Below are 230686 nucleotides of genomic sequence, written 5' to 3'. Positions count from 1 at the left end.
GCCGTCCTCGCTCTTGTGCTTGGAAAGGAACTTGCGCAGCCGGTCGGCGCAGCCTTTCTTGGCCGGCATGCCGGCCAGGATGCCGTCGTCGCGCACGCGGCGCGCCTCTTTCATGGCGAACCGCCCCAGCAGGAAGAACGCATCGCGCGGTTCGGTGGCGATCCAGTTGGGGTTGCCGCGGCCAGCGTTCAGCATGGTCGACACCGACGCCTGCTGACTGTCCTTGGCCAATGTGATCAGGTAATCCTTCAGTTCGAACGGCGAGAGCTGTTCCAGGTCGCGCTGATGGGAACGCGTGGTTTTCAAGGCCGAGGCCAGGCTGACGGTGACGGGAGTGGCGGGAGCGGTGGTGGAAGCCATGTTGTGTACTCCTGGTTTGCGTGAGGACCGGCGCCGGGACGGCGGACGCCATGACGAGTGCCGCGTTTGCTGTCGCGCCGGCAAGCCGCGGCTTGCCGGCTGCCCTGCTGTCCTGCTGTCCTGCTGTTCTGCTGTCCTGCTAGGCCATCAGCATGACGATGACAATCCCCCAGATGATGAGCAGGGTATTGCCGATGGCGTAAGGCACCGTGTAGCCCAGCGCCGGCACCTGGCTCTTGGCGGTCTCGGTGATCTGACCGATGGCCGCGGTGGTGGTCCGCGCCCCGGCGCATACGCCCAAGGCGATGGCGGGGTGGAACTTGAAGACATATCGCGCGATGAACACGCCCAGGATCATCGGGATGCTGGTGGCGATGACGCCCGCGATGAAGAGCTTTGCGCCGAGCTGCTGGAAGCCCTGCACGAAGCCCGGTCCCGACACGATCCCCACCACGGCGACGAAGGCGGTCAGGCCGACCGAAGTCAGGAACCAGTGCACGGGCTCGGGCACGCGGCCGAACGTCGGATGGACTGACCGCAGATAACCGAAGACCAGGCCGGAAATCAGCGCCCCGCCGGAAGTGGACAACGTGATGGGAATGCCGCCCACGGTCAGCACCAGCGTGCCGAACAGGCCGCCCAGCAGGATGCCGAAGCCAACGAACACCATGTCCGTCTGGTTGGTGGCGCGATCCACATAACCCAGTTTGCCCACCGCCCGTTCGACGTCGCGCTTGGCGCCCACGATGAAGAGCCGGTCGCCGCGGTCCAGCTTCAGGCCCCAGTTGACCGGCATCTCGTGCCCACCGCGCGTGACCTTGCGCAGGAACACGCCGCGCCCCAACTGGCGCACGGTCTCATTGTCGGCAAGCTCCTTGAGCGTCTTGCCTGCCACGTTCTTGTTGGTCAGCACGACCTCGACGATCTCCGCGGGCAGGTTGATGACGTCGCGGTCCTCGACCTCGGTGCCGATGAGGCCGGAAGCCTGCAGGACCAGCGCGTCATGCCGGCCGGTCACGCCCAGCACGTCGCCGGCCTGCAGCGCGGTGGTGGAGTCGGCATCGATGATCTGGTCGCCGCGGCGGATGCGTTCGACAAAGACGCGCGCGTCGACGAACTTCGCCTCCAGATCGCCCACCGTCTTGCCCACGTAGTCCGCGTTGTCCAACCGGTAAGCTCGCGCCGTGAACTTGCGGTAGCCGGACAGTTCCATCGAGTCGGCCCCGCCGGACATCTTCGCCTCGTACTCCTGGCACTCCTTCACGATGTCCACGCGCATCAGCTTGGGTCCCAAAGACGCAAGCAGCCAGGCGCTGCCGACCGTGCCGTAGATGTAGCAGACGGCATAGGCCACGGGAATGCTGTCGATCCATTGTTTCTTGGTCGCCGCGTCGATGGACAGGCCGTTGATCGTGTCGGTCGCCACCCCCATGACCGCCGATATGGTCTGCGCGCCGGACAGCAACCCGGCTCCGGTGCCGGCATCGAATCCGAACGCCACCGCGGTCCCCCACGTGACCAGCAGGCAGATGACGCAGATGATGACCGCGAAGATGACCTGGGGAAGGCCGTCGCTTTTCATGCCGCGGAAGAATTGCGGTCCGACGCCGTAGCCCAGACCAAAAAGAAAAAGCAGGAAGAACACCTGCTTGAGAATTGGAGCAATCGTGATGTTGAGCTGGCCGACCAGCACGCCTACCAACAATGTCCCTGTCACCGCGCCCAGATTGAAGCCGAAGATCTTCTTCGCTCCTATCCAGTAACCCAGGCCAAGGGTCAGGAAAATGGCCAGTTCCGGGTACTTCCGTAGCGTGTCAAAGAACCATTCCATCACGAATCTCCTTCGTTCTGTACAGGTCAAGCACAATCGCAAACGTGGGTAGCGCGCGAAATACCATATCAGAGTATTTCTTAAAATCAAACAATTTCGAAAATCTTGATAGCGCATTGCGCGCATAAAAAAACCGCGGGCTTGAGGCCCGCGGCTTTTTCTGTGACGTTCCCGCTGCGACTTACAGCGCGTTGGTCAGTTCAGGCACGACGGTGAACAGGTCGCCGACCAGGCCGTAATCGGCCACGCCGAAAATCGGCGCCTCGGCATCCTTGTTGATGGCGACGATGACCTTCGAGTCCTTCATGCCGGCCAGATGCTGGATGGCGCCGGAGATGCCGACGGCCACGTACAGTTGCGGCGCGACGATCTTGCCGGTCTGGCCAACCTGCCAGTCGTTCGGCGCGTAGCCGGCGTCGACCGCGGCGCGCGAGGCGCCCAGTGCGGCGCCCAGCTTGTCGGCCAGCGGATCCAGGATCTTGAAGTTCTCGGCGCTGCCCAGACCGCGGCCGCCCGACACCACGACACGCGCACCGGCCAGTTCGGGACGGTCGCTCTTGGCGACTTCGCGGCCCACGAACGTGGACAGCCCCGAATCGGCCACGGCGGCCGCGTCTTCGACCGAGGCGGAACCGCCTTGGGCGGCGACGGCGTCAAAGCCGGTCGTGCGCACGGTGATGACCTTGACGGCGTCGGCCGATTGCACGGTGGCGATGGCGTTGCCGGCGTAGATCGGGCGCTGGAACGTGTCGGCGGATTCGACGCCGATGATGTCCGAGATCTGCGCCACGTCCAGCTTGGCCGCGACGCGGGGCGCCACGTTCTTGCCCGAGGCGGTGGCCGGGAACAGGATGTGGCTGTAGCTCGAGGCCACGGCCAGCACCTGGGCCGCCACGTTTTCAGCCAGGCCATCGGCCAGTTGCGGCGCATCGGCCAGCAGCACCTTGGCCACGCCGGCGGCCTGGGCGGCCTGGTCGGCCACGGCGCGCGCGTTCGAGCCGGCGACCAGCACGTGCACGTCGCCTCCGATCTTGGCGGCGGCGGCGATGGCGTTCAGGGTTGCGCCCTTGAGATGGGCGTTATCGTGTTCGGCAATAACCAGCGTCGTCATGTCAGACCACCTTCGCTTCGTTCTTGAGTTTGTCCACCAGGGCCGCGACATCGGCCACCTTGATGCCGGCCTTGCGGGCGGGCGGCTCGCTGACCTTCAGCGTCTTCAGGCGCGGCGCCGGATCCACGCCCAGGTCCTGCGGCGTGACGGTGTCCAACTGCTTTTTCTTGGCCTTCATGATGTTCGGCAGCGTGACGTAGCGCGGCTCGTTCAGGCGCAGGTCGGTCGTGACGATGGCCGGCAGCTTCAGCGACAGGGTTTCGAGACCGCCGTCCACTTCGCGCGTCACGGTGACCTTGCCGTCGGCCAATTCGACCTTGCTGGCGAACGTGGCTTGCGGCCAGTCCAGCAGCGCAGCCAGCATCTGGCCGGTCTGGTTGGCGTCGTCATCGATGGCCTGCTTGCCCAGGATCACGAGCTGGGGCTGTTCCTTGTCCACCAGCGCCTTGAGCAGCTTGGCCACGGCCAGCGGCTGCAGCTCGGCGTCGGTCTGGACCAGCACGCCGCGATCGGCGCCGATGGCCATGGCGGTGCGCAGCGTCTCCTGGCATTGCGCAACGCCGCAAGAAACCGCCACGACTTCAGCGACGGCGCCCTTTTCCTTCAGGCGGGTCGCTTCCTCGACGGCGATTTCGTCAAAGGGGTTCATGGACATCTTCACATTGGCGATATCCACGCCGGTCTGATCAGACTTGACGCGCACCTTGACGTTGTAGTCAACGACGCGCTTGACAGGTACCAACACCTTCATCCCGCTGCCTCCAAATGGAAAATAATGAACCCGGCATGCGCCGGGATCGCATTGCACAATTTTTTCCTGATTCTACAGCTTCGCCAGCGCGCGTATGTGGGCGACCACGCTGCGGCCCAAGGCTGACAAGTTGTAACCACCCTCGAGCGTGCTCACGATCCGGCCCTGGCAGTGGCGGTCGGCCACGTCCACGAGCTGCTCGGTGATCCAGGCGTAGTCCGCTTCGACCAAGCCCATCTGGCCCATGTCGTCCTCGCGATGGGCGTCAAAGCCGGCCGACACCAGGATCAGCTCCGGACGGTGCGCTTCCAGCCGCGGCAGCCACTTGTCCGTGACGATGGTCCTGACCGCGGCGCCCGCGGTATAGGCCGGCACGGGCACGTTCAGCATGTTCGCGGCCGTCTGGTCGGCGCCGCTATTGGGAAAGAACGGATGCTGGAAGAAGCTGCACATCAGCACCCGGTCGTCGCCCGCGAAGACGTCCTCGGTGCCGTTGCCGTGATGGACGTCGAAATCCACGATCGCCACGCGCGTCAGGCCATGCACATCCATGGCATGCTGCGCCGCAATGGCGACGTTGTTGAAAAAGCAGAAGCCCATCGCCTGCGAACGGCACGCATGATGCCCTGGCGGACGCACGGCGCAGAAGGCCGTGCGCGCCTCGCCGCCCAGCACCGCGTCCACCGCCGCCACCCCTGCCCCCGCCGCATGCAGCGCGGCCTCGTAGGTGTGGGGATTCATCAGGGTGTCGGGATCGATAGGGTAATACCCTTGGTCGGGGGTATGTTTTTGCAAAGTGTCCAGATGCTGGACAGTGTGCACGCGCAGCAGGTCGCTGCGGGACGCTTGCGGCGCCTGCCGATCGTGCAGGTACGGCATCAAACCGCTTGCGAGCAACTGGTCGGAGATGGCGTCCAGCCTCTGCGGGCTTTCCGGATGCCAGCTTCCCATTTCATGCAAGCGGCATGCCGGGTGGGTAAGATACATGGTCTCCATAAGGAAGATTATGTTCATCTGTCGGCGAATACTGCAACTCGGCGCACTTTCTGCCCTGCTGGCGGGGTGCTCCACCACCGCCCCCACCGCAGCACCCTCCCCCTCTCTTGCTTCGCAAACCGCCCAGGCTTCAGGGACCACGCCCATCCGCATCGGGCCCAGCGCGCCGCCCCCCGGCCCGGAACTGGCCGACGACGCGCCCGCCACGCTGACGCCGTCCGGCGCGCTGCGTCCCGAGGTCCGCAGCTTTGTCGAGGATCTGGCCGCCGAGCGGCAGCTTCCGCTCGCGCCGATGGTGTCCGCGCTGGAAAGCTCGCGCTACAACGCCACGGTGGCCCGGCTCATCGCCCCCTCGCCGCCGGGCAAGAAGATCTGGCGCAGCTGGCTGACCTACCGCTCGCGCTTTGTCGAACCCAAGCGTATCGCCTGGGGCGTCGAGTTCTACAACGAGAACCGCGACCTGCTGAACCAGGCCGCGCAGCGCTTTGGCGTGCCGGCGCCGATCATCGCATCCATCATCGGCGTCGAAACGCTGTACGGCCGCAACATGGGCAATTTCCGCGTGCTCGATGCGCTGGCGACCCTGGCCTTCGACTATCCGGATCCCGCCAAGCCGGAACGCGCCACCATGTTCCGCAACCAGTTGGCGGACTTCCTGACGCTCGTGATGAAGGACAAGCTGGAACTGGAAACCAAGGGGTCGTATGCGGGCGCCATCGGCATGCCGCAGTTCATGCCCACCAGCGTGATGCACTACGCGGTGGACGGCGACAGCAACGGGCATATCGACCTGACCAACAATACGCAGGACGCGATCATGTCGGTGGGCAGCTTCCTGGCGCAGCATGGGTGGCAACGCGGCCTGCCGGTGTTTGCGCCCGTCGCGCTGCCCGCCGATCCCACGGCGCTGGTGGACGGCGGCCTGGAGCCCAAGCAGAGCTGGAGCACGCTGTCGGCGGCCGGCTCGCGCCTTGCGCCCGGCGCGTCCAGCGACGGCTGGATCAGCCAGCCGCTGGGCGTGGTGGACCTGGTCGAAGAAGCGCGGGGCACGGCGCAGTACCGCGTCGGCACTCCCAACTTCTTCGCGCTGACCAAGTACAACCGCAGCTATTTCTACGCGACGTCGGTGGCCGACCTGGCCGCGGAGATCGAATCCCGCGTGGCGCGCTGAAATCAGACTGGAAGAAAGGAAGACGCCCCGGCGGAAGGCATCCGCCGGGGCGTCTTGTTGTGTGAGGCAAGCTGTCGCAGCCTGCGCGGCCGCCGCCCGGCAGGCGCTAGTTGAACACGCCCGTGGACAGGTAGCGGTCGCCGCGATCGCACACGATGAACACGATGGTCGCATCGTTCACGCGTTCCGCCACCCGCAGCGCCGCGACCAGCGCGCCCGCCGACGAAATCCCGCCGAAGATGCCTTCTTCGGCGGCAAGGCGGCGCGCCATGATTTCGGCCTCGGACTGCTGGATGGATTCATAGGCGTCCACGCGGCTGCGGTCGAAGATCTTGGGCATGTAGGCCTCGGGCCATTTGCGGATGCCCGGGATCTGCGACCCTTCAGCCGGTTGCGCGCCGACCACCTGCACGGCGGGGTTGCGCGACTTCAGGTAGGTCGACACGCCCATGATCGTGCCCGTCGTGCCCATGGCGCTCACGAAATGCGTGACACGTCCGTCGGTCTGATTCCAGATCTCCGGCCCCGTGGTCTCGACGTGCGCGCGCGGGTTGTCGGGATTGGCAAACTGGTCCAGCACCAGCCCGCGGCCATCGGCCTGCATCTCGGTCGCCAGGTCGCGGGCATACTCCATGCCGCCCTTGTCGGCGGGCGTCAGGATGAGTTCGGCGCCGTAGGCCGCCATGGCCGCGCGGCGCTCGACGGACAGGTTGTCCGGCATGATGAGGATCATGCGGTAGCCCTTCATGGCGGCCGCCATGGCCAGCGCGATGCCGGTGTTGCCGCTGGTGGCTTCGATGAGGGTATCGCCCGGCTTGATGTCGCCGCGCTCTTCCGCGTGCTGGATCATCGACAAGGCCGGGCGGTCCTTCACGGAACCGGCCGGGTTGTTGCCTTCCAGCTTGGCCAGGATGACGTTGCCGCGCGCGTCGCCCGCCGCTCCCGGAATGCGCTGCAGGCGCACCAGGGGCGTGTTGCCGACGGTCTGCTCGATAGTGGGGTAGGTAGTATTCATGCGGTCGATCATAACTCTGCCTGGCGCCGGCCGGCGTCAAAAGCCGCGCCCGCGCCAGGGGTTCCTGCGGCCGCGTCGGCTCAGGGCCGGGCGCGGGCCGGCGCGGATGCGGCCGGGGTGGCCGATGCCCCCGTCGCCGCCGGCCGGGCGCTTGACGCCGAGCCCCCCGACGCCGCCGGCTTGCCCGCGGCCGGCTTGCCGGGCGCCGGGCGGGATGCGGTCGACGCGCCTGCTTCGGGCGCGGCCGCGCCGCCGATCGTCAGCCCCGCCGCCTGCAGCGCCTGAGCCTTTTTCTGGCCGATGCCGCGCACACGTTCGCTCAGGTCTTCGAGCGATTCGAAATTGCCGCCGCGTTCGCGCTCGCGCACGATGATTTCGGCGGTGCGCGGGCCGATGCCGCGCACGCTTTCCAGTTGGGCCGCGGTAGCCTGGTTGATGTCCACCGCATGGGCGGGCGGCGCGGCCACGCCCAGGCCGGCGGTCAGCAACAACGCGCCGATTGCCCGCCGCAGTGCGAGTCGGGCGGCGCGCGGACCGCCGGGTGTGCGGGCGCGGCGCGGCCCGCGCCATTGCGCCAGCGGCAGGTGGCGGGCGACGGTGGAATGGACGAACGGATTCATGGGGCTCTCCTGACAAGTCCGGACGCGACGGTTGCCGCGCCACGTTTCCATCATCGCGGCCGGATGGGCCCGGCGCCCGGCCGGTGAACCAAAACATCCACCCCGGCAATCACGCGGGCGAAAAAAAGCCACCGGATTGCGGTGGCCTGATCGGATGCCCGGGAGACGGACTATTTCCGGGCGCGCCAATAGCGCACGTACTCGGCCACGCCGGTCTGCACGTCGCGCATCGGCGACGTAAAGCCCGCCGCCCGAAGCTGGGTCACGTCCGCCTGGGTGTAGCTCTGGTAGCGGCCCTTCAAGTCGTCCGGAAACGGGATGTAGCGGATCAGATCCAGCTCGGCCAACTGGGCCAGCGACAGCTCGGCCTCGCCACGCTCGGCGCGCAGCGTGTTGACCACGGCTGCCGCGACGTCGTTGAAGGGCTGCGCCTTGCCCGTGCCGCAATTGAAAATGCCGGATTGCTCGGGGTGGTCCAGAAAGTGCAGATTGACGGCGACCACGTCCTCGACCGAGATGAAATCGCGGCTCTGGCCGCCATCCACATAACCGTCCCAGCCCGCAAAGAGGCGCACGTGGCCGTGCTCGAGGAACTGGTTCATGTTGTGAAAGGCCACCGAGGCCATGCGCCCCTTGTGCTGCTCATGCGGGCCATAGACATTGAAATAGCGCAGGCCCACGACCTGCGCCGTCAGGCTGTCCATGCGCTTGCGCAGCACCTGGTCGAACAGCAGCTTGGAATAGCCGTAGACGTTCAGCGGGCCTTCGTTGTCGGGATGCTCGACGTACGTCGTCGAGCCGCCATACACGGCGGCGGAGGACGCGTACAGGAAGGGAATGCGGCGCGCCTGGCAGAACTCGAACAGTTCGAGCGTCACGCGGTAGTTGTTGTCCAGCATGTAGCGACCGTTGCGCTCGGTGGTATCCGAGCAAGCGCCCTGGTGCAGCACGGCGCGGACGTCGGTCAGGCTGCCGTCGGCGACGCGCCGGCGGAAGTCGTCCTTGTCCATGTAATCGGCGATCTTGCAGTCGACGAGGTTGACGAACTTGTCGCCTTCGGTCAGGTCATCGACGGCAATGATGTCCTCGATGCCGCGGCGATTGAGCCCGCGAACCAGGTTGCTGCCAATGAAGCCCGCGGCTCCGGTAACGACGATCATGAGGTTTCTCCTGCCAATTCCGCTGCGGTGACGACGGACGTGCCCAGCTTGCCCACGGCAATGCCGCCGGCCTTGTTGGCCCAGCCCATGGCATCGGCCCACGGCAGGCCGATGGCGCGCGTGACGGCCAGCGTGGCGAGCACGGTGTCGCCCGCGCCGGACACGTCGAACACTTCGTGCGCCTGCGCATCGGTGTGGTCGCGGCCCGCATCGGAAAACAAAGTCATGCCCTGCTCGGACCGCGTCACGAGCAAGGCTTCCAGGTCCAGTTCGGCGCGCAGGCGCTGCGCGCGATCGGTCAATTCGGCTTCGGAATTCCAGCGGCCGACGGCCTGCTGCATTTCCGAGCGGTTGGGCGTGACCAGCGTCGCGCCGCGATAGCGCGAGTAATCGTCGCCCTTGGGGTCCACCAGCACCGGGATGCCCGCATTGCGCGCCAGGGCAATCAGGGATTCGACGCGGGCAAGCACGCCCTTGGCGTAGTCCGACAGCACGACGATATCGTGGTTGGCCATGTGGCGGGCCAACGCGGCGTCCACGGCGTCCAGCGACGCCTGGGAAGGATGCTGTTCGAAATCCACGCGCAGCAGCTGCTGCTGGCGTCCGAGCACGCGCATCTTCAGGGTGGTGTGAAGCTGCTCGTCGGCGATCAGGTCGCCCTGGATGCCGGCTTCGGCGGCCAGGCGGCGCACGCTGTCGCCCGCCTCGTCGTGGCCCAGCACGCCGACCAAGGTGACATGGCCACCCAGCGCCGCGACGTTGCGCGCCACGTTGGCGGCGCCGCCCAGGCGGTCCTCGCGGCGCGCGACACGCACGACGGGCACGGGCGCCTCGGGCGAGATGCGCTCCACTTCGCCGAACCAATAGCGGTCCAGCATCACGTCGCCAACCACGAGCACGCGGCTACGCGAAATGGCTTCGGCGGGAAAAGAGTTCATTCAAGTTCTTCCAGACGACGCGGCGCATAGGTTTCCCAGGCGTTGCAGCCGGGACATTGCCAGTAAAAGCGACGCGCTTGAAAACCGCAACTGCGGCAAGCATAGCGATCGAGCCGTTGCGTATGTTTGTGGATCAGGCTGCGCAGCAAAGTCAGATCGGCGCCGGGCACCGGGCCATGGTCGGCATCGCCCTCGCCGTTGGCGAGTTCGGCCTCCAGCAGGCGGTCCAGGCCCAGCAGCGAAGGATGGCTGCGCAAGGCGCCGCGGGCGAAGGCCCAGGCCGGCGCCGCGCCCTGTTGCACGCGCAGTTCCCTGAACACCACGTTGAAGAGGTCCAGCGACGCATGGCGGCTGTACTGCTTTTGCAGGAACTCCAGCCCCGCCGCGGCCTGATTGGCGTTGCGATAGTTGGCCAGCAATTGATCGGCCACCAGTCCGGCGTACTCGGGCGCGTCAGTCATGACCGATTCCAGGTACAGCCGTTCGCGCTTCGGGTCCTGCTCGATCAGGGCCAGCCGCGCGCGCAGCATGGCCGTGCGCACCATGGCGCCCTTGCTGGTCGCGGTGTCGGTGGTCGCCAGGGCGTGGTCCGCGGCATCCAGCGCCTTGTGCGCGGCCTCGACATCGGCGGGTTTGGCGGCCAAAGCGGACTGGGCCTGCTCGCAGTAGTAGTGCACGATCTGGGGGACGGGCTCATCGACCAGGCCCTGCAGCGTCTTGACGGCCTCGATGGCGCGCGGCCAATCGTGTTCGGATTCGTAGATGCGGATCAGCGAACGCAGCGCCGGCAAGGCGTAGCGCGTGTCCTTCAACTGTTCGAAGCCGCTCTCGGCGCGGTCCAGCATCCCAGCCTTCAGGAAGTCCTGCGCCAGCTCATGCTGCGCGTGCTCGCGCTCGGCCTGCGGCAGGTCGGAGCGGTTCAGCAGGCTTTGGTGCACGCGGATGGCGCGCTCCATTTCGCCGCGACGCCGGAACAGGCTGCCCAGCGCGAAATGCAGCTCGGTGGTTTCGGGGTCCAGCTTGGCGACTTCGACGAAAGCGTCGATGGCGCGGTCCGGCTCTTCGTTGAGCAGGAAGTTCAGTCCGCGGAAATAAGAGTCCGGCAGGCTGCGCGTCTCACGCAGCATCTGCCGGATATCGAAGCGCGCGGCCAGCCAGCCCAGCGCAAACAGCACCGGCACGAAAATCAACCACCAAGGTTCAAAATCCACTATTCGGACTCATGCAGTAATTCGGTGCAAAAAAGGGGCGGCGCGAGATCACAGCGGCGACATGGGGGCGACGGCCTCCGGCGGCACGACCGGGGCGTTGCCGCTGGCGGCGGCCTGGATACGATCCAGTTCCCGGCGCAGGCGGATGGCCTCGCGGCGGCGGCGCAGCGCGGCGGGCACGGTCAGCAGCAGCCCGAACACGGCGCCCAGCACGAACACCACCAGCATGACGACGATCAGCGGAACGTCCTGGATGACGTAGTCGGCGTAGAACTTCACCGCGACGGGGTCGGTGTTCTTCAAGGCGAACATCAACACCGCAACAAACACGAGCAATCGCAGGGCCCAGACGAGATAGCGCATGGCGCATGCTCCAGATGATTCGAGACCGTCAATTGTAAGCGACGTCTTCGCGGCCAGAGAAAAAAAAGCCCGGGGCCGACGGCGCGCGGCACGAAACGGCGGCGCAAAAACAAAGCCCCTTGATTTCTCAAGGGGCTATGTTCGCGGTCCGATCTGCCCGAAGGCAGCCCTGCCTGGCCGACGCGTCAATGCATGGCGTGCAAACCTGCCATGGACGACGACATCGACTCGCTCGATCCAGAGGATTGAGCGTCCTCGTCATTGCCGCCGACCAGGTCCACCCGTTCGCGCAATTCCTTGCCCGCCTTGAAGTGCGGCACCTGTTTTCCAGGTACCAGCACCTGCTCGCCGGATTTGGGATTGCGCCCGACACGGGGAGACCGCTGCGACAACGAAAAGCTGCCAAAACCGCGGATCTCGATGCGCTGACCCGAGGCCAGGGCCTGGGTCATTGCATCCAGTACGGTCTTGACCGCGAAGTCCGTGTCGCGGGCGGCCAGCTGAGGATAGCGGGCCGCCAAGGCGGCGATCAGCTCCGACTTGGTCACGAATTAACCGTCGTTGCGCTGTTGGTCCAGCTTGGCCTTCAGCAGCGCGCCGAGGTTGGTGGTGCCGGACGAAGCGCTGGCGTCGGACATGCGCTGGATCGTGTCGGCGGTTTCGGCGTTGTCACGGGCCTTGATCGACAGCTGGATCGAACGCGTCTTGCGGTCGATGTTGACGATCATGGCTTCGATGTTCTCGCCGGCGGTCAGGACGGTGGTGGCATCTTCGACGCGGCCCGAGGAGATCTCGGAAGCGCGCAGGTAGCCTTCGACGTCCACGGACAGCGTGACGACAGCGCCCTTGGCTTCGACGGACTTGATGGTGCCCGGAACGACGGCGCCCTTGTCAAACGTGGCGACGAAGTTGTTGAAGGGGTCGCCTTCCAGCTGCTTGATGCCCAGCGAGATGCGTTCCTTGTCGGTATCGATGCCCAGAACCACGGCTTCGATCTCGTCGCCCTTCTTGAAGTTGCGCACGGCTTCTTCGCCCGCTTCCGTCCAGGACAGGTCGGACAGGTGGACCAGGCCGTCGATGCCGCCGGGCAGGCCGACGAACACGCCGAAGTCGGTGATCGACTTGATGGCGCCGCGGACCTTGTCGCCGCGCTTGAAGTTCGTGGCGAACTCTTCCCACGGGTTCTGGCGGCACTGCTTCATGCCCAGCGAAATGCGACGACGGTCTTCGTCGATTTCCAGGACCATGACTTCGACTTCTTCGCCCAGGGTGACAACCTTGCGCGGATCGACGTTCTTGTTGGTCCAGTCCATTTCGGACACGTGGACCAGGCCTTCGATGCCGGCTTCGACTTCAACGAACGCGCCGTAGTCGGTCAGGTTGGTGACCTTGCCGAACAGGCGGGTGCCTTGCGGGTAGCGGCGAGCCAGGCCCACCCACGGATCTTCGCCCAGTTGCTTGACGCCCAGGGAGACGCGGCTCTTTTCCTGGTCGAACTTGAGCACCTTGGCTTCGACTTCCTGACCCACTTGCAGGACTTCGGAGGGGTGACGGACACGGCGCCAGGCCATGTCGGTGATGTGCAGCAGGCCGTCGATACCGCCCAGGTCGACGAACGCGCCGTAGTCGGTGATGTTCTTGACCACGCCCTTGACCACGGCACCTTCGTGCAGGGTTTCGAGCAGCTTCTGGCGCTCTTCGCCCATGCTGGCTTCCAGCACCTGGCGACGCGACAGCACGACGTTGTTGCGCTTGCGGTCGAGCTTGATGACCTTGAATTCGAGGGTCTTGCCTTCGTACGGGGTGGTGTCCTTGACCGGACGCAGGTCGACCAGCGAGCCCGGCAGGAACGCGCGGATGCCGTTGGTCATGACGGTCAGGCCGCCCTTCACCTTGCCGGTGATGGTGCCGGTAACCAGTTCGCCGTTCTCCAGGGCCTTTTCCAGCTGCAGCCAGGCCGACAGGCGCTTGGCGCGGTCACGCGACAGGATGGTGTCGCCGTAGCCGTTTTCCAGGGAATCGATGGCCACCGAGACGAAATCGCCAGGTTGCACTTCGAGCTCGCCCTGGTCGTTCAGGAACTCTTCCAGGGGGATCAGCGCTTCGGACTTCAGGCCGGCGTTGACGACGACGAAATTGTGGTCGACGCGCACGACTTCGGCGCTGATGACCTCGCCGGACTTCATGTCCTGGCTCTTGAGGCTTTGTGCGAAAAGGTCGGCGAAGCTTTCGCCGCCGGTGGCGGTAGTGGAAACGGAAGACATGGGGTTGAAATCCATTGGGCCGAAATGGCCGTTAAGAACACACCGCAGCGGATTGCCCGCCACAGTGGAGTCAAAATACCTGCCTGCTGGCTTACCCTTGCGGGGTGGCCCGTGGGGGTGTCGCCTGGCTTGAGCAGGGCCTAATCAAAAAAACAAAAACTCAAAACTGCCTTGAGCTGCGCAGCGGCGGATTCCGTCAAGGACCGGCGGGTCTGCCCAGGCTTGTCGGGGTAGCGCTTCGGGGATGGCCCCGGGCTTCAGCCCCGCTCTGGCGCCTGGTGCCCGGCCTGCGCCTGTTGCCAGAAATCCAGTATTGCCTGCACCGTTTCCGCAATCGTCAGGTTCGACGAATCCAGCACGTGCGCATCTGTTGCGGGAGCAAGTGGCGCGGCAGCGCGCCCGGTATCGCGCGCATCACGTTCGCGCATGTCCCGCAAAAGGTCATCTAGATTAGCAGAAATTCCCTTTTCGATCAACTGCTTACGCCGCCTCTCAGCCCGGGCGACGACGTCGGCGACCAGAAAGACCTTCAGGGACGCATCCGGGAACACCACGGTGCCCATGTCGCGCCCGTCGGCCACCAGGCCGGGCGGCAGCCGGAAGGCGCGCTGGCGCGCCAGCAGGGCCTGGCGCACGCCGGGGAAGGCGGCCACGCGGGACGCGAAGTTGCCGACTTCCTCGCGGCGGATGTCGTGGCCGGCGTCCACGCCCTCGAGGTAGACGTGGGGCCCCTCGAAGCGCACGTCCAGCGTCTCGGCCACGCGCGCCACGGCGGGTTCGTCCTCGGCCGCGATGCCGCGGTTGATGGCGGCCAGGGCGGTCAGCCGGTACAGCGCGCCGCTGTCCAGCACCGCCCAGCCCAGCGCCTTGGCGACGCGGTGAGCCACGGTGCCCTTGCCGGATGCGGTGGGGCCGTCGATCGTGATGACCGGGGCGGAAGACGCGGAGTTTGAAGCAGTCAAAGTCATGGATGCGATGCAGCGCTAGGCCGAAACCAGGCCGGCGTAGACGTCAAAATAACCCGGGAACGTCTTGCTGACGCAGCCGGGATCAAGAATGCGGACCGCCGCCGGGCCAAAAGCTGCCAGCGAAAAACACATCGCCATGCGGTGGTCGTCCCAGGTGCCGATGTGCGCGTCGCGCCACGTGCCCTGCGCGGGAGGCGTCACCTGCAGCCAGTCGGGGCCGGATTCGACCTGCGCGCCGAGCTTTTCCAATTCGGTCTGCATGGCGTGGATGCGATCCGTTTCCTTGACGCGCCAGCTGCCGATGTTGCGCAGCCTGCAGGGGCCATCCGCATACAGCGCCAGCGCGGCGGCCGTCATGGCGGCGTCCGGGATCAGGTTGAAATCGGTGTCGAAGGCCTTGAGCCGGGCACCGTCGGCGACTTCCACGCCCGACACCTCGATCCAGTCGGGCCCGTAGGTGACGCGGGCGCGCATGTCGGAAAGCGTGCTGGCAAAGCCCACATCGCCCTGGATGCTGTCCGCGCCCACGCCCGTCACCCGCACGGGGCCGCCGCCGATGGCGCCGAGCGCCAGGAAATAGGACGCCGTCGATGCGTCCCCTTCCACGGCGATCTGGCCCGGACTGCGATAGGCAGCGCCGGCCTCGATCACGAACCGGCTCCAGCCATCGCGCTGCACCAGCACGCCGAAACGCGCCATGAGGTTCAACGTGATCTCGATGTAAGGCTTGGAAATCAGCTCGCCCGCCACCTCGATGGTCACCGGCCGGCCACTGCGCGCGGCCTGTAGCGGCGCGGCCAGCAGCAAGGCGGTCAGGAACTGGCTGGACACCGAGCCCTGCACGCGCGTCACGGCGTTCTCGGCGATATCGCCGCGGCCGATGTGCAGCGGCGGATAGCCCGGCTGGCCCAGGTAATCGATGCGCGCGCCCAGCGCGTTCAGGGCGTCGACGAGGTCGCCGATGGGACGTTCATGCATCCGGGGCACGCCGGACAGGCGGTAGTCGCCGCCCATGAGCGCCAGCGCGGCGGTCAGGGGCCGGATCGCGGTGCCGGCATTGCCCATGAAGAGGTCGGCGCCTTCCACGGGAAAGCGCCGCACGCCCTGCACGGTGACCCGGCCCGCGTCCAGGTCGGACACTTGCACGCCCAGCTGGCGCAAGGCGGCAAGCATGACCCGCGTATCGTCGGAATCCAGCAGGCCGGTGATGGCCGTCTCGCCCTCGGCGATGGCCGACAGCAGCAGCACGCGGTTGGAAATGCTCTTGGAGCCCGGCAGGGCCATCGTGCCCTGCGCGCGCCGCACGCGCGGCAGGTCCAGGTAAGGCAAATTGCCCATCTCAGCTACTCCTTGCGCCAGGCGCGGCGCGCGCGCGCCGCCGTGTCCAGCAGCGTCAGCAAAGCCTCGCCGTCGCCATCGGCGATGGCGCGCTCGGCACGGTCCAGCACCCCGCGCACGGCGGCCAGCTCGGCCAGCATCGCGTCACGGTTGGACAGAAAGATATCGCGCCACATCTCGGGCGATCCGGCGGCGATGCGGGTGAAGTCGCGAAAGCCGCTGCCCGCCAGCTCAAGCCGGGTGGCGGCATCGGCGGCCGTGGCCACCTGTTCCATATACACCGAGGACAGCAGGTGCGGCAGATGGCTCACCGAGGCGAGCACACGGTCGTGCGCCTCGGCGTCCATGTCGATGACGTCCGCGCCGCACGCCTGCCATGCCTGGCGCACGAGCGTCGTGGCCGCCGCGCCGTTTTCCGGCATGGGCGTGAGGATGACGGTGCGCCCGCGGTACAGGCTGGCGTCGGCGGCCTCGGGGCCGGTGCGCTCGGCGCCCGCGATCGGGTGACCGGGCACGAACTGCCCGATGCGATCGCCCAGCGCGTCGCGGGCGGCCAGGACCACCTCAGCCTTCGTGCTGCCCCCATCGGTCAGCACCGTGGCGGGGCCCAGGTGCGGCCGCATTTGCGACAGCACGTTCGTCAACCCGCCCACAGGCGTGGCCAACATGATGAGGTCCGCCCGGGCCGCGGCCGCTTCGGCCGTCACGGCTTCGTCGATGAGGCCCAGCTCCACGGCGCGCGCCAGCGATTGCGCATTGCGCCCCACGCCCAGCACCCGGCCGACCTGCCCCGCCTGCCGCAAGGCCGCGGCAAAGGAGCCGCCGATCAGGCCCACGCCAACCACCGCCAATACAGGAATCAGGGGGCCCGCGGCCCCCTGATTGGAAGAAGGCAACGCGTCGTTCATGCGGACAGGATGGCGGTCAAGGCGTCGATGAAGCGGGCGTTCTCCTGCGGCAGTCCGATGGAAACACGCAGCCACTCGGGCAGGCCGTCTCCGGCCACCGGCCGCACGATGACGCCGCGCTTGAGCAGTTCGAGGTTGATCCGCGGCGCGTCGCCAACGTGCACCAGCACGAAATTGCCGAAACTGGGCACGTAGCGCAGGTTCAGCTTTTCGAAGGCGGCGCAGAGCTGCGCCTTGCCCGCCTTGTTGGACGCGTAGGCTTCTTCGAGGTAGGCGGCGTCGCCCAGCGCGGCGATGGCCGCGGCCTGGGCCAGCGTGTTGACGTTGAACGGCTGGCGCACGCGGTTCAGCAGGTCGGTCAGGCCGGGCTGGGCGACCGAGAATCCGACTCGCAGGCCCGCCAGGCCGTAGGCCTTGGAAAAGGTGCGCGAGACGATCAGATTCGGATAGCGGCGCGCCAGCGCGGTGCTGTCAAAGCGCAATTCCGGATCCAGGTATTCGTTGTAGGCCTCGTCCAGGACGACCGTGACACGGTCGCCGTGCGCGGCGTGCACACGCTCCAGGAATTCGGCCACCTTGTCGCCCGGCACGAAGGTGCCGGTCGGGTTGTTCGGGTTGGCGATGAACACGAGACGCGTGTCATCGGCGATCGCGTCGAACATCGCATCCAGATCGTGGCCGTAGTCCACGGCGGGCACCACGATGTGGCGGGCACCGCGCGCTTGCGTGGCCAGGCGATAGACCGCGAACGAGTGCTGCGCATAGACCGCCGACGTGCCAGGCTCCAGCAGCGCCAGCGCCGCGATTTCCAGGATGTCGTTGGACCCGTTGCCCAGCGTGATCCAGCTCATCGGCACGCCGTAACGCTCGGCGAGCGCCGCCTTCAGGTCAAAGCCGTTGGGATCGGGATAGCGCGCCAGCGATTCGGCCGCGGCCAACATGGCCGCGCGCGCCGACTTGGGCATGCCCAAGGGGTTTTCATTGGAGGCCAGCTTGACGATGGTGGCCGGATCCAGCCCGAACTCGCGGGCCAGTTCTTCGATCGGCTTGCCTGCCTGATAGGGCGCGATGGCGCTGACGTGCGCGGGGGCGACGAGGGGCTTGGATGCGTTGGTCATCATGGTGTGGGATGTCACTGCGCCGGGTACGAGCCCAGCACTTTCAGATAGGCAACCTGCGCCTGCAATGTGGCCAGGGCGCGCTCGACATTCGGATCGCCCTGGTGACCCAGGACGTCGACGTAGAAATAATATTCCCACTGGCCCGTGCGCGCGGGACGCGACTCGAAGCGCGTCATCGACACGCCGTTGGCGGCCAGCGGCGCCAGCATTTCATAGACGGCGCCCGCGCGGTTCGGCACGGCCAGGATCAGGCTGGTCTTGTCCTTGCCGCTGGCGAGCGGCTCGATGTTGCCGATCGCCAGGAAACGGGTACGGTTGTGCGGATCGTCCTGGATGCCCGCAGCGATGATCTGCAGGTTCCATGCGGGCGCGGCCACCTCGCCCGCAATCGCGGCGATGCTCGGATCGCCCGCCGCGGCGCGCGCCGCTTCGGAATTGCTGGAAGCGGCCACGCGTTCGACGTCGGGATAATTGCGCGTCAGCCAGCCCTGGCACTGGGCCAGCGCCTGCGGATGCGCGGAGATCGTCCGGACCCCGTCCATGCTGCCCGATTGCGACATCAGGCAATGGCGGATGACGAGCGAACGCTCGCCAAGGATCTTGAGCGGCGTATTGAGCAGCAGGTCCAGGCTGCGGTTGACGGCGCCCTCGGTGGAGTTTTCCACCGGCACCATGCCCACGTCGGCCTGGCCGGCTTCGACCGCGCGAAAGACCTCGTCAAACGACGCGCAAGGCAGCTTCTGCACCGCGTGGCCGAAATGCTCCAGGGCAGCCTGCTCGGAGAACGAGCCCTGCGGCCCCAGGAATGCCACCGTCATGCCGCGCTCCAGGCCGCGGCAGGCGGAGATGATCTCGGTCCAGACCGAGGCCACGCCGGCATTGGGGAACGGGCCGGGATTGATTTGCTGAAGACGGCGGATGACTTCGGCCTCACGCTCGGGGCGCAGCACCGGACCGTCGGCCTGGACGGCATGCTTGGCCTCGCCCACTTCCAGCGCGGCGCGGGCGCGCTGAGACAGGAGATCGAGGATCTGCGCATCGAGCTCGTCGATGCGCTTGCGCAGGGGGAGCAGCTTGCGCTGCAGCTCATCAGCCATGGCGACGCTCGAATTCCTTCAGGTACTCGACCAGCGCCGCCACACCTTCCATGGGCACGGCGTTGTAGATGGAGGCACGCATGCCGCCCACGCTCTTGTGGCCCTTCAACTGCGTCAGGCCGGCCGCATCGGCGCCCTTCAGGAAGGCGTCGTTGAGCGACTCATCCCGCAGCACGAACGGCACGTTCATGCGGGAACGCACGGGCTTGTGGATGGGATTCGCGTAGAAGTCGGTGCCGTCCAGGTAGCCGTACAGCAGTTCGGCCTTGGCCTTGTTGGCCGCTTCCATGCCGGCCACGCCGCCATTGGCCTTGATCCACTTGAACACGAGCCCCGCGATGTAGATCGCGAAGGTGGGCGGCGTGTTGTAGCGCGAATGCTCGGCGGCGACGTTGGCGTAGTCGAAGGCAGACGGGCAGATCGGCAGCGCCTGGCCGATCAGGTCGCGGCGCGCGATGACCATGGTGACGCCCGCGGGGCCGGCGTTCTTCTGTGCGCCCGCATACACCATGCCGCAGCGCGACACGTCCATCGGACGCGACAGGAAATGCGACGAGGCGTCCACGACCAGCGGCACGTCGGGCGCGCCGAGGTCGGCGGCGTCGGGCCAGTCCATGAACTCGACGCCGCCGATGGTTTCATTGCTGCACAGGTGCAGGTAGGCCGATTCCTTGCGCACCTGCCAGGTTTCCACCGGCGGCACCCAGGTCAGCGGCGCCTGCTCGCGCCCGTCGATCACGGCAGCCTGCTCGCTGCTGGCGGCCACGTGCGTGCTGCCGTAGCGGCCGGCTTCCTTGTAGGAACGCTTGGACCAATGGCCCGTCACGACGAAATCCGCAGCCGGCGCGCCGCGGCGCCCCATGAGGTTCATGGGGACGATGGCGTTTTCCCCGGAACCGCCGCCCTGCATGAACATGACGGCGTAGTCCGCCGGCAGGCCCAGCAGTTCGCGCAGATCGGATTCTGCTTCGTCGCAGATCTGCACGAAGTGCTTGCCGCGATGGCTCATTTCCATCACGGACATGCCGCTGCCGTGCCAATCCAACATTTCTGCAGCGGCTTGCTGCAGCACCACCTCGGGCAAGGCCGAGGGGCCTGCCGAGAAGTTCCAGGGGCGGGCCATTATTGCTCCGTAGGTTCCGTCGAATCCGCTGCGTCGCTGCTGTCGTCGCCACCGGCTTGCTGGCCGTCTTCGTCCAGTTCGCCATCGTCGTCCGCATCGCTTTCCACGACGCGGCGCACGCCGGACAGCGTGCTGCCGTCGTCGACGTTGATCAGCGTGACGCCCTGCGTCGCACGGCCCATTTCGCGGATTTCCGCGACGCGGGTGCGCACCAGGACGCCGCCGGTGGTGATGAGCATGATTTCATCAGAAGGCATGACCAGCACCGCACCCACCACCTTGCCGTTGCGCGAGGTGGTCTGGATGGCGATCATGCCCTTGGTGCCACGGCCGTGGCGGGTGTACTCCGCGATCGGCGTGCGCTTGCCATAGCCGTTTTCAGTGGCCGTCAGCACGGTCTGCGTCTCGTCGCCAGCCACCAGCAGCGCGATCACCGTCTGCGTGTCTTCGAGCATCATGCCGCGCACGCCGCGCGCATTGCGGCCCATCGGGCGCACGTCGTTCTCGTCGAAGCGCACGGCCTTGCCGGCGTCCGAGAACAGCATGACGTCATGCTTGCCGTCGGTGAGGTCGGCGCCGATCAGGTAGTCGCCATCGTCAAGGTCGACGGCGATGATGCCGGCCTTGCGGGGGTTGGAGAAGTCGGACAGCGGGGTCTTCTTGACCGTGCCGCGCGAGGTCGCCATGAAGACATAGTGGTCTTCGCTGAATTCCTTGACCGGCAGCACCACCGTGATCTTCTCGCCTTCGGCCAGCGGGAACATGTTGACGATGGGCTTGCCGCGCGAATTGCGCGTGCCCTGCGGCACTTCCCAGACCTTCAGCCAGTACACGCGGCCGCGGTTGGAGAAGCACAGCAGGAAGTCGTGCGTGTTGGCGATGAAGAGCTGGTCGATCCAGTCGTTTTCCTTCATGGCCGTCGCCTGCTTGCCGCGACCGCCGCGCTTTTGCGATCGGTACTCGGACAGCGGCTGGCTCTTGATGTAGCCGCCGTGCGACAGCGTGACCACCATGTCGGTCGGCGTGATCAGGTCTTCGGTGTCGAGCTCGGTCGCGTTCAGTTCGATTTCCGAACGGCGCGAATCCTTGGCGCCGGTCGAGAACTCGGCCTTGATGGCCTGCAGTTCGTCGCTGATGATGGTCGTGATGCGCTCGGGGCGGGCCAGGATGTCGAGCAGGTCGGCGATCGTGGACATGATGTCGCGGTATTCGCCGACGATCTTGTCCTGTTCCAGCCCGGTCAGGCGCTGCAGGCGCATGTTCAGGATTTCCTGCGCCTGCGTGTCGCTCAGGCGATACAGGCCATCGCCCTGCAGGCCGAATTCGGCGCTCAGGTCGTCCGGTCGGAAAGCCGCGCGGCCGCCAGGCGTGTCGCCATCGGCGCGCGACAGCATTTCGCGCACCAGCGACGAATCCCAGGACTTCGCCATCAGTTCCTGACGGGCGACCGGCGGGGTCGGCGCCGCCTTGATGATCGCGATGAAATCGTCGATGTTGGCCAGCGCCACCGCCAGGCCTTCCAGCACGTGGCCGCGCTCGCGGGCCTTGCGCAACTGGAACACGGTGCGGCGCGTGACGACTTCCCGGCGATGCTGCAGGAAGTAGTCGATCATCTGCTTCAGGTTGAGCAGGCGGGGCTGGCCGTCGACCAGCGCCACCAGGTTCATCCCGAAGGTGTCCTGCAGCTGCGTATTCTTATAGAGGTTGTTCAGCACGACCTCGGGCACTTCACCGCGCTTGAGCTCGATGACCAGGCGCATGCCATCCTTGTCGGATTCGTCCCGGATATCCGAGATGCCTTCGATCTTCTTGTCGTTGACCAGCTCGGCGATGCGTTCCTGCAGGGTCTTCTTGTTGACCTGGTAGGGAATCGCGTCGATGACGATCGCCTGGCGATTGCCCTTCTCCATGTCTTCGAAGTGCGTCTTGGCGCGCATGATGACGCGGCCGCGACCCGTGCGATAGCCTTCGCGCACGCCGGACATGCCGTAGATGATGCCGCCCGTGGGGAAGTCCGGCGCCGGGATGAGCTCGATCAGCTCATCGACCGTGCACGCCGGATTGCGCAGGCAGTACAGGCAGCCGTCGACCACTTCCTGGAGGTTGTGCGGCGGAATGTTGGTGGCCATGCCCACCGCGATGCCCGAGCTGCCGTTGACCAGCAGGTTGGGCAGGCGCGACGGCAAGAGCAGCGGTTCCTGCTCGCTGCCGTCGTAGTTGGGGCCGAAGTCGACGGTTTCCTGGTCGATGTCGGCCAGGAGCTCGTGGGCAATCTTGGCCAGGCGGATTTCGGTGTAACGCATCGCCGCGGCGTTGTCGCCGTCGATGGAACCGAAGTTGCCCTGGCCGTCGACCAGCATGTAGCGCATGGAGAAATCCTGCGCCATGCGGACGATCGTGTCGTAGACGGACTGGTCGCCGTGGGGGTGGTACTTACCGATGACGTCCCCGACGATACGCGCGGACTTCTTGTAGGCGCGGTTCCAGTCGTTGTTCAGCTCGTGCATCGCGTAGAGCACGCGCCGGTGGACGGGCTTGAGGCCGTCCCGCACATCCGGTAGCGCCCGACCGACGATCACGCTCATTGCGTAATCGAGGTAACTGCGGCGCATCTCTTCTTCCAGCGATACCGGAAGCGTCTCCTTGGCAAAGGAATCCATATATATAACGACAGAATCGTGTAAGGAGGAACCCGGGCCGGGTAAACAGGAAATTCTATCATTCGATTGGCGGGGCGACCTGAAGGCCGACGTGAACGCGTCTCAACCGGGCCGGAACGGGGCGACCGGAAGCGCCGCCCGGCCACGCCCACCCAAGCCCCAAGGGCCTGTTGTCAAAAACCAACATGGGAAACGGAAGGAGCGCCGAAAACGTCATATCCAGCATTAATGCGCCTGTCCAGGGAAGCCAAAGCCCCCCAAATGCCTTAAGATTGTTTCCAGCACGCAGGAAACCCAGTAGCTATTCCTTTGAACCAGCTCTTGGCGTTGCTATACTGGCCCCGTTTTCCTGATATGCGGCGGGGGTTCGCTGCGAGTCACTTATCCAGCTTCAAGCTCAACGAGGAGAAACATGAACAAACCCTCCAAATTCGCTCTGGCGCTCGCCTTCGCCGCCGTCACGGCCTCTGGTGTAGCTTCCGCGCAAACCGTGGACAACTGGCGCAACCCGTTCGGTGACGTTTGGAAGAACGGCACGAACGAACTGTGCTGGCGCGATGCCTTCTGGACCCCGGCCACCGGCATCCCCGGCTGCGACGGCGTCCCGGTTGCCCAACAGAAGGCGAAGCCGGCCCCGATGGCGGCAAAGGTCGTGTTCAATGCTGACACGTTCTTCGACTTCGACAAGTCGGTCCTGAAGCCTGAAGGTCGCCAACTGCTGCAGCAAGTCGCTCAGCAAGTTCGCACGATCGATCTGGAAACCATCATCGCCGTCGGCCACACCGACTCGATCGGTACCGAACAGTACAACCAGAAGCTGTCCGAGCGCCGCGCCGCTTCGGTTAAGGCTTACCTGGTCAGCCTCGGCATCGACCCCAACCGTATCTACACGGAAGGCAAGGGCGAACTGCAGCCGATCGCTTCCAACAAGACGAAGGAAGGTCGCGCCCAGAACCGTCGCGTTGAGATCGAAATCGTGGGTAGCCGCAAGTAATTGCCGGACTAGCTACAATAAGGGGGCCTCGCATAGCGAGGCCCTTTTTTTCGCCGGCAATGCACCCAACTGGTGCAATGCCGCGCCCTCCTCGCCTTGTGCGCTGGACCCCTCTATATATAGAGCTGCCTTATGCCGGACTGCCCATGAACACGCAATCTCACGACACCGCGCAAGCCTCCATCAACGCCGACCAGGCTGAAATCGACAAGTTCAGCGCCCTGGCCAGCCGCTGGTGGGACCCCGAAAGCGAGTTCAAGCCGCTGCATGCGATCAATCCGCTGCGGCTGGAATGGATCCAGGAGTGCGCGGGCAGCCTTGCCGGACGCAAGGTGCTGGACGTGGGCTGCGGTGGCGGCATCCTGTCCGAAGCCATGGCCCGCGGCGGCGCCGACGTGACGGGCATCGACCTGGCCGACAAGTCCCTGAAGATCGCACGCCTGCATGGCCTGGAATCCGGCGTGAAGGTGGAATACCGCAAGGTGCCCGCGGAGGAACTGGCTGTCGAGCAGCCCGGCCAATACGACGTGGTGACCTGCATGGAAATGCTGGAGCATGTGCCGGACCCCGCCTCGATCGTGCGCGCCTGCGCCACGCTGGTCAAACCTGGCGGCTGGGTCTTCTTTTCGACGCTGAACCGCAACCCGAAGTCGTTCCTTTTTGCGATCATCGGCGCCGAATACGTGCTGCGTCTGTTGCCTCGTGGCACGCACACCTACGACCAGTTCATCAAGCCGAGCGAGCTGTCGGCGGCGGCGCGCGGCGCGGGCCTGGAACCGGTCGGCATGCGCGGCATGGAATACAACCCGATCACCCAGATCTACACACTGTCGTCCGACACGTCGGTCAACTACCTGATGGCTACCCGCAAATGAGCGCCCTGATCCTGTTCGATTTCGACGGCACCCTGGCCGACACCGCCCCCGACCTGGCCGCCGCCGCAAACCGCCAGCGCACCCGTCGCGGACTGGAGCCGATGGCCTACGAGGCGCTGCGGCCCGTGGCCTCGCAGGGCGCGCGCGGGCTGTTGCGGGTGGCGCTCGACCTGCAGCCCGGCGACCCGGATTACGAGCCGACGCGGCTGCAGTTCCTGGAAGACTACGCCGCCAGTTCGACGGTGCACAGCAAGCTCTTTCCCGGCATCGAAGACCTGCTGGCCGACATCCGCGGCCGCGGCATGTCCTGGGGCATCGTCACCAACAAGGTCACCTACCTGACCTTGCCCATCGTCGAATTCCTGGACCTGACGCGCGACAGCGCCGTGCTGGTTTGCGGCGACACCACCGCCCACGCCAAGCCGCATCCCCTGCCTTTGCAGCACGCCGCCCGCGAGGCGGGCTTTGCGACCGATCGCTGTGTCTACGTCGGCGATGACCTGCGCGACATCCAGGCCGCGCACGCCGCGGGCATGCCCGCCGTGGCGGCCGCCTACGGCTACGTCGGCGAAGACGACGACGTCATTGCGTGGCAGGCGGAAACCTGCGCCCACTCGCCCGCGGACCTGTGGTCCGCCATCGAACCGCTGCTGCCGCGCGACCTGCGCTGACGCGCAACTCAGGCCCGCCCGCCGGGCGGCCTGGTGCGGCGCCGGCGTGCCGGCTTCGCCCGCGATGATCCGTCTTCCTCGCCGCCCCAACCTCTTTTCGTCACGGCTCGTCTGTGCGGCCGTGGATTGTCCAGGCCGATTAGCGCTTCGGGCCGACTAATCTATCCGGATGCCGAGGGTTTATCCGGCAGCCCATGTCCCCTACAGTGTGAACCGTGCATGGCGCTCCGGATTTTCCCGGATTGCATGCTTTCCGGCCCGTGCCGGCGTTGCGGCCTTTCCAGGCCGCAACGAATTCGATGCCGGCGGGCCCTGCGCCTGCCGCCCCTGCCCCGCCATCGCCAGGCGGCGCACCTCTGACCGCTGGACCACACGCTCCACCGCCCTGACCGCGCGGCGCCATTCGGCGTCGCGTCCTAGGAATGCCTATGCTTTTGCCTATCTTGCTTCTGTCCGCTGCCGGCTTCACCATCCTGACCACCGAATTCCTGATCGTGGGGCTGCTGCCCGCCCTGGCCCGCGACCTGGACGTGACGGTTTCCCAGGCCGGCTTGCTGGTGACCCTGTTTGCCTTCACCGTCGCGGCGACCGGCCCCCTGTTGACCGCCCTGATGGCGAACCTGGAACGCAAGCGCCTCTTCATTGGCGTGCTTGCGCTGTTTGGCCTGTCCAATGCCCTGGCGGCCGTGGCGCCCAACATCTGGGTCATGGCGATCGCCCGCTTCGTGCCGGCGCTGGCTCTGCCGGTGTTCTGGTCGCTTGCCAGCGCCACCGCGGTGGAAATCGTCGGACCGGCGCGGGCCGGGCGGGCCATTTCGACGGTCGCCTTTGGCATCGTGGCGGCCACGGTGTTCGGCATTCCCATCGGCGTCCTGATCTCGGACGCATTCGGATGGCGCGCCGCGTTCTGGGTGCTGTCGGCCGTGGCATTCGCCAAAGCCCTGCTGCTGCTCGTCGCCTTTCCCAAAACCCGCGTCCGCACCGAGAACGTGCGACTCGTCACGCAGGTGCGCATCCTGCGCAACCCCATGGTGGTGGGCCACGTGCTGCTGTCGCTGCTGGTGTTCACGGGCATGTTCACGGCCTACACGTATCTGGCGGACATGCTGGAACGGCTGGCTGGCTTTGACGGCGAGACGGTGGGCTGGACGATGATGGCGTTTGGCGCGGTCGGCCTGGTCGGCAACACTTTGGGCGGGCGGATCGTGGACCGCAGCCCGCTGGGCGCCACGAGCCTGTTCTCGGCGCTGATGGCGGTGGGTCTGGCGTTCGTCGCGCCGGTCATGCAGTCGCCCGGCCTGCTCGCCGTGGCGCTTGGGATCTGGGGCATTGCGCAGGCCGCGCTATTCATCGTGTGCCACGTACGGCTGATGAAGTCCGCCCCCGAGGCGCCCGCGTTTGCCGCATCCCTGAACATTTCCGGCGCCAACATCGGCATCGGGCTGGGCGCGGTCGTGGGCGGCCATGTGATCGACCAGTACGGGCTGGCGACCCTGGGCTGGGCCGCCGCCGCGATCGTGGGCATATCCGTGGCTTTGGCGGCGCTGATGATGGCGGCGTCGCGCGCCGGCCGGCCATCCAAGGCCGAGTGCGCGAATGCGGCCTGAACCGGGCGCTTCACCCGCGCCACACCGGCAATGATGGACCGCGCCTATGGCGGGCTATTGTGTTTGCCAGTACAATAGAATTTCTTGGGGCCGATCCGGATTCGACGTGGGTCGCGAAACAACTCAGGGCATGCCGAGCACCAGTACGCTCGTTAAACCACTGGAACACTACAAACGCCAACGACGAGCGTTTCGCTCTCGCCGCTTAAGCGGTGAGCCGCTGCACTGATCTGTCCTTGGGTCAGGCGGAGGAAGGCAACTTCCTAGGGGGGTAACCCTCGAACCGCAGCAGCGACATTCACAAGGAATCGGTCTGCGCTGGGGTCACACGGCTCAGATTTAAATTACGTGAATCGCTTTGGTCCGGCCTGTCGGTTGGCTAAGTCCAAAGTTAAAACCAAATAAATCGACTACGCATGTAGAACTGGTTGCGGAGGGCTTGCGGACGGGGGTTCAATTCCCCCCGGCTCCACCAAATACTCTAGCAATATCAAGCACTTAGGAAAGGCCAACTTTAAAAGTTGGCTTTTTTTTTGGGGCTGTTTTGGGCTGAGTGGTCAGCATTTAAATACGAGTCTCCGCGCTCAATTGCGCAATCGGACCGCTCGGAAACACATTCCAATATGTGTAACAATAAGGGATTCTTGGTTCGTCGCTCTTCTACTATGAAAAGAATTCCGCTCGAACAGGCCTTAATGGCTCTACGCCGCCGGCCCGCGCTGGACCTTCAAAAAAGAAAGCGTATTGCGGCGCAACGCCGTCGGCGTGGGCTGAGCACGGAAAGCGGCGAGCGGCGCGACCTGTTCGGACCTAGGTCGAAGGTCATCGGCCTGCTTGCTCGACACGCCTTCAGAAGCCTGGCGGCTCAAAAACGAAAAATAACCGTCAAAGTGCCACCCGTGCTGTCCATACTGGACGCCCCCGAGGACGCCATAGTGCTGGCTTGCTCGTTCGCAAGGGCACTGCACGAGGGAAAGTCGATACGAACGATTACGTTCCACCACCAGCAACTGCGAAAGTACGACCTGGCGGCCAACGCGCTGTTGGACATTGTGGCATCCGAATTTGAGGCTCAGTTCAAGATTAAACGCAGTCGAGCGAGACTGCGGTTCAATGGCTATCTCCCCAATGAGGCGAGTGTTCAGCGGTTTATTCGCGCGATAGGCATCATCAAACACCTCGGAGTCGAACACGAAGCGCCCAGCGAAGCCGAAGCCAGCCAGCTCGAAGTCTTTGACTCTCGGCAAAAGCACTACTCCCCCAAAAAAAAAGGGACAGGTGCCGGCAAGGTCGACTCCACCGCTCGCAGGTTTGTGGATCACATCAACAAGTGCCTCAACACCACGAAACACGAACTCACTCCAGACGGTTTGAACAGCCTCACTGAGTACATCACGGAGATCCTCAACAATGCGGAGGAACACCCCGGCTTCGTCGACTGGACATTGCAGGGCTATTTGGATCAAAGTGCCCCCACCCCATGGTGCGAGATCGCGATCTTTAACTTTGGTCGATCAATTGCGGAATCCCTCTTGCAACTGCCCAAGCCATGTTACACATGGGACCAAATCGGCCCCTACGTCGAAATGCACAGCGGAAAGCGTTTATTTAGCCCTGACTGGCGTGAGCAAGACTTGACCACGGTCGTGGCGCTCCAGCCTGATGTCAGCTCTAAGAACAGGACGGTGGAGGATACCCGCGGCCAAGGTACGGTCGATCTGATCCAATTTTTTCAAAGAGTGTACGAAGAATGCACTAACGCAAAAAACTGCGCGGCGGAGATGGCAATTCTGTCGGGAAGCACCTATATTAGGTTTGACGGCACTCACAAATTGGCGTCTGACGAGCCTGGCGGACGTAGGAAGATTGCGTTCAATGCGACTAATGACTTGAACGAACGGCCCGACCCCACGTTTGTGCGGCCGCTGGGTAAGTTACATTTCCCGGGTACAATCATCAGCATCAGGTTTCCCCTAACCTCTGCAACCTTGGTCGGGGAGAGCGAGAATGGAACAGAAAGTGATGAAGATTGACTTAGCGAACTTCGAAGGTCCGGTGTACTCCGGCCGTGAGCGCGGTGAGACGATTCGCAAGCAAGTCCAACTCGACAACGCGGATGCTGACGCCAGTTTGCTGGTGGATGTGGTCGTCCCGCGAAACGCGTACAGCGTCACGAGTTCCTTCTTTCTAGGCTTGTTTGGTCCGAGCATTGTGACCGCCGGGTCTCGGGAGCGTTTCTATCGCAAGTTCCGCTTTGCCGCGCAGCCAACTATCCTCAAACGCATGGACTCCTTTGTTGTCCGCGCGTTGCAACGAAAGGCGCTGTTTGGCTAGCGCCCACATTGCGTTTCAGCACCATTGCGGCCGCTCACGAGCGGCCGCAATCATGTATTGCATAGTGCTCCTCGCTACCGCTTCAGGGGCCCTTGGCGCGCGGATCGCGAACGCAAATCCGAGCCCATCTAAGGACGTTGCGACGGCCCCGAATTCTTCGACCCCGGGGCACGTGCCGCCCGGTTCGAAAAGTGCGGAACAGCCCGCAGGGAAGGAGCAAGCCCCTTCCGCTGCACGACCCGCCGCGGCAGACGTGGTGGTTCGACCTTCCGGGCTCGCCCCGGGCGAAAAGGAGACGTCAAATCCAAAGCCGGTCTCCGTGCCGCCGCCTACTCCCAAAGGCGGCGCCGTGGGCGGCTCCGCCCCCCACGAGAACACAACTGACCCGGCCAACTCGCTCGCCAAAGAAACGTTCGCCAGCAACGCGCTACCATCGCCTGACGTTACTCTCGGAGACCTGGGCCGAGCCACCCCTCTCAAGGTGGAGATGGTGCCTGCGGAATCATTTTTTGAGAAGCAGGTTGTCGCCATCCTGGCTCTGATCGCATCTCTCATCGGGTTTTGGTTCACGTGGTTTATGACCTCCCGCACCCGTAAACAATCCATCCACGACGAGTTCTGGATGCGGCAGGTCACCTATCCACGTATCGTGGAGCCAATCATTCAGTACATGGCGGAAGTGGTGCAGCAGCTACCGGGGGAGGCCACATTGGAAGAGCCATCGACCGAAGCGGATTCGTTCGGTCAGGAATTCGCAGCAAAGGTAGAGGGTTTGAGATCATCCCTGGTGCTCCTTAAAGCAACGATGAGCGAGCACGTTGCCCAACAGGTTTACGATACGATGGAGGCCGCCCTGGAAGATATAGAAGATGCTGTGACCAGCTACTGTTCATTGCACTCCGATCCGATTTCGGTTGCCCCTCCGCCGCTCACACACACCTCCACCCTTCAGGCGATTCAAGTCGGCATGGGCAAGTTGGTCGGTTCTTTGAGAGACTTTCAACAGAGGGCTTAAAGCAGCCCATCGCAGAGCGAAACGTGTGCAGCCACTACCAGACGCTGAGCTGCTGCTGAAGAAGTTCGGCGTGACCCGGCCCGGCATCCTGGGTAAGTACGACATGTGGCCGCGGTATCAAGGGATCTTCGTCCCCCGGACTCCGGAGCATGATGCCGGCGACGAGGCGGTGCCGAGCCTGGAGGCCATCACAGGCCGCTGGGGCCTGGTCTCTGGATCCACTCGGCCGGACGCGCTCCCCGGCGCAGAGAAGCTGTCCACCTTCAATGCTCGCGACGACCGGGTCGCCAACGCCTTCCTTCCGGAACGCCTGGCACCGGGCGCAGCACTCGATCATCCCTGCTGATGCGATCTTTGAACCCGATCTGCGGCGGAAAGGCGATCAGCCAATCCGCAAGACTCTGTGGCAGCCGGCCCTGAAGCGCGCCAAGGTGCGTTACAGGGTTCCACATTAGACCCGGCATACATACGTCTCAATGATGCTGTCCGCCGGAGAGCATCTCATGTGGGTTGCCAATCAGATGGGGCACGCGGACTGGGGCATGATTCGGCGGGTCTATGGCCGCTGGATGCCGGACGCCGCCCCCGACGCAAGGTCCAAGGCAGAAGCTCTGTGGCGCCTCAAATGGTCAGAATTTGGTCAACATCATCCCCAAGACCCGCATAAACACTGGCTAGCCCGGGGGTTCAATTCCCCCCGGCTCCACCAAATTCCGTTCAGCAACGTCAGCTGAAACCAAAAATCCTCAAGGATGCCGATCCTTGAGGATTTTTTTCGTCCCGGCGGGCCGTAGCCCCGCAGTCATTGCCGGTTGACCCAATCCTGTGCGCCTTCGATGAACCACGGCAGGTTCAGCCGTTCGCCCTCTCCGGACTGGATGGTCAGGCGCTGGCCGGAGGGATTGGGGTTGGTGGCGGACGGGGGCGAGTCCAGGGGACGGCTGCGGTAGTCCAGGTCGGTTCGCTGGGGCTGCGTGTCGGCGCAGGCGGCGATCGAGGCGAATGCCGCGATGGCGAGGACCAGCCGCAGCGCTACGTGGGGAGTCTTCATGGTGTTCGGGTTCCTGCTGGCGGCACGGGCCGGGGTGCCGGGCATTCTAGGCCGCTACCCTTAACCTTACTCGCAATCGGGTGCCCTGCGGGCGCCCCGTCCCTGTGGCGCGTCGACCACAAATGGCCCGGCCGGACCGGCCGTCGTCTGTATCAGTATTTCACCGGCCCGCGTCGGCCAGGATACGCAACGCGACCGGGGAAGGCCCATTGCGGCCTAAGCCCCGACCCGATGCAACTGAAATAGGTTGTTTCACGCCATCAGCCCTCCTCGCGGTAACGCCGCGCCGCTGATCGGACCCCGAATTTGGCCGCCAAACCCGCATGGGCATTGGGAGTCGAAGAATCGGCCTGGGTCAGGGAGACGGACCAGTCCATGGAATGGTTCGACATAATCAGACACATATTACGAATGCTTTCAAGACACAATGAACGCCAAAAATGCCACCGGCGCTGGAGGCCCGTTCGCGCTATGAAAGTCCTGTCGATATTTGGCACGCGCCCGGAGGCCATCAAGATGGCGCCGCTGGTTACGGCGCTGCAGCGCGAGCCGACGATCCATAGCGTGGTCTGCGTGACCGGACAACATCGGGAGATGCTGGACCAGGTGCTGACGCTGTTTGACGTGAAGGCGCAGCACGACCTGGACATCATGGTGCCCAACCAGTCGCTGAACGGTTTGTATGCCCGCCTGATCAGCCGCGTCGACGGCGTGCTGGAAGCGGAGAAGCCCGATTGCGTGCTGGTGCATGGCGACACGAGCACGGCATCGGCCTGCGCGCTGGCGTCGTTCCACCGGCGCGTGCGCATCGGGCACGTGGAGGCGGGACTGCGCACGGGCAATCTGGCGATGCCCTTCCCCGAGGAAATGAACCGCCGCGTGGTCGATGCGGTAGGCAATCTGCTCTTCGCGCCGACCACGGAATCGCGCGGCAATCTGCTGCGCGAGAACCTGGCCGGGAGCATCACGGTGACCGGCAATACGGTGATCGACGCGCTGGCGATGACCTGCGCCAAGCTGACCGCCGGCGGCGCGCTGGACCATGCGCTGCGGACCCGGTACGCCTGGCTAGACCCGAACCGGCGGCTGCTGCTGGTGACGGGCCACCGGCGCGAGAGCTTCGGCGAGGGGTTTCGCAACATCTGCGCGGCGCTGGCCGAACTGGCGCGGCGGCCGGACCTGCAGATCGTCTACCCGGTCCATTTGAACCCCCAGGTCCGTGGCGTGGTGATGAGCGAGTTGTCCGGACGGCCGAACGTGCACCTGATCGAGCCCCTGGATTACCTCGACTTCGTCTGGTTCATGCGGCGGTCTCATCTGATCCTCACCGATTCCGGCGGCGTGCAGGAAGAGGCGCCCTACCTGGGCAAGCCGGTGCTGGTGATGCGCGACGTCACGGAGCGGCCGGAAGCGGTGCGGGCCGGCACGGTGGCGCTGGTGGGCACCGATGTGCGCCGCATCGTCGGCGAAGTGGGCCGGTTGCTCGATGACCCCGCGCTGCACGGCGCCTTTTCGCGCCGGATCAATCCGTATGGCGACGGCAAGGCCAGCCAGCGCATCGTGGATGCGCTCTGCGCGCGCCCCGTGGCGGAATTCGATCCCTACGCCGCCTCTCCCGTCTGAACCCCTGCCGCGATGCCTTTCCTGCCTGGAGCCTTCATGCCCCTTTCCTTACGAGCCACCGATGTCCGTGAGCTGTGCCGCGCCCTGATTGCGGCCGGACTGCTGGCGCCGCTGGGCGCGCTTGCCAGTCCCGCGGGCGACGCGCTGCGCAGCCTGCAACGTGACGTCCTGGTGACGCGCAGCGCCACGCTGGAAGACCTGGGCATCACCGAGCCCGTCGTGCTGAGCAACAGCGATGCGCGCCAGGAGTTCTATCTGCCGGTGCCGCGCGGCGTGCCGATCACGGACGCCACGCTGGATTTCGATGCGCGCTACACCAAGGGCGAACCGGGCCGGACCAGCATGGTGCTGTGGGTCGACGGCGTGCCGCAGGTTGCGCAGCGGATCGCGGATGGCGACGGGTCGGCCAGCCGCGCCTTGCACGTCGACCCCCGTATCCGCGAGTCGGGTTTTCTGCGCGTGGGCGTGGACTGGCAATCCGACATCGCGCGGCGCCAATGTGAAAGCAACCGCGCCACGGGCAATGCGCTGAGGATCTCGCCGCAGACGCGGCTGAGCTACCGCTATGACGCGTCGGCAATCAACAGCCTGGACGATGCGTGGGGCTCGCTGCCCGCCCGGCCCGTGCTCATGGTCGCCGGCCGCAAGCTGGACCAGCAGGCCTTTGACAGCGCCTGGCGCCTGGGCGTGGCGATGGAGCGCGGCGGCAAGCGAGTGGCGGTCAAGGCCTTCCCGTCGGTGGGCGACGAGGTCGACACGCGCGGCCTGCAGGTCCCCGCGGGGCTGGCGCAGGTGCCGGCGTTTGCCGCGGTGGCCGGCAAAGAAACGCACACGCTCGCCAACCCTGCGGAAATCGGCGCCCTGCTGGTGATGGGCGCGCCGTCCGTGGCCGGCGACGTGGTGATTGCCGATGCCGCGCTCGGCACGAAATACAACGCGGCGCTGGACGCCCTGCAGGCGCAGCTTGCCTCGGACGCCGACGCCGCGGACGCCTTCAAGGCGTGGCGCCAGCAGCGCATGCCGCTGGCGGGCGCGGGACTGCCTTCCAAAACGATCCGCCTGGCGCCGCTGGGCCGGCAGGCGGTGATCGCCGTGGCGCCCGACGCGGGCGCGCAGGGCGCGGGCGTGTTCGACACCGCCTGGCGCCGCATCCTGGCCAGCCGCCAGGTGCAGGTGCAGACGGCCACGCCCCCGCAGTCGATGCCGGACGGCGGCGTGCGCCTGTCCAGCCTGGGCGGCTCGTCGGCGAGCTTTGACGTGGTGGCGCGCGGCGACTGGAACGCGGTTTTCCCGCTGGCCGCCGTGACCGCCGACGGCCGCGTGCCGGATGAGCTGGTCATGGATGTGGCCGCCGCGCCCGGCGCATCGTCGACGCGTCCGGTGGCGTCTGTGTTCTGGAACGGCATCCTGCTGGGCGCCCGGCAATTGGAAGCCGACGGGCATCCGGAACGCCTGACCGCGCGGGTGCCCACCTATGCGCTGGGCGTGACCAACACCGTGCGCGTGACCTTCCAGCGCCAGCCCGTGTCCGTGGACTGCAATGAGATTCCGCAGGGCTTTCCCGTCAACGTGCTGCCGACCAGCTATGTGAAGCCGGGGAAGGCGCAGCCGGACGGCACGTTCGTGGGCCTGCTGCCGCTGATGGCCGGCTCGCCCCAGGTGCTGATTCCGGACAGCTATCTGGCCGACGCGCCCGACAACATCAAGCGCGTGATCGGCATCGCGGCGGCCAGCGGCGTGTCGGCCACGCGCGCCGAGCTGTCGGTCTCTCCCGCGGGCCAGCCGGTCAAACCGGCGCGCCCCTTCCTGGCGATGGAATTGCCGGTGGAAGGCGCAAAGGCCGCGGTCCAGGTCACCGAGCGCAAGCAGTTGCAGGTGGCCGGCAAGGACACGACGTGGCTGGACATTGCCGGCCTCACCCGCCTGAGCACGGCCGAGGTGGTCAGCGCCGGCGGCCAGGACGGCATCCTGTGGCACACGCTGGGGCAGCAGCCGGGCATGACGGACGCCCCCTTCGTGCTCAATCGCGGCAACATCGCGCTCATCGGCGCGGCGGGCCCGGTGGCCTGGATCGACAGCGCCAACCCGGACGCGAGCCATCCGCCCGGCGCGGGCGAGAGCGCCTTTTTCGAGTGGCGCCGCTATATCTCGTGGAGCGTGCCGGCCGTCAGCATCAGCCTGCTGGTGCTGCTGCTGATCCTGATCCTGGCGATGCGCGTGAGCCGCAGGAAGAAGAAGGAACCCAGGTAATCCGAAAGGACCAGGCGCCATGTCCTCGCTCTACTGGCCCTACCTGATCGCGGACTACTACCGCGGCCTGGAGGTCGTCACCGCCGTGGTGGGCGTGATCATCCTGCTGTCCAGCCTGGATGATCTGTTCATCGACGGCTGGTACTGGGTGCGCGAGCTGTGGCGGTCGCTGACCATCAAGCGCCGCTACACGCCGCTGACCGCCGCGCAGCTTCGCGCCAAGGAAGAGCAGCCGCTCGCGATCATGGTGCCGGCCTGGCTGGAGTACGACGTGATCGCGTCGATGCTGGAGACCATGGTGTCGACGCTGGAATACAAGAACTACATGATCTTTGCCGGCACCTACCGGAACGACGAGCGCACGATCAAGGAAGTGGAGCGGATGCGCCGCCGCTATCGCCAACTGATCCGCGTGGAGGTGCCGCACGACGGTCCGACCTGCAAGGCGGATTGCCTGAACTGGATCGTGCAGGCGATCTTCGCGCAGGATGCCAAGCAGCCCGTGCCATTCGCCGGCGTGATCCTGCACGACAGCGAGGACGTGCTGCACCCGCTGGAGCTCAAGTACTACAACTACCTGCTGCCGCGTATCGACTTCATCCAGCTTCCCGTGACGTCGCTGGAGCGGCACTGGTACGAGCTGGTGGCGGGCACCTACATGGATGAGTTCGCGGAATGGCACACCAAGGATCTGGTGGTGCGCGAGAGCCTGTCGAAGATGGTGCCGTCGGCCGGCGTGGGCACGTGCTTTTCGCGCCGCGCGCTGCTGGAGCTGGCGGCCGAGACGAATAACCAGCCGTTCAACACGGACACGCTGACCGAGGACTACGACATCGGCGCGCGGTTGGCCCAGCGCGGCATGCGCCAGATCTTCGGCAAATTCCCCGTCGAATACGTGACGCGCCGCCAGTCCTGGTTCGGCATGGGCAAGGAACGCGTCGCGCCCCTGCGCATGCCGCTGGGCGTGCGCGAATACTTTCCCAACACGTTCCGCACCGCCTACCGGCAGAAGGCGCGCTGGACGCTGGGGATCGGCCTGCAAGGCTGGCAGCAGGTGGGATGGACGGGATCCCTCGCGACCCGGTACCTGCTGTTCCGCGACCGCAAGGGCCTGGTCACGTCCTTCATTGCGATCCTGGCCTATGTGCTGCTGGCCAATTTCTTTGTCTTTTACCTGGCCGACCTGTTTGGCTGGTGGACGGTGTACTACCCCTCTTACTTCCGGCCCGGCGGCTGGCTGGTGACGCTGATGTGGGCCAATGCCGTCGCGCTGCTGCTGCGCGTGGTGCAGCGCGCCTATTTCGTCGGCCGGATGTACGGCTGGGAACATGCGCTGCTGTCGATTCCCCGGATGATCGTGGGCAACTTCATCAACGCCATGGCGGCGGCGCGGGCCTGGCGTTTGTTCATCGGCCACCTGATCACGGGCAAGCGGCTGGCGTGGGACAAGACCATGCATGACTTTCCGTCCACCGACCAGCTCGCGCAGCAGCGCCAGCGGCTGGGCGAGCTGCTGCTGTCCTGGCAGGCGATCGACCAGTCCACGCTGGAACGGGCGCTGGAGATCCAGGCCCGCGAGAACAAGCCGCTGGGCCAGATCCTGACCGAACAAGGCTGGCTGGACGAAGGCACGCTGCACGAAGCCATCCAATTCCAACAGGCCGGACAAGGCGAACCGCCCGCCGCCCCCGGCACCAAACCCGCTGCGCCATGACGTCTTTTCCCCGATCGCTCGTTCTGTCCGCCGCCCTGGCCTGTGCCTGGGCCGCGGCGCCTGCGGGCGTCCAGGCCGAGGCCAGGACCGAAGCGCCGCTGGAAGGCGCCGCGTGGCAGTTCGCCGACGAGGGCTACAAGAACTACGACGCGGGCAACTATGCGCTGGCGCAGCAGCAGGCCGAATCGGCCATCGTCCTGCGCCCCGACGTCGAGCGCCTGCGGCTGCTGTTGATCTATTCCCTGCAGAAACAGGGCAAGATCCAGGAAGCCGACAAGGCGGCCGCCGACGCCATCGCCAGCGGCCTGGACACGCCCGCCCTGCGCCAGGCGCGCGCCAACCTGCGCCCCGCCGCGGCCCGACCTGACGCGGCCCGACCGGCCGCCGCAGCCAGGCCTGCCAGCGCTTATCAGCGCGGCTTTCCGATCGCCACCCGCGCCTACGCGGACTACAACCGCGCGGACTACCCCGCGGCCGAGCGCGGCGCCGAACGCGCGTTCCGGATCGATCCCAAACAAGGCGCCTGGGCCATGCTGTGGCTCGACGCGCTGGAAGCACAAGGCAAATACGCCGAGGCCGAGGCGGCGGCCGCCCGGGCGCTGGCGCTGGGCGCGCCCAACCGGAATGACCTGGCCGCGCGCCAGCAGACGCTCAAGCGCCGGATGGCGGTCAAGCCGGCCGAGGCGGGTTACCAGGCGCTGATCGCCAACCGCCCGGGCGACGCCGTGCCGCTCGCGCGGCAGGCCGTCGCGCTGGCCCCGGAAAGCCCCAGCCACCGCCTGCTGCTGATTACCGCCCTCATGCTGGACAACCAGCTCGACGCGGCGGAGCAGGCCGCCACGGACGCCATGCTGCAGGACGACGAGAATACGGTCGCGCTGTTGATGCGCGGCTATCTGCGCCAGCGCCAGGGCAAGACGCAAGAGGCCGACGCGGACTTCGACGCGGCGCTCGGCCAGGACTGGCTGGACGACGAACAGCGGCGCAACGTGCGCCTGATCGCGGCCGACGCGGCGCTGGCGGCCGGCGAAAACGCGCGCGCGCTGGCGCTGGTCGAACCGCTGGGCGGCAAGGACGAGGCGGCGGCGCAGCGCATCAAACGCGCGCGCGCCCGCCCCGCCATCCCCGCCACCCTGACGCTGGCCAACTATCCCGCCCCGGTGCAGGACTGCCGCGACACGCCCTACGGCACGTCCTGCGAGCTGTTGCCGTCGGACGCCGCGGGCAGCGGCGGTCCCGCGTCGCTGGCCTATGCCGCCTATGCGCGCGAGGATTACCCGGAAGCGATCCGCCAGGCGCGCAAGGCGGTCGAGCAGGACCCCGCCAACAAGGAGTACCAGCGCCTGCTGACCACCACGCTGGCGGCCGGCAACCCCGCGCAGCTGGCCGAGGCCAATGCCCGCATGAGCGAGGCCCTGGCTGCGCAGCCCGACGATCCCGCGCTGCTGATGCAGCGCGGCTACCTGCACCAGCGCATGCGCCAGCCTGGACTGGCGCTGCAGGATTTCCAGGCCGCGCGCGCCACCGGCAAAGCCCCGCCCACGGTGATCCTGGACGAAGGCTACGCGCTGGCCGGCACGGGCGACAAGCGGGGCGCCGTCGATCGGCTCAAGGAGGCCATCGACGAGAACGATGCGGGCAAGCTCGACCTGACGCCCCAGCAGCGATTCGATACGCGCAATGCCATCGGCGGCCTGGCGCGCGAATGGGGCGGCTATTTCTCGGCCGGCTACCGCGGCGCGCGGCCGGCCTCGTCCGGGCTGGGCGGCGCGGCCATCACGGTGCCCGGGGACGCCGTGTTCAGCACCGCCGAGATCTTCTGGCGGCCGTCGGATTTCCTGAACTCGTCGACGCGCACCTTCGAACTCTATGGCCGTCTGTCCAACACCCTGTACGACAAGGGAGGCAGGACCGCCAGCCAGACCGTGTCCGATCCGTGCGGCGGGACCGTCGACATCCAGGAAGCCACCAATCAGGGCATCTCCGGCATTCCCACGACCATCGGCTCGCTGGGCATGCGATTCACGCCGTCCACCGAAGTGGGCGTGACGTTCGGCCTGGAGCGCCAGTTCAACCTGGGCAGCGCCACGCGCCGCGGCACGTTCAGCCCCGACCCGGCGGCGCTGCGCTGCGCGCTCAACCGCGACAACCAGACGGCGCACTACCAGACGGATGCCGGCAGCGGCGGCTGGCTGGCCTATGTGACCTACGGACTCTATGAAGGCACCACGCTGCGCATCGACCGTCCCGACTGGTTCACGATGGAGGGCTACGTCCAGGCCGGTTATTCGTGGCAGGACATGCCCGCGAAGTTCTGGCTGCGCGACAACGCGACGGGCGTGGACGGCGAGAAGTCGTCGGGCCGCTTGAAGCGCGACCAGGCCTTCGGCGCCGGCGAACTGCGCGTGGGCCGCAGCTACCGCGTGGACGCGATCAGCGAACGCCTGGTGTTCTTTCCGTATGCGGTGATCGGCGCGGACTGGCTGTGGAACAAGAACCGGGTGACGGGCTTTGACATCGACGGTTCCGACTCCTACCGGCTGCTGGGCGACAACGCCTCGTGGTCGATGGGCGCGGGCCCCGGCTTCAACTTGCGCTACTGGTTCCGGGAAGACCACTACACCGCGCCCATGTCCTATCTGGACCTGACGACCCAATACCGTTTCAACATCGGCGGCGGGCAGGCCGACCGGGCCAAGGGCCTGTTCATCAACCTGACCCTGTCGTACTGACGGCACGCCGACCCGCATCAAAAGGAGAGTCTTCGCATGCACCTCGCAAACCGCCTCCCGAAGCGCGCCCTGCCCGGCCTGGCCCGCGCGCTGGCGTCGGCCGCCCTGATGGCGGCCTGCGCCGCCGCGCAGGCGCAGCAGGCATCGTCCATCGTCATCCAGGGCAAGGACAACTGGCTTTTCCCGGGCTGGGGCAGCCTGACGCAGGTGGACATGCGCGGCATCGACGCGTCCACGCAGCTCGTGCGCGAGACGCGCGACGCGCTGGCGGCCAGGGGCATCCAGCTCGAAGTGCTGGTGCTGCCGGACAAGACGCTGTTCTATCAGGACAAGCTGCCGGACGGCAAGGCGCTCAGCGCCGACGTGAAGAAGCGCTACCAGACCATCCAGGACAAGCTCAGGCAGGCCGGCATTTCCACCATCGACGACGAGGCGGTGCTGCGGCGGGTCAAGAACGGCGGCCAGGACGTCTTCTACCGCACCGACCAGCACTGGACGCAGGCGGCCGCCGACGCCACCGCCGAAGCGATGGCCCAGCGCATCAAACAGGACGTGAAGACGCTGGCCGGCAAGCCCGGCACCGGCATGCCGCTGGGCAGCGTCGTCAACGAACGCCGCTATGGCGATCTGGCCGAGCTCTTTCTCACGCCGGACCAGCGCAAGCAGGCAGGCCGCGAAACCTTCACGGTGCGGCGCCAGGCCGAGGGCCAGAGCCTGCTGGACGACACGCCGGCGCCCGTGCATGTCACCGGCCACAGCATGGTGCAGCCCTACTTCGGCTTTCCGCAGAAGCTGTCCAATGTCCTGGACCGCCCGGTGTCGGTGAACTGGAAGCCCGGCAATGTGGGCCACTGGGTCATGCTGCTGGAGTACCTGGAGTCGCCGGCGTTCAGGCAGAACAAGCCCCAGGTGCTGGTCTGGCAGATGTTCGAGCCCACCTACGCGCAGGGCCCGGACGCCCGCGGGCTGTGGGACAACGCCTCCCTCATGAGCGCCGACGCCTGGCGCGCCCGCATGAAAGCGGCGCTCGGGAAATAAGCGCGTGAAACCGTCGGACAAACCGGACACTGCCGGACGCCCTGACGCGGGCCGCCCTGACGCCGGCCACCGTCTTACCGCCTGCGTCGTCGCCATCCTGCTGGCGGCCGGGCTGGGCTGGGGCGGCTGGCGGCTGGCGCAGGCCCGCCTCTCGGGGGCCGACCTGGCGCCGTCCGCGTGGCTGGACGGCTCGGCGGGCGCGGTGCTGAACCAGGCGCTGGCCTTGCCGCGCCAGGCCGACGTCGACACCTGGAACGCCGCGCTGCGTTATCGGCTCCTGGGCGACCTGGGCGATCAGGTTGCGATGGGTTGCCCGCAATGGCTGTTCTACCGCGACGGCCTGCGGCCGCCGCCCGGCGTGCACGTCCTTGACGAACGCCTGCGCCTGATGCGGCATTGGGTGCGGGAACTGCGCGCCAGGCAGGTCCAGGTGCTGGTCGTCGCGGTGCCCGACAAGTCGCGCATCGAATCCGCCCAGCTTTGCGGCCTGCCGGTGTCGCAACCGATGCGCCAGGTCCTGGACGACTGGCAGGCGGCGCTGCGCGCGGACGGCGTGCCCTTTGTGGACCTGCGCGAGGCGCTGCGGGCGGCGCCCGCCCCCCGGTTTTTCCGCACCGACGTGCACATGAATGCCCAGGGCGCGCAGGCCGCCGCCGCGCGGGTGGCCGAGGCGGCGCTGCCCCTGCTGAGCGGCGCGGGGACGCAGGCGTTCAAGACCGATCCGGCGCCCGCGCCGCAGCCGCGCATGGGAGACCTGATCGTGCTGGCGGGCCTGGAGCGCGCGCCGCCCGGCTGGCGGCCCGACCTGGAGCAGGTGTCGGAAGCGAAGATCGAGCCGGTGCGCGGCGGCGGCCTGCTGGACGAGCCGGCGCCGGTGGACGTGCTGCTGGCGGGCACCTCGAACGGCCGCCGCAGCCAGTTCGCCGAACGCCTGGGCATGGGGCTGGGCCGCGAGGTGTGGAACATGAGCCTGGACGGCGGACAGTTCTCGGGCTCGCTGACGATGGCGCTGAACCAGCGTGCGCAGTGGCCCGCCAGCCTGAAGCTCGTGATCTGGGAGTTCTCGGAAAACGCCCTGTCGCTGCCGCTGACCGCGGACGAACTCGCCCTGCTGGCCCGCATCCCGTAGCGAACCGACATGCTATTCAATTCCTACCTGTTCCTGTTCATCTTCCTGCCCGTCACGCTGGCGGCGTACTACGCGCTGGGGCCGCTGAACGTGCGGCTGGCGGCGTTGTGGCTGTGCCTGACCTCGCTGGTCTTCTACGGCTGGTGGAATCCGCAGTTCGTCGTGCTGCTGGCCGGTTCCATCGCCTTCAATTACATCGTCAGCCAATTGATATTGCACTACGCCGGGCGGCCCCGGCTGCAAGGGCTGATCGTGGGCCTGGGCGTGGGCGCCGACCTGGCGCTGCTGTTTCACTACAAGTATTTCGCGACGCTGCTGAATTTCCTGAACGACCTGGGCATGACGGCATCGACGGCGGACGACATCATCCTGCCGCTGGGCATTTCGTTCTTCACGTTCACGCAGATCGGCTACCTGCTGGACTGCAAGGCGGGCGTGGTGAAGGAACGCAGCCTGCTGAGCTACGTGCTCTTCGTGACCTTCTTTCCGCACCTGATCGCCGGCCCCATCCTGCACCACAAAGAGATGATGCCGCAGTTCGCGCAGCCGGAGAATTACCGGTTCCGGGCCGAGAACCTGTCGGTGGGTGCGATGCTGTTCGTGATCGGACTGGCCAAGAAGGTGCTGCTGGCCGACGGCATCGCGCCGTATGCGGATGCCGGGTTCGCCGCGCCGGGCGAGCTGCAGTTCTTCGGCGCGTGGGGCGCCAGCCTCTGCTATGCGCTGCAGCTCTATTTCGATTTCTCGGGCTATTCGGACATGGCGCTGGGCCTGGCCAAGATGTTCGGCATCCGCTTCCCGCTGAACTTCAATTCGCCCTACAAGGCCGGCAACATCATCGAATTCTGGGCACGCTGGCACATGACGCTGACGCGCTACATCACCGCCTATCTGTACTACCCGGTAGCGGTGGCCGTGAACAAGTGGCGCACGAACCGCAACCTGCCGGTGGGCTCGGCGGGCCTGAAGACGCCGGGCGGTTTTGCGGGCAGCATCGCGTTGCCCACGCTCTTCACGATGACGCTGGCGGGCGTGTGGCACGGAGCGGGCTTCCAGTTTGTCGTGTTCGGCCTGCTGCACGCGATGTACCTGTCGGTGAACCATGCGTGGCGCATCTTCGTGGTGGGCCGCAAGCCCGCGGCGGCGCGCAACACCCATCCGGCCACGCGCGCGCTCTGCGTGCTGGTGACCTTTGTCGCGGTGCTGGTCGCGCAGGCGTTCTTCCGCGCCCACGGGGTGGGCGATGCGGTGCTGCTGCTGCAGGGCATGGCGGGCGCGCGCGGCATGGAAGCGCTGGACCTGTCCACGCATGTCTCGGGCCTGGCGGCGGGCGATGCGTGGCGCCTCGTCGCCGGCCATCACCTGCAGTTCATCTACGCCGCCGTGCTGCTGGGCATCGCGTGGTTCACGCCCAATTCGCACCAGATCCTGGGCCGCTGGTCGCCCGCCCTTTTCAAGCCGCACGAGGCCCCGCAGGCCTTCATGCGCTGGCGCCCCAACCTCGCCTGGATGGCGGTCATGCTGGCGCTGCTGGTTTTCTGCCTGGTCAACCTGCACAAGGAAACCCGGTTCCTTTACTTCCAATTCTGACCGCACACACGGTCGCGGAGCATTCCATGGACATCAACGCTATCGAAGCCAAAGTGGCGCAACTCGTCGAAGGCATCATCCTCACCCAGGTCGACCCCGACACGCTGCTGATCGAATCGGGCCTGGTCGACTCGCTGGCCGCCGTCGACGTGGCGCTCGCCGTGGAGCGTGAGTTCGGCTGCAAGATTCCGCCCACCGAGATCGACGTGCACCTGGAATCGGTGCACACGCTGGCCGCCTTCATCGCGCAGCACAGCCGCGCCTAGCGCGCGCCGAGCGGAGGGCCGGACCATGCGTTTCGATTTCAATGCCTGCGAATTCGTGGATACGCAGGGCGGCGCGGACGCCATCGCCGTGGTGGACGCGCGCGGCGCGACCTCGTGGGGCGCGCTGCGCGCGGCCACCGAAGCGTGGGAAAAGGCCGCGCGCGACGCCGGCGCGCGGTCCGACGTCCCGCTGGTGATCTCCGGCCACAAGGAGACCGCCTTCCTGGTGGCCATGCTGGGCTGCCTGCGCCTGGGCTTGCCCTTCGTGCCGGTGGACGTGATCAACCCGCCCGAGCGCATCGCGCGCATCGGCGAGCTGGTCCGCGCCGGCCTGCGCTACGACGCGCAGGCGCAGTCTTTCAGTCCCGCGGGCGACGCGTCCCCGTTGGCCGAAGCCGGCCTGGCCTACATCATGTTCACGTCCGGCAGCACGGGCGATCCGAAGGGCGTGCAGATCGGCCGCGAGAGCGTGGCGCTCTTTGCCGGGTGGATACGCGATTGCCTTGCGCTGGGCCCCGCGCCGGTGTTCATGGACCAGATGCTGTTCAGCTTCGATTTCTCGCTGTTCAACTGGGTCGGCGCGCTGACGCTGGGCGGCGCCTGCGTGCTGTGCCCGCGCGAGACCATCGCGCAGCGGGACCGCTTCGTGCAGTACCTGGCGGGCACGCGCATCGGCGTCTGGGCGTCCACGCCCTCGTTCGTGCGGCAGCAGCTCTTCAATCCCGATTTCGACCACGTCCACCTGCCGGACCTGCGCGTGTTCGTCTTCGGCGCGGAGTCGCTCACGCCGGCCCTGGCCGAGGAAATCTGGCAGCGCTTTCCGCAGGTCCGCATCGTCAATTCCTATGGCCCGACCGAGGCCACTTGCTCCACGACCTGGGTCGAGATCGACCCGGCGCTGCGCGCGGCGGCGCCGAATCCTTTTCCGATCGGCCGCGCCAAGCCCTATGCCGACGTGTTCATCGAGCACGGCGAAATCTGCATCGCGGGCGACCATGTCATGCGGGGCTATCTGAACCGTCCCGACCTGAACGCGACGCGCATGTTCACGCGCGACGGCAAGCGCGGCTACCGCAGCGGCGACCTGGGCGAGATGGACGCGCAGGGACGGGTCACCTTCTGCGGACGCATCGATGACCAGATCAAGCTGCACGGCTACCGTATCGAGCTGGCCGAGATCGATGCCGCCCTTGCCGCCCTGCCCGGCGCGCGGGCCGGCGCGACGGTGGCGCTGCGCCGGCCCGACGGGGCCATCGTCCGGCTGATCGGGTTCGTGGAACCGGCCGCGAGCGGTCCGGCAGGCCTGCAGCCGCTGCCCGCGCACCTCGCCGACTGGAAAGACACGCTGGCCCGACGCCTGCCACCCTACATGATTCCTTCCGAGCTGCTGGCCTGCCAGCGCTTTCCCACCACCAGCACGGACAAGGCGGACCGCAAGCAGCTTGAACGCCTGTACCTCGAAGCGCGCCTCAGCAAGAAACCGGAGCAGCAAGCATGACACGCACGACCCATCGCCTCGCCCTCGCCATCGCCCTGGCGGCCGCCTGCGCCAGCGCCGCCGCCGAAGGCGTGCTGGCGCAACTCTATGCCGCGCGCCCGCCCGCCGGCTCGTCCTTCGTGCGTGTGGTCAATCCCCACGTGCATCCGCTGCAGGCGCAGGTGGCGCAGGGTCCGGTCCAGGAGATCGGCCCCGACAGGCAGGCCACCACCTACGCCATCGTGAAGGGCAACCAGCCCTTCGACGTGCGCATCGACGGCAAGCTCGCGGGCACGCTGCAGGTCGCGCCCGACACGTTCAGCACACTGGTTCCGCGGCGCGACGGCGGCAGGCTGTCGTTCAGCGTCATCGACGACAGCGCCGGCGCGATGGATGCGCTGAAGGCGGAACTGCGCTTCTACAACCTCGCGGCGGACTGCGCCGCCGGACAATTGGCGGTCAGCCCGCCGGGCCCCGTCCTGTTCAAGGACGTCGATCCTGGCAGTTCCGCCGCGCGCGCCATCAACCCGGTCAGCGCCACGCTGGTCGCCGGCTGCGGCGCGGCCGTGTCGCCAGCCCTTGCCCTGCCCGCCCTGCAGCCGGGCGACCACTACAGCCTGTTCCTCACGGGCACGCCGCAGGCGCCCGTCCTGAAAGGCCAGGCCAGCGGCACGGACCCCTACAAGAAATAGGAAGACTCTCATGCGCCGCGTATTCCGGGACGACCACGAACTTTTCCGCGACCAGGTCAAGCGCTTCATCGCCAGCGAAATCGCTCCCCACTACGCCGAGTGGGAGCAGGCCGGCGTGACGCCGCGCGCGTTGTGGCGGCGGGCGGGCGAAGAAGGACTGCTCAATTGCGCGCTGCCGGATCCCTATGGGCCGGGCGGCGACTTCGGGCACGCCGCCGTGGTGATCGAGGAACTGGCCCGCGCGAACTTCCTGGGCATCGGCTTTTCGATCCATTCCGACATGGTCGCGCCCTACCTGCTGAACGTCGGCACCGACGCGCAGAAGGCCCGCTGGCTGCCGGCCATGACGCGCGGCGAGACGATCGGCGCGATCGCGCTGACCGAGCCGGACGCTGGCAGCGATCTGAAGGCCATCCGGACGCGCGCGCGGCGCGACGGCGACCACTACGTGCTCAGCGGGCAGAAGACCTTCATCACCAATGGCGTCAACGCCGGACTGGCCATCGTGCTGGCCAGCACCGATCCCGACCTGGGCGCCCGCGGGCTGTCGCTCTTTTGCGTGGAGGAAGGCCTGCCCGGCTACACGAAGGGCGCGCCGCTGCACAAGATTGGCCAGCACAGCCAGGACACCTGCGAGCTGTTCTTCAATGAGGCGCGCGTGCCGGCCGATTGCCTGCTGGGCCCGCCCAATGCCGCGTTCGAGATCATGACGCGCGAACTGGCGCGCGAGCGCCTGGCGATCGCGCTGCGCGCGGCGGCCTCACAGGAAGGCATGCTGGAACAGGCCGCGCAATACACCCGCGACCGCAAGGTGTTCGGACGCCGCGTGATCGACTATCAGAACACGCGGTTCAAGCTGGCCAACGCAAGGGCCCAGAGCGCCATGCTGCGCGTCTTCCTGGACGACTGCCTCGCGCGCATGCTGGACGGCGAGCTGGACGCCACGACGGCCGCGATCGCCAAGCTCAATGCCACCGAGATGCAGGGCCGCATCCTGGATGACCTGCTCCAGCTCTATGGCGGCTATGGCTACATGGCCGAGGTCGGCATCGGCCGCGCGTGGGCCGACGCGCGCGCGCTGCGCATCTTCGGCGGCACCAACGAGGTCATGCTGGAGATCATCGGCCGCAGCTTCCATTGACGCTGCGCAGCCGGCTTCAGATCCGCGCGTCCATCCAGGCCCGCATCAGCGCGCGCGCCTCGGGCGTGTCGTCGATGACCCAGGGGTCCAGCGCGAAAGCCACGATGCGCTTGGCGCCATAGCCCCGGGCCACTTCCCATTGCTCGCGCACGCGTTCGAAGTCGGCCGAGCGCGCCTTGAAGGTCGAGCCATCGGTGGCGCCGGAGGGCAGTTCCTCGAACAGTTCCAGGATGAGGTCGAACGAGGCGTGGCGGGCCCGCAGCATGTCGTGCAGCGGCGCCAGCGCGCGCAGGTTGGCCGGGCCCGCCACGCCCACGCCGTCCTGGATCATGGGATGGATGGCCACGCGATCCAGGATGCGGCTCCACAGCGTCGCCAGCGATCCCTCGCCCGGCAACCGGCTGTGATACGTGGAAATGCAGGGGACCCCGCGGCTGGTGGCCTGGGCCGCGCGCGACAGCGCGTCCAGCCACGGCACCAGCAGCGCCTGGCGTTCGGCGGCCGCCCAGTTGTACTGCTCCAGCTCATACGGCAGATACCATCCGCGGAACGCGCGGCGCTCGTTCCAGCCGGATTGCTGCATGTAGGCGATGCCGCGCGCGCGCGTCTGATCCAGGTAGGCGGCCAGCGACGTCGTGTCCGCGCGGGCCAGCACGTCCCACCAGCGCTGGTCGTAGGGCAGGCCCACGTGGATGCCCAGCCCCTGGCGCGCGGCTTCGTCGAACAGGGTGTCCAGCAGCGTCCCGGGCGCCATCCAGTCGTCCGGGCGCCCGCCTTCCAGCCCGGTCCATTGCAGAAAGATCTCGCGGCAGCCCAGCCGCCGGAAGCTGCGCAGACGCAGCCGCCAATCGTCGGGCGTCAGGTCCGCGTGGCTGCGCCAGAGCTGCAGAAAGGTGGCGTTCAGGGACAGCGGCGGCGAGCAGGCGGCCAGCGGCGCCAGCGCGCCCAGGGCCAGCGCCTGGAACAGGCGCCGGCGCAGGCGGGACTTGATCTGCGGATGTACCAGGAGACTGCCCTGCCCTTATCCGCGATTGCCGAACAGGCCCGACAGCGAGCCGAGCAGGTCCGCCGGATTGAATTGCTGGCCGGGCTGCACCGCACCTTCCGGCGTGGCCTTGTCGACCAGTTGCGGCAGCAGGGCCGACAGCGAATCCAGCACGGAAGTGGTGTCCTGCCCGGTCTTGGCGGCCAGTTCGTCCACGACGCCGGGTTCCAGCACCGCGCCGAGCTGGCTGGGGCTGACGGGCAGATTCTGGCCGGTTCCCACCCAGGAGGCCACGATCTCGCCCAGCCCGCCCTTCTGGAAGCTGGCGATCAGGCCGGTCAGCCCGCCGGGATATTTGTTCAGTTGCTCAATCAATGCAGGCAACAGCGAGGCCGATCCGCCCTGCTGACCGCCGCCGGCCATCGAGGCCAAAGTGTCCAATAGGCTCATTGCCGCGCTCCTGGAAAAGTCGGAAAACCAGTATAGGCCGACGAAAAGCGTCGCGCGCGCCGGTGCGCCCGCTGCCGGGCTCGACTTTGCAAAAGTTGTAAATCAGGCCGGGCGGCTCATCCTTTCGGCGGGGGCGTCGATGCTCTCAGCGCCTTCAGCGCCTTCTGGCCCGCGCGCCCGTCGGCCGGCAAGCCCAATTCGCGCTGCGCGGCCTGCAGGGCCTGGCGCGTTCGGGCGCCGACCATGCCATCGGGCTCGCCCACGTCATAGCCGCGGGCGATCAGCAGGCGCTGCAGTTCGCGCCGTTCGGCGCGCGACAGGCCCGGGTCGTCCGTAGGCCAGGCCTGGACGAACGGACCGCCGCCGCGCAAGCGGTCGGACAGATGCGCGATGGCCAGCGCATAGCTTTCGGCGGCGTTGTAGGAATACAGGGCGTCGAAATTGCGCGTGACCAGGAACGCCGGGCCGCCGCGGCCCGCGGGCAGCAGCAGGCCGGCCGGCGTGTCGCCGCCCGGCAAGGGCTGGCCGTCGGCGCGGGTCACGCCCTGTTTTACCCAGGACGACATCGGACGCTTGTTCTTGCGGCCCGCGCCGGCAGTGTCCAGCCCGGCGGGCAGCCTGACCTCGTAGCCCCAGGCCAGCGCCGGATTCCAGCCCGCGCGCTTCAGGAAGTTGGCGGTGGACGCCAGCGCGTCGGGCACGCTGTCGACCAGGTCTCGGCGGCCGTCGCCATCGAAGTCCACCGCCAGCCGCAGATAGGTGGACGGCATGAACTGCGTCTGGCCGAACGCGCCCGCCCAGGAGCCGACAAGGCGGTCGGGCGCGATGTGCTCGTCCTGGATGATCTTGAGCGTGGCGAAGAATTCGCCCCGGAAATACGCCTGGCGCCGGCCGAAGCACGACAGCGTGGACAGGGACGTCAGGAGCGGCCGGCCGCCCAAGGTGCGGCCGAAGTTGCTTTCCACGCCCCACACCGCGGCGATGGTGGCCGGATCCACGCCATAGCGCAGCGATGCGCGCTCCAGCTCGGCCTGCCAGCGCGCCATGCCGGCCTGCCCGTCGGCCACGCGCTCGTCGTCCACCAGGCCCGCCATGTAGTCCCAGATGGGCGTCTTGAATTCGGGCTGCGCGTCCAGCAGGTCGATCACCGCCATGTCGGGCGCGAGCCCGGCGGTATGCGTGTCGAAGGTCGCGGCCGCGACGCCGGCCTTCAAGGCGGGCCCGCGCAACTGCGACAGGCACGCGGCAAATGGGTCGGCGGCCAGCGCCGCGGACGCCGGCAGGACCAGCGCGGCGCTGGCCAGCGCGCGGATCAACAGGGAGGTCATGCTTGGGATTCCTTGGGAGATGCGATCGCGGCGTCGCCTTGCAGGCGCCGCGTCCAGTCTTCGACTTCGCCGGCGTGCGCGCGCTTTTCAAACAGCGTGCGCCAGTTGGGCGACAGTTCGGGCAGCGCCGCCAGCGCGCGCAGCACATCCGGATCGAGCACGCGGCGGTTCAGGATGTCCTGCACGCGCGCCAGCGTCCATTGCGGATGCGGCCGCTCCTGCAGCGACAGCGTGTCGCCGGGCGCGAGCCAGCCGGCCTGCAGCACGCGGTAGTACCAGCCGGTCATGCCGCCGGCCTGCACCTGCGCCGCCATGCCCTTGTGCTGGAACCGGTGATCCAGCTTCCAGCACGGCTGGCGCGCCTGCGACACTTGGATCAGCGCGGCGCCCGCGCGGTAGATGTCGCCCACGCACACGTCGCGTTCCGTCATGCCGGTCGTCGACAGGTTCTCGCCGAAGGCCCCGGGCGCGCGCAGCACCGCGCGGTCGCCCAGCGCCGCAAGCCAGGCCGGATAGTGCTCGCGCGCGTAATGATGCAGCGCCTTTTCCGGGCCGCCGTGAAAGCGCCGGTCGGCCTGCGCGTCCCCGTCCAGCCCTTCGGGCCCCAGCCACCGCCGCTCGGCCACGGGATGTTTGTCGATGCCGCTGTCGCGCCCCGAATCGCCCAGCGGGCGGACCGTGCCCGTCAGCAGCGCGTCGATCGTGATGTCCATCTGGATGCCTTCCTCAGCCGGCTTGCAGCGCGGCAAGCTCGTCGTCGTCGAAGCCGGCGGCGCGCCGCGCCTCCAGGTTGAAGGGGCCGCGCAGACGCGGCGCGTCATATTGTCTGGCCAGTTCGGCATAGCAGGCCACCGGTTCCTTGCCCGCCAGCGCGCACTGCTGCTTGTACCAGTGGTTGCCGATGGCGACGTGGCCGATTTCGTCGCGCAGGATGATGTCGACGATGGCCGCGCTTTGCGCGTCGCCCGCGCCGGCCAGCTTGTTGCGGATCATGGGCGAGGCGTCCAGTCCGCGCGCCTCCAGCGTGCGCGGCACCAGCGCCAGCCGGGCGAGCAGGTCGTCGCGGGTTCTCTCGGCCATTTCCCACAGCCCGTTGTGCGCGGGAAAATCGCCGTAGGCATAGCCCAGGGCGTCCAGGCGCTGGCGCAGCAGGTCGAAGTGCAGCGCCTCTTCGCGCGCAACGCGCAGCCAGTCCCGGTAGAAAGCCTCGGGCATGCCGGCAAAGCGCCACATGATGTCGAGCGCGAGGTTCACCGCGTTGAACTCGATGTGGGCCAGGGCGTGCAGCAGCGCCGCCCTGCCCTCCTGCGTGGCCATGGAGCGCTGGCTGACCTCGGCGGGCGCGACCAGCGCAGGCCGCGCCGGACGGCCGGGCAATCCGGCAACAGGCGCGAAGACCCGCTCGCAATCCAGCCTGGCGTCGTCCGCAATGGCGCGCACCCGCGCCAGCTTGTCGGGCCATGCCGTGGCGGCCAGCGCCGCCAGCGCCTGCGCACGCATGCCGAGCGCCTCGTCCCCCTGTGCCATCGGGGCTGTCCTGCTGGTGTTCATGTTGCCGTCGTCCCGGGCCGCGCGCGGCCGCTTCGAATCCTGCTTGTATTCCTGCATCAAATACTGCTTCAAATCCTGCTTCAAAGCCCGCTTCAAATCCCTTCCAGCGCCATGGTCCGGACACCAGGCGCACCCGAAGACTTTATCATTCGCGGATGGATTCCCTGCGCCTGACCCTAGAAACCGATCTGTCCCGCATCGACGCCCGGCAATGGGACGCGCTCGCGGGCGACCAGCCCTTTCTGCGCCACGCCTTCCTGCTCGCCCTGCACGAGACGGGCTGCGCTTCGCCGCGCACCGGCTGGGCGCCCCACTTTCTGGCGCTGTGGCGCGGCGATGCGCTCGCGGCCGCGGCGCCCCTGTACCTGAAATCGCACTCGCGCGGCGAATACGTCTTTGATTATGCGTGGGCCGACGCCTTCCAGCGGCACGGCATGCGCTACTACCCCAAGCTGCTGTCGGCCATCCCGTTCACGCCGGTCACGGGCCCCCGGCTGCTGGCGGCCAACGACGAAGACCGCGACGCCCTGGTGCGCGGGCTGGTGGCGTTTGCGCAAGAGATCAACGTGTCGTCCCTGCATCTGCTTTTTCCCGACGACGCGGACGTGCGCGTGCTGCGGGAGGCTGGCTTCATGATCCGCGAGAGCGTGCAGTTCCACTGGACCAACGCCGGCTACGCGGATTTCGACGCATTCCTGGCCGCCATGAGCCACGACAAGCGCAAGAAGATCCGCCAGGACCGCAAGAAGGTCGCCGCGGCCGGCCTTGCGTTCCGCTGGCTGCGCGGCGGCGAGATCGGCGCGCAGGAGCTGGCGTTCTTCTACGACTGTTATTGCCGCACCTACTTCGACCACGGCAACCCGCCCTACCTGAGCCGCGCGTTCTTCGAGCGCGCGCACCGCGACCAGCCCGAGGCCTTCGTGCTGATCCTGGCCGAACGCGATGGCGAGCCGGTGGCGGCCGCGCTCAACCTGGCCGGCGGCGATGCGCTATATGGCCGCTATTGGGGCGCGACGGAGTATGTGCCGGGCCTGCATTTCGAGACCTGCTACATGCAGGCCATCGCCTATTGCATCGCGCACGGCATCGCGCGCTTTGAGGGCGGCGCGCAGGGCGAGCACAAGATGGCGCGCGGCCTGCTGCCCACGCCGACGTGGTCGGCGCATTGGGTGGCCCACCCCGGATTCGCCGAAGCGATCCAGAATTTCCTGGACGAGGAAACCGCCGCCGTGACGGACTACCTGGGCGAACTGGAATCGCATACGCCGTTCAAGGGCGCTTCGTAGGTGTCTGCGGCACTGGGTGTCTGACACCGCAGACGCCGCAGCCGCCGCAACCGCTTCAGAGGAAGCGGTCCAGCAGCTTGCGGCTGTGCTTGTCCAGCGCCTGGATGTCGCGCACCAGATAGAAGATGCCGTGATTGTCGGCGATGAGCAAGGTCTGCGCCGACAGGCGGCGGATGTCTTCTTCGCCGCGCAGCGTGAATGACGTCGGGCCGCGGTCGGTCTCGACCTTCCAGACGCTGGGCGTGGCGTAGGTCGAGACGCTGGACAGCTTGCGGATCTCGGGCATGAATTCGCGGCTCGCGAGTTCTTCTTCGATCAGGGCGCGCGGTTCGGCCGGCACGTCGGACAGGTGTTCGATCCAGAGCAGCTCGTGCCCGTCGCTGGTCACCAGCGACAGGCCGCGGCCCGCTTCGCTGATGGGAAAGGCGCGCACCGGAATGACGCCTTCGTGCGATTCGCCGTCGGCGGACTGGAATTCCAGGCGCCCGAAGGCATTGCGGCGCAATTGAAAGAACGGCAAGGTCATGATGGGTTCCGTCTGGGCGTCCGGGCGTCAGGCCACCGCGGCCATGTCTTCGCTGCCCGACGCCTGCGCGTCGGCTTCGGCCTGGCGCGCCTGCGCCTGGTACAGGCGATAGTAGGCGCCCTCGCGGGCCATCAATGCTTCGTGCGGCCCCTGCTCGACGATCTGGCCGCGATCCAGGACCACCAGCCGGTCGGCCTTGCGCAGGGTGCTCAGTCGATGCGCGATGGCAATCGTGGTGCGGCCGCGCACCAGGTTGTCCAGGGCCTTCTGGATTTCCTTTTCGGTCGTGGTGTCCACCGACGACGTCGCTTCGTCCAGGATCAGGATGCGCGGGTCGATCAGCAGCGCGCGCGCGATCGAGATGCGCTGGCGCTCGCCGCCGGACAAGGCCTGGCCGCGCTCGCCCACCAGCGAGTCATAGCCATGCGGCAGGCGCAGGATGAACTCGTGCGCATGCGCGGCGCGGGCCGCGGCCACGATCTCGTCGCGCGTCGCGTCGGGCCGGCCGTAGGCGATGTTCTCGGCGATGGTGCCGAAAAACAGAAACGGCTCCTGCAGCACCAGGCCGATGTTTTGCCGGTAGTCCGCCACCCGCACCGAACGGATGTCGGCGCCATCGACCAGGACCGCGCCTTCGGACACATCGTAGAACCGGCAGATCAGGTTGATCAGCGTGCTCTTGCCGGATCCGCTGTGCCCCACCAGGCCGATCATCTCGCCGGGCGCGATGGTCAGGTTCAGGCCACGGATGACCTGGCGGTTGCCATAGCGGAACCCCACGTCGCGCAGTTCGATGCGGCCATTGATGTGCGGCAGCTTGGCCGGATTCAACGGTTCGGGCACGCTGGACACGTGGTCCAGGATGTCGAAGATGCGCTTGGCGCCCGCCGCGGCCTTCTGCGTGACCGACACGATGCGGCTCATGGAATCCAGGCGCATGTAGAAGCGGCCGATATACGCCAGGAACGCCGCCAGCACACCCACCGTGATCTGCCGCTGCGACACCTGCCAGATACCGAAGATCCACACCACCAGCAGGCCCACCTCGGTCAGCAAGGTGACGGTCGGCGAGAACAGCGACCAGGTGGTGTTGACGCGGTCGTTGACTTCCAGGTTGCGGTTGTTGGCTTCGCGGAACCGCGCGACCTCGCGCTTTTCCTGGGCGAACGCCTTGACCACGCGGATGCCGGGAATGGTGTCGGCCAGCACGTTGGTGATCTCGGACCAGATGCGGTCGACCTTTTCGAAGCCATGCCGCAGGCGGTCGCGCACCGCATGGATCATCCAGATGATGAAGGGCAGCGGCACCAGCGTGACCAGCGCAAGCCAGGGATTGATGCTGATCAGGATGACCGCCGTCATGGCGATCATGAGGATGTCGGTGGCGAAGTCCAGCAGGTGCAGCGACAGGAACACACAGATGCGGTCGGTTTCGCTGCCGATGCGCGAAATCAGGTCGCCGGTGCGCTTGCCGCCGAAATACTCAAGCGAGAGTTGCTGCAGGTGCGCATAGGTGGTCGTGCGCAGATCGGCGCCGATGCGTTCGCTGACCCAGGCCAGGATGTAGGTCCGCGCCCAGCCCAACCCCCACGCCAGGATGGCCGACCCCAGCAGGCCGCCCAGATACAGCCGAACCAGGCCGTAATCGATGGGCGCGCCGTTCTGGAACGGAATCAGCACATCGTCCATCAACGGCATCGTCAGGTACGGCGGCACCAGGGTGGCGGCGGTGCCCAGCAGCGTCAACAGAAAGCCGGCGAACAGCGGGCCGCGGTAGGGCCGCGCAAACCGCCACAGCCGCAGCAGCGCCCAGGTGGTCGACGGCGCGGCCTGTTCCTGGTTGCATGTCGGGCATTCTTCCTCGCCCGCCGGGATGACGTTATTGCAGATGGTGCAGGTGCGTTCCGACAGCTCTTCGGGCGGTTTGCCGGAAAGCCGGATGGACTGCTGCGTTTCGAACTGGGCCAGCAGGCGCAGCGCGGCCGGGTTGCACGCCAACGTAAAACGCCAGGCGGCAAGGCGCCCGGCGTCGTCGTGCAGCTCCAGCACGGCGGCGCCGGCATGGTCGCTGAGGGATAGCTTTAATTGGGGGCCATATGGCCAGGATTCCCAACCGGAATTGTCGGGAAGGCGCGCGATCAGCCGTTTATCGGTCACGGCGACCAGGCCGGGATGGAATTTCAGCCGCTGATCGAGGTCTATCTCGACCCAGGCCAGTAGGGTTTCGTCATCCGCCAGTTCGGTGCGGATCTCATCCCGCCAGCGGGCAGGAAATGCGTCGGCAAGGCCGGAAAGCAGGTTTGGTTTTTTCATTGGAACGCATACCGGGCCAGGACTCTGCCCTACTAGGCGGCAACCGGTTCGACGCCAGTGGCGGCAAACGTGTCCCTTCCTTACAACACAACGAGTTCACGCCTTGAAGGCGTCGTATAGTAGCAGCCGATTTTTCTAATTAGGAATATCTGGGATCCCCCGACTCGTTGGCATTATTCTTAAGGCGCAACCCCAATAAACTCGCGGTCTAGCACAGGGGCGTCCGCGCGTGCCAACCTGCTTCTCGAGCAAATTAAAACATGAAAAAGAAAGACATTGAATTTATCGATGTCGTGGCTTTGCGCGGCCCGAACATTTGGACGTATCGCCCGGTCCTTGAAGCATGGGTGGATATCGGCGAGCTGGAGGACTACCCCTCCAACACGATTCCCGGATTCTATGAACGGCTGACCGAATGGCTGCCGACCCTGATCGAGCACCGGTGCAGCCCCGGGGTGCGCGGCGGCTTTCTGGCCCGCCTGAAGGAAGGCACCTGGCCCGGCCACATTCTTGAGCATGTGACGCTTGAACTGCAGAACCTGGCCGGCTTGCGCGGCGGGTTCGGCAAGGCGCGTGAAACCTCGCAACGCGGGGTCTACAAGGTCGTCGTGCGCGCCTGGCAGGAACAGGTCACCCGCACCGCCCTGAACGAAGCGCGCGATCTGGTCATGGCCGCCATCGAAGACCGGCCGTTCGACGTGCCCGCCACCATCGCCAAGCTGCGCAGCCTGATCGACCGCCACTGCCTCGGTCCCAGCACCGCCTGCATCGTGGACGCGGCCGACGACCGGGACATCCCCTACATCCGCCTTTTCGAGGGCAACCTCGTCCAGTTCGGCTACGGCGCCGCGCAGCGCCGTATCTGGACGGCCGAGACCGACCGCACGAGCGCCATCGCCGAAGGCATTTCGCGCGACAAGGACCTGACCAAGGAGCTGCTGTCCACCTGCGGCGTGCCGGTGCCCGAAGGGCGCCTGGTCAAAAGCGAGGAAGACGCCTGGGATGCCGCCGAGGACATCGGCCTGCCCGTGGTGGTCAAGCCCTACGACGGCAACCATGGCCGCGGCGTCTTCACCAACCTGACGACGCGCGAAGAAGTGGTCTCCGCCTACCGCGTCGCCGTGGACGAAGGCAGCGGCGTCATCGTCGAACGCTTCGTGCTGGGCAACGAACACCGCCTGCTGGTGGTGGGCGACCGCATGGTCGCCGCCGCCGCCGGCGAGCCGGCCTGGGTGACGGGCGACGGCACGTCCACCATCACCGAGCTCATCGACAGCCAGATCAACACCGACCCGCGCCGCGGCCGCACCGAAAACCACCCGCTCAATTTCGTGCGCCTGGACTCCGCCGCCCGGCTGGAGATCGCGCGCCAGGGCCTGACGGAAGACAGCATTCCGCCCGAAGGCCAGCGCGTGCTGGTCCAGCGCAGCGGCAACGTTGCGTTCGACGTCACCGACCGCGTGCATCCCAGCGTGGCGGCCACCGTGACCCTGGCCGCGCGCATCGTCGGCCTGGACATTGCCGGCGTGGACCTGGTGGCCGAGGACATCTCGCGCCCGCTGGACGAACAGCGCGGCGCCATCGTCGAAGTCAACGCCGGGCCCGGACTGCTGATGCACCTGAAGCCGGCCGACGGCGCGCCGCGGCCCGTGGGCCGCGCCATCGTCGACCACCTGTTCCCGGACGGCGACGCGGGCCGCATTCCCATCGTGGGGGTGACGGGCACCAACGGCAAGACCGTCGTCGCCCGCCTGGTGGCGCGCCTGCTGCACCTGTCGGGCAAGCGCACCGGCCTGGCGTGCAGCGAAGGCCTCTACCTGGACCGCCGTCTCGTGCAAAAGGGCGATCGCGCCGACTTCGCCTCGGGCTCGCGCCTGCTCATGAACCGCAACGTGGACGCCGCCGTCATCGAGAACGACAGCGGCGTGATCCTCGGCCAGGGCCTGGCCTACGACCGCTGCCAGGTCGGCGTGGTCACCAACATCGACGACGGCGACCATCTGGGCGATTTCGACATCAACGAGACGGACCGCCTGTTCAACGTGTTCCGCACGCAGGTGGACGTGGTCCTGCCGGACGGCGTGGCCGTCCTCAATGCGCGGGATCCGCGCGTGGTCGAGATGGCCGAGCTCTGCGACGGCGCCGTCATCTTCTTCGGCATCGACCCCGCCCTGCCCGCCATCGCGCAACACCTGGCGCAGGATGGCCGCGCCGTGTTCGTGCGCGACGGCAGCATCATGCTGGCGCGCGGCGCGCACGAAGAACGGCTGGCCGACGTGGCCGCCATCCCGCTGACGCATGGCGGACGCGTGGCCTTCCAGGTCGAGAACGTGCTGGCGGCCGTGGGCTCGGCCTGGGCGCTGGACATCCCGGTGGAACTGATCCGCGCCGGCATCGAGACCTTCGACATCGACCAGGCGGATGCCCCGTGGCAGTTCACGCTGTTCGAACGCAACGACGCCACCGTCGTGGTGGACGACGCGCACAACGCTTCGGCGCTGCGCCCGCTGATTACGGCCATCGATCAGTTCTCGTCCCAGACGCGCACCGCGGTCTACTCGGCCGGCGCCGACCGCCGCGACGCGGACCTGATCGAACAAGGCAAGCTGCTGGGAGACGCCTTCGACCGCGTGGTCCTCTATGACGACGCGACCGTGCGCAGCAAGCGCCCCGCGGGCGAGGCGCGCGCGCTGCTGCGCCAGGGCCTGGCGCAAGGCTGCCGCGTCAAGGACATCCAGGAAGAGCCCGACCACGGCACGGCCATCGGCGGCGTACTGGACGGCATCGCGTCCGGGGATTTCGTCCTGCTGCAATCCGACGAAGCCTTCTCCGGCCCGACCATCGACCTGGTCCGCCGCTGGATCCAACAACACTGACACATACGCGCGCGCGCCCGCCCCCTACCGCGGACGCGCGCCAGACGACAGGAATCCCTGCCATGGAAGTCTCCCGTATCCGAGCATTGCGCGGCCCCAATCTGTGGAGCAAGAACACCGCGATCGAGGCCATCGTGTCGTGCGCCGACGCCGAATGCTCCATCGACAACCTGCCCGAATTCGAAGCGCGCCTGCGCGCGCGCCTGCCGCAGACCGGCCTGCTGCGCCCCGAAGGCCACCAGGACGCGGTGTCCATCGCCCACGTGCTGCAGATCGTCGCGCTGACGATGCAGGCGCACGCCGGCTGCCCCGTCACGTTCGGGCGCACCGCGTCCACGATCGAGCCGGGCGTGTTCCAGGTGGTGGTCGAGTACAGCGAAGAAGAAGTCGGCAGGCTGGCGATGGACCTGGCCCAGCAACTGGTGCGCGCCGCGCTCGACGACACGCCGTTCGACATTGCCGACGCCCTGAAGCGCCTGCGCGAACTGGACGAGGACGTGCGCCTGGGCCCCAGCACCGGCTCCATCGTGAACGCCGCCACGGCCCGCAACATTCCCTACCGCCGCCTGACGCAGGGCAGCATGGTGCAGTTCGGCTGGGGCAGCAAGCAGCGCCGCATCCAGGCCGCCGAAACCGACCTGACCAGCGCCATCTCGGAATCCATCGCGCAGGACAAGGACCTGACCAAAATGCTGCTGGACGCCGCCGGCGTGCCCGTGCCCAAGGGCCGCTCCGTGACCAGCGCCGAAGAGGCCTGGGAAGCGGCGCAGGAACTGGGCGGCCCTGTCGTGGTCAAGCCGCGCGATGGCAGCCAGGGCCGCGGCGTCGCGGTCAACATCGAAACCCGCGAGCGCGTGATCCAGGCCTTTGAAGTGGCCGAGGAGATCAGCTCGGAAGTCATCGTCGAACGCTATATCCCGGGCCACGACTTCCGCCTGCTGGTCGTCGGCGGCGCGCTGGTCGCGGCGTCGCGCCGCGATCCGCCGCAGGTCACGGGCGATGGGCAACAGACCATTCGCCAACTGGTGGACCAGGTCAACGCCGACCCCTTGCGCGGCGACGGCCACGCCACCTCGCTCACCAAGATCCGCTTTGACGACATCGCGCTGGCGACGCTGAAAAAACAGGGCTTTGACGCCGATTCCGTGCCCCCCGCCGGCACGCTGATCTTCCTGCGCAACAACGCCAACCTGAGCACCGGCGGTTCCGCCACGGACGTGACGGACGAGGTCCACCCCGAAATGGCGGCGCGCGCGGTGTCCGCGGCCCGCATGATCGGCCTGGACATCTGCGGCGTGGACGTGGTGGCCGAAAGCGTGCACCACCCGCTGGAAGACCAGCACGGCGGCGTGGTCGAGGTCAACGCCGCGCCCGGCCTGCGCATGCACCTGAACCCCTCGTTCGGCAAGGGCCGCGCGGTGGGCGAAGCCATCATCGCCAACATGTACGCGGATGGCGACGACGGCCGCATCCCGGTGGTGGCGGTCGCGGGCACCAACGGCAAGACGACCACGGTGCGCCTGACCGCGCACCTGTTGGGAGTGGCCGGCAACCGCGTGGGCATGACGAATTCCGACGGCGTCTACGTGGACAACCTGCGCATCGACACCGGCGATTGCAGCGGTCCGCGCAGCGCGCGCAGCGTGCTGATGCACCCCGACGTGGACGCCGCGGTGTTCGAAACGGCGCGCGGCGGCATCCTGCGCGAGGGCCTGGCCTTCGACCGCTGCAACGTCGCCATCGTCACCAACATCGGCATGGGCGACCATCTGGGCCTGGGCTACATCAGCACGGTCGAGGACCTGGCCGTGGTCAAGCGCGTCATCGTCCAGCACGTGCATCCGTCGGGCATGGCGGTGCTGAACGCCGCCGATCCCATCGTCGCCGAGATGGCCTCCAGCTGCCCCGGTTCGGTCACGTACTTCGCCGAAGACCGCAACCATCCCGTGCTGGTCACGCACCGCGCGCAGGGCCAGCGTGCGGTCTATCGCGACGGCGACGCGATCGTCGCGGCGCAGGGCGCGGACGAGGTCCGTTTCCCGCTGGCGCAGATCCCGCTCACGCGCGGCGGCACGATCACGTTCCAGGTCGAGAACGCCATGGCGTCGATCGCCGCGGCGTGGGCGCTGGACCTGGGCTGGGACGTCATCCGCCGCGGCCTGGCCACCTTCGTCAACGACGCGCAGACCGCTCCCGGGCGCTTTAACGTGTTCGACTATCGCGGGGCCACGGTGATCGCCGACTACGGCCACAATCCGGACGCCATCCAGGCCCTGGTGCGCGCGGTGGACGCCATGCCGTCCCATCGCCGCGTCGTGGTCATCAGCGGCGCGGGCGACCGCCGCGACGAAGACATCCGCATGCAGACAGAGATCCTGGGCGCGGCGTTCGACGACGTGCTGCTCTACCAGGACCAATGCCAGCGCGGCCGCGAAGACGGCGAAGTGCTGGCCCTGCTGCAGCAAGGCCTGGTGGGCGCCAGCCGCACGACGCACATCGAGGAGATCCACGGCGAATTCCTGGCCATCGATACGGCGCTGGCGCGCCTGAATCCCGGCGATCTGTGCCTGATCCTGGTGGACCAGGTGGAAGAGGCGCTGGCGCACATCGCGGCGCGCATCGCCCAGCCCTGATCGGGGCGGCGGGAACGCAAACGGGGCGCTTCACGGCGCCCCGTTTTTTTTACCGGCGTGGTGCACGCGTATCCTGCACGTGTATCCGCAGTCGCGGGCGCGCAGCACCCCGCAGCGCTATCCGCGGCCGATCGTCCCCGCCCCTAGCCCCGCGGCGCCACGTCGGCCGCCGAAGCCTGATACCGGTCCGTCACGTGCGTGCAACCCATGGCCGCCATGGCGCCGAGCGCCAGCAAGATGGCGCTGCAAAGTCGTTTCGTCATGCGAGTTTTTCTCCCGTTACGTGTCGAACCGCCAGCCGGTTCCGTCTGGACTATACCGGCATGCTTTGCCGCCGGCCACCCGCGCCAGCGCCTGCCATAGAGCGGATCGGTTACGAGCCGCGCTCAAAAGGGGTCAAATCGTTGCTCAAATGTAACTCGGCCCTGAGGTAATTCGAGGCGGATTTCTCGTCTCAAACCGCCGGTTTTTCCCGCATCGGCGCCGTTACATTTCTCCACAGCGTCGTTTGACACCCCCTGAGGCCGACTCGTACGTTAGAGGCTAGCTGATCAGTGCCCAACACACCGCGAAACGGCAGGTTTATAGGCCATAAACCCGCCGCCGCAAGCAACCAGAGAGAGGTCACCATGAACAACGACATCATCGCCGGAAAGTGGAAGCAACTGACGGGCAAGGCCAAGGCGGCCTGGGGTGAGCTCACCGACGACGAACTGACGCGCACGGAAGGCAACGCCGAACGTCTGGCAGGCCTGATCCAGGAGCGCTACGGCAAGACCAAGGAAGAGGCACAAAAGGAAGTCCGGGATTTCTTCGACCGCAATCCCTGATACCCATAACAACCAGGAGAAGCTGACATGTTGCATTACGCCGTAGTTTTCTTCGTTATCGCCATCATCGCGGCTGTCCTGGGTTTCGGCGGCATCGCCGCCGGCGCCGCGGGGATTGCCAAGATCCTGTTCTTCGTTTTTCTGGTCCTGGCACTGCTGTCCATCCTGGGCGGCGCCTTCCGCAAGAAATAGCACCAGCGAAATAGAACCACTGAGCCATCTCATATCGTCATTGCGTCTAGAACGAGAACGCGCTGAACACCACTAACAAGGAGCATTACTATGGAAATTCGCAAGCTGATCGCCGCCGCCGCACTGGGTACGGGCGCTGTCTTCACTTCCATGGCTTTTGCCGCCGATGACGGCAAGCCGAAACAGTCCGTGGGTGAATACGCGTCCGACGCCACCGTGACCACCAAGGTCAAGGCCGCCTTCGTTGCCGACAAGCAGCTGAGCGCCCTGGAAATCGCCGTCGAAACCAACAACGGCGTCGCCACGCTGACCGGCACCGTGGGCACCGCAGCCGAAGCGGATCACGCCGCCAAGGTCGCCCGAGGCGTCGAAGGCGTCAAGCAGGTCAAGAACAACATCAAGGTTGATCCGGCCAAGAACCGCAAGTAAGGGCAGGATCGTCAAGATCCACGCCTGAATACAAAGCGGCGCCTGAGGCAACTCGGCGCCGCTTTTTTCATGGCCGCAAATTCCGGGGGATAGCCCCTCAGACCGTCACGGCGCCGCGGCCGATCTCCAGCGCGCGGCCTCCCACCTGGATCCGGCCGTCGGCCAGGACCTCCAGCAGCAGTCGGCATGGCCGGCCCATCTGGTCGCCCTGTTCGACCACGATGCTGGCCGGCAAGGGGTAGCCGCGGTGCTGCAGCCAACCGCCCAGGTTGGCGCAGGCCGACCCGGTGCCCGCGTCTTCGTCGACGCCGCCGCCCGCCTTGGCGAAGAAATACCTGGCCACCACGACCTGGCGCCCGCCTTGCAGCCTGCCTTCGTCAAAGGCAAACACATACATTGTCTTGCGTCCCAGGCTGCTGGCCTGCCAGCGCGCCAGCTTGGCGGCATCGGGGGCGGCCCGGCGCACGGCGTCCACGCTGGCAAGCGGCACCAGCAACTGGTCTGCGCCGGTATCGACCCAGATGGGCTCGGCCAGCAGGTCATCGCGATCCAATCCGACCAGCCCCGCGATCTCGGCGCCGTCCAGCTCGGGCCTGGCGGTTCGCACCCCGTCGGGGCATGGCGCGGTAAACGTCCAGGCATCGCCGTTGGCCACCACGGGAACGACGCCCGCCTTGAATTCCAGCGTGAGCGCATCGCCCGTTTGCAGAAGGTCGCGCACCACCTGCGAGGTGCCGATGGTGGGATGGCCGGCGAACTTCATCTCGTAGCCCGGCGTAAAGATCCGCACCCGCGCGTTTGCGCGGTCCGAGGGCAGGATGAAGGTGGTCTCGGACAGGTTGAACTGCGCAGCCAGGTTCAGCATGGTGGCGTCGTCCATGCCCCGCGCATCTTCGAATACGCAAAGCTGATTGCCGCTGAAAGTGGAGGAAGCGAAAACGTTGAGCAGACGGAACGCGTAGGTGGCCATGGCGAAACGGAAATGAGGGAATGCCGGCGGCGCCGGCGCGGTCCCCACTTTATCGCAATGCGCGCGAAGCCGGACTACCAGATGGCGAAGAACAGCACCCAGGCCAGGCAGAACGGCGCCAATCCCGCCGCCAGCACCACGCCCGCGCCGAGCTTGCGGGCCAGGCCCACCGGACGCGGCTTGAGCAGGCGCGCATAGAGGCGCAGCGTCCACAGCACCGCCAGCGTCAACAGCGTGAACCGCACGGGCGTCGCCCAGGCCGCCTGCACGCCCTCGTGCTTGAGCAGCGTGATGGTGGTGGCCGACAGGCCAAGAAACACGCCGATGCCGGCGGACGGGATCAGGGCCTGCGCCAGTTTGTGCAGGCCCGGGCGTCCCCAGCGCGAGGCGGACACCCCCGGCGCGGGCGCGGCCGGCGCGATGCGGTCGGCAATCCACAGCGACAGAAACGCCGCGCCGCCCACGCACACCGTGGCGCCGACGACGAACAGCAGGATGCCCGCGCCGTCCAGCCACGAGAAGCTGTCATTCACATCCGGGTAATGCGTCAGGATGAACCAGGGCGCGTTGTCCATCAGCGGCCACAGGATGTCGCGCTCGACCAGCCAGGTCGCGGCCCATTGCTTGGCCGTCACGTACCACGGGCTGGCGCTCCAGAGGAATGCGCCGATCGCGATGCCCATCAGGCCGAAGCACAGCAAGGCCGTCTGCCAGGGGTCGCCGTCGGCGACGTGCACGATTTCTTCTTCCGGCGACCGCGGCGTCAGCGCGATGGCGCCGCGATAGCCGCTGCAGCGGCCGCAGACGTGGCAGTCGCCCGCGCCCTTCATGTGGCGCAGCGGCACCAGCGGCGCGCAGTTGATGGGTTCGATACGGATGACCGGATGGCGCCACTTTTCCTCGTCGACCTTGAAATGCCAGGGCGCCAGCTTGGCCAGCAGGTTGAACACGCCATTCACCGGGCACAGGTACTTGCACCATACCCGCTTGCTGCGGCCGTAGCGCCAGCCGACGATCATGGCCGCCACGGTCGACCCGCCCAGCACGGCCAGCACCGCCAGCGGATATTGATAGACGCTGACGAGCTGACCGTAGACCGTCGTCAGCGCGAACGCCACGAACGGCCAGCCGCCCCAGCGCATCCACTTCGGGATGGCGCGGCCCTGTCCGCGCTCGCTGGCCCATTCGGTCAGCATGCCTTCCGGACACAGCCAGCCGCACCACGCGCGGCCGAGGATCGGCATGGAAATGAGCACGAACGGCCACCACACGCCCCAGAACGCAAACTGCGCCACGACCGTCAGATTGTTGAACACCGAGGCGGCGTTGTCGGGCAACGGCAGCAGCGCGGGCACGATCAGGAGGAACGCGTACAACGCGACAATGCCCCACTGCAGCTTGCGCAACAGCGGGGCATGGTCTCGGAGGAAGTCGGCGATGCGGGAGGTCGCCCTCCCGATTGCAGCAGCCATGGTCAAACCTTCAAATATTCAGTCCGGCGGGACAGACCGGAATCAGGATGCCCCCCGGGCGGCGGCCACCGGCGCGGGCTTGCTGCCCACCCAGCGCAGCAGCGCCCAGACGACGATCCAGTACGCCACCCACAGCAGCACCGAGGTCAGCGCCGGCAGCGCGCGGTAGCCGGCGAAGTCGGCCAGCACCTTGCCCAGGCCAGTGCTGTCGCTGAGCAGCCAGGAGCTGTCCCAGACCGGATCGACGAGGGTCGGCAGCACGTCCAGCGAAATCAGATGGTCCAGGCCGCCCACCAGCAGCGAACTGGCCAGGAGCAGCAGCAGGATTTCGGTCACGAGGAAGAAGCGGCGCCAGGTGATGAGCTTGCCGCCCAGTTGCAGCAGCCAGAACGTCAGCAGCGCCACGGCGAAGCCCGCCACGCCCGCCAGGGCCAGCATCAACATGTCGCTGCCGCCCTGCCCGGCCGACACCGTGCCATACAGGAACACCACGGTCTCGCTGCCTTCGCGGGCGACGGCGATGGCGACCAGCACCAGCAGGCCCCACCAGTTGTCGCTGGCCACGGAGGCGCGCGCGCCGCTTTCCAGTTCGCCCTTGAGCGTGTGGCCGTGCTTCTTCATCCAGACGACCATCTGCACCACGAGCGCGCAGGCCGCCAGCGACATGATGGCCTGGAACCATTCCTGCCCCTCGTCGCTGAGCCAGGACGACACGCCCAGCAGCACCAGCGCCAGCGCCACGGCCAGCGCCAGGCCGGCCGCGACGCCGCCCCACAGGTAGGGCAGCCCGCGCTTGCCTTCCGGCGTGGCGCGCAGCCAGGTATAGAGGATGCCCACCACGAGCAGGGCTTCGACGCTTTCGCGCCAGACGATGAAAAGTACCTGTTCCATGCTTGGATGCCGCTTTATTCCTTGGGCTTGACGACCAAGGTGCCTTTCACGCTCTGGTGAAAGTCGTCAAAAAAGGGATACTCGCCCGGCCGCGAGATCGTGATCACCACAAAGGATTTCACGCCCGGCCCAAGGACTTTTTCCTTGCGCAGCGGAATGCTTTCGAACTCCACCGGCTCATTGCTTTCGTTGATCAGTTCGATCTTGAACCGGCCCGCGGGGACTTCCAACGTGGCGGGCTCGAACGTGCCGTCCGGCTTGAAGGTCAACGTGAACGTGGGCAGATCGGCCGCCTGCGCGGGCGTCATGCCCGCCACGCCGGCCAAGCCGATCAGCAGTGCGGCAAGAACGCGAAGCAGGCGGCGCACGATCAATACCCGCCCTTCTTGCCGGTGCCGGCGTAGACGAATTCATATTCCAGGTCGAACGGTTCGAACCATTCGCCCACGCCCGTTTCCTTGTCGACGTGGCGGCCGAAATGGCTCATCTTGTTCGCCGTCGGCGGCAGGATCGAGTACTTGAGCTTGTACTTGCCGGGACCTTCCAGCTTGACGTTCTCGCCATAGTGCGGACCGTCGTTGGCCACCATGGGCATGAACGTGCCCTTCTGCACATTCTGGCTGCCCACCTTCTGGATCTCGTAGTTCACGACCAGGTAAGGCACCCACTCGCCTTCCGGAAAGCCCGTCTTGTTGCCGGCGGTGGCGTGGATGTCGGCTTCCAGGTGCACGTCGGAATCCTTGGCCGGACGCATCATGCCGGGCGGGTCCATTTCGATCGGCTGCAGGTACACCGCGCCGATTTCCATGCCGCCCTTCTCGACCGGCTTGCCGATGGGGTATTCGGCCGCGTGGGCGGCGGACACGCTCAACGCGACAATGGCCAGCGCCAAGGCTTTCTTGATCATGTGCATTAATCCTCGAAACACAAACACAAACGAAAACAGCGGTTCTCAAAACACAAACAAGAACCGTTTTCATTAATTTAGAGGATTTTGCTGACACATCCCTGAACCTGGCCGCACGATAAGTGCCGGATCATTGCGTTGGGTCAAGCAACAAAAAAGCCGCCCGGGCTGATGCCGAGGCGGCTGGCTGTCCTGGCGCCCCCCCCCCGCGAGGGGCCGCCGCGAATCCCGTGAATCCGCCCTTACTTGCGCCCCGCGCCCGGCGTGCCGCCGGGCGTGAACGGGAAGGTGGAGAACATCGCGCGCGTCTGGTCCTGCATCTGGTCCTGCATCTGCACGAACAGGTTTTTGCTCTGGTCGATGTAGTTGTTCATCATGTTCTGCAGCATGGGGGTCTGCACGTTCATGAATTGCGTCCAGGCTTCCGGACCGAACTGGCTGCCGTACAGGCCCTTGGACTGTTCAGCCATGCGCTGCTGGATCTCCATGAAGGCCTGGATGTTCTTTTCAAGGTAGGAACCCATGATGCCTTGCATGGCATGGCCGTAGAAACGGATGATCTGCGACAGCATGTTGGAGGAGAACATGGGCATGCCGCCGCTCTCCTCTTCAAGGATGATCTGCAAAAGAATGCTGCGCGTCAGATCTTCGCTGCTCTTGGCATCGACGACCTGGAATTCCTCGTTGGCCAGGACCAGTTGCTTGACATCTGCCAGGGTGATGTAGGTGCTGGTCCGGGTGTCGTATAAGCGACGGTTGGGGTACTTTTTAATCAGGCGCAGGCTGGCGCCGGTTTGTGCTTGCGTCATGGTTGTCCCCGGATCGGGCGATCTCTTAGGCTTTCGATAAGGTGAGTGTAATGCCGGACGGCCCTCTGGCCGAGGCCGTCCGGCGCCATGGGGCCGCCTTCGGGCGGCCCGGCCGGGTCAGCCCATGTGCAGGCCGCCGTTCAGCGAGAAGTCCGCGCCGGTCGAAAAGCCGGATTCGTCCGAAGCCAGCCACGAGACCATGGATGCGATTTCCTCGGGCGTGCCCAGGCGGCGCACCGGAATCGTCGCGACGATCTTCTCCAGCACGTCCGGGCGGATGGCCCGGACCATGTCGGTGCCGATATACCCGGGCGAGATCGTGTTGACGGTCACGCCCTTGCTGGCCACTTCCTGCGCGAGCGCCATGGTGAAGCCATGGATGCCGGCCTTCGCCGTGGAGTAGTTGGTCTGGCCGAACTGCCCCTTCTGGCCGTTGACCGAGCTGATGTTGATGACCCGCCCCCACTGACGCTCGACCATGCCGTCGATGACCTGCTTGGTCACGTTGAACAGGCTGTTCAGGTTGGTGTCGATGACCGCCCGCCAATCGTCGGCGCTCATTTTCCGGAACAGCCCGTCGCGGGTGATGCCCGCGTTGTTGACCAGCACGTCGACCGGCCCGAGCTCGTTGGTGATCTTTTCGAATGCGGCAACCGTGGAGTCCCAATCGGACACGTTGCCCACCGACGCGTGGAACGTAAAGCCCTGCGCGGCCTGCTCATCCAGCCATTGCTGGTAATTGCGGCTGGGGCCGCAACCTGCCACCACGCGAAAGCCATCCTTGGCCAAGCGCTGGCAAATAGAGGTGCCAATCCCGCCCATCCCGCCTGTTACGTAAGCCAGTTTTCCGCTCATTGGACTTCCTCCTGTGTGCGACGGACGCCTCGTTGATTAACTTTCTTCATGACCGGGGATCGATCGCGAATCGCGGTCTATGCCGCCCGGACCTTCACGTACCTGCCAGGAGCCGGCTCTATGGGCCGGTACTTGGCATTGCCTGCCTTCGTCCTTGCTTTGACCTGCTTGCCGGAATGGCCGGCCAGCCAGGCGGCCCAGTCGGGCCACCAGCTTCCCGGGTGCTCCACCGCCTGCGAGAACCAGGCATTCGGGTCGCCCGGCAGCGGGCCGGGCTGGTCCAGTGCGTCGGCCGACCAGTAGCTGCGGCGCTTCTTGGCGGGCGGATTGACCACGCCCGCGATGTGGCCCGATGCGCCCAGCACGAAACGCTGCGGTCCGCGCAGCAGCTGCGTGGATGCGTAGGCCGACACCCAGGGCACGATGTGGTCTTCGCGCGATCCGAATATATAGGCCGGCATCTTCAGCCGCGTCAGGTCCAGCGGCATGCCGGCAGCCTGCGCGCGGCCCGGCACCTTGAGATTGTTCTCAAGGTAGGTATTGCGGAAATACCAGGAAAAGAAGGGTCCCGGCAGGTTCGTGCTGTCGCCGTTCCAGAACAGCAGGTCGAAGGCCGGCGGCTTCTGTCCCTTCAGGTAATTGCCGACCACGTAGTTCCAGACCAGCTCGTTGGGGCGCAGGAACGAGAATGTGGTGGCCAGGTCGCGGCCCGGCATCAGGCCGCCGTTGCCCAACTGGTGATCGCGCATGAGCGCGTGCGCTTCGTCGACGAAGACCTTCAGGATGCCGGTGTCGTGGAAATCGAGCAGCGAGGTCAGCAGGGTCAGCGAAGCCACCGGATGCTCGCCGCGCGCCTCGGCCAGCGCCAGCGCGGAGGCCAGCATCGTGCCGCCGACGCAGAAGCCCAGTGCGTTGACCTGCGGCTGCCCGGTGATGTCGCTGGCCACGCGCAGCGCCTGCAGCACGGCATCGTCCAGGTAGTCGGACCAGGTGGCGCGGTCCACGCCGTCGGTGTCGGCGGCGACCGGATTGCGCCAGGAAATCAGGAAGACCGTGTAGCCCTGCTCCACGGCATGGCGCACGAAGGAATTTTCCGGCTGCAGGTCCAGGATGTAGAACTTGTTGATGTTCGGCGGCACGATGACCAGCGGCCGCTCATGGACGGTGGCGGTCGAGGGTGCGTACTGGATGAGCTGGAACAGCTTGTTTTCGAAGACGACGTCGCCGGGCGTCGTGGCCACGTTGCGGCCAATCTCGAATTGGGATTCGTCGGTCTGCGTGATGCGGCCCTTCTGCACGTCGCCCAGCAGGTTCGCCAGGCCTTCGTTCAGGGCGCGGCCCGCGCTTTCGACGATGGAACGCTGGGCGTCGGGGTTCAGCGCCAGGAAGTTGGACGGCGACAGCGCGTCGACCCACTGCATGATCGAGAACCGAAGCCGGTCGCGCATGGGTTCGCTGACCTGGGCGGCGTCGACCATGCGCTGCATGGCGCGGGCTGACAACAGATAGGTGTGCGCCAGCAGCAGGTGCGACGCGTTGGCGGCCCAGGCCTCGCCGGAAAAGCGGCGATCGGACGGCGGCGCGAGCGCGCCGCGCCGGGCATCGTCGCAAATGCGTTGCCATTCACGAGAGAACTCTGCCTGGATGTCAGCCAGGACTTCCGGTGCCACGCTCACCGGAATGGGACCTGCGGAGAGATTGGCATTCACTTCGACACCTTGTTATCGAAACTTCGCGATTGATGTTGCATTCCGGGTCCAGGACTGTCAATGCGGGTATACAAGGAGGGCTGCAAGAGTAGGACGCAAGGCCAGCCCGGGCCTTTGCGCGAGATCAAACCGGGGCTAGCCAGGCCAGCATCGCCATGCGTCCGGTCACCCCGTCGCGGCGGTAGGAAAAGTACCGGTCCGCGCGCGTCACCGTGCATTCCCCGCTGAGCACCACCTCTTGTACCCCGGCGCGCCGCAGCCGGAAATCCGCCAATCCGGCGAGGTCCGCCAGCCATTTGCCCGCGATGCCGGGACGGGGCGCGAAAAAGCGCGCCGTGGCGGGATCGTCGCCCGTGAAGGCGTCCAGTACGTCCTGCCCGACCTCGAAGTGCCGCGGACCGATGCCCGGCCCGACCCAGGCCCGCCAACCGTCCGCCTGCGGGGCCTTGGCCCGCATGGCGGCCAGCGTCCGTTCCAACACGCCGCCCGCCAGGCCGCGCCAGCCCGCATGCGCCGCGCCCAGTACGGTGCCCTCGGCATCGGCGATCACGACCGGCAGGCAGTCGGCCACCATGACGGCCAGCACCCGGCCGGGCTGGGCCGTGACGCTGGCGTCCACCGCGGGTTCGGCGGGCACGTCGGGCCGGTCGGCGTCCACGACCTCGCTGCCATGGACCTGGCGCAGCCACAGGGGCGCGGACGGCACGGCCGCGCGCACGCGGCGGCGGTTCTCGGCCACGGCCTCGGGGTTGTCCTCGGCCCGCAGCCCAAGATTCAGGGTGTCGTGCGGCGCCACCCCCACCCCGCCCGACCGCGTCGTGCAGAAGTAGTTCACCCCTTGCCATTCGGGTCCCGTGACGACGGGCAGGCCCGCGATCAGGCGTTCCATGCAATGTTCTCCTGGACCTGCGCCATGTCGGCGGGCACCGGCGCGGCAAACCGGACCTCGCCCTGGCCGCCTGGATCGTCGAAATGCAGCGCGCGGGCGTGCAGCATCTGGCGCAGCGCCCCCGCGATGTTCTTGCCGCCGTAGAGGGTATCGGCCAAGAGCGGATGCCCCAGGCTGGCCATGTGCACGCGGATCTGGTGGGTCCGGCCGGTTTCCAGGCGGCACACCACTTCGGTCACCCGGCCGCCCGGCTCCACCATGCCGCGGCGGGCCGGTGCGTAATTGGTAATGGCCGGCTTGGGCGCCACGGGCCGCTCGACGCTCATGCGCACCGGCACGCGGGGATCGCGCCCGATGGCGCGGTCGACCTTGCCGGCGGCGGCCACCCAGCCATGCGCCAGCGCCACGTATTCGCGGCCCATGCTGCGCGCCTGGAGCTGGCGCACCAGGTGGGTCTGCGCGGTGTCGTTGCGAGCCACCACCATCAGCCCGGACGTATCCTTGTCCAGCCGGTGCACGATGCCGGCGCGGGCAACGTGGGCGAGTTCCGGATAGCGATGCAGCAGGCCGTTGAGCAGCGTGCCGCTCCAGTTGCCGGCCCCCGGATGGGTGACCAGGCCGGCGGGCTTGTCGACCACGATCCAGTCGGGACTTTCGGCGACGACGCCGAATTCGACGGGTTCCGCGGTGAAGGCCAGCGCGTCCGGCGCGGGCTGCGCCCAGATGGTGAGTTCGTCCCCCGGCCCGACCGTCTGGCGGATCTTGCCAGGCGCCCCGTTGACCAGGACGTTGCCGGATTCGATCCAGCCCTGCAGGCGGTTGCGGGAGTGGTCGGGCAAGAGGCCCGCCAGCACCTTGTCCAGCCGGTCGGCGCGCGTGGCGGACGGCACGGTTACAAATTGCGGCTCGCCGCGGCTGGTTTCGTCGAGATTTTCGTCGGCGCTATCGTCGGAAACAAGATCTGCGCGGGCGGCTGTATCAGACATGGAGACAAATCATATAATCAGCCTGCCATGCTACCACCAAGGATACGATTCTCGTGATTCACCACCCTGCAGCTCCCTCGAACCCCGCCTCCCGCAGCGGGCCGGTTTTGCGCGTGGTTCTTGCGCTACTTGCCGTCATGGTCATCGCCGGTTGCAGCGGCACGGACAGCAAGTACGACAAGACCACCAACTGGAGCGCAGAACAGCTCTACGCGGACGCCAAGGCTGAAATGTCGTCGGGCGGCTGGAAAGAAGCGCGCGAACGCCTGACCGCCATCGAGAGCCGCTACCCCTTCGGCGTGTACGCGCAGCAGGCGCTGCTCGAGCTGGCCTACGTCAACTGGAAGGACGGTGAAAACGAGCAGGCGCTGGCGGCCATCGACCGCTTCCAGCAGCTCTATCCCAATCACCCCGGCACCGACTACGCGCTGTACCTGAAGGGCCTGATCAACTTCACGCCGGCCAGCGCCTTCATGAGCAACATCACCGGCCAGGACCCGGCCGAGCGCGATCCCAAGGGGCTGCGCGCGTCCTACGACGCCTTCACCGAGCTGATCAAGCGCTATCCGGAAAGCAAGTACAGCGTCGACGCCGAAAAGCGCGTGGCGTGGCTGGTCAACACCATCGCCATGAACGAAGTCCACGTCGCCCGCTACTACTACGAGCGCGGCGCCTACGTGGCCGCGGCCAACCGCGCGCAGACGGTGATCACCGATTTCGAGGGCGCGCCCGCCACCGAAGAGGCGCTCTACCTGATGGTCCAGTCGTACGACAAACTGAATATGACGGAACTGAAGAACGACGCCCAGCGCGTGTACGACAAGAACTACCCGAACAGCGAGTTCCGGACCAAGGGCCTGAAGGCCGACAAGAGCTGGTGGAATCCGTTCAACTGATCGGATCCCGCCCGCATGGGAAAGAAAATGGCCCTTCTTCGGAAGGGCCATTTTTTTGCCTGCGCCCAGCCGACCCGGCCCGGCTTGGCTTGACTTGGCTTCATGCGTCGTCGGAACCGCGCTTGCGCCGGTAGAACGCCAGCACCTCTTCCAGTTCGCGGGTGCGCGCAAACGGCGGCAGACCGCGCCACAGGCGCTTGCCGTAGGGTTTTTCGACGAGCCGCGCGTCGCCCACCATCAGCACGCCCCAATCGGATTCCGTGCGGATCAGCCGGCCCGCGCCCTGCTTGAGCGAGATGGCGGCTTCGGGAAGCTGGTATTCCGCGAACGGATTGCCGCCCTGCGCGCGGCAGGCGCGCAGGCGCGCCTCGATGACCGGATCGTCGGGCGGCGCGAAAGGCAGCTTGTCGATCGCCACCAGCGTCAGCACGTCGCCCGGCAGATCGATGCCTTCCCAGAAGCTTGCGCTGCCCACCAGCACCGGATGCGTGAGCTTGCAGAAGCGGTCCAGCAGATCGCGGCGGGTGCCCTCGCCCTGCTTGAGCAGCGGCCAGTCGTGCCCCGCGTCGTCGAAGGCGTCGGCAAGCAGGTTCGCCACCTTGTCCACCGCGCGCAGCGTGGTACAGAGGACCAGCGTGCCGCCGGGGCTGGCTTCCAGCAGCGGCATCAAGGTCTGGACGAAGCGGTCCAGGAATTGCGGGGACTGGGGCTCGGGCATGCCGCGCGGCACGAACAGCAGCGCCTGCTCGGGGTAGTCGAACGGCGACTCCCACTTGCCGGTGCGCGCGCGGTCCAGGCCGAGCTGGCTGGTGAAGTGCGTGAATTCGCCATTCACCGACAGCGTGGCCGAGGTCATGATCCAGGCCTGGCCAGGCTTGCGGAACTTGGAGAAGGCCTGCGCCACCGACAGCGGCGCCGAGTGCAGGCGCACGTGATGCAGGCCGTGCTCGACCCAGCGCACCGCCGGGCCGGTCCATTGCTCGGCCAGCGCGGCGCCTTCCAGCAGGGCGGCCGGCGTGGACGGCCCGTCGCCCAGCGCGTCCTGCGCGGGCGCCTGGTCGTCACGGCCCCAGCCTTCGTCGTCCAGCGCGGCGCCGCCGCGTCCGGGCGTCGCCCAGCGCTTGAGCTTGACCGAGATTTCGGCGCCCATGCGCGCGGCCGTGAGCAGGTCGGGGTGTTTTTCGGCCACCGCGCCCAGCGCCTTGGTGGCGCCGTCCACGGCTTCGCGCAGCGCCAGCAGCGCCTCGTCGAATTCCTCGGGATTGGGGATGGCCTCGAAGGTGGCCTTGCGGCCCGGCATCTTGTCCAGCGGCGCGCAGACCAGGCGCAATTCGCGCGCGGCGGTTTCCAGGTGGCGGCTGACGTCGCTCCATTTGGCCGCTTCGCGCGCATAGGCCAGCCCCGCCACTTCGAGGGCGCGGCCGAAGTCCATCAACTGGTGCGTGGACACGCTGCTGCCCAGAAAGCGCGTGGCGGTGTCGGGCAATTGGTGCGCTTCGTCGAAGATGACGGTGTCGGCTTCGGGCAGCAGGTCGGTCACGCCTTCTTCGCGCAGCATCAGGTCGGCCATGAAGAGCGCGTGGTTGACGACCACCACGTCGGCCTCCTGTGCCTGGCGGCGCGCCTTGACCACGAAGCAATCGCGGATGCGCGGACACTCCTGGCCCAGGCAGTTCTCGCGCGTGGAGGTCACGCGCTGCCAGATGTCGGCGTCTTCCGGCACCTGCGCGAGGTCGCCGCGGTCGCCGGTCTTAGAAATGCCCGCGAACACCTGGATCTGGCGCAGTTGCTGGATCTCGGTGCGCGACTTCAGCGCGCGCTCGTCGCCCTGCAGGCGTTCGAGGTGATAGTGGCACACGTAATTGCCGCGGCCCTTGAGCAGCGCGGCGGTCACGGGCGCGCCCAGCGCCGCGCGCACGCGCGGCAGATCGCGCGTGTAGAGCTGATCCTGCAGGGTGCGCGTGCCGGTGGAGATCAGCACCTTGCCGCCCTGGATGAACGCGGGTACAAGATAGGCCCAGGTCTTGCCGATGCCGGTCCCGGCCTCGGCCACCAGCGTGGCGCGGTCCTGGATGGCCTGGCCGATGGCCTGCGACAGCTCCACCTGCGAGGGACGCGGCTTGTAGCCGGGCATGGCGGTGGCCAGCGGCCCGTCGTCGTCGAAGAATTCGGAAATGTCCAGGTCCAGCATTACAGCAGCCTAGTGTCGGTCGGAGGATGGGGTGAACCGGTGCCGGGACGATCGGTTCGGGCGCCAGACACTGAATTGGGAAGGACCCAAATGATACCCGCTGCCGCCGCGCTTTTCGGCTCGCGGGCTACCGCAAGGCCGTTGCCAGAGGGACAGATCGGTCCCTCCGGGCACGTTCTGTAACAACGGCTTATGGCACAATCCGCCCCTCGTTTTCCCTTTTTGCCGTCGTATAGAGATGTCTGAAACTTCCACTATCACGAACGTCGCCGCCGGCGTCGACAACGCCCGCATCGTCGCACAGCTCGCCACCGAGCTGGGCGCGCGCGCCTCCCAGATCGCTGCGGCGGTGGAACTGCTGGATGACGGTGCAACCGTGCCCTTCATCGCCCGCTATCGCAAGGAAGCGACCGGCGGCCTGGACGACACCGTGCTGCGCAACCTGGAAGTCCGCCTGGGTTACCTGCGCGAACTCGAAGAGCGCCGCGGCGCCATCCTGGAGTCCATTTCCCAGCAAGGCAAGCTGACGCCCGAGCTGCAGCAGGAAATCGCCGACGCCGACACCAAGCAGCGCCTGGAAGACCTGTACGCGCCGTACAAGCCCAAGCGCCGCACGCGCGCCCAGATCGCCCGCGAGGCCGGCCTCGAGCCCCTGGCCGACGCCATCCTGGCCGATCCCGCCTGCGATCCCGCCGCGCTGGCCGCGCAATACCTGAATCCCGAAGCCGCCATCAACGACGCCAAGGCGGCGCTGGACGGCGCGCGCGACATCCTGGCCGAACGCTACGCGGAAAACGCCGACCTGCTCGCCGACATGCGCGAGCACCTGTGGTCCACGGGCCTGCTCTACTCCAAGATGATCGAGGGCAAGGAAACCGAAGGCGCCAACTTCCGCGACTGGTTCGACTTCAACGAGCCGCTGCGCACCCTGCCCTCGCACCGCATCCTGGCGCTGCTGCGCGGCCGCCAGCAAGGCGTGCTGGAACTGCGCCTGGGCCTGGAAGCCGACCTCGAGGCCCAGACCCCGCACCCGTGCGTCGCCCGCATCGCCAATTTCCTGAAGCTGGGCAACGGCCTGTTCGCCCTGGACGCACCGCCGCGCGCGCGCTGGCTGGGCGAGGTCTGCCGCTGGACCTGGCGCGTGAAGCTGCTGACGGCATTCGAAAGCGAACTGATCGGCCGCCTGCGCGAAAGCGGCGAAGCCGAGGCGATCCGCGTGTTCGCGGCCAACCTGAAAGACCTGCTGCTGGCCGCGCCCGCCGGCCCCAAGGCCGTGCTGGGGCTGGACCCCGGCATCCGCACGGGCTGCAAGGTCGCGGTCATCGACAAGACCGGCAAGGTCGTCGACACCACCACCGTCTACCCGTTCGAACCCCGCCGCGACCGCGACGGCACGATCAACACGCTGGCCGCGCTGGTCGCGCGCCACAAGGTGGACCTGATCGCCATCGGCAACGGCACGGCCTCGCGCGAAAGCGAAAAGCTCGTGGGCGACATGATGGAACGCTTCCCCGACCTCAAGGTCACCCGCGTGGTGGTGTCCGAAGCGGGCGCCTCGGTGTATTCGGCATCGGAAACCGCCGCCCAGGAATTCCCCGACCTAGACGTGACCCTGCGCGGCGCCGTGTCCATCGCCCGCCGCCTGCAGGACCCGCTGGCCGAACTGGTCAAGATCGACCCCAAGGCCATCGGCGTGGGCCAGTACCAGCATGACGTCAACCAGCGCGAACTGGCGCGCTCGCTGGACGCCGTGGTCGAAGACTGCGTGAACGCCGTGGGCGTCGACGTGAACACGGCGTCGGCGGCGCTGCTGGCGCGGGTGTCGGGCCTGAACTCGCTGCTGGCCAAGAACATCGTGGCCTTCCGCGACGAAAACGGCGCCTTCCCCACGCGCGAGATCCTGCGCAAGGTGCCGCGCTTTGGCGACAAGGCGTTTGAGCAGGCCGCCGGCTTCCTGCGCATTCCCAACGGCGACAACCCGCTGGACGCATCGGCCGTGCACCCCGAGGCCTATCCCGTCGTCGAGCGCATCGTCGCCAAGATCAAGGCCGACGTGCAGCAGATCATCGGCCAGCGCGAAGCGCTCAAGGGCGTGTCGCCGTCGGACTTCACCGACGAACGCTTCGGCCTTCCCACGGTGAAGGATATCTTCGCCGAACTCGAAAAGCCCGGCCGCGATCCGCGTCCGGAATTCAAGACGGCGCAGTTCAAGGAAGGCGTGGAAACGCTGAACGACCTGTACCCGGGCATGGTGCTGGAAGGCGTGGTGACCAACGTGGCCAACTTCGGCGCCTTCGTCGACATCGGCGTGCACCAGGACGGCCTGGTTCACATCTCGGCGCTGGCCGAGAAGTTCGTGAAGGATCCGCGCGACGTGGTACGCGTGGGCCAGACCGTCAGCGTCAAAGTGCTGGAAGTGGACGCGGCGCGCAAGCGCGTGGCCCTCACCATGCGCCTGAACGACACCGCCGCGCCGGCCCGCCGCAGCGGCGACGCCCCCAAGGGCGGCGACCGTCCGCGCCGCCAGGGCGACGGCGGCCGCGGGGCGGGGGCAGCCGCGGGGTCGATGAACAGCGCCATGGCTGACGCGTTCGCCAAGCTCAAGCGCTGATCTGCTGATCCACGGGTTCCGACGTTCCGGCGTCCGACCTTCCGCAAAAAACCGGTGCCTCGCGCACCGGTTTTTTTTCGCCCCGTTTTTTTCGCCCCGGCCACGCCGCAGCACCTAGGGGTTTCCCGTAAATCGCCCGCTTTCGTTGCGTTCGCTCAATTCGACATTCCAAAAATAAGTGAAAATATCGAATTGTGTCCAAATAATAAAAATCACACGCAAGGGTGAGAACCGGACGACGTTCCGGCGACGCAAAAATCCACGATCAGGCGAGCTGCGGCGCGAAACGTCTATCGGGTAGCAGCATCAGAACAAGAGCGCGCCCCCCTGATAGACCGGAGATCCGTCCGCCATGCTCAGCACCATTACGCTTGCCGCCAACGAAACCGCAATCATTACCGAAAAAGAAGCCGCGCCCAGCGGCGTATACGGCGACGTCACGTTGGGGCAGTATTCGCACCTGATCGTCGACGGCGCCGACGTGACCTTCAAGCACGTCACGCTGGAACGCCTGGGCAGCCGGGTCATTGAATTGCGCAACCAGGCGCAATTGCATGTCGGCGCGCTGGGCTTTGCCAGCATGGGCGCCAGCATCGTCTACCGCATCGGCACCGGATGCGTGCTGACCTACGACGCCAGCCAATGGGACCCGGAAGTCGTCGCCAACACCACGTTCGATTTCGCCAGCCAGGGCAGCGGCACGCTCAAGTACTTTCCGTTCATCAACCCGGAATGGCTGGACTGCCCCAATGTCACGGGCTATTCGCAGGGCGATCTGCTTGAAATCGCGGGCCAGGGCCACGTGCAGCGCTTCCAGGTGCGCGACGGCCGCATCGTGGCCAGCGCGCGCCTGAACTAGGGGCGCGGCTGCGCGAAGCGCTGGCCGCAACCGGCGGCGCGCATGGCGCGCGCCGCCCCGGTCCGTGGGCTATTCCTGCGACAGAGACAGCAGCGCGTCGCGCGTACGCGCCAGCAGCGTGGCGGGCTCGCCCTGGGCGCCAGCAGGCGCCGTGGCCACGGTCACGCCATCGACCACCGCGCCGACGCCTTGCGCATCGGCCTGCAACACGCTGTCGGCGGGCTCGGACTGCAGACGGCGCATCACGGCGCCGGCTTGTTTGGGATCGGCAAAGCGTTGCGACAGCAGCAATTCCTCGCCGTCGGCGGCCAGCAGGCGGAAGCGGAAGCCGCCATCCTCGTCGCGGAAGCTGACGAAGCGCGCGCCTTTGGACTTTTCTTTCTTGCCCGGGGCGCCCTTGCCCGCCACCGCCCCCGCGCCCAGATTGCGCAGGCCCACGGCTTCGCGCAGTTCCTGCATGAACGGCACGGCCAGCTTGCGCGCCTTGGCCGCGCCGGCCTGCAGGATGTCTTCGATGCGGCCGGGATTGGCGATCAGGTCGACGTACTTTTCCCGCATGGGCGCCAGCAGGGTTTCCAAGTGTTCATACAGCGCCTGCTTGGCGTCGCCCCAGCCCATGCCCTCTTCGAGCTGCTTGCGAAACGCCGCCGACTGCGCGGGCGTGGCGAACGCGCGATACAGCGTGTACAGATGCGAGGACTCGGCGTCCTTGGGCTCGCCGGGTTCGCGCGAGTCGGTCACGATGCGCATCACGGAAGCGCGCAAGGCCTTGGCGCCGCCTTCGAACAGGGGAATCGTGTTGTTGTAGCTCTTGGACATCTTGCGGCCGTCCAGGCCCGGCAGCGTCGCCACGTCTTCCTCGATGACCACTTCGGGCAGCGTGAAGTAATCGCGCCCGTACAGGTGGTTGAAGCGCTGGGCGATGTCGCGGGCCATTTCCAGGTGCTGGATCTGGTCGCGGCCCACCGGCACCTTGTTCGCGTTGAACATGACGATGTCGGCGGCCATCAGGATGGGGTACGAGAACAGACCCATGGTGATGCCGTCATCCGGATCGACGTTCTTGGCCACGTTCTGGTCCACCGAGGCCTTGTACGCGTGCGCGCGGTTCATCAGGCCCTTGGCCGTCACGCAGGTCAGCAGCCAGCTCAGTTCGGGGATCTCGGGAATGTCCGATTGGCGGTAGAACGTCACGCGCTCGTGGTCCAGGCCCACCGCCAGCCAGGTGGCGGCGATCTCCAGGCGCGAGCGGGCGACCCGCGCCGGGTCGTCGCATTTGATCAGCGCGTGGTAGTCCGCCAGGAAGAAAAATGCGTCCACGCCGGGTTGCGTACTGGCCTGGACCGCCGGGCGGATCGCGCCTGCGTAGTTGCCGAGATGGGGAGTGCCAGTGGTGGTGATGCCGGTAAGGACGCGGGTATTCATGAGGCGAAATGGCGGTTTGCTGGGGAAGCCGTCAGTGTAACGTGCCGCGGCGCGCCGGCCCCGCCGCCTACCACACCGCCAGCACCGGCGCGGCCAGCGCGCACAGGCCGCCGGCGGTCAGGGCCGCGCGCGGCCGGAACGTCAGGAACCAGATCAGCAGCAGGCCCGCGATGCTGAGAATGCCGATCCATTCGACCGTCCCGTAGCTCCACCCCCAGACCGCCGCCGACGCCCACAAGGACAGCGCAAGCGCGCCCCAGCCGAACAGCCGCAACGGCACCCGATGGCGGCGCGGCAGGACCCGGTCGAACAGGTCTTCGTAGTGACGGTCCATGCCCAGGCACAGCGCGGAAAACCCCGCGTAGGCCAGGCAGAAGGCGGCCAGCGTCATGGCGTCTCACCTCGCGGTTCAAGTGGGGTCTGCGGCCGCGCAGCCGGGACGGCCGGTTCGTGCGGGGCGGGGAAAACGGCGGCTGTGGAGGAAGCAGCAGGGGTCGCAGCAGGAGTCGCAGCAGGAGATGCGGCGGCAACGGCGGCCTTGACCGTCTCGCTGCGCGCGGCGCGCGGCTTGCCCGCCGTCCGGGTGGGCGCCTGGCGCGCCATGGCGGCCCTGCGCGCCATCCAGCCGAACACCAGGGCGCTCGCCAGGCAGGTCAGGTCAAAACCCGCCATCACCCAGTCGCCTTGCGGCAGGGAGACGCCCAGATGCCGGTTCGTGGTCAGCGCATTGACCACCGGCACCAGGGCCAGCGCGGCCGCGGCAACGGCCAGCAGGTCGCGCCACTTGCGGCGCGGGAACAGGAAGGCGTAGACCAGGGACCCGCCCCAGGCCAGGAAAAAAGCACGAACCTCCCAGACCTGGCGGCCAGGCATGTCGGCCGGCAGCAGCCGGTTGGCCAGGAACACCGCGGCCACGCCGAACACGACGCCGGCGATGGTGCCCGCGTTCAGGCCATCCACCAGGCGCAGCGAGAACGCTTCTCGCGCGTCGCCCGGCCGCGCCTTCTGGCGACGCTTGGCGATCCACAGCACCAGGCCCGTCGCCACCATGGCCGTGCCGGCCAGGCTGACCAGGAAATACAACCAGCGCAGCACGGGTTCGGCGAACAGGCCCAGATGCAGGCCGGTGATCACGCCCGCCGTCGCCGCGGTGGCGCTGCGTTCGTCCTGGGCTTCCTGGAGCGCGCCCGTGGCGCCGTCAAAACGCATATAGGGCGCCAACAGGCCGTACGACACCCCGTCGCTCACGCTGCGCACGAGCGTGATGGTGGCGCCCGCGTCGCCCGGGTTATTGACGGTCACGCGGCCGAGCCGTCCCTGCCAATGCTGCTGCGCCTGTTCCACCAGCGGGGCGATGGCAACCAACGGCGCGGGCCGGTTCTGCGGCGGCGTGACCTGGGAGGATTTGAAGACCTCGTTCGTATAGGCGCGCGGCGTGTCGTACACGGCCAGGATGCCCGCGGGCATCAGCATCACCATGAAGAGCACCAGGCCGCTGAACGTGATCATCAGGTGGAACGGCAGGCCGAGCACCGACAACACGTTATGGCCATCCATCCAGGCGCGCTGGCCGCCCTTTTTCGGGCGGAAGGTGAAGAAGTCGGCGAAGATCTTCTTGTGCGTGATGATGCCGCTGATGATCGCCACCAGCATGAACATGCCCGCGATGCTGGCCAGCCAGCGTCCCCACGGAAACGCGGTTTCCAGCTCGAAATGAAAGCGGTAGAAGAAGTCGCCGCCGCGCGTCTGCCGCGCCGTCACGGCCTGGCCGGTGGCCGGGTCCAGCTTCACGCGCACGAAGCCGCGTTCGCCCGGCTTGGGCTTGGGCGTCTGATATAGCAACTGGATGAGCGGCTCGCGATCCGAGGGCGGCGTGATGAACCAGCGCCTGGCGTCGGGCGCATGGTCCGCCAGATAGCGCTGCGCCGTCTCGACCGCCTGGACGGCGGGCGCTGGCTGCACCTGGATCTCGGGCTGCATCCAGCGCGTGATCTCGGGCCGGAAAAAGGCCAGCGAGCCGGTCAGGAACATGGCGAACAGCACCCAGCCGAAGATGAGGCCCGCCCACGTGTGCAGCCAGGACATGGACTGGCGCAGGCCCTCTTCGCCGGGCGCCTTGGGCTGGGCGGCCTTCATGCGGCCGCCGCCAGACGATGGGCCAGGAACAGTCCGCCCAGCAGCGCGGCCGGGCCCAGGATGCCGGCCCAGGCGCGCCAGGCGTTGCGTGTCGCGAACACCCAGATCACGCCGCAGGCGTAGACCACGAAGGACAGCATCTGCGCCGCAGTCACGGCGTCCGCCCGTCCCAGCGGCAGCCAGACCGCCAGGCAGGCCGCCGCCGCCGAGGCCAGGGCATAGCCGCCCAGGATGGCGGCCGTCGCGCGGGAAAGAACGGCGAATCGGTAGCGCATCATGCCTGCGCCGGCTGCGGGAGCTTTCACGTGGAGTATCAGGTGGTTGCGGGACGGTGGCGGACCCGGGGGTGGGAGGGGGCCCGAGCTTATCCGCCTTTCCCTGTATAAGGCCTGAATTATAACGATTCTCGTTAAGACAAAAAGACCCGATCGACGTGCAAAGCGCAGGCGACCCGCCGCGCGGGCCGCCCTTCCCCCGGCTTACCAGCGATACCGCAAGCTGGCCTTGATGGAGCGCTGGTAGCCGAACCAGCACCACGAATCGCCCGAGCACGAGGCGACGTATTCTTTGTCGAACAGGTTCTGCACGTTCAGCGCGACCTGCATGCCCTTGAGCGCGGGCGACGCGCGGCCCAGGTCGTAGTCCAGCATCAGGTCGACCAGCGTGACCTTCGGCACCTTCATGGTGTTGGCCTCGTTGGCGTAGGACGACCCGATATAGCGCACGCCACCGCCCACGCCCAGGCCGGCGAGCGGCCCTTCCTGCAGCTGGTAGCGCGCCCACGCCGACGCCTGCTGCGACGGCAGCGCGACGGGCGTCTTGCCGGTCAGGTCAAAGCCGGACGCGTTCGGATAAGCCTTGGTGTATTCGTTGTTCATGAGCGAATACGCGGCGATCAGCGACAGGCCGCGCATCGGCTCGGTCTTGGCCTCCAGTTCGATGCCCTGCGTGCGCAGCTCGCCCGCCTGGATCGAGCAGCGGCCGCCCGCCGTGCCGCACAGGTGCGTCGGATCGGGATCGGTGGTGGTCATGTTCTCGCGCCGGATATCGAAGGCCGCGAAGGTCAGCATCGTGGCCGAACCCGGCGGCTGGTACTTGATGCCCACTTCGTACTGCTTGCCCTCGATCGGCTTGAACGGCGTGTTGTTCCACCCCGTGCCGGACTGCGGCTCGAACGATTCCGAATAGCTGAAGTACGGCGCCACGCCGTTGTCGAAGTTGTAGATCGCGCCGAACCGGCCCGAGAACGCTTCCGCGTTCAGCGCCGACGGCGTGACGCGGCCCGAGGCGATGGCCTTCGTCTCGCCCACGTTGCGCGACCAGTCATAGCGCCCGCCCAGGAGGAACGACAGGCGGTCGATCCGGATCTGGTCCTGGAAGTACACGCCGGTCTGGTACTGCGTGGTGGAGGCGTCGCTGGAGAACGCCGGCACCGGAATGTTCTGGAAATTGTCCGGGTTCTTCACATACAGCGGCGGCGCCGAGCCAAAGCCCGACAGCGTGTCGGTCTTGACGTGCTGGTAGTCAAAGCCCACCAGCACGTTGTGGCCGATCCTGCCGGTGTCGAACCGCGCCTGCAGGTTGTTGTCCAGGGTCAGCGCGCCCACGTCCACGTCCGTCGCGATCGACGCCCGCTGGTGGTACAGATAGCTGCTGTCCGTGTAGCCGTAGTAGTTGGTCATCGCGCCGTAGACGCTGCGGTACTTCGCGTCCGAATGCGTCCAGCGCAGGCTTTGCGACGCCTTGAAGGTGTCGTTGAAGCGATGATCCAGGATATAGCCCAGCGAATAGCTCTTGCGGTCGCTTTTCTCGAAGTTGGCGTCGCCGTCGTAGTAGTCCGCCGGCAGCTGGAAGCCATCGGGCGCGCGCAGCAGGGTGCGCATGGCCGGCAAGGCGCCGTACGAACCCATGTCGGGATCGTGCTGGAAATTCGTAAGGATCGTCAGCGAGGTATCGGCATTGGGCTTCCAGGCGAATGCCGGCGACACGAAATAGCGGCGCTCCTTCGTGTCCCGCACCTGGCCGTCGGACATGTAGCCCGAACCCACCAGGCGGTAGAGGAACTTGCCTTCTTCATCGATGGGGCCGCCGAAGTCCACGTTCGCGCGGCGGAAATCGTAGTTGCCGACCTGCAGCCCCACTTCGCGCAGCGGCTCGTCCAGCGGCCGCTTGCTGACCTGGTTCACCACGCCGCCGGGGCCGCCCTGCCCGTACATGACCGACGCCGGCCCCTTGAGCACGTCCACGCGTTCCAGGCGGAAGGCGTCCACCTGCGGCAGCGCATCGCGGCCGCCGAACACGCGCAGCCCGTCCAGGTAGGTGGACGCCGAAAACCCGCGCACGGTGAACTGGTCCAGGCGCGTCGCCGTGGCGCCGCGCGACTCCGTGGCCACGCCGGCGGTGTAGCGCAGCACCTGGTTCAGCGTCTGCGCGCCCTGCTCGGTGATCTGTTCGCGCGTGATCACCGACACCGACTGGGGCGTCTCGATCAGCGGCGTATCGGTCTTGGTGGCGCTGGCGCTGGCGGTGGCCACGTATCCCACCGTGGGCGCGTAGGCGCTGTCCGACAGGCCCGTGACCGTCACGGGCGCCAGCGTGTGCGCATCGCCGGTAGAGACCGGCGCGGGCGCCAGGGTCCAGGCATTGCCCGACCGCGCGCGCGCCTGCAGGCCGCTGCCCGCCAGGATGCGCGCAAAGCCCGCGCCCACCGTGTAGGCGCCGTCCAGCCCTTCCGAACGCCGGCCCCGGACCAGCGCCGGATCGAACGAAAGCACCACCCCCGCGCTGCGCGCGAACTGCGTCAGCACATCGGCCAGCGGCCCGGCCGGAATCTGAAAAGTGCGTTGCGCGTTGACGGTGGCGGGCGCCGCGGCCGGCGTGGACTGCGCCCAGGCCGCCGGCGCGCCGGCGACCAGCGCGCCCGCGCAGGTGGCGGCCAGCATGGCCTGGCGGCCGGCGGTCATCGGTGCGCGCAGGCGCGGATGGAATGAAGCGGACACGAAGATCTCCCTGTACGGTGGTTTCTTCTGCTTTCCGTACGGGGATGCAAAACCTGCAATGCGCCGGCAAGAAAATGTGTAACAGTCAGGCGTCGCGGGGGCCGACCTGCAGCCAATACTGCGTATGGCGCGTGACGGTGATGGGCAAGGTGTGCTCCAGCGCCTTGAGCGCCCGTTCGGCGTCGTCCAGCGGAAACACGCCCGACAACCGCAGATGCGCCACCGCGGGATCGACGCGGATCACGCCCACCCGCTGACGCGCCAGATAGCCGGCAAAGTCGTCCAGGCGCCACTCCTTGGCCACCACCATGCCGTCCACCCAGGCGAGACCATCCGGGTCCGCCGCGGCGCGGCCGAGGTCGGCATCGTCGGCATAGGCCAGCCGTTCGCCGGCGCTCAGGGGCGTCAGGACACCCTGGCGCAGCAGCGCGACGCTGCCTTCGTACACGCCGACGCGCACGTCGTCGGCCGTGCGCCGCAGGTCGAAGCGCGCACGCTCGGCGCGCAATTCGCCATGGCCGGTGTCCACCCGCAGCGCCTGCGCGCCGGGGCGCGGGTCGGCCTGCACCAGCATTTCGCCGCGCAGCAGATCGATGTCGCGCGCGCTGCCGCGGACGTTGACGCGCACCGCCGAGTCGCTGTTGAGCGTGACGCGCAGGCCGTCCGCCAGGGCGAGCGCGCGGCGCTCGCCCACGGCGGTGCTGTAGTCCGCGACCAGGCGCTGCCAGGGCGCGTGGCGATAGCCCGTCCACCCGGTGGCGGCCACGCCGGCCACCGCGAGCAGGCTGCGCAGGGCGGTGCGCCGCCCGCGCGATGCCGGCGCGTGCAGCGCGGTGTGCGCCAACGCCGCCGGCACCCGGCGCGCATCGCGACCGATGGCCTGCAGCCGGTCCCACGCCACGCGGTGGGCGGGATCCTGGGCCAGCCAGTCGCGACAGGACTGCTGCTCGCCCGCGTCGGCCACCCCGGATTGCAGCCGCGTCCACCAGGCGATGGCCTCGCGCACCACGGCGTCCGATGGCGCGCCGTTTGCGGCGTCGGCGGCGTCAGGCATGGATCGCCGCATAGCACGCGGACATCGCACGCACCATGTACTGTTGCACCGAGCTCAATGACACGCCCAGTCGTTCGGCGATCTCGGGATAGGTCAGGCCGTCCAGCTGCGACAGCAGGAACGCCGCGCGGGCCTTGGGCGGCAGCCCGTCCAACAGGCGGTCCAGTTCGACCAGCGCCTGCAACTGCTCGGCCTGCGCTTCGGGAGACGGCGCATAGGATTCTGGCACGGCGGCCAGATAGGCAAGGTAGGCATGCTCCAGCGCGGCATGGCGCTGGTGATCCACCACCAGGCCCTTGGCAATGGTGGTGAGCAGTGCGCGGGCCTCATGGGCGCGCACCTGCTTGCGGCCCTGGATCACCCGGACAAATACGTCCTGCGCCAGGTCCTCGGCGCGGTGCTCGCAGCCGAGCTTGCGGCGCAGCCATCCGAACAGCCAGGGGCGATGTTCGCGATACAAGCCATCGACGGGCGCGGCCGGGGTGTCGACGCACGGACCCGACGAGGAAAGCAAGGTGGAGGACAAGGTTGAGACTGCGGCGGTGAACCAAAGTCTCGGAATCTTAATTGATAATGACTTGCATTAACAATGACAGACGGCCCCGGTCCTTGAAAATAGGACCGGGTGAGGCATTGCTACAACGTCGCGGCCAGGCGGCGCTCCGATTCCAGGTATTCGCGCGACTGCATTTCAAGAATGCGCGAGACCGTGCGATGGAACTCGTTGGCCAGCGCGCCCTGCGTGTAGATCTCTTCGGGCTCGCACTCGGCGGACATGATGAGCTTGACGCGGTGGTCATAGAACACGTCGATCAGCCAGGTAAAGCGACGCGCCTCGGACGCCTGGCGGGGGCCCATGCGCGGCACGCCAGAAAGAATCACCGCGTGGAAGCGGTTGGCCAGTTCCAGATAGTCGTTCTGCGAACGCGGACCGCCGCACAGCGTGGCGAAATCGAACCACACCACCGAGCCGCCCAGCGCCAGCGCGCGGATCTCGCGATGCTCGATGTGCAGCACGGGCTCCTGCGGCGGCGTATCGGCCAGCGCATCGAAGGCCGCCTGCAGCGCCTGCTGCGCGTGCTCGTCCAGCGGCGTGTGGTAGCTCTGCACCTGCTCCAGCGAGCGGCGGCGGTAGTCCACGCCCGCATCCACGTTCATGACGTCCATGCGCGACTGGATCAGCGCGATGGCGGGCAGCACGCGGTCGCGGTGCAGCCCGTCGGTGTACAGCGTGGACGGTTCGTAGTTGGACGTCATCACGAAGGACGTGCCGTATTCGAACAGCTTGAGCAGCAAGCGGTGCAGGATCATCGCGTCCGCCACATCGGACACGTGGAATTCATCGAAGCAGATCAGCCGGTAGCGCTTGGCCACGCGCTTGGCGACCTCGTCCAGCGGATCCTGCATGCCCTTCACTTCCTCCAGCTCGCGGTGCACGCCGCGCATGAATTCGTGAAAGTGCAGGCGCGTCTTGCGCACGACCGGCACGGTGGCGTAGAACGCATCCATCAGGAAGCTCTTGCCGCGGCCCACGCCGCCCCACAGATAGACGCCCCGGGGCACGTCGGGACGGTTCAACAGCTTCTTGAGCGCGTTCGAGCGCATCGACTTGAACTTGACCCATTCGTCGTAATAGCGCTGCAAGCGGTCGATCGCCTTCTTCTGCGCTTCGTCGGGCTTGTAGCCGCGTTCGGCCAAGGCGTGTTCGTAGTATTCGCTGACGTTCATGTGGGAACCGGATCAGGCTGAATGAAAAAAGGCGATAAACAACAGGGCAATAAAGAAAAGGGCGGGTCCTGGAACCCGCCCCGGTCTTGCAGAGGTCAAGCGCGGCTTAGAAGTTCAGCGCGCGCTTGTCCACGGCCAGAGCGGCTTCCTTCACGGCTTCCGACAGCGTCGGGTGCGCGTGGCAGATGCGGGCGATGTCTTCGGCGGCGCCGCGGAATTCCATGATGGTCACGGCTTCCGAGATCAGTTCCGAGGCCATCGGGCCCACGATGTGCACGCCCAGGACTTCATCGGTCTTGGCATCGGCGATCACCTTGGCAAAGCCGGTGGTGTCGCCCAGCGCGCGGGCGCGGCCGTTGGCCAGGAACGGGAAGCTGCCGGCCTTGTACTCGCGGCCTTCGGCCTTGAGCTGCTGCTCGGTCTTGCCGACCCAGGCGATTTCCGGCGAGGTGTAGATGACCCACGGCACGGTGTCGAAGTTGACGTGGCCGTGCTGGCCGGCGATGCGCTCGGCAACCGCCACGCCCTCTTCTTCGGCCTTGTGCGCCAGCATCGGGCCGCGCACCACGTCGCCCACCGCCCAGACGTTCGGCAGGTTGGTCTTGCAGTCGCCGTCCACGGCCACGAAGCCGCGTTCGTCCAGCTTCAGGCCCACGGCGTCGGCGTTCAGGCCGCCGGTGTAGGGCACGCGGCCGATCGAGACGATCAGCTTGTCCACGACCAGCTTCTGCTCGGCGCCCTTGGCGTCGACGTAAGGCACGGTCACCGACTTGGCGGTCGCCTTGATCTCACCGATCTTGACGCCCATCTGGATGTTCAGGCCTTGCTTGGTGAAGGCCTTCAGGGCTTCCTTGGCCACTTGCTGGTCGGCGGCGGCCAGGAATTCCGGCATCGCTTCCAGGATGGTGACGTCGGAACCCAGGCGGCGCCACACGCTGCCCATTTCCAGGCCGATCACGCCAGCGCCGATGACGCCCAGCGTCTTGGGCACGGCGCCGATGTTCAGTGCGCCGTCGTTGGACAGCACGACCTTTTCGTCGAACGGCAGGCCGGGCAGTTCACGCGCCGACGAGCCCGTGGCGACGACGACATGCTTGGCGATCAGGTCTTCCTCGGCGGTGCCGGTGACCTTGATGGCCCAGCCGCCTTCCACCTGGCCGCTGAACGCGCCCTTGCCGTGGAAGAACGTGACCTTGTTCTTCTTGAACAGGTACAGGATGCCGTCGTTGTTCTGCTTGACCACCGTGTTCTTGCGGCCGATCAGCGTGTCGAGCTTCAGGCTGACGCCCTTGACTTCGATGCCGTGCTCGGCGAAGTGGTGGTTGGCCTGCTCGTAGTGTTCGGACGATTGCAGCAGCGCCTTGGACGGGATGCAGCCGACGTTGGTGCAGGTGCCGCCGGGAGCCGGGCCGCCTTGGCCATTCTGCCAGGCGTCGATGCAGGCGACCGACATGCCGAGCTGCGCGGCGCGGATGGCGGCGATGTAGCCGCCGGGGCCTGCGCCGATCACGACGACGTCAAATTGTTTGGACATAGTGTTCTCGCGGATGAGGGATGAAGAAGCGCACTTCCTGCCCAGCGTGGTCGTGCTGCGGGCCGGCGGGGAGCCGGCCCGGGCGCCGCGCGACTTGCGGGTCGCGCGCGGCGCCGGCCAGGGGCGTCGAGATTACAGGTCCAGCAACAGGCGCTGCGGATCTTCCAGGGCGTCCTTCATGGCGACCAGGCCCAGCACGGCTTCGCGGCCGTCGATGATGCGGTGGTCGTAGGACAGGGCCAGGTAGTTCATCGGGCGGATGACGATCTGGCCGTTTTCGACGACGGCGCGATCCTTGGTGGCGTGCACGCCCAGGATGGCCGATTGCGGCGGGTTGATGATCGGGGTCGACAGCATCGAACCGAACACGCCGCCGTTGGAGATCGAGAACGTGCCACCGGTCATTTCTTCGATGCCCAGCTTGCCGTCAGCGGCGCGGCGGCCGAAGTCGGCGATGGTCTTTTCGATGTCGGCGATGGACAGCTGGTCGGCGTTGCGCAGGATCGGCACCACCAGGCCACGCGGGCTGCCGACAGCGATACCGATGTCGAAGTAGCCGTGGTAGATGATGTCCTTGCCATCGATCGAGGCGTTGATCAGCGGGTACTTCTTCAGCGCGGCAACGGCGGCCTTGACGAAGAACGACATGAAGCCCAGCTTGATGCCGTGTTCCTTTTCGAACTTGTCCTTGTACTTGGCGCGCAGGTCGATCACGGCCTGCATATTGACTTCGTTGAACGTCGTCAGGATCGCGTTTTCTTGTTGCGATTGCAGCAGGCGCTCGGCGATGCGGGCGCGCAGGCGGCTCATCGGCACGCGCTGTTCCGGACGGCCATCCAGCGACAGCGTGGTCGGGGCGGGCGCGGCGGCAGCCTTGGCGGGCGCGGCCTTGGGCTGCGCGCTGGCGGCCAGGGCGTCGCCCTTGGTCACGCGGCCGTCGCGGCCGGTGCCAGCCACGGAAGCGGCGTCAACGCCCTTCTCGGCCAGGATCTTGGAGGCGGCGGGCGACGCGACGCCAGCGGCGGCCGTCGAGGCCGGGGCAGCAGCGGCGGGGGCCGGCGCGGCGGCGGCTTGTTCAGCGGCCTTGGGGGCTTCGGCGGGCGCGGTGGCGGCGGCGCCAGCCTTGGCGGCCGTGTCGATGCGGGCCAGCACTTCGCCGGAGGTCACGGTGCTGCCATCGCCCTTGACGATTTCGGACAGCACGCCCGAGGCGGGGGCCGGCACTTCCAGCACGACCTTGTCGGTTTCGACTTCGATCAGGATTTCGTCCGCTTCAACGGCAGCGCCGGGCTGCTTCTTCCAGGTCAGCAGGGTCGCTTCGGAGACGGATTCGGAAAGTTGGGGAACGACGACGTCGGTAATAGCCATTTTGTTTATTCCGTAGAGAGTGTGTTCTTGTCACGCGGCGCGGCAAGGTTCGAAACGGGGTTCCGGAACGCTTGCCGCCCGCGGCGCGTGCATCAAGTAAAGGTTACTTCGTCAACATGACCTTGAACTTGGGCGCGAAGGCCGTTTCGATCAGGGCCTTCTGCTGCTCCTGGTGCTTGGCCAGGTAGCCCACGGCCGGCGATGCCGACGCGGCACGGCCTGCGTAGCCCAGCTTCTGGCCTTCGACCATGTTCTCGTACACGTGATGCTGAACGTAGAACCAGGCGCCTTGGTTCTGGGGTTCGTCCTGCACCCAGATGACTTCGGTGGCCTTCGGATACTTGCGCAGTTCGGCTTCGAACGACTTGTGCGCAAACGGATAGAGCTGCTCGACACGGACGATGGCGACGTGGTCGGCGCCACGCTCGCGGCGGGCGTTGACCAGGTCGTAGTACACCTTGCCCGAGCAAGCCAGCACGCGCTTGACCTTGCCGGCGTCGATGGCCTCGTCGACCTCGCCGATGACCGGGCGGAAGCTGCCGCCGGCCAGGTCGGTCAGGGGCGAACCCGCGTCCTTGTTGCGCAGCAGCGACTTCGGCGTGAACAGCACCAGCGGCTTGCGGAACGGGCGGATCATCTGGCGGCGCAGAACGTGGAAGATCTGCGAGGCCGAGGTCGGCTGGACCACTTGCATGTTGTTGTCGGCGCACAGCTGCAGGAAGCGCTCGATGCGGCCCGACGAGTGCTCGGGGCCCTGGCCTTCGTAGCCGTGCGGCAGCATCAGGGTCAGGCCCGACTGGCGGCCCCACTTGGCTTCGCCGGAGCTGATGAACTGGTCGATCACGACCTGGGCGCCGTTGACGAAGTCGCCGAACTGGCCTTCCCAGATGGTCAGCGTGTTGGGCTCGGCGCTGGAGTAGCCGTATTCAAAGCCCAGCACCGCCTCTTCGGACAGCACGGAGTCGATGACGGTGAACGGCGCCTGGCCTTCCGACACGTTCTGCAGCGGAATGTAGGTGCCGTCGTTCCAGCGTTCGCGGTTCTGGTCGTGCAGCACGGCGTGGCGGTGCGTGAACGTGCCGCGGCCCGAGTCCTGGCCGGTGATGCGGATGGCGTAGCCCGAGGACACCAGGGTCGCGAAGGCGAGGTGCTCGCCCATGCCCCAGTCCAGGTTCATTTCGCCCTTGGCCATGGTGCGGCGGTCGTTCAGCAGCTTGGCGACCAGCGGGTGCACCGTGAAGCCTTCCGGCACGGTGGTGATGCGTTCGCCGATGCGCTTCAGTTCAGCCAGCGGCACGGCGGTGTCGGCCTGGTCGGTCCACTTGGCGCCCAGGAACGGCGACCAGTCGATGGCGTACTTGCTCTTGTAGTCGGTCAGCACCGGTTCGATGGTGCGCTGGCCGTCTTCCATGAGCTGGCGGTAGTCCTTGACGAGCTGATCGGCTTCGCCTTCGGCCAGCACGCCTTGCGTGGTCAGCTTGTCGGCGTACAGCTTGCGCGTGCCGGGGTGGTGGCCGATGCGCTTGTACATCAGGGGCTGCGTCAGCGACGGGGTGTCTTGTTCGTTGTGGCCCAGCTTGCGGAAGCAGACGATGTCCACGACGACGTCGTGGCGGAACTGCAGGCGGTAGTCCAGGGCCAGCTTGGTGACGAACACCACGGCTTCGGGGTCGTCGCCGTTGACGTGGAACACCGGGGCTTCGATCATCTTGACCACGTCGGTGCAATACAGCGTCGAACGCGAGTCGCGCGGGTCGGACGTGGTGAAGCCGATCTGGTTGTTGATGACGATGTGCAGGGTGCCGCCCGTACCGTAGCCGCGCGTCTGGGCCAGGTTCAGGGTTTCCATCACGACGCCCTGGCCGGCAAAGGCCGCGTCGCCGTGCACCAGCACCGGCAGCACTTGCTTGCCTTCGGCATCGCCGCGGCGTTCCTGGCGCGCGCGGGCGCTGCCTTCGACGACGGGGTTGACGATTTCAAGGTGCGACGGGTTGAAGGCCAGCGACAGGTGGACGGGGCCGCCGCGCGTGGACAGGTCGCTGGAGAAGCCGTTGTGGTACTTCACGTCGCCGTCGGTCAGGCCTTCGGCGTGCTTGCCTTCGAACTCGGCGAACAGGTCGCCGGGCATCTTGCCCATGATGTTCACGAGCAGGTTCAGGCGGCCGCGGTGGGCCATGCCGACCACGATTTCCTGGACGCCGTTTTCACCGGCGTGGTTGACCACTTCGTCCATCGAGGCGATGAAGCTTTCGCCGCCTTCCAGCGAGAAGCGCTTCTGGCCGACGTACTTGGTGTGCAGGAAGCGTTCCAGTCCTTCGGACTCGGTGAGCTGCTGCAGGATGTGGCGCTTTTCTTCCGCCGTGTACGTGGGCGCGCCCAGCGTGGTTTCCAGGCGTTCCTGGATCCAGCGCTTGGCGGCGGGATCGGAGATGTGGGTGAATTCTGCACCGATGCTGCGGCAGTACGTGTCGCGCAGCGCCTTCAGGATGTCGCGCAGCGTCATCGTGCTGGCGGTCGTGAAGTAGGTGTTGGTGGCCGAGTAGGTCTGGTCCAGATCGGCTTCGGTCAGGCCGTAGAAGGCGGGATCGAGTTCGGGGATCGGCGGACGTTCCTGGCGCTTGAGCGGATCCAGGTCGGCCCAGCGCGAGCCCAGCGAGCGGTAGGCGGCAATCAGCGATTGCACCGACACTTGCTTGCTGGCGACGCTCAGGTCGGGTTCGGCGGCGCGTTGCACGAAGGCATTGGCCTTGGCGCGCTGGGCGAACGATTCGACGATGGGAGCGTGGGCCTGGTCGCGGGTGGATTCCTGGCCGTCGGTCGCGGGAGCGTGCTGCAATTGGTCGAAATATTCGCGCCAGTTGTCAGGAACCGAACCGGGGTTATCGAGGTAGGCTTCGTAAAGCTCCTCGACATAGGGGGCATTACCCCCAAAGAGGTAAGACGTGGATAGAGATTCTATTTCCGAAGACATATCGCTTCACCTTTACGAGTGCTTCACTCGATACGATGCAGGAAAACCTTCCGCGACACGGGCTTCCCGTTAAGCGGATAGCAGGGGCAGAAGGCGCGTACAAGCCCTGAAAGCCTATGGTCGAAGAGTATAACCCTTTGAGTTTACGGGCGTCTTCCGGCAATTTTGTGCCGCGCAAAGCGCTTTCGGAATGCTTTCATGCGGCATCGGAATGTCCATTGAACCCCTGGCATTGCGCCGTCTACGCGCCACCAAAATCTGGCAATCCAAAATGCCGCAGCGCGTCATTTTGATTTGCCTGAAAGCCAAGTGTTGCATTTAAGCCGCGTCAAACCGGAAGCGCGGTGGTCGACATGATCTCTTTCAGGACGAAAAACGTACGGATCTGGCGTACGCCAGGCAGCTTGATGATCTCGCCCGCATGCAGCTTGTTGAAGCGTTCCAGATCCCGTATGCGCAGCATGAGGAAGTAGTCGAACTCCCCCGCGACCAGATGGCATTCCAGGCAGCCGCTGATGCCCTTGGCCGCTTCCTCGAAGTCGGTGAACGAGTCGGGCGTGGAGCGGTCCAGCACCACGCCCACGATGACCAGCGTGGCCATGTCCACGTCGGCGGGCTCCAGCAGCGCCACGGTCTTTCTGATGACGCCTTCGCTCCTTAGCCGTTCGACGCGCCGCAGGCACGCGGCCGGACTCAGGTGCACGCGCGCGCTCAGGTCCAGGTTGGTGATCTGCGCGTCCTCCTGGAGGATGCGCAGAATCTGCCGGTCGATGCGGTCGAGCGTGAAAACGGCGGTCATGCGATACGTCCCTGAAAATTATATTTCGTGGCGGATTTTGTTTTCGAAATAATAAATCCATTAATCCGAATAAACGATTTTTTGATTTAACGATTTAAAAAAATACGCAATTGACCCCGCAACCCCATGATTTCTATGATTTTTGCAAGTCCCGCCGCTGGCGCGGACCCTGCCAGGATCACCAGGAGCCCCCATGGATCTGCAACGTTTCCCCCGCCATCGCCTGACCTTCGGCGACACCCCCATTGAAAAGCTCGACCGCCTGTCCCAGCACCTGGGCGGCAAGGTCGAGATCTACGCCAAGCGCGAGGACTGCAACAGCGGCCTGGCCTTCGGCGGCAACAAGCTGCGCAAGCTCGAATACCTGATCCCGCAGGCGTTGGAGCAAGGCTGCGACACGCTCGTCACCATCGGCGGCATCCAGTCCAACCACACCCGCATGGTCGCGGCGGTAGCCGCCAAGCTGGGCCTGGCCTGCGTGCTGGTCCAGGAGAACTGGGTGGATTATTCGGACGCGGTCTACGACCGCGTCGGCAACATCATGATGAGCCGCCTGATGGGCGCGGACGTGCGGCTGGTGGACCAGGGTTTTGACATCGGCTTTCGCCAGAGCTGGGAAGAGGCGCTGGAAGACGTCAAACGGCGCGGCGGCAAGCCCTACGCGATTCCGGCGGGCGCCTCGGACCATGAACTGGGCGGGCTGGGCTACGTGGGCTTTGCCGAAGAGGTGCGGCGCCAGGAGGCCGAGCTGGGCTTCAAGTTCGACTACATCGTCGTCTGCGCGGTCACGGGCAGCACCCAGGCCGGCATGGTCGTGGGCTTTGCGGCCGACGGGCGCGCCGACCGCGTCATCGGCATCGACGCATCGGCCACGCCCGACCAGACTCGGGCCCAGATCCTGCGCATTGCGCGGCGCACCGCCGATCTGGTGGGACTTGAAAAGCCGATCGAAGACAAGGACGTGGTGCTGGACACGCGCTATGCCTATCCGGCCTACGGCCTGCCCTCGCCCGAAACCAATGACGCCATCCGCACCTGCGCCCGGCTGGAAGGCATGATGACCGACCCCGTGTACGAAGGAAAATCCATGCAGGGGATGATGGACATCATCCGCAAAGGGGAGATTCCCGCCGGATCGAAGGTTCTGTATGCGCACCTGGGAGGGGTGCCGGCGATCAACGCCTACAGCTTTCTCTACCGCAACGGATAACGGCGGCTTCGGCGTTACGGGGTGGCCCTGCGGGGATCTGCGGTAAGGCCGGCGCCTCGCCCGCGCTGCCCCGGAAAGCCGTGACGGCTGGCCGCGCCCGCCACCACCAGCGTCGCGGCCAGCAGTGCCAGCAGCGCGGGCGAGAATGCGGCGACGCCCGCGCGGGCGAGCAGGACGCCCCCGACGATCCCTCCGCCCGCAATCGCCAGGTTCCAGGCCGTGACCAGCATCGATTGCGCCACGTCGGCCGCACCGCCGGCGGTATGCGCGATCGCCGTCTGGAACAGCGTCGGCGCGCCCCCGAAAGCCAGGCCCCATGCGGCCACGGCCACGATCACCACGACGGGTTCATCGCCCCGCACGCCCAGGGCCAGCGCGGACAAGGCGAACAACGCCGTGCTGGCCAGCGTCAGCGCGCGCAGATGGGTGTCGATGAGAACGCCGATGACCCACAGTCCCAGCAAGGACGAAAGGCCGAACACCAGCAGCATCGCGTCCGTGCGATCCGCCATGCCTGCCGCGGCCAGGAAGGGCGCAATGTAGGTGTAGAGAATGTTGTGCGCCAGGACGAACGCGAACACCACGAACAGCACCGCGCGCACGCCCGGCGTCGTGAAGACGCGCCGCAGCGGCGCCCGCTCGCCGGCCGCCTGCCCGGCGAAGTCCGGCACCTGCACGCGCACCCACGCCATCAGGATCAACGCCAACGCGCTCATGATGCCGAAGCACGACCGCCAGCCCACCAGATTGCCCAGAAAGGTGCCTGCCGGCACACCGAGAGACAACGCCAGGGGCGTGCCCACCATGGCAATCGCGATGGCGCGCCCTTTATGGCGCTCCGGCACCATGCGGGCGGCGTAACCTGCCGCCAGCGCCCACAGCAGCCCGGCCGACACGCCCGCCAGGAAACGCGCCGCCATGATCCATTCAAAGCGCGTGGATACCGTGGTGACGGTATTGGCGATGACGAATCCGCCAATCGCCGCCAGCAGCAACCGTCGCCGGCGCACGCCCTGTGTCGCGGCGGTCAGGGGGATCGCCGCCACGAGCGAGCCGATGGCGTAGACGGTCACCATCTGGCCGGCCATCGCTTCGGAAATGCCCAGGCCGGCACTGATCTGCGGGAGCAGGCCCGCAGGCAGCGCTTCGGTCAGGATCGTGATGAAACCTGCCAACGCCAGCGCCAGCAGCGATGCAATCGGCAGGCGCGCCCCATCCGCGCCGCCCTCGGGAATCCGGGTTGTTGAACTGCTCATGCTCTGCCTTGTTGAAGCCCGGCCCGCGCTGACTGTGGGCGCCGGGCTGGACGGGTTGATCGAAGGCAGCCAAGGTCGCGCCCAGAGGGGCTCGCGACAATAATGCTAATGTTCAAAACAATTCCGACAAATTTTCCTTAATCCTGCATGGTCGAATCCCTGAGCGCCATTGCCTTCTTCGTGCAGGCCGCCGAAACGCGCAATTTTTCCGAGGCGGCCCGCAGCCTCGGCGTGTCCTCGTCCACGGTCGGCAAGGGCATCTGCCGGCTGGAAGCGCGGCTGGGCGTGCGTCTGTTCCATCGCAGCACGCGCAGCATCACGCTGACCGCCGAGGGTGCGCTGTTCCTCGAGCGTTGCCGCCGCATTCTGTGCGAAGTCGAATCGGCCGAACTCGAACTGTCCGAGACCCGGCAAGCGCCTGCCGGCCGGCTGCGGATCAGCCTGCCTCTGGTGGGCATGCTGGTCATGCCGGCGCTGACGGACTTCATGCACCGCTACCCCGCCATCGAGCTGGACGTGGATTTTTCGGACCGCCTGGTCGACGTGATCAACGAGGGCTTTGACGTCGTCATGCGCACCGGCGAGCCCACCGACTCGCGCCTGGTGTCGCGTCCGGTCGGCACGTACCGGCTGCTGCTGGTCGCGTCGCCCGCCTACCTGGCAGATCGCGGAACGCCGGCATCGCCCGCCGACCTGGCGCATCACGCCTGTCTGCAGCACAAATTTCCCACCACCGGAAAACTCGAACCCTGGCCCTGGACGCGCGCCCCCGACGCGCCGGAATGGGCGCTGCCGGTCTCGATGACCTGCAACACGTCCGCGGCCCTGCTGGATGTCGCGCTGGCGGGCCTGGGCATCGCGTGCCTGCCCGACTTCCTGGTCCGGCCGTCGCTGGAACGGGGCGACTTGGTATCGGTGCTGGACCGGCACGTGCAGCACGAGGGCACCTTCCGGCTGCTGTGGCCATCGAGCAAGCATCTGGCGCCAAAGCTGCGGGTCTTCATCGACTTCATGGGCGCCGCGTTGTTCAAAGATTGCAACACCGATCTCCCCGGAATCGCCGGAAATGACAGTGCGGGCCCCGGCTAGGGCAATCTCGGGTGGCCGGGCGCTGGTATTTGATGTACATACTTTGTATACATGAAAGACCATGAAAACCCCGTGCAAGACCGATGCAACACCGGCGAACCGCCAGGCTCGCCGCCCCCCTTCCCCTAGCCGCCCGCCCTTTGCCGTCCCGCCGATGCCCGCCTACGACGCCACGCTGCCCTACCCCCGCGACCTCATCGGATACGGACGCAATCCTCCCCACGCCCGATGGCCGGGCAACGCGCGCATCGCCGTGCAGTTCGTGCTGAATTACGAAGAAGGCGGCGAAAACAGCGCGTTGCATGGGGACGCGGGATCGGAGCAGTTCCTGTCCGAGATGTTCAATCCGGCAAGCTACCCGGACCGCCATCTCAGCATGGAGGGCATCTATGAATATGGCTCGCGGGCCGGCGTGTGGCGGATCCTGCGCGAATTCGAAAAGCGGCAATTGCCGCTGACCGTGTTCGGCGTCGGGATGGCCCTGCAGCGCCATCCCGACCTCGCCGCCGCGTTCGTCGAACTGGGCCACGAGATCGCCTGCCATGGCTGGCGCTGGATCCACTACCAGGACGTGGACGAAGCCACGGAACGCGAACACATGCGCCTGGCCATGGACGCCATCACGGCGCTGACCGGCACACGTCCGCTGGGCTGGTACACGGGACGCGACAGCCCCCGCACGCGCCGGCTGGTGGCCGATTACGGCGGCTTCGAGTACGACAGCGACTACTACGGCGACGACCTGCCGTTCTGGATGCAGGTGCGCAAGACCGACGGCTCGGTGGCGCCGCAACTCATCGTGCCCTACACCCTGGACTGCAACGACATGCGCTTCGCGCTGCCGCAGGGCTACTCGCACGCCGAGCCCTTCTTCCAGTACATGAAAGACAGCTTCGACGCGCTCTACGCCGAGGGCGACGACTCGCCCAAGATGCTCAGCATCGGCATGCACTGCCGCCTGCTGGGCCGGCCCGGGCGCATCGTCGCGCTGCAGCGATTCCTGGACCACATCGCGCGCCACGACCGCGTCTGGGTGTGCCGACGCCTGGACATCGCGCGCCACTGGAAAGCCACGCACCCTTTTGATCCCGCCCGTTGAACAGGACCCACATGGCCGACCCTTTAGACGATCTCAACGCCGCCCCGGCTGCCCAGGCCCAGGCGCAGCTTGCCGATCTGTACCCGCACGCGCCCTGGGTCGCCGAGCAGGCGCTGCGCTCGCGACCCTTTCGGTCCGTCGCCGACCTGCGCCAGCGCCTGCGCCAGGCGGTGGACGACGCCAGCCTTGACACGCGCCTGGCATTGCTGCGCGCCCAACCCGCCTTCGGGCCCCTGCCCGGCGCCGATGCTGCGGACGCCGAGCGCCTGGCGCAGCTCACGGCGCAATACGCGGCCCGCTTCGGCTTCGGATTCATCGCCGCCGATCGCGGCCCCCGCGGCACGCCGCTGGACGGGGCGAGCCTCCTGGAAGACCTGTCGCGGCGCCTGGACAATCCGCCTGACGCCGAACAGGAAGAAGCGCTGCGCCAATTGCACCGGATGGCCGAACTGCGTCTGCGCGCGCGCTTCGGCGAACCCGCCCTCGGCAACGACATCTGGGACTGGCATGAAGCGCTCAGCGCCTACAGCGATCCCGGCTACGCCGAAAAGGGCCAGCTCACGGTCACGTACCTGACCGACGCGCACCGGGCCTGCGCCGCGCGCCTGTCGCAATGGATGCACGACTGCGGCTTTGACGAGGTCGGGATCGACGCGGTCGGCAACGTGGTCGGCCGCTACCGCGCCGATCGGCCCGGCGCGCCCGTCCTCATGACCGGCAGCCACTACGACACCGTGCGCAATGCCGGCAAGTACGACGGGCGGCTCGGGATCTTCGTGCCCATGGCCTGCGTGCGCGCCCTGCACCGGCAGGGCCGGCGCCTGTCGTTCGACATTGAAGTGATCGCCTTCGCCGAAGAAGAAGGCCAGCGCTACCGGGCCACCTTCCTGGGATCGGGCGCGCTGATCGGCGGCTTCAACCCCGGATGGCTGGAGCAGAAGGATGCCGACGGCGTCACCATGCGCGAGGCCATGGCGCACGCCGGCCTCGATATCGACGGCATCGCGGCGCTGCGGCGCGATCCCGCCGCCTACCTGGGCTTTGTCGAGGTGCACATCGAACAGGGGCCCGTCCTGTATGAACTGGGCCTGCCGCTAGGCGTCGTCACGTCCATCAATGGCTGCGTGCGGCACCAGGTGCAGATCCTGGGACTGGCCAGCCACGCGGGCACCACGCCCATGGACCGCCGGCGCGACGCGGCCGTGGCCGCCGCCGAACTGGCGCTCTACGTCGAACGGCGCGCCGCCAGCGATGGCGACTCGGTCGGCACCGTGGGCATGTTCGAGGTCCCCAGCGGGTCGATCAATGTCGTGCCGGGCGAATGCCGTTTCAGCCTGGACCTGCGCGCGCCCAGCGATGCGCAGCGCGACGCGCTGGTGGACGACGTGCTGGCCGAGCTGGCCGCCATCTGCCAGCGGCGCGGCCTGCGCTACGCGATCGAGGAAACCATGCGCGCGGCCGCCGCGCCCAGCGACCCGCGCTGGCAGCAGCGTTGGGAACGCGCCGTGGACGCCCTGGGCGTGCCCGTGCACCGCATGCCCAGCGGCGCGGGCCACGACGCCATGAAGCTGCACGAGATCATGCCCCAGGCCATGCTGTTCGTGCGCGGCCAGAACAGCGGCATCAGCCACAACCCCCGCGAATCCACCACCAGCGACGACATCGAACTTGCCGCGCAGGCCATGCTCGGCCTGCTGGACGCGCTATCCAACGACACCACGACGTAAAACCATGACCGACTACGCCCGACTCGACGCCTGGGTGGACGCCCATTTCGACGAAGAAGTCCGCTTCCTGCAGGAACTGGTGCGCGTGCCCACCGACACGCCGCCCGGCAACAACGCGCCGCACGCCGCGCGCACCGCGCAACTGCTGCAGGCGTTCGGCCTCGAGGCCGAAGCGCATCGCGTGCCGGCCCAGGCGGTCGCGGACTACGGCATGCAGTCCATCACCAACCTCATCGTGCGCCGCGAGTATGGCGGCGCCGGCCCGCGCATCGCGCTCAATGCCCACGGCGACGTGGTGCCGCCCGGCGACGGCTGGACCCACGACCCCTACGGCGCGGACATCGAAAACGGCAGCCTGTACGGCCGCGCCGCCGCGGTCAGCAAGAGCGACTTCGCCAGCTTCACCTTCGCCGTGCGCGCACTGGAAGCCGTGGCCAGGCCGGCGCGCGGCGCGGTCGAGCTGCACTTCACCTATGACGAGGAATTCGGCGGCCTGCTGGGGCCCGGCTGGCTGCTCGGGCAGGGCCTGACCCGGCCCGACCTGCTGATCGCGGCGGGCTTCAGTTATGAAGTCGTGACCGCGCACAACGGCTGCCTGCAGATGGAAGTGACGGTGCACGGCAAGATGGCCCACGCCGCCATTCCGAGCAGCGGCGTGGACGCGCTGCAGGGCGCCGTCGGCATCCTCAACGCCCTTTACGCGCAGAACGCGCTGTACCGCAAGATCACGTCGCAGGTGCCGGGCATCTCGCATCCGTACCTGAACGTGGGCCGGATCGAAGGCGGCACCAACACGAACGTGGTGCCCGGCAAGGTCAGCTTCAAGCTGGACCGCCGCATGATTCCCGAAGAAAACGCCGTCGAGGTCGAGGCCGACATCCGGCGCATCATCGAAGAGGCCGCGGCCTCGCAGCCGGGCATCCGGGTGGACATCAAGCGGCTGCTGCTCGCCAACGCGATGCGCCCCCTGCCCGGCGCGCAACCGCTGGTGCACGCCATCCAGAAGCATGGAGAAGCGGTCTTCGGCGAACCGATACCGGCGATGGGCACACCGCTCTACACCGACGTGCGGCTCTATGCCGAAGCCGGCATACCCGGCGTGATCTATGGCGCCGGCCCGCGCACGGTGCTGGAATCGCACGCCAAGCGCAGCGACGAACGCATCGTGCTGGAAGACCTGCGCCGCGCCACCAAGGTCATCGCCCGCGCGCTGTCGGATTTGCTGCGGGCCGAAGGTGACTGAAGGTGACTGACATTCCCTGGAGACCGTCTCCCCAGGGTGTCAGACACCGCCCTCCCGGCCGGCCGCGCTACGAAAGCCGCAGCACGCGGCGCGAGAACAGCACGGCCACCAGCACGAATACCGCCAACCCCAGGTAGGACGCGGTCGTGGCGAAGCCTTCGCCCGCGATCGCCAGCGGCGCCTCGGTGCCCGCGGCGCCGATGATCGCCGCCATCAGCACGCCCACCAGGCTCTCGCCCACGATCAACCCGGACGCGATCAGCACGCCGCGCCGGTTGGCCGCCTCGGCATAGCTGTCGTAGGGCTGCCCGGCGGCGGCCGCGCGGCGCCGCAGCACGCGTTCCAGCAGCCAGGCCAGCAGCGCGCCCGCCACGATGGGCGCGGCCACGGTCGGCGGCAGGTAGATGCCGATACCGACGGCCAGCACCGGGATGCGCGCGACCTTGCAAGTGCGCTTGAGGATTTCGTCCACCACGATCAGGCCCACGCCGACGGCCATGCCGATCAGGATCATGGTCCAGTTGAGCTGGTGGGTGAAGATGCCGCGCGTGATCGCCAGCATCAGCGTGGCCTGCGGCGCGGACAGCGCCTGCGATGCATCCATGCCTTCGCGCGGCATCGCGTCCGCGAAACCGTAGGCGTTGTACAGCAGTTCAAGCACGGGGGAGATCACCGCCGCGCCCACCACGCAGCCGATCAGCAGCGCGACCTGCTGGCGCCACGGCGTGGCGCCCACCAGCCAACCCGTTTTCAGGTCCTGCAGGTTGTCGTTCGAAATGGAAGCGACCGCCACCACCGCCGAGGTGCTGAAGATCGCCAGCGCGATCGCCATCTGCACGCCGTTTTCGATCGCCATCAGCTCGCCGCCCACGCCCAGCATCAGCAATGAAACCAGGACAATGGCGACGATCCCCACCCCGGAGATCGGGCTGGTCGAGGAGCCCACCAGGCCCGCCATGTAGCCGCAAGCCGCGGCCACCAGGAAACCGAACACGAAGGCGAACAGGACCGCATAGGCCACCAGCTTCCAGATGGCGCCAGCCGACAGCGGCACGCCTGACAGGAACACCTGGAACGTGATGACCAGGATCACCACCAGCACCAGCGTCACGGCCGATATCCAACCCGCCGACAAGTCGCGCTCGGTGCGCGGCGCGGTACCGGCGCGGGCCGCGCCTTCCTTGGTCAGCGCGGAAAACGAGGCCTTCACGCCGCGCGCCATCGGCACGAACAGCGTCGCCAGCGTCCAGATCGCGCCCACGCCGATGACGCCCGCGCCGATGAAGCGCACCTGCGAGGACCACACCCCGGTGGCATAGGACGCCAGCGTTGCGCCGGCCGGCATGTCGCCCATCGCGGTCAGGATGGGCACCGCGATGCCCCACGAAATGATCAGGCCCGTCAGCATCGCCAGGCCCGCCACGATGCCGATCAGATAGCCCGCGCCCAGCAGCGCCAGCGAGAAGCCCATGGGCAGCCGGAACACCGCGCCGCCCAGCTCGAACCAGCGGCTGACGCCGTCGCCCAGCACGCGCAGGCCGCTGGCGGCAAAGCTGACCACGGCCGCCGCGATGCCGCCGGCCACGATGTCGCCCATGCCGGTCGCGGCAGGTTTGCCGGCGGGCGGCAAACCCGATTCCAGCTCGTCCTGCTCGCGCTCAGCGCTGCCCACCCGCAGGATCTCGGCCGCCGCCACGCCTTCCGGATAGGGCAGGTTGCTCTGCACCACCATCACGTGGCGCAGCGGAATCGTGAACATCACGCCCAGCATGCCGCCGGCCGCGCAGATGCCCAGCGTCTGCCAGAACGGAAAGCCCTGCCAGTGGCCCATCATGACCAGGGCCGGCAGGATGAAGATGATGGCGGACAGCGTGCCGGCCGCGGAGGCCTGCGTCTGCACCATATTGTTTTCAAGGATGTTGGCGTCCTTGAACATGCGCAGGACCGACATCGAGATCACCGCCGCCGGGATGGCGGACGAAAACGTCAGGCCGACCTTCAATCCCAGGAACACGTTGGAGGCGGTGAAGATCACGGTGATCAGCGCCCCGAGCAGGACGCCCCGGAACGTCAGTTCCGGCAGGGTGACCTCCGCAGGGACGCGCATGGGCTCAGTCATGGGTTTCTCCGGTTTCTCCCAATTGATAGCCGCGAATTCTAGCGCCTTGGCGTCCACCCCGTGCTCACCAGCCGTAAGCGGGGTTTCTCGGTAGAAGCTGCCGTAACGGCAAAACCTCACGACACAATATGCTGATTCGTGCCGGCTTCGCCCTGGATTTTGATTACCCATGCCACAGGCAAGGGTCTAGCATGGTCGTAAAACAGGAGACGACAACACCATGCTCGACCCTCGCCAGCCCCATGCCGCGCCGGCCCTCCAGGACGACGCCGACCCCGCCGAGACCGCCGAATGGCGCGACGCGCTGCAATCCCTGCTCCAGGCCGACGGGGCCGGGCGAGCGGGCTACGTGCTGGACAGCCTGCTGGGCCACGCCGCCACCCTGGGGCTGCGCGCCAACAGCCAGACCCGCACCGCCTACCTGAACACCATCCCCGCCGACCAGGAACCGCCTTTCCCCGGCAACCTGGCCGTCGAGGAACGCATCGCCCGCATCAACCGCTGGAACGCCCTGGCCATGGTGGTGCGCGCCAATCAGGCCCACGGCGAACTGGGCGGCCACATCGCCAGCTACGCGTCGGCCGCCGATCTGTTCGAAGTCGGATTCAATCACTTCTTCCGCGCGCGCACGGCCGCCAGCCCCGGCGACATCGTCTACATGCAGCCCCACTCGGCGCCCGGCGTCTACGCCCGCGCCTACCTGGAGGGCTTCCTGGGCGAAGCGGACCTGGCCCACTTCCGCCAGGAAATCACCGCGACCGCGCGCGGGCTGCGCGGCCTGTCCTCTTATCCCCACCCCTGGCTGATGCCGGATTTCTGGCAGTTCCCCACCGGGTCCATGGGCATCGGTCCCATCAACGCCATCTACCAGGCGCGATTCACGCGCTACCTGGAGCACCGTTCGCTGGTGCCCGGCGGCGACCGCAAGGTCTGGGGCATCTTCGGCGACGGCGAAATGGACGAGCCCGAATCCATCGCCGCCCTGACGCTGGCCGCGCGCGAAAAGCTCGACAACCTGATCTTCGTCGTCAACTGCAACCTGCAGCGCCTGGACGGCCCGGTGCGCGGCAACGGCCGCATCATCGACGAGCTGGAAACCCTGTACGCCGGCGCGGGCTGGAACGTCATCAAGCTTGTCTGGGGCAGCGACTGGGACGCGCTGCTGCGCCGGGACACCGGCGGCGCGCTGGCCCGCGCCTTCGCCAACACCGTCGACGGCCAGTTCCAGACCTTCGCGGCCAACGATGGCGCCTTCAACCGCGCCCATTTCTTCAACCAGAACCCGGAGCTGGCCGCGCTGGTGGCCGACTGGTCGGACGAGGCCATCGACCGCCTGCACCGCGGCGGCCACGACATGGTGAAGATCCATGCCGCCTACCACCGCGCGGTGCGCCACCGCGGGCAGCCCACCGTCATCCTGGCCCAGACCAAGAAGGGTTTCGGCATGGGCGCGGCGGGCCAGGGCAAGATGACCACGCACCAGCAGAAGAAGCTGGACGACGAAGCCCTGCTCGCCTTCCGCGACCGCTTTGCCCTGCCGATCTCCGATGCCGACTGCCTGGCCCTGAAGTTCTACCGTCCCGCCGACGACAGCGCCGAAATGCGTCACCTGCAGGCGCGCCGCGCCGCGTTGGGCGGGTACATCCCGCGCCGCAATGCCGAGGCGCCACGCCTGGCGCCGCCGCCGGCCGATCAGTGGGCGCGCTTTGCGCTGGCTGCCGACGGCAAGGAAATGTCGTCCACGATGGCCATCGTGCGCATGCTCACCGCCCTGCTCAAGGACTCCACGGTGGGGCCGCGCATCGTGCCCATCGTCGCGGACGAGGCGCGCACCTTCGGCATGGCCAACCTGTTCCGGCAGATCGGCATCTATTCCGCGCAGGGCCAGCTCTACGAGCCCGAGGACATCGGCTCGGTGCTGTACTACCGCGAAGCCCGCGACGGACAGATCCTGGAAGAAGGCATCACCGAGGCCGGCGCCATCTCGTCATGGACCGCCGCCGGCACCAGCTATTCGGTCAACGGCCTGCCGATGCTGCCGTTCTATATCTATTACTCGATGTTCGGATTCCAGCGCATCGGCGACCTGATCTGGGCCGCCGCCGACCAGCGCGCGCGCGGCTTCCTGATCGGGGCGACCTCCGGCCGCACGACGCTGGGCGGCGAAGGACTGCAGCACCAGGACGGCTCCAGCCACGTCATGGCCGCCGCCGTGCCCAACTGCCGCGCCTACGATCCGGCCTACGCCTATGAGGTGGCCGTCATCGTGGATCACGGCATGCGCCGCATGCTGGACGAGCAGCGCGATGAGTTCTTCTACCTGACCGTCACCAACGAGAACCTGGCGCAGCCCGACATGCCGCAGGATCCCGAGACCCGCGCGGGCATCCTGCGCGGCCTCTACCGGCTGCGGCCGGCGCGCGGCAAGGCCCAGGTGCGGCTGCTGGGCGCCGGCCCCATGCTGCGCGAGGCCGAGACGGCCGCTGCCCGCCTGCATGACGAATACGGCGTGGACGCGGAAGTCTGGAGCGTCACCAGCTTCTCGGAACTGGCCCGCAGCGGGCGCCAGGCCGAGCGCGCGCGCGTGCTGGGCCTGGAAGCCGGCGCGGACGATGACTGGGTGCGCACGTGCCTGGCGGGCAGCGACGCGCCGGTCATCGCCGCCAGCGACTACGTGCGCGCGGTGCCCGAACAGATCCGCGCCTGGGTGCCTGCGCCCTACCGCACGCTGGGCACGGACGGCTTCGGCCGCAGCGACACCCGCGCCCAGCTGCGCGATTTCTTCGAGGTGAGCGCGGACTGGATCACGCTGTACGCGCTGGACAGCCTTGACCGTCAGGACGACGCGCGCGCGCTGCGCCAGAAACTCAACGCCGCCAGCCGCCAGTCCCCTCCCTGGGAAATCTAGCCCGCTTTCCTCTCCGCTCATCCTCCCAGACTCATCCGGCCGACCGAGGCGGCGTTCGCTTCCACTTGATCAAAAGCGAACGCTCGCTGCAGTGCAGCAACCAAGCACCCGCGCTTTCTGGTGAAATACGGGTGTTCCCTATGCATTTCGCAAAGAATACGGCGGGCCGCGAGCCCGCCTTGTTTTGTCATCCCCGTTTTCTATCTCCGTTTTTTTCCGTTAGCCCTTTCAGGCCCCGATCCCATGGACGAAACTCTCACCAAACTGGCGTTGGACTACCACGCCTATCCCACCCCCGGCAAAATCTCGGTCACCCCGACCAAGACCCTGGCCAACCAGGACGACCTGTCCCTGGCCTACTCCCCCGGCGTGGCTGCGGCTTGCATGGCCATTTTCGACCAGGGCGACGACGCGGCCTCGAAGTACACCTCGCGCGGCAACCTGGTGGGCGTGATCACCAACGGCACCGCTGTGCTGGGCCTGGGCAACATCGGCCCCCTGGCCGCCAAGCCCGTGATGGAAGGCAAGGGTTGCCTCTTCAAGAAATTCGCCGGCATCGACGTCTTCGACATCGAGCTGGCCGAGAACGATCCGGACAAGCTCGTCGACATCATCGCCGCGCTCGAGCCCACGCTGGGCGGCGTCAACCTTGAAGACATCAAGGCGCCCGAGTGCTTCTACATCGAGAAGAAGCTGCGCGAGCGCATGAAGATCCCCGTCTTCCACGACGACCAGCACGGCACCGCGATCATTTCGTCCGCCGCCATCCTGAACGGCCTGAAGGTCGTGAACAAGGACATCGGCTCGGTCAAGCTGGCCTGCTCCGGCGCCGGCGCCGCCGCCATCGCCTGCCTGGACCTCCTGGTCCACCTGGGCATCAAGCGCGAAAACATCTACGTGGTGGACTCGCGCGGCGTCATCTGGGACGGCCGCGACGAGAACATGGAAGCCAACAAGAAGCGCTACGCGCAGAAGACCGACGCGCGCACGCTGGCCGACGTGGTCAACGGCGCCGACGTGTTCCTGGGCTGCTCCACCGCCGGCGTGCTGACCGGCGACATGGTCAAGACCATGGCCGACCGCCCGCTGATCCTGGCACTGGCCAATCCGGAGCCGGAAATCCGCCCCGAAGTCGCCAAGGCCGCGCGCCCCGACTGCATCATCGCCACCGGCCGTTCGGACTACCCGAACCAGGTCAACAACGTGCTGTGCTTCCCCTTCATCTTCCGCGGCGCCATGGATGCCGGCGCCTCGCGCATCACCGAGGAAATGAAGCTGGCCTGCGTCAAGGCCATCGCCGAGCTGGCCCAGGCCGAGCAGAACGATGAAGTGGCCCGCGCCTACGCCGGCCAGGAACTGTCGTTCGGCCCGGACTACATCATTCCCAAGCCCTTCGACCCGCGCCTGATCGTCCAGATCGCGCCGGCCGTGGCGCAGGCCGCCGCCGACTCCGGCGTGGCCGCCCGCCCCATCGAGGACATCGAAGCCTACCGCCAGAAGCTGATGGGCTTCGTGTACCACTCCGGCCAGCTGATGCGTCCGCTGTTCGCCCAGGCCAAGAAGGCGCCCAAGCGCGTCATCTACGCCGACGGCGAAGACGAGCGCGTCCTGCGCGCCGTGCAGACGGTTGCCGATGAAAAGCTGGCGTTCCCCATCCTGATCGGCCGCCCCGCCGTCATCGAGATGCGCATCCAGAAGGCCGGCCTGCGCCTCATCGCCGGTCAGCACTTCGAGATCGTGGATCCGGAAGACGACAGCCGCTTCAACGAAACCTGGAACGCGTACTACCAGTTGAAGGGCCGCGAAGGCGTGACGCCGGCCATCGCCAAGGCGATGATCCGCAAGCACAACACGCTGATCGGCGCGATGCTGCTGCGCCGTGGCGACGCCGATGCGCTGCTGTGCGGCGTGGCCAGCAAGTACGACAACCAGCTCAAGTACATCGACGAAATCATCGGCAAAAAGGAAGGCCAGACCTACGCCGCCCTGAACGTGCTGATGCTGCCCGACCAGACGCTGTTCATCACCGACACCCACGTCAACGAAAACCCGACGGCCGAAGAAGTCGCCAACATCACCATCCAGGCCGCCGACGAGATGCTGCGTTTCGGCGTGGTGCCCAAGATCGCGCTCCTGTCGCACTCCAACTTCGGCAGCCGCGTCACGGAATCGTCGCGCAAGATGTCGGCCGCGCGCCAGATCGTGCAGGATCGCGCGCCGGACCTGGAAGTCGACGGCGAAATGCACGCCGACGCCGCCCTGTCCGAAAAGATCCGTGTCCTGGCCTACCCGGACAGCACGCTCAAGGGCCCGGCCAACCTGCTGGTCATGCCCAACCTGGACACCGGCAACATCACGTACAACATGCTGAAGATGACCGGCAGCAATGGCGTCGCGATGGGTCCGATCCTGCTGGGCGCCGCGCGTCCCGTGCACATCCTGACCACCAGCGCCACCGTGCGCCGCATCGTCAACATGACGGCGCTGGCCGTGGTGGATGCGCAGCAGGAAGCCGCCGAAGAAGCCAAGAAGCGCCGCCGCTGATCGGACGGTGCCGCAGTAACGCCTCGGGCGCCCCAAACGGGGCGCCCGTTGTTTTTCCGGGATGCCCGGCCCGGCCGATGCCCCAATGCCACAATGCCACAATGCCCGCATGACGCGCCGCGCACGCGACAGCGCTGGTCCGCACCCCTACGCCAGTGGTAAAACGCTAGCTTGTCATTTTTCCTGGAGACGACATGCTGGCCGATGCAATGTATGCCTGGTTCCACTACCTGGCGATTTTCGTGCTGGTGGTCGTCCTGACCGCTGAAGCCGTGCTGCTGCGTCCGGACCTGACGCCCTCGGGCGTGAAGCGCCTCATCGTCTATGACCGCCTGTATGGCGTGAGCGCCGTCATCGTGCTCATCACCGGCGTGCTGCGCCTGATGCTCGGCGCCAAGGGCGCCGCGTTCTACATGAGCAACCCCTGGTTCCACGCCAAGATTGCGCTCTTCGTCATCATCGCGATCTGTTCGATCCCGCCCACGCTGACCTTCCTGCGCTGGGCCAGGCAGCGGCGGCAACAGCCTGAATTCGTCCCCGCCCTGCACGAAATCCAGCGCGCGCGGCGCTGGGTGATGATCGGGGCACACCTCTTCATCTTCCTGCCGCTCTTTGCCGTGCTGATGGCGCGCGGGATCGGCTTCTGACGAAGCCCTGCCGAAGCAGCGGGCATCGAAGCAGCGGGCACCGCAGCAGCCGGCACCGCAGCAGCCGGCACCGCAGCAGCCTGCTATGGGCAGCGGGCGCGCGCCGGCGTTTCCGGCTCCTTGCCGTCGACGATGAAGGTGTCGAAGCGGAACACGCCCGCCGCGTCGTTCTTCACGACCTCCAGCACCTCGCCCTGCAGCGTCTGCATCACGGACATGCCCTCGGGCACGTGCTCGGCGCCGGCCCGCGCGGCCGACTGGCCGTGCCACGGACTGAAAACCAGGACGCCGGGGTACGGCCCGCGCTCGGTTCCTGACCCCAGCCTGGCGGTCTTGACCTGCGTGCCCGCCGCATAGGTCATGACGCCGAACTGCATCGGGCAGGCCAACTCCGCCCCCGTCACGCGCAACAGCCTGCGCGCATCGTCCAGGTACACGGTCGGCCTGCTCAGAAACATTCCCAATAGCCGCACGGCCGTGTCGTCATTCACATCGATCCGCCAGCGGTCCGGATCGCGCGACCCATCAGTGTAAACAGTGCCGGCAGAGCCGCGCACCACGGCCCCGTGGCCCAGCGTCAGTCCCGCAGCCTGGTTGCCCGCCGCCAGCACGCATTGCGTCAGCATCTTCATGGCCCCATCGGGCGCCACCTCGAACTCGATGTCCTGCGTGGCGTCGCACCGCCAGCCCTGAACGTCCTGCTCGCCCGCGCCGCGCAGGATGACCGTGCGCGGGCGCCGCGCCACGATGTTGTATTCCTTGTCGTATTCGGTATCCAGATAACGCCGCACCGACGTCGCCTGTACGCCCAGGATCGCCACCGCCTGCGGAAAAGCCGCTTCAAGGTAGGTATCGAGCTGCCCCTTGTCCTGCACCTTCAGCCGCGTGCCGGCGGGCATGGCCACGCCGCCCACCGTCGTCGGCGCCTGCAACGTGACATGGTGCGCCGCTTCCTCGCGCCGGATGTCCCGTTCCAATTGCCACATCATGGCCTGGAACCAGGCATAGAAGCTGAACGGCGCCAACAGCGCCAGGCACAGCACCGTGGAGGTCTTCCAATACTTGCGGACCGTGCGCCGCGCGCCACCGCTGACGCCCAGGACCAGCGCCCAGCCCAACAGCAGAATACCCGCGAAGAAGCCTGCGGTAAGCAGAATGAAAAAGCCGGCGGAAGGCAGTGCGACAGGAATCATGGGACGGATGATATCCGCAATTTTCCTGGCCGCGCGCGGGCGAAAAAAAGCCGCCCCGATGCACTGCCCCACATGTATTGGACCGGGCCCCGAGCGCGGGGACGCTTACCTGCCGAAGTGTGATGAGCTGTCCGCGAAGCGATCGGCGCTCATGCGCCCAGCCCGAAAGCAATGACACCTTGCGTTGCGTGGCACATGGCCGCGGGCTGTCCCGGCATATCAGACAGTACTGATGGAAATCGATCGCGCTTTACGGGACATTGGTCACACTGTCAAAAGATGGGGACACAGATGGACGACGAATCGAGCATCAGCATTGTGCTCACGCCAGTGCAACTGGCAGCGATACTGCAAGGCGACTCGATCAGCAGTGAATCAACGGTATCCAATCGCTTCTGGGGCAGCCTCAGACTAGTTGGCGGCATCGCCGAAATGATCGGAGGCGCCGCGCTATGTGCTGTGCCGGAGCCAACCGGCGCGACAAAGGTTGGATGCGTGGTTTTGGGTGGTCACGGCATCGATACAGCCTCAACAGGTCTGCAGGAGATCTGGACCGGTCAGGAAATTCGATCATTGACGGAGAGGGGGCTTATAGAGCTAGCCACCAGGCTTGGTGCGGAGCCCGGATCTGGCAAAGCACTGGGCATGTCAGTCGAGCTAGCTGTGCCAATTGGATTTGCTAGTGCAATAAAGGCTGCGCGAGTGACGAGCGTTGCTGCCGGCCGGCTTTCACTATCCCGGCACGAGGCCTCCGTGTTTGGCGCGCGCGGAGGTCACACAATTGCCCAACACGTTGGAAAATCGACGGCGTATTTGGAAGCAAGGTTGGCCGCAAATCCTTATCTTCAAAAGACCTCAACCTTTCATTCGGTTCAAGATGCGGAAGCGGCAATAAATACCGTGCTGCGCCTTAGAGCCGACAAAGTTGCCAGTTGGGCGGAGTCCGCCCAAGCTGGAAGTACACTGCCATTGATCGGCCCCACCGTGGGAGACATTGGCGTCGTGCTGATTCGAGGTGCTTCCCAGCTCATGCAAGGACGAATCGTTAAGGTTGTACTGAAAAAGCAGCCATTCAACGGCATGCCTTACTTCGTGTTGACCGCTTACTTGGACATTTGATGATGGTCGATCTAGAACGGTATCCGGCGCTCAACAACCTGCTCGCGGGCTACTTCCACGAAGACTATGACCTATTTGGCGAGACGATAGAAGAAGTCGCACTCGCTTATAGGCAGGTGACGTCTTTGCAAGAAATCGCTGAAGTTTGCCGCGAAATGGATAGGTTTATCGTCGAGTTTGGAAGCGGCGCGGCAGCGGCGTATGCGGAACACTGGGGATCGTTCAACCCGGCGGGTGGTGGCTATACCATCCCCGCATTCTTTGATGAGCTGAAGCGAATTCTGAATAGCTAGATCAATCGGATCGACCCCCTCTGACCTGCTCCCCGAGCCTGGTGCGAAGCCAATCTTGAAAAAGGAAAAGCCCCCGAAAGTTGGATCCACATCCAACTTTCGGGGGCCTGTTCTTTCAGCCTGCTTTTCCTGCCGAAGCAGGACCAGCGATCAGCGCTTGTCCATCGGGGGCACGTCGCGCGTGACCGAACCGGTGAAGAGCTGGCGCGGACGGCCGATCTTGTAGTCGGGATCCGACAGCATTTCGTTCCACTGGGCAATCCAGCCCACCGTGCGAGCCAGCGCGAAGATGGCCGTGAACAGCGAGGTCGGGATGCCGATGGCGCGCTGGACGATACCCGAGTAGAAGTCCACGTTCGGGTACAGTTTGCGCTGCACGAAGTACGGATCTTCCAGGGCGATGCGTTCCAGTTCCATGGCCAGCTTGAACAGCGGGTCGTTTTCCAGGCCCAGGGCCGAGAGCACTTCCTTGCAGGTTTCCTGCATCAGCTTGGCGCGCGGGTCGTAGTTCTTGTAGACGCGGTGGCCAAAGCCCATCAGGCGCACGCCCGAGTTCTTGTCCTTGACCTTCTCCATGAACTCGCCGACCTTGGCGATGCCGCCGTTGGCTTGCAGTTCTTCCAGCATCTGCAGGCAGGCTTCGTTGGCGCCGCCGTGAGCCGGGCCCCACAGGCAAGCCACGCCGGCCGAGATGGCGGCGAACGGGTTGGTGCCCGACGAGCCGCACAGGCGGACGGTCGAGGTCGACGCGTTCTGCTCGTGGTCGGCGTGCAGGATGAAGATGCGGTCCAGCGCGCGCTCGACGACTTCATTGACCTTGTACTCTTCGCACGGCGTGGCGAACATCATGCGCAGGAAGTTGCCCGTGTAGGACAGGTCGTTCTGCGGATAGATGAACGGTTGGCCTTGCGAGTACTTGTACGCCATCGCAACCAGCGTCGGCATCTTGGCGATCAGGCGGATGGCCGAGATGTGGCGATGCTGCGGGTTCGTGATGTCGGTGGAGTCGTGGTAGAACGCCGACAGCGCGCCGACCAGGCCCGTCAGGACGGCCATCGGGTGGGCGTCGCGGCGGAAACCACGCAGGAAGAAATGCAGCTGCTCGTTGACCATCGTGTGATGGGTCACTTGCGAATCGAAATCGGCCTTCTGTTCCTGGTTGGGCAGTTCGCCGTTCAGGATCAGGTAGCAGATGTCCATGAAGTCGCAATTGACGGCCAATTGCTCGATCGGGAAGCCGCGGTACAGCAGCTCGCCCTTGTCGCCGTCGATGTACGTGATGCCCGATTCGCAGGCCGCCGTCGACATGAAGCCGGGGTCAAACGTAAACATGCCCGTCTGGCCGTACAGCTTGCGGATGTCGATCACATCCGGACCGACCGTGCCCTTGTACACAGGGAACTCAATGGGTGCGCTGCCATCCGAGAAGGATAGAGTGGCTTTTTTGTCAGACAGGTTCATGTTTATTCCTCTCAATTAATCAGAGCGCGCGCATCTGGCCAATAATCGTTCGAAGCCGGGGGGTATCCAGGTCGCCTTCGAGTTCCTTACGGGCCAGCAGCAGATCGAGAAGATCGTTGTCTCCCATCTCGAAAAGCTGGGTCAATGCGGCCACATCATCATCGGTAAGTTCAGCCTCATGGGCATCCAGATACCGGGTGATGATCAAGTCGTTTTCGAGCAGGCCGCGGCGCGCCCGCCAACGCAGTCGCGCCCGCTCCAGTTCAGTCAGCCTGCTCATGCTTCACACCTTAAATACACAAAAAACTAGACCGTGCGACGGACCATCAGTTCCTTGATCTTGCCGATCGCCTTGGTCGGGTTCAGCCCCTTGGGACAGACGTCGACGCAGTTCATGATGGTGTGGCAACGGAACAGGCGGTACGGGTCTTCCAGGTTGTCCAGACGCTCGCCGGTGGCTTCGTCGCGGCTGTCGGCGATGAAACGGTAGGCTTGCAGCAGGCCGGCCGGGCCGACGAACTTGTCCGGATTCCACCAGAACGACGGGCAGGAAGTGGAACAGCACGCGCACAGGATGCACTCGTACAGGCCGTCCAGCTCTTCGCGCGCCTCGGGCGACTGCAGGCGCTCTTTTTCGGGCGGCGGCGTGTCGTTGATGAGGTACGGGCGGATCGAGTGGTACTGGTTGAAGAAGTGCGTCATGTCCACGATCAGATCGCGGATGACCGGCAGGCCCGGCAGCGGACGCAGGACGATCGGTTCCTTCAGTTCGCGCAGGTTCGTGGTGCAGGCCAGGCCGTTCTTGCCGTTGATGTTCATGGCGTCCGAACCGCACACGCCTTCACGGCACGAGCGGCGCAGGGCCAGGCTGTCATCGACGTCGTTCTTGATGCGCACCAGCGCATCAAGCAGCATCTTGTCGGTGGGCTGGAGTTCGACTTCCAGCTTCTGCATGTAGGGACGCTCGTCCTTGTCCGGATCGTAGCGGTAGATTTCGAACTTGACGATTCTCTTGTTGCTCATAGTAGGCTCAATCCGGACTTAGAAGGTACGCGCCTTGGGCGGGAAGGACTCGACCGTCAGGGGCTTCATCTGCACAGGCTTGTAATCCAGGCGGCTGCCTTCGGAGTACCACAGCGTGTGCTTCAGCCAGTTCTCGTCGTCGCGGGTCGGGTGGTCGTCCAGCGCATGCGCGCCGCGGCTTTCGGTGCGGGCGGCGGCCGACTTGATCGTGGCGCGGGCCACTTCGGTCATGTTCGCCAGCTCCAGCGCCTCGACGCGGGCGGTGTTGAACACCTTGGACTTGTCCTTGAAGTAGATATTGTCGGCTTGCTTGGCCAGGTCTTCGATCTGGGTCACGCCTTCGTTCAGCAGTTCCAGCGTGCGGAACACGCCGCAGTGGCGCTGCATCGAGAAGCGGATGGCATTGCCGATGTCCTGCGTCTTTTCGCCGGAGGTACGCGATTCCAGCTTGTTGATGCGGTCCAGCGAGAACTCGACGGCCTGCTTGGGCAGGTCCTGGTGCGCGTGCTGGCGCTCCGGGTGCGAATTCACGATGTGGTTGCCGGTGGCGCGTCCGAACACGATCAGGTCCAGCAGCGAGTTCGTGCCCAGGCGGTTCGCGCCGTGCACCGACACCGCGGCGCATTCGCCGATGGCGTACAGGCCGTTGACGATCTTGTTCTCGCCGTTTTCGCGCGTCAGCACCTGGCCGTGGTAGTTGGCCGGGATGCCGCCCATCTGGTAGTGGATGGTCGGAACGACGGGGATCGGTTCCTTGATCGGGTCCACGTTGCCGAACTTGATGGCGATTTCGCGGATCGAGGGCAGGCGCTTGTTGATGACGTCGGCGCCCAGGTGGTCGAGCTTGAGCACCACGTAGCTGCCGTCCGGACCGCAGCCGCGGCCTTCCTTGATTTCCTGGTCCATCGAGCGCGACACGAAGTCGCGCGGCGCCAGATCCTTCAGCGTGGGCGCATAGCGCTCCATGAAGCGTTCGCCATCCTTGTTCAGCAGGATGCCGCCTTCGCCGCGCACGCCTTCCGTGATCAGCACGCCCGCGCCGGCCACGCCGGTCGGGTGGAACTGCCAGAATTCCATGTCTTGCAGCGGGATGCCGGCGCGGGCAGCCATGCCCAGGCCGTCGCCGGTGTTGATGAAGGCGTTCGTGGAAGCGGCCCAGATGCGGCCAGCGCCGCCGGTGGCCAGCACCGTGGTCTTGGCTTCGAGGATGTAGATTTCGCCCGTTTCCATTTCGAGGGCGGTCACGCCCACGACGTCGCCGGCTTCGTTGCGCAGCAGGTCCAGCGCCATCCATTCGACGAAGAACTGGGTGCGCGCGGCCACGTTGCGCTGGTAGAGCGTGTGCAGCAGCGCGTGGCCGGTGCGGTCGGCGGCGGCACAGGCGCGCTGGACCGGCTTTTCACCGAAGTTGGCGGTGTGGCCGCCGAACGGACGCTGGTAGATCGTGCCATCGGGGTTGCGGTCGAACGGCATGCCGAAGTGCTCGAGCTCGTACACGGCGTTCGGCGCTTCGCGGCACATGAATTCGATGGCATCCTGGTCGCCCAGCCAGTCCGAACCCTTGACGGTGTCGTACATGTGCCAGTACCAGTTGTCTTCGCTCATGTTGCCCAGCGAGGCGCTCACGCCGCCTTGTGCGGCAACCGTGTGCGAACGCGTGGGGAACACCTTGGAGAGCACCGCAACGGACAGCCCCGCTTGGGACAGTTGCAGCGAACAACGCATGCCGGCTCCGCCGGCGCCAACGACCACCACATCAAACTGGCGGCGCGGCAGGGATTTCAGGACAGAGACCACGGCTTAAATGCTCCAGAGGATTTGCGCGAAGTAAACGACCGAACCGATCAACCAGAGGATCGTCAGCACTTGCAGCAGCAGGCGCACGCCCACCGACTTGACGTAGTCCATCCAGATGTCGCGCACGCCGATCCAGGCATGCCAGGCCAGCGCAATGAATGCAAGGGTGGCCAGGATCTGGCCAACCGGAAGAACGCCCACGTAGAAGTTGAACAGCGCGGTCCAGTGTTCGTACGTGAAGGCCGGCATCATCAGGATGCCGATGAGCAGCACCAGCGTGTACACGGCCATGATGACGGCGGTGATGCGCTGGATGATGAAATCCATGACGCCGTAGTGGGCGCCGACGACCAGGCGCTTGGGTCCGTAGTTTTTAGCGGCGGCCATTTACAGCACTCCGAACAGTTTGAGAGCGAACACCAGGGTCAGCGCGAGGCTGACGCCGAACACCACGCCGGCGGTCTTCTTGGACGATTGCTTGTCGATACCGATGTGCAGATCCAGGATCAGGTACCGGATGCCCGCACAAAAGTGATGCAGGTAGCCCCAGATGAGGACCAGGAGGACGAGCTTGACGATCGGATTGCCGGCGTACGCGGCCACGGCGGCGAACGTCTGGGGTGCGGCCACGCTGGCCGCGAACAACGGCAGGATGACCAAGGGAAGACAGAGGAACAACAACGCGCCGCTGACGCGGTGCAGGATGGACAGCTTGCCGGCCAGGGGCAGGCGGTAACTGGCAATTTGCGCAATACCAATATTGCGAAACTGCGGACGTGGCTTGGCAGCGGTGTCGGACATGACGGCCTCGGTGTTTCGGAACTAGGGAATCGTTACGGCTAAATCGCCGCGGCCCTTGCGGGCAAACGCGGTATTTTCGCCCAGAGACGGGTTGGTATCAAATCGTAGGTAAAAAGCTCATCAATTCAGACTATTGCGGTAGTGGTATCGATCGGTCAAGTACAACCCCCGGCGAATTTCCATGGGGCGGTCACCGTATGTGTAAGACACCCGGTCTACCTGCAACAACGGCGTGCCGGCGGCAACATTAAGCAGCGTACAGGCTTCGGCCGGCGCGGCGACCGCGCGCAGCTTCTCGTCCGCGCGCACCATGCTGACGCCGAATTCGGATTCAAACAGGCCATAGAGCGGCGCCTTGTTGGCGGTCAGCAGCTCGAGGGTGAGGCCACGGAAAATGGAGCCGGGCAGCCAGATGTCGTCCAGCACGGTGGGTGTCTGCCCCATGGACAGCAGGCGGCGGATCATGACGACCGTCTCGCCGGCCCGCAGGTCCAGGGCGCGCGCAATCTCGGCCGGCGCGCGCATGCGGCGGCATTCCAGGATGCGGCTTTCCGCGCGGCCGGCCTCGCCCTCTTCGTCGGGGGCCAGGCGCAGGAACCGGTAGCGCACGCGGGCTTCGTGGTGGGTGGCGACAAAAGTGCCCTTGCCCTGGCGGCGCAACAGCATGTGCTCGGCAGCCAGCTCATCGACCGCCTTGCGCACCGTGCCCTGGCTCACCTGAAAACGGGCGGCCAGATCGATTTCGCTGGGGATGAGCTCGCCGGGCTTCCATTCGCCGCGTTCGAGGCTTTGGACAAGCAGATCCTTGATCTGGCGATAGAGTGGACTGAAAGCGGCCCCCTCGCCCGTCGGACGGGCGGCGCGTGTGCGTAAGGAGGTTTCGGGCCGAGGCTCTGCCATGGATCTTCTTGAAAGTGTCATGTTCATCCGGATGAATGAGAGGGCAACGCAAAGGATGCAAACCCATCCGCAATGCGCTGCTGCCGCCGGTCTTGCAGACTGGCCCAGACGCACGGCCGAGCGGGGCCGCGGCGCATTCGAACAAACGCTCTATTGTGGCATATCGGGAGGCGAGCTGTCCAACGTCTTATGTCTTATATAAGATAGAAGAGCAATTGACGCACACGTAAATCCGATCTAGGATTCAAAGCTGCCCGCGCCCCGCGCAGAGCGGCCGTGCACGCGCTGATTCCCGCGCCCAACGATTACACTGATTGGTGAGATCCATTCTCGCCAAACCATTACGGAGAACGTTCATGTCCAAGCCTGCCTTGCGTGTCGCCGTCACCGGCGCCGCCGGCCAAATCGGTTACGCACTGCTATTCCGCATCGCCTCGGGCGAAATGCTGGGTAAAGATCAACCCGTCATCCTGCAACTGCTGGAAATCCCCGACGAGAAAGCGCAAAAGGCCCTGAAGGGCGTCATCATGGAACTGGATGACTGCGCCTTCCCGCTGCTGCAGGAAGTCACCGCGCACAGCGACCCGCGCACCGCGTTCAAAGACGCCGACGTGGCCCTGCTGGTTGGCGCCCGCCCCCGCGGCCCGGGCATGGAACGCAAGGACCTGCTGTCGGTCAACGCCCAGATCTTCACGGCCCAGGGCAAGGCCCTGAACGACGTCGCCAGCCGCAACGTCAAGGTCCTGGTCGTCGGCAACCCCGCCAACACCAACGCCTACATCGCCATGAAGTCGGCGCCGGACCTGCCGGCCAAGAACTTCACCGCCATGCTGCGCCTGGACCACAACCGCGCCCTGTCGCAACTGGCCGCCAAGTCTGGCAAGGCCGTCGCCGACATCGAAAAGCTGGTCGTGTGGGGCAACCACTCGCCCACCATGTACCCCGACTACCGCTTCGCCACGGTCGGCGGCGAATCGCTCGCCAAGCTGATCAACGACGACGCCTGGAACCGCGACACGTTCATCCCCACCGTGGGCAAGCGCGGCGCCGCCATCATCGAAGCCCGTGGCCTGTCCTCGGCCGCTTCGGCCGCCAACGCCGCCATCGACCACGTCCGTGACTGGGTCCTGGGCAGCAACGGCAAGTGGGTCACGATGGGCATCCCGTCGGACGGCTCCTACGGCATCCCCGAAGGCATCATCTACGGCGTGCCGGTCATCACCGAAAACGGCGAGTACAAGCGCGTCGAAGGCCTGGAAATCGACGCCTTCTCGCGTGAGCGCCTGGACTTCACGCTGAAAGAGCTCCTCGAAGAGCGCGACGGCGTCAAGGACCTGCTGAAGTAAGCAGCGCGCAGTAAAGGTTTGGGCCCGTTCATGCGGGCCCATTCCTTAAGCGGGACCGGAATACGCGGTCCCGCCCCCTCGGCAGTACCGGCAAATACACCTGTCTCATTGCCCAGCCACAACCGATTGTCGTGCAGGGGACAGATTTATTTTTCGGACCCACGCTAAGGTCGTGGGCGACCAAGAACAGGAGACAACCATGTCCAGACCCGAATCGCCCGGCGCCCTCTTTCGCCGCGCGCTCGCCGAAGAGCATCCCCTGCAGATCATCGGCGCCATCAACGCGAACCACGCCCTGCTGGCCAAGCGCGCCGGCTACCGCGCCATCTACCTGTCCGGCGGCGGCGTCGCCGCCGGCTCGCTGGGTCTGCCGGACCTGGGCATCAACACCATGGACGACGTCCTGACCGACGTGCGCCGCATCACCGACGTGTGCGACGTGCCGCTGCTGGTGGACATCGACACCGGCTTCGGGCCGTCGGCATTCAACATTGCCCGCACCGTCAAGAGCCTGATCAAGTTCGGCGCCGCCGCCTGCCACATCGAGGACCAGGTCGGCGCCAAGCGCTGCGGCCACCGTCCGGGCAAGGAAATCGTCACCACCGAGGAAATGGCCGACCGCGTGAAGGCCGCCGCCGACGCGCGCACCGACAGCGACTTTTATCTCATCGCCCGCACCGACGCGATCGCCTCGCACGGCGTGGACGCCGCCATCGAGCGCGCGCTGGCCTGCGTGGAAGCGGGCGCCGACGCGATCTTCGCCGAAGCCGCCTACGACCTGCCCACGTACGACCGCTTCGTCAAGGCAGTCAAGGTGCCAGTGCTGGCCAACATCACCGAATTCGGCAAGACCCCGCTCTTCTCGGTCGAAGAACTCAAGAGCGTGGGCGTGGGCATGGTGCTCTACCCGCTGTCCGCCTTCCGCGCCATGAACAAGGCCGCCGAGGCCGTCTACACCGCCATCCGCCGCGATGGCCACCAGAAGAACGTGGTCGACCTGATGCAGACGCGCGAAGAGCTCTACGACCGCATCGGCTACCACGAATTCGAATCCAGACTGGATGCGCTCTTCCAGAAGGGCAAAGCGTAATCCCGCAACGACCAGGCCACGCCGCGGCAGACCCGCGGTGTGGCCCGCCACCCATTGCATCGTCCATCGCGTAAGGAAAGGAGTAGAGACATGAGCACGGCTCCCAAGAAGCAAGAAGCCAAGTCGGACGCCAAGCCGGAAGAAAAAGCCGGTTTCAAGCCCAAGAAGTCGGTTGCGCTGTCCGGCGTGGTCGCGGGCAACACCGCACTGTGCACCGTCGGCCGCAGCGGCAACGACCTGCACTACCGCGGCTATGACATCCTGGACATCGCGCACACCAGCGAGTTCGAGGAAATCGCCCACTTGCTGGTCCATGGCAAGCTGCCCAACAAGGCCGAACTGAAGGCCTACAAGGAAAAGCTGCGCAGCCTGCGCGGCCTGCCCACGCAGCTTCAGATCGCCCTGGAAGCCCTGCCCGCCGCCAGCCACCCGATGGACGTGATGCGCACGGCCGTGTCGGTGCTGGGCTGCGTGCTGCCCGAAAAGGACGACCACAACACCCCGGGCGCGCGCGACATCGCCGACCGCCTGATGGCCAACCTGGGTTCGGCCCTGCTCTACTGGTACCACTACAGCCACAACGGCCGCACCATCGACGTGCAGACCGACGACGACAGCATCGGCGGCCATTTCCTGCACCTGCTGCACGGCGAAAAGCCCAGCGACGAATGGGTCAAGGCGATGCACATCTCCCTGAACCTGTACGCCGAGCACGAATTCAACGCGTCCACGTTCACGGCCCGCGTCATCGCCGGCACCGGGTCGGACATGTTCTCGGCCATCTCCGGCGCCATCGGCGCCCTGCGCGGCCCCAAGCACGGCGGCGCCAACGAAGTGGCCTTCGAGGTCCAGAAGCGCTACGAGACGCCCGAAGAAGCCGAGGCCGACATCCGCCGCCGCGTCGAAGCCAAGGAAGTCATCATCGGCTTCGGCCATCCGGTCTACACGGTCTCCGATCCGCGCAACAAGGTCATCAAGGAAGTCGCCAAGAAGCTGTCCAAGAAGGCCGGCACGACCAAGATGTTCGACATCGCCGAACGCCTGGAAACCGTCATGTGGGACGTCAAGAAGATGTTCCCCAACCTCGACTGGTTCTCGGCCGTGAGCTATCACATGATGGGCGTGCCCACCGCCATGTTCACCCCGCTGTTCGTCATCGCGCGCACCGCGGGCTGGTCGGCCCACATCATCGAACAGCGCATCGACAACAAGATCATCCGCCCCACCGCCAACTACGTGGGCCCGGAAGACCAGAAGTTCGTGCCCATCGACAAGCGCAAGTAAGACGGGATCGAGGGCGCGTCATGGCCACCTGTATCCACTTTCCGAAAGAGGTACCGCGATGTCTGCCCCGATCTCCAACGTACGTCCCGATCCCGACCAGGTCCTGGCCGACATCGCGGACTACGTTCTCAACTACGAAATCCGCAGCGAGCTGGCGTACGAAACCGCGCGCAACTGCCTGATCGACACGCTGGGCTGCGGCCTGGAGGCGCTGGAATATCCGGCGTGCCGCAAGCTGCTGGGCCCGGTCGTGCCGGGCACCGTGGTGCCCCATGGCGCCAAGGTGCCCGGCACGCAGTTCCAGCTCGATCCGGTCCAGGCCGCGTTCAACATCGGCGCGATGATCCGCTGGCTGGATTTCAACGACACCTGGCTGGCGGCCGAATGGGGCCACCCGTCCGACAACCTGGGCGGCATCCTGGCCACGGCCGACTGGCTGTCGCGCACGGCGGTCGCTTCAGGCAAACCGCCGCTGTCCATGCGCGACGTGCTGACCGGCATGATCAAGGCGCACGAGATCCAGGGCTGCATCGCGCTGGAAAATTCCTTCAACAAGGTCGGCCTGGACCACGTGGTGCTGGTCAAAGTGGCCTCCACGGCCGTCGTCGCGCAGATGCTGGGCCTGACCCGCGACGAAGTGATCAACGCAGTGTCGCTGGCCTGGGTCGACGGCCAGAGCCTGCGCACCTACCGCCACGCGCCCAATACCGGCAGCCGCAAGAGCTGGGCGGCCGGCGATGCGACCAGCCGCGCGGTGCGGCTCGCGCTCATCGCGCGGACCGGCGAAATGGGCTACCCCTCCGTGCTGACCGCCAAGACCTGGGGCTTTTACGACGTGCTCTTCAAGGGCCAACCATTCAAGTTCCAGCGCCCCTACGGCAGCTACGTGATGGAGAACGTGCTGTTCAAGATCTCGTTCCCCGCCGAGTTCCACGCGCAGACCGCGGTGGAATGCGCCATGCAGATCCACGACCGGCTCAAATCGCTGGGCAAGACCGCGGACGACATCGCGCAGATCCGCATCCGCACGCACGAAGCCTGCATCCGCATCATCGACAAGAAGGGTCCGCTGGACAATCCCGCCGACCGCGACCACTGCATCCAGTACATGGTGGCCGTGCCCGTGCTGTTCGGCCGCCTGACCGCCGCCGACTACGAAGACGACGTCGCGCAGGATCCGCGCATCGATGCGCTGCGCGACAGGATCGTCTGCGTCGAGGACCCGGCCTACACCAGCGACTATCACAACCCGGCCAAGCGCTCGATCGCCAATGCGCTCACCGTGCAATTCAAGGACGGCACCGCGCTGGACGAAATCGTCTGCGAGTACCCCATCGGCCACAAGCGCCGCCGCCCCGAGGGCATACCGCTGCTGGAAGCCAAGTTCCGCACCAACCTGGCCCGCGTGTTCCCGGCGCGCCAGCAGCAGCGCATCCTCGCCGCCTCGCTGGACCAGCAGACGCTGGAGGCGATGCCGGTCCACGAATATGTGGATCTGTATGTGATCTGAGGGGTGTCTGACACCCTTGGCACATCCGCCCAGGCTGACGCCCGTCTCCCTCGGGCGTCAAACATCGGGGGCACTGGCTGGCGCACGCCCCTGGAGGCTTACAATGCGGCTTTCCTCGATCGGATCGCGCCATGGCCATGCTCTGGGTCAAGACTTTTCACATCGTCTTCATCGCTTCCTGGTTTGCCGGCCTGTTCTACCTGCCGCGCATCTTCGTGAACCTGGCGCAGCAGTCGGACCAGGCCGTCCAGGCGACGCTGCTCGGCATGGCGCGCCGCCTGTATCGTTTCACCACCATCCTGGCCGTCGTGGCCATCATCTTCGGGATGTGGCTGTACCTGGGCTACCGCATCGGCGTGGGCCCCGGCAACGGCTGGATGCACGCCAAACTCTTTTTCGTGCTGCTCGTCATCGGCTACCATCACGCCTGTGGCCTCATGCTACGCAAATTCGAACAGGGCAAGAACACCCGTTCGCACACGTTTTATCGCTGGTTCAACGAAGTTCCCGTCTTGCTGCTCTTGGTGGTGGTGGCGCTGGTCGTCGTCAAACCCTTCTGATACCCCTACCTTTGCACATTCGCCAGGATTCGTATGTCCTCTGATGAACAGGACCGCCCGCGCAAGACGCTGACGATCAAGAAAACGGCCCGCGACGCCCACGCCGAAGGCACGGCCAAGCGCACCCGCACCGGCGCGCGCGCGCGCCTGGTTGCGCAGATCGAGCGCAGCCGCGAAAACATCGAACGCCAGAAAGACCCCGTCGGCTACCAGCGGCGCCAGGAAGAAGAAGCCCGCGGCGCGCGCAAATCCCCGGCCGGCGGCCGCGGCGACAGCGCACGCGGTCCGGCAGGCCGCGCCGGCCAGCCCGAACGCAGTCGCTCCGAACGCAGCCAAGGCGAACGTGGGCAGTACGCGCGCGGACAGGGCGAACGCGCCCCGGCGGATCGTCCCGCACCCCGCCGCGGCGCGTCCGACGCGGGCCGCGGGGACTCGGCGCGCGACGCAGCGCCCGGCTCGCGCTCGGGGCGCCCCCCGCAGCGCGCCCCGCGCCTGCGCGACGACCAATACATCGCCCCGGCCACGCCGGCCGGCCGCTTCTACGATCCCTTCGAGGACGACGGCCCCGCGCCGGAGTTCGCGCCGGAGCCGGACTACGCGGACGAACCGGCCTTTGCCGGGGATGCCGACGCCTCGCGCGAGCCCGCCTACTCCGAGGATGCCGACACCTTCCGCGAGCGCGCCGCGCCACGCATCGAAACCCGCACCCGCCGCCCCCGCGAGCCGCGCCAAGCCGAGATCTTCACGGTCTTCGCTCCCTGCCCGCAGGGCCTGGAAGAGGCGCTGACCGCCGAAATGCAGGCGCTCGGTTACGAAGATGCCAAGGCGGGCCGGGCGGGCTGCTCGTTCACGTCCGACTGGTCCGGCATCCAGCGCGCCAATCTGTATTCGCGCCTGGCCACGCGCATCCTGGTGCAGGTGGCGCACGCCGAGATCTCGCACGAAGACGACATCCTGGACCTGGCGCGCGACACCCCCTGGGAACGCTGGTTCGGCGCCGAACAGACGTTGCGCGTGGACACCTCGGCCATCAAGAGCCCGGTGCAAAGCCTGCAGTACTGCAACCTGCGCGCCAAGGACGGCATCTGCGACCGGCTGCGCGAACTCGAAGGCGAACGTCCCAGCATCGACACGGTGCGCCCGGACGCCCGCGTGCACCTTTTCCTGACGGGCCATACCGCCACGCTGTACCTGGACACCTCGGGCGAGTCCCTCTTCAAACGCGGGTGGCGGCTGGACAAGGGCGAGGCGCCGCTGCGTGAAAACCTGGCGGCCGGCATGCTGGCGCTGGCCGGGTGGGACCCCGCCGCGCCGCTGCTGGACCCCTTCTGCGGCTCCGGCACCATCCTGATCGAAGGGGCCTGGATCGCCCTGGGCGTGCCGCCCGGCATTTCCCGTCCGTTCGGTTTCGAGCGCCTGCGCGATCACGACGCCTATCGCTGGCGCGACCTGAAGGAAGACGCCCGCGCCCGCATCCTGCCGCAACTCGAAGCCCCGCTGGTCGGCTACGACCTGAATCCGCAGGCCATCGAGTACGCCCGCAACAACGCCGAACGCGCCTGGCTGACCGCCGATTCCATCCGGTTCGAAGTCGGCGACGCCCGCCATGTGACGGCGCCCGCCGACCACGGCTGGATCGTCACCAATCCGCCCTACGGCGAACGCATGGGCGCCGAACAGGACCCCGACCTGTGGCGCGAATGGGCCACGTGCCTGAAGCACAATTTCGCGGGATGGGAGCTGCACGTCATCACCAGCGACCTGACGCTACCCAACCAGATGCGCCTGAAGCCCAAACGCCGCATCCCGCTGCACAACGGCGCGCTTGACTGCCGCCTGTTCGGCTTCGAACTGGTGGCCGCGGGCTACCGCGACGCCTGACCGTCGCCCCCGGGGCAGCAACCGCGTTCCTCGAACGTAGGGGCGGCGCGTTGTAAAAGCGCCGCAACATGACGCCCCTATCTTTGCTCATGGTCCCCGGCCGCGCGGTTTTGGGGCATCATCAGCACCAAGGTGTTGCCAAGTTGCACCAGCGTGCACCCACCACTTGCATAGTTTCAGGGTAAACCCCTATAATTCGGGTTATCCCTAGTAGCAAACAACTGTGCAAGCCCGTGGAGGCTATTGTGATCAACGCGAACAACACCATCCGCCTGACCGACGAACTCGAGCGTCAACTGATGCTCCAGGCTATTGAAGAACAATTCCGTCCGCACCCGATGCGGGCGTTGGCTGCAGGCCTGCGCAAGCTGGCCCTCGGCATCAAGGCCCTGGCTGGCAAGACGAGCGCCAAGAACGCGCATTCCGCTGCCTGATCATGGCCCAGGCCCTCGGGCCTAAAGATTTTCCCCTTGGGGGCTGCATAGCCCCTTTTATAGACCCGCCCTTACCGGCGGGTTTTTTTTCGTCCCTCGCCGATTTATGGATAATACCGGTCCATGACCGACGCCCCCCTCGACCAGACCCCCAATCGGCTGCGCCGATTCGCCTGCATGATGTACGAAGCCGTGTTGCTGTTTGGCGTGGTGTTCCTGGCGGGCTACCTGATGGATACGCTGACCCAGAGCAGGAATGCCCTGGAGCTGCGGGCGGCCAGGCAGGCCTGGCTGTTCGTGGCGATCGGCGCCTATTTCGTCCTGTGCTGGCGTCGCCGCGGCCAGACGCTGCCCATGAAGACATGGAACATCCGGCTGGTGGACCGCCATGGCAACACCCCGTCCACCGGCTTGCTGGTCCTGCGCTACCTTCTCGCGTGGCCGCTGGTGCTGGCGGGCGCGGCCGTGGTCTGGGCGGCCGCCGCCGCCACGGGTTGGCCCTCGGTGGACATGTTCATCGTCGCGGCGCCCTTCACGATTTTCATCTGGTCCTGGCTCGATCCCGACGGGCAGTTCCTGCACGACCGGATCCTCGGGACGCGGCTGCGCAACGCGCCGCAGGCAAAGGGCAAAAAGGCCCGCTGAAGGCATTACCGCGCCCGGGCGCCGCCCTTCCGGACACATCCCGTTTCACGCCCGCGCGGCGCTTGTGACGTTGGGTGAGTGTTCAGAAAGATGACAGGCGACCGCCAAGACAATGAGGCCCCATTTAACTGACGGCTTCACTCTCCCCATGCGCGCACTCATTACCCGCCTGTCGCTGGCCTTCGCCAGTGCGCTGTTGCTCCTGCCTGCCGGCGCGTCCGCCCAGAACGCATCGGCCCAGCAAGAAATCGAACTGGCGACCAAAGCCGCTTTTGCCGCGGCGCTGCAAGGCCCCACTGATGTCACCCTTGGCGACCAGGCAACCCTGAAACTGCCGCAAAGCATGTTCTTCGTGCCGCGCACGCAGGCCGAACGGCTGATGCAGGCCTATGGCAACGGCAAGGACCCGTCGCTGCTGGGCGTGGTGATGCCCAAAAGCGATGACGAGGACTGGGTGGTCACCGTCAATTTCGACAAGGCCGGCTACATCAAGGACGACGACGCCCGGAACTGGAACGTCGGCGAGTTGCTGGACAGCCTGCGTGAAGGCACGGAAGCGTCCAACGAGGAACGCAGGAAGCGCGGATTCCCGGAGTTGACGGTGGACGGCTGGGTGGAAGCGCCCAAGTACGACAGCGCCACGCAGCGCCTCGTCTGGTCGGTGGCCGCCAAGCACAAGGACGCCGGGGCGCAAGACGACGCCACGGTCAACTACAACACCTACGCCCTGGGGCGGGACGGCTACATCACGCTGGACCTCATCACCGAAAAGGGCAACGTGCCCACGGACAAAGCCGCCGTGCTCGCGCTGCTGGACAACCTGAAATACGTCGAAGGCAAGCGCTACGCAGACTTTGACGCCTCCAGCGACAAGGTGGCCGAGTACGGGCTGGCAGCCCTGGTGGCGGGCGTGGCGGCCAAGAAGCTGGGGTTGTTCGCGGTGATCGCCGCTTTCCTGGCCAAGTTCGCCAAGGCCGGCATCCTGGCGGCGGCCGTCCTGGGCGGCGCCGTATGGAAACGGATCAAGGGCAAAAAAGCCCCCGGACAGTCCTGATCCGGCCGGCCGGGCGGCGCGCGGGCGCCGCCGCCCGGCCGTCACAACTACGTCACGGATTCGTCACGCGCGCGTCATCGCGCGATGGTCTCATTCCCAAGCATGACCACAGCCCACAGGGACGCGACCGTGAACGACATCCAACCCACGCACTGGCGCGCCCTCTGGATTTCCGATATTCACCTGGGCACTGCCGGGTGCAAGGCGGAATTCCTGCTCGATTTCCTGGATCACAACGATTCGGACACCCTCTACCTGGTCGGCGACATCGTCGACGGCTGGCAATTACGCAAGCACTGGCACTGGCCCCGGGCACACAACGACGTGGTGCAGCGCATCCTGCGCAAGGCGCGCAACGGCACGCGCGTGGTGTTCATCCCCGGCAACCACGACGAGTTTGCCCGGGAATTCGCGGGCTTTGCCTTTGGCGACATCGAGGTCCTGGACGAGGACGTGCACGTCACGGCCAAGGGCCTGCGCCTTTTGGTGCTGCACGGCGACCAGTTCGATGGCGTCATCCAGCACAGCCGCTGGCTGGCGCACCTGGGCGACGGGCTCTATCAGCTTGCGCTGTGGATCAACCACCATTTCAACCGGCTGCGCCACCGGCTGGGCCTGCATTACTGGTCGCTTTCCCAGTACCTGAAGCACAAGGTCAAGAACGCGGTGTCTTTCATCACCGACTTCGAGGAAGCCCTGGCGGGCGAGGCCCGCCGGCGCGGTCTGGACGGCGTGGTCTGCGGCCACATCCACAAGGCCGAACTGCGCGACGTGGGCGGCATCCTGTACTGCAACGACGGCGACTGGGTGGAAAGCCTGTCGGCCCTGGCGGAAACCCACGACGGCCAGCTCCAGCTCCTGGACTGGGCGGTGATGCAGGCGGAACGCCAGCGCGATCCGGCCAACCGCCCCCCGCGCTCCCTGACGCTGCCCGCCCTGCCCTCGGCGCTGCGCCGCCAGGGCAAATACCCGTGATAACCCGTATGCGTCCCCGTTACGCAACGGGTATATTGCAGTTCACGCCCCTCTAGGTCATGCTTGCAACTGGGTAACGGGCGTCATGGCCCGTTCACGCTGCAACATGCTCACAACATAGGGCCATGAACGACCAATATCAGGCGCTCTACCAAACATTCCGCTGGCTGGTGCCCACCCAGTTCAACATCGCGGAAGCGTGCTGCCACCGCTGGGCATCCAGTAGTCCGGATGCGCGGCGCATTGCCATCTACTACGAAGATGAATCCGGCAACCGCGAGGTCTGGACCTTCGCCCGCCTGGCGGAAGCCGCCAATCAACTGGCCAACGGCCTGGTGAAAATGGGCGTGGGCCGGGGCGACCGGGTCGGTGTGGTATTGGGACAACGCCCTGAGACGGTGGTCGCCCACATGGCCATCTATAGCGTCGGCGCCGTGGTGTTGCCCCTGTCGGCGCTGTTCGGACCCGAGGCGCTGCAAAGCCGCCTCTGCGACGCCGAAGCCCGCGTCGCCATCGTCGATCATGCTTCCAGCGCCAACCTGCTGTCGGTCAGCGACAACTGCCCGGCGCTGCAGCAGGTCATCGGCATCGGCTTTGCCGACGAGCGCGTCCTGCCCTGGCGCAGCCTGCTTGCCCGGCAACCCAACGAATTCAAGGCCGTGCTTACCCGCGCGTCGGACCCGGCCATCCTGCTCTATACCTCCGGCACCACGGGCGCCCCCAAGGGCGCGCTGCTTCCCCACAGCGCGCTGATTGGCAACCTGCCGGGCTTCGTCGCCTCGCAGGACTGGTTCCCCAAGCCCGCCGACGTGTTCTGGTCGCCCGCCGACTGGGCCTGGACGGGCGGCATGATGGACGCGCTGCTGCCCACGCTGTACTTCGGCCACCCCATCGTGGGCACGCGCGGCCGCTTCTCGGTCGAGCGCGCCTTCGAGCTGCTGGAGCGCTACCAGGTCACGAACACGTTCCTGTTCCCCACCGCCCTCAAGATGATGATGAAGGCGGTGCCCGAACCCCGCCAACGCTACCAGCTTGCCCTGCGCGCCATCATGAGCGCCGGCGAAAGCGTGGGCGAAACGGTGTTCGACTGGTGCAGGAGCGCGCTGGGCGTGACGCCCAACGAGATGTTCGGCCAGACCGAAATGAACTACGTGGTGGGCAACAGCAACAAGCGCTGGCCCGCCAAGCCCGGCTCCATGGGCCGGCCGTATCCGGGCCACAACGTGGCCGTGCTGGACGACGAAGGCGTCCCCGTCGCCGCCGGCGGGACGGGCGAGATCGCCGTCAACCGCCTCGACATCCACGGCTTTCCCGACCCGGTGATGTTCCTGGGCTACTGGCGCAACGAGCCCGCCACGCAGGCCAAGTTCAAGGGCGACTGGTGCCTGACGGGCGACCTCGCCACGGTCGACGAGGACGGCTACCTCTGGTACGCCGGCCGGGCCGACGACGTGTTCAAGTCCGCCGGCTACCGGATCGGCCCGGGCGAAATCGAAAGCTGCCTGGTCGGACACCCGGCCGTCGCCAATGCGGCGGTGGTGCCCAAGCCGGACGCCGAGCGCGGGGCGCTGGTCAAGGCGTACGTCGTACTGACCCCGGAATTCGCGCAGCGCGACCGCGCTGAAATCACCGAGAACCTGCAGGAACACGTGCGCGAGCGCCTGGCGCCCTACGAGTACCCCAAGGAAATCGAATACGTGGACGAATTGCCCATGACCACCACGGGCAAGATCCAGCGGCGCATCCTGCGCCAGCGCGAGGAAGAACGCGCGCAGGCAGTTGCGCCCACGACAGACGTTGGAGCGCCCGTTGCCGCCCCGGCGCGGCAAACGGAGACCTAGGCATGGCCATCTACCAACTCAACGACCTCATCCCGCGCATCGACCCGCAGGCCTACGTGGCCGACAGCGCCGACATCATCGGCAACGTGACGTTGGAAGCCGGGGTCAGCATCTGGTCGCAGGTGTCGATCCGGGCCGATAACGATGCCATCGTGATCCGCCAGGGCACCAACATCCAGGAATCCAGCGTCCTGCACGTCGATGCCGGCTGTCCGATGACCATCGGACCGAACGTCACGGTCGGGCACCAGGCCATGCTGCACGGCTGCACCATCCATGAGGGCGCCCTGGTCGGCATGCAGGCCATCGTCCTGAACAATGCGGTGATCGGCCGCAACTGCCTGATCGGCGCCGGCGCCATCATTCCCGAAGACCGCGTCATTCCGGACAACTCCCTGGTGATCGGCATCGGCAAGATCGTGCGGGAGCTCTCGGAAGAAGAAATCGCCAATCTGCACAAGAACACCGCCCACTACGTGGCGCGCGGCCAACAGTACAAGACGGCCCTGAAGCGGCTGGCCTGATCCGCCCCGGCGGATGCCCCAACCCCTGCTGCCAGCAGGGGGAATACCCTCCTCCGATCGGCTAACATTCCTTTATGACCGATCAGCTCAAAAAATACCTCACCGAAGACCGCAGCGTCCGCGTGCAAGCGGTTCGCATGTCTGCCACCTGGAAGGCCGTCCAGGCCAACCACGACTATCCGCCAGCCATCACCCATCTCCTGGGAGAACTGGTGGCCGCTTCCACGCTGCTCGCCGCCAACATCAAGTTCGACGGCTCGCTGGTGCTCCAGATCCAGGGCGACGGCCCCATCGCCCTGCTGGTGGTGGAATGCCGCTCCGACCTCAGCCTGCGTGCCACCGTCAAGATGCGTGAAGGCCATGACGTGCCCACCGACGGCAACATGCAAAGCCTGCTCAACCCCGGCGGCAACGGGCGGTTCATCGTCGTGCTGGACCCGCAGCGCAAGCTGCCGGGCCAGCAGGCCTACCAGGGCATCGTGCCCCTCGAGGGCGAAACCGTAGCCGAAGCCTTGCAGCACTACATGAAGGCCTCCGAGCAGCTCGATACCCGCCTGTGGCTGTACGCCGACGCCGACCACGCCGTGGGCATGCTGCTGCAGCGGCTGCCGCACCATGGCGGCGCCGACGCGCAGGTGCTGAGCGAACAGGCCGCCACCGAGACCTGGGAGCGCATCGGCGCCCTGGCTGGCACCCTCAAGCGCGACGAGATGCTGGAAGCCGACATCGACACGCTGATTCACCGCCTGTTCTGGGAAGAGACGCTCATCGCCTTCGAACCGCAGCCGGTGAGCTGGCACTGCCCCTGCACCCGCGAACGCGTGGCCAACATGCTGCGCTCGCTGGGCCAGGAAGAGGTCAACAGCATCCTGGCCGAGCGCGGGCAGGTCGACGTGGCCTGCGATTTCTGCGGCAAGCCCTACGAGTTCGATGCCGTGGACTGCGCGGCGCTGTTCTCCGCCAACCAGCCGGCTGCCGGAGAGCAGCCCCCCACGGTGCACTGATCCGCCTGGCGGCAAGTCCGCCGGGCCGTTTTCGTCACGCCGGTTTGTCCTCATCGACAGGCGGTCATGGGCGCGCCACACTGCGCAGCCATGACCGCCTTTGTTTTTGCTCCCCGCCTTCGCCCCGCCAGCCGGCACCGTGGCGCCGCCGCCATCGAATTCGCCGTGGCGGGCGCCATCGTGCTGCTGCTGGGCCTGCTGGCGGTCGAGGCCGCCCGCTGGCACGCCGCGCGCCAGATGGCGCTTCTGGCGCTGACGGAGGCGGCGCGCGCCGGCGCCACCGGTCATGCCGACCCGGCCCGGATGCGGTCGGCGTTTCTTCTGGCGCTCCTGCCGCTGCATGCGGACGCCGACGGGCAGGCGGGCGCAACGCGCCGGCTGGACGACGCGATGGCCGAACTGCAGGCGCAGACCGGGTCGGACCCCTGGCGTATTGAAGTGCTGCAGCCCGACGAGCGCGCGTTCCGCGAGCACGGACGGCCCGGCTTGAAGGTGCCCGCGGCGCCCGGCCTGCCGGCCATCGACAACGACTACCAGGACCTGCAGCACGCGCGCCGCCCGCCCCGCGCAGGCGGGCAGGATATCTTCCGCGCCAACACCCTGAAACTGCGCCTGACCTACCTGCACAAGCCATTGCTGCCCGCGCTGCGGGCACTGCTGGCCTTGCTGGGTCGGCAGGACGACAGCTACGCCGGCCACGCGCAGACCAAGGGCCTGTTGCCCATCGTGGTCGAGCTGGAGCAGGAAATGCACTCGCATCCCGTGGACTGGGCCCGCAGGAGGCCGCATCCGCCAGGGGTGGTCTATGGGGCGTGCCGACGCAAACAGTGCGATCCGGAATGAATCGTCGCGGCGCCGCGGCCGGGCCAGGCGGACGATCCGCAGGTTGTCGGGCCGGGGGCAAGCGCCGGCCGCGGCTGGGGTCGATGCCCAGCGTCGGCGGCGTCAGGGAAATGCGCGCCCGGCCTCAGTGGCGGGCGGCGGTGTTGGAAGTCGTGGCGCCGTTGGCGGCGGGGCGGGCAGGCGCAGCCGACGCAGGCCGGGCGGCCGGTGCGGTGGCGCGTGCCGGCGCGGCAGACGCCGCGGGCTTGGGCGCGGTCTCGGCGGACAGCGAGGCACCGGCAGGCGGCTGGGTATTTTGCGGAAGGATGTGCACGAACACTTCCCCTTCGCGCATCATGCCCAGTTCCCCGCGCGCCCGCTCCTCGATGGCGCCGGAACCGCCTTCCAGATCCCGCACTTCGGCTTCAAGCGCGGCGTTGCGCGCGCGCAGGCCTTCATTGGTCTCGCGCTGCTCGGCCACCTGGCGTTGCAGATCCCAGACCTTGAACCACCCGCCCTTACCCAGCCACAGCGGGTATTGGATCAGGCCTAGCAGCACGAACAGCACCAGGAACAGCAGGCGCATACGCGGGAACCTCAGCAGTCGTGGCGTGGATGCGGCCCGGGCTGGGTGCCGGGGCCGCGCTTCTTATCAACGCAGGTTGTAGAAGGCTTCCAGGCCAGGATACGACGCGACTTCAGCCAGTTCCTCTTCGATGCGCAGGAGCTGGTTGTACTTGGCCATGCGATCCGAGCGCGACAGCGAGCCGGTCTTGATCTGCATGGCGTTGGTCGCCACGGCGATGTCGGCGATGGTGGAGTCTTCGGTTTCGCCCGAACGGTGCGACACGACGGCGGTGTAGCCGGCGCGCTTGGCCATTTCGATGGCGGCGAAGGTTTCCGTCAGGGTGCCGATCTGGTTGATCTTGATGAGGATCGAGTTGGCGACGCCCTTCTGGATGCCTTCACGCAGGATCTTGGTGTTGGTGACGAACAGGTCGTCGCCCACCAGTTGCACCTTCTTGCCGAGCTGGTCGGTCAGCAGCTTCCAGCCTTCCCAGTCGTTTTCGGCCATGCCGTCTTCGATGGAAATGATGGGGTACTTGTCGCACCACGTGGCCAGCAGGTTGGTGAATTCCTGCGAGGACAGCGAGATGCCGCCTTCGCCGGCCAGCGTGTACTTGCCATCGCGGTAGAACTCGGAGCTGGCGCAGTCCAGGCCCAGGGCGATCTGCGTGCCCGGCTCGTAGCCGGCTTCGGTGATGGCCTTCAGGATGAGCTGGATGGCGGCCTCGTGGCTGGGCACGTTGGGCGCGAAACCGCCCTCGTCGCCCACGGCGGTGGACATGCCCTGGCCGTGAATCAGCTTCTTGAGCATGTGGAAGACTTCGGCGCCCCAGCGCAGGGCTTCGCGGAAGCTGCCCGCGCCCACCGGCAGGATCATCAGTTCCTGCAGGTCGAGCGTGTTGTTGGCGTGCGCGCCGCCGTTGATGACGTTCATCATCGGGACGGGCATGCTCATGGGGCCGCTGCCGCCGAAATAGCGGTACAGGGACAGGCCCGATTCGTCGGCGGCGGCGCGGGCCACGGCCATGCTGGCCGCCAGGATGGCGTTGGCGCCCAGGCGTTCCTTGGATTCGGTGCCGTCCAGTTCGATCAGCGTGCGATCGACGAACGTCTGTTCCTGGGCGTCCAGGCCCATCAGGGCTTCGGAGATTTCCGTATTCAGGTTTTCAACGGCGCGCAGCACGCCCTTGCCCAGATAACGGCCCTTGTCGCCGTCGCGCAGCTCGATGGCTTCGCGGGCGCCGGTGGATGCGCCGGACGGCACGGCCGCGCGGCCCATGGCGCCGGATTCCAGCAGCACATCGCATTCCACGGTGGGGTTGCCGCGCGAATCCAGAATCTCGCGGCCGATGATGTCGACGATTGCACTCATGACTTTACATTCCCTGAACGATAAACATATTCATGACGGCCGCGCCTTCGCGGGCATTGCGGGCACGGCGGTACTGCCAGGAGTCGTAGAACGCCTGCGCCGCGGCCATGGACGGAAATTCCATGACGACGGTGCGGCCGGGTTCACGCCCCTCGAGGTGCTTGGACTCGCCGCCGCGCACCAGGACCTTGGCATCGTACGCGCGCATGGCGAGCGTGGACAGGCGCTTGTAGTCTTCGTACTGCGCGGGCTTGGTCACATTGACGTCGGCGATGAGATAGGCACTCATGGGGTTCCTTCAGAGCAGTGGCGTTGATTTCGGTCTGGCGCCGGATACGGCGCCGCCGCCAGTGTCGCGCAAGGCGCACGGGCGACGCATATCCGATGCTAATCGGTTGTATCCGAAAGAAGCGCCGCCGTATAGGGCGGCGCTGGGAAATCGGCCCGCGGCCCCGAGGATCCGCTTACGGAACTCGAGGCCGCGGACACGCATCAGGCCTCCTGGCCGCGGCGAGCCTTCTGCTCGATGGCGGCGCGGATGTAGCTGGAGAACAGCGGATGGCCGTCGCGCGGGGTGGACGTGAACTCCGGGTGGAACTGCACGCCCACGAACCACGGGTGGTTGGGCAATTCCATCATTTCCGGCAGGTTCTCGGTCGGGGTGCGGGCGCTGATCACCATGCCGGCTTCTTCGAGGCGCGGCACGTAGACGTTGTTGACCTCGTAGCGGTGACGGTGACGCTCGTTCACCTCGTCGCCGTAGATGGCCTGCGCGCGGGTGCCGGCCTTGATCGGCACGCGCTGCGCGCCCTTGCGCATGGTGCCGCCCAGGTCGGACGTCGTGTCGCGCTTTTCGACCTTGCCTTCGCGGTCCATCCACTCGGTGATGAGGGCGACGACCGGATGCGGCGCGGAGGGATCGAATTCCGTGCTGTTGGCGCCGCCCAGGCCGGCGACGTGGCGCGCGAACTCGATGACGGCCAACTGCATGCCCAGGCAGATGCCCAGGTAGGGCACGCCGTTTTCACGGGCGTAGCGGATCGCGGCGATCTTGCCCTCGGTGCCGCGCTTGCCGAAGCCGCCCGGAACCAGGATGGCGTCCAGGTGCTTGAGCTGGTCGGTGCCGCGGGTTTCGATGTCTTCCGAGTCGATGTACTCGATGTTGATCTTCGAGCGCGTGTGGATGCCGGCGTGGACCAGCGCTTCGGTCAGCGACTTATACGACTCGGTCAGGTCGACGTACTTGCCGACCATGCCGATGGTGAGCTGGTGCTCGGGGTGTTCCAGCGCCTCGACCAGGTTGTCCCACATGGACAGGTCGGCCGGCGGCGGGGTCAGGCCCAGGGCCTCGCACACGATGTTGTCCACGCCCTGCTTGTGCAGCATGGCGGGGATCTTGTAGATGGAGTCGGCGTCCCAGACGGAGATGACCGCGTCCAGGGGCACGTTGGAGAACATCGAGATCTTGGCGCGCTCGTCGTCCGGAATGGGACGGTCGGCGCGGCACAGCAGCGCGTTCGGGTAGATGCCGATCTCGCGCAGCTTCTGCACCGAGTGCTGCGTGGGCTTGGTCTTCAGTTCGCCGGCGGAGGCGATGAAGGGCACCAGCGTCAGGTGGACGAAGGCCGCGTTGTTGCGGCCCATGCGCAGGCTCATCTGGCGAGCGGCTTCGAGGAACGGCAGGGACTCGATGTCGCCCACCGTGCCGCCGATCTCGACGATGGCAACGTCGGTGTTGCCATTCCAGCCGGCTTCGGCGCCACGGGCGATGAAGTCCTGGATTTCGTTCGTGATGTGGGGAATCACCTGGACGGTCTTGCCCAGGTAGTCGCCACGGCGCTCCTTGCGCAGCACGGATTCGTAGATCTGGCCGGTGGTGAAGTTGTTCACCTTGTGCATGCGAGCGGAAATGAAGCGCTCGTAGTGGCCCAGGTCCAGGTCGGTCTCGGCGCCGTCTTCCGTGACGAACACTTCACCATGCTGGAACGGGCTCATCGTGCCCGGATCGACGTTGATGTAGGGGTCGAGCTTCAGCATGGTTACCTGCAAACCACGCGACTCAAGGATGGCGGCAAGCGACGCGGCGGCGATGCCCTTGCCCAGGGAAGACACCACACCGCCGGTGACAAATACGTATTTGGTCATCGTAATGAGCGCCCGGGACGAGCGGGCGCGTGCGGGAAATTTGGATTATAGCCGGGCGAGACGACTTGTTTGGGTTTTCCCCTAGCGCCCGTTGCGTAACATTTGAATGCACACGACACGTCCCTGCGGCGCGGCGTCGGCGCGGACGTGCTATGGTCGCTCCCTGTTTTCAGCCGCTGCCGTTCGCCAGCGCCCCCTGTTCATACGCCGCGCCGATGACCGACCTCGCCCGTCCTGCCCCTTCCCTCGCCTGGCGCATCGCCGTCGCCGCCGTGCTGCTGCGGCTGGCGTACACCGCGCTCGTGCAGGCCTATTCGCTGATGGGGCCTTCGCCCTACCTGGACCAGGTCCGGGAAAGCTTCACGCAGCCCCCGGTGCTGGCCCCGCTGCTAGCCAACGTGGCGTCCACCCTGCTGATCGTCGGCGTGGCGGCCTGGGGCGCGACGCGCCAGTGGCTGGCGCGCCACAATGCCAGCGCCGTCGACCAGCCGGGCAGGCTGCTCGGCACGTTTCTCGCCCTGCAGGCCCTATACACGCTGTGCCTGACGAGCGGCGTGGCCATCGCGCAGAATGCGATGCTGGCAACCCTGATCAAGAGCGGATCGCTGCTGGAGACATGGTTCGGGCTGGACATCGCCGGACGGTTCATCGCGATGAATCTCCTGATCCGCGTCGTCACCGTCCTGCTGGACATCATCGGGATCTGCCTGGCGCTGCGCATCGCGGCCTGGACGGCCGCCCCCGCCGGACCGCCCGGCAGCCCGGCCATGAAGCGGCGCGACGTTGCCTGGATTTGCGGCCTGACCGTCCTGGCCTGGCAGACGAGCGTGTCGATCATCCTGGGCGGCTATCTGCAGATGCAGACGCTGGACGCAGGCTGGGCGCAGTACGCGCTGGGCTACTGGGTGCTGCCCGTGGTCCTGCTGGCGCTGACCGTGCTGGTCTGCCTGAAGGTGCTGCCGCGTCCCCTGGAACGCCCCGGCATCGGCCGCGCCGTGGCGCTGGGCAGTGTTGCGTTCTGGTTCGCCCAGGCGTTGGGCATCGGACTGGGCCTGATCGTGCTGATGTCGATGACCTGGAACCAGCTCGCCTGGGCGGCCCAATCGCACGCCGCGGCCGGCCTGTCCCTGCTGGCCTACGGCGCGCTGCTGGCGCTGGGCTGCCTGGTGGCCGCACGCTGGCTCCACCGCCGCGACGGCGCGGCGGCACGGTAAACGGGGCCGCGCGCCCCGCCATGCAAAAGGCCGCGGCGCCATGCCCCGCGGCCTTCTTTTTTGGGCCGGCGTATCGGGAGGCCGGCGCTTCCGGCGGCCCCTTGCGCGACGTCAGATCGCGGCGCAGCGCCGCGTCAGCCAGTCCAGCGCCTCGCCCTCGACCAGCGGCGACAGGCGCTCGAACACCGTCTTGTGATAGTCGTTCAGCCAGTCGATCTCGTCCTCGCGCATCAGCGAAGGTTCGATGCAGCGCGTGTCGATCGGACACATCGTCAGCGTTTCGAAGCAGAGGAATTCACCCAGCTCCGAGGTCAGCCAGCTGCGGTTGGCGACGAGATTCTCGATGCGCACGCCCCAACGGCCCGGACGGTAGATGCCCGGCTCGTTCGAGGTGATCATGCCCGGCTCCATGGCCGTGTGCGGCCCCGGCATCGCGCGGTACGAAATGACCTGCGGCCCTTCGTGCACATTCAGGAAATAGCCCACGCCGTGGCCGGTGCCGTGGCCGTACTCCGCGCCGCCCTCCCAGATGGGCGCGCGGGCGATGGCGTCCAGCATCGGCGACGGCGTGCCGCGCGGGAACGACGCGCGCGACAGCGCGATCATGCCCTTGAGCACCAGCGTGAAATCGACCTTCTGGTCCGGGCTGGGCGTGCCGACGGCCACCACGCGGGTGATGTCGGTGGTGCCGCCCAGGTACTGGCCGCCCGAATCGATGAGCAGCAGGCCATCGCCTTCGATGGTGGCGTGCGATTCCGGCGTGGCGCGGTAATGCGGCATGGCGCCGTTGGCGTTGAAGCCCGCGATGGTGGCGAAGCTGGGGCAGACGTAGGCCGGCCGGCGGGCGCGCGCGGCCGTGATTTTCTCGTCGATGGTCAGTTCGGTGATGGTTTCCTTGCCCAGCGCGCCCTCGAACCAGGCGAAGAACTCGCACAGCGCCGCGCCGTCCTGCGCCATCGCCTGCCGCACGTTGGCGAGTTCGGCCTCGGTCTTCCTGGATTTCAGCAAGGTGGAGGGATTGATGGCTTCCACGCGCGGCACGCCCGGATCCATGGCATGGAACACCCCGCAGGTCACGCGGGCCGGATCGATCAGCAGCTTCTGGTCCAGCTCCAGCGAGGCCAGGGCGTCCGCGGCCTGCGCGTAGTCCGCGACTTGCACGCCGTCGGCGGCCAGGATGGCGCACAGGGCGTCGTCGATCTTGCCGTCCGCCACGAACAGGGTCGCGTGATCCAGGCCCACCAGTGCGTGGGCGACAAAGACCGGGTTGTAGTCCACGTCCGCGCCGCGCAGGTTGAACAGCCACGCGATGTCGTCCAGCGTGGAAATGAAATGCACGTCAGCGCCGTGCGCGCGCATGGCCTCGCGCACCTGGGCCAGCTTGTCGGCGCGGGTCACGCAGGCCTCGGGGGCCACGTGTTCGTAGATGGCCGCTTGCGGCAGGCCCGCGCGATCCGGCCAGACCTCGTCCAGCAGGTCCTCGCGGATCTCCAGCGCGGCGCCGGACGCGGCCACGGCGGCGGACAAGGCGCGGAAAGCGCCCAGGCCCAGCACCTGGCCATCTACGCCGATGACGTCGCCCGCCTTCGTGTTGGCGGCCAGCCAGTCCACGTGGCCCGGCGTCGTGGCCAGCGCGATCTTCATCAATTGCACGCCCGTGCCGGCGAGCTGCGCTTCGGCCTGCACCCAATAGCGGCTGTCCACCCACAGGCCGGCAAAGTCGGCCGTCACCACCAGCGTGCCCACCGAGCCCGTGAAGCCCGACAGCCAGCGCCGCCCCTGCCAGCGGGCCGGCAGGTATTCGGACAGGTGCGGGTCCGAGGACGGAACGATGTAGGCGGTCAGGCCGCGGCGGCTCATGGCCTGCCGCAGTTGGGCAATACGGGCGTCGGTGCTAGACATGGGAGGAAGGATCCTTAGCGCAACATGAAAGACATGGCGGCCAGGCTGTTCAACGTGCGGACGGCGGACTGCATGCTGTCCGTGGTGAACCGCAAGGTGACGCCGTCCACGCGTTCCAGCGTGGGCCACATGCAGAACAGGTCGGCCAGCGCCGCGCTCTGCGTCTGCAACCGGCATTCTATAGGGGCGGGAATGCGGAACGGAACGGCTTTCTTGTCGCCGCCGCGCTTGAAGTTGCGCACCGCGGCTTCGGCGGCCGCGGCAATCGCGCGGCGGGACGCGGCGGGCGACAGCGTCACGCCGCTGCCCTGGCCGTGCGCGACCTTGGTCTGCACCCACTCGGCGCCGGGAAAGGTGTCGCGGGTTTCCTCGATGAACACGTCATCGCCGGTGCCCAGGATGACGGGCACGCCCAGCTCGCCGGCCAGCGCGCCGTACAGGCCCGCTTCGCCAAGTTCCATGCCGTTGATGACGACGCGCGCGAACGCGAAGCTGTTGATGGTGTGGGCGAGGATGCCGCGGCCCTGCGAGCGCGAGTGGTAGCCGATCATGAAGACGGCGTCGCAGCCCTCTTCCAGCCCGCCCATCATGCCCAGGTAGCGCGGCTTGCCCAGCACCAGGCGCGCGCGTTCGTCCAGGCCGTCGGGCAGCAGGTTGCGAAAGCCGCCATGCGAGTCGTTGACCAGGATCTCTTCGGCCCCGCCCGCGATGGCGCCTTGCACGGCCGCGTTGGCCTCGGCGGTCATCCAGGCGCGGGCGCGCTCGTATTCGCCATTGCCGGCCCGGACCTGCTCGGCGTGAAAGACGCCAGCGACGCCTTCGATATCGGTGGAAATCAGGATCTTCATGAAATGCGCCTTCGAAATGTTCAGAATTCGGTGTCGGACAGCCACTGGCGCCACTCGGGCGCGGCGTGGCGGATGGAATCGCGGTGGTGGCCGTCGCGGCCGGTCACGCCCTCGGCGTGCCACAGCGCGGAAATGATGGCCTGTTCGCACGCCTCGGCGGCCGCCTCGAACAGCGGGTCGATGCGCGCCTCGTGCAGCATCGCGATCGCCGGCATGGGCGTTTCTGCCAACTGGGGAATCGTGTACGCGGTCGAGAAAGCCAGCGCGATGTCGCCGCTGCCATGCCCGAAGACCGAGCCCGTGCGCGCCAGGCCCGCCCCCGCGCGCAGCGACAGGCGGCGCAACTGGCGCGAATCCAGCGGCGCGTCGGTAGCCACCAGCAGGATGATCGAGCCCTTTTCGGGCGCGATCACGGCGTTCTCGCCCTGCTGCGCGATCCCCCGGTCGATCCGGTCCGCCAGCCGCCGGCCAAAGGGCCGCCCGGCCACCGTCAGGTTCGGAAGGCGGCCGAAGTTGGCCAGCACCAGCGCGCCGACGCTGTACCGCTGCCCCGGCTGGATCTGCGCCAGGCGCGAGGCCGAACCGATGCCGCCCTTGAACGAAAAGCACGACATGCCGCGGCCGGCGCCGACAGAGCCCTGTGCCACATGCCTGTCCGCCGCCGCCAGCGCCTCGGCATAGTGCGATTCCTGGATCGCCATCGCCTGGATGTCGTTCAGGTAGCCGTCGTTGCATTCGAAGACCAGCGGATTGACCGTCGCCAGGCCGCGGCCGATGCCCGGATTGGCCGCGACGGCGGCGCGGATCTGGGCATTGGCCACCGTGCCGACGCCAAAGGTGTTGGTCAGCGCGATGGGCGTTTCCAGCACGCCCAGCTCCTGCACCTGAACCAGGCCGGTGCTCTTGCCGAAGCCGTTCAGCACGGTGGCCGCGGCCGGCGTCTTGTCCAGAAAGGCATCGCCGCCATGCGTGCGCACGACGGTCACGCCGGTCTGCAGCGGGCCATCGGCCAGCGTGCAGTGGCCGACGGTGATCTCACCCACGTCGCAAAGGGAGTCCAGCGGCCCCGAGGGCAGGACGCCGATACGGGGAATGTCCAGCGCTTGTTTGTCCATGTTCGTCTACGTGTCGCCACGCTCCAGAATGCAAAACGCCGCCACCCTGGGTCCGGGACACGCGCGGGCAAGCGCGTGGCGGACGGAGGCGGCGGCGGAAAAATCGCCCTCCACGCCGGCCCTCGTGGGAGGCTCCGGCGGCAGGTTTACTTGCGGTCGATCTTGGGGTCCAGCGCGTCGCGCAGGCCGTCGCCCAGCAGGTTGAACGCCAGCACGGTCAGGAAGATCGCCAGCGCCGGGAAGATCGCCACGTGCGGCGCGATGACCATGTCGGCGCGGGCTTCGTTCAGCATGGCGCCCCACTCCGGCGTGGGAGGCGAAGCGCCCATGCCCAGGAACGACAGGCTGGCGGCGGTGATGATCGAGGTGCCGATCCGCATCGTGCCGTACACCACGATGGGCGAGATCGTGCCGGGCAGGATGTGGCGCATGATGATCGTCCAGTCGGACGCGCCCACGCTCTTGACCGCCTCGACGTAGGTCATCTGCTTGATCGACAGCGTGTTGCCGCGCACCAGGCGGGCAAACGCGGGCACGCTGAACACGGCCACGGCGACGATCACGTTGACCATGCTGGAACCCAGGATGGCGACCACGCCGATGGCCAGCAGCATGCCCGGGAAGGCCAGCAGCACGTCGGAGATGCGCATCGTGATGCGCTCCCACCAGCCCTCGTAGTAGCCCGCCATCAGGCCCATGAAGGTGCCGACGATGGCGCCCATGGCGACCGACAGGAAGCCGGCGGCCAGCGAAATGCGCGCGCCCATGATGATGCGGCTGAAGATGTCGCGGCCCAGCGAGTCCACGCCCAGCCAGTGGGTCATGGACGGGCCGGCGTTCAGCGCGTCGTAGTCGAAGAAGTTCTCCGGGTCGAACGGCACGATCCACGGCGCGAAGACCGCGACGATGACCAGCAGCAGGACGAAGAGGCCCGCGCCCACGGCGAGCTTCTGCTTCTTGAATTTGCGCCAGAACTCGGTGGCGGGCGTGCGCACGTCGTTCTTGGGAACGGCGGCAATGGTCGCGGCGGGTGTCGTATTGCTCATGGCCGCCTCACTTGTAACGGATGCTGGGATTGATGACGCCATAGAGCACGTCGACAATCAGGTTGATCAGGATGAATTCCAGCGAGAACAGCAGCACGAGGCCCTGGATCACCGGATAGTCGCGCTGGGTCACGGCGTCCACCAGCAGGCGGCCGAGGCCGGGCCAGTTGAACACGGTCTCGACCACGATCGAGCCGCCCAGCAGGAAGCCGAACTGCAGGCCCATCATGGTCACGACGGGAATCAGCGCGTTGCGCAGCGCATGCTTGATGATGACGCGGCGCTCGGACAGCCCCTTGGCGCGGGCGGTGCGCACGAAGTCCTCTTGCACGACTTCAACGAACGACGCCCGCGTGAAGCGCGCCATCACGGCGGCCACGGCGGCGCCCAGCGTGATGGAAGGAAGAATGTAGTGTTGCCAGGTGGAAGCGCCCACGGTGGGGAGCCAGCCCAGGTTCACCGAGAAGATCTGCATCAGCATCATGCCCAGCGCGAACGCGGGGAACGAGATGCCGGACACCGCCAGCGTCATGCCGAGGCGGTCGGGCCAGCGATTGCGCCATACCGCCGACACGATGCCGATGACCATGCCGAAGACCACGGACCACACCATGCTGGCGATCGTGAGCCACAAGGTGGGCATGAAGCGGTCGGCGATTTCGGTCGAGACGGGGCGCTTGGTGCGCAGCGAGGTCCCGAGGTCGCCTTGCAGCATGTGGCTGAAATAGCGCACGAACTGCTGCGGCAGGGGCTGATCCAGCCCGAGTTCCTTGCGCACGAGTTCGACGGTCTGCTGGTCGGCCTCGGGGCCCGCGGCCAGTCGCGCCGGGTCGCCCGGAAGCATGTGCACAAACAGGAACACGACCACGGCTACCAGCAGCAGCGTGGGGATCATGCCCAAAAGACGTTTGACGATGTAGGTCAGCATTGAAATTCCTGCAACATCGGCGGGGACACCGCGCCCCCGCCGTATGTGGCCTTACAAGGGCCCGTGGGCCCCGAGAGTTACTGCTTGGTTTACTGCTTCAGGTCGATGTCGCCGAACCAGAACGAGGTGTCCGGTTCCACGTACACGCCCGACAGGTTCTTGGACTTAACGTACAGGTTGTTCTGGGTCACCAGGAAGGCCCACGGGGCATCCTTCCAGATGGTTTCCTGAACGTTCTTGTAGATCTCGGTCTTCTTGGCGCGATCGGTGGTGGCCAGGGCTTGCTGGACGCCTTCGTCAACCGACTTGTTCGAGTAGTACGACACGTTGTTCAGCACCGGCGGGAACGCGGCGGTGGTCAGCAGCGGACGCAGGCCCCAGTCGGCTTCGCCGGTCGACGACGACCAGCCGGCGTAGTACATGCGGACCTTGGCGTCCTCGGGCTTTTGCACCTGCTGCACACGCTGCACGCGCTGGCCGGATTCCAGGACTTCCACGGAAACCTTGATGCCGACCTGGGCGAGCTGCTGCTGCAGGAACTGAACCACCTTCACCGAGGTGCCGTCGTTGTAGGCGGACCACAGCGTGCTTTCGAAGCCGTTGGGGTAGCCGGCTTCGGCCAGCAGGGCCTTGGCCTTCTTGATGTCATACGGCCACGCGCCGATCTTGTGCGCGTAGTCCACGCCTTGCGGCACGACGCCGTCGATGACGGTGGCGTAGCCCGAGAAAGCGACCTTGGCCAGCGCTTCCTTGTTGATGGCGTAGTTGATGGCTTCACGCACCTTGACGTTGTCGAACGGCTTTTGCTGCGTGTTCATCGACAGGTAGCGGGCCATGATCGAGTTCTGGTGATCGACCACGTCCAGCTTCTCGTTCTTCTTCAGCACGGCGGCCTGCTCGAACGGCACCGGGAACGCGAAGTGCGCTTCACCCGTCTGCACCACGGCGGCGCGGGTGTTGTTGTCGGTGACGGTGCGGAAGGTCAGCGTGTCGACCTTCGGGTAGCCCTTCTTCCAGTAGCCGTCGAACTTCTTGACCTTCAGGTATTCGGCCGGCTTCCATTCGACGAATTCGAAGGGGCCGGTGCCGACCGGGTGAAAGCCGATGTCCTTGCCATACTTGGCCAGCGCGGCGGGCGAGATCATCATGGCGGCCGGGTGGGCCAGCGCGTTGATGAAAGCCGAGAACGGCTTCTTCAGCGTGATCTTGACGGTCATCGGGTCGACCACTTCGGTCTTTTCGATGACGCTGAACTGGATGTAGCGCGACAGGCGGTTGTCCGGGTTGGCCGGACGATCGAAGTTGATCTTGACCGCTTCGGCGTTGAAGTCGGTGCCGTCATGGAACTTCACGCCGGGACGCAGCTTGAACGTGTAGACCAGGCCGTCTTCGCTGACGGTGTAGTCGGTCGCCAGGACCTTCTGGACCTTCAGGTCCTTGTCGAATTCGAACAGGCCTTCGTAGTAGGCCTTGCCGGCCGCCTGGTTCAGCGTGCTGTTGGTGTTGTAGGGGTCGAGCGTTTCCAGCGCGATGGAAACGGCAAACGTCACGTCCTTGGCGGCGTGCGCCATCGGCGCGGTGAGCACGCCGAAGGCCAACGCGGCAGCGGCCATCAGCTTGGTGGGGCGCAGAACTTTCATCATTGCAACTCCTGGTTCCAAAAAAAGGTCAACTACTGAGTCAATACGCGCCGCCGACGGGGTGGCGGGCTACAAAATGATCCGTACCGACCTGGACCAGCGGTTGCACCACCGGTTCATCGTTCAGTTTGCGGATCGGGCTGGGGATTTCATCGGACAGCAAGGTGCGCTTCATGTGGCGGCGCGCCGGATCGGCGATCGGCACGGCCGACATCAGCTTCTTGGTGTAGGGATGCTGCGGGTTCTCGAAGATCGCGCGGCGCGGGCCGATCTCGACGATCTGGCCCAGGTACATCACCGCCACGCGGTGGCTGACGCGTTCGACCACGGCCATGTCGTGCGAGATGAACAGGAACGAGATGCCCATGTCGCGCTGCAGGTCGATCAAGAGATTCACGATCTGCGCCTGGATCGACACGTCCAGCGCGGACACGGATTCGTCCGCGATCACGACCTTGGGGTTCAGGGCCAGGGCGCGCGCGATGCAGATGCGCTGGCGCTGGCCGCCCGAGAATTCGTGCGGGTAGCGCTGCGCCATTTCCGGCGGCAGGCCCACGCGTTCCAGCAGTTCGGCCACGCGGCGCTCGGCATCCTTGCCCTTGGCGACGCCGTGCACCAGCAGCGGCTCCATGATGGAGAAGCCCACGGTCACGCGCGGATCCAGCGAGGCGAACGGATCCTGGAACACGAACTGGATGTCGCGGCGCAGGGATTGCAGCTCGGTGTTCTTCAGGCGCACGATGTCGCGGCCGCCGAAGCGGATCTCGCCGCCCTGGCTGTCCACCAGGCGCAGCAGCGAACGGCCCGTCGTGGACTTGCCGCAGCCGGACTCGCCGACCAGCGACAGGGTCTCGCCGGGATACAGGTCGAAGCTGACCTTCTCCACGGCGTGCACGCGACGCTGCACGCGGCTCATGATGCCGCCGCGCAGGTCAAAGCGCGTCACCAGGTTGCGCACGCTCAGGATGGGCTCGCGCTTGGCGGCGGGCACTTCCTGCGTGCTGGCCGCGCCGGCTTCGGCCACCGGCTGGACCTGGCCTTCGACCTGCAGCAGCGGGAAGCGCGCGGGCAGGTCCGTGCCCTGCATGGCGCCGAGCTTCGGCACGGCCGACAGCAGCGCCTTCGTGTACGAATGCTGGGGCGCGGCGAACACCTGTTCGGACGGGCCTTCCTCGACCTTGTCGCCGCGGAACATGACCAGCACGCGGTCGGCCACTTCGGCCACCACGCCCATGTCGTGGGTGATGAACACCACGCCCATGTGCATTTCTTCCTGCAGTTGGCGGATCAGTTGCAGGATCTGGGCCTGGATGGTCACGTCCAGCGCCGTGGTCGGCTCGTCGGCGATCAGCAGGGCCGGCTTGCATGCCAGCGCCATGGCGATCATGACGCGCTGGCGCATGCCGCCCGACAGTTGATGCGGATAGCGGTCCAGCACCGACTTGGCTTCGGGAATCCGGACCTGTTCCAGCATGCGCAGCGCTTCCGCGCGCGCCGCCGCCGCATCCATGCCCTGGTGCTCGCGGATCGATTCGGCGATCTGGTCGCCGGCCGTGAACACCGGGTTCAAGGAGGTCATCGGCTCCTGGAAAATCATCGCCATGTCGGCGCCGCGCACGTTGCGCATGACACGCTGGTTGGCGTTGGCCAGATCGATCACGGAGCCGTTGCGCCGGCGCAGGGCCATCCTGCCCTGGGCGATGCGCCCGCCGCCGTGTTCCACCAGACGCATCAGCGCCAGCGACGTCACCGACTTGCCCGAACCCGATTCGCCCACGATGGCCAGGGTTTCGCCCCGGTCCACATGGAACGACAGATTGCGCACGGCTTCGACCGTGCGCTCGGAACCCACGAAGCGCACCGTCAGGTCGTCGACCTGGACCACGCGGTTATCCGGCAGCGCCAGGCTGTTTGCGCGATCAACCATCTCTTCTCATTCCCAAAATAAACCTACAGATCCAAACCGCCGCCGCTCATCGGTAGATGGCGGCCACCGGCTTCTCGCCTACGCGGGCGTAACCCCGGTACATGCCTTCCGTGTTGAACGGCAAGGCCACATTGCCCTGGGCGTCGACGGCCACCAGGCCGCCCTTGCCGCCGATGGTGGGCAGTTTTTCCATCACGACGCGGTCCGCCGCCGCTTCCAGCGAGGCGCCGCAGTATTCCATCTGGGCCGCGACGTCGTACGCGGCGACCATGCGGATGAACATTTCGCCCGTGCCGGTGGTGGACACGGCGCAAGTCTTGTTGCTGGCATAGGTGCCGGCGCCGATCAGGGGCGCATCGCCCACGCGGCCGACCTGCTTGTTGGTGATGCCGCCCGTGGACGTGGCGGCGGCCAGGTTGCCCTGGGCGTCGACGGCCACGGCGCCGACGGTGCCGAACTTCTTGTCGGCGTCCAGCGGATCGGCCGGCGCGGGCTGGCCGCGCGCGACCATGGCCTGGCCGTCGTGGTCCAGCACGGCGGCGTCCGGCGTTTCGCGCTGCACGCGCAGCAGCTGCTCGCGGCGGGCCTCGGTCGAAAAGTACGACGGGTCGACCAGTTCGACGCCTTCCTGGCGGGCGAACGTTTCGGCGCCCTCGCCAACGAAGAACACGTGCTTGCTGTTTTCCATGACCTTGCGCGCGGCAACGATCGGGTTGCGCACGCAGTTCACGTTGGCGATCGCGCCCGAACGCAGCGTCGCGCCGTCCATGATGGCGGCGTCAAGCTCGTGGGTGCCGGCGCTGGTGAACACGGCGCCGTGGCCCGCGTTGAACAACGGGCAGTCTTCAAGCAGGCGCACGGCCTCGGTGACGGCGTCCAGCGCGCTGCCGCCCTTGGCCAGCACGGCCTGGCCGGCGGTCAGGATGGACTGCAGGGCCGCGAGGTATTCCTGTTCTTTTTCGGGAGACATGGCCGCGCGGGACATCGCGCCGGCGCCACCGTGAATGGCAATCACGGGTTGAATCATCGTTTACCTACTCCATGGATGAGCCACGGCATCACGGACTGGGTGACCCCAGCGGCGGCCGCGACGGAATTCTTGGCCCGATAGGCCACCGCCGCGGATAGGGCTTCGATGAGCCCCAACGCGGCGGTTTCGGAATTGGGAATGAGCTGGCGTGCGGAGTACGCGTACAGCACGACGGAGGCAGTTGGCGCCAGCGGCGACGTGGGCTTGTCCGTCAGCACCAGCACCGGCACGCCTGCCTGCTTGGCAGCGCCGGCCAGCGTCACGGTGTCGGCCAGGTAGCGCGGAAAGCCGATGGCGATGACCAGGTCCTTGCCCGTCATGCGCGACATCTGGCGCGCGGCGTGCGACACGCCGCCGGGACCGGCCAGCGATTCGACCGAATGCAGGTGCATGCACAGGCCGCGTTGCAGCAGGCCCGCGAGAAACCCGCTGGCCCCGAAACCGATGATGAAAACGCGCTCGGCGGCCAGGATCGCCTCGACCGCCTGCTCACAGGCGGCCGAATCCAGGGCCTGCAGGTTGCGCTGCGCGTTGCGGATGTCTTCTTCCAGCGTGGCGGCGAAGATCTGGACGGCGCTGGCGGAGTGCGCCAGTTCGGTGCGCAGCTTTTCGACAGGTTCCAGCGCGGCTTCGAAGCCGCGGGCCAGTTCGGCGCGGAATTGCGGGTAGCCCGGCAGATCCAGGGCGCGCGCAAAACGGTTGGCCGTGGCGACCGACACGCCCACGGCCGCCGCGAATTCGTCGATGGTCATGGTGGCGACGCGGAACTGGTGCGCCAACACGTACTCGGCCATCTTGTGCTGGGTCCGGCTCAGCGCGGGCTGGGCCCGGGCGATCCGATCAGCAATCGTAAGTACGGCCTTGTTCATCAAAACGGGGGGAAGTCGGAGGCGGGTTTATGTAAATCTGTTTACACGCAAATTTTAGTTAAGAAAATTGATTTTCATACTAAGGGTATACCCGTGATTAGTTGTAACAATCGCTCGGATTAAATCGGGGCCGGTTTGAGGTACGCTTGTTGCCCCCTTCATTTCTCGCTATCTGGAATGCCCGCATGCTGCCCGCCTGGACTTGCAAACCCCATGCCGACCTGACCCCCGCTGAGCTCTATGCCATCCTGCGGCTGCGTTCGGCGGTTTTCGTGGTGGAACAGAACTGCGTGTTCCTGGACATGGACGGCAAGGACCTGCAAGGGCAGACCGAGCACCTGATGGCGTGGCGCGACGGCGAACTGATCGCGTATTGCCGCCTGCTGGAGCCAGCGTTGAACGACGGCAACGCCGTCATCGGACGGGTCATCACCGCCCCCGCTGCCCGCGGCACGGGCCTGGGCCACGAGCTCATGCGCCGCGCCAAAGTGGAAGTGCAGCGCCTCTGGCCCGGCCAGCCGGTCTACCTGGGCGCGCAGGCGCGGCTCAAGGGCTACTACGGCGGCCACGGCTTCGTGCCGGTCACCGAGGAATACATGGAAGACGGCATCCCGCACGTGGGCATGTTGCTGCAGGAGACCGCATAGCGGCGCGGCCGCGCCGGAATGAAAAAGCGCCCCTCGCGGGGCGCCTTCGAATGGACGGCCGGCGGACTGCCGGCGGCCCCGGGGGTTACTGAACCGCCGACACGTCCAGCTTCGCGCCGGTCTTGGACTTGATCTCGTCCACCGTCACGCCCGGTGCCGTTTCCAGCAATTTCAGGCCGTTTTCGGTGACTTCCATCACGCCCAGGTCGGTGATGATGAGGTCGACCACGCCCACGCCCGTGAGCGGCAGCGTGCACTCGGGCAGCAGCTTGATGTCTTCGGAGCCGTCCTTCTTCTTGGCCACATGCTCCATCAGCACGACCACGCGGCCGACACCGGCCACCAGGTCCATCGCGCCGCCCATGCCCTTGACCATCTTGCCCGGGATCATCCAGTTGGCCAGGTCGCCTTTTTCAGAGACCTGCATCGCGCCCAGGATGGCCAGGTTGATCTTGCCGCCGCGGATCATCGCGAACGAGTCGGCCGACGAGAAGATCGACGAGCCGGGCAGCGTCGTGACCGTCTGCTTGCCGGCGTTGATCAGGTCGGCGTCGACCTGGTCGTCGGTGGGGAACGGGCCGATGCCGAGCAGGCCGTTTTCGGATTGCAGCCACACTTCCACGCCCTTGGGCACGTGGTTGGCGACCAGCGTGGGCAGGCCGATGCCCAGGTTCACATAAAAGCCGTCTTGCAGCTCGCGCGCGGCGCGCGCCGCCATTTCATCGCGGGACCATGCCATGTCGTCTTCTCCTTAGGCCGGGCGAGTGGTGCGTTGTTCGATGCGCTTTTCGGGCGTGGCGTTCAGCACGATCCGTTGCACATAGATGCCGGGCAGGTGGATCTGATCCGGGTCCAGGCTGCCGGTGTCGACGATTTCTTCGACTTCGACCACCGTGAACTTGCCCGCCATGGCGACGTTGGGATTGAAGTTGCGGGCCGTCTTGCGAAACACCAGGTTGCCGCTGCGGTCGGCGATGTGCGCCTTCACGAGCGACACGTCCGGCACCAGCGAACGTTCCATGACGTACTGATGGCCGTCGAACTCGCGGATTTCCTTGCCGTCGGCGACGATGGTGCCCACGCCCGTGCGGGTGAAGAACGCCGGAATGCCGGCGCCGCCCGCGCGCAGCTTTTCGGCCAGCGTGCCCTGGGGCGTGAATTCAAGCTCGAGTTCGCCGGACAGGTACTGACGTTCGAATTCCTTGTTCTCGCCGACGTAGGACGCGATCATCTTGCGCACCTGGCGCGTATTGAGCAACTGGCCCAGGCCAAAGCCATCGACGCCCGCATTGTTGCTGATGCAGGTGAGATCCTTGACGCCCGAATCGCGCAGCGCGGCGATCAGCGCCTCGGGGATACCGCACAGGCCGAAACCGCCCACGGCGATCATCTGACCGTCCTTGACGATGCCTGCCAGCGCCTCCTGGGCGCTTGCATAAACCTTGTCCATCGCTCCAACTCCTAGTTAAGGTCGAACCAAAGTAAGCCTGCCCGCCGCTACCCGCGCACGGGTCCCGGAAAAATCGGGGAAATCGGGGCAGACCCAGTCTTTCCTTGGGGCGCGGCTGCTGGCGCTTGCCACACGGGCATCGCGGCTGGGCCCGATTTCCGTGGAACGGCTGCGCCGTGGGTGGCGCGCCCTCATTGCTTTTGTGATTTTGCGCTAGATTTTACCGGCATGTCCGGCCAAAGCACGCGCTATTTTGGCGGGGCCGCGCCCGCGCTGCCCGCGCGGCCCACGTGGATTACGCTGCCGCGGTGAATTGCGTGCCCAGTTGCGCCAGCACTTCCTGCGGCCACGGCGCGGACGTATTGGCCACGTAGTCCATCCAGACCAGGACGTTGCGGCCGCGGGCATAAGGGCCCACGTCGTCGCCCACTTTCTCGAGCAGCAACTCGAATTCGGCGCTGGAACGGCCGATGCGCGTCACGGTGTGCGTGACCCGCACCGTGGCCGGATAGGTCAGCGGACGCAGGAAATCGCACGACGCATGCGCCAGGATGGCGCCATTGTCGGCGGGCAGCTCGAAACCCGCGCCATACAGGATCTGCATGCGGGCCTCTTCCATGAGTCGGAAATACAGCGTGTTGTTCAGATGGTTCAAAGCGTCTGAATCGCCCCAACGCAAAGGCAATTCGAGCTGATGGGTGTCGCCCACCGAAAGAAGCCGCGCCGACGGATTGTCCGGGTTCACCAATTACTCCTGAAGGCTAAAAGAAATGCGAAGGCATACAGGACCCTCGCCTGCAATACAATCGCCGATAATACTTCCAGCCAAATATGGAATACATACGGGGAGCTTTGCAAATGTCTGAACGCGAGTCGATGGAATATGACGTGGTCGTGGTTGGCGGTGGACCCGCTGGCCTGGCCACCGCAATCCGTCTCAAGCAACTGGCCGCTGAGAAGAATCAGGAGATCGGCGTCTGCGTGCTCGAAAAGGGCGCGGAACTTGGCGCGCACATCCTGTCCGGCGCCGTCATGGACCCGCTGGCGCTGACCGAACTCATCCCCGACTGGAAAGAGAAAGGCGCGCCGCTGAACGTGCCCGTCACGCAGGACAAGTTCCTGTTCTTGTCCGAGACCGGCGCGCGCGCCACGCCGAACTGGCTGCTGCCGCAGTGCTTCCACAACGAGGGCAACTACATCGTCCGCCTGGGCGACGTCGTCAAATGGATGGGCGAGCAGGCCGAGGCGCTGGGCGTGGACATCTTCCCCGGCTTTGCCGCCGTCGAAGTGCTGTACGACGAGAACGGCGCCGTCCGTGGCGTGGCCACCGGCGACATGGGCGTGGCCCGCGACGGCAGCCACACCGACCACTACCAGCCCGGCATGGAACTGCATGCCCGCTACACAGTGTTCGGCGAAGGCGCGCGCGGCCAGCTCGGCCGCCAGCTCATCGAACGCTACAAGCTGGACGACGGCCGCAATCCGCAGTCCTACGGCATCGGCATCAAGGAAATGTGGGAAGTCGATCCGGCGCAGTCCAAGCCCGGCCTCGTGGTCCACACCGCCGGCTGGCCGCTGGACGCCGACACCTACGGCGGCTCGTTCCTCTATCACCTGGACAACAACCTGGTGGCCGTGGGCATGATCGTCGGCCTGGACTACGCCAACCCCTGGCTGTCGCCCTTCGACGAATTCCAGCGCTACAAGACGCACCCCGCCATCCGCGGCACCTTCGAAGGCGGCAAGCGCATCGCCTACGGCGCCCGCGCCATCACGGCGGGCGGGCTGCTGGCGCTGCCCAAGCTCACGTTCCCCGGCGGCGTGCTGGTCGGCTGCGAGGCCGGCTTCCTGAATGCCTCGCGCATCAAGGGCAGCCACGCCGCGATCAAGTCGGGCAAGCTGGCCGCCGAAGCCGCGTTCGATGCGCTCACCGCCGACCGCCGCCAGGATGAACTGACCGCCTATCCCAAGGCCTTCGAGTCGTCCTGGCTGCATGCCGAACTGAACAAGGCACGCAATTTCAAGCAGTGGTTCAAGAAGGGCCGCACCGTCGCCACGCTGATGACCGGCATCGAGCAATGGCTGCTCAAGGGCAAGATGCCCTGGACGCTGCGCCACAACAAGCCCGACCACGCCTGTCTGCAGCCGGCGTCGCAGTGCGCGCGCATCGACTACCCCAAGCCGGACGGCAAGCTCACGTTCGACAAGCTGAGCTCGGTGTTCATCTCCAACACCAACCACGACGAGAACGAACCGGTCCACCTGACCCTGAAGGATCCGTCCGTGCCGGTGAAGGTGAACCTGGCCAAGTACGGCGGCCCCGAAGCGCGCTATTGCCCGGCCGGCGTGTACGAGTTCGTCAAGGACGATCACGGCGAAGACCGCCTGCAGATCAACGCGCAGAACTGTGTGCACTGCAAGACCTGCGACATCAAGGACCCCACGCAGAACATCGTCTGGGTGGCGCCGCAGGGCGGCGAAGGGCCGGTCTACAGCGGCATGTAATTCCATCGGGCGCCCGCGCCCGGCCACAAGGCGCCCCGCGGGGCGCCTTTTTTTCCGACCATCTGGAGCGACACCATGAGCGAACGCGTACTTCTCACCGGCTGCGGCGACCTGGGCCTGCGCGCGGCGCGGCGCTTGCTGGCGCGCGGCGCCGAGGTCCATGCCCTGCGCCGCCATCCGCCCGCCGGGGACACCAGCGGCATTCGATGGCTGCAGGGCGACATCACCCGTCCCGACACGCTGACGGCCCTGCCGCAAGGCGTGACCCGGCTGATCCACCTGCCCTCGCCCGGCGCGCGCGATCCGCAGGCCTACCGCGGCGTCTTCGTCGATGGCCTGGCCAATGTGCTCAAGGCGCTGGACGCGTCCCGTCTGGCCCGCATCGTCTTCGTGTCCTCCAGCGCGGTGTACGGCGAGCATCATGGCGCCTGGGTGGACGAAGACACCCCGCCCGCGCCCCAGGGGTTCAATGGCCGCGTGCTGCTCGAGGCCGAGGCCGCGCTGGCGGCGCAGCCCGTCTCGTCCACGGCCCTGCGCCTTGCGGGCCTGTATGGACCCGGACGCATGCAGCTCATCGAGCGTTTGCGTAGCGGCGCGGCCGGCGCGCCCGTGCAGCCTGAACATTGGGCCAACCGCATCCACATCGACGACGCGGCCGCCGCGGTGGTCCATCTGGCGCTGCTGCCTGACGTGGCGCCGGTGTATATCGGCTGCGACGACACGCCCCTGCCCCTGCACGTCCTGTATGCGGAACTGGCCAGAATGATCGGCGCCCCCGCGCCGCGCGTGGCGCTGGCGCCCGCCAACGTCGGCAGCAAGAAACTCAGCAACGCCCGCCTGCGCGCCAGCGGCCTGACGCTGCAGTGGCCCGATTCCCGCCTGGGCTACGCCGCCCTGCTGGCCGAAGGCGGCGCGGCGCAGGCATAGTTCGCCCAGCACCGAATCGTTGTGGGCGGCGCTGGCAGATACTGACGGCCATCTTCACTGCCGGCCATTGCCATGCCCCCCGCCCATCCCCTGGACGCCGTCACCCACCCCGACCCCTATCCCTACTACGCCGCGCTGGCGCGCGACCGGCCGCTCTATCGGGACGGGGCGCTGGACCTGTGGGTCGCGGCGCATCCCGATAGCATCACCGCCATTCTGCGGCACCCCGCCGCCCGCGTGCGCCCCCTGGCGGAGCCGGTGCCGCGCGGTTTGTGCCCAGGGCCGGCGGCAGATCTGTTCGGCCGATTCGTCCGCATGAACGACAGCGCGGCGCATGCGCGATTGAAGGCGTTGCTGGCGGCATTCATCCAGCAGCAGCAACGACAAGGCGAGGATGTGCACGCCCCGCCTGCGTGGCTACCCGCCGCGCCGCGCGATGCCGCCGGCATCGACCGCTACCTGTATGCCGCGCCTGTCCACGCGCAGGCCGCCTTGCTTGGCCTTGCGCCGTCCCTGCATGCCGATTGCGCGCACGACATCGTCATGTTCCTGGGCGCGGTGCACGCCAGTGCCAGAGCCAATACAAATGCAGGTGCCCGTGCGGAAGCGGACGCGGCACGCATCGTCGCCGGCCAGGCCGCCGCCGCGCGCCTGCAGGCTCGCCTGGAAGCCCACTTGTCCGGACCGCTGGCCTCGCCCGCGCTGCGCAAGCTGGGCGCAGACGCGGCGCACGCCGGCATCGCGCCTGGCATGGTGGCCGCCAACCTGGCCGGCCTGCTGTTCCAATCTTGCGAGGCGGGCGCGGGGCTGCTGGGCAACGCGCTCGTCATGGCGGGACGCCGCGGCCCGCAAGCCCCGGCCACCCGCAGGCACGCCCTTGCCCTGATCGACGAGGTGTTACGCCGCGATCCGCCCCTGCACAACACCCGGCGTTTCATGGCCGAGCCCGTCGAGATCGACGGGCAGCGCATCGAGGCCGGCCAGGCCGTCCTGCTCGTGCTCGCGGCCGCGGCCATGGCCGAACCGGACGCGGGCTGGATCTTCGGCGCGCAGCGCCATGCCTGCCCGGGCGCAGTGCCGGCCAGGAGCCATGCCGCCGACGCGCTCCTGCACGTGCTGGGCGCGGGCGTGGATGCGGCCGCGCTGGCGGCGCGATTCCGCTATCGCCCCTTGCCCAACGCGCGCATCCCCCAGTTCGATTTTCAAGAGGAGACCCGCCCATGATCGCCGTGATTTTCGAGGTCGAGCCCGCCCATGGCGACCCCGCCCCTTATCTGGACATCGCCGCCAGCCTGATCGACGAATTGCGCACCATCGACGGCTTCATTTCCGTCGAACGCTTCCAGAGCCTGTCCGCGCCCGGCAAGCTGCTGTCGCTATCGTTCTGGCGCGATGAGGCCGCGGTGCTGCGCTGGCGTTCGCTGGAATCGCACCGCCGCGCGCAGGAGGCCGGCCGCGGCGGCGTGTTCCAGAATTACCGTCTGCGCGTCGCGCAGGTGTTGCGCGACTACGGCATGGCGCAGCGCGACGAGGCGCCCGCCGACAGCCGCCAGCGCCACGGCTGACGGGCAACGGCTGACGGGCCCCGGTCCGCGCCAGCCGGTCCGGCGGTTAGCCCATCAACCGGGCCACTGCCTGGACCACGCGCCGCACGTCGTCGGTCGACACGTCCAGGTGTGTCACCAGACGCGTCGGACCGCCGTAGACGGCGCGCATCAGGATGTCTTCATGGGCGAGCGCCGCGGTCAGCGCCTCGCAGCGCGACGGCTCGAATTCCGCGAACACCATGTTGGTGTCCTGGCTCAGCACCTTGACGCCGGGAATGGACCGCAAGCCTTCGGCCAGCAGGCGCGCGTTGTCGTGGTCCTGGGCCAGCCGGTCCACGTTGTGCTCCAGCGCATACAGGCAGGCGGCCGCCAGCACGCCGGACTGGCGCAGACCGCCGCCCAGCATCTTGCGCCAGCGGCGGGCGCGCGCGATCAGTTCCTCGCTGCCGACCAGCACCGATCCCACCGGCGCGCCCAGGCCCTTCGAAAAGCAGATGGACACCGAGTCGAACGGCTGGCACAAATCCGCCACGGGCCTGCCGCTGGCCACTGCCGCATTGAACACGCGGGCGCCGTCCAGGTGCGTGGAAAGGCCCTGCTCGCGCGCCCAGGACGTCGCGGCCTGGATGTAGGCGGCCGGGATCAGCTTGCCGTGGAAGGTGTTCTCCAGCGCCAGCAGGCGCGTGCGCGCAAAGTGCGGATCGCCGGCGGGCTTGAGCGCCGCGGCCAGCTTTTCCAGCGGCAGGGAACCGTCCGGCGCATGCTCGATGGGCTGCGGCTGGATGCTGCCCAGCACCGCCGCCCCGCCGCCTTCGTATTTATAGGTGTGCGCAAGCTGGCCCACGAGGTATTCGTCGCCCCGTTCGCAATGCGCCATCAGGGCCGCCAGGTTGCTTTGCGTGCCCGACGGAAAGAACAGGCCCGCGGCCTTGCCGGTGCGTTCGGCCAGCGCCTTCTGCAGGCGGATCACGGTGGGGTCGTCGCCCATCACGTCGTCGCCCAGCGGGGCGCTGGCCATCGCCTGCAACATGCCGGCGCCGGGCCGGGTGACGGTATCGCTACGCAGATCGATCATGAAAATATTCCAGGTAGAGGGAAAGTCGGATGTCGGCCGGATCAGTCGGCGCGCGCCGCAGGCGCTGCGCGGCTCACGACAAATATGCCAGCCAGGATCAGCGCCATGCCGCCCAGCTCGACGGGCGTGGGCCGTTCGGACAGGATCGCCCACGCCAGCAGCATGGCGACCACGGGCACGCCCAGGCTGGACAGGCCGGCGATGGATGCGGGCACCCGGCGCACGACCTGCAGCCACAGCAGCCAGCCCGCCGCGGTCGCGATCAGCACAATGTAGGTCATGCCGGTCCAAAGCTGCCAGCCCCATTGGGCGGTCATCTGCGGCACCAGGTAGGCCACCGGCACCATGACCAGGCCGCCGAACAGCATCTGCCACGCGGTGAAGGTCATCACGTCGGGCGCGTGTCGGTCGAACATGCGCTTGGACAGCACCGTTCCCACGCCCCAGCACAGGCCGCTACCCAGGCCCAGCAGCACGGTGCGGATATCGCCAAGCCCGTTCCAGGGCTCGACGAAACAGACGAGGCCGATGGCGGCCAACGCGATGCCGGCCGCGTGCCGGGCGGTGGGCCGTTCGCCCAGCAGCCACCAGGCAAACAGAACCACCCAGAAGGGCATGGTGTAAGCCATGAGCGACACCTTGCCCACGCCACCGCTCACCAGCGCCGTCTGCACGAAGCCCTGGAAGCCGGCCGTCTGCGTCAGGCCGATCAGCAGGGTCAGCTTCCACGGCGGCATAGCCAGCGGCCGGTGCGTGACAAAAGCGAGCAGGAAGAGCACCAGGCTGCCCGTCACGTAGCGCAGCGCCACGAAATCGAAGGGCCCGATGTACGGCACGATCAGCTTCATCGCGATCCAGCTTCCCGCCCAGACCAGGATGGTGCTGAACATCAGGGCAAGCCCTGCGCGATCGAAACTGCTGCTCACGGGTGCGGCTCCGTAGGAAGGAATCGGGGATCAGGAAAGACTACGCCCGTGCCGCATCATGCCGGCACGGGCGTAGACATTATGCGCCTGTCGCGCTGCAGCGGCCGGAGGCATCCGGCCGGCTGCGATCACAGCGGCTTGGAGAGCTGCTCCAGGATGGCGGGATTTTCAAGGGTGGACACGTCCTGCGTGATCTCTTCGCCCTTGGCGACCACGCGCAGCAGGCGGCGCATGATCTTGCCCGAACGGGTCTTGGGCAGGTTGTCGCCAAAACGGATGTCCTTGGGCTTGGCGATGGGGCCGATTTCACGGGCCACCCAGTCGCGCAGCTGCTTGGCAATGGCTTGGGCCTCTTCGCCTTCCGGACGCGAACGCTTGAGCACCACGAAGGCCACGACGGCTTCGCCGGTGGTGTCGTCGGGACGCCCCACCACCGCGGCCTCGGCCACCATTTCGTGCGCGACCAGCGCGGATTCGACTTCCATCGTGCCCAGGCGATGGCCCGAGACGTTCAGGACGTCATCGATGCGGCCCATGATCCAGAAATAGCCGTCCGCGTCGCGCTGCGCGCCGTCGCCCGCCAGGTAGTAACCGCGCAGTTCCGGCGGGAAATAGCTTTTCTTGAAGCGCTCCGGGTCGCCCCAGATGTTGCGGATCATGGCGGGCCACGGGCGCTTGATGACCAGGAATCCGCCGTTGCCCTTTTCGACGTCGCCGCCGGTTTCATCGACGATGGCGGCGGCGATGCCCGGCAGGGGCAGCGTGCACGAGCCCGGCTTGGTGGGCGTGGCGCCGGGCAGCGGCGTGATCATGTGCCCGCCGGTTTCGGTTTGCCACCACGTGTCCACGATGGGGCAGCGCTCACGGCCGACGTTCTTGTGATACCAGATCCAGGCTTCGGGATTGATGGGCTCGCCCACCGTGCCGATGATGCGCAGGGAGTCCAGGTCGTAGTTCTGCGGATGCGATTGCGGCGTGGCCTCGGCCGCCTTGATCAGCGAGCGGATCGCCGTGGGCGCCGTGTAGAACGTGGTGACCTTGTGGCGCGCGATCATGTCCCAGAAACGGCCGGCGTTCGGGTAGGTGGGCACGCCTTCGAAGACGATCTGCGTCAGGCCCGCAGCGAGCGGACCGTAGGTAATGTACGTGTGGCCCGTGACCCAGCCCACGTCGGCCGTGCACCAGTAGACGTCGTCCTTGCGCGCATCGAAGGTCCATTTGACGGTCAGCAGCGCCCACAGCAGATAGCCCGCGGACGAGTGCTGCACGCCCTTGGGCTTGCCGGTGGACCCGGACGTGTACAGGATGAACAGCGGATGCTCGGCGTTGACCGGGACCGGTTCGCAGGTGTCGGGCTGACCGGCTTCGACATCGTGCATCCAGAGGTCGCGGCTGTCGTTCCATTGCACCTTGCCGCCCGTGCGGCGGTACACGACGACCTTGGTGACAGCCTCGCAGCCGCCCATGGCGATGGCTTCTTCCACGGCGGGCTTGAGCGGAATGGTCTTGCCGCCGCGCACCTGTTCATCGGCGGTGATGACGAGTGATGCGCCCACGTCGACGATGCGCTCCTGCAGGCTTTTGGCCGAGAAGCCGCCGAACACCACCGAGTGCGTCACGCCCAGGCGCGCGCAGGCCTGCATGGCCACGACGGCTTCGATGGACATGGGCATGTAGATGATGGCGCGGTCGCCCTTCTTGTAGCCCAGCGCGGCCAGTCCGTTGGCGAAGCGGCACACGCGCGCCAGCAGTTCGCGGTAGGTGACCTTGTCGACCTTGCCGTCGTCGGATTCGAAGATGATGGCGGTCTTGTCGGCGTTGCCGTTGGTCAGGTGCACGTCCAGGCAGTTGGCCGAGACGTTCAGCTCGCCGTCGCCGAACCAGCGGTAGAACGGCGCATCGGATTCGTCCAGGACCTGGGTGAAGGGCTTGGTCCATTGCAGGTTGTCGCGCGCCTGCCCCGCCCAGAATCCGTCGAAGTCGTTCTCGACCTGCGCGCACAGCGCGTTGTAGGCGTCCATGCTGGGAATCGCGGCGCCCTGCGCGGCGCGCTCGGGCGGCGGAAACACGCGGTTTTCCACCAGTACGGACTGAATAGCGTTCGACATGATCTTGTCTCCAATAGGTGATTCTGTTGTTTATGCTGCTTTTTTATTACCCATCTGCAACCGTATCGCCGCGCTCTTACGGGCACCTTACGCAAAATGCGGGCCGGAGCCCGCGGCGTGGCGCGCCGCGGCGGCGCCGGACCTGGGCAGGAAGACGCCATGAGGCATCCGCCAGGCAGCATGCACAAGCCTGCGCCGCGCCGCCGCGTTGCCGACCCGCAGGTCGGTTCAGCCGCGACGCAAGGCAGCCCATAAGGATAGCAGCCGCCGCAGCCCGGGCGAATACCGCATTCAGGCGGTCCGGCGCGCCAGGCCGCGATGCATGTCCACGCGCGACAATAGGACCAGTCCTCCGACGAAGAACAGCCCCGTCACGAGGATGGCCAGGCGATGATTGCCGTGCGTGGCCCAGGTGACCAGCCCGTAGGTCAACGGGCCGATCACCGCGGCAAGCTGCACCGCAAAGGTCCACAGCGAATAGAACTCGGCCAGCCGGCCCGCGGGGGCAAGCGCCCCGGTCATCGCGCGGCCCGCGCTCTGCGTGGTGCCCATGCACAACCCGGCCAGCGCGGCGGCGATCCAGAACACCGGCGCCGTCACGGCCGCGTAGGCCACCAGCACCATCACGATCCACCCGACGAGCGTGATGGCCAGCGCCGGCTTGTGGCCGATTCGGTCCTGCACGTAGCCGAACGAAAACGCCCCCGCCGCCGCGCCGATGTTCACCGTGAACACCAGCAGCATGATCTGCGGCGTGGTGAAGCCCATGACTTCCGACGCATACACCGCGGCCAACGTGATGACGACGGAGATGCCGGCCTGGTAGCACGCGATGCACATCAAGAGGCGCCGGAATTCCGGAAAGTGCAGGCCGGTCTCACGCCAGGCAAACGCCAGCCGCCTGAGCATGTGCAACGCGGCCGGATTGCCGGACTTCGGTTTGGCGCGTTCGCGCAGCAGGAAGAACGAGGGCAACGCGGCCAGGGCGAACACCGTCGCGGTGACCACGATGACCCACGGCACGAAGTGTTCGGCCGTCGCGCCGCGCGCCTCGGCCAGCGTCACCACGACGAGCGACAGGCCCAGCGTGAGCATGCCGCCGCAATAGCCGAAGCTCCAGCCCCAACCCGAAACGCGTCCCAGCGCCTGCGGCTTGGCCAGTTCGGGCAGAAAGGCCGCGACCACGGACTCGCCCACGCAATAGCAGTAGTTCGACACGACGATGGCCGCGAGCGCCAGCCACACGTCTCCCGGCCCGGCCTGTGTGAGCACCAGCGTGGCCGCCACGCAGCCGGTCGTACTGGTGTAGAGCAGCCGGCGCTTGCTGGCCCGCGCATCCGCGCGCGCGCCCAGCGTGGGCATCGTCAGCATGATGAGCAGGTAGGACAGCGACAGCGCCGCGGTCCATGCCAGCGTGGCCCACGGGGCGCGCCCGCCGACCACGCCGACGAAATAGGTGCTGAAGACCGCCGTGAGGATCACGGTGGTGTAGCCGGAATTCGCGAAGTCGTACATGGCCCATGCCCAGACTTCGCGCCGGGTCACGCCCGGGTTCAGCGGACTGTCGTCCGCCGCCCGGGGGTCCTGCGCGGAAACGCCGGCCGGCGTTTCCGGCGGCAGCGCCTGGCTCATAGGCCCAGCGCGGCGATGCCTGCTTGCGCGATCTGCACGTCCTCGGTCGACTTCACGCCCGAGACGCCCACCGCGCCGACGACCTGGCCGTCGGCCACGACCGGCACGCCGCCCTCGAGCATGCCTTCGATCAGCGGCGCCGACAGGAACGAGTAGCGGCCGTTGTTGATGAGCTCTTCATAGACGCGCGACTCGCGGCGGCCCAGCGCGGCCGTCTTGGCCTTGGCGGGCGCGATGTGCGACGAGATGGGAGCCGCGTCGTCCAGGCGCAGCATGCCCAGCAGATGGCCGCCATCGTCGGTCACGGCGATGGTGACGGCCCATTTGTTCTGCAAGGCGTGTGCTTCGGCCGCGGCCAGGATCTTTTTGACGTCGTCGGCGCTCAGCACGGGTTTGGTTTTCATTGCAGTGACTCCTTGATCTGTTCGAGGGCGTTGGGGTCTTCCATGGTGGTCAGGTCGCCGGGATCGCGCGACTCGCACACCGCGACGATCGCGCGGCGCAGCACCTTGCCGGAACGGGTCTTGGGCAGGGCGCCCACGAACCGGATCCTGGCCGGCCTTGCCACCGCCCCAAGCTGTTCTTCCACCAGCCGCATGATATCGCCTTCCAGCCGCTTTGCCGCTTCCGGCGTATCGGCGCCGGCGGGATTCTTCAACACGGCGAAGGCCATGGCGACCTGCCCCTTGAGCGGATCGGCCACGCCCACCACCGCGCATTCCGCGATGCCGCTGTGGCTGTTGACCGACTCCTCGATTTCGCGCGTGCCGAGCCGGTGGCCCGCCACATTGATCACGTCGTCCGTGCGGCCAAGGATGAACCAGTAGCCGTCCGCGTCCACCCGCCCCCAGTCGAAGGTGGAATACACCTGCCGATCCGGGATGGCCGTGAAATACGTCTGCACGAAGCGCTCGTCGTCGCCCCAGATGGTGGACATCGCGCCGGGCGGCAGCGGGGGCACGATGGCGACCACGCCCTTCTGGTCAGGGCCCAGGTCTTCGCCGGTGGATTCGCTGACGATGCGGACGTCAAATCCATAGACGGGAAACGAAGGGCTGCCGAACCGGGTGGGCACCTTTTCGATCCCGGGCTGGGCCGACAGGATCGGCCAGCCGGATTCCGTCTGCCAGTAATTGTCGATGATGGGCTTGCCCAGCCCTTCGGAAATCCATTGCGCCGTCGGCTCGTCCAGCGGCTCGCCGGCCAGATAGACGGCGCGCAGCGTGGACAGGTCATGCCGCTTGAGCAGCGCCGGATCCTGGCGCTTGAGGACGCGCACGGCCGTGGGCGCCGAAAAAAGCGTGTTCACGCCGTATTGCTCGACCAGTTTCCAGAGGATGGCGCCGTCCGGGCGTACCGGCGTGCCCTCGTAGAGGATGGTTGACTGCCCGCCGATCAGCGGCCCATAGACAATGTAGGAATGCCCCACCACCCAGCCGATGTCGCTGGTGCAGAAGTACGTGTCGCCGGGACGGCCATCGAACAGGTATTCCATGGACGAGGCCAGCGCCACCGCATAACCGCCGGTATCGCGCTGCACGCCCTTGGGCCGGCCCGTGGTGCCGGAGGTATACAGGATGTAGCTGGGCTCGGACGATTCAAGCCATTCGACCGGCACGCGCGCGCCGCGGTGACGTTCGCGCAAGGTGGCGTAGTCCAGGTCGCGTCCCGCCACCGGCTCGAACGGCGACAGGCCGCGGTCGAACACCACCACCGACGCGGGCGGCGATTTGGCAAGGCTGAGCGCGCGGTCCAGAAGCGGCTTGTAGGCCACGACCTTGCCGGCCCGCGACCCGCCGTCGGTGCAGACCACCACCTTGGGCGCGGCGTCGTCGATGCGCTGCGCCAGATTCACGGACGCAAAGCCGCCGAACACCACGGAGTGGACGGCGCCGATGCGCGCGCAGGCCAGCATGGTGAACACCGCTTCCGGCACCATCGGCATGTAGAGCAGGACGCGGTCGCCCCGCCCTACCCCGAGTTCGCGCAGCATCGCGGCGGCGGCGTTCACTTCTTCGTAGACGTCCTGCCGGGTGTAGACCTGCTCGCGGTCCACTTCGGTCGACACCCAGATGAGCGCGGGGCTGTCCGCCTGGGTGGGCAGCCAGCGGTCGACCGCGTTGTAGCAAAGATTGGTCCGACCGCCTACGAACCACTTGGCGAATGGCGGCCGGGAGAAATCCAGCACAGACTCGAAAGGCGTCTCCCAATGGATGCGGCTGGCTTCCTCGCGCCAGAACGCGTCACGGTCATGAACCGAGCGATAGTGGAAATCCCGGGTTCTTTGCATAGTTGTCTCCTGGTATTGTTCATACGCCTTAAGGCTGATTGATTTGTTGTCAAATCTTTTCGGTCATTCTGGTAGGCAAACCTTGCACGAGGCTTGCCGCAAGTCAAAAAATTCTTCCAGATGTCCACGCTGCATGGATATTTAGGGCCGTTACGTCACGAATCGGTCTTGAAAGTTTGGTAGAATCCCCGCGAAGTTGCACATAATTGTTGAATTTGCTGACATTTCGGCCCCATCCGCGGCTAATACGCCGGTTGTTGCCGTCTTCAGTGATTCATCCCCAGGCGAATGCATCGACACTCCATACTCGCGCGATTCAATTCAACCAATGGCCATGCAAAGCGCGGTTTGCGCATGCTCGCGTTGGTTGCGTGCGTCGCGGGTGTGGCCGGTTGTGCAAGCAATAGCCAAAAGTCAACCGCCCATACGTCCGAGATCGATCCCTACGAGATGGAATGGGTCGCCACCGCCGATGACCCGATCGGTATGCTGGTGGTGCAAAAATTCAAGCGTGAACGCCAACGCAACCTTGCCGGTGTCTCCACGGACAACGCCATGGTCAGCGAGGCCCTGAACCACCTGGGCATCCGCTACCGCTTCGGCGGCAGCTCCCCCGACACCGGTTTCGACTGCAGCGGCCTGGTGGCCTACTCGGCCGAACGCGGGCTGGGCCTGAAACTGCCCCGCAATGCCGCGGAAATCGCGCGCCAAGGCGTGGCCGTCGCCAAAAATGAGCTCAAGGCCGGCGATCTCGTCTTCTTCAACACGATGGGCCGCCGCTATTCCCACGTAGGCATCTACCTGGGCGACGATCGCTTCGTGCATTCCCCCAGCGCCGGCGGCGTGGTGCGTGTCGAAAACATGACCATGGCCTACTGGAGCAAACGCTACAACGGCGCCCGCCGCCTGGACAACACCTTGATGGCGTCGGCCCGCGCGGCAAACTGACCGCCCCGCCCTTCGCCGGCATCTTCGCACGCAGCGCGCCCGGCGCGCCATCCTCCAAAAATGCAAAACGCCGCCAGACGATCCCGTCCGGCGGCGTTTTTATTTTTTCTCTTCGCGGCGTTTCAGGCCGCAGGCCGTATCGGCCTCCCCAGTTCTTCGTGAATGCGCGGCAAGACGCGTTCGGTCAATGTACCGTGCCGGCGCGCGGGCAAAGGCCGCACTGCTGCAGGGCTTGCTGCATGCTGCACACCGAGCGGCGACAAGCCACGACCCGGATGCCGCCGCGCTGCGCCGCGTTGCGGAAGGTCTTCATGACGTTGTGGCCGAGGAAATCGGTCAGCAGGATGACCAGTTGCGTGCCCGAGGGCAGTTGCAAGGTCTTCTTTTGATGCGAGGGATCACGACCGCTGATGTGGTGCGTGATCGAAATGTTGTGTCCTTTGAGCAGATCGGGAATATTGCCGAGGCGGTCGGCGCCCACTACCACTGCACTAAGTCCTGCCGTCATGATGTACCTCACTGGGTCGTTGAGCCTGGATGTAATGATAATGATTCCTATTTTTTCGTCAACTTAAATGAGATCAGTTCTTATTTAATTATTTTTATGAGATGACGCCAGGGGATAGCCGGCAGGCCCCGCGCGCTGGGCCGGGGCAAAAAAAACGCGACGTCATCGAGACGTCGCGCTTGGGGCGGCGCAGGCAGCCGGGACCGCCCTACTTGGGCACGCCTTGCACCGCGTCGGTGACCACGGCCCGGGTCAGCGACGGCGCCAGCATCTCCAGGAAGGTGTAGACGTAGTCGCGCAGGAACACGCCGGCCTTCACGCCCACGCGGGTGGTGTGCGTGCCGAACAGGTGCCCCACCGGCAGACCGACCAGATTCGAATCACGGCGCGGATCGTAGGCGACGCCGGCGATGATGCCGATGCCCAGGCCCACGTCCACATAGGTCTTGATCACGTCGGCATCGATGGCTTCGAGCACGATGTCCGGATGGATGCCCTGGTTGGCGAAAATCTCGTCGATCGTGCTGCGGCCGGTGAAGGCGCGGTCATAGGTGACGATGGGATATTCGGCCAGTTGCGCCAGCGACAGGCGCTTGGCCGCGCTGGAGGTCAGCTCGGCAAGCGGGTGGTCCGGACGCACGACCACGGTGTGTTCCCACGCATAGACGGGCAAGGTGGCCAGGCCCGGCGTCAGGGCCAGCGATTCGGTCGCCAGCGCCAGGTCGGCCTGTTCATGCAGCACCATTTCGGCAAGCTGGGCCGGACTGCCCTCGGCCAACGACAGGTGGACCTTCGGGAATTGCTTGCGGAACGCGGGGATCACACGCGGCAGCAGATAGCGCGCCTGGGTGTGGGTGCAGGCAATGACCAGTCCGCCTTCGTCACGGCGCGCGAATTCGTCGCTGACCTTCTTCAGGTTGTCGACCTCGCGCATGATGCGGTCGATCACCTGGGACACGGCGAGGCCGGGCTTGGTCAGCCCCTTGATGCGTTTGCCGTGCCGCTCGAAGATCTTGATGCCCAGCTCGTCTTCGAATTCGATGATGGCCTTGGACACGCCTGGCTGCGAGGTATAGAGCATCCGGGCGGCTTCGGTCAGGTTGAAGTCGCGCCGGATGGTTTCACGCACGAAACGAAATTGCTGGAGGTTCATTAATCGGCCCCTGATAGACGGGCCAATTATAAGTAATAAGAACGCCTTGCTATATGAATTATTCGTATAAGCTTAGGAGCAAGGCGTCCCTCCTTTTAGCGCATCGAGATCGTGGTGTTGACCGTCTTGGCATGCGCCGACCAGCGCGCCGTCACGGTCTTGGTCTGCGTCCAGAATTGCACCGCCTGCTTGCCGTTCGGACCCAGGTCGCCCAGCTTGGAGCCGCGCGAACCCGTGAAGCTGAACCACGCCACCGGCACCGGAATGGGCACATTGATGCCGACCTGGCCCACATCGATGTTGTTCTGGAAGTAGCGCGCCGCGCCCCCGTCCTGCGTAAACAGGGCAACGCCGTTGCCGTTGGGGTTGCGGTTGATGAACGCCACCGCGTCTTCCAGCGTCTCGACGCCGACGCAGCACAGGACCGGTCCGAAGATTTCCTCGGTGTAGATGGTCATGTCTTCGGCCACCGCATCGAACACGGTCGGACCCACGAAATTGCCCGACTCAAAGCCCGACACCTTGAGGTTGCGGCCATCGAGCAGCAGCTTGGCGCCTTCGTCCACGCCCTTCTGGATCAGGCTTTCGACGCGCTTCTTGGCGTTGGGCGACACCAGGGGCCCGAGATCGGCTTCGCGATCCGTGCCGACGTTGACCTTGAGCTTCTTGGCGCGCTCGACGAAGTCGGGCAGCCAATTGCGGGCCTCGCCCACCAGCACGGCCACCGACGAGGCCATGCAGCGCTGGCCGGCCGCGCCGAAGGCGGCGCCCAGCAACTGGTTCAGCGCCACTTCCGGATCGGCGTCCGGCAGGATCACGCAGTGGTTCTTGGCGCCCATCATGGACTGGCAGCGCTTGCCGGCGGCGGAGGCGCGGTTGTAGATCTCGGTGCCCACGCGGGTCGAGCCGATGAACGACACCGCCTTGATGTCCGGATGCTCGCACAGGCCGTTGGCCGTCTCGGGGCCGCCGTGCACGACGTTCAGCACGCCCGGCGGCAGGCCGGCTTCCAGCGCCAGTTGGGCCAGGAACAGCGAGGACGTCGGATCCTGCTCGGACGGCTTGAGCACGAAGGTATTGCCGCAGGCCACGGCGATCGGGAACATGAAGCACGGCAGCATCACCGGGAAGTTGAACGCGGTGATGCCCGCGCACACGCCCAGCGGCTGGATCAGGGTGTAGACGTCGATGCCGGACGCGGCGTTTTCGGCGTATTCGCCCAACTGCAAATTGGCGATGGAGCACGCATGCTCGACCACTTCCAGGCCGCGGCCGACTTCGCCTTCGGCGTCGGGCAGCGTCTTGCCGTGCTCGCGGGTGATCATCTCGGCCAGCTTGCCGGTGTTGGCGCGCAGCAGCTCCTGGAACTTCAGCATGACGCGCATCCGCGCGCCCTGCCCGCTGTTGCGCCAGGTCTTGAAAGCCTCCTTGGCGTTGGAGACGGCCAGGTCCAGTTCTTCGCGCGTGGCGAAGGGCACCTTGGCGACGACCTCCTGGGTGGCGGGGTTGATCACGTCTCGCCATTCGGTGGTTTTGGACTGTACGAGCTTGCCGCCGATCAGTAGCGGGACGCGCGGGACTTCACTCATTTTGATGCTCCTCACACTGCGTAGTCGATGCGGATGGACATCCGCGTTCTTGGATCTTGCGGCGCCCCGGCGCGCGGCCGGGGCGCGCGCAGGCTATTTCTTCACCAGCGGGCAGGTGGAGTCGGCCAGGGGCTGGAAGGCTTCTGCCGCCGGGATGGTGGCCACGAGCTTGGAATAGTCCCAGCCGCCCTTGGAGTCCGCGGGCTTCTTGACTTCATACAGGTACATGTCGTGAATGACCCGGCCATCGGGACGGATCGACGCATTGCGCATGATCGGATCCTTGATGGGCAGGTCACGCATCTTGTCGGCCACCACTTTGCCATCGGTGCTGTTGGCGGCGGCCACGGCGCGCAGGTAATGCAGCACGCTGGAATACACGCCGGCCTGCGTCATGGTGGGCTTCAGGCCGCGGAACGCCTTTTCGAAGCGCGAAGACCATTCGCGCGACGCATCGTCGTAATCCCAGTAAAAGCCGTCCACATAAGACAGGCCCTGCGCGTTTTCCAGGCCGAGCGCACGCAGGTCGGACAGGAAGATCAGCAGCGACACGAGCCGCTGGCCGCCCGCCACGATGCCGAACTCGCGCGCCTGCTTGACGGCGTTCACGGTGTCCTGGCCGCCATTGGCCAGCGCCACCACCTGCGCCTTGGAACTTTGCGCCTGCAGCAGGTAGGACGCGAAGTCCGGCGCGTTCAGGGGATGGCGCACGTTGCCGGCCACGCTGCCGCCCAGCGCCTGCACGGCCTTGGCGGTGTCGGCTTCCAGCGAATGGCCGAAGGCGTAATCGACGGTGATGAAGAACCAGGACTTGCCGCCCGCCCGGACGGTGGCCTTGGCGCCGCCCGCCGACTGCGAGTACGTGTCGAACATCCAGTGAAAGCCGACCGGCGAGCATTCCTTGTTGGTCAACGCCGTGGTGGCGGGACCGGAGAACATCACGACCTTGTTCTTTTCGCGGGCGATGCCCTGCACGGCCAGCGCCACCGCGGAATTGGTCAGGTCGGCGATGGCGGTGACGCCGTCGCGGTCGAACCATTCGCGCGCCCGGGCGGCGCCGACGTCCGCCTTGTTCTGGTTGTCCGCGGACACCAGGTCGATCTTCATGCCCTTGCACTCCGCGGCCAGGCAGTCGTCGATGGCCAACTGCGCCGCCGCGACCGAGCCCGCTCCCCCCATCCCGGCATAGGTACCGGACATGTCCGTCAGAATGCCGATCTTCACTGGCGGCTTGTCCGCCGCGAGGGCTTGCCCAAGCAATCCGGCGCCCAGACACAAGCCTGCGGCGAGCCCGCGTGCGTGCAATTTCATGGATTTGTCTCCTGAGTATTTATGCGCTGAGTATTAGCGTTATGGCGCCGTCTTTGCGGCCTGCGGTCCCAGGGCTTAGCCCAAGGCCAGCCGATCCAGTGTAGATGTGTGAAAATCAACAAGCAACACCAGAAATGCACATTCCTTGTGCATCCATGCACATACCAACATCGCCTCTCGCGCGTTGCGTCGCCAGGGGCTGGAGCGCCGGATCTTGCTTGATTGGGACAGTCTGCGATATTTCCTGGAAGTGGCCCGCACCCAGCGTGTCAGCGCGGCGGCGCGCAAGCTCGGCGTCGAGCACACCACCGTGTCGCGCCGCATCCGCGCGCTCGAAACGGAACTGGACACCCTGCTGTTCGAAAAATCCCGCAGCGCGGGTTTCGTGCTGACGGACGACGGCCAGCGGCTGTTCGTCCACGCCGAACAGATGGAAAGCGTCGTGCACACCGCGCGCGAAAACCTGTCCGGGATCGGGCAGGCGCTATCGGGGCACCTGCGCATCGGCGCCACCGAAGGTTTCGGCAGCTACGTGCTGACGCCGCTTGCCGCGGACTTCCAGCGGCGCTATCCGCACATCACGCTGGACATCCTGCCCGTGCCGCGCTTTGTCAGCCTGTCCAAGCGCGAAGCGGACCTGGCCATCACCATCGAGCGCCCGCAGCGCGGGCCCTATGTGTGCAGCAAGCTGTGCGACTACACGCTGCGCCTGTACGGCACGCCGGGCTACCTGGCCAAGCACGCCCCCATCAACGAGCGCGCGGACCTCGCGGACCACACCTTCATCGGGTATGTGGACGAGCTGCTGTTCAGCGAACGCCTGCGCTACCTGGAGGACGTGCTGCCCGCCAGCAAGGTGGTATTGCGCAGCACGAGCGTGGTGGCCCAGTATCACGCGGCGCTGCAGGGACAGTCGCTCGCGATCCTGCCCTGCTTCATCGCGGCGCAGGATCCCAGGCTCAAACCCGTGCTGGAGGACGAGATCGCGATCACGCGCTCGTTCTGGATGTATTGCCACGAAGACCTGCGCAAACTCAAGCGCGTGACCGCGCTGTGGGAGTTCATCCGCAAATCGGTGTTGAAGAACGCCGACCTGCTGGCCGGCCGGCGCGGAACGATGAAGTATCTGCCCTGAAAGACGGCGCCCGGCGTTCTCCGCAAGGCGCCGCTTCGCTATGCGGCGTTCTTGGGCGCCTTGACGCGCAGGCGGCGCATCAGCAGGAAGGCGGTCAGCAGCGCGACCGCGCCGTGGATCGCCCACACGCCCAGTCCGAAGCTGAGCTTGCCGCTGGAGATCCAGGCGCGCGACAGGTTGATCAGGTTCATATAGAGCAACCCGACCAGGCCGGCGATGAGCAGGTCCCCCGAGCGGCCCAGCCGCGGATTCACCGCGCCAAGCGGAATGGCCAGCAATGCCAGGTTCAGCGCCGCCAGCGGCAGCGAGATCCGCCACATGACCTGCGACCAGCTGCTGTCGGTGTTGTCTTCGATGAGCTGCGGCGTGGAACGCGCCTTGGACGAGCGTTCCGCGGCGGCGCGAGCTTCGGCCACCGGGTCGCCGCCGGACTTGCTTTCGAGGCGAACGCCGTATTTTTCGAAATGCACCAGGCGCAACTCCGGGGTGCCCGGCTTCAGGTCGTAGCGGTGGCCTTCGCCCAGCACCAGGAAGCGGTCGCCATTGGGCAGGGTCTCGCTGTGCGCGCTGCTGGCGGTCAGCACGCTGAGCCATTCGGGGCCGATTTCGCGCGCGAACACGTTGCCGAGTTCGTCGCTGGGAGTGACGGGGTCTTCCGCGAAGAATACGCGGTTGCCGCCGGAGGATTCGGCGAACTGCCCGGCCGTGACCTTGGACAGGTCGGAGCGCTGTTCGAAGCGCTCGTGGTATTCGCCGATCTGGCGATAGGCCCAGGGCGAGGCCACCAGCGTCAGGCCCGCGACCGCGATCGCGACAGGAACGGCCACGCGCAGCACGGGCTTGAGCCAATCGGCCAGCGACAGGCCGCTGGCAAACCACACCACCATTTCCGATTCACGGTAATTGCGGGTGACGGTGGTGAGCACGGCGATGAAGATCGAGACCGCCAGGATGGTCGGCAGCGCGGTGATGGTCGAGAGCGCGGCCAGCACCACGACCACGTCGGCTCCGATGTTGCCTCCCGCGGCCTCGCCGAGCAGGCGCACGAGAAGCACGCTGAGCCACACGACGAGCAACGTGGAAAAGACAACGCCAGCGTGACTGGTGATCTCGCTGACGACAGAGCGTTTGAATAGAGACATGGGAGAATATGCGGGATAATCGACCGCATCATACACAGACGCACACGGGAAACCCTCATGGAATTTAGCACACAGACCACTGCTTCCCTGCACCAGGTCAAAACCGCCGCCCTCGCCGTCGGCGTGTACGCGGACGGCGTGTTGAGCCCCGCCGCCGACATCATCGACCGCGCGTCCAACGGCGCCGTGCGTTCGGTCGTCAAGACCGAATTCCGCGGCCGCTCCGGCTCCACACTGGTCCTGCGCAATCTGCCGGGCGTGGCCGCGCAGCGCGTGGTCCTGGTCGGTCTGGGCAAGCAGGAAGAATATTCGGCCCGCACGCATGCGTCGGCCGAACAGGCTTTCGCCGCCGCCTGCGTCGCGGCGCAGCTTGCCGAGGGCGTCTCCACCCTGGTCGCCAACCCCATCGCGGACGTCGAACTCATCGCGCGCGCGCGCAGCGCAGCCATTGCCGCGGGCAACGCCACCTACCACTACGACGCCAGCTTCGGCAAGCCCGACCGCGATGCGCGTCCCAAGCTCAAGAAGATCGTGCAGATCGTCGAACGCGCCGACGCGGCCCAGGTCCAGAAGGGCCTGCGCGAAGGCAGCGCCATCGCCAACGGCATGGACCTGACCCGCACGCTGGGCAACCTGCCGGGCAACATCTGCACCCCCACCTATCTGGGCGACACGGCCAAGCGCCTGGCGCGCGAATTCAAGTCGATCAAGGTCGAAGTGCTGGACCGCAAGCAGGTCGAGGCGCTGGGCATGGGCTCGTTCCTGTCGGTCGCGCGCGGCTCCGATGAAGCGCTGCGCTTCATCGTGCTGCGCCATGCCGGCGCCAAGGTTGTCAAGAAGGGCGCCAAGGCCGCGCAGGGTCCGATCGTGCTGGTCGGCAAGGGCATCACGTTCGATGCGGGCGGCATCTCGCTCAAGCCCGCGGCCACCATGGACGAAATGAAGTACGACATGTGCGGCGCCGCCAGCGTGCTCGGTTCGTTCCGCGCCCTGGCCGAACTGGAGCTGCCCCTGGACGTCGTCGGCCTGATACCCGCCTGCGAGAACCTGCCCAGCGGCAAGGCCAACAAGCCGGGCGACGTGGTCACCAGCATGGCGGGCCTGACCATCGAGATCCTGAACACCGACGCCGAAGGCCGCCTCGTGCTGTGCGACGCGCTGACCTACGCCGAACGCTTCAAGCCGTCGGCCGTGATCGACATCGCCACCCTGACCGGGGCCTGCGTCGTCGCGCTGGGCCACGTCAACACCGGGCTGTTCTCCAAGGACGACGCACTGGCGGACGCGCTGGCGGCGGCCGGCCGCCGTTCGCTGGACACCGCATGGCGCATGCCGATGGACGACGCCTACCAGGAACAGCTCAAGTCCAATTTCGCCGACCTCGCGAACATCGGCGGCCCCCCGGCCGGCGCCGTCACGGCGGCCTGCTTCCTGTCGCGCTTCGCCAAGGCCTACCCCTGGGCGCACCTGGACATCGCCGGGACCGCCTGGCGCGGCGGCAAGGACAAGGGCGCGACCGGACGCCCGGTGCCGCTGCTGATGCAGTACCTGCTGGACCAGGCTTGAAGCGCCAGACGCCGGAAGCCGCGTGATGCGCATCGATTTCGCCTTCGGCGCGCCCGACCGCCTGCGCATGGCCTGCCAGGTCGTGCGCAAGCGCGTCCTGGCGGGACAGCGGCTGGTGGTGTACTGTAAAGACGGCTCACGGCTGGCCGCGTTCGACCGGATGCTCTGGGCATTCGACGACACGGCCTTCGTGCCGCACGTGCTGGCCAACGACCCGCTGGCCAGCGAAACCCCGGTGGTGCTCACCGCGGGCGACCCGCGCGAGGCCGCGCAGGCGGCCGGCCAGCCCGACCAGCCGCAGCCCTGGCTGCTGAACCTGGACGACGACTGCCCGCCCGGCTTCGACGCCTTCGACCGCCTGCTCGAAATCGTCTCGGACGATCCCGACGACCGGCAGGCGGCCCGCCAGCGCTGGCGGATTTACCAGACGGCCGGACACGCGCCCCAGAGCCACGACCTGAGCCGCAAGACCCCGGGCGCCTGACCGCCCCGCCCATCGCGCGCCCCGGCGCCGCATCCACAAGCATTTCGGGAGTCCACATGCCCTCTCGCTCATCCGACCCCGGTATCCCCACCCTGACCCACCGGGCCGAGCCCTCCTTCCACGCCCCCGTCGTCGACGAGGCCGATGCGCCGCTGCTGACGGAGCTGGCCGACGAGGTCGGCCCCGTCTATGAGAACGACCCGTTTCCCGTGTTGACGGATGTGGCGGATGTTGCAGATGGGCCGGACCTGGGGCAGCCCGACGAACCGGCGCCACCCGTTCCCGGCCTGACCGCCGCGCCCCTGCCGCAACGCGCGCCCGCCCTGGAACCGGCCGCGGCGCCGCCCGCGCCGGCCCTGCCCGAGGCCACCGTGCTGGCCGCGCGGCTGCAGGCCGAGGTGGAACAGCTCATGCGGCAAGCCCTGGCCGACGCCGTCACGCAACTGCAGGACCGCATGGACGCGGAATTGCCTGCTATCGTGTCCCGTGTGCTCAACGATGTGAGGCGCGGTTGAACCGCCCGCCTGCCCGTCCGGCAGCCCCCGGGTTCATTCTTCCTGCAACTGGATTCTTCAGGGAACTGTAAGGTATCCTTCGCATCTAAGCCTTCTAGGCAATCACCATATTTGCCGTAAACAGGAGTTCTCCATGAACGAATATCGTCCGTCCCCTTTTAACCGTTCCGGCTCGGTCGCCGGCGCGCCGGGCGAGGTCGCTCGCAACCAGGTCCTGCGCAACACGTACTGGCTCCTGGCCCTGTCGCTGATCCCCACGGTGCTGGGCGCGGCGGTCGGCCTCTACACCGGCATCAACCAGGTCATGGGCGCCAGCCCCGGCCTGTCGGCCATCGTTTTCCTGGTCGGCGCCTTCGGCCTGATGTTCGCCATCGAAAAGAACAAGAACAGCTCGCTGGGCGTGGTCCTGCTGCTGGCCTTCACGTTCTTCATGGGCGTCATGCTGTCGCGACTGCTCGGCTTCGTGATGGGCATGAGCAACGGCTCGCAGCTCGTCATGACGGCGTTCGGCGGCACGGCGATCGTGTTCGGCACCATGGCCACCCTGGCCACGACCATCAAGCGCGATCTCTCCGGACTGCAGAAGTTCCTGTTCATCGGCGCCGTCGTGATCCTGGTGGCTGCGCTGGCCAACATCTTCCTGCAGCTGCCCGCCCTGATGCTGACCATCTCGGTGCTGGCCATCGTGATTTTCTCGGCGTTCATGCTGGTGGACCTGCAGCGCGTGGTCAACGGCGGCGAGACCAACTACGTCTCCGCCACCCTGGCCATCTACCTTGACGTCTACAACGTCTTCTCGAACCTGCTGATGCTGCTGGGCATCTTCGGCGGCAATCGCGAGTAACACGCCGCCGCCAGACCAGCACCCAAGGGGCCTGCATGTACATGTAGGCCCTTTTTCATTGGCCTTTCCCCTTGATTTCCCGTCAGACGGAGCCACGCCATGCCCGACCGCCGCCGCTTCCTCCAGTCCGCCGCCAGCGCCGCCCTCTTCGGAACCGCGTGGCCGGCATGGGCAGCCAGTTCCGGGCAGGCCATGCTCAAGCGCGCAATCCCCTCGTCGGGCGAAACCTTGCCGGTCGTCGGGCTGGGCACCGCGGACACCTTCAACGTGGCCCCCGACGACGCCGCGGCCATGGCGCCCCTGGCCCAGGTGCTTGAAACGCTGCTCAAGGCCGGCGGCACGCTGATCGACACCGCCCCAAGCTATGGCCAGGCCGAGGCCGTAACCGGGGCGCTGCTGGCCCGCGAGAGCGGCCTGCGCAAGCGGGTGTTCCTGGCCACCAAGATCAGCACGCGCGGGCACGAATCGGCCATGCGCCAGGTGCGCCAGTCGCAGCAGGCCCTGGGCAGCGACAAGCTGGACCTGATACAGGTCCACAACCTCATCGACACGCGCAATCAACTCGCCCTGCTGCGCGAGCTGAAGCAACAGGGGGTGACGCGTTACATCGGCATCACCCACTACACCGACCATGCCCACGACGACCTGACCGAACTGGTCGAACGGGAAAAGCCCGATTTCGTGCAGGTGAACCTGTCGATCGCCTCGCGCAGCGCCGAAAAGCGCCTGCTGCCCGCCTGCCAGGCGAACGGCGTCGCGGTGCTCATCAATCGGCCGTTCGAGGACGGGGCGCTGTTCCGGCAGGTCAAGGGCGTGGCGCTGCCCAAGCTGGCGGCCGAGATCGATTGCACGTCCTGGGCGCAGATCTTCCTGAAGTTCATCATCGGCCACCCCGCCGTCACGGCCGTCATCCCCGCCACCTCCAAGCCCGTGAACATGGCCGACAACGCGCGCGCCGGATTCGGCCGCCAGCCCGACGCGGCCCTGCGCGACCGCATCGCCGCGCTGCTCGCCTGACGCCATGGCGGTCATTCCCATGCCGTGGCGCGCGCGCGCCGCGCGGACCCTGGGCATCCACGAAGACGAACTCGCGCCCGCCGCCTGCGGCTTCGCGTTTTTCTTCTTCCTCTTCTGCGGCTACTTCATGCTGCGGCCGATCCGCGAGACCATGGGCATCCAGGCGGGCGTGAACCAGCTGCAATGGTTGTTCACCGCCACCTTTCTTGCCACGCTGGCCGTGGTGCCGTGCTTTGGCTGGATTTCCACCCGCGTGCCGCGGGCCACGCTGGTGACCTGGGTCTACGCCATCTTCGCGCTGACCATGGCGGGCTTTGCCGCCCTGCTGCACCTGCAGCCCGGCAGCGTCTGGGCGGCGCGCGCGTTCTACGTCTGGCTGTCGGTCTTCAATTTGTTTGTCGTCTCCATCGCCTGGAGCCTCATGGCCGACGTCTTCCGCATGGAGTCGGCCAAGCGGCTGTTCGCGTTGATCGCCGCCGGCGCCAGCGCGGGCGGCCTCTGCGGCCCGTTGCTGGGCGCCCTGCTGGCGGGCAGCCTGGGACCGCCAGGCCTGCTGCTGTTGTCGGCGCTGCTGCTGACCGCCACGCTGCCGCTCAAGCAGTGGCTGCTGGGCTGGCGCGCGGCCTCGCGGCCCGACACCGGCCTGCAGGATATGCGGCATCCCATCGAAGGCACGATCCTGGCGGGGCTGGCGCGCATCTTCCAGTCGCGCTATCTGCTGGGCATCTCGCTGCTGGTCGTGCTGCTGGCCACGTTGAACACCTTCCTCTACATGGAGCAGGCGCGGCTGGTGGCCGATGCGTTTCCCGACACGGCCCAGCGCATCCGCGTTTTCAGCGCGCTGGATTTCACGGTGCAGACGCTGGCGCTGCTGTCGCAGGTCTTCATCACCGGCCGGGTGGCCGCCCGCCTGGGCCTGCGCTTTCTGCTGACCGCGGTGCCGCTTGCCGTGGCGATCGCCTTCCTGGCGCTCGCCGCCTATCCGGTGTTCGGCGTGCTGGCGGGCGCCATGATCCTGCGCCGCGCGGGCGAATATGCGCTAATCCGTCCCGGACGGGAAATGCTGTTCACGGCGGTCACGCCCGAGGACAAGTACAAGACCAAGAATGTCATCGACACCGTGGTCTACCGCGGCGGCGATGCCGCCAGCGGCTGGGTCAAGACCGGCATCGACATGCTGGGCTATGGCGCCGCGCTGATTGCGCTATTGGGCGCCGCGGTGGCGCTGGGCGCGGCCGCCGTCGGCTACGGGCTGGGCAAGCGGGCCGACCGGCGCGACGGCGACATCAGCTAGTTTTTTTGCGCGACCATCTCAATGAAGCAAACATATTGACGCGAAGGCCGCCGCGCCATGGCGCGGCGCGCTCAGATGCGCTGCAGGTCGAGCAGCACCCGGCGCGTGGACAGGGGACGGCCGGCCAGGATCTCGGCCAGGCGCGCGCGCAGGTCGCTGCGCAGCGCGGGTTCGATCGCCGGATCATCGAAGTCCGGCGGCGGCTCGTCCACGCCGTAGCCGGTCTCGCGCAGCAGGGTCCATTCGAAGCGGCGCAGCGCGCCGGCCGCGCGCGTGCCGGCGGACAGTTGCTGCAAGGCCATGTCGTACGCGTCGAACAGCAGCGGATGCGCGTCCTCGCGCGGCAAGAGACGCAGCAGCAGTTCGTTCATGTACCAGGCCGACATCAGCGCGGCGCCGGCCAGCGGCCGGATGCCGGCGATCTCGGCGCGTGTCAGCGTCTTGACTTCGCCGTTGCCCGTCCAGGACAACAGCAGCGGCTGAAAAGCCGACAGGACGGGACGAAGCACGGAATAAGGGCGCTTGGCGCCCTTGGCGACCATGGCCACGCAGCCGTGATCGCGCGAGAAGGTTTGGACAATCAGTGAGGTTTCACGCCACGCCGTGGCATGGAGCATGAACCCCGGTCGATCCTGGACGCGTGGCGCCCTTCTACTCATATCCCAGGTCGCGCAGCGCACCCTCGCGGTCGGACCAGCCCTTGCGCACCTTGATGTAAACCTCCAGGTGCACCGGCTTGTCCAGCAGCTTGGCAATGTCCTGCCGCGCCTCCGTGGCAATCCGCTTCATGTGCATGCCGCCCGCGCCCAGGAGGATGGGCTTGTGGCTGTCGCGCTCGACGACGACGCAGGCATTGATGGTGGCGCCCTTGGCGGTCTCTTCCCACTGCTCGATGACGACCGTGCAGCCGTAAGGCAGTTCGTCGCCCACCAGGCGGAAGATCTTCTCGCGCACCAGTTCGGCGGCGATGAAGCGCATGGGCCGGTCCGTCAGCGTGTCTTCTTCGAACATCGGCTCGCCTTCCGGCAGACGCGATGCGATCTCGTCGAGCAGTTGGTCCAGTTGCTGGTTCTTGGTGGCGCTGACCGGCACCACGGCGCCGAACGGATGCAGCGCCATGATCTTGGAGACGAACGCAAACAGGTCGTCGCGGTTCTTCAGCGCGTCGATCTTGGAAACCACCAGGATGGTGCGCTCGGGGCTGGGCAACAGCGGCAGCAGCTTGGCGTCGCCCTCGGACCATTTGCCGGCCTCGACGACGTGCACAACCACGTCCACGTCGGCCAGCGCCTGCGTCACGACGCGGTTCATCATGCGGTTCATCGCGCCGCCGTGGCGCGTCTGGAAACCCGGGGTGTCGACGAACACGAACTGCTCGTGCTCGCGGGTCAGCACACCGTGGATACGATGGCGCGTGGTCTGCGCCTTGCGCGACACGATGGAGATCTTGGAACCGATCAGGGCGTTCGTGAGCGTGGACTTGCCCACATTGGGGCGGCCGACGATGGCAACGAAGCCGGTACGAAAAGGGGTATCGCTCATTTAGTCTCTTGAGCCACTGCCACAGGCAGCGACAATTGCGCGGTTTTGCGCGCCTTGCCCGACTTGCGGGCAGCCTTGGTGGCCGGGCTGATGGCCAGCGCGGCCTCCAGCGCCAGCTTGGCCGCCGATTGCTCGGCGGCGCGGCGGCTGGCGCCGGGCGCCATCACCTTGATATCGAGCGCCGGAATGGCGCATTCGACTTCGAACTGCTGGCTGTGGGCCGCGCCATGCGTGGCCACCACCGTGTACAGCGGCAGGGCCAGCTTGCGGCCCTGCAGAAATTCCTGCAGCAGGGTCTTGGCGTCCTTGCCCAGGGTCTTGGGATCCACGGACGCCAGCACGGGCTGGTACTGCCGCACGATGACGCGGCGCGCCGCGTCGAAGCCCGCATCCAGGAAGACCGCGCCGAAGATGGCTTCGACGGTGTCAGCCAGGATGGACGGCCGGCGGAATCCGCCGCTCTTGAGCTCGCCCTCGCCCAGGCGCAGATACTGCGACAGTTCCAGCCGCTGGGCGATATCCGCCAGCGACGCCTGCTTGACCAGATTGGCCCGCAGGCGCGACAGATCGCCTTCGTCGATCTTGGCGTAGCGTTCAAACAGCATCGCCGCCACGACGAAGTTCAGCACGGAATCCCCAAGGAATTCCAACCGCTCGTTATGGCGCGCGCCATGGCTGCGATGCGTGAGCGCCTGTTCAAGCAGGGCCTGATCACCGAAGTGGTAATCCAGGCGGTTTTCCAGCGTGGCTAGCGACATAATCAGTTGAATCGGCCGATGCGGCTGAGATCGCTGAAGTTCATCCAGATGAAGAAAGCGCGGCCGACGATATTGGCTTCCGGAACGAAGCCCCAGTACCGGCTGTCTGCGCTGTTGTCCCGATTATCGCCCATGGCGAAATAATTCCCTTCGGGTACCTTGCAGCGTACCCCATTGCGGCTGTATTGGCAGTTTTGGCGGTTGGGAAATTGCCACATGGGTGAATAATCTTGCTGTTTGTTCTCATCCAGCAGGATCTTGTGCTCAACGTCGCCCAATTTCTCTTTATATTGCGCGATATACGAAACCCGGTCCGGTTCGAAGTAATCGCCGTCGCGGACATGCGGCACCAATTGGCCGTTCACGTAGAGCTTTTTGTCCAGGTAGGCGATTTCGTCGCCCGGCAGGCCGACGACGCGCTTGATGTAGTCCACGTCCGGATCAACAGGATAGCGGAACACGAAGACATCGCCGCGCTGCGGCGTGCCCACGGGAATGACCTTCTTGTCGATCACCGGCAGACGCAGGCCATAGCTGAATTTGTTCACGAGGATCAGGTCGCCCGATTGCAGCGTGGGCAGCATCGATCCTGACGGAATGCGGAAGGGCTCGACCACAAACGAGCGCAGCATGAACACGAACAGGATGACGGGAAAGAAGCTGACGGCGTATTCGATCCACCAGGGCACGCGACGCGCGGCATCGCCGGCTTCGCGCCGCAGGCGCTCGGCTTCCTGGGCGTCACCGACCAGGGCCGCGTCGTACTGCGCCATTGCCGCTTGAGCGCGGCGCTCGCGCCCCTTGCGCAGCACCGCCAGATCGAGCACCCAGATTACGCCGGTAAGGACCAGCAGGATAAAAAGGATCAGGGCAAAGTTCCAACTCATCAGCTACTCGCCTTTTTGGGTTCTATTTGTCTTCCACTTGCAGGATGGCGAGGAACGCCTCCTGCGGAATTTCCACGCTGCCCACCTGCTTCATGCGCTTCTTGCCCGCCTTCTGCTTTTCCAGCAGCTTCTTCTTGCGCGAGATGTCGCCGCCATAGCACTTGGCCAGCACGTTCTTGCGCAGCGCCTTCACGTTTTCGCGCGCGATGATCTCCGCACCGATGGCCGCCTGGATGACGACATCGAACATCTGGCGCGGTATCAGGCCGCGCATGCGGGTGACGACGTCACGCGCGCGATGGCGCGCATTGCTGCGGTGGACGATCACGGCCAGCGCATCGACGCGGTCGTTGTTGATGAGCAGGTCCACCCGCACCACGTCCGCGGAACGGTACTCCAGGAACTCGTAGTCCATGGAGGCATAGCCGCGCGACACCGACTTCAGCTTGTCGAAGAAGTCCAGCACGATCTCGGCCAGCGGGATCTCGTACACCAGATGGACCTGGCGGCCGTGGTAGCTCATGTTGACCTGCACGCCGCGCTTGTTGTTGCACAGCGTCATGACCGGACCCACGTAGTCCTGCGGCATGAACAGCGTGACCTTCACGATGGGCTCGCGGATGTCCTGGATCTTGCCGATCTCGGGCATGCGGGACGGGCTTTCCACGGTGATCACCGTGCCATCGCGCTGCTCCACCTCGTACACCACCGACGGCGCGGTGGTGATGATGTCCATGTCGAACTCGCGCTCCAGGCGCTCCTGCACGATTTCCATGTGCAAGAGACCCAGGAAGCCGCAGCGGAAACCGAAGCCCAGCGCCTGCGAGACTTCGGGCTCGAACATCAGCGCAGCGTCGTTCAGCTTCAGCTTTTCGAGCGAATCGCGCAGTTGGTCGTATTCGGAGCTTTCGACGGGATACAGGCCCGCGAACACCTGCGGCTTGACTTCCTTGAAGCCGGGCAGCGGGCTCGCGGCGGGCTTGTTGGCCAGCGTGACGGTGTCGCCGACCTTGGCGTCTTCAAGCTGCTTGATGCCGGCGATGATGAAACCGACCTCGCCCGCGGACAGATGCGGGCGCTGCTGCGACTTCGGCGTGAACACGCCGGTCTGCTCGCACAGGTGGGTGGCGCCGGACGCCATCAGCAGGATCTTGTCCTTGGGCTTGAGCACGCCATTGACGATGCGCACCAGCATCACCACGCCCACGTAGTTGTCGAACCACGAGTCGATGATCAGGGCCTGCAGCGGCGCGTCCGGATCGCCCTTGGGCGGCGGGACCTGCGCCACGATGGTCTCGAGGATCTCGTCGATGCCCATGCCAGTCTTGGCGCTGGCCAGCACGGCATTCGAGGCGTCGATGCCGATCACGTCCTCGACTTCCTGGCGGGCGCCTTCGGGATCGGCCTGCGGCAGGTCCATCTTGTTCAGCACAGGCACCACTTCCACGCCCAACTCGATGGCGGTATAGCAGTTGGCCACCGTCTGCGCTTCCACGCCCTGGGAAGCGTCCACCACCAGCAGCGCGCCTTCGCAGGCGGACAGGGAACGGCTGACCTCATACGAGAAGTCCACGTGCCCCGGGGTGTCGATCAGGTTCAGGTTGTAGACCTTGCCGTCCTGTGCCTTGTAATGCAGGGCTGCCGTCTGGGCCTTGATGGTGATGCCGCGCTCGCGCTCGATTTCCATGGAATCGAGGACCTGCGCCGACATTTCGCGATCCGCCAGTCCGCCGCAGCGCTGGATCAGGCGATCGGCCAGGGTCGACTTGCCGTGATCGATGTGGGCAATGATGGAAAAGTTGCGGATATGCTGCATGCTTGAATTTATAAGGGACGGAACAGACGGCATACTGCCGGGAGACACCGCCGCCGGAGTATGCACGGCCGACGTGTGAGGCGCTGACGGGCTTTGCCCGGACAAAACTGAGGGGGCGTCAGGCGCCCCCTCTTGCGGCAACCAGCCATTTTAGCCGGTCTTGAGCCATTTTTTTTGCCCAAGGCGCGCCCCGGGACAAAAAGCGCCCTGGGGTGCGGGCGTCCGGCGGGCTCCGGCCGGATCGCCTGCCCGGCTGCGGCGCCGCAGGGACGCCGGCCGGTCCGGGCCGCCATCACTTGGCGGCCGGCACCGCCACCCACTGCGTCTGGTCGCCGCGGCGCACCAGTAGGCCAGTCGCGCGCCCCTTGTCCAGCTTGGCGACCAACTCGCCGAACTGCTTGGCGCCGGTGACGTCGGTGTCGTTCAGGGCCAACACAATGTCGCCGTCCTGCAGGCCCGCCTTTGCGGCCGCGCCCTCGGCCACCTTCACCTGGACGCCACCCTTGATGCGCAGCTTCTTCTGGACGTCGGCGGGCACGTCGACCACGCTCAGCCCCAGCGCATTGGTGACCTCGGGTTCCGGGGCCGCCTTCTTGCCGGCGGCAGCCGTCTTCTCGGAGGGGATCTCACCCACCTTGACCGACAGCGTCAGGCTCTTGCCCTTGCGCCACACTTCCATGTCGGCGCGCGTACCCGGCTTGGTCTCGCCCACGATGCGCGGCAGATCGGACCAACGCTTGATCGGTTCCTTGTTGAACTTCAGGATCACGTCGCCCGGTTGCACGCCCGCCTGCTCGGCAGGCCCTTCGGCTTCGACGCTGCTGACCAGTGCGCCTTCGGCCTTGGGCAGGCCGATGGCCTCGGCCACGTCCTTGCCGACTTCGCCGATCTGCACCCCGACCCGGCCGCGCGTCACCTTGCCCGTCGTGCGCAGCTGGTCCACCACGCGCATGGCTTCGTCGATCGGGATCGCCAGCGAAATGCCCATGAAGCCGCCGCTGCGCGAGATGATCTGGGAATTGATGCCCACGACCTCGCCGTCCAGGTTGATCAGCGGACCACCCGAATTGCCGGGATTGACCGCGACGTCCGTCTGGATGAACGGCAGGTACTCGCCGGTATCGCGGCCGATGGCGCTGACAATGCCGGAGGTGACCGTGGAATCCAGGCCAAACGGCGAGCCGATCGCCAGCACCCACTGGCCCTTCTTCAATTTCTTCGGATCGCCGACCACCAGGGGCGTCATGTCCTTGGCTTCGATCTTGATGAGCGCCACGTCGGTGCGCTCGTCGGTGCCGATGACCTTGGCCTTGAACTCGCGCCCGTCGGTCAGCGTCACGTAGATGTCCGTCGCGTCGACCACCACGTGGTTGTTCGTCAGGATGAAGCCGTCGGCCGTGATGAAGAAGCCCGAACCGACGCCTCGCGGCACGGTGCGCTCTTCGGGCGGCGTCGGCTGGGGACGCTGGCGCGGATTGGGCGAAGGCTGGCCCGGCGGCTGGAATTCGGGGCCGAAGAACCAGCGGAACAGCTCGTAGGGGTCGGTGCCGCCGGGGCCGCCGCCGCCACGCACGGGCACGGTCGCCGTGGTGCGGATGTTGACGACGGCCGGGTCGGCCTTTTCAACGATGGTCGTGAAGTCGGGCAGCCCGACGGCGGCAGGCGAGGTCTGCGCCGCCGTCACGGGCACGTAGGCGGTGGACAACACTGCCCCCGCCGCGACAGCCGCCAGAAAGCGCCGGAAAAAAGCGTTCGAGACCGTCATTGCTTTCATATGTCACTCCGAAATTGCTGCTTGCGGACAGGCGGGAACTACTTGGCCCCGCCCTCCGCCGGTGCGGCTGCCGCGGGTGCGGGAGGCACGTACTCAGTGGCTTGCGCGAGCTGCTCCAGCGTGGCCGCGGGCACTTCGCCCACTGCGGTCAGCCAGAAGTCCGCGATGCGCGTGCCATAGACGTTGATCGCGCCGCGCTGGGCCGCGCCGTGCGGCGGCTGGTGGTCGCGCTGGCTGTCATAGGGCTCGATGAACACGGAGATCGCCGCCAGGCCGTCGGATAGCACCATCTGGCTGACCGGCAAACCGCGTTTCATGGCGCGCGAGACCTGCATGATGGGCTTGAAACCCTTGGGGGCCGGGATGCGCCACCCCTGGGCTGCGAGGTCCACGTTCTTCATGGCGGCCTCGAGGACCTTCCAGCCGCGGGTGTTCCAGTGCGAGGACAACGCTTGCGGATCCACGTCCGAACCCAGCCGCAGCGACGAGAACGACACCTGCTCGACCACGCCGCGCGCGGCGTTCAGGGTCTGGGCCTTGAGCAGCAGGTTGGTCTCGACGTCCGCGCACAGACGATAGCCATAGCGCAGCTTGTCCAGCGGCTCGATGGTGATGAGCCGGCATTCGCGGCCCGCGACGCGGTGCAGCGCGGATTCGGCGCGGATCTTGTAGTGTTCGGACAGATGAGCCGGATCGCCCAGCAGCAGGCCCGGGAAACGATCGCCTCGGCGACGCTCGAGCAGCACGGTCTTGCGCTCGGGGATCAGGCACTGCACGTCCTCGTTGTGACGCAGGTATTCGCGCGGCTGGCCGTCGAGGATCTCCAGGCGTTCGCGCTCGCCGGTGCCATCGACCACGTGAACCAGCCGCGAAGACTGGATCATGTCGCCCTGCTGATACATGAAGACGCCTGCGTAGTCCTGCTTGCGAGCGGCCTGTTGAATGCGCGTGAGCAACTGCACGATGTCTTCGGCCTGGCCGGCCGCAGGCGCGTCGGCGGCGGACGCGGGACCATGCGCGGCCAGAAAGGCGGTCAGGAGCGTGGCGGCGAACCAGCCGGCGCGGTGAGCCTGCCACGAGGCAGCACGTCCCAACACCGGCCAGCGTGACGGAAGCACAAGCGCCATCAACGTCCCGCTCCGACATCGAACGACACCTGCCGCACCGCGCTGGGGCCGGCCATCTGGCGATGGGCCTCCAGGTAGTCGCGCAGGCTCGAATCGTCGGACGCCGAGGCCGAGGCCGACAGGCTGGCATCGGCCAGCACACGGACTTCAGTGGCCGGCGTGCCGGTCACATACGGCTGCGCCACCCAGGCGACCGTGGCCACGGCCGCAGCCACAGCCAGGCCGGAAAGGCCCATGCGCAAAGGCGAGCGGCGCCGGGGCGCCGCTACGATAGGCAATTCCGCGTCCAGCGCCCGTGCCAGACGGGCCTGGAAGGCCGCGCTCGGCGTCAGCGCCAGATCGGCATTGCGCAGGGAATCACCAATCAGATGATAGGTGTCCCAGGTCTGACGTCCCTCTTTGGACAACAGACTGGGAAAGATATCGTCGGAATCCTCTCCGTCCATCCAGGCGGAGACCGATTCCTCCCAGGAGGACTCGGCGATCTCAACGGATTTGGCTGCTGTTTGCATGACTGCCACTCCTTACCAGCGACGCTCGACATCGGTGTCGAGCAGTGGACGCAACTTGGTGGCGATGGCTTCGCGCGCACGAAAAATGCGGGAGCGCACCGTACCGATCGGGCAATCCATGCTCTGGGCGATGTCTTCGTAACTCATACCTTCGATTTCACGCAGGACAATTGCGGTGCGCAATTCTTCAGGCAATTCCTCAATGGCCGCGTTCACCGTCTCGGCGATTTCGCGGCTGGCAACCATGGATTCCGGCGTGCTTATATCCGTTAGGTTGTCGGTTTCGTTAAAAGTTTCACCGTCTTCCGTTTCAATCGCGTTGGGCGCGCTGGGCCGTCGCCCCTGCGAGGCGAGCCAATTCCGGGCCGTATTGATGGCGATCCGGTACAGCCAGGTGTAGAAGGCGCTTTCGCCCCGGAACTGGGGCAAGGCGCGATAGGCCTTGATGAAGGCCTCTTGCGCCACGTCCTCGATCTCGGCCGGATCGCGAATCATGCGGGCCAGCAGGCGCAGGATCTTGCGCTGGTACTTGAGCACCAGCAGGTCGAACGCCTTCTTGTCGCCGCGCTGGACGCGCTCGACGAGCTGGGCGTCGACTTCACGCTCGCTCATGAGGCCTCCTGCGTGCGGAGCGCCGGTCGTGACTGCCGCGCGGCGCCCGCGAGCAGGCGCAGACGGCGCCAGGATTCCGGTCGCAGCGTCTGCCGCCAAACGGTAAGGGTGATTTTGCTAGTGGTAAAGGCCGTACTCCCGGTGGGCAAGGGCTGCAAGGTAAGCGTCAGCCACGCTGGACCCCGTTGCTGGTCGATCAGCAGCGCATCCTGCCAGCCTTGCGGCCGGCGCAGCTGCCAACGGCCAGTCCCGGTCGCGGTACGTAGCGCCGTTACCGGGGACGGGGTCCTCCGGGCCGAGTGTAACAGCCCGGCCAGGAGGAGCGAAAACGCAAGCAGCGCGCCCGCCTCCCAGCCATGGCCCTGCCAGGACGCCGCAGTCAGCACGCTGGCGGCCGCGGCGGCCAGCGCCAGCCCGAAGAGCGCGGCGACGCCCCTGGGCTGCGAGACAGGTACGCGGAACGACCAACGCCCCCCGACCGAGCCTTCCAAATCAGACCCGGCGAACGGCCATCGAGCCGTTGGTGCCGCCAAAACCGAACGAATTGGACAAGCCCACGTCGATCTTCATCTGCCGCGCTTCGTTCGCGCAGTAATCCAGGTCGCATTCCGGATCCTGATTGAAGATGTTGATCGTCGGAGGCGAGACCTGGTTGTAGACGGCCAGGGTCGTGAACACGGCTTCGATGCCGCCGGCCGCGCCCAACAGGTGGCCGGTCATCGACTTGGTCGAGTTGACCACCAGGTTCTTGGCGTGGTCGCCGAACGCCAGCTTCAGCGCGTCGGTTTCGTTCTTGTCGCCCAGGGGCGTCGACGTGCCGTGCGCGTTGACGTACTGGACGTCTTCGGGATTCAGGCCGCCATTGCGCAGCGCGTTGATGACGCCGCGGCGCGGACCGTCCTTGTCCGGGGCGGTGATGTGGTGGGCATCGGAACTCATGCCGTAGCCAGCCAATTCACCGTAGATGCGAGCGCCGCGCTTCTTGGCGTGCTCGTATTCTTCCAGCACCAGGACGCCTGCGCCCTCGCCCAGCACGAAGCCGTCGCGGTCGCGGTCCCAGGGACGCGACGCGGTCTGAGGATCATCGTTGCGGGTCGACAGCGCGCGCATCGCGGCAAAGCCGCCAATGCCCAGCGGCGACACGGTCGATTCGGCGCCGCCCGCCACCATGACATCGGCATCGCCATATTCGATCAGACGCGCGGCATCGCCAATGCAGTGCAGGCCGGTCGTGCACGCCGACACCACGGCGTAGCTGGGGCCCTTCATGCCATAGGCGATCGACAGATGGCCGGAAATCAGGTTGATCAGCGAACCCGGGACGAAGAACGGCGAAATCCGCCGCGGTCCCTTGGCCATGTATTCGACCTGGGTTTCTTCGATGCGCGGCAGGCCGCCGATGCCGGAACCCACGATCACGCCGATGCGCTCGGCATTCTCTTCGGTGACTTCCAGGCCGCAATCGCGCCATGCCTGCATTCCGGCAGCCAGGCCGTAATGGATGAACGTATCCATCTGGCGGGCTTCCTTGGCCGAAATATAGGTACTGATGTCGAAGTCTTTGACTTCGCCAGCAATGTGGGTGGTGATGGCCGAGGGATCGAAACGGGTGATGCGGCTGATGCCAGAACGTCCGTTGACGATATTGTCCCAAGCGGTGGTCAGATCGTTTCCTACGGGAGAAACGATACCCAGGCCGGTGATGACGACACGTCGCTTCACGGATGACTCCTCAAACAGACAAAAGAAAGGCGGTTTTCGGGATGCGCTGCGCGTGTGGACCACGGAAAAGCAAGTCGGGCACTACAACGCCCTTCCCGCCGGTGGACCACACGGCACTCCAGAAACCGCCCTGATTCCGGGTTGGCCGAGGTCATCTCGGGCAACCAGGACGATATAGGCTGAGCTTACTGCTTACCGTGCGAATTGATGTAGTCAATCGCTTGTTGCACGGTCGTGATCTTTTCGGCCTCTTCGTCGGGGATCTCGGTCTCGAATTCGTCTTCGAGAGCCATGACCAGTTCGACCATGTCGAGCGAATCGGCACCGAGGTCGTCAAGGAAGGAGGACTCGTTCTTGATCTCGGCTTCGTTGACGCCAAGTTGTTCAGCGACGATCTTCTTGACGCGCTGTTCGATGCTTTCCATGCAGATCTCCAATTGGGAAAAATCCCGCGAATTATAGCCAAGCGCGGAGTGATGCAACGCCTGACCGTGACAAAAATAACACCGCGCATGTGTTCTGTCGCCGAGAGCGGCGCAGGAAGACCCATGTACGGCGTTTCCGGAGAATCGCGCGGCGCCTGGCCGGTTGCCCCGCCGCGACGCGCGATTCGTGACTTATTGCATGTACATCCCGCCGTTGACGTGCAGGGTGGTGCCGGTAATGTAACCCGCCTGCGGCCCGGACAAAAAGGCCACGGCATGAGCAATATCAGACGGCGAACCCAGACGGCCCAGCGGAATCTGCTGCAGCAGCGCCGCAGTCTGGTTTTCGCCCAGCGCGCGCGTCATGTCGGTGTCGATGAAGCCCGGGGCCACGCAGTTCACGGTGATGTTGCGGCTGCCGAGCTCACGCGCCAGCGCGCGCGACATGCCCGCCACGCCGGCCTTGGCGGCCGCGTAATTGGCCTGGCCGGCATTGCCGCTGGAACCCACCACCGAGGTGACATTGATGATGCGTCCCCAACGGGCTTTCATCATGCTGCGCAACACCGCGCGCGACAGGCGGAAGACCGAGGCCAGATTGGTGTCGATGACTGCGGACCAGTCGTCGTCCTTCATGCGCATCGCCAGCGTATCACGGGTGATCCCGGCGTTATTGACGAGGATGTGGGGACCGCCGCCTTCCTTGCCCAGCGCGTCGATCAACGCATCGCAGGCCGCGGCGTCGGTCACGTCGAGCACCACGCCCCGGCCGCCGAACGGCGCCAGCGCTTCCGTGATGCCGGCGGCGCCCGATTCGGACGTGGCGGTGCCGACGACCGTTGCGCCGCGCGCCGCCAATTCAAGGGCGATGGCCCGGCCAATGCCGCGGGTGGCGCCGGTCACCAGCGCGATCTTGCCCTGCAATTCGGTCGAGGTATTGTCCATGTGTTCAGTTTCCGTTGACGGCGGCCAATGCCGCTTCCAGCGAAGCGGGATCGGTGATGGCCAGGCCGGTGAGTTCCGGGTCGATGCGCTTGGTCAGGCCGGCGAGCACCTTGCCCGGACCGCATTCGATGACGTGCGTGACGCCTTGCGCCTTCATGGCGCGCAGGGTTTCGACCCAGCGGACAGGATGCCATGCCTGGCGCACCAGCGCATCCCGGATTGCCCCGGGTTCGGTGGGCGACGCGACGTCGACGTTGTTGATGACCTGCACCTGCGGCGCATTCACCGTCACACCGGCGAGCGCGGCCGCCAGAACGTCCGCGGCCGGCTTGAGCAGGCTGGAGTGGAACGGCGCGGAAACCGGCAGCAGCAAGGCGCGCTTGGCGCCTGCGGCCTTGGCCAATTCGCAGGCGCGTTCGACGGCAGCCTTGGTCCCGGCAATGACGACCTGGGCCGGGGCATTGAAGTTCACGGCCTCGACCACGTCGTCCTGCGCGGCCTGGGCGCACGCAGCGCGCACGGCATCGTCGTCCAGCCCCAGGATCGCGGCCATGGCGCCCGTGCCGACCGGCACGGCGGCCTGCATGGCGTCGGCGCGCACACGAACCAGGCGCACGGCATCTTCCAGCGACAACGAGCCCGCGGCGGTCAGCGCGGCGTATTCGCCCAGGCTGTGGCCCGCCACGACGTCAGGCTTGCGGCCACCCGCCGCGCACCAGGCGTTGTAGAACGCAACGCCGGCGGTCAGCATGGCCGGTTGGGTGTTGGTGGTCAGGTTGAGCTGATCCGCGGGACCCTGCGCGATCAGCGCGCCCAGGTCCTGTCCCAGGGCCTGCGAGGCCCGCGACACGGTGTCGGTGACCGCCGCCACGCCGGACCAGGCGTCCAGCATGCCGACAGCCTGCGAACCTTGGCCAGGAAAGACAAAAGCGATTTTCATGATTGAGCGTGTGGATTGATTCAGTGTCTGTGTGAGATGCAGGCTGGAATGCCAGGCGTGCTCTCCGGCCGGCAGCGGCACGCAGGCCGCCGCGACCAGGGCCGCGCCCTTACATGCGGACCAGTACCGAGCCCCAGGTGAATCCGCCGCCCACGCCTTGCATCAGGATGAGCTGACCCGGCTTGACGCGGCCGTCGCGGCGCGCGGCGTCGAGCGCAAGCGGCACGCTGGCCGCGGACGTATTGGCGTGGCTGTCGACCGTGATGACGACCTTCTCGACCGGCACATCCAGCTTGCGCGCCAGGAAATTCAGGATGCGCACGTTGGCCTGATGCGGGATCAGCCAATCGACATCCGAAACGGTGACGCCGGCTTCGGCGCACGTGTCGCGCGCGGAACGGTCCAGCACGGTGACGGCCTGCTTGAAGACGGCCTGGCCGTCCATGCGCAGGAAGGGATCGCCCGTGACGTCGCCGTAGGCCACGTTGCCAGCGGCGCTGAGGATCTTCATCTGGCTGCCGTCGGCGTGCAGTTGCGCGGCCATGATGCCGGGCTTGTCGGACGCCTTGAGCACGACGGCGCCCGCGCCGTCGCCAAACAGCACGCAGGTGCTGCGGTCATTCCAGTCCAGGATGCGCGAGAACACCTCGGCGCCGATCACGAGCGCGCAGCGCGCGCGGCCCGCCCGGATGAAGCTGTCGGCAGTGGTGAGCGCGTAGACGAAGCCGCTGCACACGGCCTGCACGTCGAACGCGGCCGACCCCTTGGCGCCGATGTTGGCCTGCACCAGGCAGGCCGTGCTGGGAAACACGAAATCCGGGGTGGACGTGGCCACGATGACGAGATCGATTTCGGAAGCGTCGACGCCTGCATCGGCCAGCGCAAGGCGCGATGCCTCGGTGGCCAGCTGGCTGGTGGTCACGCCACGCTCGGCCAGATGGCGCTGACGGATGCCCGTGCGCTCGACAATCCATTCGTCGGAAGTGGCGATGTCGCGCGTCGCCAGTTCCGCAGCCAGTTCGTCATTCGAAACCACGCGTTCCGGCAGGAAGCTGCCGGTGCCCGCGATCACGGAATATTTCATTGCGGTATCCATCAAGCGGTGTCCCCAGCCACGTTAGGCGATGCCGCCGATGGGCGATCGCCGGATTGAACGCGCTTGGTAATTTGGGCGACCGTCTGAGCGGTGCGCTCCAGCAGTTTACTCACTACGGCTTCGCGGGCGCGCTGCAAGGCAAAACCGAAGGCGTAAACGTCCGCGGAGCCGTGGCTCTTGATGACCACGCCGCGCAGGCCCAGCAAGGCTGCGCCGTTGTAGCGGCGGTTGTCGACGCGGTTGCGCAGGCGGTTCAGCACCGGCTTGGCGACAGCGCCGGCGATCAGCGTGATCAGATTGCGTTTGAATTCTTCGCGAATGATGCTGGACAGCATCTTCGCCAAGCCCTCGACGGACTTGAGCACGACGTTGCCGACAAAGCCGTCGCAGACGACGACGTCGACCGTGCCCTTGAAGATGTCATTGCCTTCGACGTTGCCGTAGAAGTTCAGCGGGCTGCCGCGCAGGAGCTCGGCGGCTTCCTTGACGACTTCGTTGCCCTTGATGACTTCTTCGCCAATGTTGAGCAAACCCACCGTGGGATTGTCGCGATGGTCCACCGCCTGCGACAGCGCGGCGCCCATGATGGCGAATTGCAGCAGGTGCTCGGCCGTGCAGTCCACGTTCGCCCCCAGGTCCAGCACCGTGGTGGCGCGACCCGTCTGGTTCGGAATGGACGTGGCGATGGCCGGGCGGTCGATGCCGTCCAGCGTCTTGAGCACGTAGCGGGAAATGGCCATCCAGGCGCCGGTATTGCCCGCGGAAACGCAGGCGTCCGCCCGCCCATCCTTGACGGACTGGGCAGCGAGGCGCATGGAGGAGTCTTTTTTGCGGCGCAGGGCGACCTCGACCGGGTCGTCCATGGTGACGACTTCGGAAGCCGCCACGATCTCAATGCGATCGCGCGCCACGTTGCGGTGCTCGGAGAGCGCCGCTTCGATGGCGTCGGGAAGCCCGACCAGCAACAGCCGGGTATCCGGAAATTGCCGGGCGAACTCGATCGCAGCCGGAATCGTGACGGGCAGACCGAAGTCTCCGCCCATACAGTCTATGGCGATGCGTATCACGGGTGCCAGGTATCAGCGCTCAGCCGAAATGGTCCGAGTACGAGTTCGGCCCGGGGGCCTTATTCGTCGGCCTTGGTCTTCAGGACCTTGCGGCCACGGTAGAAGCCGTTGGGGCTGATGTGGTGACGCAGGTGCGTTTCACCGGTGTTCGGTTCGATGGCGGTCGACGGGGCCACCAGAAAATCGTGCGAACGGTGCATACCGCGCTTGGAGGGGGACTTCTTGTTTTGTTGAACGGCCATGATGACTCCTAGAAACGGGGCGCATTGTACGCGATGTGGCCCGATGTTGATCTCAATCTTTGTGCTTCAGTTGTTCCAGCACCGCAAACGGCGACGGACGCTTGACAGCGGGCTCCTCTTCAAGAGCTTCGCTGGCCTTGGCCTGCGCGCCCGGGCATACATCATGCTTGGGCACATACGGAATGCTCAGAATGAGCTCATCTTCGATCTGGGCCAACAGATCAAAATGATGCGACCCCACCACCTTTTCAGGCAGGGAGGCCACCGAATCCTTTCCTACGCCGTCGTCGTCCTCGTCGTCGTCACCGTCGCCTTGTTCAGCAACGGAATAGCCATCGTCGAGGTCGTCTTCGGATTTGACCAGTTGCAGCACCACTTCGCTGTCGATCGGGTACGCAAACGGCGCATTGCACCGCTGGCATATGACGACCGGATTGGCCTGCACGTGCAGGCGCAGAAGCGGCTGACCCATCACCAGGCCGGTCTTGCCTTCGTCGCCTTGCACGGACCAGGTCACAAGACCCGCTTCGCCCGCAGGCTGCTCGGGCAAACCATCCACCACGCGTGCAAGCCGCACCAAGGCAATGGATCCCTGCGCCGTCTTGCGCATGCGGGCAAACGCAAACGCATCGATGGGTTTCATGACGGCATCCCTGGCGCCTGCTGACGCAGCCGCGGTCGCCTTCATACCCGCATTTATGCCCGCATTCATACCCGCAGCCACACCCGCAGTTACACCCTTCTTCGCACCTGCCGATCCGCCCGCGCGGCGACTATCGTCGCCAGGCTTTCCCTTGGGTGTCATGTTGATGTTCCTGCAAAAATGCCGCAAAACGTTAGATAATACTGTGACTTACGTATTACCGTCAAATGCCGAATGCCCCAGAAGCCTAGCCTGATCCTCGCGTCCAGCTCGCCCTACCGCAAAGAATTGCTGTCGCGGCTGCGCCTGCCCTTTATCGCGATTTCGCCCGATGTCGACGAAACGCCACAACCCGGCGAAGCGCCCGAGGCGCTGGCCTTGCGGCTGTCTGTCGCAAAGGCCATGGCCGTGGCGGCCAGGCAACCGGGCAGCATCGTGATCGGGTCGGATCAGGTGGCCACGGTGGACGGCGCGCCCGTCGGCAAGCCGGGCGATTTTCTGCGGGCACAGGCACAGTTGCGCGCCCTGTCGGGCCAACTGGTGGAGTTTCACAGCGCCCTGGCGGTGACGGACGGCCAACGAGTGGAAAAAGCCGACATCATTACCCGCTGCCGGTTCCGCCAGCTGCCGGACCGCGCCATCGACGCCTATCTGCGCGCCGAGGAACCTTACGATACCGCAGGCAGCGCCAAGGCGGAAAGCCTGGGCATTGCCCTGATGGAAAGCATCCAGAGCGACGACCCCACCGCCATCATAGGCCTGCCCCTGATCGAATTGACGCGCATGCTGGCCATTTTCGGACTGGATCCGCTCGACGCCCCGGGAGCGCCCGCATGAGCGGCACCCTGCACCTGATCCCCGTCAGCCTGGGCGACGCGCCTCCCGAACGCTGGCTGCCCGCGGACGTGCGCGCCCTCGCCGGCAGGCTGGACACGTATATCGCCGAAAACGCCAAGACGGCCCGCGCCTTCCTCAAGCTTATCGGCACCACCCGGCCGCTGCAGGAAATCACCATCCACACCCTGACCGACAAGGCCGACGCCGCGCAGATCAAGGCGTGGCTCGAACCCGTGAAGCAAGGCGCCGAGATCGGCCTGGTGTCCGAGGCCGGATGCCCCGCCGTCGCGGACCCCGGCGCCAAGGTGGTCGACGCGGCCCACCGCCTGGGAATCACCGTCAAGCCGTGGGTGGGCCCGTCGTCCATTCTCCTGGGTCTCATGGCCAGCGGCCTGGACGGCCAGCGATTCGCCTTCCACGGGTACGCGCCGGTGGATCCGGCCGAACGCGCCAAGCAGTTGCGCGCCTGGGAGCAGCACTCCGCCCGCCACAACCAGACCCAGTTGCTGATCGAGACCCCCTATCGCAACGCCGCCATGTTCGCGACGCTGGTGGCCACCCTGAAGGGCGACACCAAGCTGTGCGTGGCGCGTTCGGTGACGACCGACGACGAATGGGTCGTGACGCACACGGTGGCCGACTGGAAAAAGTTGCCCGCGCCGCAACTGGACAAGCTGCCCACGCTGTTCCTTTACCTGGCCCACTGACATGATCCGCCTGATCTGCACGCTGCTGGCCGCGGCGGCCCTGGCGGGTTGCGCCTCGCGGGGTCCCGCCGGACTCGACCTGGACACCTCGATCACCGCCGTCAGCCAGAGCAGCCGGGTGCGCGCCGTCGTCGTGCACTACACGACCGTGGACGACGCCAAATCGCTGCACCTGCTTTCCCAAGGCAAGGTCAGCGCCCACTATCTGCTGGACCTGGACGGACGCGCCTACCGCCTGGTCGATGAAAACCGCGCCGCGTGGCATGCGGGAGCGAGTTCCTGGTACGGCAATATCGCCATGAACAGCACGTCGATCGGCATCGAGATCGTCAATCCGGGCTGGACGGAGGGCGAGGACGGCAAGCCCGTCTGGCATCCTTATGACGCGCGCCAGGTGCGCGCCCTGACGATACTGCTGCGCGACATCATCCAGCGCCACGGGATCGCCGCCGAGAACGTCGTGGGCCACAGCGACATCGCGCCACAGCGCAAGGTGGACCCCGGCCCGCTCTTTCCCTGGAAGGCACTGGCGGATGCGGGCATCGGCCGCTGGTACAACGAAGCCGGCGCCGCCGAGCACCTGGCTCGCCTGCAGGCCGAAGGCACACCGGACGTGGCGTGGTTCCAGAAGCAATTGCAGCGGCTGGGCTACGCCTGTCCGCAACACGGCACGCTGGATCGCGAAACCATCAATACGTTGGCGGCATTCCAGATGCACTACCGCCCTGCCCTGCACGATGGCCAGCCGGACGCGGAGACCGCCGCCATCATGCTGGCCATGTTGTGACGACCCATGTTGTGACGACCCCCGGCGCCCGCTAAGGCCGGCGCCGCCACCAAGCCACCACGCGCCAGCCCAGCAACACCGCCAGGACCGCGCCGTATATCGCCGGCTGCGTCAGGTCGTTCTTGCCGGCCTTGTGCCACCAGTAATGCAGGATGACCAGCAAGCCGATGGCGTAAATGGCCCGGTGCAGGGTCTGCCAACGCTTTCCCATCCTGCGCATCGCCCACTGCGTGGAGGTTGCGGCCAGGGCCGTCATCAGCACGAACGCCGAAAATCCCACCATGATGAAGGGGCGTTCACCGATGTCGCGCACCATTCCCACCGGATCGAACCCCCGATCCCACCAGACCCACGCCATGAAATGCATGGCCGCGTAAAAAAACGCGAAGAGGCCGCACATGCGCCGCACGCGCACGAGCGCGGGCTGCCCGAGCAGGCGCCGCAGCGGCGTGATCGCCAGGGTGACCAGCAGGCACACCAGGGCCCACGTGCCGGACGAACGGGTCAGGAATTCAACGGGGTTGGCCGTCAGGCCGTTGTTCATGCCCAGCCAGATCCAGCGCGCAAAAGGCGCGAGACCCAGCAAGAAAAGCAGCGGCTTGAAGCGCGCAACCGTCTTGGCCGACAGTTGCGCCTTGCCCGACACCGGGGCAGAAGCCGCGCGAGGAGCGCCGACGGACATGGGGAGCCTCAGTAATTGGCCTTCAGGTCCATGCCCTGATAGAGCGACGCCACCTGATCGCCATAGCCATTGAACATCAGGGTCTTGCGCTTGGGGCTAAACAACCCGTCCTCGCCGATCCGGCGTTCAGTCGCCTGGCTCCAGCGAGGATGGGCGACGTTGGGGTTCACATTGGCGTAGAAGCCGTACTCTTGCGGCGCGGACTTCACCCACGAGGTCATCGGCTGCTTTTCGACGAGCCGGATCTTGACGAGGGACTTGCCCGATTTGAACCCGTATTTCCAGGGCACGGCCAGCCGGAGCGGCGCGCCGTTCTGGTTGGGCAATACGCGCCCATAGACGCCGAAAACCAGCATGGCCAGTGGATGCATCGCCTCATCGATGCGCAGCCCCTCCACATAGGGCCACTCCAGGATGGCGGCGCGCACGCCCGGCATGTTTTCGCGCTGCACGGCGGTGATGAACTCGACGTATTTGGCGTTGCCGTTGGGCTCGACCTGCTTGAGCACTTCGGACAGCGAATAGCCCACCCAGGGAATGACCATCGACCAGCCTTCGACGCAACGCAGGCGATACACGCGGTCTTCCATCGGGGCCAGCTTGAGCAACTCTTCGATCGTGAAGGTGCGCGGCTTGTTGACCTCGCCTTCGACGCTGACGGTCCAGGGACGTGTCTGCAACTTGCCGGCATTGGCCGCCGGATCGTCCTTATTTACGCCGAACTCGTAGTAATTGTTGTACGAGGTGACGTCCGACAGGGACGTCTGCTTGTCCATCACGCTGAAGGCGGGATTAGCCTTGCCCGGCAATGCGCCCGCCTCCTGCGCATGGGCTGCGCGCGTGGCCCATCCCGGCAACCCGACGGCGGCAGCGGCAGCGCCGGCCCGGAGCATCAGCTCGCGGCGCGACCGCCACACGGCCTCGGAGGTGATCTCGGAAGAAAGAAGGTCGTCTGGCTTGCGTATCAGCATCGTAGTCTCCGGGAAGGCGCAGGCGCCCTGAGCGCGCCCCGCGCCCTTCATGGACGCTGGACGAGCCTATGTTATTCCGCGGCGCCCGCCCACAAAACGAGAAGAACGAGAAGAACGAGAGGCGCCTTTCCGATAGACCGGCCTGCAGGGCCGACGTTCCGCGGCTGCTGGACGCCCCCCTGGAGCTAGGCGCCCGCGCCCACGCGCGGCAGCAGCCATTCGCGCATCAGCGGCACGCTGTCGAACACGGCTTGCGGGGCACATCCCTGAAGTTCTTTCAGGGTATGAGCGCCGTACGTGACGCCCAGGCCATGCACCCCCGCATTGCAGGCCATCTGCAAGTCGTGCGAGGTGTCGCCCACCATGACGACCCCGGCCGGATCCACGTCCAGTTCCTGCATCAGCTCGTGCAACATCGCCGGATGCGGCTTGCTGAAGGTTTCGTCAGCGGTACGGGTGGCGTCGAACAGCGGCCCCAGGCCCGTGGCCGCGAGCGCCCGGGTCAGCCCGACCCGGCTCTTGCCGGTGGCGACCGCCAGGCGCACGTTCTGGCCGGCAAGTTCGGTCAACAGCTCGGGAATGCCGTCGAACAGGCGCAGCTCGGGATCGCGCAACAGGTAATGCGTGCGGTAGCGCTCCAGAAAACGCGGGAGCATGGCCTGCGTCAGTTCCGGCACGGCGCGGCGCAAGGCGCTTTCGAGGGACAGACCGATGACCCAGCTCGCCTCGGACGCGGACGGCACCGCCAGATCCAGGTCGCGGCAGGCGCCCTGGATGGCGGCCACGATGCTGTGGGTGGAATCCATCAAGGTGCCATCCCAGTCAAAGACGACCAGCGAATACGACATATCAGACCGACTCCAGTGATTTCAGTATGTTCCGGCAAGCGGGCGGCAGCTCGGCGGTAAGGGTCATGACCTCGCCCGTGAGCGGATGAGGGAAGGTGAGACTGTGGGCGTGCAGGAACATGCGATTGAAGCCCTGCCGCGCGAACCGGGCGCGCACCTCGTCGTGGCCGTATTTGTCGTCCCCGACGATGGGAAAGCCGCTGGCCGCCAGGTGGACGCGGATCTGGTGGGTGCGGCCGGTGCGCAACTCGGCGTCGACCAGACTGTAGCCGCCAAACCGCTGTTTCAGCGTGACGATGGTGTGCGCCGTCTGCCCGTCCGGATCCACCTTGACGCGGCGCTCGCCCGATTGGGTGGTCCATTTGGCCAGCGACAGCTTGATGTGCTGGCGATCATTGACCCAATCGCCCTCGACCAGCGCAAAGTAATGCTTGTCGCTCCGGCCCTCGCGCAGCATGGCGTGCAGGGCCAGCAGCGCGCTGCGCTTCTTGGCGACCATGAGCAGCCCGGAGGTCTCGCGGTCGAGCCGGTGCACCAATTCCAGGAACTTGGCCTGCGGGCGGGCGGCGCGCAATTGTTCGATCACGCCGAACGACACCCCGCTGCCGCCGTGGACGGCCACGCCGGCGGGCTTGTCCACGACCAGCATCGCGTCGTCCTCGAACACGATGGGGAATTCGGCGGCCGGCACGGGCCTGGGCTTGCCCGGATCGGGCAGGCGCAGCGGCGGAATGCGCACGACATCCCCTTCTTCCACCCGGTAGTCGACCTGGATACGTCCCTTGTTGACGCGCACCTCGCCGCCGCGGATGGCCTTGTAGATGTGCGTCTTGGGCACCCCCTTGCACAAGCGCATGAGGAAGTTGTCCAGACGCTGGCCGGCGTGCTCGGCGCCCACTTCGACCATCCGGACGGCGGGCGCTGCTTTCGAGGCGAATTCAGGGGAGGAAGTTTCTTTGCGCATTGCGGAAAGCGACATATAATCGGGACAGCCTTAAGGGGCTGAACAAGCCGCCTGGCGTAGAGATGCAACCAACACGCAACTCCGTCGAGCGCGCGGGCCGCCATTGTACTGCCTGCTCATTCAACCCCTGGGTCTCTTGGTCGCCGGCGCAACCGAGCCCTGCGGGATAGTGGTGTGGCATTCATCTTGCCCGCTTTCCCGGCAGGTCCGTTGCATGCCGCAAGCGGCTCTGAAGCACTGCAAGAATCGTCGCATATTTAAAGCACCAGCTGCGTGTAGGCAACCAATCCGACCGCAGCTGCCGTTCCCAGCACACTCCGTCAAACCACATTCAGTGAAGCTGACCCTCCTGCTGAAAGAACCCCGTGCCCCACGGCACGACGTGCCCGCCTGACCCGCGGCGGATACGCCTGGGCGCCGCCCAGGTACGGTCCGCAACTTCTTGCCCGCTTCAGCCGCAGCCCGAGTGGCCCGAGGTCACGCGCCGATATCGGCGCGTCATGACAACGGAGAAACCCTCTCATGAAGCGCATGCTGTTCAATGCGACGCATCAGGAAGAATTACGCGTCGCTATCGTCGATGGGCAAAAACTCATCGACCTCGACATCGAGACTGCCGGCCGCGAACAACGCAAAGGCAACATCTACAAAGGTGTCATCACCCGGATCGAACCCGGCCTTGAAGCCTGCTTCGTCAATTACGGCGAGGACCGCCACGGCTTTCTGCCCTTCAAGGAAGTTGCCCGCAGCTTCTTCAAGGAAGGCGTGGATGTGCGCACCGCCCGCATCCAGGACGCCCTGCGCGAAGGCCAGGAACTGATCGTCCAGGTCGAAAAGGAAGAACGCGGCAACAAGGGCGCAGCCCTCACCACGTTCATCTCGCTGGCTGGCCGCTACCTGGTCCTGATGCCCAACAACCCCCGTGGCGGCGGTGTTTCGCGCCGCGTCGAGGGCGAGGACCGCCAGGAACTGCGCGACACGATGGAACAGCTCGACCTGCCCCAGGGCATGAGCATCATCGCCCGCACCGCAGGCATCGGCCGCAACGTCGAAGAACTCCAGTGGGACCTGTCCTACCTGTTGCAGCTCTGGACCGCCATCGACGGCGCCGCGCGCGACAATGCCGCGCCCATCCTGATCTACCTCGAATCCAGCCTCGTCATCCGCGCCATCCGCGATTATTTCTCGCCCGAGATCGGCGAGATCCTGATCGACACGGACGAGATCGCCGACCAGGCCACCGCCTTCATGAGCGTGGTGATGCCGGACAACGTCCAGCGCGTCAAACGCTACCGTGACGACATCCCCCTCTTCTCGCGCTTCCAGATCGAACACCAGATCGAGACGGCCTATTCGCGCACGGTGCAATTGCCCTCGGGCGGCGCCATCGTGATCGACCATACCGAAGCGCTGGTTTCCGTCGACGTCAACTCGGCCCGCTCCACCCGCGGCGCCGACATCGAGGAAACCGCGCTGCGCACCAACTCGGAAGCGGCCGACGAAGTGGCCCGCCAGTTGCGCCTGCGCGACCTGGGCGGCCTGATCGTCATCGACTTCATCGACATGGAAGACAGCAAGAACCAGCGCGCCGTCGAACAGCGCCTGCGCGATGCCCTCCATTTCGACCGCGCCCGCGTCCAGATGGGCAAGATCTCGCGCTTCGGCCTGATGGAGCTGTCGCGCCAGCGCCTGCGTCCGGCCCTGAACGAAGGCTCGCACATCACCTGCCCGCGCTGCAACGGCACCGGCGTGATCCGCGATGCCGAGTCCAGCGCCCTGCACGTGCTGCGCCTGCTGCAGGAAGAGGCCATGAAGGAAAACACCGCGGCGGTCCACGCCCAGGTGCCCGTCGACGTGGCCACGTACCTCTTGAACGAAAAGCGCGCCGACATCACCAAGATGGAAGCGCGCCTGAAGGTCAACCTGATGCTGATCCCCAACAAGCATCTGGAAACGCCGCACCATCACATCGAGCGCCTGCGCCACGACGATCCGCGCCTGGAAGAAGTGAAGACCAGCTTCGAACTGGTCGAAGCCCCGGCCACCGACGCCCCCTGGCAGCCGCGCGAAAGCGAAATCAAGTCGCGTCCGGAAGCCCTGGTCAAGGGCATCACGCCGTCGCAGCCTGCTCCGGTCTCCACCCCCGCCGCACCGGCCGCGGCCCCCGCCGCGCCCGCCACGGGCGCCGGTCTGGGCGGCCTGTTCAAGCGTCTGGTCGGCTGGCTGACCGGCGGTTCCGAACCCGCCAAGCCCGCGCCCGCCCCCGCCGAAGAGACCGCCAAGCGTGCCGCCCCCACCCGCGGCAAGGGCCGCGGCAGCCATGACGGCCAGGAGCGCCGCGGCGAACGCCACGGTTCCGACCGCAACCGCAACCGTCGCGGCGAAGCGCGCGGCGAAGGCGCCGAGGGCACGGAAGGCGCACGTCACCACGTGCGCGGCAACCGCCGCTCCGACGCCGAACGCGGCGAGCGCCAAGGTCGCGGTGAAGCCCGCGGCGAGCGCGACACGCAGTCCGCCACGCAAGCCGCCCTGGCATCGAGCCGTCCGGATCAGGCGCCCGAGCTCAACGGTGAAGACACCGGCGCCGGCCGCAACCGCCGCCGTGGCCGTGGCCGCAACCGCCGCGAGGAAGGCCAGGCCGACGCGCCGATGAGCGAACAGGAAAGCATGGTCGCCGCTTTGGCCCAGACGGTCGCCACCGCGCTGCCCGACGCCCGATCTGAACAGCAGCCCGCCGCCGAAGCCAACCTGGACGCCGACGCCCTCGAGCAGTCCGCCGATGGCCTGCCCGGTGAAGGCGCCGAAGGCGCGGCCGACCCCGAGCGCAAGCGCCGCCGCCGCCGCAGCCGCCGTGGCCGCCGCAGCCAGGAAGAAGCAGGCGTGGCCGGCAGCGACGAGCTGCTGGAAGACGGCACGGACGAAGCCGGCGAACCGCAGGCGGACGGCGTCGTTGCCGAGCCCGCGCAACCGGCCGCCGCCCAGACCGTAGCCGCCCCCGCGCAGCAGGTTCAAGCCGCTCCGGCCGCACAGCCCGAGCAGGCCGCCGCGCAACCCGCACCGGTGCAGGAAGCTGCTCCCGTGCAGGAAGCCGCGTCCGGCCAGGTCGAAACCGCCAAGCCCGAGTCCGAGTCCGCGCAGGTCGTTGCCGAGCCGGTGACGCAGCCCGAGGCCGAGCCCGTCGCACAGCCCGTGCAGACGGCGCCGCGTGAAGCCGCCCAGCCCATCGCCGTGGCGCCCGCCAGCGAAGTTTCCGTTGCCGCTGAACCGGTGCAAGCACCCGTGGAAGCGCCCGCCGTGGAACCCGTGGTCGAAGCGCCCGTAGCCGCCCCGGCACCGGCAGCACCCCCCGCGGCAGCTCCCGCGGTAGCCCCGGTCGCCGCCCCGGCGCCCGCACCGTCGGCCCCGGCCAGCGCGCAGCCCATCGTGGTGCCTGCCGCTGCCCCGGCCGCCAAGGCGCAGGCCCTGCACGACGTGGTCAATGCCGCCGGCCTGCAGTGGGTGGAAACCGATCCGGAACGCCACGCGCAGACCCAGCAGCGCATCGCCGCTTCGTATGCGCCGGTCCGCCTGGGCCGCGAGCGCAAGCCGGTGACGCCCGTCTCGAACGAGCCGCTGGTCCAGGTCGAAACCCGCCACTAAACGGCAAGCCCGCAAGGGCTTGGCCTGACAAGGCGCAACACCCCGCACGCCGGATTCGAATCCGGATTGCGGGGTGTTTTTCATGGTGCGGACGGATTCACGGGGGCCGCGCCGCGCCCTCGGGAAGGGAGCTTAGGCCCCGTCGCCCTACGCGCGGCGCGCAAGCGGATGCAGGGCCCTGCCCGCCTCCTCCACAAAGGCCTCCGCGAGCGCCGAATGCGGCATGTGCCGGGCCCACAGAATGCCCATCCGGCGCAGGGGCGCACGCCCGGGCAGCAGCACGCGCTTGACGCGGCGGCTGTCGAGCCAGTCCGGCGCCCAGTCCGGCACCAGCGACACGCCCAGGCCCTCGGAAACCATGCAGGCAATGCCCATGAGGCCATCGACCTCCAGCCGCTCGCGCGGCGCGATGCCATGCTGCCGCAGGTATTGGTCGGCCAGGCGGCCGCCCCAGACGTTGCGGTCGTAGCGGATGAAGGGTTGCGTGCGCATCAGTTCGTGGGCGTCGTTTCCCGGCGTGCCGGGCGGCGCAAGAACCACCAGCGGCTCCTCGGTCAACAGCTTCCAGGCGTAGCCCTTGGACAGGTTGAATTGCGGCTTGACGATGAACGCCGCGTCCAGGTCCCCGTTGATCACCCGGTGGTACAGGTGATTGGAGGTGCCCGGCTCCATGAAGACCGCCAGCTTGGGCAGCCGGCGGTACAGGCGGGCCAGCACGATGGGCATGATGCCCGTCAGCCCCGAGGCCGAGACCCCGAGGCGCAGTTCGCCCAGCGGCGCATCGTCCGCGGCGCTGGCCCGCAGGTCGCGCACTTCGCGCAGGACGCCGCGGGCACGCTCCAGCACTTTCAGGCCGGCTTCGGTCGCCTTGACGCTGCGCCCCACGCGCTTGACCAGCGTGGCGCCCAATTCCTCCTCCAGCGTGCGCACGCGCGCCGCGATGGCGGCGGGCGTCAGGTCCAGCCGCCGCGCCGCCTCGGCCAGCGAACCGCATTCGACCACCGACACAAAGCTCTGCACATATCGCGTATCCACCGTCTCCCCCTTGTCGATGCGTGGCTTGACCTATGGCAAACCACAATAATTTTATGGATTGAACCCATTAAACAGCAGATGTTTGCGGGCCGGATCAATGCCAGAATCGGGGATCGCAGCCGCGCGGCCGCGGCGCGTTTCTTCCCCCCAACCGATAACGAGTAGAGACATGACGACCCCTGCCCGCATTCCCGGCGTTTTTTCCCCGGTGCTGACGCCGTTCGATGAGCGCCATCGTCCGGCATTGGGCCGCTACGTGAAGCATTGCCGCTGGCTGCGCGAGCAGTCCGTCGGACTGGCCATATTTGGGACCAATTCCGAGGCGAATTCGCTGTCCCTGGCCGAAAAGCACACCCTGCTGGATGCGCTGCTCGAGTCGGGCGTGGAACCGTCGGCGCTGATGCCCGGCACGGGCGCGTGCGCGCTGCCCGACGCCATTGCGCTCACCCAGCATGCAGTGCGCAGCGGCAGCATGGGCGTGCTGGTGCTGCCGCCCTTCTACTACAAAGGCGTCAGCGACGAAGGCCTTTTCCGCTACTACGCCGGACTGATCGAGGGCGTGGGCGACGACGCGCTGCGCATGTACCTGTACCACATCCCGCCCGTCAGCCAGGTGCCCCTCAGCCTGGACCTCATCGACCGCCTGCTGGACCGCTACCCCGGCATCGTCGCGGGCGTGAAGGACAGCGGCGGCGATTGGGCCAATACGGCGGCGATGATCGAACGCTTTGCGCCGCGCGGCTTCCAGGTCTATGCGGGCAGCGAGGCATTCCTGCTGCAGACGCTGCGCGCGGGCGGCGTGGGCTGCATCACGGCGACCGGCAACGTCAATCCGGGCCCCATCGTCGCGCTGCAGCAGCGCTGGCAGGAAGCGGATGCGGACGAGCGCCAGGCGGGCCTGAACGCCACGCGCAACGTGTTCCAGCAATTTCCCATGATTCCCGCCATGAAGGCCGCCATCGCCTGGAAATCGGGCGACGCCGCGTGGGCCACGGTGCGCGCGCCGCTGGTCGAGCTGAACGCGGCGCAGAACGATGCCCTGAAGGCTGCGCTTCAGGCCAACGGCTTTGACATGCCCGGCGCGGCCGCGCTGGCCGACGCCTGATCGCTGCCTGATCGCTGCCTGATTCCTGCCTGACTCCTGCCCGCGACACGCGGACGGTCCCGCCTGACCGTCCGCGCCATGCGGATCAGCTCACGACGCCGATGTTCCAGGGCACGAACTCGTGGTCCCCCAGCCCCAGCAATTCGCTCTTGCTGCGGGCGCCCGAGGCCACGCGCAGGATCTCTTCGAAGATCCGCTGCGCCACCTCTTGCAGCGTGGCGGTGCCGTCCAGGATCTGGCCGCAATTGACGTCCATGTCCTCGGTCAGGCGCTCGAACATCGGCGTATTGGTCGCGAGCTTGATCGAAGGCACCGGCTTGGCGCCGAACATCGAGCCGCGGCCGGTGGTAAAGCAGATCATGTTCGCGCCGCCCGCGATCTGCCCCGTCGCCGACACGGGGTCAAAGCCCGGCGTATCCATGAACACCATGCCCGGCTGCCGGACGGGCTCTGCGTAGCGATACACCTCCATCAAGCCCGTCGTGCCGCCCTTCATCGAGGAACCCAGCGATTTCTCGAAGATATTGGCCAGGCCACCCATCTGATTGCCCGGACTGACCTTTCCATTGATCTGCACGTCGCGGCCGGGCGAGTATTCTTCCTTCCACCAGCGAATGCGCCGCACCAGCTTCTCGCCCACTTCGCGGCTGCGCGCGCGCGAGGTCAGCGTATGCTCTACCCCATAGATTTCCGGGGTCTCCGACAATATGGCCGTGCCGCCGTGGCGCACCAGGATGTCCATGGCCGCGCCCAGCGCCGGATTCGCGGTGATCGACGAAAACCCGTCCGACCCGCCGCACTGCAGGCCGATCTTCAGGTGCCGCGCAGGCACCGGCACACGCTGCACGTCGTTCGCCTGCGGCAGCATGGCCTTCACGGCATCGATGCCCGCTTCGATGGTTTTACGCGTGCCGCCGGTCTCCTGCATGATGAAGGTCCGCAGCCGCGCGCCCGCTTCCAGGCCCTGGTCCTTGAGCAGCGCATCGAGCTGGTTGCGCTCGCAGCCCAGCCCGACGATCAGCACCCCGGCAAAGTTCGCATGACAGGCATAGCCGCCCATCGTGCGCCGGAGCAGGTCCATCGGCTCGCCCGACATTTCCATGCCGCATCCCATGCCATGGCTCAGCGCCACCACGCCATCCACATTGGGATAGGCCGCCATCGCCTCCTGCGTGAACGCCGCGGCAATGCGATGCACCACCGTGGCGGAACAGTTCACGGTGGCCAGGATGCCGATGTAGTTGCGCGTGCCCACCTGCCCGTTGGCGCGCACGATGCCCTGGAATTGCGCCTGTTCGGACTCGGGCAGGATGCGGGTCGGCACGTAATCGCGCGCGTGCGCATAGTCGCGGTCGAACTCCTGGAAGTCCATGTTGTGCGAGTGGACGTAGGTGCCGGCCGGTATGTCCGTGGCGGCAAAGCCGATGCACACGTTGTACTTGAGGATGGGTTCGCCCGCGCGCAGGTCGCGCGCCGCGATCTTGTGCCCGGCCGGGACCTGGCTGCGGCTGACGAGGCCTTCGGCAGGCACGGCCGTGCCGATGCCCAGCGGCACGCGCGCCACCACGACGTTGTCCGCGGAGTGCAGCCGGATGACGGGACCGGCGGCGCGCTTTTCGGTGAAATCGATCATAGATAGTCTCGGGAAGGAAAAATGGGGGGCGACCGGCATCGGGCGACCGGCTGCGGGCGACCGGCGTCGGGCGACCGGCTGCGGGCGACCGGCTCCGAACGCCCGGCAGGTCCGCCCTACTCGGGCTTGATGCCGATGTCGCGGATCAGCACCGACCAGCGCGGCAGCTCGGCGCCCACGAAACGGCTGAAGGCGGCCGAATCGCTGCCCACCACCGTGAAGCCCTGCTCGCTGAGCTTGGCCTGCATATCGCGCTGGTCCAGCGCGGACCGGATCGAGGTGGAAAGCTTGTCGACCACGGCCTTGGGCGTCTTGGCCGGCGCGAAGACGCCGTACCAGGTCGAGACCTCGAAGTCCTTGAAGCCGGATTCGGCCAGCGTGGGGATCTGGGGCGCCTTGGGGTCGCGTTTCAGGCTGGTGATGGCCAGCGGGCGCACCTTGCCCGAGCTGATGTGCGGCAGCGCCACCGGCAGGTTCGCGAACATGTAGGGCACATGTCCGCCCAGCACGTCGGCAATCGCGGCCGATTCGCCCTTGTAAGGCACATGCGTCACCTTGGTGCCCACCATGTGGGCATACAGCTCTCCGGCGATGTGCTGCGGGCCGCCCTGGCCCGAGGAGGCATAGCTGAGCGCGCCGTTGCCGGCCTTCCGGATGTGGTCGGTGAGCTCGCCGACGCTCTTGACGTCGATCAGGGCGGGATTGACCACCAGGATCAACGGCATGGTGACCACTTGCGAGACCGGCGTGAAGTCCTTCTCGGGCGTGAAGGGCAACGTGGGAAACAAGGACGGCGCGACCACCATGGTGGACTGCGACCCCAGAAACAGCGAATAGCCGTCGGCGGGCGAGCGCGCCACGTTGTCGGCGGCGATCGTGCCCGTGGCGCCGGCGCGGTTCTCGACGACCACCTGCTGCCCCAGGTTTTCGGCCATCTTCGCGCCCACCAGGCGGGCCACGATGTCCGCGCCGCCTCCGGGCGCAAAGCCCACGACCATACGCAAGGGTTTGTTCGGGAATTCGTCGGCCAGCGCGATGGAGGATGCGGTGGCAAGCGCAATAGCCAGGCCGGCGGCGCCGGCCATGCGCGCCATGCGGCGCGCCTGCATACAGGGGTATTTCATCTGACGTCTCCGTGGGCCGTACTCCGGGGCGCCTGCGGGACCGCGCGGGAAGCGGCGATCAGGGCCCTGCGACGGCTCGTTGTGGTTTTGGGTGTCGCCAGGGCATTCTGGGCATAGCACTCCACACCAACAAGTACGTGGAAACGCAGTCAGAACATAATCTTTTTGAGGTGTTGAATCGTCGGGCTGCGCCCCAGCGACAGGCAGGACAGGAGGCCGGAAAAGTGGCCGGAAAATAGACCAGCTCCCGGCGCAGGGCAAAAAAAAACCACCCGGACGGGTGGTTTTGCAGGATCTGCGCGCAGGGCGCCCGCTCAGGCGAGCGCGCCCTGCGTCCATGCAGGAGGCAATCAGAACTGGTACGTGTAGGTAAGCTGCACGACGTCCAGGCCCGGATTCGGACGCTTGATGCTGGCGTTCGAGAAATGCGAATAACGCAGACCGATGCGGTTGTTCGGGGTGACCAGGAAGCCCAGGCCGACGTGGTCGCCGAACTGGAAGGCCGTGCTGATGTTTTCGTCGGCAAAGCGCGTGCTGGAAAACAGCGTGGCGCCGATACCCGCTTCGATGTAGAAGCGTTCACCGGTCCACCAGCGGAACATCGGGATGGCGCTGAATTGCCACACGTGGCCCGGCGAGCGGGAACCGTCGGCCTGCCAGTACGACGCACCGAATTCCGGCGTCAGATCAAGGCGTCCCCAATTGCCGCCAAATTGATAAGTCCAGAGCGAAGCGGTTTCGTAGTTGAGGGTCAGGCGCTTGTAGTGGTCGCCAATGCCGTAGTGCAGGCTCACGCCCCCCTGGGTGCCTTCGGACGACTGGGCGCTCGCGAAGGTGGCAACCCCTGCCAGGGCAAGGCCGGCAAGGCGCGTCAGCATTTTCTTCTTCGTCGACTGCATTGGAATAACTCCATGTGTTTCTGGACTAACGGGAGACCATAGCAAAATCCGGATCAACTGGCGTAGTGCCTGTCGCAATCTGGCAACAAATTGCCATGAAAAAGACTGTTCCGAAAATCGCGTGTTTCAGGCCTGCGATATCGCGCTAGGCGGCCTTAGCAAGCGCCGTTCCCGAGAACCGCGTCGCGCGCAGAAAAATGCCGCCGAAAGCACGAGGCTGCCGGCGGCATGTGTCACTGGACGGCCCGACCACTGGGGCCAGGCATCCAGGCAGCATTCTCAGGCGGTGACCACGTCCGCCGGCTGGTTGGTCAACAGGGCCAGCAGGCGGGCGATTTCCTCGCGCAGTTGGCGGCGGTCGACGACCATGTCGATCGCGCCCTTTTGCAGCAGGAATTCGGCGCGCTGGAAGCCTTCCGGCAGCTTTTCGCGGACGGTCTGCTCGATCACGCGCGGGCCGGCAAAGCCGATCAGCGCCTTGGGCTCCGCAATGACCACGTCGCCCATGAAGGCGAAGCTGGCCGACACGCCGCCCATGGTGGGATCGGTCAGCACGCTGATGAACGGCAGGCCGGCCGCCGACAGGCGGGTCAGCATGGCGTTCGTCTTGGCCATCTGCATCAGCGACAGCAGGCTTTCCTGCATGCGCGCGCCGCCGGAAGCGGCAACGCAGATGAAGGGGGTCTTGTTGTCCAGGGCGGCCTGCGCGCCGCGCGCGAAGCGCTCGCCGACCACCGAGCCCATGGAACCGCCCATGAACTCGAATTCAAAGCAGGCCAGCGTGGCGGGCACGCCGCGGATCGAGCCGCTCATGACCACCAGCGCGTCGGTTTCGCCCGTGGCCTTGACGGCCTCTTGCAGGCGCTCGGGATACTTGCGCGTGTCCTTGAACTTCAGCGTGTCGACCGAACGCGTGGTCTGGCCGATTTCGACGCGGCCTTCCATGTCGAGCAGCGAATCGATGCGGGCGCGAGCCCCGATCCGCATGTGGTGGTCGCACTTGGGGCAGACGTGGAGGTTGGCTGCCAGGTCTTCGCTATACAGCACCGATTCGCACGACGGGCATTTCACCCACAGGCCTTCGGGAACGCGGCGGGCGCCGCTGTCGCTGGTTTTATTGATGCGAGGAGGCAGGAGTTTATCGATCCAGCTCATTGATTATTCATCCCGTTTGAGATCGCGCCCGGCCGCTCAGGCCGACGCGTTCTCGCGTTTGACTTGATCCAGCGCCTGCCGGATGGTGCGCAGCCAGCCGCTGGCGGCGGCGACTGCGGCGTCGGTTTGCTGGGCAGCCGGCGCATTGGCGACCGCCTGTTCCATGGTTTCGATCAGTTTGCTGCCGATGACGACCGCATCGGCAACGCGCGCCACGCGCTGGGCGCTTTCGGCATCGCGGATGCCGAACCCAACGCCGACCGGGATGTCGCGCACGTGGCGGCGGATCACGGCGACGCGCTCGGCGACGTCGTCGGTGTTGAGCGAGCCGGCGCCCGTCACGCCCTTGAGCGAGACGTAGTAGACATAGCCGCGCGCCACGCCGGACACGGCCTTGATGCGGTCTTCGGTGGACGTGGGCGCCAGCAGGAAGATCGGCGCAATGCCGTGCCCGCCCAGCGTGGCGGCGAATTCGATGACTTCTTCGGGCGGATAGTCCACGACCAGCACGCCGTCCACGCCGGCCTGCGCGGCACGGCTGGCGAATTCCGCCTGGCCCATGCGCTCGATGGGATTGGCGTAGCCCATCAGGACCACGGGCGTGTCGGTGTCGCGCTGGCGGAATTCGGCCACCAGGTCGAGCACACGCGCCAGGCCCACGCCCTGCGCGATGGCGCGGTCCGCGGCGCGCTGGATCACGGGGCCGTCGGCCATCGGATCGGAGAACGGCACGCCCAGTTCGATGACGTCGGCGCCGGCCTGGACCAGCGCGTGCATCAGGGGAACCGTGGCGGCGGGGGAAGGATCGCCGGCGGCGATGTAGGGAATCAGGGCCGCGGCGCGGCCGGATTCAGCGGTGCGCGCGAAAGCCGCGGCGATGCGATCGGTGCGGGTTGTCATGGTGTCAGAGCTCGAGGCCGGCGCGTTCGGCGACGGTATGCATGTCCTTGTCGCCCCGGCCCGACAGATTGACCAGGATCACGGCGTCGCGCGGCAGCGTGGCGGCCAACTTCACGGCGTGGGCGATGGCATGGGAGGATTCCAGGGCCGGCATGATGCCTTCGATGCGGCAGCAGTCGTGGAAGGCCTTCAGGGCTTCGTCGTCCGTGATGCCCACGTATTCGGCGCGGCCCGAGTCCTTGAGCCAGGCGTGTTCGGGACCCACGCCGGGATAGTCCAGGCCGGCGGAGACGGAATGCGTTTCCTGGACCTGGCCATCGGCGTTCTGCATGACATAGGTGCGGTTGCCGTGCAGCACGCCCACCTGGCCGGCGGCCAGCGATGCGGCGTGCTTGCCGCTGTCCATGCCTTCCCCGGCAGCCTCGACGCCGATCAGGCGCACGTTTTCATACGGGATGTAGGGATGGAAGATGCCCATGGCGTTGGAACCGCCGCCCACCGCCGCCACCACGTAGTCGGGCTGGCGGCCGATGGCCTCGGGCATCTGCGTCAGGCATTCGTTGCCGATCACGGTCTGGAAGTCGCGCACCATGCGGGGATAGGGGTCCGGACCCGCCACCGTGCCGATGATGTAGAACGTGTTTTCGATGTTGGTGACCCAGTCGCGCATGGCTTCGTTCAGCGCGTCCTTCAGGGTGCGCGAACCGGAGGTCACGGGCACCACCGTGGCGCCCAGCAGCTTCATGCGGTAGACGTTGGACGCCTGACGGCGCACGTCTTCGCTGCCCATGTACACCACGCATTCCATGCCGTAGCGGGCCGCCACCGTGGCGGTGGCCACGCCGTGCTGGCCCGCGCCGGTCTCGGCGATGACGCGCGGCTTGCCCATGCGCTTGGCGAGCAGGGCCTGGCCGATACAGTTGTTGACCTTGTGGGCGCCGGTGTGGTTCAGGTCTTCGCGCTTGAACCAGATCTGGGCGCCGCCCACGAGCTCGGACCAGCGGCGGGCGTGATAGACCGGACTGGGCCGGCCCACGAAATGCTTGAGTTCGTAGTTGAACTCTTCCAGGAAGGCGGGATCGACCCGGCAACGGTCGTAGGCCGCGCGCAGCTCGTCGAGCGCGTGCATCAGCGTTTCCGCCACGAAAACACCGCCATAAGGCCCGAAATGGCCCTTGGCATCCGGAAAGTCGTAAGGTTTCACCAAAGCATCTCCCCCGGAACGCGGATAGGCCAATGCCCGCCGCAAATCCGGTTTGCAACCCGTCATTTTACCTGACGCGGGCGGCACCGGCGCGCCGCCCGCCCCTGGGGCGTCCCGCTCCTCAGAGCGACTGCCCCATGCGCCGCAGGAAGGTCTCGCACGCGGCGAGCTGGTCCAGGGCCACGTATTCGTTGGGCTTGTGGGCCTGTTCGATATGGCCGGGGCCGCAGACCACCGTGGGGATCCCGATGCCCTGGAACAGGCCGGCCTCGGTGCCGTAGGCGACCTTGCGCGTGGCGCGGTCCTCGGTCAGGGCGCGCACGAGCTGCGTGATGGCGGCTTCTTCCGAGGCTTCCAGCGCGGGCGCAGCGGCGCCGGTCTCGATGTCGATGCGGGCGCCGTCGAATTCGGCCTGCATGCGCGGGAGGAGTTCTTCGCGCACGTATTTTTCGACTTCGGCCTGGATGTCGTCGGGGCGCATGCCCGGCAGGTTGCGGAATTCGTAGGTGAATTCGCAGAGTTCAGGAATGGTGTTGACCGCGATGCCGCCCCGGATCTGGTTGGTGGTCATCGTGGAGAACGGCACGTCGTAGAACTGGTCGTAGGGCCCGTTGGCCTTGAAGCTGTCGGCCAGGTCGCGGATGCGGCAGATGAGGCGGGCGGCGTACTCGATGGCGTTGCAGCCGCGCGGCGTCAGCGACGAATGGGCCGCCTTGCCGTGGACCTTGCAGCGAAAGAGATTGATGCCCTTGTGCGCCACCACCACCTGCATGCCGGTCGGCTCGCCGACCACGCAGCCTTCGGGACGGATGCCGCGCTCGAGCAGGTCGGCCAGCATGTACGGCGCGCCCGCGCAGCCGACTTCCTCGTCGTAGGAGAACGCCAGGTGGATGGGCTTCTTGCGGGGCATGGCCATGAATTCCGGCACCAAGGCCAGCGATCCGGCGATGAAGCCCTTCATGTCGCAGCTGCCGCGCCCGTACAGCAGGCCGTCCTTTTCGACGAGCTTGAACGGATCGGTGCTCCAGTCCTGGCCGTCCACGGGCACCACGTCGGTGTGGCCCGACAGGACGATGCCGCCCTGCTGGTTGCCGTCCTGGGCGGGCAGCGTGGCGAACAGGTTGGCCTTGGTGCGCTCGGGGTTGTGCGCGAGCCAGGCATCGACGCCCTGGCCCTTGAGCCAGTCACGGACGGTTTCGATCAGGGCAAGATTGGAATTGCGGCTGGTGGTGTCAAAGCCAACCAGCGTTTCCAGCCAGGTGCGCGCGTTCATGTCACTACTCTCGTGGGGAAAAGACGCAGTGTAAAGCCAGCGGGCGCCCGCGTCGCGGACGGCCTGCGGGACCGTCCTCGCGGTAAACGCCTAGAATGTCGGCCGCATTTGACGAGCCCCCCAAGGAGAACCCGTGCAGCACAAAGCAGTCCCCACACGCAACATCGTGGCAGCAGTGATAGGCAACGCCCTCGAATGGTATGACTTCCTGGTGTTCGCGTTCATGACGCCGATCATCGCCAAGCTGTTCTTTCCCACCGATCCCAGCATCCCCGGCAGCGAACTGAACGCCATCCTCATGACCACGGCCATCTTTGGCGTGGGCTTTTTCATGCGCCCGGTGGGCGGCATCATCCTGGGCCTGTACGGCGACCGCAAGGGCCGCAAGGCCGCGATGGTGATGGTGACCTCGCTGATGGCCGTGTCCATCGCGCTGATCACGGTCGCCCCGACCTACCATGCCGCCGGCATCCTGGCGCCCATCTTCATCCTCATCGCGCGCCTCTTGCAGGGGTTCTCGGCGGGCGGCGAATTCGGCACCTCGACGGCGCTCTTGATCGAAATGGCGCCCAATGGCCGGCGCGGCTTCTACGGCTCGTGGCAGATGGCGGGCCAGATGCTGGCGCTGCTGATCGGCGCGGGCTGCGGCACGCTCATCACCGAGTTCTTCACCGAGCAGCAGATCGCCGACTGGGCATGGCGCCTGCCTTTCGCGTTCGGCCTGGTCATTGTGCCGATCGCCATCTATATCCGCCGCAACGTCGACGAAACGGATGTCTTCAAGCAAATGAAGGAAGCCGACCGCCAGGCAGCCGCGCGGGGCGAGGTGCAGCGCCTGACGCTGGGCCAGATGCTGCGCACCCACACGCGCGAGACGCTGATCGGCGTGGGCCTGGTGGTGACGGCCACGGTGTCCATCTACATCACGTTCACGTATCTGGTGACCTACTCCACGCAGATCCTGAAGCTGCCGCTGAACCACACCTTCCTGGTGCAGATGGCGGGCGCGGCCCTGATGGTGCTGCTAACCCCCTTCATGGGCGCCTGGTCCGACCGCATCGGCCGCCGCCCGCTGGTGATCGGCTCGCTGATCGGCTATCTGATCGTGCTGTACCCGCTCTACTTCTGGCTGTCGGACGCGCCCTCGATCGGCCGGTTGCTGACCGTGCAGGTCGTTGTCTGCATTTTCGTGTCGGCCTTTTTTGGCGTGTTCAGCACGGTCATGGCCGAACTGTTCCCCGCGCGCGTGCGCTCGGTGGGCCTGTCGCTGGCCTATAACGTCGCCGTGATGATCTTCGGCGGTTTCGCGCAGTTCATCGTGACCTGGCTGATCAAGACCACGGGCTCGCCCATGGCGCCCGCCTACTACGTGATGTTTGGCGTGGCCCTGGGCCTGGTCGCCGCCTTCTACATGCGCGACCGCGCGCACGAGAAGCTGGAACACTGACGCGCGGCGGGCCCCCGGCCCGCTCCGGCGACCGCGGGACAGGATCTGGCGGCGGCTCGCGCCGCCGGATCACAGCCTAGCGGCGCACCGCCGACGACACGCCCTGCACCTCGGCCAGGGCGTCCAGCGCGCGGGACAGGGATTCCCCGCCGCGCACTTCCACCGTGAACACCATGTGGGCGAGCGACTGCTTGCTCTGCGTGTTCACGCCCACCACGTTCAGGCGCAGCCGCGCGAAGACTTCGGACAGGTCGCGCAACAGGCCTGAACGGTCGTGCGCGCGCACGCTGATGTCCACCGGGTAGAAGGTGTCGGCCGTTTCGCCCCACGCCACCTCGATGACGCGTTCCGGCTCGCGGGCGGCGAGCGCCAGGTAGCTGTGGCAATCGCGGCGGTGGATGGACACGCCGCGCCCCCGCGTCACGAAACCGGAGATGGCATCGGGCGGCGCGGGCCGGCAGCAGCGGGCAAGCTGCGTGAGCAGCGATCCCACGCCCACCACCAGCACGCCGCTCTTGCCGCTTTTCTCGGCGCTGCCCGCGCTGGCGTGGCGCAGCGCGGCGGGCTGGGGTTCCGTGGCCGGTCCCGGCTGCTGGAACAGCGCGTCGATCTGCCGCAGGCTGAATTCTTCCTTGGCGGCCGCGACGTAGAGATCGTCGGCGCGGGCAAAGCCCAGATTCTGCGCGAGTTGCTCCAAGTTGACCGCGGTCTTGCCCAGGCGCTGCAGCTCTTTTTCGACCAGGGCCTGGCCCTGCGTGATGCGCTGCTGCAGCTCGATCGCGTTGAACCACATGCGCACCTTGGCGCGGGCGCGCGGGCTGGCCAGAAAGCCCAGTTGCGGATTGAGCCAGTCGCGCGACGGGCCGCCGGACTTGGCGGAGAGGATCTCCACGGTCTGGCCGGTGGACAGGCGCGTCTGCAGCGGCACCATCTGGCCGTCGACGCGCGCGCCCCGGCAGCGATGGCCCAGGTCGGTATGCAGGTGATACGCGAAATCCACCGGCGTCGCGCCCGCGGGCAGCTCGATCACGCGCGCCTGCGGCGTCAGCACGTAGATGCGGTCGTCGCCCGGCGCGGGCGCCGCGACGGCGCCGCGGCCCTTGCCGGAGGGGGCCTTGCCGGACGGGGACTTGGCCGGTTCCGGCGCCGCGTCCGCGCCCCCTTCGACCTCGCTGTTCCAGGCGAGCAACTGACGCATCCACGCAAGCTGCCGGTCGTATTCGCTGGAGGCGGCCACCTGCCCGCCCTTGGCGCCAGCTTCCTTGTAGCGCCAATGCGCGGCCATGCCGTATTCGGCGAACTGGTGCATCTCGCGCGTGCGGATCTGCACTTCAAAGGGACGGCCGTCGTCGTCGGCCACCACCGTGTGCAGGGACCGGTAGCCATTGGGCTTGGGACGCGAGATGTAGTCGTCGAACTCGTCGGAGAGCGGCGTCCACATTTCATGGACCATGCCCAGCGCCGTATAGCAGGCGCGCACGTCCTCCACGATGACGCGCAGCGCGCGCAGGTCGTACATCTGGGCGAAGTCCAGGCGCTTGACGCGCATCTTGTTCCAGATGCTGTAGATGTGCTTGGGACGCCCGCTGACTTCGGCGTCGATGCCGCCCTTGGCCAGCGCCTGCTGCAGGCGCGCGATGGCCCCGGCGATGAAGGCCTCGCGCTCGACCCGCTTTTCTTCGAGCAGGCGGGCGATCTGCTTGTATTTTTCGGGCTCCAGGAAGCGGAACGACAGGTCTTCCATTTCCCATTTGATCTGCCAGATGCCCAGCCGGTTGGCCAAGGGGGCATACAGGTCCAGGGTTTCGCGCGCAAAGCCCGGCGAGCATGGCGCCTTGCTTTCGGCGTGCCAGCGCAGCGTGCGCAGCCGCGAGGCCAGGCGCATCAGCACGATGCGCAGGTCGGCCGCCATGGCCAGCAGCATCTTGCGCTGCATTTCCTTCTGCGAGCCGCTTTCCGCGGCCACGTCGCTGGCCTGGCGGGCCACCACGCCCAGCCGCAACAGCGCATAGGTGCCCTGCACCAGACGGGCGATCTCCGCCCCGAATGCCGTGGCGATGGGGTCATTGCGCAGGGACGGCGCGGGGGCCATCAGGTCGGTGGGCAAGGCGGCCAGCAGCGCGGCGGCGCGCGTGGCGGCGTCGGTGTGCAGGCCGGCCAGGATACGGACCACGCCGGCGCCGTGTTCTGCCAGCGGCTCGCCCGTAAGCGCCTGCTGCCCCTCGAAGCGAGGCACGGCCCACTGCACCGCACGGTCGATCAGCGCCAGGCCGTCGTCATCCAGCCCGGCTCCGGCTTGCTGCCGCCAGGAAGCGTCGAATGGCGAAGGCGCATCGGGAACAGGCGGGGCGGACATAACGGACGTAGCGCAGGGGGTTTGGTTGAATATCCCGACACTCTACACTAGGCATCAGTCACCCTGAACCCACTGCCGCATCGCGGCATATCGTAGGAACCAAAGCTTATGTTGCGCTGGCTGAAGGGCCGGGGCGCCCGCCCGTCCGCGGTGGCCGACATGCAGGCCCGCATCCCGCCCGAACTCTGGAGGCAGGTGCTGGACGCCTACCCATTTTTGGCGGCGCTGACCCCCGACGAAACCGCCCAGTTGCAGGCGCGGGCCGCCTGGCTGCTGGCCAGCAAGACCATCAACGGCGCGCAGGGCCTGGCGGTCTCGGACTTCATGCGGCTGTCCATCGCGGCGCAGGCCGGCCTGCCCATCCTGAACCTCGCGCCAGAACTGTACGAAGGCTGGGACGAGATCATCGTGTATCCGGCCAGCTTCCGCATCCCCCGGTCGCGCCAGGACGAGGACGGCGTCGTCCATGAATACATCGAAGACGCCGCGGGCGAGGCCTGGGAAGGCGGACCGCTGGTCCTGTCCTGGGAAGACACGCAGTTGTCCGAAGGCGGCTTCAATGTGGTCATCCACGAATTCGCGCACAAGCTGGACCTGCGTTCGGGCGATGCGGACGGCATGCCGTCGCTGGCGGCGCATCCCGAACTCGATCCGCGCGCCTGGCGCCGGGTGCTGGACGACAGCCTGGACCGTTTCATTGCCGCCGTCGACGCCGTGGAAGCCGCCATTCCGCGCGACGTGGACCCGGAAAGCGAGGACGCGGACGCCTGGTATGGCCAGTTGCCCCTGGACCCGTATGCCGCCACGGACGAAGCGGAGTTCTTTGCCGTCAGCTCGGAACACTTCTTCGTCGACCCCCACCCCATGCAGCAGGCCCTGCCCGAGTGGTATGCCCTGCTGCGGGCTTACTACCGGCAGGACCCGGCGGAACGTTACGCATGAAACAGCTGCTGATCGTCTGGCATTCGCGCACCGGCGCGGCGCAGCAGATGGCCCAGGCTGCGGCGCGCGGCGCGGCGGCGGCGGCCGCGGCCCTGGAACAGGCGGACGATCTGCGGATCGAACTGCGGCGGGCGCAGGACGCCGATGCCGATGCGTTGCTGGCCAGCCAGGGCTATCTTTTCTGCGCCCCCGAGAATCTTGCCAGCCTGAGCGGCGAGATGAAGGAATGCTTTGACCGCAACTACTACGCCGTGCTGGACCGCATCCAGGGCCGCCCCTACGCCGCCATGATCAGCGCCGGCAGCGACGGCTCGGGCGCGGCGCGGCAGGTCGAACGCATCTGCACGGGCTGGCGCCTGACCGCCATCGCGCCGGCGCTGATCGTCAACATGGGCGCGCAGACCGCCGCCCAGATCCTGGCGCCCAAGACGGTGGCGGCCGCCGACCTGGCCCGCTGCGAGGAACTGGGCGGGCTGCTGGCGGGCATGGTGTTGATGGGCGCGTAGGGAAGTCGCGCGGTGTGGCACGGTGGGCACGGTGGGCACGATGTCTGACACCTGGACACCTGGTCCTGCCGCCTTGCGCTGCGCGACAAAAAAGCCCTCGGCACGTGCGCCAGAGGGCTTTTTTCGCTGCGCCGGCCGCAGCCGGCCATGGCCGCGCAATCAGAGGGCGGCCGTCACCACGATCTCGACCTTGTAGTCGGGATTGGCCAGGCGGGCCTCGACGGTGGCGCGCGGAGGCGAATTGCCGTCGGCGACCCACGCATCCCAGGCCTTGTTCATGCCGTCGAATTCCTTCATGTTGGCCACGTAGATCTGGGCCATCAGGATCTTGGTCTTGTCGGTGCCGGCTTCGGCCAGCAGGCGGTCGATCGTGGCCAGCACTTGCTCGGTCTGGCCGGTGATGTCCAGCGTGGCGTCGTCCGGCACCTGGCCCGCCAGGTAGGCAACGCCGTTGTACACGGCCATGTCCGACAGGCGCTTGGCCACGTGAAAGCGCTTGATGCTGCTCATGAAAATTCCCCTAGAGTCGAGTGGAGTGGGTGGAACTGGGCAAACATGCCCGCGCGCAGACGCCTCGGCGTCGTCAGGCGGGCGGCAACTGGAACACCTGGCGCAGGTAGGCCAGGTAGGCGGGATCGTCGCACATCGTCTTTTCTGGCGCGTCGGACACCTTGGCCACCGGCTGTCCGTTGCAGCGGACCATCTTCATGACGATCTGCAGCGGCTCGTGGCCCAGGTCGTTGGTGAGGTTTGTGCCGATGCCGAACGACACCTTGCAGCGGCCCGAGAACTGGCGCGCCAGTTCGATGGCACGGGGAAAGGTCAGCGCATCCGAGAACACCAGCGTCTTGGCGCGCGGATCCACGCGGTTCTTGCGGTAGTGCTCGAGCAGGCGCTCGCCCCAGATGAAAGGATCGCCGGAATCGTGGCGCGCGCCGTCGAACAGCTTGCAGAAGTACATGTCGAAATCGCGCAGGAACGCATCCATGCCGTAGACGTCGGACAGCGCGATGCCGAGGTCGCCGCGGTATTCCTTGGCCCAGACCTCCAGCGCGAACACCTGCGAATCCCGCAGGCGCGGCCCCAGCGCCTGGCACGCCTGCAGGTATTCATGGCCCATGGTGCCCAGCGGTAGCACGTCATGTTCCTTGGCGAGCAGCACGTTGCTGGTGCCGGCAAAGTGCGGCCCCATCTCGGCCTTCATGGTCGAGACGATCTCTTCGTGCCAGGCCTTGGAGAAGCGGCGCCGTGTGCCGTATTCGGCCACCCGGAAATCGGCCAGCGCGGGGTCGTCCAGCACCAGGTGCATCTTGGACTGCAGCCGCTTGCGGCCCTCTTCCCAGTCCGGATGCTTGCGCGTGTTGCGGAAATAGACCTCGTTGACGATGGCCAGCACGGGGATCTCGAACAGGATCGTGTGCAGCCACGGTCCCTTTACCTCGATGCTGATCTCGCCGGGTCCTTCGCCTTCGGCGATGTGGATGCAGCGCTCGGGCATGTGAAACAGGCCCAGAAAATCAACGAAGTCGCTTTTGATGAAGCGCAAGCTGCCCAGATATTTCAGTTCGTCTTCCGTGAAGCGCAACTGGCAAAGCTGGTGCACTTCCTGGCGGATTTCGTCCAGATAGGGGCGCAGGTCGACGCCCTGGGTTCGGCATTTGTACCGGTACTCGACCTGGGCAGCGGGAAAATGATGCAGCACCACCTGCATCATGCTGAACTTGTACAGGTCGGTGTCGAGCAGCGAAGTAATAATCATGATTGCGCGTTTCGTTTCGCGACACCATAGCATAGAGAACACGCCCTTCGGCACGATGGGCCACGCTGTCAATACGGGTATTGCCGGCACATCCGCGCGGCATTGGGTAAAATCGCACATCAAGACACATCTGCCGCCGATCCCCGGAGTTCCTGAATGACCCACGTAGTCACCGAAAACTGTATCAAGTGCAAGTACACCGATTGCGTAGACGTGTGCCCGGTGGACTGTTTTCGTGAGGGTCCGAATTTCCTCGTGATCGACCCGGACGAATGCATCGACTGCGCGGTCTGCATCCCCGAATGCCCCGCCAACGCGATCTACGCCGAAGAAGACGTGCCGCAGGACCAACTGAATTTCATCGCGCTGAACGCCGAACTTTCACCGGAATTCGCCAGCATCAGCCGCGCCAAGAAGCCCCTGCCCGACGCCGACGAATGGAACGGCAAGCAGGACAAGCTGCAATACCTGGAAAAGTAATCCGCAGGCGCCCGCCGCAACGCGGCCGGCGCTTCGTGCGATGCCCCGATGACCGACGATTCCAAATATACGCGCCAGACCATCACCAGCGTCCAGACCTGGGTGCCGGACAAACTCTTCTCCGTGCGCGTGACGCGGGATGACGCGTTTGCGTTCCTGCCCGGCCAGTTCGCCCGCGTCGGCCTGCCTGGCGCGGACGACCCCAGCGGTCCTCCCACGATATGGCGCGCCTACTCCATGGTGTCTGCGCCGCACGAGCCCTGGCTGGAGTTCTATTCGATCGTCGTCCCGGAGGGCCTCTTCAGCCCGCGCATGGCGCGCCTGCAGCCCGGCGATCCGCTCTATGTCGAAAAGGCGCCCTACGGCTTCCTGACGCTGGAACGCTTTGCCCCCGGGGGCGACCTGTGGCTGCTGGCCTCCGGCACCGGCCTGTCGGCCTACCTGTCCATCCTGCGCGACCCCGCCGTCTGGCGCGCCTACCGCCGCATCATCCTGGTGCACGGCGTGCGCACCGCGGCGGAACTGGCCTATCGCGACGAGATCGAGTCCTGGCGCCGCGATCCGGCCCTGGCCGACGTCTTCGCGGCCGATCCCGGCAAGCTCGTCTACCTGCCCATCGCCACGCGCGAAGCCGTGCCCGGCATGCCGCAGGAACGCATCACCACGCTCATTGCCGACGGCCGCCTGGAGCAGCTTGCCGGCCAGCCGCTGGATCCGGAAACCGCCAAGGTCATGCTGTGCGGCAACCCGGCCATGTTGGCCGAGGCACGAAAATTGCTGGGTGAACGTGGGTTCAAACCGGGCCGCCGCGGCATCCCGGGCAACCTGGCAGTAGAAAACTACTGGTAGTGCCGTACGATCCGGCGTAGTGCATAAATCCTCCTTTTGGTATCACCGCAAGGCATGAAAGCCGCCCTAAACTGGTGCCAAACACATGACGGGTCGCTTTTTAGCAACAGAAACCGGGACTTTGCCCGACATTCTTCAGTCTGATTGGATATATCGATACGCCCCGGAGCAATAATCGGGGCACACGCTCGACCCAGAAGGACTTCCCCGAAATGCTGTACCAATTGCACGAAATGCAGCGCGCCTTCCTGACTCCGTTCGCTGCATTCACGGACGCCGGTTCTCAGCTGTTCTCCAGCCCCTACAGCCCGCTCGCCTATACCCCGATCTCGCGCCAGTTGGCCGCCGGGTATGAGCTGATGACCCGTATCGGCAAGGAATACCAGAAGCCCGCCTGGAACCTCCCCACCACCCAGATCGGCGGCAAGTCCGTCCGGGTGATCGAAGCCGTGGCCATGGACAAGCCTTTCTGCCGCCTGGTGCATTTCCAGCGCGACGTCCGCCTGGCCGGCAAGAACGACCCCAAGGTGCTGCTGGTTGCCCCGCTTTCCGGGCACCACGCCACCCTGCTGCGCGATACCGTGCGCGCCCTGCTGCCCAACCATGACGTCTACGTGACCGACTGGGTCGACGCCCGCATGGTGCCGCTGTCGGCCGGTCCGTTCCATCTGAACGACTACGTGCGCTACGTGCAGGACTTCATCCGCCGGCTCGGCCCCGACGTGCATGTCATTTCGGTCTGCCAACCCACCGTGCCGGTGCTGGCCGCCGTGTCCCTCATGGCTTCCGCCAACGATCCCTGCCAGCCGCGCAGCATGGTGATGATGGGCGGTCCCATCGACCCGCGCCAGTCGCCCACGCAGGTCAATCGCCTGGCCACGACCAAGCCTTATTCCTGGTTCGAGAACCAGGTGATCCATCCCGTGCCGCCCCGCTATCCGGGCGCGGGCCGCAAGGTCTACCCCGGGTTCCTGCAGCATGCCGGATTCATGGCCATGAATCCCGACCGCCACATGAAGTCCCATTACGACTTCTACCTGGACCTGCTGCGGGGCGACGACAGCGACGCCGAAGCGCATCGCCGCTTCTACGACGAGTACAACGCGGTGCTGGACATGCCGGCGGAGTTCTACCTGGACACGATCCGCATGGTGTTCCAGGACTTCTCGCTGCCCAGCGGCACCTGGGAAGTCGAAGGCAAGCGGGTGCGCCCGGCCGACATCAAGGACGTCGCCCTGTTCACCATCGAAGGCGAACTGGACGACATCTCGGGCCAGGGCCAGACGCGCGCCGCCATCGAGCTGTGCAAGAACATCCCGGCCGACCGCAAGTCGCATTACACGGCGCCCAATTGCGGGCACTACGGGATTTTCTCGGGCCGCCGCTGGCGCGAAATGATCTGTCCTAAAATTGCCGAGTTCATCCGGCAATCGGCATAAGGGCGGCAGCGCTCCGTCCGCCGGGCGGGGCACGGGCAAGCGCCCGGCGCCGCCGGCAGCCTGATCCGTATCCACGGGGCCCGAGCGGCCCTTTTTCCATTATTGGCTTTACATGTCCTGTCGCTCACTCGCCGACCGCGTTGACGCCTTGCTGCCCCAGACTCAGTGCACCAAGTGCGGTTACGACGGCTGCCGGCCCTATGCCGAGGCCATCGCCGAGGGCGCCGCGCCCATCAACCGCTGCCCGCCGGGCGGCGACGAAGGCATCGCCGCGCTGTCCGCGCTGCTGGACGTTCCCGCCCTGCCGCTGGATCTTTCCCGCGGCGAACCCGGCCCGCTGCTGGTCGCCCGCATCGACGAATCGCATTGCATCGGCTGTACGCTGTGCATCCAGGCCTGTCCGGTGGACGCCATCGTCGGCGCCAACAAGCACATGCACACCGTGCTGGACGACTGGTGCACCGGTTGCGACCTGTGCGTGGCGCCCTGTCCGGTCGACTGTATCCAGATGGTCCCGGCCGGGCGCGCCTGGACGGACCAGGACGCCGCGATCAGTCGCCAGCGCCATCGCAATCACCTGGCCCGCGCCGAGCGGCTGGCCGCCGACAACGCCCGCCTGATGGCGCCGGAAACGCCCGCCCCCGCCGCGCCCGCCGCCGACGACACGCAAAAGGAAGACCGCAAGCGCTCGGCCATCGAATCCGCGCTGGCCCGCGCCCGGGCCCGCCGCAATCCCACGCAGTCATGAACGCCGCCAAACGCCGAGAAATCTTCGCCCGCCTGCACGCGGCCAATCCCACCCCCACCACCGAACTGGAATACGCCACGCCGTTCCAGTTGCTGATCGCCGTGCTGCTGTCGGCGCAGGCCACGGACAAGTCGGTCAACATCGCCACGCGCAAGTTCTTCCCGCAGTACGGCACGCCCGAGACGCTGCTGGCGCTGGGCGAAGAAGGCCTTGCCGACTACATCAAGACCATCGGCCTGTTCCGCACCAAGGCAAAGAACGCGATCGCCACCTGCAAGATCCTGATCGAGCAGCATGGCGGCCAGGTGCCGCAAACCCGCGAGGCGCTGGAAGCCCTGCCCGGCGTGGGCCGCAAGACCGCAAACGTCGTGCTCAATACCGCGTTCGGACAACCGACGATGGCGGTGGACACGCACATATTCCGCGTCGCGAATCGCACCGGAATCGCGCCCGGAAAAAATGTGCTGGAAGTCGAGCTGAAACTCGAGAAATTCGTGCCCCGCGAATATCTGCTGGATGCCCATCACTGGCTCATCCTGCATGGCCGTTATGTCTGCGTGGCGCGCAAGCCCAAATGCCCGCAATGCGGCATCTCCGATCTCTGCGAATTCAAGCAGAAAACGCCCGCCTGAATCTTCCCGCATATTGCCGCGCTGCATTTCAAAGGCCCGCGGCGCGAACCAAAAACCGGGTTTTCCCTGGCCGTCGATCGCATGTCATCCTGATGACGGTCAATGCGTATTTGCTGCATCGCATTTCCATATTGGAAAGGCTTTCTTCCCATGTCGGCACAGCATTGTCGGCATGCCGACAATTGGCCTTTCCGCAGTGCAAAACCTATGACAAACCCTCATGGAATTTTGATTGCGACGTCCGCATACTCGCCGGCAACTCATAAGAAAACTGTGCACGCAGACAGTTTTCCAACCCTGCGGGGGCCTGACGCAACGACGCCAGGTGGAGACCATATAAATACAACGCTGGTGCAGCGAACATGGATGACACAATCCTGGAGACAAAAGGCCTCACCAAGGAATTCCGCGGCTTCGTCGCGGTCAATGGGGTCGATTTGCGTATCAAGCGGGGCGAGATTCATGCCTTGATCGGGCCTAACGGCGCGGGCAAGACCACATGCTTCAACCTGCTTACGAAATTTCTCTCTCCCACTTCGGGAAGCATCAAGTTCAACGGTATCGACATTACCGGCGAGCGGCCAGCGCAGATCGCCCGGCGCGGCATCATCCGTTCATTCCAGATCTCGGCCGTGTTCCCGCACCTGACCGTGCTGGAGAACGTGCGGATCGGGCTGCAGCGCAAGACGGGCCTGTCATATCACTTCTGGCAAAGCGCCAAGCGCCTGGACGTCCTGAACGAGCCGGCCCGCGCGCTGCTCGAACAAGTGGACCTGGGCGACTTCGCCGACGAGACCACCGTCAATTTGCCGTACGGCCGCAAGCGCGCGCTCGAGATCGCCACCACGCTGGCGATGGAGCCCGAGCTCATGCTGCTGGACGAACCCACCCAGGGCATGGGCCACGAAGACGTGCATCGCGTCACGCAACTCATCAAGCGCGTCAGCGCCGGGCGCACCATCCTCATGGTGGAACACAACATGAATGTCGTGTCCTCCATTGCCAACACCATCACCGTGCTGGCGCGCGGTTCGGTGCTGGCTGAAGGTTCCTACGCCGAAGTCTCCCGCCATCCGGCCGTGATGCAGGCTTACATGGGCACGACCGACGGCGAACTTCAAGGAGCGCACGCATGAGCACCCCCGCACTCGAAATCTCGGGACTGCATGCCTGGTACGGGGAATCGCATATCCTGCACGGCGTGGACATGCGCGTGGGACAGGGCGAGGTCGTCACGCTGCTGGGCCGCAATGGCGCCGGCCGCACCACGACGTTGCGCGCGATCCTGGGCCTGACCGGCTCGCGCAAGGGTTCCGTGCGCATCCACGGCACCGAGGCCATCGACCTGCCCACCTACAAGATCGCCCACCTGGGCGTGGGCTACTGCCCCGAGGAACGCGGCATCTTCGCCAGCCTTTCGTGCGAAGAGAACCTGCTGCTTCCGCCCGTCGTGGGCTCGCTGGGCGGCGGCATGTCGCTGGCCGAGATCTACGACATGTTCCCCAACCTGCTGGAGCGCCGGAATTCCCCGGGCACGCGCCTGTCGGGCGGCGAACAGCAGATGCTCGCCGTCGCGCGCATCCTGCGCACCGGCGCGAACCTGCTGCTGCTCGATGAGATCTCCGAAGGCCTCGCGCCCGTCATCGTGCAGGCGCTGGCCCGCATGATCACCGCGCTCAAGCAGCGCGGCTACACGATCGTCATGGTGGAGCAGAACTTCCGCTTCGCCGCGCCGCTGGCCGACCGCTTCTATGTCATGGAGCACGGCCAGATCGTCGAGCATTTCGAAGCGGCCGAACTTTCAGAAAAACAGGACACGCTCAACGAACTGTTGGGCGTCTAAAACAACCTGTCATCCGCCGGAACCCCGGCAAACACCACACCGTAGGGAAGAGGAGTCATCCCATGAAGCTGCACACCATCACTGCTGCACTGGCCATGGCGGGCCTGGGATTCGCGGGGGCAACCGCCCACGCTCAAGGTATCTCCGACGATGTCATCCGCATCGGATTCATCACCGACATGTCGGGCGTCTACTCCGACATCGACGGCAAGGCCGGCCTGGACGCGGTCCGCATGGCGATCGAGGATTTCGGCGGCTCGGTCAACGGCAAGAAGATCGAAGTGGTCTCCGCCGACCACCAGAACAAGGCCGACGTGGCATCGGCCCGTGCCCGCGAATGGTTCGACCAGCAGAAGGTCGATGTCATCATCGCCGGCACCAACTCGGCCACCAGCCTGGCCATGGCGGCCGTCGCCGCCGAAAAGAAAAAGCCGTTCATCGCGGTCGGCGCCGGCTCGTCCGACCTGACCAATGCCCAGTGTTCGCCCTACACCGTGCACTACGCCTACGACACCGTGGCGCTGGCGCGCGGCACCGGGTCGGCGGTGGTCAAGGACGGCGGCAAGAGCTGGTTCTTCCTGACGGCCGACTACGCCTTCGGCCACGCGCTGGAGCGCGACACGATGGCGGTCGTCAAGGCCAACGGCGGCGACGTGAAGGGCCAGGTCCGCGCACCGCTGGGCGCCTCCGACTTCTCGTCCTTCCTGCTGCAGGCGCAGGCCTCCAAGGCGCAGATCCTGGGCATGGCCAATGCGGGCGGCGACACCATCAACACGGTCAAGGCCGCCAATGAATTCGGCGTGACCCAGACCATGAAGCTGGCCGGACTGCTGGTGTTCATCAACGACGTGCACTCGCTCGGACTGGAAGCCACCAAGGGCATGTACCTGACCGATGGCTGGTATTGGGACCAATCCGACGCCTCGCGCGCCTGGGCCAAGAAGTTCGAGTCCAAGGTCGGCCGCAAGCCGTCCATGCTGCAGGCGGGCGACTACTCGTCGGCGACCTTCTACCTGAATGCCGTCAAGGCGACGGGTTCGGACAACGGCGACGACGTCATGAAGTGGATGAAGTCGAACAAGGTGAACGATTTCTTCGCCCAGGGCGGCTTTGTGCGCGAAGACGGCCGCATGATCCACGACATGTACCTGATGCAAGTGAAGACCCCGGCCGAGTCCAAGGGTCCGTGGGACTACTACAAGGTGGTGGCGACGCTGCCCGGCGACGAGGTCTACACCAAGTTGTCCGAATCCACCTGCAAGCTGGTCAAGAAATAAACCAGCCGATGTGATCCCGGCGGCGGTCCGGGCAGACAGCCCGGCCGCCTTCATCCTGACTAGCTCGCTTCCTTCCGTACCGCGCAGGATTTTCACAAGATGACTGACATTTTCGGCATCCCCATACAGGCCTTGTTCGGCCAGTTATTACTGGGCCTGGTCAACGGTTCCTTCTATGCAATGCTGTCGCTCGGACTTGCCGTTATCTTCGGGCTGCTGAACGTCATCAACTTCGCTCACGGCGCCCTCTACATGCTGGGCGCCTTCATCGCCTGGATGGGGCTGTCGTACTTCGGCCTGAATTACTGGATCATGCTGATCCTGGCGCCGCTGATCGTGGGGCTGTTCGGCATCATCATCGAAAAGTTGCTGCTCAAGCACCTGTACAAGCTGGACCACCTGTACGGCCTGCTGCTCACGTTTGGGCTGACGCTGCTGATCGAGGGGCTGTTCCGCAGTTTCTACGGCGTCTCGGGCCAGCCCTACCCCACGCCCGACGCCCTGCGCGGCGCGACCAACCTGGGCTTCATGATCCTGCCGAACTACCGCGGCTGGGTCGTGGCGGCTTCGATCATCGTGTGCTTTGCCACGTGGTTCGTCATTGAACGCACGCGGCTGGGCGCCCTGCTGCGCGCCGGCACCGAAAATCCGCGGCTGGTGGAATCCTTCGGCGTGAACGTGCCGCGCATGATCACGCTGACGTACGGCTTCGGCGTCGCGCTGGCGGGTTTTGCCGGCGTGCTGGCCGCGCCGGTGCTGCAGATTTCGCCGCTGATGGGGTCCAACCTCATCATCGTCGTGTTCGCGGTGGTCGTGATCGGGGGCATGGGGTCGATTCTCGGCGCCATCGTCACCGGGCTGGGCCTGGGCGTGATCGAGGGCCTCACCAAGGTGTTCTGGCCCGAAGCGTCCAGCACGGTCGTCTTCATCATCATGGCCATTGTTCTGTTGATCCGCCCGGCCGGGCTGTTCGGAAAAGAAAAATGAATCGTCAATTCCTGGGCTATGCGGTCCTGGCGGTCGTGGTGGCCGCGCTCCCCTTCATGGGCGTGTACCCGATCTTCGCCATGAAGGTCATGTGCTACGCGCTCTTTGCCTGCGCCTTCAATCTGCTGTTGGGCTTCACGGGACTCCTGTCCTTCGGCCATGCCGCCTTCCTGGGCAGCGCGGCCTACGCCGCCGGGCACAGCATGAAGGTCTGGGGCCTGCCGACCGAACTCGGCCTGCTCTTTGGCGTGGGCGTGGCGGCGCTGCTGGGC

General features: G+C 66.3%; 205 protein-coding genes and 1 other RNA gene (2 of these 206 running past the window's edge). 86 read left to right on the top strand and 120 right to left on the bottom strand.

Going from position 1 to position 230686, the window contains the following annotated elements; all coding sequences use genetic code 11:
* The 5 genes from BXA00_RS16785 to BXA00_RS16765 all read right to left on the bottom strand — a co-directional run.
* A protein-coding gene (locus BXA00_RS16785) for a bifunctional aspartate transaminase/aspartate 4-decarboxylase (RefSeq protein ID WP_076519578.1) crosses the window boundary here: on the bottom strand, positions 1-360 show its start. 1494 nt of this gene lie to the left of the window's left edge; 360 of the gene's 1854 nt are visible here — the first part of the coding sequence; it begins with the start codon at positions 358-360; its stop codon lies off the left edge, out of view.
* 139 nt (positions 361-499) lie between these two features.
* A complete protein-coding gene (gene aspT, locus BXA00_RS16780) occupies positions 500-2191 on the bottom strand; it encodes an aspartate-alanine antiporter (protein ID WP_076519576.1) in 1692 nt (563 codons plus the stop codon).
* A gap of 181 nt (positions 2192-2372) precedes the next feature.
* Positions 2373-3302: an electron transfer flavoprotein subunit alpha/FixB family protein gene (locus BXA00_RS16775; RefSeq protein WP_076519574.1), complete on the bottom strand. Its 930-nt coding sequence runs from the start codon at positions 3300-3302 to the stop codon at positions 2373-2375.
* A 1-nt stretch (position 3303) separates the two neighbouring features.
* The gene (locus BXA00_RS16770) at positions 3304-4053 is read right to left on the bottom strand and encodes an electron transfer flavoprotein subunit beta/FixA family protein (protein WP_056322273.1); all 750 of its coding nucleotides are present in this window, start codon (positions 4051-4053) and stop codon (positions 3304-3306) included.
* Positions 4054-4125: 72 nt separating this feature from the next.
* Positions 4126-5049 (bottom strand): histone deacetylase family protein, encoded by a 924-nt coding sequence (locus BXA00_RS16765; RefSeq protein WP_083714271.1) that lies wholly within the window; start codon positions 5047-5049, stop codon positions 4126-4128.
* Between the two features lie 10 nt (positions 5050-5059).
* Between BXA00_RS16765 and mltB the strand changes: the two genes are divergently transcribed.
* Positions 5060-6220, top strand: a complete 1161-nt coding sequence (gene mltB, locus BXA00_RS16760; RefSeq protein WP_076519572.1) for a lytic murein transglycosylase B — start codon at positions 5060-5062, stop codon at positions 6218-6220.
* Between the two features lie 106 nt (positions 6221-6326).
* Here the strand turns inward: mltB and cysM are convergent, their stop codons facing one another.
* The 15 genes from cysM to gyrA all read right to left on the bottom strand — a co-directional run bounded on the left by cysM (position 6327) and on the right by gyrA (position 23006).
* On the bottom strand, positions 6327-7235 hold the full coding sequence (gene cysM / locus BXA00_RS16755; protein WP_076521978.1) for a cysteine synthase CysM: 909 nt from the start codon (positions 7233-7235) through the stop codon (positions 6327-6329).
* An 80-nt stretch (positions 7236-7315) separates the two neighbouring features.
* The gene (locus tag BXA00_RS16750) at positions 7316-7855 is read right to left on the bottom strand and encodes a helix-hairpin-helix domain-containing protein (RefSeq protein ID WP_076519571.1); all 540 of its coding nucleotides are present in this window, start codon (positions 7853-7855) and stop codon (positions 7316-7318) included.
* A gap of 170 nt (positions 7856-8025) precedes the next feature.
* Positions 8026-9015, bottom strand: a complete 990-nt coding sequence (gene rfaD, locus BXA00_RS16745; protein ID WP_076519570.1) for an ADP-glyceromanno-heptose 6-epimerase — start codon at positions 9013-9015, stop codon at positions 8026-8028.
* Positions 9012-9953 carry a D-glycero-beta-D-manno-heptose-7-phosphate kinase gene (rfaE1, locus tag BXA00_RS16740; protein WP_076519568.1) on the bottom strand — a complete coding sequence of 314 codons (942 nt, stop codon included), beginning with the start codon at positions 9951-9953 and terminating at the stop codon, positions 9012-9014. Before rfaE1 ends, rfaD begins: the two co-directional genes overlap by 4 nt.
* Positions 9950-11164, bottom strand: a complete 1215-nt coding sequence (gene lapB, locus BXA00_RS16735; RefSeq protein WP_076519566.1) for a lipopolysaccharide assembly protein LapB — start codon at positions 11162-11164, stop codon at positions 9950-9952. Before lapB ends, rfaE1 begins: the two co-directional genes overlap by 4 nt.
* Positions 11165-11212: 48 nt before the next feature.
* Complete coding sequence (locus tag BXA00_RS16730) at positions 11213-11527, bottom strand: lipopolysaccharide assembly LapA domain-containing protein (RefSeq protein ID WP_076519563.1); 315 nt, start codon at positions 11525-11527, stop codon at positions 11213-11215.
* Between the two features lie 185 nt (positions 11528-11712).
* A complete protein-coding gene (locus BXA00_RS16725; protein ID WP_076519561.1) occupies positions 11713-12075 on the bottom strand; it encodes an integration host factor subunit beta in 363 nt (120 codons plus the stop codon).
* Positions 12076-12078: 3 nt separating this feature from the next.
* Positions 12079-13791, bottom strand: coding sequence for a 30S ribosomal protein S1 (rpsA, locus tag BXA00_RS16720; RefSeq protein ID WP_008164031.1), 1713 nt, complete (start codon positions 13789-13791; stop codon positions 12079-12081).
* Positions 13792-14048: 257 nt separating this feature from the next.
* Positions 14049-14753, bottom strand: a complete 705-nt coding sequence (cmk, locus tag BXA00_RS16715) for a (d)CMP kinase (RefSeq protein WP_092578068.1) — start codon at positions 14751-14753, stop codon at positions 14049-14051.
* Between the two features lie 21 nt (positions 14754-14774).
* Positions 14775-16097, bottom strand: a complete 1323-nt coding sequence (aroA, locus tag BXA00_RS16710) for a 3-phosphoshikimate 1-carboxyvinyltransferase (RefSeq protein WP_076519557.1) — start codon at positions 16095-16097, stop codon at positions 14775-14777.
* 5 nt (positions 16098-16102) lie between these two features.
* Complete coding sequence (locus tag BXA00_RS16705; RefSeq protein WP_076519556.1) at positions 16103-17005, bottom strand: prephenate dehydrogenase/arogenate dehydrogenase family protein; 903 nt, start codon at positions 17003-17005, stop codon at positions 16103-16105.
* Entirely contained in the window at positions 17002-18123 is a 1122-nt protein-coding gene (gene hisC / locus BXA00_RS16700) for a histidinol-phosphate transaminase (protein ID WP_076521977.1), read from the bottom strand. Before hisC ends, BXA00_RS16705 begins: the two co-directional genes overlap by 4 nt.
* 14 nt (positions 18124-18137) lie before the next feature.
* Positions 18138-19223, bottom strand: a complete 1086-nt coding sequence (pheA, locus tag BXA00_RS16695; protein ID WP_076519555.1) for a prephenate dehydratase — start codon at positions 19221-19223, stop codon at positions 18138-18140.
* A complete protein-coding gene (gene serC / locus BXA00_RS16690; RefSeq protein ID WP_076519553.1) occupies positions 19216-20346 on the bottom strand; it encodes a 3-phosphoserine/phosphohydroxythreonine transaminase in 1131 nt (376 codons plus the stop codon). Before serC ends, pheA begins: the two co-directional genes overlap by 8 nt.
* Positions 20346-23006, bottom strand: a complete 2661-nt coding sequence (gyrA, locus tag BXA00_RS16685; protein ID WP_076519551.1) for a DNA gyrase subunit A — start codon at positions 23004-23006, stop codon at positions 20346-20348. Before gyrA ends, serC begins: the two co-directional genes overlap by 1 nt.
* Before the next feature lie 412 nt (positions 23007-23418).
* On the opposite strand from gyrA, the gene ompA reads away from it, so the two are divergent.
* From ompA to BXA00_RS16640, 9 genes are all read left to right on the top strand, one after another.
* On the top strand, positions 23419-24000 hold the full coding sequence (gene ompA, locus BXA00_RS16680) for an outer membrane protein OmpA (protein ID WP_076519549.1): 582 nt from the start codon (positions 23419-23421) through the stop codon (positions 23998-24000).
* Between the two features lie 146 nt (positions 24001-24146).
* Positions 24147-24875, top strand: a complete 729-nt coding sequence (gene ubiG, locus BXA00_RS16675) for a bifunctional 2-polyprenyl-6-hydroxyphenol methylase/3-demethylubiquinol 3-O-methyltransferase UbiG (protein ID WP_076519547.1) — start codon at positions 24147-24149, stop codon at positions 24873-24875.
* Positions 24872-25546, top strand: coding sequence for an HAD-IA family hydrolase (locus BXA00_RS16670; protein WP_076519546.1), 675 nt, complete (start codon positions 24872-24874; stop codon positions 25544-25546). Before ubiG ends, BXA00_RS16670 begins: the two co-directional genes overlap by 4 nt.
* 428 nt (positions 25547-25974) lie before the next feature.
* Positions 25975-27153: an MFS transporter gene (locus tag BXA00_RS16665; RefSeq protein ID WP_076519543.1), complete on the top strand. Its 1179-nt coding sequence runs from the start codon at positions 25975-25977 to the stop codon at positions 27151-27153.
* An 86-nt stretch (positions 27154-27239) separates the two neighbouring features.
* Positions 27240-27628, top strand: a transfer-messenger RNA (tmRNA) gene (gene ssrA, locus BXA00_RS16660).
* A 190-nt stretch (positions 27629-27818) separates the two neighbouring features.
* A complete protein-coding gene (locus tag BXA00_RS16655; protein WP_156902816.1) occupies positions 27819-29186 on the top strand; it encodes a hypothetical protein in 1368 nt (455 codons plus the stop codon).
* Positions 29161-29487 (top strand): hypothetical protein, encoded by a 327-nt coding sequence (locus BXA00_RS16650; protein WP_156902815.1) that lies wholly within the window; start codon positions 29161-29163, stop codon positions 29485-29487. The genes BXA00_RS16655 and BXA00_RS16650 overlap by 26 nt, the downstream gene beginning before the upstream one ends.
* 349 nt (positions 29488-29836) lie before the next feature.
* Positions 29837-30502 carry a hypothetical protein gene (locus tag BXA00_RS16645; RefSeq protein WP_156902814.1) on the top strand — a complete coding sequence of 222 codons (666 nt, stop codon included), beginning with the start codon at positions 29837-29839 and terminating at the stop codon, positions 30500-30502.
* A gap of 25 nt (positions 30503-30527) precedes the next feature.
* Positions 30528-30848: a hypothetical protein gene (locus tag BXA00_RS16640; protein ID WP_231952312.1), complete on the top strand. Its 321-nt coding sequence runs from the start codon at positions 30528-30530 to the stop codon at positions 30846-30848.
* 456 nt (positions 30849-31304) lie between these two features.
* Here BXA00_RS16640 and BXA00_RS16630 read toward each other — a convergent pair whose 3' ends face one another.
* Positions 31305-31553 (bottom strand): hypothetical protein, encoded by a 249-nt coding sequence (locus tag BXA00_RS16630; protein WP_076519533.1) that lies wholly within the window; start codon positions 31551-31553, stop codon positions 31305-31307.
* 471 nt (positions 31554-32024) lie between these two features.
* On the opposite strand from BXA00_RS16630, the gene wecB reads away from it, so the two are divergent.
* From wecB to BXA00_RS16575, 11 genes are read left to right on the top strand one after another with little or no spacing between them, the layout of a single operon-like run.
* A complete protein-coding gene (gene wecB / locus BXA00_RS16625; RefSeq protein ID WP_076519531.1) occupies positions 32025-33176 on the top strand; it encodes a non-hydrolyzing UDP-N-acetylglucosamine 2-epimerase in 1152 nt (383 codons plus the stop codon).
* Positions 33177-33212: 36 nt separating this feature from the next.
* On the top strand, positions 33213-35426 hold the full coding sequence (locus BXA00_RS16620) for a cellulose biosynthesis cyclic di-GMP-binding regulatory protein BcsB (RefSeq protein ID WP_076519530.1): 2214 nt from the start codon (positions 33213-33215) through the stop codon (positions 35424-35426).
* 19 nt (positions 35427-35445) lie between these two features.
* On the top strand, positions 35446-37140 hold the full coding sequence (locus tag BXA00_RS16615; RefSeq protein ID WP_076519529.1) for a glycosyl transferase family protein: 1695 nt from the start codon (positions 35446-35448) through the stop codon (positions 37138-37140).
* On the top strand, positions 37137-39872 hold the full coding sequence (locus BXA00_RS16610; RefSeq protein WP_076519527.1) for a hypothetical protein: 2736 nt from the start codon (positions 37137-37139) through the stop codon (positions 39870-39872). Before BXA00_RS16615 ends, BXA00_RS16610 begins: the two co-directional genes overlap by 4 nt.
* Before the next feature lie 36 nt (positions 39873-39908).
* Positions 39909-40910: a twin-arginine translocation pathway signal gene (locus BXA00_RS16605; RefSeq protein ID WP_076519525.1), complete on the top strand. Its 1002-nt coding sequence runs from the start codon at positions 39909-39911 to the stop codon at positions 40908-40910.
* Between the two features lie 4 nt (positions 40911-40914).
* Positions 40915-42039, top strand: coding sequence for a cell division protein FtsQ (locus tag BXA00_RS16600; protein WP_076519524.1), 1125 nt, complete (start codon positions 40915-40917; stop codon positions 42037-42039).
* 9 nt (positions 42040-42048) lie between these two features.
* On the top strand, positions 42049-43629 hold the full coding sequence (locus tag BXA00_RS16595) for an MBOAT family protein (RefSeq protein WP_076519522.1): 1581 nt from the start codon (positions 42049-42051) through the stop codon (positions 43627-43629).
* A 26-nt stretch (positions 43630-43655) separates the two neighbouring features.
* Complete coding sequence (locus BXA00_RS16590) at positions 43656-43895, top strand: acyl carrier protein (protein WP_076519521.1); 240 nt, start codon at positions 43656-43658, stop codon at positions 43893-43895.
* Positions 43896-43920: 25 nt separating this feature from the next.
* Positions 43921-45393, top strand: coding sequence for an AMP-binding protein (locus tag BXA00_RS16585; RefSeq protein WP_076519520.1), 1473 nt, complete (start codon positions 43921-43923; stop codon positions 45391-45393).
* The gene (locus BXA00_RS16580; RefSeq protein WP_076519519.1) at positions 45390-46064 is read left to right on the top strand and encodes an alginate O-acetyltransferase AlgF; all 675 of its coding nucleotides are present in this window, start codon (positions 45390-45392) and stop codon (positions 46062-46064) included. The genes BXA00_RS16585 and BXA00_RS16580 overlap by 4 nt, the downstream gene beginning before the upstream one ends.
* A gap of 10 nt (positions 46065-46074) precedes the next feature.
* Positions 46075-47205: an acyl-CoA dehydrogenase family protein gene (locus BXA00_RS16575; RefSeq protein ID WP_076519517.1), complete on the top strand. Its 1131-nt coding sequence runs from the start codon at positions 46075-46077 to the stop codon at positions 47203-47205.
* A gap of 16 nt (positions 47206-47221) precedes the next feature.
* On the opposite strand, the gene BXA00_RS16570 is transcribed toward BXA00_RS16575, so the two are convergent.
* The 5 genes from BXA00_RS16570 to BXA00_RS16550 all read right to left on the bottom strand — a co-directional run bounded on the left by BXA00_RS16570 (position 47222) and on the right by BXA00_RS16550 (position 51519).
* The gene (locus BXA00_RS16570; RefSeq protein ID WP_255376805.1) at positions 47222-48094 is read right to left on the bottom strand and encodes a DUF4434 domain-containing protein; all 873 of its coding nucleotides are present in this window, start codon (positions 48092-48094) and stop codon (positions 47222-47224) included.
* Between the two features lie 132 nt (positions 48095-48226).
* On the bottom strand, positions 48227-48640 hold the full coding sequence (locus tag BXA00_RS16565) for a YidB family protein (RefSeq protein ID WP_076519513.1): 414 nt from the start codon (positions 48638-48640) through the stop codon (positions 48227-48229).
* A gap of 116 nt (positions 48641-48756) precedes the next feature.
* Entirely contained in the window at positions 48757-49968 is a 1212-nt protein-coding gene (locus BXA00_RS16560; protein ID WP_076519511.1) for a lytic murein transglycosylase, read from the bottom strand.
* A complete protein-coding gene (locus tag BXA00_RS16555) occupies positions 49965-50681 on the bottom strand; it encodes an MOSC domain-containing protein (protein ID WP_076521976.1) in 717 nt (238 codons plus the stop codon). The genes BXA00_RS16560 and BXA00_RS16555 overlap by 4 nt, the downstream gene beginning before the upstream one ends.
* A gap of 13 nt (positions 50682-50694) precedes the next feature.
* Entirely contained in the window at positions 50695-51519 is an 825-nt protein-coding gene (locus BXA00_RS16550; RefSeq protein ID WP_076521975.1) for a DUF455 family protein, read from the bottom strand.
* Positions 51520-51674: 155 nt separating this feature from the next.
* Here BXA00_RS16550 and BXA00_RS16545 point away from each other — a divergent pair, with 155 nt between their 5' ends.
* Entirely contained in the window at positions 51675-52805 is a 1131-nt protein-coding gene (locus BXA00_RS16545) for a GNAT family N-acetyltransferase (RefSeq protein ID WP_076519509.1), read from the top strand.
* 55 nt (positions 52806-52860) lie between these two features.
* Here BXA00_RS16545 and BXA00_RS16540 read toward each other — a convergent pair whose 3' ends face one another.
* Both BXA00_RS16540 and BXA00_RS16535 read right to left on the bottom strand, forming a co-directional pair.
* Complete coding sequence (locus BXA00_RS16540; RefSeq protein WP_076519506.1) at positions 52861-53331, bottom strand: DUF1854 domain-containing protein; 471 nt, start codon at positions 53329-53331, stop codon at positions 52861-52863.
* Between the two features lie 27 nt (positions 53332-53358).
* Positions 53359-55644, bottom strand: coding sequence for an ABC transporter ATP-binding protein (locus BXA00_RS16535; RefSeq protein WP_076519504.1), 2286 nt, complete (start codon positions 55642-55644; stop codon positions 53359-53361).
* Positions 55645-55904: 260 nt separating this feature from the next.
* On the opposite strand from BXA00_RS16535, the gene cphA (BXA00_RS16530) reads away from it, so the two are divergent.
* From cphA (BXA00_RS16530) to BXA00_RS16510, 5 genes are all read left to right on the top strand, one after another.
* Positions 55905-58520 carry a cyanophycin synthetase gene (cphA, locus tag BXA00_RS16530; protein ID WP_076519502.1) on the top strand — a complete coding sequence of 872 codons (2616 nt, stop codon included), beginning with the start codon at positions 55905-55907 and terminating at the stop codon, positions 58518-58520.
* A gap of 62 nt (positions 58521-58582) precedes the next feature.
* Positions 58583-61153 carry a cyanophycin synthetase gene (cphA, locus tag BXA00_RS16525; RefSeq protein ID WP_076519501.1) on the top strand — a complete coding sequence of 857 codons (2571 nt, stop codon included), beginning with the start codon at positions 58583-58585 and terminating at the stop codon, positions 61151-61153.
* Positions 61154-61782: 629 nt separating this feature from the next.
* Positions 61783-61983 carry a CsbD family protein gene (locus BXA00_RS16520; RefSeq protein ID WP_008161759.1) on the top strand — a complete coding sequence of 67 codons (201 nt, stop codon included), beginning with the start codon at positions 61783-61785 and terminating at the stop codon, positions 61981-61983.
* A 27-nt stretch (positions 61984-62010) separates the two neighbouring features.
* Positions 62011-62175, top strand: coding sequence for a DUF1328 domain-containing protein (locus tag BXA00_RS16515; protein ID WP_006389411.1), 165 nt, complete (start codon positions 62011-62013; stop codon positions 62173-62175).
* A gap of 90 nt (positions 62176-62265) precedes the next feature.
* Positions 62266-62604 (top strand): BON domain-containing protein, encoded by a 339-nt coding sequence (locus BXA00_RS16510; protein WP_076519499.1) that lies wholly within the window; start codon positions 62266-62268, stop codon positions 62602-62604.
* Between the two features lie 97 nt (positions 62605-62701).
* On the opposite strand, the gene BXA00_RS16505 is transcribed toward BXA00_RS16510, so the two are convergent.
* The 10 genes from BXA00_RS16505 to BXA00_RS16460 form a co-directional block, all read right to left on the bottom strand.
* The gene (locus tag BXA00_RS16505; protein ID WP_076519497.1) at positions 62702-63574 is read right to left on the bottom strand and encodes a PhzF family phenazine biosynthesis protein; all 873 of its coding nucleotides are present in this window, start codon (positions 63572-63574) and stop codon (positions 62702-62704) included.
* 74 nt (positions 63575-63648) lie between these two features.
* Positions 63649-65046 carry a 4Fe-4S binding protein gene (locus tag BXA00_RS16500; RefSeq protein ID WP_076521974.1) on the bottom strand — a complete coding sequence of 466 codons (1398 nt, stop codon included), beginning with the start codon at positions 65044-65046 and terminating at the stop codon, positions 63649-63651.
* Between the two features lie 42 nt (positions 65047-65088).
* On the bottom strand, positions 65089-65937 hold the full coding sequence (locus BXA00_RS16495; protein WP_076519495.1) for an FTR1 family protein: 849 nt from the start codon (positions 65935-65937) through the stop codon (positions 65089-65091).
* Between the two features lie 14 nt (positions 65938-65951).
* Entirely contained in the window at positions 65952-66305 is a 354-nt protein-coding gene (locus tag BXA00_RS16490) for a cupredoxin domain-containing protein (protein WP_076521973.1), read from the bottom strand.
* A 2-nt stretch (positions 66306-66307) separates the two neighbouring features.
* Positions 66308-66844, bottom strand: a complete 537-nt coding sequence (locus BXA00_RS16485; protein WP_008161772.1) for an iron transporter — start codon at positions 66842-66844, stop codon at positions 66308-66310.
* Positions 66845-67086: 242 nt separating this feature from the next.
* Positions 67087-67653 (bottom strand): polyhydroxyalkanoate synthesis repressor PhaR, encoded by a 567-nt coding sequence (gene phaR / locus BXA00_RS16480; RefSeq protein WP_076519493.1) that lies wholly within the window; start codon positions 67651-67653, stop codon positions 67087-67089.
* A gap of 117 nt (positions 67654-67770) precedes the next feature.
* Positions 67771-68508, bottom strand: coding sequence for an acetoacetyl-CoA reductase (gene phbB / locus BXA00_RS16475; protein ID WP_076519492.1), 738 nt, complete (start codon positions 68506-68508; stop codon positions 67771-67773).
* 77 nt (positions 68509-68585) lie between these two features.
* The gene (gene phaC, locus BXA00_RS16470; RefSeq protein ID WP_076519491.1) at positions 68586-70217 is read right to left on the bottom strand and encodes a class I poly(R)-hydroxyalkanoic acid synthase; all 1632 of its coding nucleotides are present in this window, start codon (positions 70215-70217) and stop codon (positions 68586-68588) included.
* Between the two features lie 124 nt (positions 70218-70341).
* Positions 70342-71106 carry a peptidoglycan editing factor PgeF gene (gene pgeF / locus BXA00_RS16465; RefSeq protein ID WP_076519489.1) on the bottom strand — a complete coding sequence of 255 codons (765 nt, stop codon included), beginning with the start codon at positions 71104-71106 and terminating at the stop codon, positions 70342-70344.
* Positions 71094-72092 carry an RluA family pseudouridine synthase gene (locus BXA00_RS16460; RefSeq protein ID WP_076519487.1) on the bottom strand — a complete coding sequence of 333 codons (999 nt, stop codon included), beginning with the start codon at positions 72090-72092 and terminating at the stop codon, positions 71094-71096. Before BXA00_RS16460 ends, pgeF begins: the two co-directional genes overlap by 13 nt.
* Positions 72093-72229: 137 nt before the next feature.
* On the opposite strand from BXA00_RS16460, the gene BXA00_RS16455 reads away from it, so the two are divergent.
* Positions 72230-72988 (top strand): outer membrane protein assembly factor BamD, encoded by a 759-nt coding sequence (locus BXA00_RS16455; RefSeq protein WP_231952284.1) that lies wholly within the window; start codon positions 72230-72232, stop codon positions 72986-72988.
* Between the two features lie 100 nt (positions 72989-73088).
* Here the strand turns inward: BXA00_RS16455 and BXA00_RS16450 are convergent, their stop codons facing one another.
* A complete protein-coding gene (locus tag BXA00_RS16450) occupies positions 73089-75179 on the bottom strand; it encodes an ATP-dependent DNA helicase (RefSeq protein ID WP_076519483.1) in 2091 nt (696 codons plus the stop codon).
* A gap of 238 nt (positions 75180-75417) precedes the next feature.
* Between BXA00_RS16450 and tex the strand changes: the two genes are divergently transcribed.
* Positions 75418-77790, top strand: coding sequence for an RNA-binding transcriptional accessory protein Tex (gene tex / locus BXA00_RS16445; protein ID WP_076519481.1), 2373 nt, complete (start codon positions 75418-75420; stop codon positions 77788-77790).
* Positions 77791-78142: 352 nt separating this feature from the next.
* Positions 78143-78649 (top strand): hypothetical protein, encoded by a 507-nt coding sequence (locus BXA00_RS16440; protein WP_076519479.1) that lies wholly within the window; start codon positions 78143-78145, stop codon positions 78647-78649.
* Positions 78650-78718: 69 nt separating this feature from the next.
* Here BXA00_RS16440 and BXA00_RS16435 read toward each other — a convergent pair whose 3' ends face one another.
* From BXA00_RS16435 to BXA00_RS16380, 12 genes are all read right to left on the bottom strand, one after another.
* Positions 78719-80074 (bottom strand): tryptophan--tRNA ligase, encoded by a 1356-nt coding sequence (locus BXA00_RS16435; RefSeq protein WP_076519477.1) that lies wholly within the window; start codon positions 80072-80074, stop codon positions 78719-78721.
* 67 nt (positions 80075-80141) lie between these two features.
* Positions 80142-80465, bottom strand: a complete 324-nt coding sequence (locus BXA00_RS16430) for a DUF3325 domain-containing protein (RefSeq protein WP_076519475.1) — start codon at positions 80463-80465, stop codon at positions 80142-80144.
* A complete protein-coding gene (locus BXA00_RS16425; protein WP_076519473.1) occupies positions 80462-82210 on the bottom strand; it encodes a PepSY domain-containing protein in 1749 nt (582 codons plus the stop codon). The genes BXA00_RS16430 and BXA00_RS16425 overlap by 4 nt, the downstream gene beginning before the upstream one ends.
* Positions 82207-82488 (bottom strand): DUF3649 domain-containing protein, encoded by a 282-nt coding sequence (locus tag BXA00_RS16420; protein ID WP_076519471.1) that lies wholly within the window; start codon positions 82486-82488, stop codon positions 82207-82209. The genes BXA00_RS16425 and BXA00_RS16420 overlap by 4 nt, the downstream gene beginning before the upstream one ends.
* A 201-nt stretch (positions 82489-82689) precedes the next feature.
* Positions 82690-85152 carry a TonB-dependent siderophore receptor gene (locus tag BXA00_RS16415; protein WP_076521972.1) on the bottom strand — a complete coding sequence of 821 codons (2463 nt, stop codon included), beginning with the start codon at positions 85150-85152 and terminating at the stop codon, positions 82690-82692.
* 142 nt (positions 85153-85294) lie between these two features.
* The gene (locus BXA00_RS16410) at positions 85295-86263 is read right to left on the bottom strand and encodes a FecR domain-containing protein (protein WP_076519469.1); all 969 of its coding nucleotides are present in this window, start codon (positions 86261-86263) and stop codon (positions 85295-85297) included.
* A complete protein-coding gene (locus BXA00_RS16405; RefSeq protein WP_076519467.1) occupies positions 86256-86789 on the bottom strand; it encodes a sigma-70 family RNA polymerase sigma factor in 534 nt (177 codons plus the stop codon). Before BXA00_RS16405 ends, BXA00_RS16410 begins: the two co-directional genes overlap by 8 nt.
* A gap of 110 nt (positions 86790-86899) precedes the next feature.
* Entirely contained in the window at positions 86900-87991 is a 1092-nt protein-coding gene (zapE, locus tag BXA00_RS16400) for a cell division protein ZapE (protein WP_076519466.1), read from the bottom strand.
* Between the two features lie 106 nt (positions 87992-88097).
* A complete protein-coding gene (lpdA, locus tag BXA00_RS16395; protein WP_076519465.1) occupies positions 88098-89525 on the bottom strand; it encodes a dihydrolipoyl dehydrogenase in 1428 nt (475 codons plus the stop codon).
* Positions 89526-89657: 132 nt separating this feature from the next.
* Entirely contained in the window at positions 89658-90893 is a 1236-nt protein-coding gene (gene odhB, locus BXA00_RS16390) for a 2-oxoglutarate dehydrogenase complex dihydrolipoyllysine-residue succinyltransferase (protein ID WP_076519464.1), read from the bottom strand.
* 103 nt (positions 90894-90996) lie between these two features.
* Positions 90997-93864, bottom strand: a complete 2868-nt coding sequence (locus BXA00_RS16385; RefSeq protein WP_076519463.1) for a 2-oxoglutarate dehydrogenase E1 component — start codon at positions 93862-93864, stop codon at positions 90997-90999.
* A gap of 328 nt (positions 93865-94192) precedes the next feature.
* Entirely contained in the window at positions 94193-94663 is a 471-nt protein-coding gene (locus BXA00_RS16380) for an Lrp/AsnC family transcriptional regulator (protein WP_076519462.1), read from the bottom strand.
* Between the two features lie 193 nt (positions 94664-94856).
* On the opposite strand from BXA00_RS16380, the gene BXA00_RS16375 reads away from it, so the two are divergent.
* Positions 94857-95873, top strand: coding sequence for a 1-aminocyclopropane-1-carboxylate deaminase (locus BXA00_RS16375; RefSeq protein ID WP_076519461.1), 1017 nt, complete (start codon positions 94857-94859; stop codon positions 95871-95873).
* A 14-nt stretch (positions 95874-95887) separates the two neighbouring features.
* Here BXA00_RS16375 and BXA00_RS16370 read toward each other — a convergent pair whose 3' ends face one another.
* Positions 95888-97129: an MFS transporter gene (locus tag BXA00_RS16370; protein ID WP_076519460.1), complete on the bottom strand. Its 1242-nt coding sequence runs from the start codon at positions 97127-97129 to the stop codon at positions 95888-95890.
* 147 nt (positions 97130-97276) lie between these two features.
* Between BXA00_RS16370 and BXA00_RS16365 the strand changes: the two genes are divergently transcribed.
* The 4 genes from BXA00_RS16365 (at position 97277) to BXA00_RS16350 (ending at position 102287) form a co-directional block, all read left to right on the top strand.
* On the top strand, positions 97277-98218 hold the full coding sequence (locus BXA00_RS16365; RefSeq protein WP_076519459.1) for a LysR family transcriptional regulator: 942 nt from the start codon (positions 97277-97279) through the stop codon (positions 98216-98218).
* A 154-nt stretch (positions 98219-98372) separates the two neighbouring features.
* Positions 98373-99317, top strand: a complete 945-nt coding sequence (gene puuE / locus BXA00_RS16360) for an allantoinase PuuE (RefSeq protein ID WP_076519458.1) — start codon at positions 98373-98375, stop codon at positions 99315-99317.
* An 11-nt stretch (positions 99318-99328) separates the two neighbouring features.
* Complete coding sequence (locus tag BXA00_RS16355) at positions 99329-101044, top strand: hydantoinase/carbamoylase family amidase (protein WP_076519457.1); 1716 nt, start codon at positions 99329-99331, stop codon at positions 101042-101044.
* A gap of 4 nt (positions 101045-101048) precedes the next feature.
* Complete coding sequence (locus tag BXA00_RS16350; RefSeq protein ID WP_076519456.1) at positions 101049-102287, top strand: M20/M25/M40 family metallo-hydrolase; 1239 nt, start codon at positions 101049-101051, stop codon at positions 102285-102287.
* A 67-nt stretch (positions 102288-102354) separates the two neighbouring features.
* Here BXA00_RS16350 and BXA00_RS16345 read toward each other — a convergent pair whose 3' ends face one another.
* Positions 102355-104406, bottom strand: coding sequence for an OPT family oligopeptide transporter (locus tag BXA00_RS16345; protein ID WP_076519455.1), 2052 nt, complete (start codon positions 104404-104406; stop codon positions 102355-102357).
* 220 nt (positions 104407-104626) lie between these two features.
* Between BXA00_RS16345 and mdeB the strand changes: the two genes are divergently transcribed.
* The 3 genes from mdeB (at position 104627) to BXA00_RS16330 (ending at position 110505) form a co-directional block, all read left to right on the top strand.
* The gene (mdeB, locus tag BXA00_RS16340; protein WP_076519454.1) at positions 104627-107314 is read left to right on the top strand and encodes an alpha-ketoglutarate dehydrogenase; all 2688 of its coding nucleotides are present in this window, start codon (positions 104627-104629) and stop codon (positions 107312-107314) included.
* Between the two features lie 243 nt (positions 107315-107557).
* Positions 107558-109858 (top strand): NADP-dependent malic enzyme, encoded by a 2301-nt coding sequence (locus tag BXA00_RS16335; RefSeq protein ID WP_076519453.1) that lies wholly within the window; start codon positions 107558-107560, stop codon positions 109856-109858.
* 194 nt (positions 109859-110052) lie between these two features.
* Entirely contained in the window at positions 110053-110505 is a 453-nt protein-coding gene (locus BXA00_RS16330; protein ID WP_076519452.1) for a DUF2214 family protein, read from the top strand.
* An 83-nt stretch (positions 110506-110588) separates the two neighbouring features.
* Here BXA00_RS16330 and BXA00_RS16325 read toward each other — a convergent pair whose 3' ends face one another.
* The gene (locus BXA00_RS16325) at positions 110589-111698 is read right to left on the bottom strand and encodes a hypothetical protein (RefSeq protein WP_076519451.1); all 1110 of its coding nucleotides are present in this window, start codon (positions 111696-111698) and stop codon (positions 110589-110591) included.
* A 291-nt stretch (positions 111699-111989) separates the two neighbouring features.
* Here BXA00_RS16325 and BXA00_RS28870 point away from each other — a divergent pair, with 291 nt between their 5' ends.
* On the top strand, positions 111990-112817 hold the full coding sequence (locus BXA00_RS28870; protein ID WP_156902812.1) for an RNase A-like domain-containing protein: 828 nt from the start codon (positions 111990-111992) through the stop codon (positions 112815-112817).
* Positions 112817-113110: a contact-dependent growth inhibition system immunity protein gene (locus BXA00_RS16315; protein WP_083714270.1), complete on the top strand. Its 294-nt coding sequence runs from the start codon at positions 112817-112819 to the stop codon at positions 113108-113110. The genes BXA00_RS28870 and BXA00_RS16315 overlap by 1 nt, the downstream gene beginning before the upstream one ends.
* A 150-nt stretch (positions 113111-113260) precedes the next feature.
* Here the strand turns inward: BXA00_RS16315 and BXA00_RS16310 are convergent, their stop codons facing one another.
* From BXA00_RS16310 to BXA00_RS16280, 7 genes are all read right to left on the bottom strand, one after another.
* Positions 113261-114571, bottom strand: coding sequence for a citrate synthase (locus tag BXA00_RS16310; RefSeq protein WP_076519449.1), 1311 nt, complete (start codon positions 114569-114571; stop codon positions 113261-113263).
* A gap of 19 nt (positions 114572-114590) precedes the next feature.
* Positions 114591-114851, bottom strand: a complete 261-nt coding sequence (locus tag BXA00_RS16305; RefSeq protein WP_076519448.1) for a succinate dehydrogenase assembly factor 2 — start codon at positions 114849-114851, stop codon at positions 114591-114593.
* 26 nt (positions 114852-114877) lie between these two features.
* A complete protein-coding gene (locus tag BXA00_RS16300) occupies positions 114878-115594 on the bottom strand; it encodes a succinate dehydrogenase iron-sulfur subunit (protein ID WP_076519447.1) in 717 nt (238 codons plus the stop codon).
* Positions 115595-115612: 18 nt separating this feature from the next.
* On the bottom strand, positions 115613-117391 hold the full coding sequence (gene sdhA / locus BXA00_RS16295; RefSeq protein ID WP_076519446.1) for a succinate dehydrogenase flavoprotein subunit: 1779 nt from the start codon (positions 117389-117391) through the stop codon (positions 115613-115615).
* Between the two features lie 3 nt (positions 117392-117394).
* On the bottom strand, positions 117395-117778 hold the full coding sequence (gene sdhD / locus BXA00_RS16290) for a succinate dehydrogenase, hydrophobic membrane anchor protein (protein WP_076519445.1): 384 nt from the start codon (positions 117776-117778) through the stop codon (positions 117395-117397).
* On the bottom strand, positions 117779-118192 hold the full coding sequence (gene sdhC, locus BXA00_RS16285) for a succinate dehydrogenase, cytochrome b556 subunit (protein WP_076519444.1): 414 nt from the start codon (positions 118190-118192) through the stop codon (positions 117779-117781).
* Between the two features lie 120 nt (positions 118193-118312).
* Positions 118313-119092 carry a GntR family transcriptional regulator gene (locus BXA00_RS16280; protein ID WP_008161847.1) on the bottom strand — a complete coding sequence of 260 codons (780 nt, stop codon included), beginning with the start codon at positions 119090-119092 and terminating at the stop codon, positions 118313-118315.
* Between the two features lie 356 nt (positions 119093-119448).
* On the opposite strand from BXA00_RS16280, the gene BXA00_RS16275 reads away from it, so the two are divergent.
* The 14 genes from BXA00_RS16275 to BXA00_RS16210 all read left to right on the top strand — a co-directional run bounded on the left by BXA00_RS16275 (position 119449) and on the right by BXA00_RS16210 (position 134083).
* Positions 119449-120438, top strand: coding sequence for a malate dehydrogenase (locus BXA00_RS16275; protein ID WP_076519443.1), 990 nt, complete (start codon positions 119449-119451; stop codon positions 120436-120438).
* Positions 120439-120637: 199 nt separating this feature from the next.
* The gene (prpB, locus tag BXA00_RS16270; RefSeq protein ID WP_076519442.1) at positions 120638-121528 is read left to right on the top strand and encodes a methylisocitrate lyase; all 891 of its coding nucleotides are present in this window, start codon (positions 120638-120640) and stop codon (positions 121526-121528) included.
* Between the two features lie 90 nt (positions 121529-121618).
* The gene (gene prpC / locus BXA00_RS16265; RefSeq protein ID WP_076519441.1) at positions 121619-122812 is read left to right on the top strand and encodes a 2-methylcitrate synthase; all 1194 of its coding nucleotides are present in this window, start codon (positions 121619-121621) and stop codon (positions 122810-122812) included.
* Positions 122813-122870: 58 nt separating this feature from the next.
* On the top strand, positions 122871-124322 hold the full coding sequence (locus BXA00_RS16260) for a bifunctional 2-methylcitrate dehydratase/aconitate hydratase (protein ID WP_076519440.1): 1452 nt from the start codon (positions 122871-122873) through the stop codon (positions 124320-124322).
* A gap of 131 nt (positions 124323-124453) precedes the next feature.
* Positions 124454-124882, top strand: coding sequence for a CopD family protein (locus BXA00_RS16255; RefSeq protein WP_172805877.1), 429 nt, complete (start codon positions 124454-124456; stop codon positions 124880-124882).
* 492 nt (positions 124883-125374) lie between these two features.
* Positions 125375-126763: a class I SAM-dependent RNA methyltransferase gene (locus tag BXA00_RS16250; RefSeq protein WP_369825614.1), complete on the top strand. Its 1389-nt coding sequence runs from the start codon at positions 125375-125377 to the stop codon at positions 126761-126763.
* A 245-nt stretch (positions 126764-127008) separates the two neighbouring features.
* A complete protein-coding gene (locus tag BXA00_RS16245; protein WP_076519439.1) occupies positions 127009-127197 on the top strand; it encodes a hypothetical protein in 189 nt (62 codons plus the stop codon).
* A gap of 123 nt (positions 127198-127320) precedes the next feature.
* Positions 127321-127842 carry an RDD family protein gene (locus BXA00_RS16240; protein ID WP_076519438.1) on the top strand — a complete coding sequence of 174 codons (522 nt, stop codon included), beginning with the start codon at positions 127321-127323 and terminating at the stop codon, positions 127840-127842.
* A gap of 148 nt (positions 127843-127990) precedes the next feature.
* The gene (locus BXA00_RS16235; RefSeq protein WP_076519437.1) at positions 127991-128896 is read left to right on the top strand and encodes a DUF2167 domain-containing protein; all 906 of its coding nucleotides are present in this window, start codon (positions 127991-127993) and stop codon (positions 128894-128896) included.
* 102 nt (positions 128897-128998) lie between these two features.
* A complete protein-coding gene (locus BXA00_RS16230) occupies positions 128999-129871 on the top strand; it encodes a UDP-2,3-diacylglucosamine diphosphatase (protein ID WP_156902810.1) in 873 nt (290 codons plus the stop codon).
* A 125-nt stretch (positions 129872-129996) separates the two neighbouring features.
* Positions 129997-131712 carry an acyl-CoA synthetase gene (locus tag BXA00_RS16225; protein ID WP_076519436.1) on the top strand — a complete coding sequence of 572 codons (1716 nt, stop codon included), beginning with the start codon at positions 129997-129999 and terminating at the stop codon, positions 131710-131712.
* 2 nt (positions 131713-131714) lie between these two features.
* Positions 131715-132236 carry a gamma carbonic anhydrase family protein gene (locus BXA00_RS16220; RefSeq protein WP_076519435.1) on the top strand — a complete coding sequence of 174 codons (522 nt, stop codon included), beginning with the start codon at positions 131715-131717 and terminating at the stop codon, positions 132234-132236.
* A 74-nt stretch (positions 132237-132310) separates the two neighbouring features.
* The gene (gene hslO, locus BXA00_RS16215; RefSeq protein WP_076519434.1) at positions 132311-133240 is read left to right on the top strand and encodes an Hsp33 family molecular chaperone HslO; all 930 of its coding nucleotides are present in this window, start codon (positions 132311-132313) and stop codon (positions 133238-133240) included.
* Positions 133241-133330: 90 nt separating this feature from the next.
* Positions 133331-134083 (top strand): TadE/TadG family type IV pilus assembly protein, encoded by a 753-nt coding sequence (locus BXA00_RS16210; protein ID WP_076519433.1) that lies wholly within the window; start codon positions 133331-133333, stop codon positions 134081-134083.
* 124 nt (positions 134084-134207) lie between these two features.
* On the opposite strand, the gene ftsB is transcribed toward BXA00_RS16210, so the two are convergent.
* The 4 genes from ftsB to BXA00_RS16185 all read right to left on the bottom strand — a co-directional run bounded on the left by ftsB (position 134208) and on the right by BXA00_RS16185 (position 138146).
* Entirely contained in the window at positions 134208-134648 is a 441-nt protein-coding gene (ftsB, locus tag BXA00_RS16205) for a cell division protein FtsB (protein ID WP_076519432.1), read from the bottom strand.
* Positions 134649-134714: 66 nt separating this feature from the next.
* Complete coding sequence (gene eno / locus BXA00_RS16200; protein ID WP_054429546.1) at positions 134715-136001, bottom strand: phosphopyruvate hydratase; 1287 nt, start codon at positions 135999-136001, stop codon at positions 134715-134717.
* Positions 136002-136005: 4 nt separating this feature from the next.
* The gene (locus BXA00_RS16195) at positions 136006-136290 is read right to left on the bottom strand and encodes a DUF1330 domain-containing protein (protein ID WP_076519431.1); all 285 of its coding nucleotides are present in this window, start codon (positions 136288-136290) and stop codon (positions 136006-136008) included.
* A gap of 203 nt (positions 136291-136493) precedes the next feature.
* Positions 136494-138146 carry a CTP synthase gene (locus BXA00_RS16185; RefSeq protein WP_076519429.1) on the bottom strand — a complete coding sequence of 551 codons (1653 nt, stop codon included), beginning with the start codon at positions 138144-138146 and terminating at the stop codon, positions 136494-136496.
* Between the two features lie 215 nt (positions 138147-138361).
* Here BXA00_RS16185 and BXA00_RS16180 point away from each other — a divergent pair, with 215 nt between their 5' ends.
* Positions 138362-139360 carry a hypothetical protein gene (locus tag BXA00_RS16180; RefSeq protein WP_076521968.1) on the top strand — a complete coding sequence of 333 codons (999 nt, stop codon included), beginning with the start codon at positions 138362-138364 and terminating at the stop codon, positions 139358-139360.
* Positions 139361-139471: 111 nt separating this feature from the next.
* On the opposite strand, the gene BXA00_RS16175 is transcribed toward BXA00_RS16180, so the two are convergent.
* The 9 genes from BXA00_RS16175 to BXA00_RS16135 all read right to left on the bottom strand — a co-directional run bounded on the left by BXA00_RS16175 (position 139472) and on the right by BXA00_RS16135 (position 150665).
* Positions 139472-141262, bottom strand: a complete 1791-nt coding sequence (locus tag BXA00_RS16175) for an aminopeptidase P family protein (RefSeq protein WP_076519428.1) — start codon at positions 141260-141262, stop codon at positions 139472-139474.
* 14 nt (positions 141263-141276) lie between these two features.
* Positions 141277-142110 (bottom strand): M55 family metallopeptidase, encoded by an 834-nt coding sequence (locus BXA00_RS16170; protein WP_076519427.1) that lies wholly within the window; start codon positions 142108-142110, stop codon positions 141277-141279.
* A gap of 20 nt (positions 142111-142130) precedes the next feature.
* Positions 142131-143225: a P1 family peptidase gene (locus tag BXA00_RS16165; protein WP_076519426.1), complete on the bottom strand. Its 1095-nt coding sequence runs from the start codon at positions 143223-143225 to the stop codon at positions 142131-142133.
* Between the two features lie 146 nt (positions 143226-143371).
* Positions 143372-144271: a glutathione ABC transporter permease GsiD gene (gsiD, locus tag BXA00_RS16160; RefSeq protein WP_076519425.1), complete on the bottom strand. Its 900-nt coding sequence runs from the start codon at positions 144269-144271 to the stop codon at positions 143372-143374.
* A 7-nt stretch (positions 144272-144278) separates the two neighbouring features.
* Entirely contained in the window at positions 144279-145199 is a 921-nt protein-coding gene (gsiC, locus tag BXA00_RS16155) for a glutathione ABC transporter permease GsiC (RefSeq protein WP_076519424.1), read from the bottom strand.
* 89 nt (positions 145200-145288) lie between these two features.
* Positions 145289-146842 (bottom strand): glutathione ABC transporter substrate-binding protein GsiB, encoded by a 1554-nt coding sequence (gsiB, locus tag BXA00_RS16150; RefSeq protein WP_076519423.1) that lies wholly within the window; start codon positions 146840-146842, stop codon positions 145289-145291.
* Between the two features lie 37 nt (positions 146843-146879).
* Entirely contained in the window at positions 146880-148766 is a 1887-nt protein-coding gene (locus BXA00_RS16145; RefSeq protein ID WP_076519422.1) for a dipeptide ABC transporter ATP-binding protein, read from the bottom strand.
* 46 nt (positions 148767-148812) lie between these two features.
* On the bottom strand, positions 148813-149793 hold the full coding sequence (locus BXA00_RS16140; RefSeq protein WP_076519421.1) for an isoaspartyl peptidase/L-asparaginase family protein: 981 nt from the start codon (positions 149791-149793) through the stop codon (positions 148813-148815).
* Positions 149790-150665, bottom strand: coding sequence for a MurR/RpiR family transcriptional regulator (locus tag BXA00_RS16135; RefSeq protein ID WP_076519420.1), 876 nt, complete (start codon positions 150663-150665; stop codon positions 149790-149792). The genes BXA00_RS16140 and BXA00_RS16135 overlap by 4 nt, the downstream gene beginning before the upstream one ends.
* Positions 150666-150853: 188 nt before the next feature.
* Here BXA00_RS16135 and BXA00_RS16130 point away from each other — a divergent pair, with 188 nt between their 5' ends.
* On the top strand, positions 150854-151312 hold the full coding sequence (locus BXA00_RS16130; RefSeq protein ID WP_197685593.1) for a GNAT family N-acetyltransferase: 459 nt from the start codon (positions 150854-150856) through the stop codon (positions 151310-151312).
* Between the two features lie 85 nt (positions 151313-151397).
* Here the strand turns inward: BXA00_RS16130 and BXA00_RS16125 are convergent, their stop codons facing one another.
* The 3 genes from BXA00_RS16125 to BXA00_RS16115 all read right to left on the bottom strand — a co-directional run bounded on the left by BXA00_RS16125 (position 151398) and on the right by BXA00_RS16115 (position 153507).
* Positions 151398-152051: a CoA transferase subunit B gene (locus BXA00_RS16125; protein ID WP_076519418.1), complete on the bottom strand. Its 654-nt coding sequence runs from the start codon at positions 152049-152051 to the stop codon at positions 151398-151400.
* A 12-nt stretch (positions 152052-152063) separates the two neighbouring features.
* Positions 152064-152762, bottom strand: coding sequence for a CoA transferase subunit A (locus tag BXA00_RS16120; protein WP_076519417.1), 699 nt, complete (start codon positions 152760-152762; stop codon positions 152064-152066).
* Positions 152763-153057: 295 nt separating this feature from the next.
* A complete protein-coding gene (locus BXA00_RS16115) occupies positions 153058-153507 on the bottom strand; it encodes a thioesterase family protein (protein ID WP_076519416.1) in 450 nt (149 codons plus the stop codon).
* Between the two features lie 113 nt (positions 153508-153620).
* On the opposite strand from BXA00_RS16115, the gene BXA00_RS16110 reads away from it, so the two are divergent.
* From BXA00_RS16110 to BXA00_RS16095, 4 genes are all read left to right on the top strand, one after another.
* Complete coding sequence (locus tag BXA00_RS16110; protein ID WP_076519415.1) at positions 153621-155267, top strand: electron transfer flavoprotein-ubiquinone oxidoreductase; 1647 nt, start codon at positions 153621-153623, stop codon at positions 155265-155267.
* 75 nt (positions 155268-155342) lie between these two features.
* Positions 155343-156194 (top strand): NAD-dependent epimerase/dehydratase family protein, encoded by an 852-nt coding sequence (locus BXA00_RS16105; RefSeq protein ID WP_076519414.1) that lies wholly within the window; start codon positions 155343-155345, stop codon positions 156192-156194.
* Positions 156195-156266: 72 nt separating this feature from the next.
* Complete coding sequence (locus BXA00_RS16100) at positions 156267-157418, top strand: cytochrome (protein WP_076519413.1); 1152 nt, start codon at positions 156267-156269, stop codon at positions 157416-157418.
* Positions 157415-157759: an antibiotic biosynthesis monooxygenase gene (locus BXA00_RS16095; protein WP_076519412.1), complete on the top strand. Its 345-nt coding sequence runs from the start codon at positions 157415-157417 to the stop codon at positions 157757-157759. Before BXA00_RS16100 ends, BXA00_RS16095 begins: the two co-directional genes overlap by 4 nt.
* A gap of 46 nt (positions 157760-157805) precedes the next feature.
* On the opposite strand, the gene ltaE is transcribed toward BXA00_RS16095, so the two are convergent.
* The 6 genes from ltaE to BXA00_RS16065 form a co-directional block, all read right to left on the bottom strand.
* Positions 157806-158816, bottom strand: a complete 1011-nt coding sequence (ltaE, locus tag BXA00_RS16090) for a low-specificity L-threonine aldolase (RefSeq protein WP_076519411.1) — start codon at positions 158814-158816, stop codon at positions 157806-157808.
* Positions 158817-158857: 41 nt separating this feature from the next.
* A complete protein-coding gene (locus BXA00_RS16085; protein WP_076519410.1) occupies positions 158858-159706 on the bottom strand; it encodes a DMT family transporter in 849 nt (282 codons plus the stop codon).
* A 164-nt stretch (positions 159707-159870) separates the two neighbouring features.
* Positions 159871-161850, bottom strand: coding sequence for an acetate--CoA ligase (gene acs, locus BXA00_RS16080; RefSeq protein ID WP_076519409.1), 1980 nt, complete (start codon positions 161848-161850; stop codon positions 159871-159873).
* Positions 161851-162141: 291 nt separating this feature from the next.
* Positions 162142-163482, bottom strand: coding sequence for an MFS transporter (locus tag BXA00_RS16075; RefSeq protein ID WP_076519408.1), 1341 nt, complete (start codon positions 163480-163482; stop codon positions 162142-162144).
* Positions 163479-163886, bottom strand: coding sequence for a heme-binding protein (locus tag BXA00_RS16070; protein WP_076519407.1), 408 nt, complete (start codon positions 163884-163886; stop codon positions 163479-163481). Before BXA00_RS16070 ends, BXA00_RS16075 begins: the two co-directional genes overlap by 4 nt.
* The gene (locus BXA00_RS16065) at positions 163883-165811 is read right to left on the bottom strand and encodes a propionate--CoA ligase (RefSeq protein WP_255376804.1); all 1929 of its coding nucleotides are present in this window, start codon (positions 165809-165811) and stop codon (positions 163883-163885) included. The genes BXA00_RS16070 and BXA00_RS16065 overlap by 4 nt, the downstream gene beginning before the upstream one ends.
* Before the next feature lie 249 nt (positions 165812-166060).
* Here BXA00_RS16065 and BXA00_RS16060 point away from each other — a divergent pair, with 249 nt between their 5' ends.
* The gene (locus tag BXA00_RS16060; RefSeq protein WP_076519405.1) at positions 166061-166720 is read left to right on the top strand and encodes a C40 family peptidase; all 660 of its coding nucleotides are present in this window, start codon (positions 166061-166063) and stop codon (positions 166718-166720) included.
* 184 nt (positions 166721-166904) lie between these two features.
* Here the strand turns inward: BXA00_RS16060 and BXA00_RS16055 are convergent, their stop codons facing one another.
* From BXA00_RS16055 to BXA00_RS16040, 4 genes are all read right to left on the bottom strand, one after another.
* The gene (locus BXA00_RS16055) at positions 166905-167228 is read right to left on the bottom strand and encodes a DUF2325 domain-containing protein (RefSeq protein WP_035212827.1); all 324 of its coding nucleotides are present in this window, start codon (positions 167226-167228) and stop codon (positions 166905-166907) included.
* A 208-nt stretch (positions 167229-167436) separates the two neighbouring features.
* Entirely contained in the window at positions 167437-168381 is a 945-nt protein-coding gene (locus BXA00_RS16050; RefSeq protein WP_076519404.1) for a CysB family HTH-type transcriptional regulator, read from the bottom strand.
* A gap of 95 nt (positions 168382-168476) precedes the next feature.
* Positions 168477-169970: a CoA-acylating methylmalonate-semialdehyde dehydrogenase gene (locus BXA00_RS16045; protein ID WP_076519403.1), complete on the bottom strand. Its 1494-nt coding sequence runs from the start codon at positions 169968-169970 to the stop codon at positions 168477-168479.
* Between the two features lie 93 nt (positions 169971-170063).
* Positions 170064-171281, bottom strand: a complete 1218-nt coding sequence (locus BXA00_RS16040; protein WP_076519402.1) for an ABC transporter substrate-binding protein — start codon at positions 171279-171281, stop codon at positions 170064-170066.
* Positions 171282-171495: 214 nt separating this feature from the next.
* On the opposite strand from BXA00_RS16040, the gene BXA00_RS16035 reads away from it, so the two are divergent.
* The gene (locus tag BXA00_RS16035) at positions 171496-172416 is read left to right on the top strand and encodes a LysR family transcriptional regulator (RefSeq protein WP_076519401.1); all 921 of its coding nucleotides are present in this window, start codon (positions 171496-171498) and stop codon (positions 172414-172416) included.
* 38 nt (positions 172417-172454) lie between these two features.
* Here BXA00_RS16035 and lptF read toward each other — a convergent pair whose 3' ends face one another.
* The gene (gene lptF / locus BXA00_RS16030; protein ID WP_076519400.1) at positions 172455-173558 is read right to left on the bottom strand and encodes an LPS export ABC transporter permease LptF; all 1104 of its coding nucleotides are present in this window, start codon (positions 173556-173558) and stop codon (positions 172455-172457) included.
* A 57-nt stretch (positions 173559-173615) separates the two neighbouring features.
* Between lptF and BXA00_RS16025 the strand changes: the two genes are divergently transcribed.
* The 6 genes from BXA00_RS16025 to BXA00_RS16000 all read left to right on the top strand — a co-directional run bounded on the left by BXA00_RS16025 (position 173616) and on the right by BXA00_RS16000 (position 179278).
* Positions 173616-175124, top strand: a complete 1509-nt coding sequence (locus BXA00_RS16025; protein ID WP_076519399.1) for a leucyl aminopeptidase — start codon at positions 173616-173618, stop codon at positions 175122-175124.
* 25 nt (positions 175125-175149) lie between these two features.
* Positions 175150-175608: a DNA polymerase III subunit chi gene (locus tag BXA00_RS16020; protein WP_369825572.1), complete on the top strand. Its 459-nt coding sequence runs from the start codon at positions 175150-175152 to the stop codon at positions 175606-175608.
* Between the two features lie 56 nt (positions 175609-175664).
* Entirely contained in the window at positions 175665-176123 is a 459-nt protein-coding gene (locus tag BXA00_RS16015; protein ID WP_083714268.1) for a hypothetical protein, read from the top strand.
* A 133-nt stretch (positions 176124-176256) separates the two neighbouring features.
* Positions 176257-176967, top strand: a complete 711-nt coding sequence (locus BXA00_RS16010) for a Bax inhibitor-1/YccA family protein (protein ID WP_076519397.1) — start codon at positions 176257-176259, stop codon at positions 176965-176967.
* A gap of 99 nt (positions 176968-177066) precedes the next feature.
* Entirely contained in the window at positions 177067-177984 is a 918-nt protein-coding gene (locus tag BXA00_RS16005; RefSeq protein ID WP_076519396.1) for an aldo/keto reductase, read from the top strand.
* Between the two features lie 4 nt (positions 177985-177988).
* On the top strand, positions 177989-179278 hold the full coding sequence (locus BXA00_RS16000; RefSeq protein WP_076519395.1) for an NTP/NDP exchange transporter: 1290 nt from the start codon (positions 177989-177991) through the stop codon (positions 179276-179278).
* A 71-nt stretch (positions 179279-179349) separates the two neighbouring features.
* Here the strand turns inward: BXA00_RS16000 and recO are convergent, their stop codons facing one another.
* From recO to BXA00_RS15910, 17 genes are all read right to left on the bottom strand, one after another.
* On the bottom strand, positions 179350-179937 hold the full coding sequence (recO, locus tag BXA00_RS15995) for a DNA repair protein RecO (protein WP_076519394.1): 588 nt from the start codon (positions 179935-179937) through the stop codon (positions 179350-179352).
* Positions 179930-180820, bottom strand: a complete 891-nt coding sequence (era, locus tag BXA00_RS15990) for a GTPase Era (protein ID WP_076519393.1) — start codon at positions 180818-180820, stop codon at positions 179930-179932. The genes recO and era overlap by 8 nt, the downstream gene beginning before the upstream one ends.
* Positions 180817-181578 (bottom strand): ribonuclease III, encoded by a 762-nt coding sequence (gene rnc / locus BXA00_RS15985; protein ID WP_076519392.1) that lies wholly within the window; start codon positions 181576-181578, stop codon positions 180817-180819. The genes era and rnc overlap by 4 nt, the downstream gene beginning before the upstream one ends.
* 2 nt (positions 181579-181580) lie before the next feature.
* Positions 181581-182465: a signal peptidase I gene (lepB, locus tag BXA00_RS15980; RefSeq protein WP_076519391.1), complete on the bottom strand. Its 885-nt coding sequence runs from the start codon at positions 182463-182465 to the stop codon at positions 181581-181583.
* Positions 182466-182487: 22 nt separating this feature from the next.
* Positions 182488-184281: a translation elongation factor 4 gene (gene lepA / locus BXA00_RS15975; RefSeq protein WP_076519390.1), complete on the bottom strand. Its 1794-nt coding sequence runs from the start codon at positions 184279-184281 to the stop codon at positions 182488-182490.
* 292 nt (positions 184282-184573) lie between these two features.
* Positions 184574-186055, bottom strand: a complete 1482-nt coding sequence (locus BXA00_RS15970; RefSeq protein WP_076519389.1) for a DegQ family serine endoprotease — start codon at positions 186053-186055, stop codon at positions 184574-184576.
* A gap of 38 nt (positions 186056-186093) precedes the next feature.
* Positions 186094-187182: a MucB/RseB C-terminal domain-containing protein gene (locus BXA00_RS15965; RefSeq protein WP_076519388.1), complete on the bottom strand. Its 1089-nt coding sequence runs from the start codon at positions 187180-187182 to the stop codon at positions 186094-186096.
* On the bottom strand, positions 187182-187694 hold the full coding sequence (locus tag BXA00_RS15960) for a sigma-E factor negative regulatory protein (RefSeq protein ID WP_076519387.1): 513 nt from the start codon (positions 187692-187694) through the stop codon (positions 187182-187184). Before BXA00_RS15960 ends, BXA00_RS15965 begins: the two co-directional genes overlap by 1 nt.
* Before the next feature lie 12 nt (positions 187695-187706).
* On the bottom strand, positions 187707-188306 hold the full coding sequence (gene rpoE, locus BXA00_RS15955; protein WP_076519386.1) for an RNA polymerase sigma factor RpoE: 600 nt from the start codon (positions 188304-188306) through the stop codon (positions 187707-187709).
* Positions 188307-188798: 492 nt separating this feature from the next.
* Positions 188799-190028, bottom strand: a complete 1230-nt coding sequence (gene fabF, locus BXA00_RS15945; RefSeq protein WP_076519384.1) for a beta-ketoacyl-ACP synthase II — start codon at positions 190026-190028, stop codon at positions 188799-188801.
* Positions 190029-190213: 185 nt separating this feature from the next.
* On the bottom strand, positions 190214-190453 hold the full coding sequence (gene acpP / locus BXA00_RS15940) for an acyl carrier protein (protein ID WP_003813816.1): 240 nt from the start codon (positions 190451-190453) through the stop codon (positions 190214-190216).
* Between the two features lie 192 nt (positions 190454-190645).
* The gene (fabG, locus tag BXA00_RS15935; RefSeq protein ID WP_076519383.1) at positions 190646-191398 is read right to left on the bottom strand and encodes a 3-oxoacyl-ACP reductase FabG; all 753 of its coding nucleotides are present in this window, start codon (positions 191396-191398) and stop codon (positions 190646-190648) included.
* Positions 191399-191402: 4 nt separating this feature from the next.
* A complete protein-coding gene (gene fabD, locus BXA00_RS15930) occupies positions 191403-192338 on the bottom strand; it encodes an ACP S-malonyltransferase (RefSeq protein WP_076519382.1) in 936 nt (311 codons plus the stop codon).
* A gap of 109 nt (positions 192339-192447) precedes the next feature.
* Positions 192448-193434 (bottom strand): beta-ketoacyl-ACP synthase III, encoded by a 987-nt coding sequence (locus BXA00_RS15925; protein ID WP_076519381.1) that lies wholly within the window; start codon positions 193432-193434, stop codon positions 192448-192450.
* Positions 193434-194501: a phosphate acyltransferase PlsX gene (plsX, locus tag BXA00_RS15920; RefSeq protein ID WP_076519380.1), complete on the bottom strand. Its 1068-nt coding sequence runs from the start codon at positions 194499-194501 to the stop codon at positions 193434-193436. The genes BXA00_RS15925 and plsX overlap by 1 nt, the downstream gene beginning before the upstream one ends.
* A gap of 59 nt (positions 194502-194560) precedes the next feature.
* Positions 194561-194743, bottom strand: coding sequence for a 50S ribosomal protein L32 (gene rpmF / locus BXA00_RS15915; protein ID WP_006218037.1), 183 nt, complete (start codon positions 194741-194743; stop codon positions 194561-194563).
* Between the two features lie 52 nt (positions 194744-194795).
* Positions 194796-195386 carry a DUF177 domain-containing protein gene (locus BXA00_RS15910; RefSeq protein WP_156902809.1) on the bottom strand — a complete coding sequence of 197 codons (591 nt, stop codon included), beginning with the start codon at positions 195384-195386 and terminating at the stop codon, positions 194796-194798.
* A gap of 234 nt (positions 195387-195620) precedes the next feature.
* Here BXA00_RS15910 and BXA00_RS15905 point away from each other — a divergent pair, with 234 nt between their 5' ends.
* Genes BXA00_RS15905 through BXA00_RS15895 form a run of 3 tightly spaced genes read left to right on the top strand, consistent with a single transcriptional unit; the run spans position 195621 to position 197717 of the window.
* On the top strand, positions 195621-196223 hold the full coding sequence (locus BXA00_RS15905; protein ID WP_076519378.1) for a Maf-like protein: 603 nt from the start codon (positions 195621-195623) through the stop codon (positions 196221-196223).
* Entirely contained in the window at positions 196220-196930 is a 711-nt protein-coding gene (locus BXA00_RS15900) for an SAM-dependent methyltransferase (protein WP_076519377.1), read from the top strand. Before BXA00_RS15905 ends, BXA00_RS15900 begins: the two co-directional genes overlap by 4 nt.
* A gap of 1 nt (position 196931) precedes the next feature.
* The gene (locus BXA00_RS15895; RefSeq protein WP_076519376.1) at positions 196932-197717 is read left to right on the top strand and encodes an N-acetylmuramoyl-L-alanine amidase; all 786 of its coding nucleotides are present in this window, start codon (positions 196932-196934) and stop codon (positions 197715-197717) included.
* Positions 197718-197748: 31 nt separating this feature from the next.
* Here BXA00_RS15895 and msrQ read toward each other — a convergent pair whose 3' ends face one another.
* From msrQ to BXA00_RS15875, 4 genes are all read right to left on the bottom strand, one after another.
* A complete protein-coding gene (gene msrQ / locus BXA00_RS15890; protein ID WP_076519375.1) occupies positions 197749-198399 on the bottom strand; it encodes a protein-methionine-sulfoxide reductase heme-binding subunit MsrQ in 651 nt (216 codons plus the stop codon).
* Between the two features lie 8 nt (positions 198400-198407).
* Entirely contained in the window at positions 198408-199370 is a 963-nt protein-coding gene (gene msrP / locus BXA00_RS15885; RefSeq protein ID WP_076519374.1) for a protein-methionine-sulfoxide reductase catalytic subunit MsrP, read from the bottom strand.
* 185 nt (positions 199371-199555) lie between these two features.
* A complete protein-coding gene (locus BXA00_RS15880; protein ID WP_076519373.1) occupies positions 199556-200218 on the bottom strand; it encodes an HAD family hydrolase in 663 nt (220 codons plus the stop codon).
* A 1-nt stretch (position 200219) separates the two neighbouring features.
* On the bottom strand, positions 200220-201182 hold the full coding sequence (locus tag BXA00_RS15875; RefSeq protein WP_369825571.1) for an RluA family pseudouridine synthase: 963 nt from the start codon (positions 201180-201182) through the stop codon (positions 200220-200222).
* A 522-nt stretch (positions 201183-201704) separates the two neighbouring features.
* Between BXA00_RS15875 and BXA00_RS15870 the strand changes: the two genes are divergently transcribed.
* Entirely contained in the window at positions 201705-204821 is a 3117-nt protein-coding gene (locus BXA00_RS15870) for an Rne/Rng family ribonuclease (protein ID WP_076519371.1), read from the top strand.
* Between the two features lie 147 nt (positions 204822-204968).
* Here the strand turns inward: BXA00_RS15870 and BXA00_RS15865 are convergent, their stop codons facing one another.
* Positions 204969-205856: a LysR family transcriptional regulator gene (locus BXA00_RS15865; RefSeq protein ID WP_076519370.1), complete on the bottom strand. Its 888-nt coding sequence runs from the start codon at positions 205854-205856 to the stop codon at positions 204969-204971.
* A 169-nt stretch (positions 205857-206025) separates the two neighbouring features.
* On the opposite strand from BXA00_RS15865, the gene BXA00_RS15860 reads away from it, so the two are divergent.
* Positions 206026-206961 (top strand): dihydrodipicolinate synthase family protein, encoded by a 936-nt coding sequence (locus tag BXA00_RS15860; RefSeq protein WP_076519369.1) that lies wholly within the window; start codon positions 206026-206028, stop codon positions 206959-206961.
* Between the two features lie 85 nt (positions 206962-207046).
* Here the strand turns inward: BXA00_RS15860 and BXA00_RS15855 are convergent, their stop codons facing one another.
* From BXA00_RS15855 to argE, 7 genes are all read right to left on the bottom strand, one after another.
* Positions 207047-208594, bottom strand: coding sequence for a UxaA family hydrolase (locus BXA00_RS15855; protein ID WP_076519368.1), 1548 nt, complete (start codon positions 208592-208594; stop codon positions 207047-207049).
* 116 nt (positions 208595-208710) lie between these two features.
* Positions 208711-209718, bottom strand: coding sequence for a tripartite tricarboxylate transporter substrate binding protein (locus tag BXA00_RS15850; protein WP_076519367.1), 1008 nt, complete (start codon positions 209716-209718; stop codon positions 208711-208713).
* A 350-nt stretch (positions 209719-210068) separates the two neighbouring features.
* Complete coding sequence (locus tag BXA00_RS15845; RefSeq protein ID WP_076519366.1) at positions 210069-210617, bottom strand: acyloxyacyl hydrolase; 549 nt, start codon at positions 210615-210617, stop codon at positions 210069-210071.
* Positions 210618-210896: 279 nt separating this feature from the next.
* A complete protein-coding gene (gene accD, locus BXA00_RS15840) occupies positions 210897-211772 on the bottom strand; it encodes an acetyl-CoA carboxylase, carboxyltransferase subunit beta (protein ID WP_076519365.1) in 876 nt (291 codons plus the stop codon).
* A 36-nt stretch (positions 211773-211808) separates the two neighbouring features.
* A complete protein-coding gene (gene trpA, locus BXA00_RS15835) occupies positions 211809-212672 on the bottom strand; it encodes a tryptophan synthase subunit alpha (protein ID WP_076519364.1) in 864 nt (287 codons plus the stop codon).
* 4 nt (positions 212673-212676) lie between these two features.
* Complete coding sequence (gene trpB / locus BXA00_RS15830; protein WP_076521966.1) at positions 212677-213876, bottom strand: tryptophan synthase subunit beta; 1200 nt, start codon at positions 213874-213876, stop codon at positions 212677-212679.
* Between the two features lie 121 nt (positions 213877-213997).
* The gene (argE, locus tag BXA00_RS15825; RefSeq protein WP_076519363.1) at positions 213998-215149 is read right to left on the bottom strand and encodes an acetylornithine deacetylase; all 1152 of its coding nucleotides are present in this window, start codon (positions 215147-215149) and stop codon (positions 213998-214000) included.
* A gap of 133 nt (positions 215150-215282) precedes the next feature.
* On the opposite strand from argE, the gene BXA00_RS15820 reads away from it, so the two are divergent.
* Positions 215283-216596: an MFS transporter gene (locus tag BXA00_RS15820; RefSeq protein WP_076519362.1), complete on the top strand. Its 1314-nt coding sequence runs from the start codon at positions 215283-215285 to the stop codon at positions 216594-216596.
* Positions 216597-216672: 76 nt separating this feature from the next.
* Here BXA00_RS15820 and BXA00_RS15815 read toward each other — a convergent pair whose 3' ends face one another.
* The gene (locus tag BXA00_RS15815; protein ID WP_076519361.1) at positions 216673-218952 is read right to left on the bottom strand and encodes a bifunctional (p)ppGpp synthetase/guanosine-3',5'-bis(diphosphate) 3'-pyrophosphohydrolase; all 2280 of its coding nucleotides are present in this window, start codon (positions 218950-218952) and stop codon (positions 216673-216675) included.
* Between the two features lie 108 nt (positions 218953-219060).
* Between BXA00_RS15815 and BXA00_RS15810 the strand changes: the two genes are divergently transcribed.
* A complete protein-coding gene (locus BXA00_RS15810; RefSeq protein WP_076519360.1) occupies positions 219061-219894 on the top strand; it encodes a zinc-dependent peptidase in 834 nt (277 codons plus the stop codon).
* Positions 219891-220400, top strand: a complete 510-nt coding sequence (locus tag BXA00_RS15805; protein ID WP_076519359.1) for a flavodoxin — start codon at positions 219891-219893, stop codon at positions 220398-220400. Before BXA00_RS15810 ends, BXA00_RS15805 begins: the two co-directional genes overlap by 4 nt.
* 159 nt (positions 220401-220559) lie before the next feature.
* Here the strand turns inward: BXA00_RS15805 and BXA00_RS15800 are convergent, their stop codons facing one another.
* The gene (locus BXA00_RS15800) at positions 220560-220910 is read right to left on the bottom strand and encodes a RidA family protein (RefSeq protein ID WP_076519358.1); all 351 of its coding nucleotides are present in this window, start codon (positions 220908-220910) and stop codon (positions 220560-220562) included.
* Between the two features lie 73 nt (positions 220911-220983).
* A complete protein-coding gene (gene pncB, locus BXA00_RS15795; protein WP_076519357.1) occupies positions 220984-222159 on the bottom strand; it encodes a nicotinate phosphoribosyltransferase in 1176 nt (391 codons plus the stop codon).
* Positions 222160-222315: 156 nt separating this feature from the next.
* On the opposite strand from pncB, the gene fdxA reads away from it, so the two are divergent.
* The 10 genes from fdxA to BXA00_RS15745 form a co-directional block, all read left to right on the top strand.
* Positions 222316-222639: a ferredoxin FdxA gene (gene fdxA, locus BXA00_RS15790; protein WP_006389264.1), complete on the top strand. Its 324-nt coding sequence runs from the start codon at positions 222316-222318 to the stop codon at positions 222637-222639.
* Between the two features lie 48 nt (positions 222640-222687).
* Positions 222688-223488, top strand: a complete 801-nt coding sequence (locus tag BXA00_RS15785) for a ferredoxin--NADP reductase (protein WP_076519356.1) — start codon at positions 222688-222690, stop codon at positions 223486-223488.
* A 212-nt stretch (positions 223489-223700) separates the two neighbouring features.
* Positions 223701-224927, top strand: coding sequence for a polyhydroxyalkanoate depolymerase (locus tag BXA00_RS15780; protein WP_076519355.1), 1227 nt, complete (start codon positions 223701-223703; stop codon positions 224925-224927).
* 112 nt (positions 224928-225039) lie between these two features.
* Positions 225040-225675 carry an electron transport complex subunit RsxB gene (gene rsxB / locus BXA00_RS15775; RefSeq protein WP_076519354.1) on the top strand — a complete coding sequence of 212 codons (636 nt, stop codon included), beginning with the start codon at positions 225040-225042 and terminating at the stop codon, positions 225673-225675.
* A complete protein-coding gene (gene nth / locus BXA00_RS15770; protein WP_076519353.1) occupies positions 225672-226307 on the top strand; it encodes an endonuclease III in 636 nt (211 codons plus the stop codon). The genes rsxB and nth overlap by 4 nt, the downstream gene beginning before the upstream one ends.
* A gap of 362 nt (positions 226308-226669) precedes the next feature.
* Positions 226670-227443, top strand: a complete 774-nt coding sequence (locus BXA00_RS15765; RefSeq protein WP_076519352.1) for an ABC transporter ATP-binding protein — start codon at positions 226670-226672, stop codon at positions 227441-227443.
* A complete protein-coding gene (locus tag BXA00_RS15760; RefSeq protein WP_076519351.1) occupies positions 227440-228150 on the top strand; it encodes an ABC transporter ATP-binding protein in 711 nt (236 codons plus the stop codon). The genes BXA00_RS15765 and BXA00_RS15760 overlap by 4 nt, the downstream gene beginning before the upstream one ends.
* A gap of 62 nt (positions 228151-228212) precedes the next feature.
* Positions 228213-229427 (top strand): ABC transporter substrate-binding protein, encoded by a 1215-nt coding sequence (locus BXA00_RS15755; protein WP_076519350.1) that lies wholly within the window; start codon positions 228213-228215, stop codon positions 229425-229427.
* 99 nt (positions 229428-229526) lie between these two features.
* The gene (locus BXA00_RS15750) at positions 229527-230414 is read left to right on the top strand and encodes a branched-chain amino acid ABC transporter permease (RefSeq protein ID WP_076519349.1); all 888 of its coding nucleotides are present in this window, start codon (positions 229527-229529) and stop codon (positions 230412-230414) included.
* A protein-coding gene (locus tag BXA00_RS15745) for a branched-chain amino acid ABC transporter permease (RefSeq protein ID WP_076519348.1) crosses the window boundary here: on the top strand, positions 230411-230686 show its 5' end (the start). It continues 708 nt past the right edge of the window; only the first 276 of its 984 coding nucleotides appear in the window; it begins with the start codon at positions 230411-230413; its stop codon lies off the right edge, out of view. Before BXA00_RS15750 ends, BXA00_RS15745 begins: the two co-directional genes overlap by 4 nt.

Source organism: Achromobacter sp. MFA1 R4 (genome assembly GCF_900156745.1).
In the GTDB taxonomy this organism is placed as follows: domain Bacteria; phylum Pseudomonadota; class Gammaproteobacteria; order Burkholderiales; family Burkholderiaceae_B; genus Achromobacter.
Note: the sequence above shows the minus strand (reverse complement) of the source record. Positions and strands in the feature narration are given on the sequence as shown.

Excerpts from the sequence above, each read along its gene's own strand:
- aspT (WP_076519576.1), bottom strand. The coding sequence starts at position 2,191 with ATGGAATGGTTCTTTGACACGCTACGGAAGTACCCGGAACTGGCCATT.
- BXA00_RS16775 (WP_076519574.1), bottom strand. The coding sequence starts at position 3,302 with ATGACGACGCTGGTTATTGCCGAACACGATAACGCCCATCTCAAGGGC.
- BXA00_RS16770 (WP_056322273.1), bottom strand. The coding sequence starts at position 4,053 with ATGAAGGTGTTGGTACCTGTCAAGCGCGTCGTTGACTACAACGTCAAG.
- BXA00_RS16765 (WP_083714271.1), bottom strand. The coding sequence starts at position 5,049 with ATGGAGACCATGTATCTTACCCACCCGGCATGCCGCTTGCATGAAATG.
- mltB (WP_076519572.1), top strand. The coding sequence starts at position 5,060 with ATGTTCATCTGTCGGCGAATACTGCAACTCGGCGCACTTTCTGCCCTG.
- cysM (WP_076521978.1), bottom strand. The coding sequence starts at position 7,235 with ATGAATACTACCTACCCCACTATCGAGCAGACCGTCGGCAACACGCCC.
- BXA00_RS16750 (WP_076519571.1), bottom strand. The coding sequence starts at position 7,855 with ATGAATCCGTTCGTCCATTCCACCGTCGCCCGCCACCTGCCGCTGGCG.
- rfaD (WP_076519570.1), bottom strand. The coding sequence starts at position 9,015 with ATGATCGTCGTTACCGGAGCCGCGGGCTTCATTGGCAGCAACCTGGTT.
- rfaE1 (WP_076519568.1), bottom strand. The coding sequence starts at position 9,953 with ATGAACTCTTTTCCCGCCGAAGCCATTTCGCGTAGCCGCGTGCTCGTG.
- BXA00_RS16730 (WP_076519563.1), bottom strand. The coding sequence starts at position 11,527 with ATGCGCTATCTCGTCTGGGCCCTGCGATTGCTCGTGTTTGTTGCGGTG.
- rpsA (WP_008164031.1), bottom strand. The coding sequence starts at position 13,791 with ATGTCTTCCGTTTCCACTACCGCCACCGGCGGCGAAAGCTTCGCCGAC.
- aroA (WP_076519557.1), bottom strand. The coding sequence starts at position 16,097 with ATGGGCAATTTGCCTTACCTGGACCTGCCGCGCGTGCGGCGCGCGCAG.
- BXA00_RS16705 (WP_076519556.1), bottom strand. The coding sequence starts at position 17,005 with ATGAACGACGCGTTGCCTTCTTCCAATCAGGGGGCCGCGGGCCCCCTG.
- hisC (WP_076521977.1), bottom strand. The coding sequence starts at position 18,123 with ATGACCAACGCATCCAAGCCCCTCGTCGCCCCCGCGCACGTCAGCGCC.
- pheA (WP_076519555.1), bottom strand. The coding sequence starts at position 19,223 with ATGGCTGATGAGCTGCAGCGCAAGCTGCTCCCCCTGCGCAAGCGCATC.
- serC (WP_076519553.1), bottom strand. The coding sequence starts at position 20,346 with ATGGCCCGCCCCTGGAACTTCTCGGCAGGCCCCTCGGCCTTGCCCGAG.
- gyrA (WP_076519551.1), bottom strand. The coding sequence starts at position 23,006 with ATGGATTCCTTTGCCAAGGAGACGCTTCCGGTATCGCTGGAAGAAGAG.
- ompA (WP_076519549.1), top strand. The coding sequence starts at position 23,419 with ATGAACAAACCCTCCAAATTCGCTCTGGCGCTCGCCTTCGCCGCCGTC.
- ubiG (WP_076519547.1), top strand. The coding sequence starts at position 24,147 with ATGAACACGCAATCTCACGACACCGCGCAAGCCTCCATCAACGCCGAC.
- BXA00_RS16670 (WP_076519546.1), top strand. The coding sequence starts at position 24,872 with ATGAGCGCCCTGATCCTGTTCGATTTCGACGGCACCCTGGCCGACACC.
- BXA00_RS16665 (WP_076519543.1), top strand. The coding sequence starts at position 25,975 with ATGCTTTTGCCTATCTTGCTTCTGTCCGCTGCCGGCTTCACCATCCTG.
- BXA00_RS16655 (WP_156902816.1), top strand. The coding sequence starts at position 27,819 with ATGAAAAGAATTCCGCTCGAACAGGCCTTAATGGCTCTACGCCGCCGG.
- BXA00_RS16650 (WP_156902815.1), top strand. The coding sequence starts at position 29,161 with ATGGAACAGAAAGTGATGAAGATTGACTTAGCGAACTTCGAAGGTCCG.
- BXA00_RS16630 (WP_076519533.1), bottom strand. The coding sequence starts at position 31,553 with ATGAAGACTCCCCACGTAGCGCTGCGGCTGGTCCTCGCCATCGCGGCA.
- wecB (WP_076519531.1), top strand. The coding sequence starts at position 32,025 with ATGAAAGTCCTGTCGATATTTGGCACGCGCCCGGAGGCCATCAAGATG.
- BXA00_RS16620 (WP_076519530.1), top strand. The coding sequence starts at position 33,213 with ATGCCCCTTTCCTTACGAGCCACCGATGTCCGTGAGCTGTGCCGCGCC.
- BXA00_RS16615 (WP_076519529.1), top strand. The coding sequence starts at position 35,446 with ATGTCCTCGCTCTACTGGCCCTACCTGATCGCGGACTACTACCGCGGC.
- BXA00_RS16610 (WP_076519527.1), top strand. The coding sequence starts at position 37,137 with ATGACGTCTTTTCCCCGATCGCTCGTTCTGTCCGCCGCCCTGGCCTGT.
- BXA00_RS16605 (WP_076519525.1), top strand. The coding sequence starts at position 39,909 with ATGCACCTCGCAAACCGCCTCCCGAAGCGCGCCCTGCCCGGCCTGGCC.
- BXA00_RS16595 (WP_076519522.1), top strand. The coding sequence starts at position 42,049 with ATGCTATTCAATTCCTACCTGTTCCTGTTCATCTTCCTGCCCGTCACG.
- BXA00_RS16590 (WP_076519521.1), top strand. The coding sequence starts at position 43,656 with ATGGACATCAACGCTATCGAAGCCAAAGTGGCGCAACTCGTCGAAGGC.
- BXA00_RS16585 (WP_076519520.1), top strand. The coding sequence starts at position 43,921 with ATGCGTTTCGATTTCAATGCCTGCGAATTCGTGGATACGCAGGGCGGC.
- BXA00_RS16580 (WP_076519519.1), top strand. The coding sequence starts at position 45,390 with ATGACACGCACGACCCATCGCCTCGCCCTCGCCATCGCCCTGGCGGCC.
- BXA00_RS16575 (WP_076519517.1), top strand. The coding sequence starts at position 46,075 with ATGCGCCGCGTATTCCGGGACGACCACGAACTTTTCCGCGACCAGGTC.
- BXA00_RS16565 (WP_076519513.1), bottom strand. The coding sequence starts at position 48,640 with ATGAGCCTATTGGACACTTTGGCCTCGATGGCCGGCGGCGGTCAGCAG.
- BXA00_RS16560 (WP_076519511.1), bottom strand. The coding sequence starts at position 49,968 with ATGACCTCCCTGTTGATCCGCGCGCTGGCCAGCGCCGCGCTGGTCCTG.
- BXA00_RS16555 (WP_076521976.1), bottom strand. The coding sequence starts at position 50,681 with ATGGACATCACGATCGACGCGCTGCTGACGGGCACGGTCCGCCCGCTG.
- BXA00_RS16550 (WP_076521975.1), bottom strand. The coding sequence starts at position 51,519 with ATGAACACCAGCAGGACAGCCCCGATGGCACAGGGGGACGAGGCGCTC.
- BXA00_RS16545 (WP_076519509.1), top strand. The coding sequence starts at position 51,675 with ATGGATTCCCTGCGCCTGACCCTAGAAACCGATCTGTCCCGCATCGAC.
- BXA00_RS16540 (WP_076519506.1), bottom strand. The coding sequence starts at position 53,331 with ATGACCTTGCCGTTCTTTCAATTGCGCCGCAATGCCTTCGGGCGCCTG.
- BXA00_RS16535 (WP_076519504.1), bottom strand. The coding sequence starts at position 55,644 with ATGAAAAAACCAAACCTGCTTTCCGGCCTTGCCGACGCATTTCCTGCC.
- cphA (WP_076519502.1), top strand. The coding sequence starts at position 55,905 with ATGAAAAAGAAAGACATTGAATTTATCGATGTCGTGGCTTTGCGCGGC.
- cphA (WP_076519501.1), top strand. The coding sequence starts at position 58,583 with ATGGAAGTCTCCCGTATCCGAGCATTGCGCGGCCCCAATCTGTGGAGC.
- BXA00_RS16520 (WP_008161759.1), top strand. The coding sequence starts at position 61,783 with ATGAACAACGACATCATCGCCGGAAAGTGGAAGCAACTGACGGGCAAG.
- BXA00_RS16515 (WP_006389411.1), top strand. The coding sequence starts at position 62,011 with ATGTTGCATTACGCCGTAGTTTTCTTCGTTATCGCCATCATCGCGGCT.
- BXA00_RS16510 (WP_076519499.1), top strand. The coding sequence starts at position 62,266 with ATGGAAATTCGCAAGCTGATCGCCGCCGCCGCACTGGGTACGGGCGCT.
- BXA00_RS16505 (WP_076519497.1), bottom strand. The coding sequence starts at position 63,574 with ATGGCCACCTACGCGTTCCGTCTGCTCAACGTTTTCGCTTCCTCCACT.
- BXA00_RS16500 (WP_076521974.1), bottom strand. The coding sequence starts at position 65,046 with ATGGCTGCTGCAATCGGGAGGGCGACCTCCCGCATCGCCGACTTCCTC.
- BXA00_RS16495 (WP_076519495.1), bottom strand. The coding sequence starts at position 65,937 with ATGGAACAGGTACTTTTCATCGTCTGGCGCGAAAGCGTCGAAGCCCTG.
- BXA00_RS16485 (WP_008161772.1), bottom strand. The coding sequence starts at position 66,844 with ATGATCAAGAAAGCCTTGGCGCTGGCCATTGTCGCGTTGAGCGTGTCC.
- phaR (WP_076519493.1), bottom strand. The coding sequence starts at position 67,653 with ATGACGCAAGCACAAACCGGCGCCAGCCTGCGCCTGATTAAAAAGTAC.
- phbB (WP_076519492.1), bottom strand. The coding sequence starts at position 68,508 with ATGAGCGGAAAACTGGCTTACGTAACAGGCGGGATGGGCGGGATTGGC.
- pgeF (WP_076519489.1), bottom strand. The coding sequence starts at position 71,106 with ATGGAACGCCTGATCGCGGGCCTGCCCGTCGTCACGGGACCCGAATGG.
- BXA00_RS16460 (WP_076519487.1), bottom strand. The coding sequence starts at position 72,092 with ATGTCTGATACAGCCGCCCGCGCAGATCTTGTTTCCGACGATAGCGCC.
- BXA00_RS16455 (WP_231952284.1), top strand. The coding sequence starts at position 72,230 with ATGGTCATCGCCGGTTGCAGCGGCACGGACAGCAAGTACGACAAGACC.
- BXA00_RS16450 (WP_076519483.1), bottom strand. The coding sequence starts at position 75,179 with ATGCTGGACCTGGACATTTCCGAATTCTTCGACGACGACGGGCCGCTG.
- tex (WP_076519481.1), top strand. The coding sequence starts at position 75,418 with ATGTCTGAAACTTCCACTATCACGAACGTCGCCGCCGGCGTCGACAAC.
- BXA00_RS16440 (WP_076519479.1), top strand. The coding sequence starts at position 78,143 with ATGCTCAGCACCATTACGCTTGCCGCCAACGAAACCGCAATCATTACC.
- BXA00_RS16435 (WP_076519477.1), bottom strand. The coding sequence starts at position 80,074 with ATGAATACCCGCGTCCTTACCGGCATCACCACCACTGGCACTCCCCAT.
- BXA00_RS16430 (WP_076519475.1), bottom strand. The coding sequence starts at position 80,465 with ATGACGCTGGCCGCCTTCTGCCTGGCCTACGCGGGGTTTTCCGCGCTG.
- BXA00_RS16425 (WP_076519473.1), bottom strand. The coding sequence starts at position 82,210 with ATGAAGGCCGCCCAGCCCAAGGCGCCCGGCGAAGAGGGCCTGCGCCAG.
- BXA00_RS16420 (WP_076519471.1), bottom strand. The coding sequence starts at position 82,488 with ATGATGCGCTACCGATTCGCCGTTCTTTCCCGCGCGACGGCCGCCATC.
- BXA00_RS16415 (WP_076521972.1), bottom strand. The coding sequence starts at position 85,152 with ATGCTGGCCGCCACCTGCGCGGGCGCGCTGGTCGCCGGCGCGCCGGCG.
- BXA00_RS16410 (WP_076519469.1), bottom strand. The coding sequence starts at position 86,263 with ATGCCTGACGCCGCCGACGCCGCAAACGGCGCGCCATCGGACGCCGTG.
- zapE (WP_076519466.1), bottom strand. The coding sequence starts at position 87,991 with ATGAACGTCAGCGAATACTACGAACACGCCTTGGCCGAACGCGGCTAC.
- lpdA (WP_076519465.1), bottom strand. The coding sequence starts at position 89,525 with ATGTCCAAACAATTTGACGTCGTCGTGATCGGCGCAGGCCCCGGCGGC.
- odhB (WP_076519464.1), bottom strand. The coding sequence starts at position 90,893 with ATGGCTATTACCGACGTCGTCGTTCCCCAACTTTCCGAATCCGTCTCC.
- BXA00_RS16385 (WP_076519463.1), bottom strand. The coding sequence starts at position 93,864 with ATGTCTTCGGAAATAGAATCTCTATCCACGTCTTACCTCTTTGGGGGT.
- BXA00_RS16380 (WP_076519462.1), bottom strand. The coding sequence starts at position 94,663 with ATGACCGCCGTTTTCACGCTCGACCGCATCGACCGGCAGATTCTGCGC.
- BXA00_RS16375 (WP_076519461.1), top strand. The coding sequence starts at position 94,857 with ATGGATCTGCAACGTTTCCCCCGCCATCGCCTGACCTTCGGCGACACC.
- BXA00_RS16370 (WP_076519460.1), bottom strand. The coding sequence starts at position 97,129 with ATGAGCAGTTCAACAACCCGGATTCCCGAGGGCGGCGCGGATGGGGCG.
- BXA00_RS16365 (WP_076519459.1), top strand. The coding sequence starts at position 97,277 with ATGGTCGAATCCCTGAGCGCCATTGCCTTCTTCGTGCAGGCCGCCGAA.
- puuE (WP_076519458.1), top strand. The coding sequence starts at position 98,373 with ATGCCCGCCTACGACGCCACGCTGCCCTACCCCCGCGACCTCATCGGA.
- BXA00_RS16355 (WP_076519457.1), top strand. The coding sequence starts at position 99,329 with ATGGCCGACCCTTTAGACGATCTCAACGCCGCCCCGGCTGCCCAGGCC.
- BXA00_RS16350 (WP_076519456.1), top strand. The coding sequence starts at position 101,049 with ATGACCGACTACGCCCGACTCGACGCCTGGGTGGACGCCCATTTCGAC.
- BXA00_RS16345 (WP_076519455.1), bottom strand. The coding sequence starts at position 104,406 with ATGACTGAGCCCATGCGCGTCCCTGCGGAGGTCACCCTGCCGGAACTG.
- mdeB (WP_076519454.1), top strand. The coding sequence starts at position 104,627 with ATGCTCGACCCTCGCCAGCCCCATGCCGCGCCGGCCCTCCAGGACGAC.
- BXA00_RS16335 (WP_076519453.1), top strand. The coding sequence starts at position 107,558 with ATGGACGAAACTCTCACCAAACTGGCGTTGGACTACCACGCCTATCCC.
- BXA00_RS16330 (WP_076519452.1), top strand. The coding sequence starts at position 110,053 with ATGCTGGCCGATGCAATGTATGCCTGGTTCCACTACCTGGCGATTTTC.
- BXA00_RS16325 (WP_076519451.1), bottom strand. The coding sequence starts at position 111,698 with ATGATTCCTGTCGCACTGCCTTCCGCCGGCTTTTTCATTCTGCTTACC.
- BXA00_RS28870 (WP_156902812.1), top strand. The coding sequence starts at position 111,990 with ATGGACGACGAATCGAGCATCAGCATTGTGCTCACGCCAGTGCAACTG.
- BXA00_RS16315 (WP_083714270.1), top strand. The coding sequence starts at position 112,817 with ATGATGGTCGATCTAGAACGGTATCCGGCGCTCAACAACCTGCTCGCG.
- BXA00_RS16310 (WP_076519449.1), bottom strand. The coding sequence starts at position 114,571 with ATGAACCTGTCTGACAAAAAAGCCACTCTATCCTTCTCGGATGGCAGC.
- BXA00_RS16305 (WP_076519448.1), bottom strand. The coding sequence starts at position 114,851 with ATGAGCAGGCTGACTGAACTGGAGCGGGCGCGACTGCGTTGGCGGGCG.
- BXA00_RS16300 (WP_076519447.1), bottom strand. The coding sequence starts at position 115,594 with ATGAGCAACAAGAGAATCGTCAAGTTCGAAATCTACCGCTACGATCCG.
- sdhD (WP_076519445.1), bottom strand. The coding sequence starts at position 117,778 with ATGGCCGCCGCTAAAAACTACGGACCCAAGCGCCTGGTCGTCGGCGCC.
- sdhC (WP_076519444.1), bottom strand. The coding sequence starts at position 118,192 with ATGTCCGACACCGCTGCCAAGCCACGTCCGCAGTTTCGCAATATTGGT.
- BXA00_RS16280 (WP_008161847.1), bottom strand. The coding sequence starts at position 119,092 with ATGGCAGAGCCTCGGCCCGAAACCTCCTTACGCACACGCGCCGCCCGT.
- BXA00_RS16275 (WP_076519443.1), top strand. The coding sequence starts at position 119,449 with ATGTCCAAGCCTGCCTTGCGTGTCGCCGTCACCGGCGCCGCCGGCCAA.
- prpB (WP_076519442.1), top strand. The coding sequence starts at position 120,638 with ATGTCCAGACCCGAATCGCCCGGCGCCCTCTTTCGCCGCGCGCTCGCC.
- prpC (WP_076519441.1), top strand. The coding sequence starts at position 121,619 with ATGAGCACGGCTCCCAAGAAGCAAGAAGCCAAGTCGGACGCCAAGCCG.
- BXA00_RS16260 (WP_076519440.1), top strand. The coding sequence starts at position 122,871 with ATGTCTGCCCCGATCTCCAACGTACGTCCCGATCCCGACCAGGTCCTG.
- BXA00_RS16255 (WP_172805877.1), top strand. The coding sequence starts at position 124,454 with ATGGCCATGCTCTGGGTCAAGACTTTTCACATCGTCTTCATCGCTTCC.
- BXA00_RS16240 (WP_076519438.1), top strand. The coding sequence starts at position 127,321 with ATGACCGACGCCCCCCTCGACCAGACCCCCAATCGGCTGCGCCGATTC.
- BXA00_RS16235 (WP_076519437.1), top strand. The coding sequence starts at position 127,991 with ATGCGCGCACTCATTACCCGCCTGTCGCTGGCCTTCGCCAGTGCGCTG.
- BXA00_RS16230 (WP_156902810.1), top strand. The coding sequence starts at position 128,999 with ATGACCACAGCCCACAGGGACGCGACCGTGAACGACATCCAACCCACG.
- BXA00_RS16225 (WP_076519436.1), top strand. The coding sequence starts at position 129,997 with ATGAACGACCAATATCAGGCGCTCTACCAAACATTCCGCTGGCTGGTG.
- BXA00_RS16220 (WP_076519435.1), top strand. The coding sequence starts at position 131,715 with ATGGCCATCTACCAACTCAACGACCTCATCCCGCGCATCGACCCGCAG.
- hslO (WP_076519434.1), top strand. The coding sequence starts at position 132,311 with ATGACCGATCAGCTCAAAAAATACCTCACCGAAGACCGCAGCGTCCGC.
- BXA00_RS16210 (WP_076519433.1), top strand. The coding sequence starts at position 133,331 with ATGACCGCCTTTGTTTTTGCTCCCCGCCTTCGCCCCGCCAGCCGGCAC.
- ftsB (WP_076519432.1), bottom strand. The coding sequence starts at position 134,648 with ATGCGCCTGCTGTTCCTGGTGCTGTTCGTGCTGCTAGGCCTGATCCAA.
- eno (WP_054429546.1), bottom strand. The coding sequence starts at position 136,001 with ATGAGTGCAATCGTCGACATCATCGGCCGCGAGATTCTGGATTCGCGC.
- BXA00_RS16195 (WP_076519431.1), bottom strand. The coding sequence starts at position 136,290 with ATGAGTGCCTATCTCATCGCCGACGTCAATGTGACCAAGCCCGCGCAG.
- BXA00_RS16185 (WP_076519429.1), bottom strand. The coding sequence starts at position 138,146 with ATGACCAAATACGTATTTGTCACCGGCGGTGTGGTGTCTTCCCTGGGC.
- BXA00_RS16180 (WP_076521968.1), top strand. The coding sequence starts at position 138,362 with ATGACCGACCTCGCCCGTCCTGCCCCTTCCCTCGCCTGGCGCATCGCC.
- BXA00_RS16175 (WP_076519428.1), bottom strand. The coding sequence starts at position 141,262 with ATGTCTAGCACCGACGCCCGTATTGCCCAACTGCGGCAGGCCATGAGC.
- BXA00_RS16170 (WP_076519427.1), bottom strand. The coding sequence starts at position 142,110 with ATGAAGATCCTGATTTCCACCGATATCGAAGGCGTCGCTGGCGTCTTT.
- BXA00_RS16165 (WP_076519426.1), bottom strand. The coding sequence starts at position 143,225 with ATGGACAAACAAGCGCTGGACATTCCCCGTATCGGCGTCCTGCCCTCG.
- gsiD (WP_076519425.1), bottom strand. The coding sequence starts at position 144,271 with ATGAGCAATACGACACCCGCCGCGACCATTGCCGCCGTTCCCAAGAAC.
- gsiC (WP_076519424.1), bottom strand. The coding sequence starts at position 145,199 with ATGCTGACCTACATCGTCAAACGTCTTTTGGGCATGATCCCCACGCTG.
- gsiB (WP_076519423.1), bottom strand. The coding sequence starts at position 146,842 with ATGATGAAAGTTCTGCGCCCCACCAAGCTGATGGCCGCTGCCGCGTTG.
- BXA00_RS16145 (WP_076519422.1), bottom strand. The coding sequence starts at position 148,766 with ATGGTTGATCGCGCAAACAGCCTGGCGCTGCCGGATAACCGCGTGGTC.
- BXA00_RS16140 (WP_076519421.1), bottom strand. The coding sequence starts at position 149,793 with ATGATTCAACCCGTGATTGCCATTCACGGTGGCGCCGGCGCGATGTCC.
- BXA00_RS16135 (WP_076519420.1), bottom strand. The coding sequence starts at position 150,665 with ATGAACAAGGCCGTACTTACGATTGCTGATCGGATCGCCCGGGCCCAG.
- BXA00_RS16125 (WP_076519418.1), bottom strand. The coding sequence starts at position 152,051 with ATGGCATGGTCCCGCGATGAAATGGCGGCGCGCGCCGCGCGCGAGCTG.
- BXA00_RS16120 (WP_076519417.1), bottom strand. The coding sequence starts at position 152,762 with ATGGACAAGGTTTATGCAAGCGCCCAGGAGGCGCTGGCAGGCATCGTC.
- BXA00_RS16110 (WP_076519415.1), top strand. The coding sequence starts at position 153,621 with ATGTCTGAACGCGAGTCGATGGAATATGACGTGGTCGTGGTTGGCGGT.
- BXA00_RS16105 (WP_076519414.1), top strand. The coding sequence starts at position 155,343 with ATGAGCGAACGCGTACTTCTCACCGGCTGCGGCGACCTGGGCCTGCGC.
- BXA00_RS16100 (WP_076519413.1), top strand. The coding sequence starts at position 156,267 with ATGCCCCCCGCCCATCCCCTGGACGCCGTCACCCACCCCGACCCCTAT.
- BXA00_RS16095 (WP_076519412.1), top strand. The coding sequence starts at position 157,415 with ATGATCGCCGTGATTTTCGAGGTCGAGCCCGCCCATGGCGACCCCGCC.
- ltaE (WP_076519411.1), bottom strand. The coding sequence starts at position 158,816 with ATGATCGATCTGCGTAGCGATACCGTCACCCGGCCCGGCGCCGGCATG.
- BXA00_RS16085 (WP_076519410.1), bottom strand. The coding sequence starts at position 159,706 with ATGTTCAGCACCATCCTGGTCTGGGCGGGAAGCTGGATCGCGATGAAG.
- acs (WP_076519409.1), bottom strand. The coding sequence starts at position 161,850 with ATGTCGAACGCTATTCAGTCCGTACTGGTGGAAAACCGCGTGTTTCCG.
- BXA00_RS16075 (WP_076519408.1), bottom strand. The coding sequence starts at position 163,482 with ATGAGCCAGGCGCTGCCGCCGGAAACGCCGGCCGGCGTTTCCGCGCAG.
- BXA00_RS16070 (WP_076519407.1), bottom strand. The coding sequence starts at position 163,886 with ATGAAAACCAAACCCGTGCTGAGCGCCGACGACGTCAAAAAGATCCTG.
- BXA00_RS16060 (WP_076519405.1), top strand. The coding sequence starts at position 166,061 with ATGCATCGACACTCCATACTCGCGCGATTCAATTCAACCAATGGCCAT.
- BXA00_RS16055 (WP_035212827.1), bottom strand. The coding sequence starts at position 167,228 with ATGACGGCAGGACTTAGTGCAGTGGTAGTGGGCGCCGACCGCCTCGGC.
- BXA00_RS16050 (WP_076519404.1), bottom strand. The coding sequence starts at position 168,381 with ATGAACCTCCAGCAATTTCGTTTCGTGCGTGAAACCATCCGGCGCGAC.
- BXA00_RS16045 (WP_076519403.1), bottom strand. The coding sequence starts at position 169,970 with ATGAGTGAAGTCCCGCGCGTCCCGCTACTGATCGGCGGCAAGCTCGTA.
- BXA00_RS16040 (WP_076519402.1), bottom strand. The coding sequence starts at position 171,281 with ATGAAATTGCACGCACGCGGGCTCGCCGCAGGCTTGTGTCTGGGCGCC.
- lptF (WP_076519400.1), bottom strand. The coding sequence starts at position 173,558 with ATGTCTCTATTCAAACGCTCTGTCGTCAGCGAGATCACCAGTCACGCT.
- BXA00_RS16025 (WP_076519399.1), top strand. The coding sequence starts at position 173,616 with ATGGAATTTAGCACACAGACCACTGCTTCCCTGCACCAGGTCAAAACC.
- BXA00_RS16020 (WP_369825572.1), top strand. The coding sequence starts at position 175,150 with ATGCGCATCGATTTCGCCTTCGGCGCGCCCGACCGCCTGCGCATGGCC.
- BXA00_RS16015 (WP_083714268.1), top strand. The coding sequence starts at position 175,665 with ATGCCCTCTCGCTCATCCGACCCCGGTATCCCCACCCTGACCCACCGG.
- BXA00_RS16010 (WP_076519397.1), top strand. The coding sequence starts at position 176,257 with ATGAACGAATATCGTCCGTCCCCTTTTAACCGTTCCGGCTCGGTCGCC.
- BXA00_RS16005 (WP_076519396.1), top strand. The coding sequence starts at position 177,067 with ATGCCCGACCGCCGCCGCTTCCTCCAGTCCGCCGCCAGCGCCGCCCTC.
- BXA00_RS16000 (WP_076519395.1), top strand. The coding sequence starts at position 177,989 with ATGGCGGTCATTCCCATGCCGTGGCGCGCGCGCGCCGCGCGGACCCTG.
- recO (WP_076519394.1), bottom strand. The coding sequence starts at position 179,937 with ATGAGTAGAAGGGCGCCACGCGTCCAGGATCGACCGGGGTTCATGCTC.
- era (WP_076519393.1), bottom strand. The coding sequence starts at position 180,820 with ATGAGCGATACCCCTTTTCGTACCGGCTTCGTTGCCATCGTCGGCCGC.
- rnc (WP_076519392.1), bottom strand. The coding sequence starts at position 181,578 with ATGTCGCTAGCCACGCTGGAAAACCGCCTGGATTACCACTTCGGTGAT.
- lepB (WP_076519391.1), bottom strand. The coding sequence starts at position 182,465 with ATGAGTTGGAACTTTGCCCTGATCCTTTTTATCCTGCTGGTCCTTACC.
- lepA (WP_076519390.1), bottom strand. The coding sequence starts at position 184,281 with ATGCAGCATATCCGCAACTTTTCCATCATTGCCCACATCGATCACGGC.
- BXA00_RS15970 (WP_076519389.1), bottom strand. The coding sequence starts at position 186,055 with ATGAAAGCAATGACGGTCTCGAACGCTTTTTTCCGGCGCTTTCTGGCG.
- BXA00_RS15965 (WP_076519388.1), bottom strand. The coding sequence starts at position 187,182 with ATGGCGCTTGTGCTTCCGTCACGCTGGCCGGTGTTGGGACGTGCTGCC.
- BXA00_RS15960 (WP_076519387.1), bottom strand. The coding sequence starts at position 187,694 with ATGCAAACAGCAGCCAAATCCGTTGAGATCGCCGAGTCCTCCTGGGAG.
- rpoE (WP_076519386.1), bottom strand. The coding sequence starts at position 188,306 with ATGAGCGAGCGTGAAGTCGACGCCCAGCTCGTCGAGCGCGTCCAGCGC.
- acpP (WP_003813816.1), bottom strand. The coding sequence starts at position 190,453 with ATGGAAAGCATCGAACAGCGCGTCAAGAAGATCGTCGCTGAACAACTT.
- fabG (WP_076519383.1), bottom strand. The coding sequence starts at position 191,398 with ATGGACAATACCTCGACCGAATTGCAGGGCAAGATCGCGCTGGTGACC.
- fabD (WP_076519382.1), bottom strand. The coding sequence starts at position 192,338 with ATGAAAATCGCTTTTGTCTTTCCTGGCCAAGGTTCGCAGGCTGTCGGC.
- BXA00_RS15925 (WP_076519381.1), bottom strand. The coding sequence starts at position 193,434 with ATGGATACCGCAATGAAATATTCCGTGATCGCGGGCACCGGCAGCTTC.
- rpmF (WP_006218037.1), bottom strand. The coding sequence starts at position 194,743 with ATGGCCGTTCAACAAAACAAGAAGTCCCCCTCCAAGCGCGGTATGCAC.
- BXA00_RS15910 (WP_156902809.1), bottom strand. The coding sequence starts at position 195,386 with ATGAAACCCATCGATGCGTTTGCGTTTGCCCGCATGCGCAAGACGGCG.
- BXA00_RS15905 (WP_076519378.1), top strand. The coding sequence starts at position 195,621 with ATGCCCCAGAAGCCTAGCCTGATCCTCGCGTCCAGCTCGCCCTACCGC.
- BXA00_RS15900 (WP_076519377.1), top strand. The coding sequence starts at position 196,220 with ATGAGCGGCACCCTGCACCTGATCCCCGTCAGCCTGGGCGACGCGCCT.
- BXA00_RS15895 (WP_076519376.1), top strand. The coding sequence starts at position 196,932 with ATGATCCGCCTGATCTGCACGCTGCTGGCCGCGGCGGCCCTGGCGGGT.
- msrQ (WP_076519375.1), bottom strand. The coding sequence starts at position 198,399 with ATGTCCGTCGGCGCTCCTCGCGCGGCTTCTGCCCCGGTGTCGGGCAAG.
- msrP (WP_076519374.1), bottom strand. The coding sequence starts at position 199,370 with ATGCTGATACGCAAGCCAGACGACCTTCTTTCTTCCGAGATCACCTCC.
- BXA00_RS15880 (WP_076519373.1), bottom strand. The coding sequence starts at position 200,218 with ATGTCGTATTCGCTGGTCGTCTTTGACTGGGATGGCACCTTGATGGAT.
- BXA00_RS15875 (WP_369825571.1), bottom strand. The coding sequence starts at position 201,182 with ATGCGCAAAGAAACTTCCTCCCCTGAATTCGCCTCGAAAGCAGCGCCC.
- BXA00_RS15870 (WP_076519371.1), top strand. The coding sequence starts at position 201,705 with ATGAAGCGCATGCTGTTCAATGCGACGCATCAGGAAGAATTACGCGTC.
- BXA00_RS15860 (WP_076519369.1), top strand. The coding sequence starts at position 206,026 with ATGACGACCCCTGCCCGCATTCCCGGCGTTTTTTCCCCGGTGCTGACG.
- BXA00_RS15855 (WP_076519368.1), bottom strand. The coding sequence starts at position 208,594 with ATGATCGATTTCACCGAAAAGCGCGCCGCCGGTCCCGTCATCCGGCTG.
- BXA00_RS15850 (WP_076519367.1), bottom strand. The coding sequence starts at position 209,718 with ATGAAATACCCCTGTATGCAGGCGCGCCGCATGGCGCGCATGGCCGGC.
- BXA00_RS15845 (WP_076519366.1), bottom strand. The coding sequence starts at position 210,617 with ATGCAGTCGACGAAGAAGAAAATGCTGACGCGCCTTGCCGGCCTTGCC.
- accD (WP_076519365.1), bottom strand. The coding sequence starts at position 211,772 with ATGAGCTGGATCGATAAACTCCTGCCTCCTCGCATCAATAAAACCAGC.
- trpA (WP_076519364.1), bottom strand. The coding sequence starts at position 212,672 with ATGACAACCCGCACCGATCGCATCGCCGCGGCTTTCGCGCGCACCGCT.
- argE (WP_076519363.1), bottom strand. The coding sequence starts at position 215,149 with ATGAACGCGCGCACCTGGCTGGAAACGCTGGTTGGCTTTGACACCACC.
- BXA00_RS15815 (WP_076519361.1), bottom strand. The coding sequence starts at position 218,952 with ATGTCCGCCCCGCCTGTTCCCGATGCGCCTTCGCCATTCGACGCTTCC.
- BXA00_RS15810 (WP_076519360.1), top strand. The coding sequence starts at position 219,061 with ATGTTGCGCTGGCTGAAGGGCCGGGGCGCCCGCCCGTCCGCGGTGGCC.
- BXA00_RS15805 (WP_076519359.1), top strand. The coding sequence starts at position 219,891 with ATGAAACAGCTGCTGATCGTCTGGCATTCGCGCACCGGCGCGGCGCAG.
- BXA00_RS15800 (WP_076519358.1), bottom strand. The coding sequence starts at position 220,910 with ATGAGCAGCATCAAGCGCTTTCACGTGGCCAAGCGCCTGTCGGACATG.
- pncB (WP_076519357.1), bottom strand. The coding sequence starts at position 222,159 with ATGATTATTACTTCGCTGCTCGACACCGACCTGTACAAGTTCAGCATG.
- fdxA (WP_006389264.1), top strand. The coding sequence starts at position 222,316 with ATGACCCACGTAGTCACCGAAAACTGTATCAAGTGCAAGTACACCGAT.
- BXA00_RS15785 (WP_076519356.1), top strand. The coding sequence starts at position 222,688 with ATGACCGACGATTCCAAATATACGCGCCAGACCATCACCAGCGTCCAG.
- BXA00_RS15780 (WP_076519355.1), top strand. The coding sequence starts at position 223,701 with ATGCTGTACCAATTGCACGAAATGCAGCGCGCCTTCCTGACTCCGTTC.
- rsxB (WP_076519354.1), top strand. The coding sequence starts at position 225,040 with ATGTCCTGTCGCTCACTCGCCGACCGCGTTGACGCCTTGCTGCCCCAG.
- nth (WP_076519353.1), top strand. The coding sequence starts at position 225,672 with ATGAACGCCGCCAAACGCCGAGAAATCTTCGCCCGCCTGCACGCGGCC.
- BXA00_RS15765 (WP_076519352.1), top strand. The coding sequence starts at position 226,670 with ATGGATGACACAATCCTGGAGACAAAAGGCCTCACCAAGGAATTCCGC.
- BXA00_RS15760 (WP_076519351.1), top strand. The coding sequence starts at position 227,440 with ATGAGCACCCCCGCACTCGAAATCTCGGGACTGCATGCCTGGTACGGG.
- BXA00_RS15755 (WP_076519350.1), top strand. The coding sequence starts at position 228,213 with ATGAAGCTGCACACCATCACTGCTGCACTGGCCATGGCGGGCCTGGGA.
- BXA00_RS15750 (WP_076519349.1), top strand. The coding sequence starts at position 229,527 with ATGACTGACATTTTCGGCATCCCCATACAGGCCTTGTTCGGCCAGTTA.